This is a genomic window from Xanthomonas prunicola, assembly GCF_025266575.1.
Lineage (GTDB): Bacteria > Pseudomonadota > Gammaproteobacteria > Xanthomonadales > Xanthomonadaceae > Xanthomonas > Xanthomonas prunicola.
Window position 1 is genome coordinate 3,335,377 of sequence record NZ_CP096142.1, and the last position, 228,222, is coordinate 3,563,598.

Genomic DNA, 228,222 nt, shown 5'->3' on the forward strand with positions numbered 1-228,222 from the left:
AAATGGAGACGCTCCGAGACGCGGCCCCAGCCGAACAGCATCACGCCCAGGAAGCTGGCCTCCAGGAAGAACGCAGTAAGCACCTCGTAGCTCAGCAGCGGGCCGATCACACTGCCGGCAATGCGGCTCAGCTCGGGCCAGTTGGCGCCGAACTGGAACGCCATCACGATGCCGCTCACCACGCCCATCCCGAACGACACCGCAAAGATCCGCAACCAGAAAAAATACAGTCGCTTCCATGCTTCCTCGTGCGTGCGCAGCCAGCGCCATTCCAGAAAGCCCAGCAGATTCGCCAGACCAATGGTGAAAGCGGGAAACAGCACATGGAAGGAAATGACGAAGGCGAACTGGATACGGGACAGCAGCAGCGCTTCCACAGGTCTCTCCTAACGCCGGGCGGTGTGCGAGCGTGCCAGCACAAGGGGGCGCCAGCCGGGCGACGACGCGCGCAACTGGCAACGGTAGCGTGCGCGAGCAGGCGCGCTTGGCGGAGAATGTAAGCCACCGCATTGCGCCGCTTGCAGCGGATGGCGCCGAGCCTGCGCGCATCATGCGCAAAAAAGAGTGACCGAGCGCACCGTGCGTAACGGCGCCGGCGCGTTAGGCACAACAGGCAGTTTACGAGTGCGATGCGCTAATCAAGCAAATATAACCGCGAGTCGCATCACGCTCCGCATCAATGGCGCAGGCAGCGCGGCACCAGCCAATCGGCGAGGACGGCATTCATCGAGTCCGGGATCAGGCATAGGGCGTCGTGTGCCGCCTTGATCGCTTCTGCGTCAGTCAAGTGGGCGCGCGTTGCACGCAGCAGGCTGTGGATAACCCAGCGGGCCCAACACGGTTTTCTGACGGGTTCATGCGGTATCACGGTGGCGTCGGCTTATGGCGGCCCCGGCTGATATCCTGGCACCAATGCACACACGCAAGCGAGCTGAACCCGCGCTCGACCAGCGCGGCCCCTGCCTTCGGACTGGTTTGGTTGCCGCTGCAAACCTTGCACTCCTTGGCGTTTCGGCATTGTCGAGACGGCAACCAGTCACGACCATGACGCTTGGCACTAGCGCAATCGAGCGCTTCCATGCGTACTTCGCCCACAGTCATCACGGCGGGCTCGACTTGGGGGAGAGCGCTGCACCATTCACACACCGTGACAGCAGCATGCAATTTCCGATGTGGTGTGCCAGCGTATTTCCTGCGGCCGTCACAATTCTCAACTGACCATCTATTAGTCATTTCGGACAGAAGCGCTCATGGACCGTCTTTCCTGCGCCATCATCGACGACGACGTGGAGTTCTGCGATCAGGTGGTTGAACTCGCCACCGATAGCGGCTTCCATGCCAAGGGCATCCACACCCTTGGCGAAGCCAGCCGCTGGCTGGACAGCAACTTTCCCGACCTGTTGGTGGTGGATGTTGGCCTGCCAGACGGCAGCGGTTTCGATCTGATAGAAAGGCTCGACCCGGATCACACCCCACAGATCGTCGTGGTGTCGGGCGATTACGCTCGCGAAACCCAGGGCCGTGCAAAGCAGTTCGGGGTGAGCGAATTCTTGACCAAGCCATTCGCCCCGGAACGTCTGGAGCGTGTGCTTGGCGGGTTGCGCGAAGCGCAACAAGGCAACCTGGGCATTGTCGGCAACAGCGACAGCATCGCGATGCTACGCAAGGACATCGTGCGTGTCGCGCCGACCGATTTGAATGTGCTGGTGACCGGCGAAACCGGTACCGGCAAGGATCTGGTCGCGCGCGCCATCCACCGCGTGTCCGGTCGTAGCGGCCGCTTCGTGCCGGTCAACTGCGGCGCCATTCCGGAGGAGTTGCTGGCCAGCCAGTTGTTCGGCCACGAGCGCGGCAGCTTCACCGGCGCCGACCGTCGGCACGCCGGGTTCCTGGAGCAGGCCGCAGGCGGCACGTTGTTCCTGGACGAAATCGGCGAGATGCCCAAGCGGCTGCAGGTGTATCTGCTGCGGGCGATCGAATCGCGCAGTTTCATGCGCGTGGGCGGCAACGAAGAGATTGCACTGGACGCGCGCATCGTGGCAGCGACGCATCAGCATGTGCAGCGCGAGCAGGCGGTGCTACGCGAAGACCTGTTCTACCGTCTCAACGAATATCCGATCCAGGTGCCGCCGCTGCGCGAGCGCCGTGGCGATGCGCGCCTGTTGGGGCTGCGCGTGATCGACGAGCTCAACGTCAAGTACGGCAAACGTAAATTGCCGACCAAGTCGCTGTTGCGCTATCTGGCGTACCACGCCTGGCCGGGCAACGTGCGCGAGCTGCGCTCGTTTATCCACTATCTGTATCTGCGTTCCGACGGCGATCTGTTGAGTGCGCCGGATGTGGAGCAGACCGTGCCGCAGGCCGACGAAGACGGCTTGCTGATTCCTGCCGGCTGGACCATGCGTCAGGCCGAAGATGCCATGATCGAATCGGCATTGGCACGCACGCGCTTCAACAAGAAGGCGGCGGCGCGCGAACTGGGCATCAGCGTGCGTACGCTGCACAACCGACTGAGCGACAAGGACGCGTCGTGAACGATGCTGCATCGCAGGGGCGGCAGCGCGAGCTGCTGCATGAGCTGCGTAACCGTCTCAACGTGATGGGCTTTGCGCTGTATGCCTTGCGTGGCGACACCTCCAAACCGATGGAGACGCTACGCACGGCGCATCAATCGGCCACAGCCTTGCTCAACCAGTTGGGCGAGCAGGAGCGTGCGCAGGCGCAGGGACGTCAGGCGCCGGACGATGCGCCGCCGCGGGAGACCGTGGATCGATAACGCTGGATGCCGGTGCCGGGTCCAGCCGTTGGCGCAGCGGACGACTTGCGGTGTCGCGCCGCTGGCTGACCGAAGGTGGGCGCCGTGGCGCCCACCGGATTCAGCGCTGAATGTCGCCGGTCGTCGAACCGGCACCCGGGCCCGCGCCCAGATCCGCACCGGTGACGCGGTCCAACTCTGGGTTGGACAGCAGCCGTTGCGACATGGCTGCCACCGCCCTGGCCTGGGTTGCATCCAGCGCCACCGATGCGGTGCCGTCGCCGCCATCCACGCAGGCCTGTTCGTCGCGGTCGGCCACCATCTCCCACTGCTCGCCGGAATTCCATGGGCCGACCATGTCGCCCTCGCCTTGGGACATGTTGTAGTAGATATCGGTGAAACGCGGATCGCCCGGCAACTTGCCCGGGGGGAAGTTCGGCTCGATCGCATACAGCGCCTTTTCGAACGACTTCTGATGCGCCACTTCGCGTGTCATCAGAAAGCGCAGGGCATCGACGATGCCGGGGTCGCTGGTGACGGTGATCAAGCGCTCGTAGACCAGCTTGGCGCGGGCCTCGGCGGCGATGTTGGAGCGCATGTCGGCGGTCGGACAGCCGATCGAATCCACATACGCGGCCGTCCACGGCGTGCCGGCCGAGTTCACCAGTGCCGGCCCGCCACCGTACAGGATCTGCTGGGTGTGGCTGGTACTGTTCTGGGTCATGCTGCGCATGTCCATGGCCTCTTCCATGCCCTCGGACAGCACTGCCTTCGGCCCCTGATTGAGCATGGCGATGATCGAACCGATGATTTCCAGATGGCTGAGTTCTTCGGTGGCGATATCGAACAACAGGTCCTTGCGACCAGGATCGCTCTCGCCCAGCGCCTGGGTGAAGTAGCGCATCGCAGCGGCAAGCTCGCCTTGCGGCCCGCCGAACTGCTCCAGCATCAGCGTGGCCAGCTCCGGATTGGGCGCGGCAACGCGCACCGTGTACATCAAACGCTTGTTATGCATGAACATGAAGTGTTCCTTGGCTGGCGCCCCTGCAACTACAACGCCTTGCGGCGTGCAGACACGTGGAAGCGTTGGCTTAAAAAAGGAGGCCCGCATGGGCTGCGGGCCTGTGCTGGGCGGTAGGTGCTGCGCAGTGGGTCAGGCGGCCTTGCTGGCCTTGGCCGCTTTCTGATTGCCGCCTTGCTCTGCCAGCAGGGTCAGTTTTTCATCGGTGGCTTTTTCTTCTTCAAGTGTTGCCAGCAGCAGCGGCAGCGCATCGGCATAGCCGAGTTGCCTGGCCATCGCTGCGATGGTGCCGTAAGAGGCGATTTCGTAATGCTCCACCTTCTGCGCCCCGCCGATCAGCGCGGCATCGCGGACCGGGCCGGCTTCGATGTCTTCGATCACCTCGCGGCTTTCTTCGACCAGGCCTTCCATTGCCGCGCACTTGATGCGCTTGAGCTTGATACCCAGCACTTCGACCACCTGGTCGATGCGTTCGATCTGGCCCAGGGTTTCTTCCAGATGGGTTTCGAACGCGCTTTTCAATTTCGGTTCGGTCGCCGCACGTGCCAGGCGCGGCAACGACTTAGTCAGTTGTTTTTCGGCGCTGTAGATATCTGACAGCTCATGGATGAAGAGTTCTTCGACAGTCTTGATCGCCATGGGTGATTCCTGCGTGTTGGTCAAAGGTTGAACATGGCGGTCACCGCTGAGCGGTAAAGCGTTCTGGTTGTTCGCGTTCGATAAGACGCGAGCACGATTGCTTTCCGGCGCGCGATCTCCGCTGTGGGATGGCGCGCTTGCGCCCGGCCGTTACCGCGTAATCGCCAAGCTAATCCTGCGAGTGTTAGCGCGATCGGTAGGCAGGGTGATCCCGATGCGAGAACGACCTGTGCCATAACGCCCTGCGTACACGCATCGCTCACGCAGGTGCCAGGCAGCGCCCGCGTTGACTGGCAGTGATTGCTGCGTGGGCGGGGCGCATCGCGGTCGCCTGCGCTGGGCCGCAGGAATGCGCAGCGGCGTTACCACGGATGCGGTCTCGCCGAGAGACGGATCGGCCGCGCGTGGGCAACGCCGATGGGTTACAACAGTGATCGAACTTTCTGCGAGACGCGCGATGACGCCGCTGGACAAACCATTACGTCGCGAACTGCAGCTCGGCGATCAGGCATATACCTTGATCATCGATCCGCAAGGTTTGAAGTTGGTTGAGAAAGGCAAGCGCAAAGGCGTGACCTTGCGCTGGGACGAACTGGTCAGCGGCGATGCCGCGCTAGCCAGTGCATTGCAGGCGTCGCTTGAAGACCATTAGCGCTGCGATGCGGAACGGCATTTAGAGCGCTGACAGAACAACTGCACACACCGCCAGGCGAGCGCGGCGGGCGCCCAGTGCAGCATGTATGACGCATGCACTGCGATTCGCATGCGCCGTACATGCATACCTGCAGAGTGCTTATCAGGTGTTGTAGCTGCTCTTGGCGTCTATCGATAGTCAGACGACCAGCGCAAGCGCAGTGGTCGGCTTGGCATGACCCTCCGAAGCGACGGCGTCTGGCAGACGCCACTGCATATCCCAGCAGGCGCACACACCTTGGTGCACTCCGCACGCAGTCCATCAATGCGTGCGCACCGCTCAGCCTGTTGCGAACAGCTTCGCAAGCTCGCGCACCGCCGCTTCCGATGCTGCGCGATCAGGCGTACCGTCTGCGTTATTGAAGTCGTGCGCGCCTTGCGCTTGCACCAGCAGGCCGTCGCGCCGCGGCACCACGTTGAGATTGTGGCCGCGCCAGACCAGCCCATAGGTGACTTCCGGTTGCGGGACCAGGCGCGCTGTCTGCCCGCGCACCGGGATCACGCTCTCATCGCCCAACAAGGCGCGCGCACCGTAACCGGTGGCGTTGATCAGAATCTTCTCGTGCAGGTCGCTGAACTGGCGCGGGTGCTCGAACTCCCGCGTGTAGAGCTCGCCGCCTGCCTGCAGAAAATCCTCCATCAACAAGCGTGCGTAGGCGCTAAGGTTGAAGGTGAGCTGGCTGTAGCGGCGCACGAACGGCACCGGAAACGGATGGCTGCCGGCCGCCACCGGTTGCGAGTCCGGGCCGAGATCATCGATCAGGTCGCGTTCCAGCGACGGATAGTTCGGTTCATGCGCTTCGGTAGAGACGACAGGTTGATCGAACGGCACGTCCGAGAGCACGTAGCCATCGCGCCATTCAATCGGCTCGCCGGGCAGACCCAGTAAGGTCTGATAACGACGAAACGACGTGCGCGCCATCTCTTCCCAACGCGTCTTGAAATCGGCAGTGGCGTATTCGCTGGTGCAGACGCGCGAATCCGGCGACCACACGCCGGTGGCATAGAACGAGCGCACGTCCGGAAGCCGCTCGTGCGCATAGATGCGCACGCGCAATCCGGAGCGCTGCGCCACCAGGGCAGTGGTCAGGCCGATCGCGCCACAGCCGATCACCGCCAACTCGCGCGCGGCGGGGTCGGCCGCTCGCACCAGCCGCAGCGCCTGTTCGGCCGCGCCCCAGGAGAGCGACCACCCGCTGCCGCCATGCCCGTAGTTGTGCACCACCGTCTTGCGGCCGATGCGCTCGGCTTCGATCCGCGGCCCCTGCGCACGGAACGGGCGCGTGCAACCGTTGATGGCGATGATGCGATCGACCGAGGCGCGCATCGGTGCCAATGGCGGCATATCCGCGAACGGTGCAGGCGAACTACCCGGCAGCGTCACCGGCAGTGCGGTGGGCGGAATGGCCAGCGCCTTGTCGGTTGCTGCCCAGCTCGCGGTGGAGGCGGTCGCCAGCGCAACACCGGCGCTGCGTAGAAAATGACGACGGTGCATGCAACTCCCTGACGTGCTGTGATGGGTTGAGGTGATCGCCACGCTGCGGCGAGCCATGCCTGCGTAACCGCGCGCTGTTGCCATATCACTCCGTGCGATCCGCCGCTGCCGGCCGCCGGACGCGACATGCGCAGCGCCTGCAGGTGCCCAGCATAGCGCGCGCATCGACCACTGCCTGCGCCGCAGCGCCAAGGTTTCGCGCCGCAATCCTGGCGCTTGATCCCGCGCTGGCGGCCATTCGTCGCCACGGGCTTCCGTCGTGGCGCGCGCCGGCTATGCTCGCCGCGTCCCATCCCAACGAGCTGCCATCCGTGTCCGCCAGCGTCTTCCTGATCGTGCGTATCGTGTTCGCCTGGGCCGCCGCGTTGGTGGTGGCCGGCATCATGTGGGCGCAGTTGTTCGGCTCGGTCGGCCCGGTCTTTGCGCTGGCCTGCATGGTCTTGCTGACGCTGGCATTGATGAGTTCGATCACTCATGTGCGGCGGGTGCGCCTGATCGCCGATCGGCTGGATCACACCACCTTGTCCACCCGTCAGCGTCGTCAGATCGAAGTGCCGCTGGATGTGCAGGCCAGCTTCGCGGTCATGGAAGAGGCGGTGCGTGCGCTGCCACGCGTACAGGATATCGAGTGTGCGCCGGGTAGCCTGCTGATCCGTGCCAAGGTGCGCCGCATCGACCCGTATGAAGGACGCCAGCCGTCGCGCTGGAATCTGTTCGCGCGCTTTGCCATCACCCACAACCAGATTTTGACCACGATCACGCCGGGGCAGGGCACCAGTAGCGTCACGGTGCTGTGCGAGCCCGACGCCGGCGCGTGGGTGGACCTGTTTGCGGTGGACGAAGGCAGCAATTACGAAAACGCCGAGGCGATCAATCGTGCGGTGGTGCGCCGGGTCGGTGAGCAGCGTCGTGACGAACAGGCCGCCGCCGAGCAATCGGTGATGGAAAAGGAACTGGCCGTGGCGCGCCTGAATCTGCTGCATGCGCAGGTCGAACCGCACTTTCTCTACAACACGCTGGCCAGTGCGCAGGTGCTGGCGCGCACCGACCCGCCGCGCGCCGACATCATGATCGGCCATCTGATCCAGTACCTGCGCAGCTCGCTGCCCAGCGCCGACGGCGCCATCGCCACCCTGGGCGAAGAACTCGAACGCACCCAGGCGTACCTGGAGATCCTGCGTATTCGCATGGGCACGCGGCTGGCCTTGCAGGTCGAAGTGCCCTACGAACTGCGCGCGCTGCCGCTGCCGTCGATGATGTTGCAGACGCTGGTGGAAAACGCGATCAAACACGGGCTGGAAGCCAAGCCCGGCGGCGGTACCGTGTGGATTCTGGCGCGTCGCCATGACGACCATGCCACGCTCACCGTGGCCGACGATGGCCAGGGCTTCAACACGCACAGCCAGGGCACCGGCATCGGCCTGAAGAACCTGCGCGAGCGGCTGAAGTTGATCTATGCCGACAAGGCGAGCTTTGCCATCGTGTCCAATTTCCCCAGCGGGGTGGCTGCCACGATCAGTCTGCCGCTGCCTGCGCAGCTGGTTGCCGCGCCCTCACCGCCGCCGGTGTCCACTGCGGCCGCGCACGCTCCGCAGGTGCAGGCATGAGCGCGCTGCGTGCGGTGGTTGCCGAAGACGAAGCGTTGCTGCGGCAGTCCTTGCTCGCGCTGCTGGCCGAGGTGTGTCCGCAGCTGCAGGTGGTGGGTGAATGCGAAGACGGTGCCAGCGCGCTGGAAACCATCGCCACCCAGCAACCGGATGTGGTGTTTCTGGATATCCGCATGCCCGGCCTTACCGGCATCGAAGTGGCACGCGCGATGCGCGAGGTCAGCCCGCGCACGCAGGTGGTCTTCGTCACCGCCTACGATCAGTACGCCATCGACGCGTTCGAACACGGTGCGGTGGACTACCTGCTCAAGCCCATCAGCCGCGAGCGCCTGCAGGCCGCCTGGCAGCGCGTGCAACAACGCGCCGCTGCCGGTCAGCCGGATGGCGCGCTGTTGGAGACCTTGCTGCAGCGTCTGTCGGCACGCCCGGCCGCCACGAACGCTGCACCGCCGCTAGCCTGGCTCACCGCCAGCAGCGGCCGCGAGACACGCTTGATCGCGCTGGAAGAGGTGGCGTATTTCCAGGCCGATCAGAAATACACCACGGTGATGACCGCCGCCGGCGAAGCGGTGTTGCGCACGCCGCTGCGCGAATTGCTGGATGTGCTGGATCCGCAGGTGTTCAAGCAGATCCACCGCTCCACCATCGTCAACATGAAGGCGGTCGCTTCGGTGGTACGCGACGACACCGGCAAGGGCCGGCTGGCGCTGCGCGGCCGCAGCGAAACGCTGACTGTCAGCCAGCCGTTCATGAGCCTGTTCCGCGGCATGTAGCTGCGGTGAGCAACACGTTGCGGGCGGTCGTCAGGCAGGTGCGGACGGCACGCTCAACCCGAAGTGCAAGCGTGAGTGGTCCATCCGTTCCCGCACAGCGTCCGCATCCGTCTGACGTCTCGCAGTTGTGGTGCCGGCCATTCCGATTTCCCCCGTTCGCATCAATGAAAGGACTTCCTCCATGCGCCTGATCGCCTCCCTGGTGTACTGCCTGCTCGCCCTGGCCGGCTGCCATGAACGCAATGGCACCACCTCGATCACCCGTGCCACCAGCGATGGCCGCGATGTGATCTTCAGCAAGACGCTGACCACGGCGACTACGACCAACGTGCATTGCCTGGCCAGCAATTCCGGCCACTGCTATTACCTGATCTACGAAGAACAGTGCGCGACCCGCAGCGCCGGCAGCACCGCCAGCGCGCCGGCCTGCGCCCGCAAGACTCTGGACAGCTTTGCACTGGCGCCGGGGCAGATGCGCGAATTACGCGGCGTCTCCGGCCAGGCGCACACCTGCGTGGCCACCGCGGCACCACGTGCCGATTGCGACGGCTGAGCGCCATCGGCTGACGTGTGCGGGCGGGCCGCGCGGCACAGGATCAGCGGGACACGAAGGGCAACGACTCCAGTAAGCCTGAATACGCACTGACGACAAGCGGTCGCTTCTGCGATCATTACAGGCTTGTTGCCGGTTCACGGCGCCCTCACTGCCAGGCTTCTCATGTCCGAACACTCGCTACGCCGCGACGTTGGCCCCTTCGCCCTCATGCTCACCGGCCTGGGCTCGATCATCGGTTCCGGCTGGCTGTTCGGTGCCTGGCGCGCTGCCGGCCTGGCCGGCCCCGGCGCGATCTGGGCCTGGATTCTCGGTGCGGCGATCATCACCACCATCGCGCTGTCCTATGCGGAACTGGGAGCGATGTTCCCCGAGTCCGGCGGCATGGTGCGCTACAGCCATTACTCGCACGGCTCGCTGGTGGGCTTCATCGCCGGCTGGGCCAACTGGATCGCAATCGTGTCGGTGATCCCGGTCGAGGCCGAGGCCTCGGTGCAGTACATGGCCTCCTGGCCATGGGCCTGGGCGCAGGGCCTGTATGTGCAGGCACCCGGCGGGGCGGGGGAGTTGTCGGTACCCGGCCTGCTGATTTCGGCGATGCTGGTGCTGGTGTATTTCTTCCTCAATTTCTGGAGCGTCAAGCTGTTCGCGCGCTCCAATACCCTGATCACCGTGTTCAAGCTGGTGGTGCCGGCGGCGACCGGCGTGGCCCTGATCGCCAGCGGCTTCCATAGCGAAAACTTCAGCGTCGGCATCCACGGCGATGCGCACGTAATCGACCTGGCCGCGGTGCTTACCGCGGTGGCTACCGCCGGCATCGTCTTCAGCTTCAACGGCTTCCAGAGCCCGGTGAACCTGGCCGGCGAAGCACGCAACCCGGGCCGCAGCATTCCGTTCGCGGTGCTGGGCTCGATCGCGCTGGCCACGGTGGTCTACGTGATCCTGCAGGTGGCCTATATCGGCGCGGTACCGCCGGACCTGCTGGCCAAGGCTGGCTGGCACGGCATCGATTTCCGCTCGCCGTTCGCCGAGCTGGCCATCATCGTCAACCTGCACTGGCTGGCGATGCTGCTCTACATCGATGCGTTCGTCAGCCCCAGCGGCACCGGCATCACCTATACCGCGACCACCGCGCGCATGGTCTACGGCATGGAAAAGAACGGCACCATGCCGGCTGCGCTGGGCAAACTGCACCCGGTCTGGGGCGTGCCGCGCATGGCCATGTTCTTCAACCTGGCGGTGTCGTTCGTGTTCCTGTTCTTCTTCCGCGGCTGGGGCACGCTGGCGGCGGTGATCTCGGTGGCCACCATCATTTCCTACCTCACCGGCCCGATCAGCGCGATGGCGCTACGCCGCCACGCCCCGGAACTGCACCGCCCGCTGCGCATCGCCGCGCTGCCGGTACTGGCCGGCGTGGCCTTCGTGATGGCCACCGAGCTGCTGTACTGGGCGCGCTGGCCGCTGACCGGCGAGATCATCCTGCTGATGGTCGTGGCGCTGCCGGTGTACTGCTACTACCAGGCCAAGCAGGGCTGGCCGGACCTTGGCCGCAACCTCAAGGGCGCGGCCTGGATGATCTGCTACCTGCCGACGATCGCGCTGCTGTCCTGGGCCGGCAGCAGCGACTTCGGCGGCCACGGCTATCTCAGCTACGGCACCGATCTGGCTGTTGTCGCCGCAGTAGGCGTGGTGTTCTACATCTGGGGCGTGCGTAGCGGTTGGCGTACCCCGTCGGTGGAGAAGGCGGTTGCGCAGGCGTAGCTGATTGCGCGTTCGGGTGCGCTGCTAGCCGGCGATCACTACCGTAAACCGGCGGGCAGTAGCGGCTGGGAATAAAACAAAACGGCCGGTGCATTGGGCACCGGCCGTTTTGTATCCAGCGGAATCATCGCTGCAGGTGGATGTGGCTGGGTCAGCGCTTCACCGCATCCACCGCTGGCGCTTGTCAGGAATTAACCACCAGCCGTGGTGCGCCATCGAAGCGATCGAGGTCGCGCAACAATTCGGTGTAGCGGCGCAAGCGCCCCATTTCGCGCATGTTGACGATGTCTTCATGGCGCAACTCGCGCTTGGAGGTCACCTCCTGCTTGTAGCGCAGCACTTCCGGGTAGCGGCGCGTCATCTCCAGCGCGTCGGCAACGCACTCGACCGAGTCGGCATCCGGCGTCACCCGCGCGCGGCTGTTGAAGGCGCGCAACCACCGTTCGAAACCGGCGCTGTGGTCGAACAGGTCGGCGATGTACCACATCACGAACAGGATGGACGCCCACGAGGTGAAAATGATCACCACGCGGCTGAAGGTGAGGTGGTAGTCGTTCTGCCACAGCTGGTGGGTGATCACGCCCAGCAACACCAGCGAAATGGCCTGCCAGCCGATGATCGAGGCGATCACCCACTGTTTCTTGGCCACCTTGAGCAGATCGAGCTCTTCGTCGAGCTGGGCATCGGTCTTGTCGCGCCAGTAGACGACCTGTTCGTCGAAGGAGCGCCGATGGAGTGCGTTGTCCTGCAATAGCAGGCCTAAACCCTGGAACAAAGCGATCATGACAAGCTCCTGACGGATGGCTGGTACGAACGACTTGCTGCACTGGCCGCGGCCGGTGCCCTGGAGCGTCCGTAACGTGCTGGCGATGCAGGGCGTTGTCGGACGGTCTTAGTTCTAGCACTTTCGCTGTGCATGGCAATGCCTCAGGCGAAGCCGTGGCCACGCCATTCTGCGCATGCGCGCACAAATTGCTGAATTCAGGCGGATTTAGCGCACTGTCGCCGAGGCCTGCCTGCGCTCCATCTCCGATCTTGCTGCACTGCACACCTGATGCTGCGGCAATCGCCACGTGCGATAGGGTGGGGAAGCCGTCTTGTTTGGCATGTTGAAAGCGATGACGCAGGGCATTTGTGCAACGCCGAGCCGGCTCGTAGAAAGGGGGGCATTGATGAGTGACTGGCCGATCGCTGCACCATGCAGATGCCAAGCCACCGCCCCGCATTCCCACGGCCTCACCACGACCGTCCCCAGATGGCAGTCGCCATCGCTGACGCACGAGCAGGTGCCTGGTCGGCAATGCGCTGATCTGGCGTTGCAGATGACATGCGTATCATCGCAGCATGTCAGCCGTCCTGCGTACGCTCACCGCCCCCGTCGCCAAACAGATCCACCGTTGGGTGCTCGGCGCCTTTCCGCGTGGGCAGAGCACCATTGAATACGATCAGCCGCTGGGCGATCCGGGCATCTTCGGGCCCGATAGCATCACCTGGCGCATCCACTCTGAATTTCCAGGCATGCTGTCCGGCGGTTTGTGCGCATTGATGTTGCAGTTGTTGCATCCGCGTGCGCTGGCCGGGGTGTACGACCATTCCAACTTCCGCACCGACCTGATCGGGCGGCTGCGGCGCACAACCAACTTCGTCGCCGGCACCACCTACGCCCCACGTGCGGAGGCCGAACAGCTGATCGTCCGCGTGCGCAAGATCCACTCGCATATCCGCGGCCACACTGCTGACGGCGTGCCCTACGACGCCAACGACCCGCAGTTGCTCACCTGGGTGCATGTCACCGAAGCCTATGGGTTTTTGCAGGGATGCCGGCGCTATTGCCGTGATGTGCCCACTGCCATCGCCGACCGCTATTACGACGAAGCGCGACGCGTTGCCGAAGCGCTAGGTGCAGCCGACGTGCCTGCCAGCGAGGCGCAGGTGGATGCGTATTTTGCATCGGTCCTTGGAGAGTTACGCATGGACGCGCGCTCGCGCGAAGTGCTGGACATCCTCACCAGTATCCAGCTACCGGTGCCCGCGGCAGGCCTGTCGCGGGGCGTATTTCTCGGTGCCGGCACGGCCTTGTTGCCAAGTTGGGCTAGCGACATGCTCGGCCGCACCACCACGCAACGCGCGCAGGCGCGCGCATCGGCACGTCTGCTACGCAGCATGTCGCCGCTGTTCCGCACGGCCTTGCGCGACGGGCTGTCTGCGCGCGCGTGCAGGCGCATGGAATTACCGCCGGCGATGTTGCTGGAGTGGCCTGGCAGAGCGTAATGCCGGTGGGGCGAAGTGACAGGGTGTTGCGCAGTGGCAAGCCGCATGAGATGCGCCCGGTGGCCGCATTTTGATCGCAGACACCCATGATGTATACGAGCGTGCAGCGGCATCGTATTCTCCCCAAGTTGTCTACTGGGGTGAGTGGACTTCCCAGTATGGGTAATTGGCATTCAGCGCTAGCTCGACCATTGCGTGGAGAAACTGCGTTGCAGTCACCAGCACCGACAACACCTACCAAATCTTGACCCGCTGCTCCGGCGCCAGATACAGCCGCTGGCCCTGCGTCACATCGAAGGCGGGATACCACGCATCCAGATTGCGTACGGTTTGCGCGCGCAAGCGGCCGGGTGCGTGCACGTCGGTGAGCACGATATTGCGCAGTGCCGCGTCGCGATATTTGCTGCGCCAGGCCTGCGCAAAACCGAGGAAAAAGCGCTGATCCGGGCTGAAACCGTCGATGGTCTGCGGTTGCTTACCCTGCAGCGACAATTGGTAGGCATCGTATGCCGTGGCCAGGCCCGCGACGTCGGCGATGTTTTCACCCAGTGTCAGCTTGCCGTTGACCGACAGATCGTCAAACGGTTTGTAGGCACTGAACTGCGCGGCCAGCGCGTTGCCGGCGCTCTCGAACTTCTTCAGGTCTTGCGGCGTCCACCAGTTGTGCAGTTCGCCGTGTTCATCGAACAGCGCGCCCATGTTGTCGAAGCTATGACTGATCTCGTGCCCGATCACCGCACCGATCGCGCCATAGTTCACCGCATCGTCGGCGGCTGGGTCGAAGAACGGCGGTTGCAGGATTGCCGCCGGGAAGATCAGGCGGTTTTCCAGTGGCACATTCAGCGCGTTGACTTCCTGCGGCAGCATGTACCACTCGCGGTGATCGACTGCCTTACCCAGCTTGGCCAGATTGCGGCGGTACTCGAACAATTGGGCACGTTCCACATTGCCCAGCGCATCGTCGCGGCGCACGTCCAGCCCGCTGTAGTCTCGCCAGTTGTCCGGGTAGCCAACCGCCACCGTCAAGCCGGCGATTTTCGCTTTGGCGTGCTGCTTGGTCTCGGCACTCATCCACTCCAGTGCATCGATGCGCTTGCCGAACGCGATGACGATGTTCTTGACCATCTCTTCGGCGCGCGTCTTGGTCTGCGCGCTCACGTACTTCTGCACGTAGCGCTTGCCGACCGCTTCGCCCAATGCGGCGTTGGTCGCGTCGATGCCGCGTTTCCAGCGCTGGCGCTGCTGCGGGGTGCCTTCCAACGTCGTGCCGTAAAACGCGAAGCGCTCGTCGGCGAAGGCCTTGGACAGATACGGCGAGGCGCGATCCAGCGCGCGGAAGCTCAGATAATCTTTCCAGGTCTGCAGCGGCTCGGACTGCACCAGCGCCGACAATCCGCTCACTGCGCGCGGCTGCCACACGATGAAATCCTGCTGTGCGTTCAGACCGGCGGCGTCGAAGAACAGCGCCCAGTCCAGGCCGGGAGCATTGTGCGCGAAATCGGCCTGTTTCCAGGCATTTGCGCCGGCCTGCACATTGTTGGTCTGCTCAGGCGTGGCGTGCACGCGCGCCATGGCGACTTCCAGTTCCAGGATGCGCTCGGCCTTCGCGGGCGCATCGCTGATGCCGGCCAGCTCCAGCAGCGTGACAATGTGCGCGCGGTAGGCCTCGCGCAGCTGTGCCATGCGCCCACCGTCCAGGTAGAAACTGCGCTCGGGCATGCCCAGGCCGCCTTGCACCAGATAGGGCACGTAGCGACCTGGATGATGCAGGTCCTGCGACACCCACAGGCCGAACAGTCGGTCGGTATAGAAATTGGTGGAGTTGAGCAAATCCACATCGGCGCGCAGCTGGCCGCCCAAGGTGCGCGCTAGCGCCTGCTTGTCGTCGAGCTGGGCGATCGCATCCAGTTCCGGTTGCACCGGGCGCACGCCCTTGGCCTCGATGCTGGCTTCATCCATGTAAGCGGCGTAGTAGTCGCCGATCTGCTTGTCTTCCCCGGTGACGCGGTCGTTGGCGGCAGCGCCTTCGATGATGTCGCGGCTATGCCGCTCGGTCTCGATGGCGATGGAGACGAAGCTGTTGAAGCTGGAGCGGTCTTCCGGAATCTGCGTGGTCTTGACCCAGTTGCCGCTGGCGTACGAGAAAAAGTCGTCGCCCGGCGCCACGCTGCGGTCCATGCCGGCCACATCGAAGCCGAAATCGCCGAGCTTGGGCTGACTAGGAGGTGGCGCTGGGTGCGTGCTCGCGGCCGGGGTCGCGCCATCGCGGTGGCACGCTGCGGTGGTCAGCAGCGCGGCAGACATGGCAGCGATCAGGACGGGGCGATGCAAAAATGCCATGCGGCGCAACTCGTATAACCGGAACAGAAAGCACAGTGTAAGTGGCCTGCGGTGCCACGTGCCGGTTCGCGGGCAGGCGACGCTGCGGATCGTGGTAGTGCGGACACGCTCGGTTCAGCGCCGGCGTTGATACCAGAAGCCGAGTGCATCGCGGGTCTGCAGCATGCGTCGTCCATGCCACAGAAATCGCAGCAGCAGGCCGAGGTGTTCGCGCTTGGAAAAGCTGCGCAATTTGCGGTCGGAGGTGTGCACGGTCTGGCGCAAGATTACAAAGCGTCCGCAGCGCGCCAGCGCCCGACTCAGGGCCACATCTTCGCCGGCGTAGTAACGCGTGTCGAAGCCACCCGCGCTGACGAATGCCATCCGCGTGCAGAACAGAAAGCACCCGGGCGCAATGCCGGACACACGAAAAAACCAGCCAAAAAACGCCTGCGCCATGCGCTCGGACCACACGCGCTTGCCCTGCAAATGCACGTGCGCACCGCCGCCCACCGCGCCGGCATCCAGTGCAGCCAATGCGGCGCCAACAACTTGCGGATTGATCAGGGTGTCGGCATCCAGAAATAACAAGCGGTCGCCTTGTGCGGCCTGCGCGCCGGCGTTACGCGTCGCGGCGATGTGGCGCAGCTGCACCTCCAGTACCTGCGCGCCATGGCTGCGTGCGATGGCCGCAGTGGCGTCTTCGCAGGCATCGGCCACCACAATCACCTCATAGTCCAGCTGCATCGCTTGCGCGCAAGCATGCAGGCACTGCAGCGTGTCGCCGATCAGGGCGGCCTCGTCATGGGCGGGAATCACGAAGGACAGCATGGGCGTGGTTCGTGTGGGCTGTGCCCAGTCTGCAAGGTGCAGCGACGCGATGATGTGAGCGGGAACGGTCAATACGATCCACTCGGGATCAAGCGAGCACTGCGGCGCAGGCACATGCCACTTCATCGCGCGTGATGTCTTGGATGGCGGCATTGGTAGGTAGCAAGCTCACCAACGCCAACGCCAACGTCAACGCAGTGTCGCAACGATCGCTGCGGCCACTGCGGTGACGACCAGCGCGGCTCAGCGGTTGACCGCACCCATCATCGCTTCCGGATAGCGCGTGCCGGCCGCGGCCTGCGCCGGGAAGATCGCATCAAGACGTGCCAGCTCGTCCGGCATCAGTGCCGCATCCAGCGCCGCGATGTTTTCTTCCAGATAGGCCAGCCGCTTGGTGCCCGGAATGGGGATCAAGTCCTGGCCCTGCGCCAACACCCAGGCCAGCGCCAATTGTCCGGGCGTGATGCCCTTGTCGGCAGCGATCGCCTTGACTTGCTCCACCAGCTGCAGGTTGCGGGTGAAGTTGTCACCCTGAAAACGCGGCGAGTGGCGGCGGTAATCGTCGGCATCGAAATCGTCTGGCGACGAAAACGCACCGGTCAAAAATCCGCGGCCGAGCGGCGAGTACGGCACGAACCCGATGCCGAGTTCGCGCACCGTGGCGAACACGCCGTTATCTTCCGGCTCGCGCGACCACAGTGAATATTCGGTCTGCACCGCGGTGATGGGATGCACCGCATGCGCGCGGCGAATGGTGGCTGCGGCCGCTTCCGACAAACCGAGAAAGCGCACCTTGCCCTGTTCGACCAGGCGCGCCATCGCGCCTACGGTGTCTTCGATCGGCACGTTGGGGTCGACGCGGTGTTGGTAATACAGGTCGATATGTTCAACGCCCAGCCGACGCAGACTGGCCTCGCAGGCGGACTGCACATACGCCGGGCTGCCATCAATGCCACGCACGGACGGATCGTTGGGGTCGAGCTTGATGCCGAATTTGGTGGCCAAGAACACTTCATGGCGGCGCGAGGCAATCGCCTTGCCGACCAGCACTTCATTGGTGTGCGGGCCGTACATGTCGGCGGTGTCGAGCAGGCTGATGCCACGGTCGAGCGCGCGGTGGATCACCGCGATCGAAGCGGCCTCGTCGCTGCGGTCGCCATAGAACGCGCTCATGCCCATGCAGCCAAGGCCGAGCGCCGAGACGGTGGGGCCGGAACGGCCAAGCGTGCGGGTTTGCATGGTGGGGGACTCCGTGCAGCAAAAGGTCGGGCAACAATGGCGCGCAAGGCGTTAGCGCGATGTGGCCCACACGCTAACGCACAGCCCGCGCAGCTCGGCAGGCAACGCTGCCGAGCTGCGCGGGCTGTTGTGACGTGCGATCAGCCCTTGAGCTTGGCGGCGAATTCGGCAACGCGCTTGCCGAACAGCTTGGCCGTTTCCAGATCGCCGCTGCGCGGTGCTTCGTCCGGCGATGCGTCCGACGGCGAAATCGCCAGCGCGCCGCCCCAACCGCCCGTCCAGTTCACGTCCTGCGGCCCGTGTGCCTTGGTGTTTGCTGGCGGCAGCCCGGTGCCCACCCAGATCTGGCCATGCTGCTGCGACAGGGTCCACAGATACTGGATGGTGGTGGCCTTGTCGCCGTTTGCCGAGGCCGAGTTGGTGAAACCGGCAGCGACCTTGTCCTGCCATGCCTGCGCAAACCACGGCTTGGAGCTGGCATCGGCAAACTTCTTGAACTGCCAGGCCGGGCCGCCCATGTAGGTGGGGCTGCCGTAGATGATGGCGTCGGCGGCACCGATCGCCTCCCAGGCGTCGTCGGGCAGGTTGCCGTCCTGGTCGATGCGGTACAGCGTGGCCTCGCCGACACTGGCGGCCCCTGCATGCACGGCTTCGGCCTGCTTGGCGGTGTGGCCGTAGCCGCTGAAATACACAATGGCGATCTTGCTCATGGACACTCCTGGTGAACGAGGAAGCGGATTGTGCGCATACCGATCACGACAGCAGAATGACCACGCACGGGACGAACTGTTGCCGCGGTTGTTTCCTCGGGCGTGTGAACGGTGATGCGCCTGCCGAGGTGGTGCGTGTGGCCGGGGTGCGCCTGCCTGCGTCACGTCATGCGCCAGCGATTGTAATCTCTGCGTCTGCGTCACTCGGCCTCGGCCTCGGCCTGCATAGACTGCTTGCCGACGAGCGACTTTGATTGCATGCACGTGCAGATGCGCGAGGTGTTTTTGGCATCGCCCGCAGCGCTCAACCGGGTCCGGGCTCGGCCATGCACTCGATCAGGTAATCGATGAAGCTGCGCACCTTCGGCGCCAGGTGGCTGCGACTGGTGTAGACCGCAAAGATGCCGATTTCACCAAGGGTGTATTCGGGAAGAATGCGCACCAGGCGCCCGGCGGCGAGATGCGGTTCGGCCAGGAAATCCGGCTGCATCACGATGCCCTGTCCTGCCAGCGCGGCAGCGTTCAGCACATGCCCGTTGTTGGCGCGCAGGCCGCCGTGTAGGCGCACATCGATAGCGCCTTCGGGGCCATGAAAGCGCACCTCATCGCCGCTGGGCGAGTAGTGGTAGAGCAAGCATTCGTGGCCGGCCAGATCGGATGGGTGCTGTGGCGTGCCCACACGCGCCAGATAGGCCGGCGATGCACACGGCAGTATCCGTACCTTGCCCAACTGCCGTGCGATCAGCATCGGCGCCGGTTGGCGAGTGATACGAAGGGCGACATCGAAGCCTTCTTCGACCATGTCGACCAGGCGGTCGGACAGCGACAGGTCCAGCTCCACCTGCGGGTAGCGCGCGCGAAATCCCGGCAGCAACGCGCCCAGACGCTCAATGCCATAACTCACCGGCGCATTCACCCGCAGCACGCCGGCCGGCTCCAACGCCTGCGCGCCAATGGTGGCTTCCAGGTCGTCCAGATCGGCGAGCAGTTGCAGGCAGCGCTGGTAGTACGCACTGCCGGCACTGGTCAGGCTGACCCGGCGGGTGGTGCGGTTGAGCAGACGGGTGCCGAGCCGCTGTTCGAGCGCAGCAACCTGACGGGTGACGCTGGCGGTGGAGCGGTCCAATGCATCGGCGGCGGCGCTGAAACCACTGCGCTCGGCCACGGCAGTGAACACGCGCATCGCATCGAGGGTATCCATGACAACTCCGATTATTTCATTTAGTGAAATAAATTATCTGAAGTGCGCGTATTTATCAGATTTTTTTAAGGAATAGGCTGTGGTGGTCCTCAACGGAGTCCATCCCATGACCACTGCCTTCGCAACTCCACGCACCGCCGCCTCCGGCACGGCCGTGCTGCGCATCAGCCTGGGCGTGCTGTTTCTGGTGCATGGTTTGACCAAACTAGTGGTCTTCACGCCAGCCGGCACTGTGGGGTATTTCCAGTCGCTCGGCCTGCCCGCTGCATTGGCGTATGTCAGCATGACGCTGGAACTGGGCCTCGGCGTGTCCTTGTTGCTGGGCATCTATGCGCGCTGGGTCGCGCTGCTGGGCGTGCCGCTGCTGCTGGGCACGATTGTGACGGTGCATGGTGCCAACGGGTTCGGTTTCTCCAACCCGGGCGGCGGCTGGGAATACCCGGCGCTGTGGGCGGTGTTGCTGATCGTGCAAGCCCTGCTCGGCGAAGGCGCGTGGGCGCTGAAGCCGGCGCGTTGAGGCTGCCTGTCGTTCTTCCGAGGAGTACGCCATGACCCGTTTGCCTTCCCTGTACATCTCGCACGGATCGCCGATGACTGCGCTGCAGCCAGGGCAGGTCGGCGAGCGGCTGGCCGACTTGCGGCGAGCATTGCCACGGCCGCGCGCGATCGTCGTTGCGTCCGCGCACTGGCTGGGCCGTCGCCCGCTGGTCAGCGGCGCGGCGCGGCCGCCCACCATCCATGACTTCGGCGGCTTTCCGGCGCCGCTGTACGAGCTGGAATATCCCGCGCCCGGCGAACCGGCGCTGGCGCAGCAGATCCTGCGCCGGCTGGAACAGGCCGGCCTGCATCCGCAGCTGGACCCGCAGCGCGGTTTCGATCATGGCGTGTGGGTGCCGCTGCGCCTGCTGTATCCGGCCGCCGACATTCCGGTGGTGTCGGTGTCGATCCAGCCCGAGCTTGGCCCGGCGCACCAGTTTGCGGTCGGCCGCGCGCTGGCGCCGCTGCGCGAGGACGGGGTGCTGGTAATCGGCTCGGGCAGCATCACCCATAACCTGCACGACTTCCGCCATGGCTACAGCGCCGAGCGCGAGGCGCCGTATGTGCGGCCCTTCATCGAGTGGACCGAGCGCAAACTGGTGGAGGACGACATCGCCGCGTTGCTGGACTATCGCCGGCAGGCACCGCATGCGGCACGGGCGCATCCCACCGACGAGCACCTGTTGCCGCTGTACGTGGCGATGGGCGCCGCCGGCGCCGACCGGCTCGGCGCACGGCGCATCGATGCCGGCATCGACGCGGGATTTCTGGCGATGGATATCTACCGGTTCGACGGCGATCCCGGTAATGATCGCGCGCTTGCGGGCCCGGCCGCCGCCTGAGCCCCGGCAGGCGCAGCACGCCTGCACCGTCGCTGTCATCGACGGTGCAGGCGGCATGCCGGCCCCGCAATCCCGAGGCACTGCCCAGCCGCCTGCAAGCCATGGCATGTGGCCAGTTACTGCCGCTGCAAGCCGCTGTGGTGCGGTGGCTACACCAGGCAAGATCCATGGCGATACGGCTTGGTACCTACGGCACACCGGCCGTAGCGAGGCATGCTGCCGACAAGCGCCGGCAGCGCAGCCAAAAGGCATGCTGCCGACAAGAGCCGGCAGCGCAGCGCTCTGAAGCATTCACGATGAGGTGCCGTGCAGTCTCATAGGCTGAGACGCCTTCACGACATGCTGCTTGCGTGAAAATCCTCGACAAACTCGCAGTGCTGGCCGATGCGGCCAAATACGACGCCTCCTGTGCCTCCAGCGGCGCCAACAAGCGTCATTCGCTGGGCACCGGCGGGATCGGTAGCACCGAGGGCATGGGCATCTGCCACTCGTACACGCCCGATGGCCGCTGCGTATCGCTGTTGAAGATCCTGCTCACCAATTTCTGCGTGTTCGATTGCGCGTATTGCGTCAACCGCGTGTCCAGCAACGTGCGCCGTGCGCGCTTCACGCCGGAAGAAGTGGTCACGCTCACGCTGGACTTCTACAAGCGCAATTACATCGAAGGCCTGTTCCTGTCCAGCGGCATCATCCGCAACTCCGACTACACCATGGAGCAACTGGTGGAAGTGGCGCGGCAGTTGCGCGAGGTGCACCATTTCGCCGGCTATATCCATCTGAAGACCATTCCCGATGCGACGCCGGAATTGCTGGCCGCAGCCGGGCGTTACGCCGATCGCCTGAGCATCAACGTAGAGTTGCCCACCGAGCAGGGCCTGACGCTGCTGGCACCGGAAAAAAGCGTGGGCGGCATCCGCTCGGCAATGGGCGAGCTGCGTTGGCGTATCGAAGAAAATCAGCTCGAACGCAAGGCCGAAACGGTGCGCCGTGCCAAGCCGCCGCGCTTTGCACCGGCCGGGCAGAGCACGCAGATGATCGTCGGCGCCGACGATGCCAACGACCGCAGCATTCTGGATACCAGCCACAATCTCTACGGCAATTACCGCATGCGCCGGGTGTACTACTCGGCCTTCAGCCCGATCCCGGATGCCTCATCCAAATTGCCGCTGCAGGCACCGCCGCTACAACGCGAGCACCGGTTGTATCAGGCCGACTGGTTATTGCGCTTCTACGCGTTCAGCGTGGAAGAAATTGCGCCGGCGCAATCCAGTGGCATGCTCGATCTGGACGTGGATCCCAAGCTGGCTTGGGCATTGCGCAACCCGGAGCGATTCCCGGTGGATTTGAATGCGGCGCCACGCGAGATGCTGCTGCGGGTGCCGGGCCTGGGCACGCACAACGTGGAGCGTTTATTGCTGTCGCGACGGCATGCGCGGTTGCGCATCGGCGATCTGGCGCGGCTGCGCGTACCGATGAAAAAACTGCTCCCGTTCGTGAGTGTGCTCGATCACCATCCGCGGCAACGGCTGGACGACCCGGTCAGGTTGCGTGCGCAGTTGGCGCCAGCGCCTAGGCAGGCGAGCCTGTTCGACTGATTGTGCGCACCCATGCGCCGGTGCCTGCTCCTTCTTAGCTTGAAAGCAGCGCTGTTGCATCCTTCTCGCCTCGGAACATTGCCCCTTCATCGGGAGAAGGGGCCCGAAGGGCGGGTGAGGCTACGGCCCCCGCAGCGGTGTTGATCAACGTCAGTCCTGACACGAACGGTACAAGCTTTTGCAAATTCCCACTCCCCAATCCCATTCAACGAGCTTCCAATCCTTCCTGCCCAGCTAACGTGCAGGCTGGCAAACGGCCGTGCGCGGCCGTGCGCATCGCAAGCGTGCGGCGGAACCCACACCAGATAGGTCAACGATGTTCAGTGCTGAGGTGGAACCACCGTGGAGTTTTGACGCGTGGCGTGCGTTGGCACGAGCGGGGTGGTGCGCGCAGGTCGAGCCGGATGATGTGGCCTGGAACGGTGGTGCGCAGGGCGGGCTGTTAATGGGGCAAGGGCTGCTGGAGCTGCCGGCCCTGGTGCCGCCACCGCGCGTCTCGGCAGAGTTCATGCAGTTGGCGGCATCGGTGCTGTGTCACCGCGATGCGCAGCGTCATGCCGTGCTGTACCGGTTGTTGTGGCGCGTTGCCGCCGGCGAGAAGGCATTGCTGGAACGCGCCACCGATGTGGATGTGCACCGGCTACGGCAATGGCAGAAGGCAGTGCAGCGCGATACGCACAAGATGAAGGCCTTCGTGCGCTTCCGCCGCTTGCCTGGTGAAGAGGAGGACTTCGTTGCCTGGTTCGAGCCCGAGCACTGGATTGTGGACCGGGTGGCCCCGTTTTTCGCGCGTCGTTTCGCCGGCATGCGCTGGGCGATCTTGACCCCGTACCGCAGCGTGCGCTGGGATGGCGAGGCGTTGAGCTTCGGCGAAGGAGCGGTGCGCACGCAGGTACCGGCCGACGATGCGCAGGAAGCACTGTGGCGCACCTATTACGCCCATATCTTCAATCCGGCGCGGCTCAACCCGACCATGATGCGGCAGGAAATGCCGCAGAAATATTGGAAGAACCTGCCCGAAGCCGCATTGCTGCCGGAACTGATCCGCGAAGCCGGCGTGCGCGTGCGCGAGATGGCCGAGCGCGTGCCTGAGCCGGTACGGCGCCGCGTGCCGGCGACGCCTGCGCCACTGCCGGACGTGGCAACCCAAAGCCTGGCGCAGTTACGCAGCGCTGCACGGGAGTGCCGGCGCTGCGAACTGTGGCAACCGGCGACGCAGACGGTATTCGGCGAAGGGCCCGACGATGCATCGGTGATGGTGATCGGCGAACAGCCGGGCGATGAAGAGGATTTGAGCGGCCGCCCGTTTGTCGGGCCGGCAGGGCGCCTGTTCAACATGGCGCTGGGTGAGCTGGGTGTCGATCGCGAGAAGTTCTACGTCACCAATGCGGTCAAGCATTTCCGTTTCGAACAACGCGGTAAACGGCGGTTGCACCGCAATCCGGAGCGTGCGCACGTGCAGGCATGCAGCGGGTGGTTGCAGGCCGAACGGGCGCAATTGCGTCCAGCGCAGATCGTCTGCCTGGGTGCGACTGCGGCACAGGCGGTGCTGGGAAGCAGCTTCCGATTGATGCAGGAACGCGGGCAGTGGCAGCGCCTGGACGATGGGACGCCGGTCTTGACCACCGTGCATCCATCCTGGGTGTTGCGGCAGCCATCGACGGATGCGCGCGAAGAAGGCTATCGCGGATTTGTCGAAGATCTGCGTCAGTTGCTGGACCCGCCGCAGGCGCTGGAACGATCTCTGGACAGAGAACGGTAACGTGCGAGACGGGCAAAAAAATACGCGTGCAAGGGCACGCGCACGGTGTCGGAGAATCAGGACACCAAGCGGAGCCACCGGCACGCCGGTGACTCCCTCACCGCCGCTTCGCGGTTGGGTGACGGTTGCTGAGACTGACTCCAGCAACGCGCAGCATGGTTGAACGACGTCTTGCATGCACCTGCGTGCTAGCGGATGCACGGCAGATCCATTACATGCATGCGCCGATCAGCAGTAGCGAACGGGACATGCCGGGCAGTTGTCAGGCGTTGCGTCATAGGCGACCGACATCGGCATGGATGAGACGTCTTCTATGTCGATGTCGAACACCGTCTACGGTTGCACGACGGTTGTGCGACGGATTGCCAACCGCTCCAGCTAGCGCTTGCCGATGCGATCACGCTCCTGCATAAAAACCCCTGCGCCATTGGCGGAAAAGCCGCATTCCGCCGATGGCGCATGCACGCGTCAGCAACGACGCATCGCAGTGCGGGTGAAGGCAATTACGGCATCAACACCTTGTCCACCACGTGGATCACGCCATTGCGCTGCATGACATCGGCAATGGTGACAGTGGCGGTATTGCCCTTGACGTCGGTAATGGTGACCTTCTTGCCATTGAGCTTTGCGGTAAGCGGTTCGCCCTGCACGGTGGTCAGCGTGGCGCTACCGCCGCCGGCCTTGATCTTGGCGATCAGCGAGGCGGCATCCACCTTGCCCGGTACCACGTGATAGGTCAGCACCTTGGTCAGCGTCGCCTTGGATTCGGGCTTCAACAAGGTATCGACAGTGCCGGCCGGCAGCGCCGAGAAGGCCGCATTGGTCGGTGCGAACACCGTGAACGGGCCCGGGCCCTTCAGCGTGTCGACCAGGCCGGCGGCTTTGACGGCAGCCACCAGCGTGGTGTGGTCCTTGGAGTTGACCGCGTTGTCCACAATGTCCTTGGTCACCAGCATCGGCGCGCCGCCAACCATCGGATTGGACGCAGCGTAGGCGGGGGAGATGGCGCTGGTCAGGGCAATGGCGGTAGCAACGGCAAGCGACTGGAATGAAGTCTTCATGAGGCATCGATCCTTTGGGTGAGCGATTACCCGGATGGCAATCGTGGATCTGGATACGCGGCCAACTGCAGCGCGGATGCATCACGCAGTTTTTACATGAAGATGCTGCGCCGCCACGGCACCGCATCTCCGTTGTCGCCTCGCCCATGGTTGAGTCTGTTCGATCAGCGACCTCGGTGCAGGCCGAGCGATCGTGTTGAAAACGCGACGGTGCGACTGCACTGCACTGCAGGCGATGCGCGATCAGACCGTTATCAGGCCCAGCGTCGTCGTCGCCAGTGTCACGACCGCCCAAAGCGGCACGAATGTTCGCCATTGGCAGAAGCGACGCCGGCCAGTGCCGTTATTGTCCATACCATTGCGTGATCACCAGTTCTCAAGGCTGTAGAACATGAAGTCCAAAAAGAGTGAGTTCAATCGATTGGTACTGCCGACAGTGTTGGTGGCAGGCACGCTGGCGTCATTCGGTAGTGCACAGGCATCCGGTAGTGCACAGGCATCCGGTAGTGCACAGGCATCCGGTAGTGCACAGGCATCGGCCATCACGCCAACGCACGCGTTAGCAGCGGCCGCTGCTGTCCCTGCGCGTGACATCTATCGACCAGGGCAGAAGTGGATTGTCCCGGGGGAGTGGGAATTCACCGTTGATTCCGCGCGCGTAGCCAGGGTGAACATTCCCAACCATGGCGGCGGCTCCTGGGTGCCCACGCAAGTGATCGTGCTGAGCTACAGCTACAAGAACATCGGATTCGACGATAGCGCCAACTTCAAGGACGGCGGCCCGTCGACACTGGCGTTTTCGAAAGCGCATATCGAGGTGTTCGACGCCAACGATGCGGACAACGGCGGCGCAGGCAATTACCCGGTGCGCATCAAGCTCGTCGAAGACGCTGACGGTCAGAAGCCCGGGCAGGAGATGGTGGGCGCGCAATGGCCTTACGCCTTCAAGAAGAAGGTCAAGGCGGTTAAGGTGACAGTGAGGCACTACGATTCCAGGCTGAAACTGCATGAAGCGAGCTTCCTGGTCCCGGTCGGGGGCGTCCGGCAATCGAAGCCGCACGCGAACAAGCACGTTCACCACAGCTGATCTGCGTTCGGCAGATCTGCGCTAGCATGCCGCCGGCATGTCCGACAGCGCGAGCGATCACAGTGCCGGCTGCTCTCGACGGCAGGTGAGGTCCGCGCGATCGAGTGACTGCTGGCCTTGGCGATGGATCCATCGCCTGCCCGCCGCCCGCATGCGCATTGCGGGCCTGTTGCATCGCTACGATGGTGCTGCGGTTGCTCGTGCTGTGGGCAATCCATATTGACGAAGCACGGCCGCCTCTTCGTCTCGGCCAGTCCATCCGGCAGCCATAGTGTCTGATCGACAGACACCCGCCACAGCGCTACCCCACCACACCGCTGCGGCGGTCACCGCACAGGACCGCGCCCAGGCCCAGGTGGTGCGGTGGTTTCATCACCGGTTGCAAACCGGTATGTTCCCGTCGGTGCGTTGTTGTGCGTCGCAAGACGATGCCGCACGTGTTGCCGTCTCTTCTTCCCGGGTTTTTATGCATTCGATCGATGTCGTCCTCGCCATGTTGCTGGCGGTCGCGGCCAGCGGTTATCTCATCCGCATCCTGCCGTTCTCGCTGCCGCTGCCGCTGGTCCAGATCGCGCTAGGCGCGGTGGTCTCCGGCGTGTTCGATGCGGGGCACGAACTGGAGCCGGAGCTGTTCTTCCTGTTGTTCCTGCCGCCGCTGCTGTTCCTGGATGGCTGGCGCATTCCCAAGCAAGGCCTGTTCCGCGACAAGGCGGCGATTCTGGAGCTGGCGTTGGGGCTGGTGATCTTCACTGTCGTCGGCGCCGGCTTTTTCATTCATTGGCTGATTCCGGCGATGCCGCTGGCAGTGGCGTTCGCGCTGGCGGCGATCATTTCGCCGACCGACCCGGTGGCGGTGTCGTCGATCGCCTCCAAGGTGTCGATCCCCAAGCGCCTGATGCACATTCTGGAAGGCGAGTCGCTGCTCAATGACGCCTCCGGCCTGGTCTGTTTCCAGTTCGCGGTGGCGGCAGTGTTGACCGGCACGTTCTCGGTCGCGGCCGCTTCGCTGACCTTCCTGTGGGTGGCGCTGGCCGGTCTGGCCTTGGGCGTGGCGACGACCTTCGGGTTGAGCCGCATCCAGGCCTGGATCTGGCGGCATTTCGGCGAGGAGCCCGGTTCGGCGATCCTGGTCAACCTGCTCACTCCATTCGCTGCGTATCTGCTGGCTGAAGCCTTCCATGCCTCGGGCATCCTGGCCGCGGTGGCCGCCGGCATCACCATGAGTTACGTGGAAATGGCCGGTAATGCGCCGGGCAATATGCGCCTGCAGCGTTCGGCGGTGTGGGACACGGTGCAGTTCACCTTCAACGGCATCATCTTCGTGCTGCTGGGCGAGCAGTTGCCGGGCATCCTGGACGGCGCCGTGCGCAGCGTGCAGGAGGCAGGTCACCTCAATCCGTGGTGGCTGGCGGTGTATGTGGCGACCATCAGTGCCAGCTTGATGGCGTTGCGCTTCGTGTGGGTGTTCCTGTCGCTGCGCTGGAATATCTTCAAGGCGCAGCGACGCGGCGAGGCGCATGTCAGCCCGCCGTGGCGGATCGTGGTGGCGGTGTCGCTGGCCGGCGTGCGCGGTGCGATCACCCTGGCAGGCGTGCTCACGCTGCCCTTGATGCTGGAGGACGGCTCGCCATTCCCGGCCCGTCAATTGGCGATCTTCCTGGCTGCCTCGGTCATTCTGGTGTCGTTGCTGGTGGCCAGCATCGCGTTGCCGCGCCTGTTGCGCGGGTTGGAATTGCCGGAAGAAGAAGACGAGCAGCTCAAGGAAGACCTGGCAGTGAAATCTGCTTCGCAGGCAGCGCTGGATGCAGTGGAAAAACTGCGGCAGCGGCTGGTCGATGGCAGCAAACATGCCGAGCGCTACAACGCAGCAGCCAACCAGGTCAGTCAGCGCTATCAGCGCAAGCTCGGCGCGGTGGACATGGCCGAGACCGATCCGGAAGAGGCGGTTGCCTACGAAAAGGCGCTGCGGCAGTTCCGGCATGCGGCATTGGTGGCCGAGCGCAACGAGTTGTTCAAGCTGGCGCGGCGCCGCGAAATTTCCGACGAGCTGTCGCGGCGGCTGGTGCGCAATCTGGATCTGATCGAGTCGCGCAAGCGTGCGTGAGCGCGCCCAGGCGCGTGGGACTCGGGATTCGGGACTGGGGAATCGTCACCGCAACCGCATGCTTGGTGCGTGAGGGTGTCCGAGCGCGCTTGCGCGCGACGGCGTTTTCGTCGTGACGCCCATCATGCGCAGGCGCATTTCCGCTGACCTGCGTATTGGCTCGCCCACATCCGCGGCGGGTATCGGGAGACACCATCCCATCTTACCCACTCCCATCGTCACGGCGCACCGCCTACCCTGTGGCGCTTATCGTCTTTCGTATCAGACCCATGACTTCGATCGTTTCCATCCAGGGCTTGAGCAAGACCTACGCCGGCGGTTTCCAGGCGCTCAAACAGGTGGATCTTGAAATCCAGCGCGGCGAGATCTTCGCGTTGCTCGGCCCCAACGGCGCCGGCAAGACCACCTTGATCAGCATCGTTTGCGGCTTGATCAACCCCAGCACCGGTACGGTGTTGGCCGACGGGCACGACATCGTGCGCGACTACCGCGCCGCGCGTGCCAGCATCGGCCTGGTGCCGCAGGAACTGGCTACCGACGCGTTCGAAACGGTGTGGGCCACGGTGCGTTTCAGTCGCGGCCTGTTCGGCAAGCCGGCCAATGCGGCGTATCTGGAAACGGTGCTGCGCGAGCTCTCGCTGTGGGACAAGCGCCACAACAAGATTTCCACGCTGTCCGGCGGTATGAAGCGGCGCGTGCTGATCGCCAAGGCGCTCGCCCACGAGCCGCGTATTCTGTTTCTGGACGAGCCCACTGCCGGTGTGGACGTGGAGCTGCGACACGACATGTGGCAGATGGTGCGGCGGCTGCGCGAACAGGGCACCACCATCATTTTGACCACCCATTACATCGAGGAAGCCGAAGACATGGCCGACCGCGTCGGTGTGATCAACCGTGGCGAACTGGTGCTGGTGGAAGACAAGCACACGCTGATGCGCAAGCTCGGCAAGAAGCAGCTCACGCTGAGCCTGCAGGCGCCGTTGCAGGCGCTGCCCGCCGCGCTGGCCGATCTGCCGCTGGAGTTGGCTGCCGATGGCAATAGTGTGATCTACACCTTCGACACCCAGGCCGAGCAGACCGGCATCGGTGCGTTGCTGCGCCGGCTCAACGAGCAGGGCATCGATTTCAAGGACCTGCATTCCAGCGAGAGTTCGCTGGAAGAGATCTTCGTCAACCTGGTGCATGGCGCACGTCAACAGGAGGTGCGCGCATGAACGTGCATGCGATTGCGGCGATCTACCGGTTCGAAATGGCGCGTGCGTTCCGCACCTTGACCCAATCGATCGCCTCGCCGGTGTTGTCGACTTCGCTGTACTTCGTGGTGTTCGGTGCGGCGATCGGTTCGCGCATGGGCGATATCGACGGCATCAGCTATGGCGCTTTCATCATTCCCGGTCTGGTGATGTTGTCCTTGCTCAACGAGAGCATCTCCAACGCGTCGTTCGGCATTTACATGCCGCGCTGGGCGGGCACCATTTACGAGGTACTGTCCGCGCCGGTGGCGTGGTGGGAGATCGTGATCGGCTACGTAGGCGCGGCGGCGACCAAGTCGGTGATGCTGGGATTGCTGATCCTGCTCACCGCGCGGCTGTTCGTGCCGTACGAGATCGCGCACCCGGTCTGGATGCTGGGCTTCCTGGTGCTCACCGCGCTGACCTTCAGCCTGTTCGGTTTCATCATCGGCATCTGGGCCGACGGCTTCGAAAAATTGCAGGTGATCCCGCTGATGGTGGTGACGCCGCTGACCTTCCTGGGCGGTAGTTTTTACTCGATCAACATGTTGCCGCCGTTGTGGCAGAAGGTCACGCTGTTCAACCCGGTGGTGTATCTGATCAGCGGGTTCCGCTGGAGTTTCTATGGCAAGGCCGACGTGCATATCGCGGTGAGCACCGGCATGACGTTCTTGTTCCTGCTGGTGTGCCTGGGCGTAGTGGCGGCGATCTTCCGCAGCGGCTACCGGCTCAAGGCCTGAGTCGCGCCGATTCCGGTACCGCCGGAAGCGTGCGTTGTCGCGCGGCGTGCTGACCAGCGCCGCGATCGACGGCGCTGGATGGCATCGGCGCAGTGGCTGCGCTGGTGCGAATGTGCGGCGCGGTGGTGTCTGCGTCGTGCGGTTACTCGACGGCTGGTTGCGTGTCGTTTTTGGTGTCCAGGTAATAGGCCGCCACTTCGCCCTTGATCTTCATCGTCATCGGGTTGCCGCGACGGTCGCGCGCCTTGCCGACCTGCACCTTGATCCAGCCTTCGCTCACCGAGTATTCCTCCACGTTGTCGCGTTCGACACCGTTGAAGCGCACGCCGACGCCGCGGTTGAGGGCATCGGCATTGTGAAACGGGCTGCGCGCGTCGATGGCTAGGTGATCGGGAGGGGTATCGCTCATGGGAAAGGCGTCATGGCGGCCGGGAGAGCCGTCTTCGGCCCCACAGGATACGGGCCTGCGTCGTGAAGACCAGCCCCGGCGACGCAGTTGCGTGCGTCAACCGGTTTGCTTGCGCGCCATCAGGCCTCACACTTCCGCCTTGCAATCCCTGGACGTGAGACCGTGATGCCCGACAACAGCGCCGACTACGATGAACCCGATGACCTGAGCGCCGACAACGACGACGATCCGGACACCCATCAGGGACTGGTCTGGAACTTGTTGCTGCTGATCAATCCGGGCGACGAAGAAACCGCGTTGCGCCAGTTCGATGCCTATCGCGAGAGCGCCGGCGAGACCGACGGCGATGCGTGGTTATGGGCGCTGAAGGATGCGATCGACTGGAGCTCGGGGTTCTATGTGGATGGCAGCGACAGCGAAACGCTGATCAGTGCGATCGACGAATTGGCCGCGCGTTGGAACTTGCGGATCGACTGGGGCGGTGACATCGACGACGACGACTTCCTGGCCGCCAACGATACCGCCGCGCTGCTGACGGTGGCCTACGACCGCCTGCGCGAATACGGCTACACCCTGTGGTGCTGGGATACCGGCAGCGACGACCGTGCCGGCTGGATGGCGCTGAGCCGCAACGATGAGGACATGCAGCGGCTGGCAGCGATCCTGGGCGCGGATCTGCGCCCGGGCAGCGATCCGTTCTAAGTCACTTGGGTACGACTGCCGCCCGGGCCATGGCCAGGGCGGCGTTTGCTGCGTCCGTCAGCTCTTGGCCGTCTTCACGATCGCTGGCGAGCCCACGGTGGCCCCACCCTTGTTCAAGGCGACCACGTACATCGTGTAGAACGTGTTTGGCTTGAGTCCGCCGAGCGTGTAGCGCGTGCCGCGCGACACCGCATAGGAGGTGTACGCACCGGTGGCGTTGTCCTGGGCGACGATCGCATAGCCGGTTGCCGTGTTGGTGGCGGTCCATTGCACCGTGCTGGTCGTGGCCGTCGTGCTGGCGTGCACGCCGCGCGCTTGATTCGGTGGGGGCGTGCTGCCGTCATGAACCTCCAGCAGGGAATCGAGCAGCAGCGAGGACGGCAGCATCGAGCCCAGGCCGGTGACATTGTCGTAGCCCTGGCCGGCATTGAAGCCCGCCACGCCGCCGAACAGGTTGGCATTGCCATTGCTGCCATCGAGCACGTCGTTGGTGCCCAAGGACGCCGTGCCCTGGAGATCCTCATACAGGAACGGATTGGCGAAGCCGATCCGGCCCAGTCCGACGGCCTGGTGCGCCTGATCGGCGATGGACATGAAGCTGGCCCAGATCGGTGCCGAGACGCTGGTGCCGCCCACGGTGATCCAACCGCCGTCCAACTCCGAATAGACCGCCACCGGCGTCGTGGGGCTGGCCACGGCGGCGACGTCGGGCACGTTGCGGCGCGCGGACGAGCCCTGGTTCGCTGCAGCGATCGAGACCGGCTTGCCATCGGTGCCGGCGATCAGCTGATAGTCCGGTAGCGGCCAGTAGCTGCTGATGCCGCCCCCGGTGGCGCCGAGGCCCGCGCCAAGCAGGTTCCAGGCCTCTTCGCCCCCGTAGCCGCCGGTACGCTCGGTAAACAAGGTCGTGCCGCCGACCGAGGTCACCAGCGGCTGGCTACCGGGATCTTCGACATGCAGGCCGCTGCCGCTGCGCCCATAGGCGCCCTGATCGCCCGAACTGACATACACCCCCTGGCCTTGCGCCACCATCTGCGTCAGCACCTGGCCTTCTGCGGCCAGCGCAGCGTCGCCCATGAATTCCTCGTCGATCCCATAGGAGATGCTGACCGTCTGCGCAGTGTTGTCGTCGGCCATGGCACCTAACGAGGCCAGCAGCGCGACCGGGAACGGATCGTCGCCTTCCTCGTAGACCTGGATCTGGCGCAATTGCGGGTTCACGGCGATCGCCATGTCGATGTCCAGCGCCGCCTCACCGGCCACGCCGGAACTGTTGACTGCGCCGGCATAGCCGTTGACGTTGCGTACCTTCACCGGCACGTTCGGTAAGCCAAACTGTTTGACGTAGGCGGCGATGTCGCTGGACAGGAAGCCGCCTTGCTCGAACAGCGCCAGCGTTTCCAGCTTGCCTGGGCCTAGCTGCTCGGGAATGGCATAGGCACGGCGCAAGTCTTGCGGGCTCAGGGCGCCGTTGGGGCCGTGGCCGGTAGCCTGGGTGGCGTCCGGCCGGCCGCGGCGGGCGCCGTCGTTGGCAATCGCGGCGCGTGCCGCCGGATTGGTGGGTGCGCGGATGGCCAGGGGTGCGAAGCGGACGGCGTCGTGCAGGCCGACGATGCCGCCGACATGACCGGCCAGTGCGCTGGGTAATTGCGGCTGTCGATCAGCCGAAAAGAACGTCTTGCCATCGCTGCGTTGGTAGCGATTGAACGCCACGCCCAGATGCTGTGCGAACGTGGCCGCCGGTGCCTTCAAGGTAATCAGCGAGCCCGCGCCGCCGACACTGCTGACCTGGATGCCATGCGCCTGCGCAAAGGCCTTGATCGCGGCGACGTCGTCCTCGCGCGCACCGAAGCGGGCGGTGAATTGCGCCGGTGTCAGATAGTGGCCATAGAGCGCATCGCCTGGATGCGAAACATGCATTGCATCGTCTTAGGCGCCTGCGCCGTCCTTCAACGGTACGGTCATCACCAGGCTGATCGCGGTGCTGGGTGCCAGCGCACCGAGTTTGCGCGCGCTGCGCAACTGCGCAGGCACATGGGCGAGCGGGGCGGCCGTCTGAAGCGTGGCCGGCGCGGCCGATGGTGCGGCAATGGCCGGTGCGGCGACACCGGCAAGAACGGCGAGGCCGGCCAGATGCAACGGCACGCGATGAAATCCAGAACGCTTCTGCATAGCGAAATCCTCGGTTTCGGATGAGAACAACGTTGCCGAACGGCAGGCATGGCGCGATCTGCTCCACGCCCGCCGTGCTGGAGCGATGCCGGCTAGATCACTGCCGGGCCATCAAGGACACATTGCTGAAACCACCGTCTCCGCCGACCAGCTTGATGAAGTAGGTGCCGGCCTGTGGCGACGGCAGTCGCACGGTCTGCGCATTGCCGGCACGGACCGAACGCAGGTCGTAGCTGCTGGTGGTGGGCTCGGCGCCGAACTTCACGTACAGGGCGACATTGCCGCCGCCGCCGTAGGAGAGCACGTTCAACGGCGTCCCCGCGGTGGCGGTGAAGCTATACAGACGCTCCTCGTCGACGCCGGCAGTTTGCGCGGTGAGCGGCGTGCGGTTGCTCAGTGCGGTGGTCACCGGCTTGCAACTGCTGCCGCTGCAACTGGTGCGGACATAGTCCATCGCTGCCGTTGCATCGACGATGCCGCTGCCAATCGGGGTCGCTGCCGGCGGTGGCACCGGAAACGCGCGCGCGGTCTGCTTCAAGACCGCCTGCAGTTGCGATGGGCTCAGCGGTGTCTTGCCAGCGCTCGCCAACGCGCTTTGCACCAATGCAGCCACGGCCGCGACGTGCGGCGTGGCCATCGAGGTTCCGGCATAGCCGCGATAGTTGTACTCGCCCGACGTCGGCGTGGTCTTGCCGCTATAAGCGGTCGACAACACCAGTCCGTCCCAACCGCCGTTGCCCGTGTCCTCCTTCTCGCCACCACCTGGTCCCGCCACGTCGACGACTGATCCGAAGTTGGAGTAGTACGCAATGCCACCTGTGATGCGGGTTGCACCCACGGTGATCACGTTGCTGCAGCTGGCCGGGCTGGATTGCGCCGCATCGAGGGAATCATTGCCGGCGGCCACCACGACCGTGGTGCCGTTGGCGACGGCCGTATTGATCGCTTGCTGCGTGTTGCTGTCGCAACTGCCCGGGCCCCCCAGGCTCAGGCTGATCACTTCGGCTGGATGGGTATTGTCCGGCACGCCATCGACGTGTCCGCCCGAGGCCCACACGATCGCATCGGCGATATCCGAGTTCATGCCGCCGCATTGGCCGAGCACGCGGATCGGCAGGATCTGGGCGTCGTGTGCGGCGCCAACGCCGCCAATGCCGTTGTTGGTCAGTTCGCCGATCGTGCCGGCCGTGTGGGTGCCGTGCCAGGAGCTATCGCGCGCACTTTGCGCACAGGGGTTGTCGTCGGCTATCCAATCGCCATAGTCGAGCGCGCCGGGCACCCGATCGTCGGTGGCGCGACGGGACACGATGGCATTGGTGATGAAGTCGTAGCCCTGCAGGACGTGGTCGTTGTTTTTCAGATCCGGATGGTCGGGCAGGATGCCGGTATCGATCACGGCCACCACCACGCCGCTGCCGGTGGAGGTCTCCCAGGCCTTGGGCGCGCGGATCCCGCCCGTGCTGTCCTGCATATGCCATTGATACTGGGTGTAGAGCTTGTCGTTGGGCACTGCCGGATCGGTGGCCTGCGCCGTTGCACGCGTCTGTGCCGGCAGTGCGGCCGACCCGACCCGGTCGAGTACCGGCTGCATCATCCGATCGAATTGCGCGTATTCGACGGCCGGATCGGCACGCAGTTCGGTCAGTAGCTTGGTCTGCTCGGCAGCAGTCAGGTGGCCGGTCAGGCGCAGCACGCTGGCGCCGGTGCCGGTGGTGCGCAGGACGCGCGCGGCCATCGGCGCGCTACGGGCGGCGTTACTGCTGAGCGGCAGCACGTTGGCGCGGCGTGCGGCCGACGACAGGATGGACTCGCGCAGCGCGTTGGAGCCGATGGTCGGTTTGTACTTGACGATGAGGCGGCCGGCCGCGGGGGAGCCGGCAGGCGCCGGGCTGTCGACCAGGCCACGTTGTTCCAGCAGATCGTTGGCTGCATGCAGCTGAAAGGGGGCGGTGGCGAGCAGGGCGCTCAGCAACAGCGTCCGGAGCGGTGGAGAGGCAGTGTTCATGGGCGCAATTCCAAGAAGAAAGGGGATGGCGGTGCGTGCGGACAGGCTCACAAGTCCACACCGAAGCCCAGACCGGCGGAGGAGTCGCTGCCGCTGAAGGCGCCACCCAGGCTGAAGGAGCCGCGCTCGCCGATCTTGCGGGCATAGCCGATCGACAGCGCACGCTCGCTGCTCTGGAAGCCTGCTCCGACGGAGATGCGTCCACGTTCGCTCTGCGTGCCGGCCGCATTGCTGGCCATGTTGAGCATCGCCGCGCTCATCGCGCCGAGGCGGTCGATGCGGCGATCCATGTTCTGGAAGCGGCGCATGCTGTCGTCGTGCAGCTGGCTGAAACTGTCGCTCAGGGCCGAGACGCGGCTGTCGGTATAACTATTGGCCGAACTCAACGTACGTGCGTCGCCCGAAGAGACCTGGGCGACGTTGGCCGCGTCGGTATCGGAACGGCCGGCGGCTACGTTGATGATCTGCCGCTCGGCGCCGGCGCTGCCCACCGAGACCGTGTTGGCGCGGTCGGCAACCGACCCCTGACCCAATGCGACGGCACCTTGTGCAGTGGCACGTGCGCCCTGGCCGATCGCAGTGCCGGAAGCAGCGGTGACCTGCGCGCCCTCGCCCATCGCCACCGCATTGGTCGCCACCGCGGCGATCTGCGTGTTGGCGCCGACCGCCGTGCTGCCATCGGCGTTGACGCGCGCATTGCTGCCGATCGCGGTGTCGTTGGGGCCGTGCGCGTAGGCGCTGCCACCGATCGCCGTGCCGGTGACATCGTTGGCCACCGCCGCGGAGCCCATCGCCGTGGACGTGCTTGCCGCCGTGCCGGCGCTGGCGGCCGCCGGCGTCGGCGTCGGCGTGCCTTGCGGCCCGCCATTGCTACGTTCGGTCGTTGCAACCGCAGAGGTTGCCGCTGTCATCACTGCCGGCATGCCGGCACTGCGCAACGCGGCTGTCCGCAACAGCGGCGTGCCACCCATGCGTCCATCCAGCGCGCTGACCTTGCTGTCCAGCGCGGTCAGTGCGGCACCGACATTGGTGTAGCTGGCACCCTGGATCACGTAGCTCGGCGCAACGAATACGCCTTGTGCGCCGATGGCCGCGCCACCGCCCAGGAAACTGGCGGCATTGCTCAGCGACTGGAACAACTGTCCGCCGGTGATTGCCTCGCTACTGCCGTCGGCGATCGCGCCGGCGCCCAAATTGACGATGCGCCGCGTCGCCGGACCACCACGACCGTTGCCGCTGCCCACTGAGACCGTATTGGCCTCGTAGGTACGCGACCCCGAACCCAGCGCCACCGAATCGGCTCCGCTGGCACCGGCATTGGCACCCAAGGCCACGCCGTTGACGCCGCTCTGGCGCACGAAGCTGTTGTAGCCCAGCGACAGCGCGTTCTCGCCGGTGGCCTTGGTCTGCCGCCCCATCGCCGTGCTGTTCACGCCGCTGGCGCTGCTGTCCACGCCCAGTGCGCTGGCGCCGGTGGCGCTGGCACGACTGCCTGCCGCCACCGCCACGCTGCGCGCTCCGCTGGCCGAAGCGCCGGCACCGGCCGCCGTGCTGCGTTCGCCGATCGCGCTGGCAGTGCCCTCGCCGTTGGCCTGCAACATGCCGCTGGTGGACTGCACATCGGCCGCCAATGCATCGAGCTGGCCCTTGTTGACCGCATCGGTGGCTTCGGTGCCGGCCGCTACGCTGGTGATCTGCCGTGTCAGCCCGGATGCCACATCGCCCACCGCCACGCTGTAGCTGCGGGTTGCGTGCGAGAAGGCGCCCAGCGCCACCGCGCTGACCGGAGCGCGATTCCAGGCATCGTCCACCCAGTTGCCGACCTTGGCGCCATAGCCGATCGAGGTGGCATCGACGCCGTCTGTGCGGGTGGCTGCACCCAGCGCGGTGCTGTTGGGGTTGTACCAGGAGCTGACGGCGCCCGAGCCCAGGACCACGCTGTTGGCGGTCAAGGCCCAGCTGTTGTGACCCACGGCGATCCCGTCCTGGTCCGATGCCAAGGCATAGGCGCCCAACGAGACCGTGTTGGGGGCGAACGAACCGGCGCTATGGCCGATCGCCACGGAATCGGTGTTGCCCGGCAGATTGGGGAACACGTTGGCGTTGTAGCCGATGGCGATCGCGTAGTTGGATTGCGTTTCCGCACCTGCGCCCAGGGCGATCGAACCGACGCCGGTGGCCGCAGTGATGCCACTGCTGTTGCCGGCTGCCGCTGCGGCAGTGCTGACGCCGCCGATGGCAACGCTGTCGACCCCGCTGGCCAGGGACGTGTTGCCGATCGCCACGCTACTGGCGGCGGTGGCACGTGCGAAGTAGCCGTTGGCAGTGGACAGATAGCCCGAGGCCACCGCCAAGCCGCCAACAGCAGTCGCGCCGTCTTCGAACGCGCGGGCGCGGTAGCCCAGCGCCGTGCTTTGCACGTTGCGCGCTTCGCTGCCGCTGCCCACTGCAGTGGCCAGCGCCGCGGTGGCCTTGGCGCCGCCACCCAGCGCCACCGCGCCGAACCCGCTGGCCTCGGTGGAATCCTGGTGACTGCCGATGATCTCGCCAGCCTCGTTGTAGTCGAACACCTCGGTCGTGCCGCCGATGGCGATGGCCGATTCGCCGCTCGCTGAAGCTGCATAGCCGGTGGCGATGGCGTTCTTGGCCGTCACCGTGGCACCGGCACCCAGTGCAATGCCGCCTTCGCCGAGCGCATTGCTGGCCTCGCCGATGGCCACCGCATAAGGCTCGCCGGCGAACGCGCCGACGTCTTCGGACGGTTCGCTGCCACCGACGATCTGTAGATGCTTGCCGATATCGTCGGCCGTGTCTGCTGGCGCCGTAGAGTCGTCCTGCACCGTGTTGTCGGTGGTGCTTGCCTGGCCGTTCGGGCTTGTCGCCTCTGGCGCCGGGGTGGCGGCGTGTGCAGTCGCGAGACGACTGGCCAGAAACAGGACGGTGACGATGGCGCGCGTGAGCGACCGCCGCGGTGGTGGTGCGATGCAGGCAGTGCTATCAGCGGGGCGGGAAGGGGCGAGGCGGGCGCGGTGCTGGCCCGGTACATGGTCAGGCAGAAGGCTCATCGGTGTCCCCAGGACGTGGTGGGCGGAGCGACTGGCGCAGACCAAACTCCAAGGCATCCCCTGTCGATGCGGAGTTCTGTCGGCGTGCGCGAAGTGCGTCAAAAATTTGTCACGCTACCTGGGGGCTGTCACCAAACGACGATTGCATCCACTCACCACCGATGTGAGCATCCGAAGTTATCGAGGTCGCCGGTTGCCAGTTCTGTGAAATTCATCCACGTTTTGCGCTGTTTGCAGCCACCGACGTCTGCCAGTGCCAGCGACCAGCGGCATGCGGCGTTCCTGCAAGTGCTGCTGGCGGCGATCGTGCTCTATACCGCCGGCGACATCGGCCTGTTTCTCTACGTGGCTGGCGCGGCGCGCTTGCTGAGCCACACGGACCTGTTGTGTGCCCTGGTGGGTAGCGTGCTCACTGCGGCAGGCGCGGCGATGGGGGTGTGGCGCGTGCGGCGCGGCGACACTGCAGGAGCGGTGCGGACCTACGTGGCCGCGACGTTGATCGGCGTGTTGGTCACCTATGTGCGGGTGGACATTTACGACCTGCTGACCAACCCCATGCCCTTGCTGGCGCTGGTGCTCGCCGGCATGGTGCTGGGCAGTCGCGCACTCTGGCGGGTGTTCCTGTTGCTGGCGGCCGCTGCGTTGCTGGGCATGCTCGCACAGGTGATCTGGCCGGTGCCCTGGCGCTCGGTGCGCGGCAACATCGGCTTAGGCCTGGTGACCGTCGGCGCCTATCTGCTGATCACCCTGATCCTGGATCGCACCATCGCCGCATTGCGCGACAGCCTGCTTGAATCAGAGCAACGCCGATGCGAACTGGAGCAGCTCAATCGCCGTCTGCTGCAGGAAATGGCCGAACGCGAACGCGTGCAGGAGCAGCTGATCCACACCCAGAAAATGGAGGCGCTCGGGCGTCTGGCAGCTGGCGTCGCGCACGATTTCGATAACCTGATCAACGTGATCATCGGCTATGCGCGACGGCGCGATGCGCTGGAGGGCTACGGCGAAGCGCCACTGCTCAAGACGCTGGAAAACATCGAGACCGCCTCGCGGCGTGCGTTGACTGTCAGCCGGCGCATCCTCAACTTCGGCCGCGCCGAGCCCGGCCTGCCGACCCTGTTCGATGCCCGCGTCGCACTGCGCGATGCCGAACCCACATTGCGGCAGTTATTCGGGCACGAGATCCGGCTGGAGTGCCTCGCCGCCGGGCCGCCGCTGTGGGTCCTGATGGATCGCGATGATCTCGAATTGGTGCTGCTCAACATTGCCGCCAACGCACGCGATGCAATGGAAGGGCAGGGCGTGTTCCGCATCGAGGGCGAGTTGCGCGAGGCCACGGTGTGCTTGCGCTTCTGCGATACCGGTCCGGGCATTGCACCGCATCTGCTGGCGCGCATCCTTGAGCCGTTCTACACCACCAAGCCGGTCGGCAAAGGCACCGGGCTGGGCCTGTCGGTGGTGCAAGGCATCATCGCCGCGGCCGGTGGCCAGGTGACGGCGAGCAATGGGCCGCAAGGCGGGGCGTGTCTGTGCCTGCAATTGCCGCTGGCGGCAGCGCCGCCTCAGTCGGCCAGCAGGTAGCCCATGCCGCGCGAGGACAGCAGCGGCAGTGCCGGTGTCTGATCGCTGGCGATGCGTGCGGCCTTGCGCCGCAGACGATGGATCAGCATTTCCAGCCGGTGCAGGTCGAAGTCGCCGGCGGTGGCTTCCAATGCCGATACCAAGGTCTCGCGCTCGATCGCCTGGCCGCGCTGCGCATCCAGGCAGCGCATCAGACACCGCTCCAGGGAGGTCAGCACCATCACCGTGCCGTCCGGCGCCAACAGGCACCAGCCGTCTGATTGCAGTCGCCAGGCTTGCCTGGGCGCGGTGACGCTGATGTTGGCCGTGCGCAGACGCTGTGCCAGGTTGCGCAAGGTCAGTGCGAGGATTTCCGGATCGGCCGGTTTGCGCAGGAAGGCGTCGGCACCGCCGTGCAAGGCGCGTACGTGGTCGTTGCGACCGCGATTGCCGGTCAGCACGACGATGCCAAGCCCGGCGAACAACGAGCGCAGGTGCGTCACCACACTCAGTCCGCTTTCGTCGGGAAGGCCGAGATCGAGCACCACCAGATCGAAGGCCTGTTGCAGCATCAGCCGATACAGTTCGCCAGCGGTCCCGGCGCCGCTGACGCGAAAGCCGAACTCGCGCAACCCAGGGATGAGGATGTCCTCGCGCAACAGCGCGTCGTCTTCCAGAACGGCGACGGACAACAGAGAGACAGCATCGGTGGAAAAAGCACGGATGGACAAGACACCTCTCCCAAGCCACGTGCAATGGTGACGGGCCGACGGTGTCGTACAACACCACACGCGCGCGCGGCATGCAATGTATGTCTTTATATTGCGACGCGAGAGATTGGCGTGCCGGCAGTTCGACCGACGCGTGTGACGGGATGCCGCCTGTCAGCGTCGCAAGCGCCGCTTATGCGTGCTCGCCGCGCGCTTGCGCTCGCGCATTGGCGATCAACGCCTTGAGCAAGGCGCGGTCGGTATGGCGGGAAATGGCGATGGCGCCGAGGGCAATCGCCTCAAGGCGCAGCGGAGCGGGCACATCGTAGTGCGCCCCACTGAGTTTGTTCTGGAAGGCGCGGCGGGGAATGCCCAGCCGCGCCGCCATGGCATGTAGCTCGTCCAGCGTATCGCCCAGCAGGTGCGCCCAGCGCTGATCGCGCCACAGGTGCACCGCATCGTCGACGTAGACGGCCATCAGCCGGGTCAGGCCTTCTTGGACTTCTTCGGCTTCTTGCCGGCGCTGTCGCCCTCGGCATCGTCGCTCGCTTCAGCGTCGGCCGCACTGTCATCGGTGCCGGCAGTGTCGTCTTCGGCCGTAGCGTCGTCAGCAACGGCGTCGGTGCCGGCATCGTCAGCAGCGTCTTCTGCGTCGCCGTCTTCATCCGCATCGGCGTTTTGGAACTCGGACACCAGCTTGGTCAGGTATTCCTCGGCGGTCTGGCCTTCGTCGGCGGCCAGGTCGTCGATCATCTGCTGCAGCTGGGTCGAATATTCCAGCGAGATGGTCTTGCCTTCGGCTTCCTGCAGGTTGGCCAGGTGCTTGAGCATGGCCAGCATCGGCACCGGGTTGTCGGCGCTGCCCATGGTCTGGCCGCCGATCGACAGCATCCACTCGCTGCCACCCTGCAGACCGATCGCGGCCACGACGCGACCGTCGGCGTCCTGCAGCACGGCATGGTTGGTGACCTGGGGCGCCTGGCCCAGGCGGGCGAAGGGGCGCTTGGGCTGCTGCTTCTTGCGCTTGTCGCGCTTGGCCTTGGAATTGCGGGACACGGTGTTCTCGACGCTAGGAATGGCCGGCCATTCTAGAACGTGCGCCGCACGATGCGATGCGTCGCGGGAATTGGCGCCTGGACGAGACAGGGCCGGCAGGGGCGCACCGTCTTCACGGGCACCGACCCAAGCGTCGCCACCGGCGGGCCTGGGCCGAAACGGCAATGGGCCATGTCCCCGCTGCGTTTGCCCGGGAAATGGCAACTCGCCGCCTGCACATCCAAGCCCTCCCCCGAATTACTGCTTCTCCACCGCCGCTTCGGCAGCTTTGGCGAGCGCCGTGGCAGACGCCACCTGCGCGCTGGAAGACAGACGCGGTCCTGCCGGACGGGCAGCGGTAGGTGCGGCAGATGCCGATGCCGGAGTCGCGGCGGCGGCGACTGGCACGGCCGCTGTGGGTGTTGCCTGCTTGACCGGCGTCCCCACGGTGGCCGTGCCAGTGGCTGCAGCGCCGCTCAGATCCGGCACCTGGGTGTCGGCATCGTGCACCGATTTGCCCAGCGCCACGCCTTGCCCCGCACCGGCCAGGGCTGCGTTTTCGGCGTCCTGGGTCATCACCACGATGCTGATGCGGCGGTTGATCGGGTTCTGCGGGTCGGTCTTGTCGAACAGCACCGACGACGACAGCCCCACCACGCGCGTGACCTTCGCATCGGACATGCCGCCGCCCACCAGCGCGCGGCGGGCGGCATTGGCACGGTCGGCGCTGAGTTCCCAGTTGGTGTAGCCGGCATCGCTGCTGTAGGCAGTGATGTCGGTGTGGCCGGTGATGCTGATGTGGTTGGGCACTTGATTAATGAAGTTGGACAGCTCGTGCAGGATCGCGACCGTGTACGGCTTGAGCTGGTCGCGGCCGATGTCGAACATCGGGCGATTCTGCTTGTCCACGATCTGGATGCGCAGGCCATCCGGCGTGAGATCCAATAGCAGCTGGTCCTTGAACGGCTCCAGCGCCTGGCTCTTGTCGATGGCCTCTTTCAGGTCCTGCATCAGCGCTTCCAGGCGCTTTTTGTCCTTGCTGCGGCTGTCTTCGTTGGTGTCCGCAGCGTTGTCGCGCTTGCGGCCGATTTCGTCCTTCTGCCCCTTGGCCATGTCGGCGGTGCCGCCGAGCTTGATCATCGAGGTGCTGGCACCGCCAGGGCCGTTCATGCCAGGCGAGGGCGCGGGCGATTTACCCGACAGCGGGCTCGGGTTGCGGAAGTATTCTGAGATCGCCGCGCGCTGTTCCTTGGTGGTGGCCGCCATCAGCCACAGCACCAGGAAGAACGCCATCATCGCGGTCACGAAGTCGGCGAACGCCACCTTCCAGGCGCCGCCATGATGGCCGCCGCCTTGCACCTTCTTGACCCGTCGGATGATGACGGTGGATTTGGCCTCGGGCATGACCGCAGCCCTACTTGATCGTCTTCAGGTGCGTTTCGAAATCGCCGAAGCTCGGACGCACATTGGAGGGCAGGGTCTTGCGGGCGAATTCGAGCGCGATTTTCGGGTTGTAGCCACGCAGGCAGGCCAACAGCGCGGTCTTGACTGCTTCGTAGATGCGCCCGTCCTGCTCGGCACGCGCTTCCATCGCCGCCGACAACGGCGCCACGAAGCCATACGCCAGCAGGATGCCGAGGAAGGTGCCCACCAGTGCGGCGCCGACGTGGTGGCCAATCTCTTCGATCGGGCCGCCGATCGAGCCCATGGTGATCACGATACCGAGCACCGCCGCCACGATGCCGAAGCCAGGCAGGCCATCGGACACCTTGCTCAGCGCATGCGACGGCGCCAGGGCTTCGTGATGGTGTTTTTCCAGTTCCAGTTCGAGCAGCGGTTCCAACTCGTGCGGCTCGATGTTGCTGCCGATCATCAGGCGCAGGCAGTCGGTGATGAAATCCAGCAGGTGATGGTCGGCCACCACCTTGGGGTAGTTGCCGAAGATGGTGCTGTCCTGCGGCTTTTCGACATGGTCTTCCAGCGCCATGAAGCCGTCGCGGCGGGCCTTGTTCAACAGCTCGTAGATCAGGCTCAGGGTGTCCTTGTAGTCGTCGGACTTGTACTGCGGGCCCTTGAACACCCCCATGATGCCGCTGAACGTTTCCTTGACGATCTTGCCCGGGGTGCTGACCAGGAACGCGCCCAATGCCGCGCCACCGATGATCATCAGCTCGTACGGCTGCCACAACGCGCCCAGCTTTCCGTGCGACAGCACATAGCCGCCGAGGACACTGACGATGACGACGATGAAGCCGATGATGATGAGCATGGCGCAGCCAAAAGCAAACTGGGGTTGCTAATGGTTTCGGCTTGCGCGGCCGATTCTTGAAGCGTGCGGCGTGAAGAGGTGCCCTGTAACTGAACACTTAGCCGATTGTCGTGGCAGCCTCATGCACGCATTTGATCGCCTCGCTCCCCGCCAGCGATAGCGTCGCTTCGCCCGCATGTTCCCAGAACTGGTTGCCCCGCGCATCGGCAAAACGTGCCCCGGATGCCGCCTGGGCACTGAGCAGCATCAGCCTGCGGTCGTCGAGCGTCAGCTGTAAGGCATCGGTGGCCGAGTCGAATCGTGTGGTGATCAGGCGCTGGCCGCAACGCCAGGCCATCACGTGCGCCGGAAGTGCCGGGGCGGCAGCAGGCGCGGCATGGGCAGGCGTCTTACCGGTCCGGGGCAGCGGGCCGGTCACGCTGGCGTCCGTGCCCACGGCAGGCGGGCGGCTGTCGGTGCGCCTGGCGGTGGCTGGCTGGGTGTCTGCGGGTTTGGCCGCCTCTGCTGCCGGCGGCGGGCTGCCTGCGTTGCAGCCGGCGAGGGCGGTGGCCAGCAGGCCGGTGAGCATTCAGGGATGAGGACGTGTGCATCTGCGTACTCCTGCCTGGATGGGACCGCCGCCGTGCTGGCGATGGTTGGAATATCGAGCACTGCGCGTTACGAGCCCTGCCTCGCCTGTCGCGCAAAGCGCAGGAGGCGTTCTTCACCACCTCCCAGGCACCGCCATGGCCGTTGCCTGGCGGGCAGACGACGCCATCAGGCCGGCTGTGTCTCGGCGCCGTCGCGGTGCAGCGGGTTGGGCAATGCCTGGCCGTTTTCGGTGAAGCCCAGCGAGACCGAGTTCAAGCAGTGGCGCTCGCCGGTCGGCGGCGGGCCGTCCGGGAACACATGGCCCAGATGGCTGTCGCAGCGTGCGCAGACGATTTCGGTGCGGATCATGCCGTAGCTGGTATCGCGGATCTCGCGCACGTGCGCGGGGTCGTAAGGCGCGAAGAAGCTCGGCCAACCGGTCCCGGATTCGAATTTGGCGCTGGACCGGAACAGCGGCAGGCCGCACAACCGGCAGGTGTAGACACCGTCCAGCTTGTTGTCCAGGAACACCCCGCAGAACGGCGCCTCGGTGCCATGGTGCAGCAGCACGCGCTGTTCCTCATCGCTGAGCCCGGCGATCAAGGTATCGCGTTGGGCGGGGGAGGGAGGGGTCAGATCGAACTGGCTCATGAGGCTCTCGCATGCGCTCGCCAGCGGGGTGCCGGCGCCTGCTCCAGTGATGTGGGCATTGTCGGGGTGGTTCAACCGGTGAGGGCGATCACCATGGTGCTGCGGAGGTGGCATCGCTGTATGCATAAAACTGCTGGCGTGCGCCCTGGCAATGCGTGGTGACGTTCTTCGCATCGCAACGACTTGGCGAAAGCGTTCATCCCCCGGCCGGTCGCGCGCATTGCCCCGGCACATCCGCGCCTCCATCGACGAAGTACCCTCGAACACGCATGGTGCCTGTCATGGCGATCCATCCATCAACCCGTCGCATCCTGCTGTGCGTGCTGCTGACGATGGCCGGAGCGGCAGCGGCGCAGTCGGCCACCACCACGCGCTCAGCTACGGCCTTGCAGCCCATCACCACACCGACACCAGTGCAGCCTACGGTGACGCCGCCGCGCGCGCTGCAGCCGGCGCCTTCCGCCGCACCCGTGCCCTCGCAGCTTGGTCAGCGCCCGGTCGCGCCGACCATTCCGACGCGCGGGCCGGCACAGACTCCTGTCGCGCCTGCCGGCAGCCAGGTGGCGCCGACGAAGCCGATGGTTTACGACCGTAATGGCCGCTTGCTGCAGGGCATGCAGCCGGCCGGCGCCAATCGGGTGCTGGATACCAAAACCGGCCGCTACTACGACGCGGTACCGGCGGGCGATGGCATGCGCCTGGTGCGCTGATCGCGGCGCTGCGGTCTGTTGTCCCCAATCCCCGCTTCAGTCGGCGATCGGCAACGCCAGTGTCTCCTTGACCTCTTCCATCACGATGTAGCTCTTGGATTCGCGCACATGCGGCATGGTCAGCAAGGTGCTGCCGAGCAACTTGCGGTACGAGGCCATCTCGCTGATGCGTGCCTTGAGCAGGTAGTCGAAATCGCCGGAGACCAGATGGCACTCCAGCACGTTGGGCAGCTTCAGCGCGGCGCGGCGGAATTCTTCGAAGATGTCGCCCGATTTGTACGCCAGGCTGATCTCGACGAAGACCAGCAGGCTGGCTTTGAGATAGTGCGGGTCCAGCCGCGCGTAGTAGCCGGTGATGGCGCCATCGCGCTCCAGCCGGCGCACACGCTCGGTGCAGGGGGTGGTCGACAGGCCGACCCGCTCGCCCAGTTCGGTAAACGAAATCCGCCCCTCCTGCTGCAGGATGCGCAGAATCTTGCGGTCGATCTTGTCCAGCTCGCGGGGGCGGGTGGTCATGGGGTTTGTCTCGGCAAGGTTTGGCAGGAAGTTTCACTGCAAAAGCCCGTCGATTCCAGAAATGGCACTGCCTGGCTCGCAATATACTGCGTCTAACCATCCCCATCAGCGCGTGGTTGTGGGGGAATGCCCTTTTCAGGAGAACGACATGCGTGTGCTCATTCTCGGCAGCGGCGTCATCGGCGTGACCAGTGCGTGGTACCTGGCGCAGGCCGGTTGCGAAGTGACCGTGGTCGACCGCCAGCCGGCCGCCGCGCTGGAGACCAGCTACGCCAACGCCGGCCAGCTGTCGTTCGGCTATACCTCCCCCTGGGCCGCGCCCGGAGTGCCCGGCAAGGCGGTGAAGTGGCTGTTCGAGCAGCATGCACCGCTGTCGATCCGCCCCACCCGCGACCTGCGTCAGCTGGCGTGGCTGAGCCAGATGCTGCGCAACTGCACCGCCGAGCGCTATGCGGTGAACAAGGCGCGCATGGTGCGCATGTCCGACTACAGCCGCGATTGCCTCAATGCATTGCGTGCCGAGACCGGTATCGAATTCGAAGGCCGCCAGCTCGGCACCACGCAGCTGTTCCGCACCCAGCAGCAGCTCGATGCGGCGGCGCAGGATATCGACGTGCTGGCCCAATACGGCGTGCCGTACGAGCTGCTGAGCCCGGCGCAGATTGCGCAATTCGAGCCCGGCTTGGCTGGCGGCGGCGCGCAGATGGCCGGCGCGCTGCGTCTGCCCGAAGACCAGACCGGCGACTGCCGGCTGTTCACTCAGCGTCTGGCCGAACTGGCCGCGCAGGCGGGCGTCAGGTTCCGCTACGGGCAACAGATCGAGCGGCTGGAGCATGCTGGCGGCCAGGTCACCGGCGTGCAGATCGATGGCCGCATCGAGACCGCCGACCGCTACGTGCTGGCGCTGGGCAGTTATTCAGCCGACCTGCTGCTCTCGCTCGGCCTGCATCTGCCGGTCTACCCGCTCAAGGGCTACTCGCTCACCATCCCGATCGTCGATGCGCAGCGCGCGCCGACCTCCACGGTGCTGGACGAGAGTTACAAGATCGCGCTCACCCGTTTCGACGACCGCATCCGCGTCGGCGGCATGGCCGAGGTGGCCGGCTTCGACATGTCGTTGAATCCGCGTCGTCGCGCCACCCTGGAAATGGTGGTCAACGACCTGTTCCCAGGCGGCGGTGATCTGGCCCAGGCCGAGTTCTGGACCGGCCTGCGTCCGGCCACCCCGGATGGCACGCCGGTCGTCGGCGCTACGCCGTATTCCAACCTGTTCCTCAACACCGGCCACGGCACGCTGGGCTGGACCATGGCCTGCGGCTCCGGACGCTACCTGGCCGACCTGATGCAAGGCCGCACGCCCGAGATCGATACCGACGGGCTGGACGTGTTCCGGTACCTGTCGCCACGCGGTGCGCGTCCGCAGCGGGAGGCCGCGTAGTGCGTCCTGCGCAAGCGTCGATCGATCTGGAGGCGTTGCGCCACAACTACCGCCTGGCCAAGCGGCTGGGCGGCAGCAAGGCGCTGGCGGTGGTCAAGGCCGACGCCTATGGGCACGGCGCGGTGCGCTGTGCGCAGGCCTTGGAACCAGAGGCGGACGGCTTTGCGGTGGCCTGCATCGAAGAGGCGCTGGAACTGCGCCAGGCCGGCATCCGCGCGCCGATCCTGCTGCTGGAAGGTTTCTTCGAACACGACGAATTACGCCTGATCGCCGAACACGATCTGTGGACGGTGGCAGCCACACCGCAGCAGGTGCGCGCGCTGGCCCAATTCCAGAGCCCGCGGCCGTTGCGGGTGTGGTTGAAGATGGACAGCGGCATGCATCGGCTGGGCCTGTCGCCAGAAGATTTCCGCGCCGCATGGTTGCGCCTGCGCGGGTTGCCGCAGATCGCCTCGCTGGTGCTGATGACCCATCTGGCGCGTGCCGACGAATTGGACTGCAGCCGCACCGATGAACAGGCCGTGGCCTTTGCGCTGACCGCCGGCGGCATGCGCGCGGAAACCAGCCTGCGCAATTCGCCTGGCCTGCTCGGCTGGCCAGCGCTGCGCAACGACTGGTCGCGCCCGGGGCTAATGGTGTACGGCGCCAACCCGTTCGTGCAGGACACCGAGAACACTGCGCAATTGCGCCCGGTGATGACGCTGCGCTCGCGCATCATTTCGGTCCGCGACCTGCCGATCGGCGAGCCGGTGGGGTATGGCGCCCGCTTTGTCGCCGAACGACCGACGCGCGTGGGCGTGGTGGCGATGGGCTATGCCGACGGCTACCCGCAGTTCGCGCCGAATGGCACCCCGGTGCTGGTGGATGGCCAGGTCTGCCCGCTGATCGGTCGCGTCTCGATGGACATGCTCACCGTGGACCTCACCGATCACCCGCAGGCCGACATCGGCACGCCGGTACAACTGTGGGGCGATGCCCCGCAAGTCAGCCCGCTGGCCGCGCAATGCAATGTCAGCGCATATCAGTTGCTGTGCGGACTCAAGCGGGTGCCGCGGGTGTATGTGGGCGAATTTGCAGCAGTTTGAACGATCTGCAGCAGTTTGAACGACCCGAAAGCTTTGCCACCACCCCCGCCCCGCGCCCAAGCCCGCGTTTGCGACGCGGGCACTCCAATGCACACGCGCCAGTGGCGCGCAAACCGTGCCTTGGAGCCCCCGACGGGAGAGGGGCTTGAGCGGAAGCTCGACTGCTTGTTCTTCTCCCGCCCGGCGGGAGAAGGTGGCGCGCAGCGCCGGATGAGGGGGCGCGCGAGGCTACATGCAGCTTGAACGACCCGAAAGCGTTGCCACCACCCCCCGCCCCGCGCCCCAGCCCGCGTTTGCGACGCGGGCGCTCCAAGGCACACACGCCAGTGGCGCGCAAACCGTGCCTTCTCGCCCCGACGGGAGAGGGGCTCAAGCGGCAGCTCACACCCCAGCCGTACGACGATCGCCGCGGAACTGCTTGCGCACCCAGTCGTCGATCATCGCCTTCTCGAAGCGCAGCGGGTCGCTGTCGGTGAGCCGCGGGCCGCTCATCAGGAAGGCCGAGTCCACCAGCTTGCGTTCGCCCTGATCGATCACCCGGCCGTCGGCGTCAGTGAGCGTGTAGGTGAAGCTCATGCGCGGCGGGTAAATGTCCTTGACCACACGTACGTCCTGCAGGCGCGGCCCGTGCCAGGGCTCGTACTGGCCGGCGCGGCGGATATCGGTAATGGTGACGCTGAGGTGCTGGCCATCGGGCAGCTGGCGCGCTGCGCTCTGCTGAAAGTGGGTTGCCAGCTGGGTCACCCAGTCGCCGCGCTGCGCCTCCCATCGGTTGCCGCTGAAGCGCACTTCGGAGAACTGCGCCGGGTCGGTCCAGCGCACGTCCACCTTGCCATTGCTGCTCAGTGCGCGCGGCGCGTCGGCGTCGGTGACGTTGCGTACCCGGGCCTGCACACCGGTCGCCGCGAGCAAGCCAGCCAGCAGCAGGCCGGCGCCGGAAAGATTGGAAAGTTTCATTGAAAGCCTCCAAACGGAAGGTACATGACGTACCGGGCATTCCGGCAGTGTGGGGGTGCGTCCGAGCGCCTGCAACGCGCCGCACGCCTGGGCACGCGACCACGTTGCCGCGCGGTTAATCCGCCCACAGTGAGCCATGACGGCGGGTTCACTGCACCTGCGCCCGCGCTTCACGGCACAGCCCGGAAGATCGACGGCATGGACACGCATTCTTTTCGCACAAAATCAGCGTCTTCGGCGCCGGCACACATGCCGTCGGACGTGCGTCTGCAATTCATCGACTGGGCCAAACAGCACGGGCATAACCCCGCATCCGGTGCGGCCGCCTTCGTTGCCCTGCAGAGCGAGGTCGACCTGGATCTGGCAACCCGTGCGCTGCACCTGGAGCCGGGTGCCGATTCACGCGCTGCGCTGCGCGAGCATCTGGCTGGGCTGGCGCGGCAGGTAGATGTGGCGGTGCAGTTTCCGCCGGTCTATACCTACACCGCTGCCAATGGCCTGGAGTATCGCTATTCGCTGATGCTGGTCATTGCCGAAGATTGTGTTGAGTGGACCGGCCGGGTCTGGCAGGACCTGGACTACCAGGGGATGCTCACCGGCCGTGGACAGGGTCCACGTGCTAACTACACCCAGCTGGCGCGCATGGCGCTGGAACATGAGCTTGATCAGGAGCGCCCCCGTTATGTCCAGGCATGAACTCGAACTGCAATTGCCGATGGACGTGCAGATCGCCAGCGGCGAAGACGGCTTCAGCCAGCGCTGCCGCGACGAATGCGCCCAGATGGGGGTGTCGCGGGTCCGGCTGTTGCTGCTGGATTCGGATTACGCACGCTCCACCGCGTGGCGCGAGCAAGCGCAGCGCTGGATGGACGAACAACTGCGGCGTGAGGGGGAATGGGTGTTTCGCGGCGTGATCGCCGGGATTGTGGTGCTGGCAACCTGCATCGGATTCGCTGCTACCACCTTGTGGTGAGCGTGGAAATTGGCAATCAAAGCGTGAACTCAGGACGCCTGTCGTGCACCCGCTGACGACATCGGGCATGGTTTCATTTGTCCGTCATCCGCTCCGGCAGCATCCGTGGTTTCCGATTTGAGCACTCCTACTCCCAGCCCTTCGCTGGCTGCCGCACTGCCGGCCGCCATTGCCGAGCCGTTTCTGGACCCGGCGATGTATCACGAAATCTTCCACAACATCGATGCTGGTTTCTGCGTCATCGACATGGTGTTCGATGGTGGGCAGGCGGTGGATTATCTGATCCGCACCACCAATGGCGCCTTTGAGCGCTACACCGGTCTGTCCACCAACGCGCTGAACGTTTCCATCCGCGACCTGCTCCCTGAGCACGAGCAGGAGTGGTTCGATCGCTATGGCCACGTCGCGCGCACGGGCAACCGCATCCATTTCGAAATGCAGGCCAAGGCGCTCAAGCGCTGGTATTCGGTGGATGCGTTCCGGGTCGGGCAACCGGAGCAGGGGCGGGTGGCGGTGCTGTTCATGGACATCACTGAGCGCAAACGCGTCGAACGCGAGCTGGCTGAAAGCGAGGCACGTTTCAGTGCGCTGGCCGATGGACTGCCGATGCCGGTGTGGGTGCTGGACGCGCAGGGCGTGGTGCGCTTCGTCAACAGCGCGTATGGCGAATTCTTCGGCCTGGATATTTCCAGCGGCACGGTGTCGGCGTGGAGCGAATTGCTGCATCCGGACGACCTGCCCACGTTCCAGTTCGAGCTGGCGGCATCGCTGCAAGAACAACGCGGCCTGCGCGCGCTGGTGCGCGCACGCCGCCATGATGGGCAGTGGCGCTGGATCGAGATGACCGCTACACCGCGCTACTCGGCCGATGGCCGCTTCATCGGCCTGGCCGGCAGCAGCCCGGACGTGACCGAGCAGCGCGAGATCGAGCTTGCCCGCGAGCAATTGCTCGAATCCGAGCGCAGCGCACGCAACGAAGCCGAAAGCATGGCGCGGCTCAAGGATGAGTTCCTGGCCACGCTCTCGCACGAACTACGCACACCGCTGACCACCATCCTGGGCTGGAGCGAGTTGCTGCTGCAGCGGGTGGAAGAAGGTCAACCCAATTACAAGGGCTTGTCGGTCATTGCCAGCAGCGCACGCGCGCAGAAGCGGCTGATTTCCGACATGCTCGATCTCAGCAGCATGTTGCTGGGCAAGGTGCAGCTGGAAGTCGAATCGCTGGATCTGGCCGAGCAGGTGCGCGAAGCCTTGAACACCCAGGAACTGGCCGCCGAAGGCAAGGACCAGATACTGGAACTGCACGTGCCGTCCACGCCATGTCTGGTGCTTGGCGATGCCACACGCCTGCAGCAGGTGTTGTGGAATCTGCTTTCCAACGCGATCAAGTTCACCCCGGCGCATGGCCGTATCGACGTCAGTATCGAGCGCGATGAGGGGCATCTAGTGGTGTCGGTCTGCGACTCCGGCGACGGCATTGCAGCTGAATTCCTGCCGCATCTGTTTGGCCGCTTCCGTCAGGCCGATGGCACCACCACGCGCCAGCATGGTGGCCTGGGCCTTGGCTTGGCGATCGTGCAACAGCTGGTGGAAATGCATGGCGGCCAGGTCGGTGCGACCAGTGGCGGTCGCGGCAAGGGCGCCACCTTTACCGTGCGCCTGCCGGAACATATTCCCGATCAAGCCAAGCGGCCGCGTCGCGAATTGCGGCGTCGCCTGATGTCCGAACAGATCGTCGAAGCGCGCGCCTTGAACGGCCTGCGCCTGCTGGCAGTGGAAGACCAACCGGACATGCTCGATTATCTGCGGCGCTTGCTCGAAGAGCAGGGCGCCGAGGTGGTCACCGCTGGCAGCGCCACCGATGCATTGGCCTTGATCGATCATCGCGGCCACGCCCGCTTCGACCTGATGCTGACCGATATCGGCATGCCGGGCATGGACGGCTACGGGTTGATTCGCACCGTGCGCGACAACCTTGGATTGGACGCCACCGCGCTACCGGCCGTAGCAGTGACGGCGCTGGCGCGCGAAGACGACCGCAAACGCGCGCTGGCGTCCGGGTTTCAAGAACATCTGGCCAAGCCGTATAGCGTGGCGCAACTGGTCACCGCCGTGCGTGCTGCGCGCCAAGCGGTGGAGTAACCCGCGCGCGGCGTGATTGCCGCGCATAGGACGTGGGGGACAGCGACACCGTCGGATGCTTGCAGCAGGTCGTCCGGATCAGGCGTGCTGCAGCGTCACGGCCGCCGCTACGTTCGCAACGAAAACAGCCGGCCGCTTCGCAACGGCCGGTTTTTTATGGATCTGTCGTCTCCACCGCCGCTCCGATCTGTCTGCGACGATGAAGACCACCTGCCGACGCAGGCACAGTGCGAACGCGATGCAGAATGCAGTCGCCAGCAGTTAACGCGTTTTCTGCCTCTTTCACGTCGGCTGGCCTAGCGTGATGCGCTCTATTGGTGGAGATAGCGCAATGTCAAAATATGCCCCGCATGTGTATTCCGAACAGGTCCAGATCGCCACGCTCGAACATTGGGTGTCCCTGCTGGATGGCCAGGAACGCGTGCGGATCGAACTCGACGACGGCAGCGTGATCAGCGGCACGGTAGCTGTGCGTCCGAGTCTGCAGACCTACCTCGACGAACACGACAATGAAGGCGTCAACGGACAACTGCGCCTGGATCAGCTGGATGCCTCGCAAGAGCCGCACTGGATCTGGATGGACCGGATCGTCGCGGTGCACCCGATACCGCTTGGCGCTGATCCGCACGTCATGCCGTGAAGGCGACGTGTTGACGATGTGTTTACTTCTCACCGTCGCGTTGGCGGCATGATGCTCAGCTGCCGCAGCCGTTCAGGATTCCGCCGCAATGAATGCACCCCCGTTGAAGTTTGCTCGCTGGCCGCTGTCGTTGATGGCGGTCGTCGTTCTTGCTGCATGTGGCGATACCGCTACATTGGCCATCGAACAGGGGACGGGGCCGAATCCGCAATTGCCCGAGCCGGTGAAGCGGCTGATTCCCACGGTCAAGATAGCGCCGGTCAAACGCTGGGCAGCCAATGCCAAGCCTATCGCTGCCGATGATCTGCAGGTTGCTGCGTTTGCGCGCGACCTGGATCATCCGCGTTGGATCTATGTGCTGCCCAATGGCGATGTGTTGGTGGCCGAAACTGCCGAGCCGGCCAAGCCCGAAGATGCCGACACGGGCGGTGGACTGCGCAAGAAAGTGCAGGGCGCGATGATGCAAAAGGCCGGCGCGGCGGTGGCCAGCGCCAATCGCATCACGTTGCTGCGCGATGCCGATGGCGACGGTGTCGCGGAGGTGCGTACGCAGTTCGTCAGTGGTCTGTTTTCGCCGTTCGGCATGGCGCTGATTGGCGACCGTTTCTATGTCGCCAACGCCGATGCGCTGGTGAGTTTTCCGTACAAGCCTGGCGACACACACATCACCGCCAAGCCGACCTTCGTGGCCAATCTGCCTGGCGGCATCAACCACCACTGGACCAAGTCGCTGCTGGCCAGCCCGGACGGCAGCAAGTTGTACGTGGGCGTCGGCTCTAACAGCAACGTCGCCGAAAATGGCATGGAAGCCGAGTTGAATCGTGCAGCGATTCTGGAGATCGACCCGGCCACCGGCAACAGCCGCGTGTTCGCCAGCGGCTTGCGTAACCCGGTCGGCACCGCGTGGGAGCCGCAGAGCAGATCGCTGTGGGTGGTGGTCAACGAGCGCGACGAGATCGGCAGCGATCTGGTGCCGGATTACCTGACCTCGGTGCGCGACGGCGGCTTCTACGGCTGGCCGTATAGCTACTACGGTCAGCACGTGGACGAGCGCGTCGAACCGCAGAATGCCGAGCTGGTGGCCAAGGCGATCAAGCCCGACTACGCGCTCGGCCCGCATACCGCGTCGCTGGGCCTGGCCTTCGCCAACGGCACCTTGCTGCCTGAGCGCTTTCGCCAGGGCGCCTTCATCGGCCAGCATGGCTCCTGGAATCGCGACCCGCCCAGTGGCTACAAGGTGCTGTTTGTCCCGTTTGCCAACGGCAAGCCTAGCGGTACGCCGATCACGGTGCTGGACGGATTCCTGGATGCCGAAGGCAATGCACAGGGTCGGCCGGTCGGCGTGGCGTCCGACACTAGCGGCGCGCTGCTGGTAGCCGACGATGTGGGCAATGTGATCTGGCGGGTAACCCCGAAGGCGCGTTGATCGAACATCGGTCATCTGTTGAAATGGCTAGGTGAAACAGACCTTTTAGCGCGGCGCCTCCGGCGAGGCGCTGAAGCGACGCGCATAGTCGCGTTCCTCGGCGACGCGTTGTATTTCCTCATCGGCCAGTTCTGGCGCGCCGTAGATGGCGTAAGCCACGCTGCCGTCGGCACGTTCGCCGATCTGATGAAGGCGGTAGCGGGGCCGGCCTGTGCCTGTGTTTGAAGGGTAGTGCATGGGCGGAGGCATGTCGTCTAGGTCCATTTCGCTGTTGTCGACGACTCCACCTATGAAGAGGGCGCGCATCTTGCTTCTCCGGTATGTGCAAGATTGCAGACTAGGCGCTTAAGTGTTGCGATCGCATCAAAGCGTTACATGTTTCCACTTAATAGTCTCAGGCGGACACATTGCATACTTGCCAGACTTATTCGGTTCGACACGTGTCGTGGCGAACCGGTGATGGGCAGTCCTTGATGGCCGCAAAAGTGCATCAATGAGATTGACCAGAGGGGCAAAACGCACCGTTGCCAGATGTTCTGCATCGTTCGGCGAAACGCCGATGCTGCAGTTCAGCGAGCAGGCTCGTCTGACGACTGCAATATGTTTTGGAAGCCCCTCTCACCAAGCAAGTGAGAGGGGCTTCCAAAACATATTGCAGAAGAAAATCTAAAACGGTTGCCTCGGGTTGTCGTTGTCGCCTTTACTTGTCGGTGCACTGAATTGATAGCCCGTTAGTTGCCATGATCCGCCAGATTGGCCCGCCCATTCATAATCCCATTGTTCGAATGCCCCCCCGGGAAATTCATTGCGGATAGTGATCTTCTCACCAGGGATCCCACTGGCAGGCAAAGGGACTGGTGGACCATCAGGCCCCGACTGAATACTCACCAATCCGTTAGAGATTTTGCTGCGAGAGACACTTAAGCTACTTATAGCTAGCAGTGGCGGATACTTTGGTGAGTGCTGTTTGATCCATGAGACGATGGATTGTGATTCGTTAGATCCGGCACGATATACAATCTTCTGCGTGGTGATCATCGAGCTGGACGGCGCCGTCGCGGTACGATAATTATGACTATGCGCGGACGTCGCCAAAAATAGCGCCATAAAAAATATTCCACAATATATTATATTTTTCATATAAAAATTCCTTTTTTGGTTATAGCGCTGGGTGTTACGAGCTAAAGTGTGGGCCTTATGCTCTGGCGTTGTCAACATTACTCCGTGGTCATTAGGATGACATGTTAGTAAGCCATTCGGCGGGGCGTGTAAATGAGATCAATTTGCGTGATTTTCATCGCATTATCGTTTCGCGCTTAGCAACCGAATGGAATCTCTGGATGCCACGTAAGCCTCTCTGTGCCGGTCAGTCAGCGTGGCTGCGGGCGGCCCGATGCTATTGCTCCCTTACAATGGCAGCCTGTTCCCGACCCGATGATCCGATGGCTGGCCCGCGCGATGCCCCGCTTCAAGCCCTGTTCCTGCCCTTCGCCCAAGGTGCGCTGCCGTGGCCGGAAGGGCCGGTGTTGTTCCTGCGCGCACGCGACGGGTTTCCGCTGCGCGAGCAGGCGGTGGCCCAGACGCTGATCTGCGAGCAGAGCTTCCGCCCGTTTGCCGAAGCGCTGGAGCGCAACGGCTGGAACGTGCGCGACGAAAGCGAGATCGAGGCCGACAGCACGCGCTATGCACTGGTGCTGGTGCTGCCGCCGCGGCAGCGCGAAGAAGCGCGCGCGCTGTTTGCACGTGCAGTGGCGCTGACTGCGCCCGGTGGCCGCGTGGTGGCCTGTCAGTCCAATAACGAGGGCGCCCGCTCCGGCGAAGCCGACCTGCGCCAGCTCACCGGGCTGGCCGGTAGCCTGACCAAGCACCACTGCCGCACCTACTGGAGCGCACCGCTGCCGGCCGACACCGATGCCGCGCTGCAGGCGCGCTGGGCCGCGCTGGATGCGCCACGCAAGATCCTTGACGGCCGCTTCGTCAGCCGACCCGGCGTTTTCGCCTGGGATCGCATCGACCCGGCCTCGGCGCTGCTGGTCGAGCATCTGCCTACCACGCTGGCTGGCCATGGCGCCGATCTGGGCGCGGGCTTCGGTTATCTATCGGCCGAAGTGCTGGCGCGGTGCCCCAAGGTCACCGCACTGGATCTGTACGAAGCCGAGGCGCGCGCGCTGACGCTGGCGCGGCATAATCTGCAGGACATCGCGCATCCGGCGCAGCTGCACTACCACTGGCGCGATGTCACCGCCGGGCTGGTGGCCCAATACGATTTCATCGTCAGCAATCCGCCGTTCCACACGCCGTCGCGTGCCGACCGCCCGGATATCGGGCAGCGCTTCATTGCAGTGGCTGCACAGGCGCTGCGCCCAGGTGGGCAACTGTTGTTGGTGGCCAATCGGCATCTGCCCTACGAACAAGTGCTCAACGACAGTTTCGGACAGGTGCGCGTGGCTGCCGAGCGCGATGGTTTCAAACTGATCTCGGCGATCCGCGGCCGCGGAGCGCGCGCATGAAGCTGGTTAAACACATCGCCAATCTCGGTTATGGCAGCCGTAAGCAGGTGACCCAGCTATTCCGTCAGGGGGCGGTCACCGATGCGCAGGGCGAGGTGCTGTATGCCGACGACCAGGTGGAGCACGACGCCATCCGTATCGATGGCGAACCGCTCGACCCGCCACCGGGTTTCAGCCTATTGCTGCACAAGCCTAGCGGCTACACCTGCTCGACCAAGGACACCGGCCGGCTGATCTACGAGCTGCTGCCGCCACGCTTCCGCGCGCGTGCGCCGGTGCTGGCGCCGGTGGGTCGGCTGGATCGCGAAACCAGCGGCATGCTGTTGATGACCGACGACGGCGCGCTGCTGCACCGGATCATTTCGCCCAAATCCGCCCTCGACAAGGTGTACGACATCACCCTGGCCCAAGACCTGCGTGGCGACGAAGCCGCGTTGTTTTCCAGTGGCGCCTTGCTGTTGGAAGGCGAAACCAAGCCGTTGTTGCCGGCCGAATTGGAGGTGCTTGGCCCACGCGAAGCGCGGCTGACCTTGCACGAAGGCCGCTATCACCAGGTGCGACGCATGTTTGCTGCCGCCGGCAATCACGTGGTGGCCCTGCATCGCAGCCGCATTGGCGGGTTGTCGCTGGATGGATTGCCGTCCGGGCAATGGCGTGCGCTGGAAGCGCGTGATCTTGAGGTGTTGTTCGGTCGCGGCGCTGTCGCATGACACAGATCGCAGCGCTGCCGTTCCGCCCGCAGGCGGTGATCTTCGACATGGATGGTCTGATGCTCGACAGCGAGCGCGCCATCACCGCCTGCCTGGCCCAGGCCGCCGCCGAGCTGGGTCTGCAGATCGAGCCGGAGTTCTGGTTGCGCATGGTGGGCACCGGCGATGTGGCCTGCCGGCTGTTGCTGGGCGAACGCATCGGCGACGCCGCTGCCGGCACCATGCTGACGCACGCGCAACAGCTCTATGGCGCTGTGGTCGAACGCGGCATCCCGCACCGCCCCGGCATCATTGCGCTGCTGGAGTACCTGGCCCTGCAGGGCATGCCGCGCGCGGTGGCCACCTCCACCCAGCGTCCGTTGGCGCTGCGCAAGCTGGAAGCGGCCGATCTGCTGTGGCGCTTCGATGCAGTGTGTACGGCCAGCGATGTGGTCCATCCCAAACCTGCGCCGGATATCTATCTGCTGGCCGCACGCACGCTGGCGGTAGACCCTGCGTGCTGCCTGGTGCTGGAAGACTCGCCCACCGGCGTGCGCGCGGCATTGGCGGCCGGCATGACACCGATCCAGATTCCGGACCTGCTCGAACCCGATGCCGCCGTACGCGCGCTCGGCCATCGCATCCTGCCTTCGCTAAGCGATGCGCACCGCTTGCTGGAAGCGCGCTTGTCGGGTTGATGCGCTCGGGTGGAGCACTCGGGCGGGGCTTACAGCACGAGCCAACTTCTGGCCACGCAGGCGCTAATGCAACATCCAACGCGCGCGATCGACCAGCGCTATTTACGCGGGTGACAGCAATCAACGGTTTTCTGCGTCAAGGCGCGCGCGTTGCAGGGCATCATCTGAAAACCCGCTCACCCCCGCGCGACACGTGCGCAGGGTAGCGCTCGCGCTGACAACGACGTTGCTGCATGGCACGCATACGTGTTTGCAGCATCGTGCACGTGCATCATGCATCGACAATCCAGTCCGCACTCAGACGTACTGCATCTTGCGCGACATACCACCGTCGACGATGAAATCTTGCCCGGTAACGAAACCGGACAGCTGAGGTGCGAGTAGATAGATCGCCAGCTGCGCGATATCTTCCGGCGTGCCGACGCGTCCGGCGGGATGCTGCGCATGATCGCGACGCGACAACTTGGGCACACGCCGACGCTGCGGCGCGCGCCATGCATCGGTGCTGATCCAGCCGGGGCTGATGCTGTTGACGCGCACTTGCGGGCCTTCGCTCAGTGCCAGTGCATGCGTAAACGCCATCAAGCCGCCTTTGGCTGCAGCATAGGCTTCGCTATGCGGCTCCGATTGCCAGGCGCGGGTGGAGGCGATGTTGACGATCGCACCGCCACCGGGCGCCTGTGTCAGCGCAGGCAGCGCATGCTTGCTGCACAGGAAGGCGCCGTGCAGGCTGGAAAGGCGGCGGTTCCACTCATCCCAGTCCAGTTGCGGCAGTGCTGCGATATGCGGATCCGGCACGCCGGCATTGTTGACCAAGCCGTCGATGCGGCCGAACCGCTTGAGCGCCATGGCGATCAGGCGCGTGGCCTGCGCTTCACGCGCGGCGTCGCAGCGCACGAACGCACTGCGACGTGGCAGTGCCCATTCCTGCAGACAGGCCTTGCCGGCGTCGGCATCCAGATCGCCGATCACCACGCTGCCGCCGGCGCCCAGCACCGCCTGCGCAATGCCGCGGCCGATGCCTTGCGCGCCACCGGTGACCACCACCACGCGGTCCTGCAGCGGAGACGGGTTCCATGCGGAAATTGCGGGAGTCAGGGCCATGGCATGCTGCACATCGGTGAAGGTGGCCGCACTGTAGCGTGCAGGCTGTCGTCGTCGCAGCAAGACCGCGCGTACGCTCAGCGCACATGGGGGTGGGCCCTTCGATGGTGTTATCCACGTTGGATTGGATGGATTGCGTTTTCGTCTTCGCAATGCCAAGCAACAGGCGTCGCACACGGCCGTTGCATCGCCAAGTGCTGCTCTGCGCCCAATCAATGGCCGCCGATCACACGATTGCTCAGTGCCTGGCGTGCGCAGCGTGCCCGGTGTGGCATGGATCACTCAACGACTTCGATATTGGGCACGTGGTCCCCACGCAGCTGATGACTTCCCGCTGCGCGTTGCGCCGACTCCCTGCCGAGCGCAGGTGGGCGATGAGTTGTTGTCGTCCGCAGCAACGCGCGGCAGGCACAGCGCTCAGTGCTCGGCGCCGTTCAACACGCGCTCCCAGCCATCGCGGCCCAGGCGTTCGAGCGTTTGGATATTGCGTTCGACGATCACGTCCGGGTCCGGAAACGCGGCTACCGCCCGCTCTACGCTGTCTTCGCGCAACAGGTGCAGGGTGGGGAAGGGCGAGCGGTTGGTGAAGTTGGCCACATCGTCCAGCGCGGCACCTGCGAACTGGTAATCCGGATGGAAGCTGGCCACTTGCAAGACACCTTGCAGATCCAGTGCTTCCACCGCTGCATCGGCGTTGTCGAGGAAGTCGTTGTAGTCCAGGAAGTCAGTGAGGACGTCCGGGTGCACGATCAGCGTGGTGTCGATCTGTTCGGCCGGCGTGTCGCGCAGCAGCACCAGTTCCTCGGCCAGTTGTTCCAGCAAGGCGTCGGGCGTGCTGGCATCGCTGAGCACCAGCCGCACCTGATCCTTGACGTACACCGCCTTGGCGAACGGGCATAGATTCAATCCGATCACCGCGCGTTCGATCCATTTGCGGGTGGCGGCGATTGGATCGGGTGTGGCAGGCGTGGTGGTCATCGTGGCGGCAGCGGGGATGGTGCGCCAGTGTATGCGATCGCTATGCAGCGAGCCCCGAGCGTGGTTGCGGGTTGCAGCGGCAAGCGCTAGCGGCGCGTGCTCGCCGAGACGCACGCACGGCGGTTCGCGCCTGCGGCGACCGTCGCGCACTGCGTTGTGCTCAAGCATTGTCGGTGTGCGGCGCAGCGCCGAGCTGCGCCTGCAAAAACACGACGGATGCCTGCGCAACGGCATCTGCCAGCGGCGTCTTGTGCGGCGATCCGATCGCATGCGCGCCACTGTCGAAGGCGAGCGCTTGCTTGTGTGTGGGCGTAGTGCCCAGCGCCGCAAACATCTCCAGCATCGCCGGCACCGAGGCGGTCGCGTCTTCGCGGCCATCAGCGGCGCGGTAATAGCCCAGCAACACCGGGCAGCGCACGCGTGGCCAGGGTGGGTCGGTGGCAACCATCCGAAATAAGCTGCGCAATGCACGAAATCCATCCGGGTGGATGGTCTCCGACCAGAACGCGCGCGCGGCAGGCGTGCGTGGGCGCGGGTCCGTCAGCGGCGCCTGCGCGGCACAGACCTGGTCGAGCAATGCCGAGTCGGCGGGCTGGATACCGGGCGACCACGCGACCACTGCGGCAATCGCGTCCGGACGCTGCGCGGCCAGCCACAAACCCAGCGTGGCGCCCATCGACGAACCAACAATCGCAACCCGTTCGCCCATGCGGTGTGCCTGGGCCAGTGCCTCCAGCGCCGAGGTGTGCAGCACCGCCGCGGTGAGCCCCTGCATGGCATCGGGGGTGCTGAGTCCGTGCCCCGGCCAGCGATGCACGTAGGCATTGGCAGCTAGCGCATCGGCCATTTGCTCAGGTAGCGCCCCTGCTTCGTCCGGGCTGGCACTGAAGCCGTGCAGGTATAGCAGCGCCAGCGGCGTGCGGATATCGGCCGCATGCTGCCAGTGGCAGCGCGCGGCATTGCCGGGTTTGAGCTCAGGGGCGTGCATGGCTGGCGTGCTGGGCGAGCAATGCCAGCAGTTCGTGCGCGTTGATGGGTTTGGGCAGATAGCCGGCCACACCGGCCGCGCTGGCTTCGCGCATCGAATCGGTGCGTGTGTCGGCGGTCAGCACGATGATCGGCGGCAGCGCCGACATCGCATCGCGCGCTTCGCGCAGCGCATCCCAGCCGGACGTGCCGGGCATGTGCAGATCCAGAAACACCATGTCCGGCGCTGCCTCGTGGATGCGCTGCACCGCATCGGCGCCATCGACATGAAAGCTCACGCGATGCCCGGCGCGGGTCAACAGATTGCCGATCACCAGGCGATTGGTATCCATGTCCTCAAATACCAGGCAATGCAGGGAAGGAACATGTTGCGCGTGCTGCGCCAGTGCATCGCGCAGCGCGAGCGTGTTGCTGCCGGCTGCGGCGCCGGGCAGCTCGAAGATCCAGCGGAAGATACTGCCGCCGGCGGGGTTGTCGCTCACCGTCAGACTGCCGCCCATCGCATCGGACACCGACAGCGCGATGTACAGCCCCAGGCCCACGCCGCCTTCGACGCGACTGAAGCCAGTGCTGAGTTGGGTGAACGGGGTAAAGATATAGGCCTTTTGGTCGTCGGGCACGCCGATGCCGGTGTCGGTGACGGTCACCTCGATGCTCCAACCCTCCTGCACCTGTGTCGCATCGATCAGCAGCTCCACCGTGCCACCGGCCGGGGTGAACTTGATTGCGTTGATCACCAGATTGCTGATCACCTGTTCGATGCGACCCTCGTCGCCCATCACATGCGGCGCTTGCGGGCTATCCACACGCACGTTGAGGGTGACGCCTTTGCTGGAGGCTGCGGTCGCGCACACTGCCTTTACCGTGGTGACCACGTCCAGCAGGTTTAAGGGCTTGCTATGCAGCTGCAGGCGTCCGCCATCGATGCTGGCCACATCCAGCACTTCGTTGACGCGATGACGCAGTGCGCTCGCATTCACCGTCACTGCCTGCAGCAGTTCGCGTTGTTGCGGCGGCATCTGCTCGGTGTCGATCAACTGCGCACAGTTGATCACCGCATTCAACGGCGTGCGTAATTCGTGACTCATGGTGCTGATGAACCGGCTTTGCGCATCGCGCGAGGCCAGCGCCTGCAGCGCCACTTCCTGCATCGCAAGCACGATGCGCGCCACCAGCAACGGCAGCACGATGATGAGCGCCACGGCATAGACGAAATACGCCGGCCGCGATAGCCAATAGCCTGTCGGCGCCGTCGACAGCATCAGCACGAAGGTGGTGAGCAACACCGGAAATATCGCGCGCTGCCCATAGCGCGCCACCGCAGCGATGGTGATGAACGGCAAGAATGCGTTCAACGACATCAGCAGGATGAAGGCCAGATAGGTCTGGATGCCGATGAATAGCAAGTTCATCGCAAAGCCCATCGCATCCAGCCATTCGCTGGGCGGAATGATCCGGCGGCGCACGAGCAGCATCCACACCACCGATAGCACCCACAGACTCACCGCGGTGGGAAAGACGTGGTGTGCGTCGGTGACGAGCACCGGTTGCGGTCCGTACAGCCAGCCCAGGCACCACGCGGTCACGATGGTCTGCACGATCACGCGGCCGACGCAGGCGCGGTATTCCAGGAACGACTCGAACAGCCGCACCAGTCTGTCGTTGCGCAACTGCCTGGCGGCGAGGATCAGGCCGGGCGCTGCGCGGTTGGAAGTGCTACGCATGAGGGTCCGCGTTGTCGGAGGGCAGGGAACGACGGTAATGCTTGACCAGTAGACCAGCAGCGTTCGCCACCGCAGTGAAGCGCTGCGCAAGCGTGTCGCCCAGCGTGTCGTGGCTGGCGGCATCGCGCAATTGGTCGCAGGCTGTCAGCAGTTGCTGCGAGCCAGTCAGCGAAATGGTGTTCTTCAACGAATGGATCTGCTGCAAGGCCTGCGCCTGGGGCGTGCCAGCATCGCCGAGCGTGCAGGTGTCGATGGCATGCTCGATCTCGACCACGAAGGCATCGGCGAAGGCCGCTGCCGCCACCGGGTCAAGCCCAGCCATGGTGTGCAGCGTCGAACCGACTTCAATACGTGGTTGCGCATGGGCGAGGCTGTTGCTCACACGATCGCCCGATGCGTTCGTCGGCCTGTGGATGCGCAGGCGTTGCAACAGGCTGGCAAATGGGCCGCGCACGATCGCCTGCTATGCCAGCGCGGTGACGTGACGGTTGCAACCGCCACGCATGCGCCATGCAAGCCGCATGCGCCAACCCGGCTCATCCCGCTGCACTGCACGTATGGACGGCGCCGGCCTGATTGTTGCAATCACCCAACCGCACTCAGTCGCGGAAGTTGTCGAACTGCAGCGGCAGCTCGAAATCTGCCTTTTTCAGCAGCGCGATCGCATCCTGCAGGTCGTCGCGCTTCTTGCCGGTGATACGCAGCTTGTCGCCATTGATCTGCGCTTCGACCTTGAGCTTGGCTTCCTTCAACTTGGCGACCAGCTGCTTGGCCTGCTTCTGCTCGATGCCTTGCTTGACGGTCACTTTCTGCCGCGCGCCGGCCAGGTTGGTTTCCATATCGCCAAACTCCAGGCAGCGCACATCGATACCCCGTGCCAGCAACCGCGTGCGCAGGATGTCGGTCATCTGCTTGACCTGAAAATCGCTGGGAGCGGACTGGTTGATCACCTTGCCGTCTTCCAGTTCGAACTTGGCCTCGACTCCCTTGAAGTCGAAACGCGTATCCAGCTCGCGGTTGGCCTGATCCACCGCATTGGTCAGTTCGTGCTTGTCGACTTCGGACACGACGTCGAAGGAAGGCATGCAAAGCTCCTGCTATTGGAAAACAGCCGCCATTCTAGGGCATCGTGCCGCGCCGGCCGTCATCCGGGCCTTGGCGGGCGTGCCAGCGCCGCGGCGATAATGCACCCATGCCCACCTCACGCTCTCCGCTTCCCGCCATCGTCTGGATGGTGGCCGCCGTGGCCTGCTTCTCGCTGATGGATGCGGCAATGAAGCTGCTCTCGGCGCATTACCCGCCGTTGCAGGTCACCTTGTTGCGCGGCGCCGCCTCGTTGCCGTTCGTGCTGGTGTGGGTGTTCGCCACCGCCGGGCCGCGCGCGATCGTGCCGGTGCGCTGGGGCCTGCATCTGCTGCGCGGGGCGCTGGGCATGGCGATGATCGGCTGCTTCGTCTACGGTTTGAAGCGCATGCCGTTGTCCACCGCGTACACGCTGTATTTCGTGGCGCCGCTGTTGGTGGCCGCGCTGTCGGTGCCGCTGCTGGGCGAGCACGTCGGCCCGCGCCGCTGGACCGCGATTGGCATTGGCCTGGTCGGGGTGATCGTGGTGCTGCGTCCGGGCGTGGACGGGCTGATCTCTTTGCCGGGGCTGATGGTGTTGCTGGCAGCCACGGCCTATGCGGTCGCGGCGATCACCGTGAGCCTGCTCACCCGCACCGATACTCCGCAGGCGATGGTGGTGTGGTTTCTGCTGTTCATGGCGATCGGCGCCGGGCTGCTGGCCATCCCCGGCTGGGTGCCGCTGCAGGCCGGGCACGGCGGGTTGATCGCCGGCATGGGCCTGGCCGGCGCGCTGGGCCAGGTCGCGCTGACCCAGGCCTTCATGCGCGGCGAGGCCTCGATGATCGCCCCGCTGGAATACACCGGGCTGGTCTGGGTGATCGGCTGGGACTGGCTGCTGTGGCAGACCCTGCCCGACGGCTGGACCTGGACCGGCGCCGGCATCATCGTCGCCAGCGGGCTGTATTTGCTGCGCCGGGAGCGGATTCGCAAGGCAGATCGCCCGCTGCCGCTCGAGCGGCCGTGAGCGGGGGGCGGCAGTGGGGATTCGTTACAACCGAGCGCGCTCGCTCCGACAAATCCCGGGTTTACCCTGTACCAGCGGGGGAGACGGGACATTCGGGATGCGAAACGGTCCCAGCGCCTGCGCCGTTGCGAATCCCGAATCCACACTCCCGAATACCTACTCTTAGAACCTAATGGAATGACGGCCCCAAACATTGACTGTTAGGCTTCACGACCCCCCAATCGGCCACGCGCGGTGATCCAGTTTCAGCGCCTGCACAAGTCCTATTCCGTTGATGGTCGCCAGATCGTGGCGCTGCACCCGCTCGATCTGCGGGTCGGCCCCGGTGAGGTATTCGGCATCATCGGCCATTCCGGTGCCGGCAAATCCACGCTGATCCGGCTGATCAACCGGCTGGAAGAGCCCAGCGGTGGCCGCCTGCTGATCGGCGAGGAGGATGTCACCGCGCTGGACAGCCAGGGCCTGCGTGGTCTGCGCCGGCGCATCGGCATGATCTTCCAGCACTTCAACCTGCTGTCTTCGCGCACCGTGGCCGGCAACGTGGCCTTTCCGCTGGAACTGGCCGGCACTGCACGCGCCGAGATCGATGCGCGGGTGGCCGAGCTGCTGGCCCGGGTCGGGCTGCAGGAGCACGCCAACAAGTATCCGGCGCAGCTGTCCGGCGGCCAGAAGCAGCGCGTGGGCATTGCGCGTGCGCTGGCCACCCGGCCGCAGATCCTGCTGTGCGACGAGGCCACCAGCGCACTGGACCCGCAGACCACCGCCTCGGTGCTGCAGCTGCTGGCGCAGATCAACCGCGAGCTGGGCCTGACCATCGTGCTGATCACCCACGAAATGGACGTGATCCGCCGCGTCTGCGACCGCGTGGCGGTGCTGGACGCCGGCAAACTGGTGGAAACCGGCCCGGTCACCGAGGTGTTTCTGCATCCCAAACATGCCACCACGCGGCGCTTCGTGTCCGAAGCCGAGCACGTGGACGAAGCCGAGTTGCACCGCGATTTCGCGGCGGTCGGCGGGCGCATCGTGCGGCTGACCTTCCTGGGCAGCGGCACCTACGAGCCGGTGCTGGGCCGCATCGCCCGCGAGACCGGGGTGGACTACAACATCCTGTCCGGGCGGGTGGATCGCATCAAGGACACTCCGTATGGCCAGCTCATCGTCGCCCTGACCGGCGGCGATAAGAACGCGGCACGCGCCGGTTTCGTCGCCGCCGGCGTGCAGGTGGAGGATCTGCGCGTATGACCCCGATCGTTGCTGCCGCTGGCGGTTTCTTCCGTAATCTCGATGCCGCCAAGTGGGGCGATATCGGGCAGGCGACCCTGGACACCTTGCTGATGCTGGCCGGCGCGCTGCCGTTGACGCTGCTGATCGGCCTGCCGCTGGGCGTTGCGCTGTTCCTGTGCGGGGCCCCACAGTTGCGCCGCCGCCCGGTGCTATACGGCGTGCTCGCGGCACTGATCAACCTGCTGCGCTCGGTGCCCTTCATCATCCTGATGATCGCGATGATTCCGCTCACCCTGGCGCTGATGGGGACCTCGCTCGGTGTGCGTGGCGCGATCCTGCCGCTGGTGGTCGGTGCCGCACCGTTCTATGCGCGCTTGGTGGAAACCGCGCTGCGCGAAGTCGACCGCGGGATCATCGAGGCTAGCCAGGCGATGGGCGCCACCACCCGCCAGCTGGTGCTGCGGGTGCTGTTGCCGGAAGCGCGCCCCGGCCTGATCGCCGGCGCCACCGTGACCACCATCGCGCTGATCGGCTTTACCGCGATGGGCGGTGCCATCGGCTCCGGCGGCCTGGGCGATGTGGCCTACCGCGAGGGCTACCTGCGCTCGCATTCGGACGTGGCGCTGATCACCGTCATCGCCTTGCTGGTGTTGGTGCAGGTGCTGCAGATGCTGGGCGACCGCCTGGTGGCCCGCTACAGCCGCCGTTGAGTCAGACGCGCCGCCGCGGATGCAACCGGTGGCCGCAGTGCATGCCGCATCGGCGGCCATCGCTGCGGTGAGCTGCAGCCGGATACGCTGGCATCTCCCCGACGTTTGTCTTGCCTGCACGGCCGGTGCGGACTGCCACATCGCCGCTGCACCTGCGGTCTGCTAGGTTTAACGCCTGCGGCCCGTCCGCATTCCTCCTCCCACGGACCCTTTCATGAGCACATTTGCGTTTCGTTCCCTTCTTGCTGCGGCCACGCTTGCGTTGGCGTCCTGCGGCGGCAATGGCGGCGGCGGTGGCGACACCCTGACCGTGGCCGCCACGGCGGTGCCGCATGCCGAAATCCTGGAAGTGGTCGAACCGCTGCTGGCCAAGCAGGGCGTCAAGCTCGATGTGCGCGTGTTCAACGACTACGTGCAGCCCAACGACCAGGTCGTGCAGAAGCAGATCGACGTCAATTACTTCCAGACCGAACCCTATCTGGACGCCTACAACCGCGACCGCAAAAGTCAGCTGGTGACCGTGGTCGGCGTGCATATCGAACCGTTCGGGGCGTACTCGCGCCGCTTCAAGGCCCTGACCGATCTGCCGACCGGCGCCGACGTGGTGATCCCCAACGACCCCAGCAACAACAGCCGCGCGCTGATCCTGCTCGACAAGGCCGGGGTGATCAAACTCAAGGACCCGAGCAACGCGCTGTCCAGCCAGCGCGACATCGTCGAAAACCCCAAGCAGCTCAAATTCCGCGAGCTGGATTCGGCCATGCTGCCGCGCGTGCTGGATCAGGTCGATCTGGCGCTGATCAACACCAATTACGCACTCGACGCCGGGCTCAATCCCACCCGCGACGCACTGGCGATCGAAAGCAAGGACTCGCCATACGTCAACTTCCTGGTGGCTCGCGCCGACAACAAGGACGACCCGCGCGTGCAAAAACTCGCCAAGGCCTTGACCAGCCCGGAAGTGAAGGCCTTTATCGAGCAGAAGTACAAGGGCGCGGTGCTGCCGGCGTTTTAAGCGTAACTTCTGAACTGACTGCGCCCTCCGCCAGCTGGCCGCGGCCGGTACTCGGTGCGGCATGGATCACGCGTCCACTGCCTCCTGCGCGCCGGCGAGGTCCGTCTGACGACCGCTTGCTACGAGGGTGTAGCGTTCCTGCTCAACAGCGTCCAGATCGACAGCGCTGCGCCCACGTTGCCGATGATTTGCGTGTTGTCCTTGACCGCGCGCATCAAGCCGCCTCGATCACAGTCGGGCGAGCGCGGTCGCGGCACCGGAGTTCGGCATCGCTAGCCCCGAACACACGCCGCTGCGTGCCCGCGTAGTAGCGTCATCGGCCATCTTTCTCCGGCAGTCTTCCGATGCCTTTGCTGCTTGCCATTCCGCTGGCCGTGATCATTGCCCTGGCCGTGTTCGCGCTGGTGTTCCCGTTGTCGCTGCTGCAGCGGTTTCGCATGGGCGCTGCGCGTCGTCAGGCGCGCGGCTGGTTGCTGATGATCAACCTGGCGTCGGCCGGCATTTCCAGCGTGCTGTTTGTGATCTTCAGCCTGATCGCGGCGGCATTCTGGCCCGGCGCGATCAGCCACGCCGCATTCGGGTGGACCTGCGGGTTGGCGTTGGGGATGTTGGCTCTACGTCTGACCCGCTTCGAGCGCACCACGCAAGGCCTGTTTTACCGGCCCAATCTGTGGCTGGTGCTGGCCTTGACCGTGCTGGTGGTCGTGCGGGTGATCGCCGGGTTGGTGCAGGGCTGGCGCAGCGCCTGGCAAGGCGCTGCCTGGCCGACCGAGGGATGGCTCAGTCATGCCAGTCTGCTCGGCGCGGCCGGTGTCTTGCTCGGTTATGCGCTCGCTTATGCCACCTTGCTGTGGTGGCGCTGGCGCAGCGCACGTCTGCGCGGTAGCGTGTATTGGCGGTGATCCTGTTACTGCCAGCCCTCTCGGCGCTGGCAGTAACAATTTCAAGTATGCCTTATTAATTAAATGCTTCCGCGGCTTTAAGCATCTGTGCGTCTGCTGGCGCTATGCGAATGGCACTTAGGCAATCTGGAGAGGTTTCTGGGAACGAGAACTCCATTTTCTCCTGATTTTTAACAACGGCCAAAGTCAATGCCTCTGAACTACTCTGTCCTCTCGGAATATTTGAAATCAGATAATTCGGATATCGACTCTTGAAGTCCTGACGAGAGACGCAGGAGCCTTCCAGGCTCAGTAAGACTGACGCGATATTTTTTTTATCTGCTGATATTGATATGGAAGAGTTCTTGGCAGTCAGATGATCGCCTATTTTTAATATTCCTCCGCTAACGTTATACGTTCCTTCGTTTTTCAGATTGGGCGTCGAAATTCTGGCTCCAGGCCATGAATTAATAAATTCAGAGGGTGATTTTTTGAGATTTCTCGAAATTTCTTCGGCTAGTTCAAACGTGCGGGCAGCATCCGCTGCTGTCGCTGCTGAAATTTTAGTTGCATATACTGAAGGTGCAATCAGGGCAGCAAGCAGCGTTATTGCAAGGCGGAAATATGATGATCTGTTAAGGAAGTTTGTCATACTGCTCTCCGTAATATACGTTATAGTTCTGTCCTGTGGTTGAGGTTACGTTATTCGCGCAGAAAGATTTTCCAACGTTTGAGGCAACATTGGGTCCTCCAGCATAGTAAATCCCGAAAAGCTGATCGGGATTTGATGCTGCAAGGTTAATGTCTATGCTATTTTGAGTGGAACTCCATATTTCATTCCTTGCAACTATGTTATTTGTTACGGCAAGTCCTTCCATCTTGCATGCTTCATCTATATATGCTTGTCGAGTCGTTTTGGCAAACGAATAGTTGAATTTCACATGGCCAAACTCATGGGCTAGGGCTGAGACTGTAAAATACATGCCCGGCATATCTTGACTCTCGCAGCTATAATTTCGGATATACACAACTTTATTTGGCATGTCCGTATAGCTGGCCGAGCCGTAAGCGATCGTAAAATTAGGGCTGCTGTTTATCTGTCCAGTAAGTGTCGTTGACTGGGAAGTTATGAAGTCAATGCAGGTTCCAAGTCCTGTGGTAGGGACAGTTGTCTGAGCCTGAGTTCCAAAGGAAACGAGCGAGAGAAGAAATATCGCGGCGGCTACATGGCATCTTATGCTCATGGTATCTCCATATTTAATTCAAGAAGTCGTGCTGATTTCTACGCGATCTATCCCCCCTTCAGCGAAATCCTAAACGTTAAATTCCCTTTAAACTGAGGTTTTGATCAAAAAAACAGGCCCTTACGGGCCTGTTTGGTGGAGGTGCTTAGTCAATAGGTCTGCTTAGAAGCGCGCGCCGATGCCGAAGCCAACGGTCCACGGATCCAGTTCCAGCTCGCTGCCGGTGCCCTGGCCGCCTACGCGCAGTTCCGGACGCGAACGCATGTAGCGGGCGTCGGCGCGTGCGAACCAGGTGGAGTTGATGTTCATGTCCACACCAACGGTGCCGATGACACCCTTAGCGGTGCTCAGGCCCACGTGATCGCCGGTGGTCGACGCCGCATCGATCTTCTCGTTGCTGAAGTTCGACTCGTAGTAGCCCACGCCCACGAACGGACGGAACTGGTTGTCGGCTTCGCCGAAGTGGTACTGGCCGCTGATGGCGATCGGCTGCTGCTCGACGGTGCCAACCTTGCCCACGCCGTCGGCGGTGACGCGGTGGTTGAACTTGTCGGCAGCGCCCCACAGTTCAACGGCCCAGTTGTCGTTGATGTAGTAGCTGGCGCTCAGCGTCGGTGCCGGGCCGCCATCGACGTCCAGGCCCGGAGCCGGATTGTTCTTCGGGTTCAGCAGCGCCACGCCGCCGACCACGGCCCAATGCTTACCCGAGGCGGTGTCGCCGCTGGTGGACATCGTGCTGGAGGAAGTCGAGGAGGTGTCGCCGGTATAGGTGGTGTCCTGCGCGAACGCGGACGGTGCAATCGCAAGTGCAGATACAGCAGCCAGGCTCAGGATGGAAATGGAACGCATGAGGGTCTCCTCGTCTTGTTGTTAGGCCCGTGGAGTGGGCCGCGCCAAAACTATTCCTAAAAATCTGAATCCACGCCCACCTGTGGCTCGCTAAAATTTCGTTTGTTCAGGAAGTCCCCCGAGAAGGCCGCCGTTACGTCATGCAACCTGAAAAAGACATTCACGCAGATGCGATGGCTGTGACGAAAAAACACGTCAGCCAAGGCCTGCCAGCGCACATTCGCAGCGATTGCAGGGTATTGCTGCTTGGCTCGATGCCCGGTGTCGCATCGTTAGAAGCCGCGCGTTACTACGCACACCCGCGCAATCGTTTCTGGCCGTTGATGCATGCCTTATTGGGCATTGAGACAGCTGCAAGCTACGCATCGCGCTTGCAAGCGGTGATCGACCATCGTGTGGGTTTGTGGGATGTCATCGGCCAGTGCGAGCGGCGCGGCAGTCTGGATACGGCCATCGTGGCGGCGAGCATCGTGGTCAATCCACTGCCCGCGCTGCTGCCCACGCTGCCGCAGCTACGCATGGTGGCCTGCAATGGCACTGCGGCAGCGCAGGCGTGGCGCCGGCATGTGCAGCCGCTGCTATCGGCGGAGCTGCGCGCGCTGCCAGTCGTCGCCTTGCCGTCCACCAGCCCCGCCAATGCCGCCTGGTCGCTGCCGCGTCTGGCAACAGCCTGGCAACCGCTGCCAGATGCGGTGCGCTGACTGAGGTGAGATGAAGTGGGGTCAGTGTGGAAGGCGAGCGCCGTGCGTTGAATGTTGCGACTGTCGCAACACCTCGTTCTGATTGCGGATGCACGCCGCTGGCACAGCTACCGACGCGCGCGCTGCGTGCATCGGGGCCACGGGCCAGAAGTCATGCCTGCGTCCGGCACAGGCCTGCGGGCCACACCAGCAGGCATGCTGCAGCCAGCGCACAACGGAGTGGCGACATGACGATCAAGCCCGCAATCACCATGGCAGCCGGCCTGCTGGGCGCCATAAGCGCAGCCAGTGCAGACGACATGCGCTGCGAGGTCAGCAGCGATTACGAGCTCACGCTCAACCCACGCAGCCTGATCCTGATCCGCGAATCAGGCACGCCGCAGCGGTTGGTCATGCGCCAGGGAGCCTTGTTCGTCGACGACCGCTGGGTGGAACTGAGTGCCGACGATCGCACCCGGCTGATCCAGTTCGAGCGCCAGACCCGCGATGTTGTCCCCTTGGCGCAGGCAGTCGGGCGCGAAGCGGCCGATATCGCAGTCACCGCAGTGGGCGAGGTGGCAGCTGGCTTCAGTCGCAGCCCGGAAGCCACGCGCGCGCAGTTGAGAAAAGTGCGCGAGAAGATCGACGTACGCTTGAAGCAGGGTCTCAGCAAGAGCCAGCTGACCCTGGTCGATATCGACGACGACATCGGCGCGCTGGTGGCCGAGTTGCTGCCGCAGCTGATCGGCGATGTGGTGGCCGGCGCGGTGCAGTCCGCAATGACCGGAAATGACGTGCAGCTGCGTTCGCTCGATGGCGTGGAAGCGCGCATCGAGCGCCTGGTCGAGCCACAGGCGCGCGCATTGCGGCCGCGCGCCCAGCAGTTGTGCGAACGCCTGGAAGCACTCGATGGACTCGACAATGCGCTGGCGTATCGTTTGCCGTCAGGCGAGCCACTGCAACTGTTGCGGGTCGATCCACGCGCGGCGAAATGATCGGTGCACGCACGCATGGGGACGCTGCATCCCGCCGGGCGTGGGATTTTTTGCACGGCAATGGTTGGCGCTGCGGCCCGCAGCCGGCCACAATAGGGGTTTCCCCATTCTGTTGCCGGAGTTCCCCGTATGGCCGAAATCAAGGAAGCACTTGTCCCCGATATCGGTGACTACAGCGACGTCCCGGTAATCGAGGTGCTGGTGTCTGTCGGCGATACGGTCAGCAAGGACCAGAGCCTGGTCACGCTGGAATCGGACAAGGCCACCATGGAAGTGCCCTCGTCGGTGTCCGGCGTGGTCAAGGAGATCAAGGTCAAGGTCGGCGATTCGCTCTCGCAGGGTGCGCTGGTGGCGTTGATCGAAGTCGCCGATGCAGGCGCCGATGCCGCCAAGCCCGCAGCTGCCGCGGCGCCCGCCCCACCGGCCAAGGCGGCTCCCGCCGCTGCTCCGGCACCTGCCGCCAGGGCTGAAGCTGCTGCGCCTGCGGCATCTTCCGGTGGCGGCCTGATCGAAGCACGCGTGCCCGATATCGGCGATTACACCGACATTCCGGTGATCGAAGTGCTGGTTGCCGTCGGCGATACCGTCGCCAAGGACCAGAGCCTGGTCACGCTGGAATCGGACAAGGCCACGATGGAAGTGCCGTCCTCGGCTGCCGGCGTGGTCAAGGAGCTCAAGGTCAAGGTCGGCGATACGTTGTCGCAGGGCAATGTCGTGGCGATCATTGCAGCCAGCGATGGCGGCGCGGGTGCAGCGCAGTCGCCCGCCAAGCCCACCACCGACACTGCCGAGACGGCAGGCAAGGTCGAGCCGGTTGCGGTGTCGGCCGAGCCGGACAAGCTGGCCCAGCGCGAAATCGCGCAGGTGCAGGGCGGCCGTTCCGGCACCGGCACGCAGGTAGCACAGGCTGGTCAGCCATCGGCTGGCAACCCGAGCAGCCCGCCGGTGACCTTCGATGCCGATAGCGTGCTTCCCTCCAAGGTGCCGTACGCCAGCCCGGTGGTGCGCGTGTTCGCACGCGAACTGGGCGTGGACCTGAACCAGCTCAAGGGCAGTGAAAAGGGCGGCCGCATCACCCGCGAAGACGTGCAGCGCTTTGTGAAGGCCGCACTCAGTGGCGGCGCACCTGCCGCAGCCGGCGCTGCGCCGGCCGGCAGCGGCAATGGCCTGAACCTGCTGGCCTGGCCGAAGGTGGACTTCAGCAAGTTCGGCGAGACCGAGACCCAGCCGCTGTCGCGCATCAAGAAGATTTCCGGTGCCAACCTGGCGCGCAACTGGGCGATGATTCCACACGTCACCCAGTTCGAACAGGCCGACATCACCGACCTGGAAGCCCTGCGCGTGGCCCTCAACAAGGAAAACGAGAAGGCCGGCATCAAGCTCACCATGCTCGCCTTCCTGGTCAAGGCCAGTGCCGCGGCGCTGAAGAAATTCCCCGAGTTCAACGCCTCGCTGGATGCGGCCGGTGAAAACCTCACGCTGAAGAAGTACATCAACATTGGCTTCGCGGCCGATACACCGAACGGCCTGGTCGTGCCGGTGATCCGCGACGTCGACAAGAAGGGCGTGCTGCAGATCGCGCAGGAAAGCGGCGAGCTGGCCAAGAAGGCGCGCGATGGCAAGCTGGGCCCAGCCGACATGAGCGGCGGCTGCTTCTCGATCAGCTCGCTCGGCGGCATTGGCGGTACGGCGTTCACGCCGATCATCAATGCGCCGGAAGTGGCGATCCTGGGCGTGTCCAAGTCGGCGATGCAGCCGGTCTGGAACGGCAAGGAGTTCGCGCCGAAGCTGATGCTGCCGTTGTCGCTGAGCTACGACCACCGCGTCATCGACGGCGCGCTGGCGGCCCGCTTCACGACCTACCTCAGTCAGGTGCTGGCCGACATGCGTCGCGTCCTGCTGTGAGGGCTGCGCTGCTGACCATCGCCGTGCTCGGCGTGCTGCCGTGGACAAACGCGGCCGCACGCGAATGCGAGAGCACGCTCGGGCGCGGCTGGCCGCCGGCCGTGGGCAACTACGGGACTGCTGTCACCACGCTGTTGGATGGCGGCAGCAAACCGGCCTTGTCGTTGCTGACGCTGCCCACACATGGTGTGGAGAGTGCAGTGTCGCTGGTGCCGGGCAAGGACGGCGCTGACTGGACGCTGCGGCACAGCCGCGCCGACGAGCGCGTCTACAGCTGGGTCAGCCAGACCGACCGCGGCAGCGTGCAGTTCCGCACCGAGCAGACCCCGGAAACGGTCGAGATCCCGATTCCGGCGGCCCTGGCCAAGCGCTTGGTCAGCAACTGGACCAACACGCTGACCCAGCTCGCACCGAACGGACGCACTGCGCCGGTGAGCGAGGGCGAAGTGCTCTCGTTCCAGGTCGATGGCGTGCGCTACAGCGGTGCTCGCCCGAGCTGCGGCGCCGGCGAGTTGCTGTTGAAACAGGCCGCACTGTTGATCGAAGCCAGCGAAGGCAAGGAAAAGAAGCGCGACAAGCGCTGGACCCAAATCGAATCGTCGCTGGATGAACTCCAGCAGACGCTTGCCGGCACGGCCGGTTGAGCTACAGGAGAAGCAAATGGCGGTCATTGAAATCAAGGTTCCCGACATCGGCGATTACAGCGATGTCCCCGTCATCGAAGTGCTGGTCGCCGTCGGCGACAGCGTGGTCAAGGATCAGGGCCTGGTAACGCTGGAGTCGGACAAGGCCACGCTGGAAGTGCCGTCCTCGGCCGCCGGTGTGGTCAAGGAACTCAAGATCAAGGTCGGCGACACCCTCTCCGAAGGTGCGCTGGTGCTGTTGCTCGAAACCGAAGGCGAAGCCGCTGCGTCGGCCAAGGTCGAGACCAAGGCTGCCCCGGCCGCTGCAGCGCCTGCCGCCGCACCGGGCAGCAAGCCGCCGGTGACGCCGTCGCATCGCGCGCCGGCCGAACCGGCGCCGCCCAAGCCCGCACTGGCTAGCGGCAAGCCGGCCGACATCGAATGCAAGATGGTGGTGCTCGGCGCCGGCCCCGGTGGCTACACCGCCGCCTTCCGTGCGGCTGACCTGGGCCTGGAGACGGTGCTGATCGAGCGCTACGCCAGTCTGGGCGGGGTCTGCCTCAACGTCGGCTGCATTCCGTCCAAGGCGCTGCTGCATGCCGCCGCGGTGATCGATGAAGTGGCCCATGCGGGCGACTTCGGCGTGGACTTCGGTCAGCCCAAGATCACCCTGGACAAGCTGCGCGAGTACAAGGAAAAAGTGGTCGGCAAGCTCACCGGCGGCCTGGCCAGCATGGCCAAGCAGCGCAAGGTGCGCACCGTGACCGGTGTGGCCAGCTTCGTCTCGCCCAATGAACTGGAAATCGTCGGCGACGACGGCAAGACCCAGCTGCTGCGCTTCGAACATTGCATCATCGCGGCCGGTTCGCAGGCGGTGAAGCTGCCCAACTTCCCGTGGGACGACAAGCGCGTGATGGATTCCACCGACGCGCTGGAGCTGCACGACATTCCCAAGACCCTGCTGGTGGTCGGCGGCGGCATCATCGGCCTGGAAATGGCCACGGTATACAGCGCGCTCGGCAGCAAGGTCACCGTGGTCGAGTTCATGGACCAGCTGATGCCAGGCGCCGACAAGGACCTGGTCAAGCCGCTGGCCGACCGTCTGAAGAAGCAGGGCGTGGACGTCCATCTCAAGACCAAGGCCACCGACGTCAAGGCCGACAAGGCCGGCATCACCGTGTCCTTCGAAGCGGCCGTGGAGGGCGAAAAGCCCGGCCTGCAGGCCACCGTGTACGATCGCGTGCTGGTCGCCGTGGGCCGCACCCCCAGCGGCAAGAAGATCGGCGCGGAGAAGGCAGGCGTGGCCATCACCGACCGCGGCTTCATTCCGGTCGATCGGCAGATGCGCACCAACGTGCCGCATATCTTCGCCATCGGCGACATCGTCGGTAACCCGATGCTGGCGCACAAGGCCACCCACGAAGGCAAGCTGGCCGCTGAAGTGGCGGCCGGCGAGAAGAAGGAATGGGTGGCGCGGGTGATTCCGTCGGTCGCCTACACCAACCCGGAAATCGCCTGGGTCGGCGTCACCGAGACCGAGGCCAAGGCCAAGGGCCTGAAGGTCGGCGTGGCCAAATTCCCGTGGGCCGCCAGTGGCCGCGCGATCGGCATCGGCCGCACCGAAGGCTTCACCAAGCTGATCTTCGACGAAGAGACCCACCGCGTGATCGGTGGTGCCATCGTCGGCGTGCATGCCGGCGACTTGCTGGCCGAGATCGGCCTGGCGATCGAGATGGGCGCCGAGGCCGAAGACATCGGCCACACCATCCACGCCCATCCGACCCTGAGCGAATCGGTCGGCATGGCCGCCGAGGTCTACGACGGCACCATCACCGACTTGTACATGCCGAAGAAGAAATAAGCGCTTCCCGCTGCGCTGCTGACAACGCCCCGCCTTGCGCGGGGCGTTGCCGTTTGGGCGGGGCTGCACAGTACGGCGATGGATTGCAGCCGATCACATGGAGAGAGCTGTCATGCGCCACGGAATGTTGCAAATGTTGCTGCTGTGCAGGGTCGCCGTGGTGTCTATCGCCCGCGCGCAAGAACCGGACGATCCCTCACTGGCTGCCGCGTTGGCCGAATGCCCGGGTGCCGAAACCTTCGACCGTGCGCAGCGGCAGGCCAGGACGCGTGCCGAGGCAGCGCGCGCATCCGAGATTGCGTCGCCGACCGATCCTGCGCTGCGTCCAGGTCTGCTGGAGATGAAACGCGTCGACCGACGGGCGACCACTGGCGATTGGTCGCCGGCGGGCATGACCAAGATGGCTGCCGTGGATGCGACGCATCTGCCGCAGATGCGTCGCATCGTGGCCGAGCACAAGGGCCTGCCGGGCGCGGCGCAGGTTGGTCGCGATGATGTCGCTGGCGCGTGGCCGCTGGTGCAGCATGCCGACGCCGACCCTGCATTCCCCAGGAACAGGTGGTGGGCACGCTGGTACCGCACGTTGCACGCGGCGCGATCCCTACGCGCTTCGTGGGGGTGTTGACCGAACGCGTGGTGGTCGGCAGCGGCAAGCCGCAGCGCCAGTGCATCGAGCTGGTCCCGCAGCAGGGCCATTGGGTGCCCGAGCCGATCGAGGATCCAGGCTACGTCGATGAAAGGCGCGCTGCCGTCGGGAGATGCCGCTTGCCGATTCCATTTGCGTTGCCGCGCGGCGGTTTCCCGCACCGTAACGGTCTTTCATGGCAACGCTGACAGAACGCAAAAAGGCCCGCAAAAAGCGGGCCTTTCGTGTGCAAGAGTGGGGCGGATCAGAACGCGAACGTTACGCCTGCCACCGGGCCCTTGAACTCCTGCTTCAGGCCGATCAGGCCGTCGCTGCCGCTCTTGTCGACGTCCAGCTTGAACCAGTCGTAGCCGGCAAAGATGCCGAAGTTCTTGGTGAAGCGGTATTCGGCAATTGCATTGGCGCGGCTCAGATCGCCTTCGTAGTCGCCGAAGTCGCCCCAGCTGGTGTTGAGGTACTGGCCCTGCACGTTGAACAGCCAGTGTTCGCTCGGACGCGCGGTGAAGCGGATGCCGACGACCGGCGCAACGCCGTCTTCGCTTTCGTCCACGACGTTGCCAGTGAACGCGCTACCCAGGTCGGCATACGCATTGGCTTCGACCTTGGCGTACTCGGCACCGATCTGCAGGCCCAGACTGAATTCCGGCGAATCGACCACCGAGTAGTCGTACACGAAGGTCGCAACCTGATATTTCAGCTCGCCCTTGATGAAGCTGCCGCTCGGCACGGTCACACCGCCGGCGCTCAGATCCTGGGTCAGGGTCTCACGGCGATCCTTGTCGTACTTGAAGTAGTCGAAGATCAGACGCTGACGGGTGCTGATGCGGAACACGCCATCCACGCGCGGCTCCCATTCCTTGCCGCCCAGCTTGAAATCTTCGTTGACCGACACGTTGTTGCCCGCCAGCAGCGTGTTGCCGCGGATGGTGTTGTCGTTGTCCACATTCATCGCACCGAGGCGAATCTGGAAGCGGTCATCGGTATCTTCAGCGTGTGCGGGCGCGACGTAGGCGACGGCCAGAACGCACGGGATCGCCAGTGCGAGGAGGTGTTTCATGGGAGCTCCGAATTCTTGGAATGGTCAGGCCGTTGGGCCTGTGGCGCGCACTATCGATAAGGTGACGTCTTCCAGAGGTGAAGGACCTGTCGCACAGCTGTGAAGGCGGAGATAGCAATCGGACAAAACGGTCCGCATGTCCAATAGGCATGGGCGCCGCACACCGGCGACGGCAAGTTCGGCGCTGAAAACGACACGTGAAAAGTGTGGCGTAGTGCATACCTTCAGGTACGGTCGCCGCTGCCCATTGCGCAACCAGTGCAGCGCCATGCCGCAAGGTGGCCGCCATCGCGGCGCCGCAGGGATCCAAACGAGCGTGCGCTGCAGCGGATTGGACCGCCGATGGGAAAGTGTCATGTGCGACAAAATGCGTACAAAAGCAGGAGCCCCGGTCTCCCAGGGCTCCCAGACGCGGCCTGCGGCGTTACCTTTCGACGAGGATGTGCAGGCCTCGCAAGTTCTGACCGCCGGTTTGTGGCAAAGTTCCCATCCGCTGCGACGGCCGCCACGTGGTGCATCGCAGCAAGTGATGACCTCTGCCGGTTGTCTCGCAATTTGTCCCATTGCTATACTTTCGCGGCTCGACGAGGCGCAACTGCGCTTCCCACCCATTCACACGTAAGGTAACCGTAGTGCTGAACTCCGTTGACGCGGGTCGGCGGTTGATGCTGCGCGCTGCGGTATATCCGCTTGCCGCCGTAGCTATAACCAGTCTGGGGTTGCTGTTGGTCGGTCCCCGTTACTCTGCAGGTCTGGCATTGACCGGATGTGCGACGGTGCTGGGCGGTTGGGTTGCGGCACGTACCGCGCTAGGTGGCGGGATCCAGGCAGCGGGCATCGCCATGGTGCGGCTGATCCTGGCGATGGTGCTGAAGTGGGTGTTGGTTTTCGTGGCGCTGGCGCTCGGCTTCGGCCTGTGGCGGCTGCCTCCTCTGGCTTTGTTGGCGGGTATCGCCATCGGGCTGATTTTTCAGGTTCTGGCTCTGGCCAGGCGTTGATTCGAACTTAAAGGGCTCCGGACACATGGCGGGCGAGGCAGCAACACCTACCTCCTATATCCAGCATCACTTGCAGAACCTGATCTATCCGGTTCGTGAGGGTGGCGGCACGTTTTGGACCATCCACGTCGATACCCTGGTCATGGCGGTGTTGATGGGTCTGGTGATGGTCTTCGCGTTCTGGACGGCCACGCGCAATGCCACCGCCGGCGTGCCGGGCAAGTGGCAGGCATTTGTGGAAATCTGCCTGGAATTCGTCGATCGCCAGGCCAAGGACACCTATCACGGCAGCAGCAAGCTGGTGACGCCGATCGCGATCACCATCTTCTTCTGGATCCTGTTGATGAACCTCATCAAGATGATCCCGGCCGATTTCATCGCCATCCCGCTGGGCTGGGCCGGCATCCACGCCTGGAAGCCGGTGCCCACCGCCGACGTCAATGCCACCTTGGGCATGTCGATCAGCGTGTTCTTCCTGATGATCGTGTTCTCGCTGCGCTCCAAGGGCGTGGGCGGCATGACCAAGGAATTCCTGACGGCGCCGTTCGGCAAGTGGATGATGCCGTTCAACCTGCTTTTGAACATCGTCGAGTGGCTGAGCAAGCCGATTTCGTTGGCGATGCGACTGTTCGGCAACATGTTCGGCGGCGAGATCGTCTTCCTGCTGATCTGGGTGCTGGGCGGTGCGGGCATCGCCGGCATGGTCGCTGGCGGCGTATTCGGCCTAGGCTGGATGCTGTTCCACCTGCTGGTGATTCCGCTGCAGGCCTTCATTTTCATGATGCTGTCGATCGTGTATCTGAGCCTGGCCGAAGACAGCCACTGAGTTTGCGTCACCCTTCATCTGCTTCATTCCGCTTCATCCATCACCCTTAGAAACTTTCGTTCGGAGATCACCATGTACCTCGCCGTCCTGACCAACCTCGCTCAAGTCCAGAGCTCCACCGTCCTCGCCGTCGGCATCATGATCGGCTTGGCCGCGCTGGGTGCCGGCCTCGGTCTGGCCATCATGGCTGGCAAGTTTCTGGAATCGGCTGCGCGCCAGCCGGAACTGATCCCGGTGCTGCAGGTCCGCATGTTCATCACCGCCGGCCTGATCGACGCCGCGTTCATCATCAGCGTCGCCGTCGGCCTGCTGTTCGCCTTCGCCAACCCGCTGGCCCAGGTGTTCATCGAGCGTCTGTCGCAGGCTGCCGGCTGATCCAGCGGTAGCAGGATGTGGAGGCAACCGCGTGCGGTTGCGTCCGCGGATGAAGGTCGGAAAGCGTCGCCCATGCGGTGGCGCTTTCACCCCTAAACAGCGATTGAGCGACCCATGGATATCACCCTTACCATCTTTGCCCAGGCGCTGGCCTTCGCCGGTCTGATCTGGATCGTCGCGACCAAGATCTGGCCGCCGCTGCTGCAGGCGATCGAAGAGCGTCAGCAAAAGATCGCTGAAGGTCTGGCTGCGGCCGATCGCAGTCAGAAGGATCTGGCGCAGGCGCAGGAAAAGGTCAACGAAGCACTGAAGGATGCACGCACCAAGGCCAACGAGATCATCGATCAGGCCCATGCGCGCGCCAACCAGATCATCGAAGCGGCCAAGCACGAGGCAATTGCCGAAGCCAACCGTCAGAAGGATCTGGCGCAGACTGAAATCGATGCATCCGCCACGCGTGCACGCGAGGAGCTGCGCAAGCAGGTCTCGGTGCTGGCTGTCAGCGGTGCAGAAAAGCTGCTCAAACGCGAAATCGATGCCAACGCCCACAAGGCGCTGCTCGACGAGCTGGCGGCGGAGATTTAAGCGATGAGTCAGGCCCTCACCCTTGCCCGTCCCTACGGCCGTGCCGCGTTTGCGATCGCGCGTGAGGGCGGCAACTTCGCGCCCTGGTCCGATGCGCTGGCGTTTTCGGCGCAGGTGGCCGGCGACCCGCGCGTGGCGGCATTGCTGCTCAACCCGGCCCTGGGCCAGGAACAGGCAGTGACGCTGTTGGCGCCGCCGCAGGCGGGCGAGGACTATCTGCGTTTCCTCGGCGTGCTAGCCGATGCGCAGCGGCTGTCGCTGCTGCCGGAAGTGGCAGGCTTGTACGAACAACTGCGTGCCGATGCCGAACACGTCGTCAAGGCGACGGTGACGTCGGCCGCGGCAATGAGCCAGACCGAACTCGACACGATCGCTGCTGCGCTGAAGAAGCGCTTCGGCCGCGAAGTGGACATCACCACCGCAGTCGATGCGTCGCTGATCGGCGGCGCGGTGATCGACACCGGCGACGTGGTCATCGACGGCTCGCTGAAGGGCAAGCTTGCGCGTCTGCAAAGCTCGCTCGCCCACTGAATTCACATAAACGCATGGCCCCCGCGGCCGGCACCTAGGACTGAACGATGGCAACCACGCTCAACCCCTCCGAAATCAGCGACCTGATCAAGACCCGCATCGAGGCGGTCAAGCTGTCCGCAGAGTCGCGCAACGAAGGCTCCGTGACCAGCGTGTCCGACGGCATCGTGCGCATCTTCGGCCTGGCCGACGTGATGCAGGGCGAAATGATCGAACTGCCGAACAACACCTTCGCGCTTGCTTTGAACCTGGAGCGCGATTCGGTCGGCGCCGTGGTGCTGGGCGATTACGAAAACCTGCGCGAAGGCGACGTGGCCAAGACCACCGGCCGCATCCTGGAAGTGCCGGTCGGTCCGGAACTGCTCGGTCGCGTGGTCAATGCGTTGGGCGAGCCGATCGACGGCAAGGGCCCGCTGGGCGCCACCCAGACCGCACCGGTGGAGCGCGTTGCGCCCGGCGTGATCTGGCGCAAGTCGGTCGACCAGCCGGTGCAGACCGGTTACAAGTCGGTCGATGCGATGATCCCGATCGGCCGCGGCCAGCGCGAGCTGGTCATCGGTGACCGCCAGACCGGCAAGACCGCGCTGGCGATCGATGCGGTGATCAACCAGAAGGGCACCGGCATCAAGTGCGTGTACGTGGCGATCGGCCAGAAGGCCTCGACCGTTGCCAACATCGTGCGCAAGCTCGAAGAGAACGGCGCGCTGGCGCATACCGTGGTGGTGGCTGCGACCGCGTCCGAATCGGCCGCGATGCAGTACATCAGCCCGTATGCCGGCTGCACGATGGGCGAGTACTTCATGGACCGCGGCGAAGACGCGCTGATCGTGTACGACGATCTGTCCAAGCAGGCCGTGGCCTACCGCCAGATCTCGCTGCTGCTCAAGCGCCCGCCGGGCCGCGAAGCCTATCCGGGCGACGTGTTCTATCTGCACTCCCGCCTGCTCGAGCGCGCTGCGCGCGTGTCCGAGGAGTACGTGGAGAAGTTCACCAACGGTGCGGTGACCGGCAAGACCGGTTCGCTGACCGCGCTGCCGATCATCGAAACGCAGGCCGGCGACGTGTCCGCGTTCGTGCCGACCAATGTGATCTCGATCACCGACGGCCAGATCTTCCTGGAAACCGACCTGTTCAACGCCGGCATCCGTCCAGCCGTGAACGCCGGTATCTCGGTGTCGCGCGTCGGTGGTGCGGCCCAGACCAAGATCATCAAGAAGCTGTCCGGCGGCATCCGTATCTCGCTGGCGCAGTACCGTGAGCTGGCGGCGTTCGCGCAGTTCGCCTCGGACCTGGACGAAGCCACCCGCAAGCAGCTCGAGCGCGGTCAGCGCGTCACCGAACTGATGAAGCAGAAGCAGTACGCGCCGATGTCCATCGCCAACCAGGCGCTGTCGATCTACGCCGTCAACGAGGGTTACCTCGACGATGTGCCGGTCAACAAGCTGCTGGGGTTCGAAGAAGGCCTGCACGCGCACTTCGCCAATACCCAGGGCGAGCTGGTCTCCAAGATCAACAGCACCGGCGGCTGGGACAACGACATCGAAGCCGGCTTCAAGAAGGGCATCGAAGAGTTCAAGACCACGGGCAGCTGGTAACTCCAGCTGCGGGAATCGGGAATAGAGAATAGGGAATCGTCAAAGCGGGGTTGGCTGTGCCAATTCCCGACTCACGATTCCCCATTCCCACTAAGCAAGCGAAGCGAGCGAGTATGGCAGGCGGACGCGAAATCAAAACCAAGATCAAGAGCGTGCAGAACACCCGCAAGGTGACGCGCGCGCTCGAAATGGTCTCGGCCTCCAAGATCCGCAAGGCGCAAGAGCGCATGAAGACCTCGCGTCCGTATGCGCAGGCGATGAAGCAGGTGATCGGCCATCTGGCGCAGGCCAGCACCGATTTCCAGCATCCGTTCCTGATCGAGCGTGAGCAGGTCAAGCGGGTCGGTTACATCGTGATCTCTTCCGACCGCGGCCTGGCCGGCGGTCTGAACAACAACCTGTTCCGCAAGATGCTGGGCGAAGTACGCCCCTGGCAGGACAAGGGCGCCGAGATCGATGTGGTGACCATCGGCCAGAAGGCGTCGGCGTTCTTCCGTCGCATCAAGGTCAACATGGTCGGCAGCGTGACCCACCTGGGCGACAGCCCGCAGGTCGAGCAGCTGATCGGCGTGATCAAGGTGATGATCGATGCCTTCATCGAGGGCAAGGTCGACCGCGTGTATCTGGTCTACAACCGTTTCGTGAACACGATGACGCAGAAGGCCAGCTTCGATCAGCTGCTGCCGCTGCCGGCGGCCGAGCACAAGGTGGCGCACCACGATTGGGACTACCTGTACGAACCCGATGCCGCCACCGTGCTGGAGCACGTGATGACGCGTTACATCGAGTCGCTGGTGTACCAGGCCGTGCTGGAAAACGTGGCCTCCGAACATGCCGCGCGCATGGTGGCGATGAAGGCCGCCAGCGACAACGCCAACAAGATGATCGGCACCTTGCAACTGGTCTACAACAAGGCGCGTCAGGCGGCGATCACCCAGGAAATTTCGGAAATCGTCAGCGGCGCGGCCGCCGTATAGCCGGGAATAGGGAATGGAGAATCGGGAATGGTCGAAGCAGCAGCACTTGATCTTCCCATTCCCGACTCCCGTTTCCCTATTCCCGACACAAGAATCGAACAGACATTAGTGGAGTTATCCAAATGAGTCAGGGCAAGATCGTTCAGATCATCGGCGCGGTCGTCGACGTCGAATTCCAGCGCAATGAAGTGCCGAAGGTCTATCACGCGTTGAAGGTCGAAGGCACCGAAATCACCCTGGAAGTGCAGCAGCAGCTCGGCGATGGCGTGGTGCGCACGATTGCGCTCGGCTCCACCGACGGCCTGAAGCGCAACCTGCTGGCCACCAACACCGAGCGCGCCATTTCGGTGCCGGTCGGTGCCGGAACGCTGGGCCGCATCATGGACGTGCTGGGTCGTCCGATCGACGAAGCCGGCGACGTGCAGGCGTCGGACCATTGGGAAATCCACCGCGCTGCGCCGTCGTATGAAGACCAGTCCTCCAGCACCGAGCTGCTGGAAACCGGCATCAAGGTCATCGACCTGATGTGCCCGTTCGCCAAGGGCGGCAAGGTCGGCCTGTTCGGCGGCGCCGGCGTCGGCAAGACCGTCAACATGATGGAACTGATCAACAACATCGCCAAGGCGCATAGCGGCTTGTCCGTGTTCGCTGGCGTGGGCGAGCGTACCCGTGAGGGCAACGACTTCTACCACGAGATGAAAGACTCCAACGTGCTGGACAAGGTCGCGATGGTGTACGGCCAGATGAACGAGCCGCCGGGCAACCGTCTGCGCGTTGCGCTGACCGGCCTGACCATGGCCGAGTATTTCCGCGACGAGAAGGACGAGAACGGCAAGGGCAAGGATGTGCTGTTGTTCGTGGACAACATCTATCGCTACACGCTGGCCGGTACCGAAGTGTCCGCGCTGCTTGGCCGTATGCCGTCGGCGGTGGGTTACCAGCCGACCCTGGCCGAGGAAATGGGCGTGCTGCAGGAGCGCATCACCTCGACCAAGAGCGGTTCGATCACCTCGATCCAGGCCGTGTACGTGCCTGCGGACGACCTGACCGACCCGTCGCCGGCAACCACCTTCGCTCACTTGGATTCGACCGTCACGCTGAGCCGTAACATCGCCTCGCTGGGTATTTACCCGGCGGTGGATCCGCTGGACTCCACCAGCCGCCAGATGGACCCGCTGGTAATTGGTCACGAGCATTACGACACTGCCCAGCGCGTCCAGCAGACCTTGCAGAAGTACAAGGAACTGAAGGACATCATCGCGATCCTGGGCATGGACGAGTTGAGCGAAGAAGACAAGCAGTCGGTATCGCGCGCACGCAAGATCGAGCGCTTCTTCAGCCAGCCCTTCCACGTGGCCGAAGTATTCACCGGCTCGCCGGGCAAGTATGTGTCGCTCAAGGACACCATCCGCGGCTTCAAGGCGATCTGCGACGGCGAATACGACCACCTGCCGGAGCAGGCGTTCTACATGGTCGGCAGCATCGAAGAAGCGGTCGAGAAAGCCAACAAGATGAGCGCCAAGGCCTGATGGATCCCAGCCGCTGTGCGGCTGGAATCGGGAATCGGGAATCGTAAAGGCGGGTTGTAGGCGAGTCGGAGTGCGGGAACCAGGAAGCGTGCGCAGCCAGCCGCTCTTCCCATTCCCGAATCCCGATCCCCGATCCCCGCCTCACTTAAGTGAGGCACCATGAGCACTATCCGTTGCGACATCGTCAGCGCCGAGAAGGAAATCTTCCACGGTGAGGCGACCCTGGTCGTGGCCACCGGCGAGTTGGGCGAGCTGGGTATTGCACCCAAGCACGCGCCGCTGATCACACGCCTGAAGCCGGGCAAGGTGGTGGTGACCACCGCCAATGGCGAACATCTGGATTTCGCTATTTCCGGCGGCATCCTGGAAGTGCAGCCGCAGGTGGTGACCATCCTGGTCGACACCGCAGTGCGTGCACAGGACATCGACGAAGCAGCCGTGCGCAAGGTCAAGGAAGAGGCCGAGCGGCTGCTTGCCAACCGGGGTAGCACGGTGGACGTGGCCGAGGCGCAGCGTCGGCTGGCTGAAGCGACGGTGCAATTGCAGGCGCTGGAGCGCTTGCGTCGCAACCTCAAGCACTAAGTGTCTGCGTGCCGACCCGATGGGGAGGCGTGCACTGCAACCCGCTGCAAGGTCATCTGCAGAGAAGACTTTCGAAACGCCGACCCTCCCTCGTGTCGGCGTTTTCGTTTTTGGAGATCCGCCTGCGGGTCCGCGAATCGGTCGTGGTGCGCGGCAGGCACACTGCCTGTCTTGGCGCACCGCTGCCCGGCAGTGGTGCATGGCAACGTTATCCAGCTACGTTAAGGAACATGGTATGGCCCGCTCGATCGATGGCATTCGCGCTTACATAGTGACCGGCCTGTTGGCCGCCGGACTGCTGGGGTGCGCACTGCCGGCGCGCAGCCAGCCGCCGCTGGATCTGTTGATGGACCGCATCGTGCAGCGCAATGCCATTGGCGATGCGGTGGCGCTGAGCAAGTGGGACAGCGGCAAGCCGGTGCTGGATCAGGCGCGCGAGGCGGCGGTGTTGCAAAGCGTGCGCGACCAGGCGCCCGCGCATGGGCTGGATGCCGACGACGCGGCGCGTTTCTTTGGCGCGCAAATTGAAGCCAACAAGTCGGTACAGTACGCGCTATTGAACCGTTGGCACGAGCGCGGACGTGCACCGAACACCGCACGTCCGGATCTCACCGCGCTGCGTGCACGCCTGGATCAACTGCAGGGCGAACTGCTCGATGCGTTGGCCGATGTGGCATCAGCGCGTAGCGCGCCCGACTGCCCGGCCAGCACGGCGCGTGCGGCATCGCATTACGCCGAGCAGTGGCAGCTGGATGCGCTGCATCACGCCGCACTGGTGCGCGGACTGGGCGATTTTTGCCACTGATTGGCGCGGTGGAATGGGTCTATGCTGAACCGCTCGCTGTCATGCGGTTTAGAGCGGCCGACAAAACCGATGAGCGCTCGCCTGGTGGTGAGTGCAGTGATTTTGTCGGCCGCATCTTGGTGGATGCAGTCAGACGCCCAGGTCGAACGCTGCGTGTGTCCAAAGCGCGGTGCTCCACCGCTCGCGGGACACGCGGTGAAGCCGTCCATGGGAGCTCGATGGCGGCATGCATGCCGCCAATGGCCCTGCAATCGGCGAGGACACCGCACTAGAAGTTTGCGCATTGCTTTATTGAAAGCCATGCACACCGGCCAACGCGACTGGTCCTTGCCCGCCTGCCGGTACGGGACCTCACGCGGCATGGATGCCGCATCAGAGCTGACAAAGACGTACGTCCCATCGATCAGCACGTGAGAAGATGCAGTTACTCCGCTGCGGGATGTCTGCGCGCAAGCGGTGCCCCAATTCTGCTTCATGTGCCACACGAGCGAACAATCGCTCACGGCCTGCGCATGCTTGGATCAGCGATACACCACGTGTCGGTTCAGGAAGAACGACACGATCGCCAGGCCGCCTTCGACCAGCGGTTTTGCCAGCCAGGCCTGACGTAACCCGAGCAGATCGACCGTGGTCGAGAGCAGCCAGGTGCTGATCACGGTCAGTGCCAGCCACATCAGCGCGAAGCGGCGGAAGCGTTGCCAACCCAGCCGCGCATCGCCCTGCTGGGCAAAGGTGTAGCGGCCATTGAGCCAAAAACCGAGCATGGCGCCGCCGATGCGTCCCAACAAATTGGCCGGCACCGCAGGCATGCCTGCGGCGGTGGCGGCGATGAAGATGCCGCAATCCACAGCCAGCTGCAGGGCGCCAATCATCATGAACTGGCGGCCTTGGCGGAACAGACTCATGCGTGTCGGAGCAAAGAAAGGGCGCCCATCCTAGCGGCAGTGAGGCGCAAACGCTGTCATCGCGGACGAACACCGCATCCGGACAACGACGCGACGGGGTGCAGCGACTAGAATTTAGCCATCTATATGTCTGGAATGTCTTGATGACTCTGCCCCTGCACGTTGTGATACTGGCCGCGGGCGAGGGCAAGCGCATGCGCTCGTCCCTGCCCAAAGTACTGCAGCCGCTGGCGGGCCAGCCGATGCTGGCGCATGTGATCGCCACCGCGCGGCAGCTGCAGCCGGCGGCGATCCATATCGTGTACGGGCACGGCGGCGATCAGGTGCAGGCAGCCTTCGCCGATCAAAGCGATCTGCAGTGGGCCGAGCAGCGCGAACAGCTGGGCACCGGACATGCAGTGCAGCAGGCGATGCCTGCGATTCCCGACGCGGCGACGGTGCTGGTGTTGTACGGCGATGTGCCGCTGATCCGCAGCGACAGCCTGTTGCAGTTGCTGCATGCACCGGGTCGCATGGCGGTGCTGGTGGCCGAACTGGCCAATCCAACCGGCTATGGGCGCATCCTGCGCGATGCGGAAGGCAAGGTGGCCGCCATCGTCGAGCAGAAGGATGCCAACGACGAACAGCGCCGCATCCGCACCATCAATACCGGCATCCTCACCGCCGAATCCACCGCACTGCGCCGCTGGTTGGGTGGCTTGTCCAACGACAATGCGCAGGGCGAGTTCTATCTCACCGATGTGTTCGCCAGCGCCGCCGCCGATTTCACGCCGGCCGACATGGTGCATGTGGCCGACCCGCAGGATGTGGAAGGTGCCAACGACCCGTGGCAGCTGGCCCAGCTCGAACGCGCCTGGCAGTTGCGCGCTGCACGAGCGCTTTGTCTGCAGGGCGTGCGGATGGCCGATCCGGCGCGTGTGGAGCAGCGTGGCAGCGTGCAGGTAGGCCGCGATGTGCAGCTGGATATCGATGTGATCCTGGAAGGCAATGTGACGCTGGGCGACGACGTGGTGATCGGCCCGTTCGTGCGCCTGTGCGACGTGACGCTGGGTGCCGGCACGCAGGTGCGTGCGCACAGTGATCTGGACGGCGTGGTCACCGAAGGCGCGGTGCAGATCGGCCCGTTCGCGCGCCTGCGCCCCGGCACCGTGTTGGCCGATGGTGTGCACATCGGCAATTTCGTGGAGACCAAGAAGGTCACCATGGGCGTCGGCAGCAAGGCCAATCATCTGACCTACCTGGGCGATGCGGTGATCGGCAGCAAGGTCAACATCGGTGCCGGCACCATCACCTGCAACTACGACGGGGTGAACAAGTCGCAAACCACCATCGGCGATGGCGCGTTTGTCGGCTCCAACAGCGCGTTGGTGGCGCCGATCGAGATTGGCGCCAACTCCACCATCGGTGCCGGGTCGGTGATCACGCGCGATGCACCGGCAGGGCAGCTCAGCGTGACGCGTGCGCGGCAGACGGTGATCGAAGGCTGGGAGCGGCCGACCAAGAAGTAACATGGAGCGGTGTCGCGATGCGGATGGGTGACGCAGCGCAGCCGCGCTGCACGGCGATGGTTGGCCGTGTAGCGGTTAACGACTGAAGGTGCACGATGCAGCGACGACCACATATGGTGTTGATCCTCCTCCTTGGCGTGCCGATGTTGCAGCCAGGCGTTGCTGCGGCGGCCAGTTATCGGCTGTATCTGGCGCCCGATGGCAACGATGCGGCGGCAGGCACCGCGCCTTCGACGGCATTGCGCAGTCTCGACGCCGCGCAGCGACGCCTGGTCGAACGACGACCAGCGGGGGACGTGGAGGTGGTGATCGCCCCGGGTACCTATCTTCAACAGTCGGTGCAATGGACCTTTGCCAACGGCGCGCCGATCCGCTTCATTGCCGCTGCTGGTGCTGCCAGCCCGCCGGTCTTCGATGGACGCGGTGGCGCAACCTGGTTCGCCTTGAAAGGTGGTCGCAATGCGCCGACGCGGCTGACCTTCGAGGGATTGAAGGTCAGCAACTACTGGATGGCGCTGGATCTTGGCAGCAGCAAGGCGGCTGAGGACGGCAATAGCGACAACACGATCCGCAACATGCAGTTCGAGCGGATCGGTGGACGTTACGGCCGTAGCACCGAGGCGGCGTACTCGTTTGCGGCGATCCGGCTGCAGCAGTCGCGCGACAACCGCATCGAACACAATCGCTTTGTGTCGATCGAAAACGACACCGACACCTCCGGCTTCATCCATGCGCTGTATCTGGCGCGGCACTCGTCCGGTAACCGAATCGAAGGCAATACATTCGTCGACGTCAACGGCGATGCAGTGCGGACGCGCGATGCGTCCGACCGGACCTATGTCGGCGGCAACCACTTCCTCAGGGCCGGCAAGTACGCGGCGTTTTCGGACTGGTTCAAGGCCGGTGGAGAGTGCCCCTCGCAGGGCGGCGAGTTCGTTGGCAATACCGTGGGCATCGGGTATTACCGCGCCATCGATGCGACCAGGACCACCGGCGCAGACGATGCGTGTGGCGCGCTGAAACTACCGCGCATTGCAGAGCGCGGCACGCTGAAATCCGATTGACGGCGCCGTGGCGGCAGGGCGAGTGTGCGCGCTCCTACACTCGGTGTCCGCGCGTCGGGGTGGCCTTGCCGGGTCTGGCGAGCGATCAGTGAGCTGCGGCGGACGAGGCGTGTTGAAAGTGTCTGACTACGCAGCCGATGCCGACGGCAGCAACAAGGTTACGCACAGGCCGCCTTGCTCGCGGTTGTGCAGCGAAATACGCCCGCCATGCGCTTCGGCGATCTCGCGGGTGAGCGCAAGCCCCAGCCCGGTTCCGTTGCGTTTGGTCGAATAGAACGGCATCAGTGCGTTGTGCAGCACCGCTTCGTTCATGCCATTGCCGCGGTCGAGCACTTCGATGCGCAGCCACTGCGGTAAGCGTGTCACGCACACCGCAACCTCGCTATTGGGCGGCTGCGCTTCGCTGCAGGCCTCGTGTGCGTTCTTGAGCAGATTGAGCATGGCCTGTTCGATCTGCGCTGCATCGATGCGGCTGCTGACACTGCTGATCTCGCCCTGCAACTGGAACGGGATCTGCTGTCGCAGCCGTTCGAGAAACGGCGCCCATTCGATGGTCTGCAACTGCGGCTGCGGCAACTTGGCAAAGCGCGCGTAGCCGCGAATAAAGCCTTCCAGATGACGCGCGCGCTCTTCGATGGTTTCGAAGACCGTGCCCAGGCGATCGGTGCGCTCGCGGCGCAGCAGCTCGGCGCCGGAATGCGCCAGCGAGGCGATCGGTGCGAGCGAGTTGTTCAATTCGTGGCTGATCACGCGGATGACCTTTTTCCAGGTCTGCACTTCCTGCCGTCGCAACTCGGTGGTCAGGGTGCGGATCAGCAGTAACTCGTGGCTGCGGCCATTGAGGTGGAAGCTGCGCCGCGACAGGTGATAGATCTGCTCGTCGTCCTCGTCATCACCGTCCTCGCGCACCGCGAACAGGCAGTCGCCGCCGCGCGCCAGCGCATCGCGCAGTTCGCCTGGCATGCGTTCGAGCACGTCGTCCAGATGCTGGCCTTCGAGCTTGCGTCCGTCATGCAACAGCTTGCGCGCGGCGTTGTTGGAAAACCCGATGCGGCGTAGGCCATCGCCGCCGGCCACCACCAGCAGCATCGCCACGGGGGTGTTCTGCAGCATGGTGTCGAGCATCAACTCGCGTTGTACCAGATGGCTTCGCTGTGCACGCAACACATCGCCAAGTTCGGCATGCGCATGCACCAGTTGCGCCAGCTCATCATTACCGCGCCAGTACACGCCGAAGTTGTACTCCCCATCGCGATAGCTGCTGGTGGTGCCGGCCAGCGCACGAAATAGCGAGCGCATCGGCGCGGTGGCGCGGGTGAGGCTAAACCACATCGCTGCCAGCAGCACGACGACCGAAATCGCCGCTACTTGCCAGCCGCGGTCCAGCCAGTACGCCATGAACCACGGCAAGGCGGCCGCCAAGGCGAGCACTGGAAGCAAGCGTAGAAATAGCGAAAACGTGAAGGAGCGGTTCCACATACGCAGGCTCATTCCGAGGTGATGCCGTAGCGGTCCATGCGCCGATACAGCGCCTGGCGGCTCAACCCCAACTCGGTGGCGGCTTGTGCGATCACGCCTTGTGCGCGCGCCAGCGCCTGTTCGATACGCGCGCGATCCGGCTCGCCTGCCGCGGGCGTTGCCTGCCGTGGCGCAGCGGCACGTGGCAGATTCAGATCGCTCGCTTCGATGCGCGCACCCTGTGCGAGCAAGGCGGCGCGTTGCAGCACATTGCGCAGTTCGCGCACGTTGCCAGGCCAGGCATGCCGTTGCAATGCATCGCGCGCCTGCGTGGAGAGCGGCTTTCCGCCGGCGAGGAAGTGGTCGGCCAGCGGGCCGATGTCGCCGGGGCGCTCGGCCAATGCGGGTAGCGCAATTTCCACCGTGTTGAGTCGGTAGTACAGATCCTCGCGGAAACTGCCATCCCGGATCATCGCCGACAGATCGGCATTGGTGGCGCTGATCACGCGCACCTTGGCGTGGCGCTCGCGGTTGGAGCCCAGCCGCTCGTAGCGCCCGGTTTCCAGCACGCGCAACAACTTCATTTGCCCTGCCAGCGGCAGGTTGCCGATCTCGTCGAGAAACAGCGTGCCGCCATCGGCCGCTTCGAACTTGCCTTCGCGCGCCTTGTTGGCGCCGGTGTAGGCCCCGGCTTCTGCGCCGAATAATTCGGCTTCGATCAATTCGCCTGGTAATGCACCGCAATTGAGTGCAATGAACGGCCCGTGTTTGGATGCCGAGTTGGCCTGAATGATCTCGGCAATCTTTTCCTTGCCACTGCCGTTGGGGCCGGTAATCAGCACCGGCAAGTCTGAGCGCGCGACCTGGCAGGCGAGGGCGATTGCTCGCTCGCTCGCTGGATCGGCGAACACCGCACCGCGCAGATCGTAGCGTTGGGTCAGTTGCTCGCGGCCGCGCCGCTCGCGTTCGCGACGACGTTCCAGTTCGCGGCGTGCTTCGGACAGTTCCAGCAGGTTATTGACCGTGGTCAGCAGCTTGGTGTCGTCCCAGGGTTTGGCGATGTAATCGGCCGCGCCGGCCTTGACCAGGCCCACCGCGCTGCCCAGATGGGTCCACGCGGTGAGCAGAATCACTGGCAGGTCCGGGTGACGCCGACGGAGTTGGGTAAACAGCGCCTCGCCTTCTTCGCCGGAGGTGGTATCGGCGGTGAAGTTCATGTCCTGGATCACCAGATCGAACGCCTGCTCATCCAGCAATGCCAACCCGGCCTGCGGTGAATGCGCGTGCCGCGCCTCGATGTCGTGCAACGAAAACAGCACTTCCAACGCGGTGGCAACGGCCGTGTTGTCGTCGATGATCAGGATTTGCGGCATCGCATTGCTCGAGAGGGCGCGAAGGTAGGTCTATCAGAACAGCATTCGTTGCATGGCGGAACTGCGCGCGTGGCCGGATGTCGGACAGGCGTCAGCCATCCGGCTCGGATCCCGGCCAGTCTGGATCGCTTGGCCGGTACAGCACGCCGCAAAGCCGCAGGCTCAAGCGCTGTGCGCATCCATGCGCACATGCCACATAGGCGCCGGCCGTACCCAGCCCTTAACTCTCACGCGCTCCGCGTCGCCACCGCCGGTGGCACCAGCGCGGCGCGGCGTGCCGGCCAGTACACCGCAATCTGGCCCAGTGCCCACAGCAGCAGCGCACCGATCGGGAGGTAGATCAGCGGCAAGCGTGGTAGTTCGTAACGGGCCATCAACCAAACATTGATCGAGTACGCCAGCAACATGCCGAGCACGATCCCGATCGAGGCAAGCAGGAAATTCTCGATCTGGAAATAGCGCAGGATCTGGCCGCGTGTGGCACCCAGTGCACGGCGGATACCAATTTGTTTGGTGCGTTGTTGTACCCAGAAGCTGGCCAGGCCGACGATGCCCAGCGCGGTCACGATCAGCAGCGCGATGCACACCGCACCGAGCAGCCAGACCATCGCGCGGTCACTCTGGAAGTATTCGTCGCGGATCTCGGCATAGGTCTGCTGTTTCAGCACCAGGCGGCTGCTGTCCACCTTCATCAGCGCCGCGGTCGCCGCGGTGAGCACTTCCTGGCGCCGCGCCGGGTCGGTGACGCGCAGCACGTACAGGCCCTTGGTGTAGTTCAGGCGCAGCGGCAGCAGCATCGCGTAGTCGATCTCGGCCAGGCCGCTGGTCGCGGCCGGCCGCGCCAGCGTGTCGACGATGCCAACCACGCGCACCGGGATCTGTCCGATATAGAGGGTCTTGCCGAGGGCATTCTGCCCGGGGAACATCTTCTCCGCGGTGGCGCGATTGAGAATGATGGCGGTCCCTTTTTTCTGCGCGTCCCTGTCGGTTTTCGCGATTTCCAGATCGAGGTATTCGTCGGGCGTGAAGTCGCGCCCGCCCACCAACTGCAGCCCCAGGGTCTGCAGCGTGCCTTCCTCGGCCATGTACTGCGCCCCGTTGAGGGTGGGCCGCTCCTGGTCCGGGGTCAGCGACAGGCCGGTGTTCGAGGAGTAGTGCACGAACGGCACCTGGTTGAGCACGGTCGCGTTGCGCACGCCCGGCACGGCGCGCAACGCGGCCAGATCCTCGCGGGTGCGCGCGGCCGCATTGACCTGCCGGCCGATGCCGCCGAGCGAGACCGTCACCAGTTCCGACTCGGCGATGCCGCTGGGCCGGTGCAGGGTCTCGATGCGGTTGCCGATCAGGAACAGCGCATTGCAGACGATCGCGCAGGCCAGCGCGATCTCGAGCACGATCAGCGCGGCGGCGGTCTTGTGCCGGCGCAGGGTGGAAAGGATGGGGCGGATGTCCATGGCGATAACCTTGTGAGGGACCTTCGTTGGCGGTCTGCCCGCCGCCGTGCGGCGGGGGCGATGATCAGGACGATTTGAGCTGCAGCGCCGGCGCCACCTGGATCGCGCGCCAGGCCGGCAGCAGGCCGGCCAGCAGACTGGCGGCCAGGGCCAGGGCGAAGGTCAGTGCCAGCATCGTAGGGTCCAGATGGGCGAGCTTGGCGTAGCTGGAGGGCTGCTGGCGCACGGCCCACAGGCCGAGCACGGCCAGGCCGAGGCCGGCGATGCCGCCGGCCAGGCCGATGGTGCCGGCTTCGACCAGACACTGCGCGAAGATCGCACGGCGCGAGGCGCCCAGCGCGCGGCGCACGCCAATCTCGCCGCTGCGGCGCAGGAACTTGGCCAGCAGCAGACCGACGGTATTGAGCAGGCATACCAAAAGAAAACCCATCGCCAGCCACAGCTGCAGGCGCACGTCGCCCGGCACCACTTCGTTGTGGTCCAGCCACTGCATCACGTTGCGCAGGCGCACGTTGTTCGGACGCTGGAAGCGGCCGGCGGCGCGCTGCTGGTTGGAGTAGTTCTCTAGGTAGGCCTTGTAATCGGCGGCCTGCGCCGGGCTCTCCAATTCCGCCCAGTACTGCATCCAGGTGCAAGGCGCATTGAGCGAGGTCTGATCGCCGTTGCTGTCGCCGAAGCAGTTCATGTTGCCGTTGCGGTCTATCTTCAGGTCCATCGCGACTGAGAACGGCAGGTAGGCCTGTTCGTCCGAACCGTAAGTGTTGGTGATGTCGTAGAAGCGCGGATTGGGGGCCCAGGTGTCCAGCACGCCGACGATGCGGAACGTGTTCTGGTCGATGCGCAGTTCGCGGCCGACGCTGTTGGCGCCGTCGTACAGCTTCTCGTTGAGCTTCTTGCTGATGACCGCCACCCGCTCGTGGCGTTCGTCTTCCGTACCGGTCCAGCCGTGGCCGTACAGGAACGGCGTGTCGAACATCGGGAAGAAATCCGCTGAGGTAAGCCGTACTTCCGACTTGAACGGTTTCAGCCCGCTCCTGAGCGGCTCGATCGCCGCCGACCCGCCGGTCATGATCGCCTGCCGCTTGGCGCGTTTCTCGCGCAGCAGCGTTTCGGCGTCGTAGCGCGTGTTCTGGAAGTCCGGCTCCTCGCCGGGCTGGAAGCCGGCCTTCGGCTGCGCATCGACCTGCACGTAGAACAGCCGGTCGCTCTTCTGCGGGATCGGATCGCCGGAGAGCACGTAGAACACGGTCAGCGTGGTCATGCTGGCGCCGATGCCAAGCGCGATGGCCAGCACCATCAGCGCGGTGAGGACCTTGTTGCGGCGGAAGCTGCGCAAGGCGAGGCGGAAGTAATAGCCGAACATGAGGTGGCTCCGGGTCGGGCGCTGCAGGTAGCGACGATGGGTGGGATGGCGATGGCGCGCAGCGCCGGGCCGGTTGCGTTCGCTCAGCGCGCGACGTTGGGGTTGGCGCCGATCGCGGCGTGCCCCAGCACCGGTTCGCGCTGCAGGTCGGTGGCCTGGCCATCGACGATGTGCACGTTGCGCTGCGCGCGCGCGGCCAGTTCCGGATCGTGGGTGACCATGACGATGGTCGAACCTTGCGCGTTGATTTCTTCCAGCAGTTCCATCACCCCGCGCGCCATCTGCGAGTCCAGGTTGCCGGTCGGCTCATCGGCCAGCAGCAGGCGCGGGCTACCGGCCAGCGCACGCGCGATCGCCGCGCGCTGTTGCTGGCCGCCGGATAGCTCGGTGGGGTAGTGCTTCAGGCGCGAGCCCAGGCCAACCTTGGTCAGTGCCTCTTCGATGCGCTGTTTGCGCTCGGCCGCGGCCATGCCGCGATAGCGCAGCGGCACATCCACGTTGTCGAACAGGTTGAGATCGGGAATCAGATTGAAGCCCTGGAAGATGAAGCCGATCTTCTGATTGCGCAGGCGCGAACGCGCGTCGTCGGACAGATGGCTGACATCTTCGCCGTCCAGAAGGTATTGCCCGCTGGTGAAGGTCTCCAGCAGCCCGGCCAGGTTGAGGAAGGTGGTCTTGCCCGAGCCGGAGGGGCCGGTGACCGCGACGAATTCGCCCTCGCGCACATGCAGGTCCAGCGAGCGCAGCGCGTGCGTTTCCACCTGTTCGGTGCAGAAGACCTTGGAGACCGATTGCATCTTGAGCATTGCCGATTCCTTTGCTTAAAGAGGTGTGTGCGAAAGAGAATTAGTGAACGGTGACGCGCGGTGCATCGCCAAAGTTGTCTGCACCGGACACCACCACGCGGTCGCCGACCTGCAGCCCGGACAGCACCTGCACCTCGCCCAGGCTGCTGACGCCCATGCGCACGGGGCGGCGCACGGCGGTGTTGCCGTCCATCACGTAGGCGTAGCTGCCGCCGGATTGTTCGACGAACGGGCCGCGTTCGACCTTGAGCACGTTGCGGCGTGTGTCCATCACCACGCGTGCGCTCATGCGCTGGCTCTGGCGCAGGCCGGGCGGCTGCTTGTCGGTGAAGCGGATACGTGCGGTGACTTCGCCATTGACCACTTCCGGCGAAACCGCCGAGATGGCGCCCGGAAACGGCTCGCCACTGCCGCTGGTGAGCTGCGCGGGCATGCCGATCGCCAGATCGCGCGCGAAGCTTTCCGGCACCTTGATCTCCACTTCGAACTTGGACAGATCCACCACGCCCAGGATCGGCGCGTTAGCGGCCACTTGTGTGTGCTGCACCGCTTGTACTTGGCCGACCTGGCCATCGAACGGCGACAGCAGCGTGAGCGCGTCTACCTGGCGCTGCACCTCGGCCACTACGGCGCGTTGGCGATCCGCCAGCAGGCGCTTGTTGCGCGAATCCAGATCCGCGCCCTGGCTTTTCAGTGAGGCATCGCGCTGGGCGTGCTGCAGGTCGATGTCGGTCTTCTTCAAGGTGTCCTGCGCTTTGGCCAACTCCACTTGCGGCACGGCGCCACCGTCATAACCGCGCTGGTAGCGTTCCAGGTCGCGTGCGGCGGCCTGCTTGTCGATCTTGGCCTGGTCGGTGAGCTTGCTGGCGTTGGCACGCGCCAGGGTGGCATCCAGGGCGGCGCGGCTGGATTCGGCTTCCAGGCCGGCCAGCGTGGCCTGCTCCTGGGCCAGCTTGCTGCGTAGCTCCGGGCTGTCGATGCGCGCCAGCTCCTGACCCTGCTTGACCACGTCGCCGGCCACCACGCTCAGCGTCACCGTGCCGGCCGAGATGGCGTACAGCACCGGGCTGTTGGCGGCGATGACGCGGCCGTCGGCGGCGATGTCGCGTACCAGGTCGCCCTGGCTCACCGTGGCGATCCGCACCCGGCTGGCATCGAAGGAGCGGCTGCCGGCGCTCCAGGCACTGATCGCCCAACCGATAGCGGCCAGCACCGCTACGGTGGCGACGCCGGGCCACAGCCAACGACGCCACCGCGGCTTGCCGGCGGGTGTACGAAGAACCTGGTCCTGGGCAGACGTGTCACGAATCATGGTCGGCGTGCTCGGTGGCGTCATGCTGACGAAGCAGGCTGCGTGCCAACTTCCAAGTGGCTGATATCAAAGGTATTCGGGTCAATGCGGCGGGTGTCCGCAGTGTCCGCGGACACCGGTGGCGGACACGCTGTCCGGGCAGGGTCATGCAGCGGACAAGAGCGGACACGCTAAAATGTCCGACTTCTTTTCTGAGAGCTGTCCTATGTGCGGCATTGTCGGAGCGATCGCCGGGCGCGATGTGGTCCCGGTCCTGATCGAGGGACTCAAGCGCCTGGAATACCGCGGCTACGATTCTTCCGGCATTGCAGTGCTCGACGGCGCGCAGGTACGCCGGGTGCGTCGCACCGGGCGGGTGGCCGAGATGGCGCAGGCCGCGCAAGCCGAGCAGTTCGGCGCCACCCTGGGCATCGGCCACACGCGCTGGGCCACCCATGGTGGCGTGACCGAAGCCAACGCGCATCCGCACATCAGCGCTGGCGTGGCCCTGGTGCATAACGGCATCATCGAAAACCACGAAGAGCAGCGCGAAAAATTGCGCGCGCTCGGCTACACCTTCGAGTCGCAGACCGACACCGAGGTCATCGCGCATCTCATCCATCATCATCTGGGCAGCGCCAGCGACCTGCTGACCGCGCTGCAGCGCACCGTCAAGGAACTCACTGGTGCCTACGCGCTGGCAGTGATGAGCCAAGCCGAACCGGAACGCTTCGTCTGCGCACGCATGGGCTGTCCGTTGCTTATCGGGGTGGGCGAGGGCGAGAACTTCGTCGCCTCCGACGTGTCGGCCATCGTGCAGGCCACGCGCCAGGTGATCTTCCTTGAAGAAGGCGACACCGCCGAACTGCGCCGCGATGGCGTGCGCATCTTCGACAGCAACGATGCGCCGATCGAGCGCCCGCTGCATTTGTCGGACGTGTCGCTGGCCTCGCTGGAGCTGGGGCCGTTCCGGCATTTCATGCAGAAGGAAATCCACGAGCAGCCGCGTGCACTGGCCGACACCATCGAAGCTGCCATCGATGCCAAGGGCTTTCCTGCATCGCTGTTCGGTGCCAACGCAGAAACGGTATTGCGCGATATCGAAGGTGTGCAGATCCTGGCCTGCGGTACCAGCTACTACGCCGGCATGACCGCGCGTTACTGGATCGAAGCCATTGCCGGGCTGCCGTGCAGCGTGGAGATTGCCAGCGAGTACCGCTACCGCACCGCGTATGCAAATCCCAAGCACCTGATCGTCACCATCTCGCAGTCCGGCGAAACGCTGGACACGATGGAAGCGCTGAAATACGCCAAATCGCTCGGGCATCTGCACACGCTGTCGATCTGCAACGTGCCGGAGAGCGCAATCCCGCGCGCCAGCGAACTGGTCTGCTACACGCGTGCCGGCGCCGAGATCGGCGTGGCATCGACCAAGGCATTCACCACCCAGCTGGCGGTGTTGTTCCAGCTCACCATGGTGCTGGGCAAATTGCAGGGCCGCATCAGCGACGCCGAAGAAGCGGAGTATCTGGAGCAGCTGCGTTTTCTACCCGGCAGCGTGCAGCACGCCTTGAATCTTGAACCACAGATCATGGCCTGGGCGGAGCGTTTTTCGCCGAAGGAAAATGCCCTGTTCCTCGGCCGCGGCCTGCATTACCCGATCGCGCTGGAAGGCGCGCTCAAGCTCAAGGAAATCTCCTATATCCACGCCGAAGCGTATCCGGCCGGCGAGTTGAAGCATGGCCCGCTGGCGCTGGTGGATGCGGCGATGCCGGTGGTGGTGATCGCACCGAACGATCGACTGCTGGAGAAGGTCAAATCCAACATGCAGGAAGTGCGCGCCCGCGGCGGCGAGCTGTTCGTGTTTGCCGACCAGGACAGCCACTTCAGCGACTCCGAAGGCGTGCATGTCATCCGCACTCCACGCCATGCCGGCGCGCTGTCGCCGGTGATCCACACCATTCCGGTGCAGTTGCTGGCCTACCACACGGCCCTGGCACGCGGCACCGATGTGGACAAGCCGCGTAACCTGGCCAAGTCGGTGACGGTGGAGTAACAGCAGCCCAAAACCCTGCTGCGTCGTCGGGCGGGCGGTGGCGGAATGCTCATGCACCACGCCTTCCACTCTGGCTGTTGTCTGCCGTACGCGCCCGCCTTGGAGCCGCTCGCCATGTGGTGTGGGCGGATGTGTGCGGCCATTCAAGACGGTTGGCAGTGGAGATTCGTCCGGCCTTCCGGTCGCAGACGTTGGACCGCTTAGCGCTCCACCACAGCCTCTGCCAACGCAGTGGCCCAAGTTATGCATAAGCTCCTTGCGAGGGTCCACACCACGCAGGAGGACGTATGCACGAGTCTTTCAAACAGGGGGCGCCGGCGGAATTGTGGCAGGCGTTGGTGCGCGAGGCAGGGCAGCGGACTGCGCGTCCGCTGGACGAATCGCGCGAGCACTATCTGGTGTTCGTGCTGCTGCGCTTCCAGCGCGATGCGCATCTGCTTTCGCGGACGCAGGCGCTGGCATGGCTGCATGCGCAAGACCAGATCGGTAGCGTGCGTGCCGACGCGTTGCGCGATGTGGGCGACGGCTGTTTGCTGATTGCAGGCTTGTTCCCAGGCGTGGCGCAACGCCGTCGGCTCAGTGTGGATTACTTCATCGACCTGGGCAGAGGCGCGTACTCCGAAGTGGCCGATACCCGCTGCAGCGATGCAGGTCTGTTCGCGCAACTGGCCGAGAGCTATCGCGAACTGGTGCGCACCCTCGCCGCACTGCGCACCCCGCGCGATTGGCAACCGAGCGCGGGTGGAATTTTGCATGCCTGAGCAGTGAGCATCTGAGGGGCGGTCCCCACATGCGTCGGGACCGCCCCGACTGCGATGGCTGCCCTGTGTGGGCACACTATCCCTGCAGGTCGATCCGCCGGGTGCGTTGTGCCATTACCCGTCAATCAGAACCCTGCATGTTGGGGCCAGCGCGTGCAAGCGTTGGTGCATCGGTCGCGCTGCATGGGGGACATGCAGCGCGTCGCACTGATCCATAGGGACAGGGATTCATGAAGACGTGTATCGCGGCGGCGCTATTGGCGCTGCCTGGGCTTGCCGTTGCGCAAGACGTGCCGCTGGGCTATGCCGGTCAGGGCGGAATGACGTTGCAGGAGATCGACCCTGCCATCTACGCGTATCACTACGACCACGGATTCGTGGGCGAAGATGCGATGGGCTGGGATCCTGCGCTGCAATTCGCCTGGTCGCGCATCGCAGCCGCCAAGGTCTGCGCACAGCAATCGCCGTCCGATGCATTGATCGGCAAGCTGGTGGAGCAGTACGGCAAGGATGCCGTGGTGCACCAGGTCAACGGCATAAGCTTCCATGAAGCGCAGATGCGCGCGGCTGGCACGTTCTGTACGCCTGCGCGCGTGACCGAGGCCACTGCGGTGGTGCCAGCGTTTGCGGCTGGTGATTTTTCGACAGCAACGGCCTATGCCGCTGCTGCAGTTGCAGGTACTGTGTCAGTCGCTGCAACAGGCGAGCAGCCAAGTCTGCAGTCCGATGCAGGCGCGGTCGTTGCGCCATCGGCGGATTGGGCCTTACAGCTCCCGCTGCATTCCAGCATGCGTGTGGGCTCGAACGGTCTGCCTAACGGTGACGAAATGCTGCGTGTCGTGCGCCGCGGTCACACCGGGGTGGCGGTAGGCTTGCAAATCGCGACCAGCCTGTTTGCGCGTGGCGTTGCAGTATCGGCTTTCGGAAAAGATCAGCTGAAAGGCGAAAAAATGGAAGGCCTGGGGAATCCTGGCTATCAATTGCAGCGCGATGCAGTCAACGCGCATTTGAAGACCTACTTCACCGGACATCCGGCCGCACTGCCCGCGGACCCGTTCCCGTTGCAGGTACTGATGTCTGACTGGCTGCTCGTTTATCAGAGCCTGGCCGATACCAAATCGCCTTATGAGCTGCGCTATGCGGTGACGATTGGTGGTGAGCGCAGCGGCTTCCTGAAGCGCAAGGCGAGCCCGATCAGTCTGGACTGTGCGCCGACACCGCGCACCGCCTCGCTAGAAGAATGGGAAGCCAACGATTACGCGTTGGTCAAAGAGGCTGCACAAGCCTACAGCAACGAATGTGCAGCGAAATTCGCAGAGCGGTTGCCGCAATGGTTCCCTGACAGAGAGGCTGTTGCGGCGTCCAATTGACGGGTCAGATCTGTAGGCGCCGGATATCCGTCGCCTGATGTGATTCGAGAAAATCGAGTCATGCGGGCTTAAACCAGAAGGGGCACCGATCCATCGATCGGTGCCCCTTCTGTGTTTCCATTGCATGAAGATCAACCGACGCTGCGCGCCTGGTTGCGTTGCTGCTCATGCTGATCTTGAACCTGCGTTTGCGTTTGCGCTTCCTGGCGCACGGCATTGCTGCTTTGCTCCAGCGGACGTTCCGCAGCGGTTGCCTTGTCGGTGTAGATCCGCTGATGCGCCGGGTCGTTGAGCTGACCCTGTACGCCAAACAGTCCATTGCCATCCTTGCTTGGCGCCACCATGTCGATGCGCTGCAAGCCGCTGACCTTTGCTTCGAAGGTCATGTGGCCAGCAGCATTCACCAACTGCTGCCGGTTGGCGAAGGCATTCGGGCCCAGCTGTTCGAGCTTACTGACGGCTTGATTGAAGAGCGGGTGGTCTGGGTTGGTTTTCTCGGAGAGCAGAGGCGTTTTTTCCGCCTGCTTCAGCGCAGCAAGCGTGTCGCGGCCAACCACGCCGTCGTCCTGCAGCCCATGCGCACGCTGGAACGCCTTGACCGCGTCACTCGTGCGCTGGCCATAGGCGCCGTCGGGCTTGAGTTCGTTGCCGCCCGCGTCCTTGTAACCCAGTTGCTGCAGCGTCTGCTGCAATGTGCGTACTTCTGCGCCACGTGCATTTTCGCGCAGGACACTCGGCGCATCAGCGGCGGCATGTGCCTGGCTGTGCTTGTGCTCGGTCGCTGCGTGAGATTGCTGCTTGTTCTGGCTGCGCTCCTGCAGCAGCTCGCGCGCCTCAGATAGCGGGTCGCTGGCGTAGAGCTTGACGCCCTTGGCGTGTTTGCGCTCAAGGTAGGCATCCAGCGAGCTGAGGTCGACACCCTCACCGCCACGCGATTGGCTGATCTTGAGCTGGCCATCCTTGGGGTCGCGCACCACCATGGTGATGTGGTCGATGCCCTTGTAGCGCCCCTTGTCCCAACTCTGGGGGCCATTGTCCTCGCCAATGATCATGCCCTCTTTGAGGGTCTGGGCAGTGACGTCTTTGCCTTGGATCAGGACACCAGAGCGCTGCTCGGCCTTGCGCAGCAGCTCCGAGGCACTGTCGAAACCAGGGCTGAACTTTTCGTCCTTGGTAAAGACAGCCTTGCCGGCGCCCTTGTTGATTTCATCCATGGTCGCGTTCTGCATCTCGACCACCCAGCCAGAACAATCGACCCTGCCCTTGTCCGGATCTTTTGCGCCCAGACCGTATTTGACGTGGTCGTACTTGTTGGTGAGGTCATAGGCTGCGTGGAGCGCGATACCGTGCGCTGCAGCTTTCTCCGGCTGGGCTGGCGCGGACTGCGACGGCGCAGACTGCGTCGGTGTCTGCTGCGTGGCCGAAATGGGCTCGATGCCTTTTTCAGGAATACGGATACGGTCCATCTTCGTATCCCAGTACTGCACGAACGTCTGTGCCATGTCCTTGTCGGACATGCGCCGGAACGTCGCCGAATCGACACCGGTCAACGACTTCAGCTCTTTCTCGCCGACATTGTTGAGGATGTTGGCGCGTGTGCTTTCGAGACCAAACGTCCCCGTGGCGATCGCCGTCTGAAGAGAGCGGTAGCCACCGGCGCCCTGCTGGTGGGCCAGGTACATGTCCAGGCCGTCGGGCTCGGGCTTCCCCGAAAGATACGGCCGCCCATCACGTTCGTGCCGATTAACCAGACTCGTCCGGTTGTCCAGATACAGCCGCGCGGCTGCATCGGTGTTGACCACGGCGTCCAACTCGCGTCCAGCAATGCCGTATTGCGCGGCGGTCGGAGGAGTGAACTGAAATAGCCCCTTTGCGCCACCGGCTCCGCGGCTGGCCAACTCGTCGAAGGCGCCGCCAGTTTCTACATGGGCAAAACGCAGGAAGTCGTCACGCGGAATATTCCGCTCGGCCGCTTCGCGTTCGATGATGTCGAGCACTTGGGCTCGTGAGTAATTCGTTGGCATCGCTCAAGGTCCTTGATTGAGTGCTGCAGCCACGCGGCTGCAGCGGTACGCCGCCCGAACCAATTCCTTTGGTCCTGTATTAAGGGGTCGGCAAATACGATTTGTGGGCCGCATCGTAGCGGTATTCAAGCGTCGCGTCACCCCCGCTCGTCGGGGGATCTGCAGAAACGCTCACCCGCAGCGCAGGCAGGCCGGGCTGCTTAACGAACGCGAGCGTGCTGCTGTTCTTGACGCAGGCAATCTTCCCAGGCGCATCCTCGCCACAATTTGCACTGTTATCCTGCCCCGCTGGCACATTGCCGATATAAGTCCAATGCTTGTCGTTGACGTTATCGGTGTCCTTCGGGTTGAACACGAGCGTGTCGTAGGAAAGGATGCGGACGCCCGACTGCAGGCTCCACGTCGGCACGGCCAGGACCAGCCGGCCGTCGTCGGTGACAAAGGTCTGCGGCTTGCGTTTCGTGTCGACGGTGTTGCCTTGTTCCATGCCGCCGAATTCGCCGATGTAGGGCTCTGCGCCAAGCAGCTTCCAAGGGGTCTTGCTCCCCGGCTCGCTGGTCACGAAGGTGGCATGGGCCAACGTCACCTTGGTGCCAGGCGCGGGATAGTGGTTTTCGCTTTCTGCGCCAAAGCGCTCGGGCGTTTCCCACGCAAAGCCGGTGTAATAACGCGTACCGCCAAGTTCGAACTGAAAGCCGTACCAATAATTGATCCAGCTGCCATTGGCGACTTCGTAGGAGGTGGCGCCATCGCCGTCTACGTTGCTGATGAAATACAGCACGCTGTCGGGCCGCGGCGGCTGCAATTGCTGGGTCGATCCCTGGGTTGCGTCCTGCATGGGAGATGCATCCTTGTCTGAAGGGGGGGGGGTGGTGCTGGCCGCGGCTGCGGCAGTCTGCGGAGGTGTGGTATCCGGTGTCGCCGGCTTGCAGGCGGCGATGGTTGCTAGCGCAAGGACCAGTGAAATCTTCCTGACGAGCATTGGGGTGCATCCATTGCGGAGGGCGGCGAAAGTCTACTCCAGCCCGGCGGTGTGTCCAGTCGTTGCGCCGGCTATGGCGGTGCCCGCGCGCTTTGGCGACGTGGGGCTTTCGGGCAGCGGATGCGTGGCCGTTCGCCTCCGCATCCGCTGGTTTCCATCTCCATCCCCGGTCATGCGCCAGCTTGCCGGATGAGCCGAGCACTTACGCCAATGGCGTATTGGAAATGATCTCTACCCAGTAACCATCCGGATCCTTGATGAAGGCTAGGTGCTTCATGCGGCCGTCTTCCAGGCGTTTCTGGTAGGGCACGTTGAGGCTGTCGAAGCGCGCGCAGGCGGCATGGATGTCCGGTACTGAAACACAGATATGGCCGAAGCCGCGCGGGTCGTTGTTGCCGTCGTGGTAGACCGGGCCGTCCTGGGTTTCGGTGCCGTGGTTGTGGGTGAGTTCAAGCACGCCGGGGATGCCAGCCATCCACAGGCGACGCTGCGCGTCGTCATCGGGAATGGCGGTGCCTTCCGGCAGCAGCGCGAGAAAATACAGGCTGAATTTTGCGTCGGCAAAATCGCGTGCGTCGAGCAGGCGGAAGCCCAGCACGCGTGTGTAGAAATCCAGCGACTGCTTGGCATCCTTGACACGCAGCATGGTGTGGTTGAACACGAAGCCGTGCGTGTCGGCGGGCGCGGCGGTGGCGCCTGGCACGTGTTGTAGATCGTTCAAAGACATGGCGGTCTCCTGGTTTGAATAAGGGCGCAGCGTGCTGCGAGGGTGTTGATGTTAGCGAGGGCGGGGTGGTTGGCGTGTCATGGCCACTGGTCAAGTTTCTGCTGCATTAGCGGTAATGACGGTGCCGAATGCAGCGGCCTGCACGATGCCATTGCCTCAAAACCACACGCGGACACCGACAACGAAGTGGCTGTCGCGTGCGGGTGCATCCGCCATCGCCGCACGTACTGCGCTATCGCCGAAGCGGCGGCGATGCACCCAACCGATGTATGGCGCGAAACGGCGAGTGATTTCGTAGCGCAAGCGTAGGCCAAGTTCGGCTTCTTTCAGGCCGCTACTCATCCCGCGGCGGTTGTCGTCGGTGAGCGCGATGTCGGCTTCCACGCGCGGTTGCAGGATCAGCCGGTTGGTCAGCAGCACCTCGTATTCGCCTTCCAGTCGCAGTGCTGCGCGGCTGCCGTTGCCCACAGACAACGTGGCTTCGGTTTCGAACTTGTAGGGGGCCAGTCCCTGCACGCCGAAGGCCGCCCAGCTGCGATGGTCGCCTGCGCCGATGTCCTGACGTGCGCCGACGAGCAGATCCCACCACGGCGAGATGGCATGGCCGTAGAAGGCTTCCAGCGCGGCGGGGTCGGTGCGTCCGTCGTGCCGCTCACCTTCGCTGCGCAGCCATAGCCGATTGATGTCGCCGCCGATCCATGCGCGTGATTCCCATGCCTGGCCGCTACCGCGTTCGGTTTTGGAAGTTTCCATTCGATCGAGCAGGACATAGTGGTTGATGCCTGCCGAGTGCATCGTATGCGCTTGCAATGGGACGAATGCGGCGGCGATTTCTTCCGCAGTGGGTGTCGGGATAGGAGTGCGTGGGAGTGCGGTACTGTGTGTATCGGCAAGGCTGCCGGTGATTGTGGTGTTGGTGGGCGATGCAGGAATTTGCGCGGCATTGGTGGGCTGCGTGTGGCCCATCTTCGAGTGATCCATCGCCTGGTGGCTCATGGCTGCATCGTCCATGGATCCGTGCTTCATCGCTTCCTGGTCCGTGGTTCCAGTCTCCGTGGCAGCGTGCGACATGTGGGCGTGGTCCATGTGTGCGGCCTGAGATGAGGCAGGCGTCTTCTGCGCGCCATCAGTCATCTGCATCGCATGGTCCTGCATGTCCTGTGGTGAGTGCTCCATCGCATCGTGCTGATGCTCTTGCGCACCCGCAGATGCACTCGCCAAGAACGCGGCCACCAACCAGGCCTGGGTGCGAAAGCGGCTCATGCTTCCACCCGCACTTCGCGCATCATGCCTGCTTCCATGTGGTACAGCAGATGGCAGTGATACGCCCAGCGACCGAGCGCGTCGGCGCGCACGCGGTAGGTGCGGCGGGTGCCGGGCGGCATGTCGATGGTGTGCTTGCGCACCTGGAAGTTGCCGTCGGCATCTTCCAGATCGCTCCACATGCCATGCAGATGGATGGGGTGCTGCATCATGGTGTCGTTGACCAGCACGATGCGCAGGCGTTCGCCGTAGTGCAGCCGCAGTGGGTCGGCCGAGGCGAAGGCGATGCCATCGAACGACCAGGAAAATTTCTCCATATGCCCGGTCAGATGCAGCTCGATGTCGCGGCCGGGTTCGCGCCCATCCGGGTCGTCGAACACGCTGTGCAGGTCGGCGTAGCACAGCACACGGCGGCCGTTGTCGCGCAAGCCCACACCGGGGTCGTCCAGGCGTGGCGCTGTGGCATTGCTGCGCATGTCGATCAACGGGTTGCCATCTTCGCTGGCTGGATGATGCAGTGTCTTGCGCTTGGCCTCATCGCTGGCATGGCCATGCGACTGCATTTCCGGCATCGGCATTGCCATCGTGTGTGCCGTATGCAGGTCGCTTTGCGCTGTAGCGCTGTCATGCGTCGCGTGTTCGCCATGTCCCATTGCATCGCCATGCCCCATGTCTTGCATGGTCAGAATGGCGCGTGGATCCAGCGCAGGAATCGGCGCCTGCAATCCGTGCTGCACTGCCAGCGTGCCGCAGGCGAATCCGGTGCGGCCCATGTCCTGCGCGAATAGCGTAAACGCATCCTGGCCGAGCGGTTCGACGATCACGTCGAAGGTCTCGGCCGCGGCGATGCGTAGTTCGTCCACGCTGACAGGATGCACGTATTGCCCATCGGCAGCCACCACAGTCATGCGCACGCCGGGGATGCGGATGTCGAAGTAGGTCATCGACGAGCCGTTGATGAAACGCAGCAACACCTTTTCGCCTGGCTTGAACAATCCGGTCCAGTTGCCTGCCGGTGCCACGCCGTTGAGCAGGTAGGTGTAGGTAGTGGCGTTGACGTCGGACAGGTCGGTGGGCGTCATGCGCATGCGGCCCCACATGCCGCGGTCGGCCAGCGTGGCGCGCAGGCCGTCTTCGCGCGCATCGCGTAGAAAATCGCCGATGGTGCGCTGCGCGTAGTTGTCGTGGCTGGGCATCTGTTTGAGCCGGCGGAACAGCGCGGCCGGGTCGAGGTCGGTCCAGTCAGACAACAGCACCACATGCTCGCGATCGTGGCGATACGGCGGCGGTGTCAGCGGGTCGATCACGATCGCGCCATACAGCCCGGCCTGCTCCTGGAACATCGAGTGGCTGTGGTACCAGTAGGTGCCGGACTGGCGCAGCGCAAAGCGGTAGTGATACTCCTGGCCCGGCGCGATGCCATCGAAGCTCATGCCGGGCACGCCATCCATGTTGGCCGGCAGCAGCAGGCCGTGCCAGTGCACCGAGGTGGGCTGGTCGGTCAGCGCGTTGCGCACGCGTACGCTCACCGTGTCGCCCTCGCGCCAGCGCAGGGTGGGCGCCGGAAGGCTCTGGTTGACGGTGATCGCGGGACGGGCGCGTCCGGTGAAGTTGACCGGCATGCGGCCGATCTGCAGCGACTGGCTGCTACCGCGCAGCACCGGCGTACTTGCCGGCGTCGCTGCGCGCGCATCGCGGCCCCACAGGCCGCCCGCAGCAGCAACACCGCCCAGGGCCAGGCCTTGCACGAAGCGGCGCCGGCTCAGGCCGTTGCTGGATGAGGTACTGGAAAACGGGGAATCGAAAGACATGACATCTCCGGCGCGCTCCATCGGCAAGACGGACGCATCGCACAGCTGAGAAAACCCGCGCAATGCACGCGCGGGGCCGATGACGGCCAAGGCAAGGCCGTCAGCGCTCAGGCGATAGGAGGTCGCACCGGTTGCTCGGGCAGCGGGCTGCTGCGCCCTTCGGCCAAGGTGGCCGGTAACGCCAGGTGGCCGGGCTGGCCCGCAGGTACCGCAGGCAAGGCCAACAAGGCGAGGCTGCAGTGCTGCAGGCAATCGCAGCTGCCCAGCTTGCAGCAGTCCCGTGCGTGCGCGTGCGTGGCCTTGTCGTGCAACTGCGCTGTGGCGGGCGGCGGCGTGGCGTCATGGCACGCAATGGCTGCCGGCATTGCCGCGTGCAGGTTTGCTGCCGCATTTACCATCCCAATAGCGGGCATCGCCATGCCTACCGACGCCCAGGCGCCGGTGGCCGTATTGGCAACCAGGCACAGGCACAGCAGCAGGCGGAGCAGGCGATGCAGCACGAGCGCTCGGGGCAGCGGACAGGTGCGGTGAGCATAGCATCGGCCCCCAGCTGTCCGCCCGATGACCTGGCTGCGTGGGCGAGCGGGCGACAGCGGTAGAATTGAGGCCACTTTCGCAGCCAAGTCCTGCCATGTCGCAGCGCCAGTGGGTGGCCGCCGCCATCCAGAAGATCGAAGCCGATTTCAATCGTTCGGCCGACACCCATCTGATTCCGATGAACCTGCCGGGTTATCCGGGCATCGACCTGTACTTCAAGGACGAGTCCAGCCACCCGACCGGCAGTCTCAAGCACCGTCTGGCGCGCTCGCTATTTCTGTACGCGCTCACCAATGGCTGGCTGCGTGCCGGGCGCCCGGTGATCGAGGCGTCCAGCGGCTCCACCGCCATTTCCGAGGCCTATTTCGCGCGCTTGCTGGGTGTGCCCTTCATTGCGGTGATGCCGGCCTCGACCTCGCCGGAGAAGATCGCCGCGATCGAATTCCAGGGCGGCCGCTGCCATCTGGTCGAGCGCGCCTGCGATCTGGACAGCGCCTCGCACCAGCTTGCACACGAGACCGGCGGGCACTTCATGGACCAATTCACTTACGCCGAGCGTGCCACCGACTGGCGCGCCAACAACAACATTGCCGAATCGATCTTCAAGCAACTCGCCGAGGAGCCGCACCCGATTCCCGACTGGATTGTCTGCAGCCCCGGCACCGGCGGCACCAGCGCCACATTGGGGCGCTATGTGCGCTATCGCCGGCATCACACCCGCATCCTGTGCGTGGACCCGGAAGTGTCGGTGTTCTTCGACGGCTATTGCCGCGCGGTGGACGGGCAATGCCCCAAGGAGCTGGCGATCACCGGCGGCTCGCGCATCGAAGGCATCGGCCGGCCGCGGGTGGAATCGAGCTTCATTCCCAGCTGTGTGGATGAAATGCTCAAGGTGCCCGACGCCTTGAGCCTGGCGGCGATGCGCCACGTCAGCGCCACCCTTGGCCGTCGCGTGGGCGGCTCCACCGGCACCAACTTCATCGGCGTGCTGCACGCCGCGCAGCGGATGCGCGAAGAAGGCCGGCAGGGCTCCATCGTCACCATCCTGTGCGATGCCGGCGAGCGTTACGCACACAGCTACTACAACCCGGCCTGGTACGCGGAGCGGGCGATCGATGTCACCGACAGCGATGCGGCCGTTGCCGGCGCGGTCAACGGCGGCGCATTGCCGCAGCTGCCTTGTGCTGCGCTGCAATGATCGCCATATCACAAGCGTGTTGACGCGCCGAGCCTCGGCACCTTCCACCAGACATCTTTGTCATTCCTGATCCTGTCCACCGCCGGAGCGCCCCATGACCAACCCGCTGCTCGATCTGTCCGGACTGCCGTCCTTCGATGCGATCCGCCCCGAACACGTGGGCCCGGCGATCGACCAATTGCTCGCCGAGGCCGAGGCGGCGGTGAAGGCGGCCGAGCAGGTCAGCCCGGTGCGCTGGGACAGTTTCGTGACGCCGCTGGACGATGCCACCGAGCGGCTGTGGCGTGCATGGGGGCAGGTGGGACATCTACAGGCGGTGGTCAACACGCCCGAGCTGCGCGAGGCCTACAATGGCGCGCTGCCCAAGGTGAGCCGCTTCGGCAGCGCGCTGGGCCAGAATCTGGCGCTGTATGCGCAATACAAGGCGCTAGCGCAATCGCCGGAAGCCGCACACGTCGATGAAGCGCGTCGCAAGGTGCTGGAAAACGCGCTGCGCGATTTCCGCCTGGGCGGTGCCGAGCTCGATGACGACGCCAAGGCGCGGTTTGCGCAAATCCAGGAAGAACTGTCGGCATTGGCGGCCAAGTTTTCGCAGAACGTGCTCGACGCCACCGATGCATGGTCTTACGTGACCGAAGACCAGGCGCAGCTCTCAGGCCTGCCGGCTGAAGTGGTCGCCGCTGCACGCGCCGCGGCAGAAAAGGACGGCGTGCCGGGCTGGAAGTTCACCTTGCAGATGCCGTGTTATCTGCCGGTGCAAAGCGATGCCGACAGCCGCGAACTGCGCGCGTTGCTGTATCGCGCCAACGCCGAGCGCGCGTCCGAATTCGGCGCTGCCGCGCTGGACAACAGCGCCAATATCGATCGCATTCTCGCCCTGCGCGGGGAGCTGGCGCAACTGCTTGGATTTGCAAGTTACGCCGACTATTCGGTCGCCACCAAGATGGCGCAAAACCCCGATGAAGTGATGGGGTTCCTGCGTGATCTGGCCGTGCGTGCCAAGCCGCATGCGCAGCGTGACCGTGCCGAGCTGGAGGCCTTTGCGCGCGACGAACTCGGTCTGCACGAACTGCAGGCCTGGGACCTGGCGTACGCATCGGAAAAGCTCAAGCAGGCGCGTTACAGCTTCTCCGAGCAGGAAGTGAAGCAGTACTTCACCGAGCCGAAGGTGCTGGCCGGCGTGTTCGATGTGATCCGCAGCCTGTACGGGCTCACCGTCAAACCCGACAGCGCGCCGGTCTGGCACCCGGATGTGCGGTTTTACCGGTTGGAAGATGCGCAAGGCGCCCTGGTTGGGCAGTTCTATCTGGACCTTTACGCGCGCGAAGGCAAGCGCGGTGGTGCGTGGATGGACGACTGCCGCAATCGTCGCGAAACTGCCAACGGCGTGCAGACGCCGCTGGTGTATCTGGTGTGCAACTTCGGCCGTGGCAGCGGTGACGCGCCGGCCACCTTCCGCCATGGCGAAGTCATCACGCTGTTCCATGAAATGGGCCACGGCCTGCATCAGTTGCTGACGCGTATCGGTGAGCTGGGTGTGGCCGGCATCAATGGCGTGGAATGGGATGCGGTGGAGCTGCCCAGCCAGTTCATGGAGAATTTCTGCTGGGAATGGGAACGCGTGCAGGCGATGACCGCGCATGTGCAGACCGGCGAACCGCTGCCGCGCAACCTGTTCGATCGTTTGCTAGCGGCACGCAATTTCCAGAGCGGCATGTTCACTGTGCGCCAGCTGGAATTCGCCTTGTTCGATATGCAGCTGCACAGTAGTTTTGACCCGGCGCAGGATAGCGTGCTGCAGCTGATCGAGCGCGTACGTGACGAAGTCGCGGTCAATCGGCCGCCGGCGTGGAATCGCTTCCCGCATCAGTTCAGCCACATCTTCGCGGGCGGCTACGCAGCCGGCTATTACAGCTACAAATGGGCCGAAGTGCTTAGCGCCGACGCCTATGCTGCGTTCGAAGAGGCGCCGGAGCAGGTAGCCGACACTGGCGCACGTTTCCGCCATGAGGTGTTGTCGCGCGGCGGCAGCCGCAGCGCGTCTGACAATTTCCGTGCTTTCCGTGGGCGCGCGCCAAGTATCGATGCGTTGTTGCGCCACAGTGGCATGGCCGGCTGAGACAGCGGTATGGCGCGCCGGTCGCCGGCGCGTCTTCGATGAACGCATGCGCAACCGGCCACGCCGGCTTGGGTGGCGTATCGCAGAGTTTACGCAGCGCGGCCACGGGTTTGCGGCGCGTTTATCGCTGGTCCGGATAGCCTTTGCAGCACCCAAATGCAACGAGGTGGCACATGGCAATCAACACAGTGTCTTCTGTGGTTTCCCCTGCAGGTCGCCTCATCGACCTGGAAGCCGGCACTTCGGGGCCGGCATCGATCGCAGCACCAACCATAGCGCCCTCCGGCGAGGCCAGGCTGTCTTCGCTGACGCGGGCACCTTCCCGACCTTCACCCAGGCCACCTGCAGACGGTGACGCGCCAGCGCAGCCCGCGCATGCAGCAGCGCCGGGAAGGCTGCAGCAGCTGGGTGCCTACGGTGGCCCGGTGATGGACGCCGCGGCGTCGGGGCTGTCGATGGCCGCCTCGCGGCTGTCTGCGGCGCCGCGGACAGCCGGACTCACCGGTACTCTCAGCGGTGCGCTGTGGGCAGGCGGCGCGGCGATCAACCAACTTGGCAACGTGCCCGCCAATGCCCTGGTATCCGGGGCTAACGCAGTAGGTGCTGCTGCAGGTGTTCTGAGTGCGGTGGCACCGTCGCTGACCGGCAGCGACAACACCAGTGTGGCCTATGCGTCGGCGGCGGCCTGGGCGGTGAACGGCGGCGCCAACCTGCTGCGCGCCGCCAACGATGCCGGACGCGCATTGCCCAGCCGGGTGCTGCAGGGCGTCAGTGGTGCGGCGAATATGGCCGCCGCCGGGCTGGCGGCCGCCGCAACCGTGGCATCGCAGCAGAATGCGCCGCTCAAGGCGGTCAACCTGGGTACCGCATCGTCGGTGGCCTGGGGCGTTGGTGCTTTCGCCGCGCTCGGTTCGGCGTGGACGGCGGCCCCACGCGACGACGCCTCTGTGGAGGCCGTGCCAGCCCAGCCCCAGCGGTCCGACCCTGCGGTTTGAGTCAGTGGTCTGAAGTAGCGGTTTCAGCGGATATACAAAAGCGACGCGGAGCATGGCCAGCGTCGTCGCGACGGCCTGCCTCGGTCCGATGGCCCTAGGCAGGCCGCTTTTTTTCAGACCCGGCCGAACACCAGCGTGCCGTTGGTGCCGCCAAAGCCGAAGCTGTTGGACATCACCGTGTGCAAGATCGCTTCCTGGGTTTGCCGCAGGATCGGGAAACCTTCGGCGCGTGGATCGAGTTCTTCGATATGCGCCGATCCGGCCATGAAGCCATCGCGCAGCATCAGCAGGCTATAGATCGCCTCGTGCACGCTGGCCGCGCCCAGCGAATGCCCGGACAGCCCCTTGGTCGAGGACAGCGGCGGTACGGTGTCGCCGAACACTTCGCGCACCGCGCCCAGTTCGGTGACATCGCCCAATGGTGTGGAGGTGCCATGCGTGTTGAGGTAATCGATCGGGCGATCCAGCCCCTGCATGGCCATGTGCATGCAGCGCACGGCACCTTCGCCGCTGGGTGCGACCATGTCTGCACCGTCGGACGTCACGCCATAGCCGAGCAGTTCGGCATGGATGCGTGCGCCGCGTGCGATGGCGTGGTCGTAGTCTTCCAGCACCAGCATGCCGCCGCCGCTGCCGATGACGAAGCCGTCGCGCTGCGCATCGTAGGGGCGCGAGGCCACGGCGGGGCGATCGTTGAAGCCGGTGGACAGCGCACCCATCGCATCGAACATCACGCTCATCGTCCAGTGCAGTTCTTCGCCGCCGCCGGCGAACATCACATCCTGCGCGCCGTGCCGGATCAGATCCGCGGCCGCGCCGATGCAATGCGCCGAGGTCGCGCACGCAGCCGATAGCGAGTAGCTCAGGCCGCGGATCTTGAACGCAGTTGCCAGCGATGCGGACACCGCCGAACACATCGTGCGCGGCACCATGTACGGGCCCACCTTGCGCACGCCCCGGTTGCGCAGCAGATCAGCAGTTTCCACCTGCCACTGGCTGGAACCGCCGCCGGAGCCGGCAATCACACCGGTGCGCAGGCCGCTGACGTGCTCGGCATCCAGTCCGGCATCGGCGATCGCATCGCGCATGGCCAAATAGGCGTAAGCCGAGGCGTCGCCCATGAAGCGCTTGAGCTTACGGTCGATCAGGCTGTCCAGATCCAGCGCTACCGCACCGCCCACTTGGCTACGCAGCCCTGCCTCGGCGTGATCCGGGAGCGCGGTGATGCCGGAGCGGCTCTCGCGCAGTGCGCTGGAGACGGTATCCAGATCGTTGCCCAGGCACGAGTTGATGCCCATTCCGGTGATGACGACGCGACGCATCAGAAGTTCTCCGTTGAGGTAAACATGCCCACACGCAGATCCTTGGCGACGTAGATCTCGCGCCCATCCACCAGCATGCGTGCATCGGTCTGCGCCATCACCAGCTTGCGGTTGATCACGCGGCTGACATCGATTTCGTAGCTCACCAGCTTGGCGCTGGGCAGCACCTGGCCAGTGAACTTGACCTCGCCGCAGCCCAGCGCGCGACCACGGCCCGGCGCGCCGATCCAGGTGAGGAAAAAGCCGGTGAGCTGCCACATTGCATCCAGGCCCAGGCAGCCTGGCATCACCGGGTCGCCGATGAAGTGGCAGCCGAAGAACCACAAGTCCGGGCGAATATCCAGTTCGGCACGAATCACGCCCTTGCCATGTGCGCCGCCGGTGTCGCTGATCTCGGTGATGCGGTCGAACATCAGCATCGGATCATTGGGCAAGCGGCCGCTATCGGGTGCAAACAGTTCCCCACGCGCGCTGGCCAGCAATTGGTCGCGCGAGTACGTGCTTTGACGAGTCATGACGAACGTTTCCTGCAAGGAGCGAAAGGCGAGGCCGGGAAGGGTGCATGAGATCGCGCGGTTCAATCAAACGTTTTATCCGTACGCATGCGTGCTGTTTTCAGCCCATTGCGCAGTGCGGTGCGTCGTGCTGTAGGCGAAACCGCAGCGCTCGGGCCAGCGGCGACGGGTTGGCGGTGGGCGTGCGTGGCCGGCTGTGCCGTTGGTGTAATCAATGCGTACTCGTTGGCATTCGATGCGCGGTCGCGCTCGTTTTTGACCGGGTCGTGGTCCATATCGACTCAAGGTGTGAGACAGCGCTGGCTTATCATGGGTACAGGCCTGCGACAGAGAAACCTGCTTGATGCGCAAGATCGTGCACGTGGACATGGATGCGTTTTACGCGTCCGTGGAGCAACGTGACGACCCCAGCCTGCGCGGCAAGCCGGTGGTGGTGGCCTGGCGCGGTGCGCGCTCGGTGGTGTGCGCTGCCTCCTACGAAGCGCGCACGTTCGGCATTCGCTCGGCGATGCCAGCCGTGCGCGCCGAGCGTCTGTGCCCGGATGCGATCTTCGTGCCGCCGGACTTTGCGCGCTACAAGGCGGTATCGCGGCAAGTGCGCGAGATCTTCCACCGGCATACGGATCTGGTGGAGCCGCTGTCGCTGGACGAGGCCTATCTGGATGTCACGCAAGCCAAAACCGGCATGCAGCTGGCCACCGAGATCGCGCAGTTGATCCGCACGCAGATCCGCGAAGAAACCCAGCTCACCGCATCGGCCGGCATTGCGCCGAATAAGTTCCTGGCCAAAATCGCGTCCGATTGGCGCAAGCCCGATGGCCAGTTCGTGATCGCACCCAGTCGCATCGATGCATTTTTGCTTCCGCTCAAGGTCAATCGCATCCCCGGCGTGGGCAAGGTGATGGAGGGCAAGCTGGCAGCACTGGGCATCGTCACCGTGGCCGATCTGCGTCAGCGCCCATTGGAAGAACTGCAGGCGCATTTCGGCAGTTTCGGGCAGAGCCTGTATCGCCGCGCGCGTGGCATCGACGAGCGTCCGGTCGAGCCGGACCAGGAAGTGCAATCGGTCTCCTCGGAAGACACCTTCAGCGAAGATCTCGCGCTTGATGCACTGGATCCGCACATCCTGCGGCTAGCGGAAAAAACCTGGCTCGCCACGCGCCGCACCGAGCGCATCGGGCGCACCGTGGTGCTGAAATTGAAGACCTCCAACTTCCGTATCCTGACGCGCTCCTATACGCCCGAGCAGCCGCCTGCCTCGCAGGAGGCGCTGGCACAGATCGCGCTGTCACTGACCCGCCGCGTGGAGCTGCCTGCGCAGACGCGCTATCGCCTGGTCGGTGTAGGCCTGAGTGGTTTCAGCGATGTCGAAGAAGGCGCGGTGCAGGGGCAGTTGTTCGGCGACATGCCACAGGCGCAGTGACTGCGATCCACCGTGCATTGCGGGCAGCATGTGTCGCTGACCGCATCAACTTATTCAGCGAGCAATCCACAGCGCTCGCGGTGACACACGCTGAATCCTGCGCTGCGTACACTGCCACTCCCCCGCACACGAGGCCGTCCGAATGTTTCCGTATTCGCTGGTGATCTTCGATCTGGACGGCACGCTCGTGGACAGCGCGCCCAATATCGCCGAGGCGCTCAACGGCACCTTGCAGGAGCTGGGGCTGCAGCAGTTCGGCGAAGCCACGATCCGTCGCTGGATCGGCGAAGGCGTGCATGTGTTGCTGGCCACCGCATTGCGCGAAGCCGGCAGTACGCGCGACGCCGATGCGGCAATGCCGGTGATGATGCGCCATTACGAGGCGAGCCTGCTGCACAATCCGCAGTTATATCCCGGCGTTGCCGAAGCGCTGACGGGCTTGCGCGATGCCGGCGCCACGCTGGCGTTATGCACCAACAAACCCGCGCGTTTTATCGCGCCGCTGCTGGAACATCTGGGCATCGCCGCACACTTCAGCAGTGTGCTTGGCGGTGATTCCTTGCCGCAGCGCAAGCCCGACCCGGCGCCGCTGCTGCAGCTTGCCAAACACTTCCAGCGCAGCCCGCAGCAATGCCTGATGGTCGGCGATTCGGCCACCGATGCCGCGGCCGCAAACGCTGCGAACATGCCGCTGGCGATGGTGCGCTACGGCTATTTGCGCGGTTTCGATGTGCAAAGCTCCGGTGCGGTGGCCATCGTCGACGACATGCGTGAGCTGCTTGCGTTGCAGTAATCGATGATCACGCCATGCGTATGATCGATGTGACGTCTGCATACGTCACCGCATCAGGCGCAAGCGCAGGCGTTGGCACTGATCGGATAACGATTCAATACGCGCCTGCTCCACGCAGCGGCTCGCAGACTTCACCGCGATAAGCCACGCACAGCCAACGTGTTGATGTGATCAGGCACGATCGGGCTTCAGCCTCTAAACCGGCTACGCGATTGCGAAGCAATGCTGCATGCATTAGCGCGTGCATGCAGCCGTACAAAATCGGACTGCATCGATCAACCGATCACTGAGCGGCGACAGCTACATTAATCGTCCCGTGCTTGGTCTGTATCCGCAGCGTCATCGGCGTCAGACGCGGCGTCTGCATCGCCGTGCGTATCGTCGTTGTCGGCGCGCGCGTAGTGCACGGTTTCCACCGGTCCGCCGACGGCGCGGCCTCGCACAGGCAGAAGTGCGCTAGCGGCTTCGTATTCGGCCAGCAATGCATGACGTCGTGCTTCCGGCACATCCTGCCAATGACAATCGGCCAACGCGCCTTCCAGCGAATACAGCAGATTGAGGCTGGGCTTGAAGCCCGCGCGCCGCACCTTGACGAACGCGCCCACCGCACCCACCGCTTGCAGGTCCTGTTGCGTGCGCAGCCCGACCTGGCGCAGCCACGCCGCGCTCTTCGGGCCGATGTTGCGCATCCGCTCGGTGGTCACGCCAGCGCGCCGACGAAGACTTGCGCGAGCGCTTCCAGGCCGCGCTGATCGTCCGCGTCGAAGCGATTCAGCTCCGGACTGTCCAGATCCAGCACGCCGATCAACGCATCGCCCTTGACCAGCGGAATCACCAGTTCCGAGCGCGATGCCGAATCGCAGGCGATATGCCCGGGAAACGCGTCCACGTCGCCAATACGCTGGCTTTGCCGGGTGCTGGCAGCCGCGCCGCACACACCCTTGTCCAGTGGAATGCGCACGCACGCCGGTAGACCCTGGAAAGGCCCCACCACCAGCTCGCGGCCATCGTAGAAATAGAAGCCGGCCCAGTTGAGCGACGGCAGCGAATTGAAGATCAGTGCGGCCAGATTGGCGGCATTGGCGATCCGGTCCGGCTCGCCGTGCACCAGTGCCTGGGCCTGGGCGGTGAGCTGGGCGTATTGTTCCGGCTTGCTGCCGGTCAGCGAAGAGGTTGCGAACATCGACGAAGTTTAGCAGCGGCTGTTTGCAGCGTGGTTGCGACGGTGCGGAACACGCGCAACGCCCTGCCATCCGCGGACCGCATCGGCCTGCCGGCAACACGACGCGCAGACCTCGTCAGGCGCAGCACGGCACCTCCGCTGTAGCGCTTGGATATCCCTGGCCATGACGGCGGGTGTCGACGCGTCCTCACCCAGCAAGCCTGCTGATGGGCAGCACATCCCGCAGACAAGTGAGGAGTAACCGACCTCAACCGCATGTCCGATGCGCGCGTTATGCTGCGCGCCCCACGGCAATGGCGGCGCGGCCGCAGGACCAGGCGTATGCAGCACCCGGCTTTTTATGTCACCGGCACCGATACCGGCATCGGCAAGACCATGGGCAGTACCGCGCTGCTGCACGCGTTGCGCGCACATGGGCGCACCGCGGTGGGCATGAAGCCGGTGGCCAGCGGCTGCGAGCACACGCCGCAGGGCTGGCGCAACGAAGACGCGCTAGCCCTGCAGGCGGCCAGCAATCCGCAGCCAGCGTACGCCACGCTCAATCCCTACGCCTTGCCCGCGCCGCTGGCACCGGAACTGGCCGCAGCTGACGTCGGCGTGACGCTGTCGCTGGAGCCGATCGCGCAGGCCTTCGCGCAATTGCGCGCGCAGGCCGAGGTGGTCGTGGTGGAAGGTGTCGGCGGTTGGGCCGCGCCGCTGAGCGCGACATTGGATCAAGCCGATCTGGTGCGTGCATTGCAGCTGCCGGTTGTGCTGGTGGTCGGCGTGCGGCTGGGTTGCATCAACCATGCCCGCCTCACCGCTGCTGCCATTGCTGCCGATGGACTGCAATGCATCGGCTGGATCGCCAATGAAGTCGATCCGCAGATGGAGCGTGTCGAAGAGAACATCTCCATGCTGCGCCAGCGGCTGGCAATGCCGTGCTGGGGACGGATCCCGTGGCGACCGGGCGCCGACGCAGCTGCCCAGGCACAGGGGCTGCAGCTGCCGCGCTAGCTGTCACTGCGCGCAGCGCGCAGGCAATAAAAAAGCCCGACAGAGGGAGGGATCTGTCGGGCCGGATTGCATGGGGGGAGGGGCCCATGCAAAGACGCTGAATTTTATTGGCGGTTACTTGCGCCGGGTCTTGCTTGCTGCGCCGGCCTGATCGCTGCCGTTTTCGAACTGCTGCTTGGTGAATTGCCCAAGCGCGTTGGACATCTTCAAGCCCAGCCCGACCACTTCCTGATTGACCGACGCCAGACGTTCCAGGTTGTCGCGGGCCAGTTGCAGGCCTTTCGGCCAGAGCGTCTGGTAGGCGCCCAGGTCGCGTGCCTGCGCAAACTCACCGAAGAACGTGGTGGTTGCGTTGACGTTCTGCTCCAGCGTGTCCAATGCCAGCTGATTGGCACGTGCTGCGGCAGAGGCGAACTGACGGGTAAAGCCGTTTTCGAACTGCGCCGACATTGCGAACCCCTTGGGGAAAGCCGTGACCGTTTGTTGCGTCGCAGCATACGCCGTTCTTGCTGCGATGCAACGCGTTTTCTGAAGATTTTCAAAACGGCTGCAGAAGTGCTTTTTCATCAACAGGTTAGCCGGCTACTCAAATGACAAAAGCCGCCTGGCCGGCGGCTTCAGGTCACAGGATTGCGCTACCGATCAACCGCGATAGCGACACCCGGAGGTGCAGGTTTCATGCACCACGATTTCGCTCAACTGCGGCAGCGCCGGCTTGAGCTGCTGCCAGATCCAGATCGCCAGCCGCTCGCTGGTCGGGTTTTCCAGCCCCTCGATGTCATTGAGGTAGTGGTGGTCCAGGCGGTCGTAGATCGGCTGGAAGGCGGCCTTGATGTCGCCGAAATCCATGATCCAGCCGGTGTCGGCATCCGGTTCGCCGCTGACATGCAGCTCGACCCGGAACGAATGCCCATGCAGCCGGGCGCACTTGTGGCCGGGCGGCACATTGGGAAGCCGATGCGCGGCTTCGAGCGTAAAGACTTTGAAAATATCCATGACGGTGATCGGCAAGCGGTAACGAAAGGGAAGGGTAGGCGCCGGCCGGTCCGGACCGGGCGTGCCCGATGCAACAAGGGCCGCATGGCGGCCCTTGTGCTCAGCAGACGGTGTCTATCAGGCGCCGCGGTTGGCCGGACGGCCTGCACCGCCACGGCCGTCGCGCCGGCCTGCACCCGCGCCCGCATTGGCCTGACGCGGCCCGCTGCTGCGCTGGCCACCTGGCTTCTTCGGACCGGCATGCGCATGCGCCTGACGCGGTGCATCGCCATGCGGACGACGGGCGTGGCTCTTGCGCGGTGCGCGATCGCCACCCGGCTGCTCGGCGCGGCCCGGTGCGCTATTGCCCCAACGGATCGGGGTCTGCGGCTCGTAGCCCGGCACGTCGCGGATTTCCACGTCGCGGCCCAGCATGCGCACGATCTGGCGCAGCAGCTTGGCTTCGTCCTGCGCCACCAGCGAGATCGCCTCGCCGGTGGAACCGTTACGGCCGGTGCGGCCGATGCGGTGCACGTAGTCCTCGGCCACCATCGGCAGGTCGTAGTTGATGACCTTGGGCAACTGGTCGATGTCGATGCCGCGCGCGGCGATATCGGTGGCCACCAGCACGGTCACGCGGCCGGCCTTGAAGTCGCTCAACGCGCGCATGCGCTGGCCCTGGCTCTTGTTGCCGTGGATCGCCGCGGTCTTGATGCCGGACTTCTCCAGGAACAGCGCCAGCTTGTCGCTGCCGTGCTTGGTGCGCGCGAACACCAGGGTCTGCTCGCGGCTGTCCTGCGCCAGCAGGTGCAGCAGCAGATCGCGCTTGCGCGCGCCGTCGACCGGGTGAACACGGTGGGTGATGCTCTCGGCCACGGTGTTGCTCGGGGTGACCTGGATCTGCATCGGGTTGCGCATGAATTCCAGCGCCAGCTGCTTGATGTTCTCTTCGAAGGTGGCCGAGAACAGCAGGGTCTGACGGTCCTGGCGCGGCAGCTTGGTCAGGATGCGCTTGATCGACGGCAGAAAGCCCATGTCGAGCATGCGGTCGGCTTCGTCCAGGATCAGCACTTCGATGCCGGACAGGTCCACGCTGCGACGCTCGATATGGTCGATCAGCCGGCCCGGGCAGGCGATCAGCAGGTCCACGCCACGACGCAGCGCATCGAGCTGGTTGCCCATGCCGACGCCGCCGTAGATCACGGCACTGGGAATGCGCAGGTACTTGCTGTAGCCGCGCAGGCTGTCGTGCACCTGGGTGGCGAGCTCGCGGGTCGGGGTCAGGATCAGCGCGCGCGGCTTGCGCGGGCCGTTGACCGGCTGCGGGCTGGTGCCCAGGTGCTGCAGCAGCGGCAGGCCGAACGCGGCGGTCTTGCCGGTACCGGTCTGCGCGCCGGCCAGCAGGTCATGACCGGCCAGCACCAGCGGGATCGCCTGCTGCTGGATCGCAGTGGGGGTTTCGTAGCCCTGCTCGGCCAACGCGCGCAGCAGGAAGGGCGCCAGGCCCAGGGATTCAAAAGACATCAGGAAGCTCCAAGTAAAGCGTCGCCACCAAGCCAAGCCCGGAGCGCAAACGCATTGCAGATGCAAAAGCAAGTGAGGCTCGGAGCGTTCCCGTGAACCGCGCTGCGAGATGGTGGATCAACCCGATCAAAGAGCGATGGGTTTGTCGGCACCACGAAAGGCGTCGGGTGGGGCGGGCGAGCGGATCGATCGATCCTGGCCTCGCCGGCTGTCCCTAAGGGAAACGGACGGCCGCATGCAGACCCGGCAAGTGTACTCGCGTTTGGCGCGCTGCACAAAATCCCGTCACCGCGGTTGTGGTCACGGTCAGTTGTTTCAGGTGCAACTACTGTTGCGACAGGCCGTACAATCGACCGATCAGCCACAGCACAGGATGGTCATGAAGCTAGGTTCCTTGAAGGAAGGCGGCCGCGACGGCAGCCTGATCGTGGTCGCGCGCGACCTGCGCACCGCCGTGCGCGCCACTGGCATCGCGCCGACACTGCAGCGCGCGCTGGAAGACTGGAGCAATGTGGCGCCGCGCTTGAACGCCTTGTCCGCCTCGCTCAACGACGGCAGTGCCGACGGGGTCTTCGACCTGGATATGCAGGCCTTGGCCGCCCCGCTGCCGCGCGCATACGAGTTCGTCGATGGCAGCGCCTACCTGCCGCATGTCGAGCGCGTGCGCCGCGCGCGCAATGCCGAGGTGCCGGAGAGCTTTTACACCGACCCGCTGATGTACCAGGCCACCAGCGCCGGCTTCTACGGCCCGCGCGATGCCATCAAGGTGATCAGCGAGGAGTACGGCATCGATCTGGAAGCGGAAATCGTGGTCATCACCGATGACGTGCCGATGGGTGCCTCGTCCGAAGAGGCGGCCACGCATATCCAGCTGATCGGCCTGGTCAACGATGTCTCGCTGCGCAACCTGATTCCGGCCGAGCTGGCCAAGGGGTTTGGGTTTGTGCAGTCCAAGCCGCGCTCGGCGCTGTCGCCGGTGTTCGTCACCCCCGACGAGCTGGGCGATGCCTGGCGCGACAGCAAGGTCCATCTGCCGCTGGTGACCCATGTCAACGGTGCCTGGTTCGGTGCGCCGGAAGCGGGCAACGACATGCAGTTCGATTTCGCCCAGCTGATCGCCCATGCCGCCAAGACCCGCCCGTTGTCGGCCGGCACGATCGTCGGGTCCGGTACCATCGCCAACGAAGACACCACGCTGGGCGCGTCGTGCTTCGCCGAACAGCGTGTGGTCGAAACCTTGCGCGATGGCAAGCCGAGCACGCCGTTCATGGCGTTCGGCGATGTGGTGCGGATCGAGATGTGCGATGCCGGCGGCGCCAGCGTCTTCGGCGCGATCGAACAGCGCGTCGAACGGCAGCCCTTGCCATGACGCGTAGCGTCCTGCCGGCGGGCGCGGTCACCGGCGGGCGCGCATGAGCGCGGCGCTGGAGTTGTTTTCGTACTGGCGTTCGAGCGCAGCGTATCGCGTGCGCATCGGGCTTCAGCTGAAGTCGCTGGCCTATGTCACCCATCCGGTGCATCTGGTGCGCGACGGCGGCGAGCAGCATGCTGCGACCTATGCGCAGCTCAATCCGCAGCAGTTGGTGCCGACGCTGCGCCACGGTGCGGTGGTGATTCCGCAGTCGCTGGCGATTCTGGAGTATCTGGAGGAGGCCTTTGCAGACAGCGCGCGGCTATTGCCGGCAGCTGCGGCCGACCGCGCCCGCGTGCGCGCGCTGGCCCAGGTCATCGCCTGCGATGTGCATCCGCTCAACAATCTGCGCGTCACCCAGTTTCTTGAACGCACCTGGCAGGTGGATGCCGCGCAACGCCAGGACTGGACGCAGCATTGGATGCGGCAGGGCTTTGCGGCGCTGGAATCCCGATTGGCCAGCGATCCGCACACCGGCACGTTCTGTCATGGCGACACGCCGGGCTTGGCCGATTGCGTGCTGATCCCGCAGCTCTACAACGCGCATCGGTTCGGGGTGGATCTAACGCTGTATCCCACCCTGCGACGCATCGAGCAGGCCTGCCTGGCGTTACCGGCCTTCGATGCGGCACGGCCCGAGATGCAGGTCGATGCGGTGGCGTGAGGGTAAACACGCTGCAGCCCTCATCCGCCCTTCGGGCACCTTCTCCCGTGGTACGGGAGAAGGGCAATCAACCTTCGGGCACCTTCTGGCGTGGTATGGGAGAAAGGCAGCCACCCATCCGCCCTTTGGGCAGCTTCTCCCATGGTGCGGGAGAAGGGCAATCAACCACTCATCCGATCGGGCGGATGTCGCGATGCCTGGCCGACGTCGCAATGCAAGTTTGAAGGGCTCGTAGCCGGCGTTCCAGAAGCATTGCACGGCCGCCGATCTGCCTTCTCCCGCAAGCGGGAGGCCATCAATCCTCCTTCTCCCGCACGCGGGAGAAGGTGCCCGAAGGGCCGGATGAGGGAGCTTGTGCAAGCGGCAACAGGCTGGGAACACGCAGCGCCGACAGCCAGGGCTGATCCGTGCGGCCGCCTATCGTTTCTGGCGACCCGACCGATCAAATGAACCCGTGACTGATCTTCGGCGCCGAGGCCACTTCGTAATCCGCATACGGGTCGTGCTCGCCGGAGCCGCCTTCGGAGAGGCGGAACTTCAGCGCCAGGCCATCGCGCGAGTCGGCAGCGCGCAGCGCTTCTTCCTGCTCGATTTCCCCTGATTTGACCATCCGGAACAGACATTGGTCGAAGGTCTGCATGCCTTCTTCCAGCGATTCTTCCATCGCCGCCTTGACCTCGTGCACCTGGCCGCGCCGCAGCAGGTCGCGGATCATTGGCGTGTTGAGCAGCACTTCGGTCGCCGGCCGGCGGCGTCCGTCCACACCCTTGACCAGGCGCAGCGACACCACGGCGCGCAGGTTCAGCGCCAGGTTCATCAGCACGTTCTTGTGCGCGCTCTCGGGGAAGAAATTGAGGATGCGCTCGATGGTCTGGTCGGCGTTGTTGGAGTGCAACGTGGCCAGGCACAGGTGACCGGTCTCGGCGAAGGCGATCGCCGCCTCCATCGTCTCTGCATCCAGGATCTCGCCGATCAGGATCACGTCCGGCGCCTCGCGCATCGCGTTCTTCAGCGCGCTCTGGAAGGCATGCGTGTCCAGGCCCACCTCGCGCTGGTTCACGATCGACATCTTGTGCTTGTGCAGATATTCGATCGGGTCCTCGATGGTGAGGATGTGACCGGTGGTGGTGCTGTTGCGGTGGTCGATCATCGAGGCCAGCGAGGTCGACTTGCCCGAGCCGGTCGAACCGACCACCAGCACCAGCCCGCGCGGGGTCATGATGACGTCCTTGAGCACCTGCGGCAGGTTGAGCTCTTCGATGCTGGGGATCCGGCTGCGGATGGCGCGGATCACCATGCCCACCTCGCCGCGCTGCTTGAACACGTTCACGCGGAAGCGGCCGGCGTCGGGCAGGGCGATGGCCATGTTGAGCTCGAGCTCGCGCTCGAACTGCGGCACCTGGCCTTCGTCCATCAATGAGTAAGCGATTTTCTTGACCATCCCCGGCGGCAGCCCCGTATTGCCGAGCGGATAGAGCTTGCCTTCGATCTTGATGTACACCGGCGCGCCGGTGGTCAAGAACATGTCCGAGGCATTCTTTTCGGTCATCAGCTTCAGGAAGTAGCCGATATCCATGCGCAATGGTTCCCCAACAAACAGCAGCGTCTCGTTGCAAGTCCGCCGCAGGCTTCCGACAATGGCCGTGCTCGAGACTTCTCGCTACGGCTCCCCTAATGACGGCTAGCTTCGCATACTTGCGGCGATCCCTGTATGGCATCGCCTGTTTCATGGTTCTTTCCTCTCCGGCCGCCGCTCAGGTGGCACCGGAGCTCACCGCCGCCGAACAGGCGGTGCAACGCGCCACCCAGGCCGATGCCGACCAATACGCCCCGGATCTGGTCAACCTGGCACGCCAGGAACTGATGCAGGCCCAGCAGGCGCAACTGGACAAGCGCCAGCGCAAGCAGGTGCCGCAGATCGCCCTGCGCGCCGCCGCCGATGCCGACCTGGCCAAGGCACGCAGCGAAGAGGCGGTGGTCACCGCCCAACTGGAACAGCGCAAAAAGGAAGTGGCGCAGTTGCAGAACACCCTCAACACCGGGGAGAGCGGCCGATGAAACTGCGCCCCTTCCTGTATATCGGTGTGCTGAGCCTGGCCACGCTGCCATCGCTGGCGATGGCGGCCAAGGACGACCCGCAGGCCGACGCGCTCAATCGGCGCCTGGCGGCGCTGCAGAACGACCCGCAGACCAGCGACCTGGCCCGCTACGAGCGCTTGCAGGCCCAGCAGACCGTGGCCGCGCTGGCCGAAGCCAAGCGGCGCGACCGCGACGAACTGGTGTTTCTTGCCGACCGCCGGGTCGAGATCGCCGAGCTCACCGCCCGCACTGCGCTGGCGCGGCGCGAGCTGGACCGCCTGGACGGCACGCGCAACGATCTGCTGATCGAGGCCAGCCGCCGCGACGCCGCACGGGCGCGCCAGGAGGCCGAACGCCTGCGCGTGCAGGCGCAGATCCAGGCCGAGGCGGCCGAGCAGGCACGTCAGTCCGCCGAACAGGAAGCGCTCGCCCGCCAGGATGCCGAGTTGGCGTTGACCAGCGTGGCCGGCAAGCAGACTGCCAAGCTCAATGCCGCTCAGCAAAAAGCCCTTCAACTTGCCCATGAAGAAGCCGAGCTAGTGGCTGGCGCCAAGCTGCCGGCGTCCAAGGTGGATAACCGGGGCGAAGTGTTCTCCCTGGGCAGTGGCGCCTTCGGTGGCAAGGCGGCGTTGTCCGGCGATGCCGCAGGGCAGGCCAAGGCGTTGGCCGAATATCTGAATATCGGCAAGAAGGGCCGGGTCAGCATCGTCGGGTTTGACACCGACGCAGCCATCGCCAAGAAGCGTGCCGAAGCGCTGCGCGACGCCTTGGTGGCAGGCGGCGTGGCGGCTGCGCGGCTGCAGGTCACCGGCACCAAAGGCGCGGCCAGCAAGACGCGCGCGGCCGAGGTCGTTGTCGCGCCCTGACGGCATTCGTTGCAAGTGATTGGAAGTTAAGGCCTTTTAACCCGGGTATGACGCCTGGTTGAACCGCGGTCACTGATTGAGGCAGGGAACGGCGGATGCAGCGGTTTCGGTCTTGAACCCCCTCCGCGACCGGCGTAGGGTCGTACCTCCGGGCAGCAACTCCGCCGTCCGGGAAGATACGGAGGGCCGGGCCAGTGATGCAGAGGCACGCAACGATGCAAGAGGGTGGAGTGGTTGTTGGTGGTTCCGCCCGTGTGTCGGCCTTTGCAACGCGTTGGTCTTCCATTCCCAAGCTCCGCCCCGCGCCTTCGTTGGCCGGGGCGTTCTTGTTTCAGTGAAGGAGGTAACGCCATGTTCGAAGGGCAACCGCAGACCGAAATCGACGCATTGATGAAGTCCGATCCCCAGTTCAAGCAGCTCTACCAACGCCACAAGCTATTGAACAAGAAGTGCATGGATGCCGAACTCGGGGTGCTCCCGATCGACGACGTGACCTTGGGCCAGATGAAGCGAGAGAAGTTGCAGGCCAAAGAAAAGCTCACCCGCATGTACGACCAGCTCACGCACTGATTCCTTCCCCACCGTTAGAACAAGTTCACCGTCGCGGGCGGTGGCGGCCTCCTCGTCGGCTTGCCACCGTCCGCGTCTTTGTTTGCAGCGCTGCGTTCCTGGCCAAGGGCGGGTTTGCGTCGCGGTTGAGCCTGTTCGTTCATCGGCTGGCGCACTCGTTTCAAGGCTGAATGAGCATTCCCCGGCCGTTCGTCGGATAATGACCGGTCTAGCCCGCGTGGCGCAGCGACGATATCCCGATGGCGATTCATTCCTCCGTACTCGAACTGATTGGCAACACGCCGATCGTCAAGGCCCAGCGCCTGGACACCGGCGTCTGCGAGCTGTTCCTCAAGCTGGAGGCGAATAATCCTGGCGGATCGATCAAGGACCGCATCGGTCTGTCGATGATCGAAGCGGCCGAACAGCGCGGCGATCTCAAGCCTGGCGCCACCCTGGTGGAGGGGACTGCCGGCAACACCGGCCTGGGCCTGGCCCTGGTCGCGCAGCAGAAGGGCTACCAGTTGATCCTGGTGGTGCCGGACAAGATGAGCCGCGAGAAGATCTTCAATCTCAAGGCCATGGGTGCCAACGTGGTGTTGACCCGCTCGGACGTGGCCAAGGGCCACCCGGAGTACTACCAGGACCTGGCCGCCAAGATCGCTGCCGAGACGCCGGGAGCCTACTTCATCAACCAGTTCGGCAACCCGGACAACCCGGCTGCGCACGAATTCGGCACCGGTCCGGAGATCCTGGCGCAGATGGACGGCCAACTGGACGCCATCGTGTTCGGTTGCGGCAGCTCCGGCACCATGACCGGCCTGTCGCGCGCCTTCGCCAGTGCCTCGCCGCATACGGAGCTGGTGCTGGCCGACCCGGTCGGCTCGATCCTGACCCAGTACATCGAAGAGGGGACAGTCAGCGAAAAGTCCGGCAGCTGGCTGGTCGAAGGCATCGGCGAAGACTTTTTGCCGGACATCTCCGACTTCTCGCGCGTCAAGAAGGCCTATTCCATCAGCGATGCGGAGAGCTTCCACACTGCACGCGAGCTGCTGGCCAAAGAGGGCATCCTCGGTGGCTCGTCCACCGGCACGCTGCTGGCTGCGGCGCTGAAGTATTGCCGCGAGCAGACCACGCCCAAGCGCGTGCTGGTGTTCGTCTGCGATACCGGCAACAAGTACCTGTCGAAGATGTACAACGACTACTGGATGCTGGACAACGGCTTCCTGGAACGCCCGCAACACGGCGACCTGCGCGACCTGATCCTGCGCCCGTACAACAAGCGCGATACCGTGGTGGTGGGCCCGAAGGACCTGCTGACCACCGCCTATCAGCGCATGAAGCTGTATGACGTGTCGCAGCTGCCGGTGATCGACGATGGCGAATTGGTCGGCATCGTTGACGAGAGCGACGTGCTGCTGCATGTGTATGGCGACGAGGCGCGCTTTCGCGACCCGATTTCCACTGCCATGGTCAGCAAGCTGGATCGCCTGGACGTCGCATCGCCGATCGAAGCGCTGCTGCCCGTGTTCGACCGCGGCCAGGTCGCCATCGTCATGGACGGCAGCCAGTTTCTCGGCCTGATCACCCGTATCGACCTGCTCAACTACCTGCGCCGCCGCGTGCAGTGACCCCGCACCGCCGCGCGCTCGGATGAGACGCGCGGCACGGGCCATTCAGACCCGCTTGTTACAATCGCCCACTTTTTCGGGAACCTCCATGTCCAACCGCACCACTCATAGCCATGACGGCGAGCGCGCGCTGTCGCTCGCAACGCTGGCGATCCATGGAGGGCAGTCGCCAGATCCGAGCACCGGCGCGGTGATGCCGCCGATCTACGCGACGTCCACCTACGCGCAGTCCAGCCCCGGCGAGCACCAGGGCTTCGAGTATTCGCGCACCCACAATCCCACGCGCTTCGCCTACGAGCGCTGCGTTGCCGCGCTGGAAGGCGGCACGCGCGCATTCGCGTTCGCCTCGGGCATGGCCGCCACCTCCACGGTGATGGAGTTACTGGATGCCGGCAGCCACGTGGTGGCGATGGACGACTTGTACGGCGGCACCTTCCGCCTGTTCGAGCGTGTGCGCCGTCGCACCGCCGGTTTGGATTTCAGCTTCGTCGACCTGACCGACCCGGCTGCGTTTGAGGCCGCGATCCGCCCCGGCACCAAGATGGTGTGGATCGAAACCCCGACCAACCCGATGCTCAAGCTGGTCGACATCGCGGCAATTGCCGCCATCGCCCGCAAGCACGGCCTGCTGATCGTGGTCGACAACACCTTCGCCTCGCCGATGCTGCAGCGCCCGCTCGACCTTGGTGCGGACATCGTCGTGCATTCGGCCACCAAGTACCTCAACGGCCACTCGGACATGGTCGGCGGCATCGCGGTGGTTGGCGACAACGCCGAGCTTGCCGAACAAATGGCGTTCCTGCAGAACTCCATCGGCGGCGTACAAGGCCCGTTTGACAGCTTCCTCGCGCTACGCGGATTGAAGACCTTGCCGCTGCGCATGCGCGCGCACTGCGAGAACGCCCTGGCGCTGGCGCAGTGGCTGGAAACCCACCCTGCGATTGAAAAGGTCATTTACCCGGGCCTTGCCTCGCACCCGCAGCATGCGCTTGCGAAAAGCCAGATGTCCGGCTTCGGCGGCATCGTCTCGATCGTGCTCAAGGGCGGGTTTGAGGCAGCCAAGCGTTTCTGCGAAAAGACCGAGCTGTTCACCCTGGCCGAATCGCTCGGCGGTGTGGAAAGCCTGGTGAACCATCCCGCCGTCATGACGCACGCCTCCATTCCCGTGGCCCGCCGCGACCAGCTCGGTATCAGCGATGCGCTGGTGCGGTTGAGCGTGGGGGTTGAGGATGTGGGGGATCTGCGGGCGGATCTGGCCGCGGCACTCTCCGGAGTGGCCGCATGAATCAGATGCTTTCGTCTTCCATCGTCGCCTCGGGTTCTCCCTTGGCGATGGTGCGCAGTTTTGTCAGCAATCGCGTGCTCATCTACCAATTGGCCAAGCGTGAAGTCATTAGCCGCTATCGTGGCTCGCTGATGGGTCTGGCTTGGTCGTTTTTCAATCCGCTCCTGATGCTTGCCGTCTACACTTTCGTATTTTCGGTTGTGTTCAACGCGCGCTGGGGTGTGGATACGGCACACAAAAGCGATTTTGCCATCATTTTATTCGCTGGCATTTTAGTACATGGCATTTTTGCCGAATGCGTAAACCGTGCCCCCACTCTGATTGTCGGCAATGCAAGCTATGTCAAGCGGGTCGTTTTTCCGTTGGAGACGCTTCCTTGGGTGGCAATGGGAGCCGCGCTGTTCCATGCGTTGGTCTCGTTAGCGGTACTGCTGCTTGCACAATTGTTGATTCGCGGGACGTTGCCGGTGACGGTGATATACCTTCCGCTGGTACTGTTTCCGCTGGTGATGCTGACCATGGGATTGGCATGGATGCTGTCAGCACTCGGTGTATTCGTTCGCGATATCGGACAGATGACGGGCATTCTGACCACGATCCTGCTGTTTCTGGCGCCGGTCTTCTATCCTGTGACGTCATTGCCCGAAGGGCTACGTAGATGGATCTACCTCAATCCCCTCACCTTCATCATCGAACAGACGCGGAATGTCCTGATATGGGGTATCGCACCTGACTTCGTCGGATTGTTCAAATACATAGTCTTTGCTGCGTTCTTGGCCTGGCTTGGCTATTTGTGCTTTCAAAAGCTGCGCCGAGGATTCGCCGATGTCATCTAAGCAATCAGCCCAGAGCCAGGCAGATTTGGCGATCCGCGTGTCGGATGTCACCAAGTGCTACCAGGTCTACTCGCAACCGCAGGATCGGCTCAAACAGGCAATCCTGCCGCGTCTGTCCCGTTTTTTGGGCAAGCCTGGTCATACGCACTATCGGGAGTTTTGGGCGCTGAAAGGCGTTAACTTCGAAGTACGCCGTGGCGACACGGTGGGTATCATCGGGCGCAATGGCTCGGGTAAATCCACCTTGCTGCAGATCATTTGCGGCACGTTGCAACCGACCACTGGCGAGGTCGCCGTGCGTGGCCGTGTCGCTGCGCTGTTGGAGTTGGGCGCTGGCTTCAACCCTGAATTCACGGGGCGCGAGAACGTATACATGAGCGCTTCGATTCTCGGCTTGTCGCGGGAGCAGATCGATAGCAAGTACGACGATATCGTGGCATTCGCTGACATCGGGGATTTTTTAGAGCAACCGGTCAAAACATATTCCAGTGGCATGTATGTGCGACTGGCATTTGCCGTGATTGCTCATGTCGATGCGGACATTCTGGTGATCGATGAAGCATTGGCAGTGGGTGATGCGATCTTCGTACAGAAATGCATGCGCTTCCTGCGCAAGTTCCGCGAAAACGGCACGCTCCTGTTCGTCAGTCATGACACATCTTCGGTGCTGAATTTCTGCCAGAGTGCCGTCTGGCTGGATCGTGGTGAAATGCGGATGCATGGTACGGCGCAGGAGACCTGCAATGCGTACATCGAATACTGCTCCCAGGAAGTATACGGCGATACAGTCAAACTACAGTCGCGCCAGGCGGGGAAAGGCGAGTCGAAGGCACCGTCTCCGGTGCGCATTGAAAAGGACTTGAAGGTCGAGCTGTTCGACAACGTGGCCAACTCGGGTGGATGGCAGTCTGGCGTTGCCAGTATCGATTCGGTGACGCTCTGCAACGATCAGGGCGAGGCCTTCACTTCCTTTGCAGGTGGCGAGGACGTCGTGTTGAAGGTTCGGGCCACCGCGCACCAGCCGCTGCAGAGTCCGCTGATCGGCTTTTTCGTCAAGGACCGGCTTGGCCAGTCGTTGTTCGGCGAACACACCTATACCTATGTGCAGCCGCCCATGCAGGTAGAGGCTGACACCGGTTTGGAGGCGTCTTTCCGCTTTACCCTGCCGCTCCTGCCCAATGGCGAATACTCCATGACGGTCTCCATCGCCGATGGTGATCCGTACGCCAATACCCAGCATGCCTGGCTGCATGACGCAGTGTTGATTCGTGTTGCCTCGCCCCGATTGCGTTATGGGCTGGTGGGAATCCCGTTCGATGAGGTGACCATGAAGCGGACAGGTGCCACGTCATGAACGACGAATCCGCTCAACCGTCGATAACGGAGCGCGGCGGATTCATTCCGCCACTGGTAACGGACGATCCGCGGATTTCCGTCGGGCGCTTCACCTACGGGAATCCGCAATTCAAAGTATGGAGCGAGGGTGAGCGCATCGATATAGGCGCATTTTGTTCGATCGCTGATGGTGTGCTCATCTTCGGTGGTGGCGAACATCGCCTGGATTGGGTTACCACTTACCCCCTACGGATCGCACTGAATTCCCCGGGTGCCGGCCAAGATGGACATCCGCATACAAAGGGCCCGACGGTCATAGGTAACGACGTCTGGATCGGGCATGGCGCCATTGTGGTTTCCGGCGTCACCGTGGGCGATGGTGTATGCGTCGGTGCTGGTGCCGTCGTCAGCAAGGACGTGCCGCCTTATGCCATTGTCGCTGGCAATCCCGCGCGCGTTGTACGCATGCGCTTTGACGAGCAGGTCATCGCACGATTGTTGGAGATCCGTTGGTGGCAGTGGCCAATTGAGAAAATCCGTGCATTCGAGTCCCTTCTGTGCGCCGACGATCTCGGTGCTTTTATCGCCGCTGCATCTGCCGGCGATGATTCCACTTCTTCTCCTTTCGCCAACCAGACCGTTTCATGATCGACTTTCCATTATCTCCCAGCATGTTGATCGCTCCGCGGTCGGTCCCCTTCAGTGCATGGCTGGGGCATGTCCCGTTCGCGTCCTGGCTTGTGCAGCAACTCCGTCCACAGTCTATCGTGGAGCTGGGCACGCACACCGGTGCATCCTTCCTCGCCTTCTGCCAAGCGGTCGATGAGCAGGAGCTGACGTCCCGTGTGTTCGCAGTTGATAGCTGGGAAGGGGACGAACACGCCGGCTTCTACGGCGACGATATCTATAACCAATTGCGTGGCTATCAGCAGCGTAATTATCCCGGTATCTCCGAAATGCTGCGGATGCGCTTCAGCGAAGCGCTAGAGTACTTCGCCGATGATTCCATCGACTTGCTGCACATCGATGGCTTGCACACCTATGAAGCGGTCCGTGAAGATTTTGAAACATGGCTTCCAAAGCTGACCAGTCGCGCCGTCGTACTATTTCATGATACCTGTGTGCGTGAGCGTGGTTTTGGTGTCTGGAAGTACTGGGCTGAAATCAGTCAGCAATATCCGGCATTTGAGTTCACCCATACACATGGTTTGGGTGTCCTGTTGGTGGGCAGTGAGCGCAACTCCGCATTGCTGGAGTTGGCGGACGCCGCTGCGGCCGGCGGATTTGCTCTGATCAATCGGGTGTTCGACGTGCTTGGTCGCAATGTCAAGAACATGGAGGAGATTGAACGCGTCTATGCGGGTCTCGCAGATGCGCGTGGTCAGGTTGTAGCCCTGACCCAGCAGGAGCAAATGCGTCAGCAGCGTGTCCTGCAACTTGAGCAGCAGGTTCAGCAGTTGGAGCAGCAGTCCCAGCAACAGTCTCTGCATGCCCAGCAATTGGAACAGCAGATTGAGCAGTTCACACAGAATTCGTTAGCGTCTGCAGAGCTGCAGCGAACAATTGCAGAAGAGCGGGCGCAAGCGATGAACGAGATGAAAGCCTTGGTGCTGCCGCGTTTGGAGAGTAGTGAGCAGAAACTGGATAAAGTGCTTCTTCAGCAGCGTTGGTGGCGTCGCTGATTAGCTGCTGAGAGTGCTTTTCACCTCGGTCTCGTTGCTTGCTGACAACGATACTAGGCCAGGGGAATTCCCTGGTCATGTACGATCAATCAGTCTGTAGCGGGATGTTTTCTGCTTCCAGCCTGAAAAGTGTCCCGCTAACCGGGATCTATCCGAATTTTTGGGATAACAATGTCGACTGTAAAGCCAATTGCCTTTTACCTGCCGCAATACCATCCAGTGGCTGAAAACTCAGAGTGGTGGGGGCCCGGCTTCACTGAGTGGACCAATGTAGCCAAGGGGCGGCCGAACTTCGTTGGCCATTATCAGCCGCACGTTCCTCGTGAACTTGGTTTCTACGATCTTCGCCTTGTCGACAACATGCGAGCGCAGGCCGAGCTCGCCAAGCTGTATGGTCTCCACGGATTCTGCTTCTACTACTACTGGTTCGATGGGCGCCGTATTCTCGAGCTGCCGATCGATAACTACCTGAAGAGCGACATCGATTTTCCCTTCTGTATCTGCTGGGCGAATGAGAACTGGACGCGGACCTGGGACGGCATGGAGAAGGACGTGCTGTTGGAGCAGAAGCATGGCGAGGATGAAGATCGTCGGTTTCTCGAGGACATCCTCCCGCTGCTGAGCGACCGCCGGGCGATCCGGGTGGACGGTAAGCCAATGTTGCTCGTCTACCGTGCAGACCTATTCCCCGATTCGAAACAGACCGCCGAGCGCTGGCGCGATGTCGCACGGCAGCACGGCATCGGCGAGATCCACCTGGTCGCTGTGCAGTTCTACGGGATCGTCGACCCTCGCGACTGGGGTTTCGATGCTGCCGTCGAATTTCCACCTCACACCTTCCTCGGTTCCGAAAACCGGGTGACCCATCATGTCGATATGATCAACCCGGACTTCCGGGGCGGCATGGCCGACTACCGGAAGGTCGTCGCGCAGTCGATCAGTCGCGACAAGCCCGATTTTCGCTGGTACCGCGGAATCGTACCTTCGTGGGACAACACCGCAAGGCGTCAGCACACCTCCCATATTCTGTTGAATTCATCGCCATCGATCTATCAGTACTGGCTTGGTCGGCTGGTGGACTATACGCGTGTCAACAATGCACCCGAAGATCAACTAATCTTCATCAATGCGTGGAACGAGTGGGGGGAGGGCTGCCATCTAGAGCCCGATCTGAAGCATGGCCTGGCCTATCTTGAAGCAACGCATGCGGCCGTGACAGGAGGACGTCCCGATCTTGACGATCTCCTCAAAGACGGTACGCTGCTTCGCGCACTAGGTGGCGAACGTACGACGGAGTTGTTGGATGACCGCGACCGTCTCGTCAACGAAGTAGTTCTGCTCTCCGCAGAGCTGCGCCGTGCCAAGCCCCTGGAAACTCCGCTCATTAAACCCTCCCGGGTGCGTTCCCTGATCGGAAGGGTATTGCGGCCCTTTCCGCGATTTCGTGAGTTCGCCGTCCAGGTTTACCAGGTATGGAACCGATGACTGCCGCGCGTCGGGTTGCGGTCGTCGCCCACTTCGATGCGGAAGGCCTGCTTACAGAGTTCACTCGGCGCCTGCTCGATGAGTTGTTGCTGCACGCCGAGCGGATTGTCTTGGTATCGACACGGCTGGCATACGAACAGGCGATGGGTCTGGATCAGCGGATCACGGTGATCGTGCGTGAAAATGTCGGTTATGATTTCTACTCGTTTCGTACAGGCATCTTTGCCGTCGAGGCGTTGTACTCCTACGATGAGCTGATCATCGCCAATGACAGCGTGGTCACAATCGATCAAGGTGGCATCGGCAAGGCGTTCGCACAGATGCGCGACGTCGAATGCGATGTTTGGGGAATGACCGAGTCGTTGCAGGTCAGTCGCCATCTCCAGTCCTATTTCCTTGTGTTTCGCAAGAGTGCTTTCTTCACTCATTATTTCGATCGTTTCTGGAGAAATGTCCGCGTACTGGACGATAAGTGGGAAATCATCCTTTCCTATGAAGTCGGCCTGACCCAATGGCTGCTCAGTCACGGTGCGAAGATCGGAGTTGCGTATCGCCCTGACGCAACCGCAAAGCGGGTGGCGGCGGCCAGAATAAAGCGCAAGCGGCTGCGCGAAGGTGTCAACGCTCTGATCGCAGCGCCGAGCAAACAGGGAGTGCTCCAGGCCAATCCCGCTCATTACCACTGGGACGAGCTGTATCGCCGGTTTGGTTTTATCAAGAGCGAAGTGCTTCGCGAAGATCCGAACGGCGTGCTCGATGTGGAGTTGGCAAGCGTCATTCCCGATGCGGATGCGCGGGCGATGATAGAGCGTGAAGTCGCGCGGATGCGCCAGACACGTAAGAACATCATGCCGATCGTTACTGGAGACGATTCTCCCGCTTCGGATGAGCTGGAACGTTACGGTGTGGGAGCAATAGATGCAGAAAGTCTAAGCTCTCGTTTTGCGATCGTCCTGCATCTATTTCATATCGATCTGATCGATTCGATTTGCGCCTATATGCGTAACGTGATCGTCGATTACGATGTCTTCGTGTCTGTGAAGTCGATTTCCGACCGGCGAATTGCGGTTCGTTACTTTCAGGAGCACAAGATCCGGGCATCCGTATTCATCCATCCTAATATTGGACGCGATGTTGGGCCATTCATCAGCCTGCTCAACACAGGGCTGCTCGATCGCTACGACGCGGTATGCAAGATACATTCGAAGAAGAGTGTCTACCACGATGGCGGCGGACAGTGGCGCGATGATCTGATGAAGGCGTTGCTGGGATCGTCGTTCGACGTTCTGAGAGTGCTTCGCGCTTTTGATGATCATCCGGCATGCGGCATCGTCGGTCCAGAGTCGGCTTACCTCAGCAACGCAAGATTTTGGGGGGGCAACGAGGAGCGCCTGCGTGTTCTTGCAGCCGAGACCGGCATCGAAGAAAAGCGGATCCGTCTTGGTTTTTTCGCAGGTACGATGTTCTGGTTCCGTCCCGCCGCGCTGAGTGCACTTCGGGCGCGAAGCATCGGATTAAGCGAGTTTGACCCGGAAGCGGGGCAGCGGGATGCTACGCTGGCGCATGTGATTGAGCGCTTGTTTGTGCTTTGGGTGGAGCAGGCAGGTTTTTTCGCAGCTACCACGCGTTCGCCAAGCGCTGCTTTACGACACGAGAGTTACGAAAATCAGGGGATTTTCGTCCTGCCTTCCTAACTGGTTCGATCAACGGAGCATGGTAATGGATGATCAGCAGTGGTATGAGCGTCTTCTCCGTTCAATCAATGACTCCTCGCTCGGGTTGCCCGGTTTTCCGTCTGTCTATCAGCAGGAGGTGTTCGTTGGCAAATCCAACGAAGTCGCCTTGGCAGAAGCATTCACGTTCTACAAAATCGTGAAATCCGGCAGTTATCCTTTGCAACGCAGCTCACGTGTGCTCGATTTCGGCGTTGGTTGGGGACGCATCATCCGGTTTTTCCTTAATGACGTGGGTGCACCCAACCTGCACGGGGTTGACGTCGACGACGCCATTCTCGAGGTTGCCCGTTCCACCGGGGTGAGGGGCAATCTGAGCCAGATCGGCCCAAACGCACGATTGCCTTACAACGATAGCTACTTCGACGTCGTGTACGCCTTTTCCGTGTTCTCGCACTTGTCCGCTGCATCCGCTACGTTCTGGTTGTCCGAATTGATGCGGGTGCTCAGGCCGGGCGGTACGCTGGTGATGACAACCACCACGGATCATTTCCTCGAGCTCTGCCAAGCGTGTTCGCTCAAAGGGAGCGGACGCAACCAGTACGAGGAGGACTACGCAAGGATGTTTGCCGATCCTGCGGAAGCTCGCCGCCGTTATGCCGCAGGTGAGCATGTGTATGCAGCCGTCGCGGGGAATGCAGACGTGCTACAGGCATCTAACTATGGTTGGGCAGCGATGCCGCCGGCGTTCGTGGAACGGGAGATCGGGCCCTTGGCTGAATCGGTCACATTCGTCGACGATCCCAGCGTGTTGCCGCAGGGTTACTTCACTGTCCGCAAGCATGCAGACCTTGCACAACGGATAGCACGGAAACTGCGCTCCCTGGTATCGGAGTGATACTGATTTAGAGCGCGCCAAAACAACCGGCTTCCCTTGGGAAACTTATGCCAGATCGCTCTTCAGGGCGATCATTGTGTGTGGCCAAAAACGTGACATCAGGAAATAGATGGACATCGCGACCGCACTACGCTGACTCGAATCAGGGCAAGATGCGGTCGTTCTGTGTCTCATTTTGGGGGAACTTATTTGCCAATCAGATGCGGGTTTTCCTGCGCCGACCGTTCATGGTCGGACGCAATGTGCATCGCCGTGTCCGAATACCTGCGCTTTTACAAGGACATCGTCTTTATCTTCGGCCTTTGGGAGTGGGGCGCTAGATCAGGTGGCAGCCTGCAATCAGGTCAGGCGCGATGGACAGGCGAAGGCGCTGGGCTTGTCAGGGTAATTCAGGGCCTGAAATCGATATTCGAAGCCAGGGGACAGAACCGCCCTCGCGTATAGAGCCATGCGCTCACCTGGCCGTTGGCGGAGATCACATAGCCACGCCAGCCGGTCGTGCCGGAGGCGCCTGCCACGGCCTTGGCAACGTCGGGGCGTACCTCACCGAGCACGCCATAGCCCACAGTGGCGTCATCCTGGCCGGTGAGCACGATAAGCTTTGCCTTCCGGTCTCCTTCGGCCAATGCCCAACCGTTGAGCAACCAGGCGCCATCGATATGCTTGGCATCATCCAGTGAGCCTTTGCATGCGGTGGCGTCCAGCCGATCGCGCGAGAATTCAAGCGTTCCGATGTTTCGAACCCAATCCTTGCCGTAGACAGTCAATCCTTCCTTGTCGGCATAATTCATCAGTGATACGACGATATCCTGACCGTTGCGCGGGTACATCCAGTCGATATAACTGCCATCCCGGATCCCCATCTTGACGCCCAGCACTGCAACATCACGGTAGAACGGCTGCGGCGGCATGGTCATCATGATGCGCTGGCTCCATAAACCCGCGGGCAGTACCAGTACGCCAAGTACCGCGACGACAGTCCAGAAGCGCGTCTTGCTGGCAACGTCCGCAAACAGCAGAAACGCACTCAGCCAGGCGATCAACGCAGGTGTGGTATAGCGGCTGGTGAACGCGGTGTCGAGGCCCAGGTTGTATCGGCCACTGCCTGCCAACAGGGCGGCTGCCGCCGCGAACGCGAAGGTGGCTCCGATGTATAAGCGGTAGCTGTTGAGCTCGCCACGCCGCACCAGCAAAACACCTATGGTCGTCACTGTCATCAGCAGTAGCATGCCGACGATCAGTGGCGCATGCAGGCCAGCGCCGAGAAATGCCGCTGGGGAACCCAGAAAATTCAGCGCGTAATGGATGACGTCGATCGGATGGTGCAGGATGCCGTCCACTGGAGATGCATGATAAGGGGGGCTTCGGTAACCATGAAAATACAGCGCCCATGCAACGCCCATGGCCGCAATCGCAACGAGGCTGTGCTTCCATGTCAACCGCAGCATGACGGACATGACTACCAGAACGGGAAACGCGATCAGGCCATTGCTCATGCTGAGCATTGAGGTAAATGCCAGCACCAGACCAAGCACCTGAGGTGTCAGGGGTCCTTCCCGAGTGGATCGGCTGTATGCAAGGAATGAGGCGATGGCAAAAAGGTAGACAGCGATGAACTGACTCTGGAAACCCCATGTCAGGTTATCGTCCTGCATCCATAGAAAACGTCCGGTAAGCACTACGCCGACGACGACGGCAAGTGAATGGCGCTGCGTGGCAAAGCGAATATATGCAACGATGAAAACGGCAGCGATGGCCAGGTGCAAAATCACATTTGCCGGAATCAGCAGATAGCCCTGCCCTTTGAAAAAGTGCAGGTCCAGCCAGAACAGGGCGCGGGTCAACACGATCCGATGTTCATTGTGCTGTGCCCACCATGCGCTCGTGTCTCCATTACCGAGCTTCTGCCAGAACCCAATCATTCCGTCCCACTCGTCCATATAGATCGTGGACGAAAAGTGCTGCGCGACGCCGAAAATCGTGCTGAGCAGAATAACCAGGCCACCAAGCAGCCACCACGCAGAAAGCAGGCCCCGCCAGTGGCCCAGGCTCCGCTCGGACAGCGGTGGCAGCGGTTTCGAGTCAGTAAATCGATTGTCGGAACTGTTTTGGTTCACCGGAAGTTTCCCCTGCTCAAAGTGACGATCGATGTGACATGCCGCGCTCCGGTAACTTCAACGCCCGCCGTCGACCACAGGATACGAAGCGACCGCCCTGCATTGCGTGATGCCTGCTCAGCCACCGCGTGGAATGCCGGCCTGCGAGCTTTGTCAGGAATGCCCGCCGGTGTGCGAACGCGGTTCAGGTTTTGAACGAAAATCGCTTATGCCCGAGGTAACTGGTGATCACCGGCACGACGACGCCGATGCTGTGGGCGATGGTCTCATTGTGGAAATCCACACCGATGGCAGGCAGCAGCCATCGCGCAAGCAGGAGACTGATGACGATCGTCTGCACCACAGCCACCAGATTGATCAAGATGAACCACATGACCTGATGGTGGAGACGATTGCGAGCTTCGCTGAAAACGAACAGCTTGTTGAGCATGAATGCCGACATCATACCCAACAGGTAGGCAATGATGATCGAAGGCACATAGTCCATCCAGTGGCTAAGAGCGATGCGCGACCCGAAGTTGACCGCCGCGGCAAGACCGCCTGCAAACAGAAACAGGATGAACTGACGAGACGGAATGGTAGCCTTCACTTGCCGGCAGCACCCTGGGCTGCCAAGCGGGCCAACGTCTGGCCTACGGCGATGCTTTCATTGATCGAGCGGTCTTCCGGATAGTAGTAGGCTGTGTCCGCCATGAAGAATCCCGCAAGAGGAGACTGCATCGACGGCAGCATGTCTTGGAAGCCTGGCGGACAGATTGTCTGGGCGTACTCATACCGGTGGCAATGGGTTGCCCGGATCCATTCCGGCTTGAATACTGGATTGATCATCGGCAAGTAGCTGATCACCTCGTCGATGAGTTGCTGGTTGGTCCATTGCCACTTGGGATGGGTCTTGGGCATGTAGTAAGGCGCATACACGATGTGCTCCCCCGGACCCCTGCCGGGGTTGAGGTTGCTGTATTCGATCAGGCCAGGGATGTCGATACGCTCATCGCTGATGTTCATCCAGAAGTTTTCGCTGACCGGGTGCGACAATTTCAGGATCACGCAAGCTACCGGGATGTTGTCGATGACGGCAATCTTGTCGGCATAGTCCCTAGGCAGACCGGGGACCAGCTTGGGTACGTACTGGATAGGTGCGGTAGAAATCACATTGGTATAAGCCTTGTGCGTTTCCGGCGTGAGGATGCCTGTTACCTTGCCGTCCTTGGACGTGACCTCCTCAATCGGCTGGCTCAGTAGGATGTTGCCGCCCAGGCGACGGACCTCTGTCGCCATCCGGTCGAGCAGCACCGCTGACCCCCCCTCCAAGTAACCCATGCTTTCATTCAAAAGATTGCGCCGCGACAGCGCCACACGCTTGATGCGCGTGCCGATCCAGGATGCTGACAAGTCGTTTTGGTACTCGAAGAACTTCAGTGCGAAGGCCTTCTCCCACATTACCTTGTAGGCCTTGGGGCCGATCCAGCGGGTGATCCAGTCGCGCGCGTTCTCCTTGTCCAAGGCCGCCCAGTCCTTGATGCCCTTGGTATGCATAACGTGCAGCGCATAACGTACCTTGTCCACCAGCCCCAAATGCGGGAAGCCGAGCAACGCAAAGGGTGTGCCCCATTTGTGCAGTTTGCCTTGGTAAAAATACCCCATCTTGGTATCCGTCCAGTGCAGACGGTCCGACAGCTGCATCTCATCGAGCAGAGAAAACAGCGGGTAGTCGGTCTTGCATATGAAGTGGTAATAACGCTCGATGCGCAGGCCATCGAAATCGAAGTCGGCCGACATGCCGCCTATACGGTCGTCGCGTTCATACACGTCGACCTGGTGGCCCTGCTTGAGTAGCTCCAGCGCTGCCATGAGGCCCATGGGGCCGCTTCCGATGATGGCGAATGTGCTCATTGATGTGTTTCCGTCTATATTCTGTCTGGTCAGCGCTGCAACACGATGTGGCTATAGCGCGGGTCGGTATAGCTTTCACGAATGGCGTCTTCGAACGATGTCTGACGCACACCGAACACTGCTTCGGTGTCGATCCCCTTGAAGTCGTCTCCCGCGCTCAGTGCCTTGAGCTGGTCTGCTGTGAAAGGAGGCTTGCTTGTGAACAGTGAGTAGGTGCGCAGAAGGAATGCAAAGAAGCCGATTGGGACGTGCACGATGATGGTGCGGAGATTCTTGACCCGCTTGATGGTGCGGATGATATCGACGTAATCCACACGGGTGTCGCCGACGATGTCGTAGGTGCCTTCCGGTTCGGTTTCGATGCACTTGGCGATGCAGCGACAGAAGTCACGCTCGTACAACGGCTGGCGCATGAAGCGGCCATCGCCGGGAATCGGGAACACGGGCGTGCGCTCCATAAACCGAGACAGCCAGCCTAGATGCTTGGGATCGAACCAGCCGAACATCAGCGTCGGGCGCAGCACGCAATGATGCTGGCCACTGGTCACCACCATCTCTTCCTGGGCGCGCTTTGTGTTGGTGTAGTCATCGTTGGCAACCGAGTTCACCACCGATGAGCTGATGTGCACCATATAAGGTACTGCGGCCGCCTTGCAGGCGGCCAATACGTGTGCCGTGGCCGTCTGGTTGTTGCGAACGAACTGATCGGTGCTCTTGCCTGTGATCTGTGCGTGTAGCTGGACTACCAGCCGCGCGTCCCGGAAGGCTTCAGCCCACTCGCCTGGCTCGGCAAGATCTGCATGGATAGTCTTAACGTCTGGATGTAGGCTTTGCATGATGCCCAAGTTATGCGCATGCTTGTCGATTGCGACCAGCTGGGTATAGCCCTGTTGCTTCATCTCGACGATTAGGTTCTGCCCTACTAGGCCTGCGGCGCCTGTCAGGATGATTTTGTCATTCTTCTGTGCCATGGATGGACTCGAAAACGGATGGAATGAGATGCGCGCTGGCAATGTCTTGGGTGACGCTTCGGTATCGCTAAACGTGCCATGCTGGCGTCATGATGCGATCGAGTTGTCGACTGAGCAATCATCGCCTGCCGTAGTATTTATTGGCGGCAGCATGCATCGGCAATTTTTGCTTGTCGAGGATGCAGCTTTATAACGGACACCTGGCATGGCATTCGACTCGTCGTTGATGGGGTTTTTGCAGCGGGATCAATAGGTGTCCCGGATAGCCCTTGTGAAAGGATCATGTTGGCAGGTCTATCGATCGGCTATTACTGCGCTCCCTCGTAGAGGCAAGTGATGCGAATAGCAAGCCGCCGCAGAAAAATAGGGTTCCCAACAGATAAAGTGCTTGCAGGTCAGGTACGAAATGTCTGTCCAATATATAAATGAAAAGCGCGACCACGACGTTGGCGGCGCAGATCGGATAAAAAAGATAGGCGCTGCTGCGCCATGCAGCAGCTAAGACGACAAGTTGCAGTAGCAACGTGCATCCATAAGCGCCTGTGTGGATTGTCGTCGACCCGCCTTCAAATAGCGCCGTGACCCAGATGAAGATGGTAAGGATGATTGTCGCTGCCATTTGCAGCATGTCTTTGAATGCGGGATCGGCATATCTGCTACGTCGGGAACGCAAGTAAATAAGCGCCAAGCAGGGCAGTAGCAATAATGGCGTAGAAAACCACATCGAATGGAATGTATAGAAGAAGTCGTCATCGATGAAGCGCGACGCTATTGCTGGGTCTTGCTGTGCGATGGTCCGCATTGATTCGTAGGGGCTTGATAGTGCCCCCTTGAGGATCGCGGAAAAATTCTGCATTCGGGCAGAAATCCATGCGGCAGGTGTCAGTTGTGAGTAGGCGCTGGCGATGGCATGCATTGCGCTTTCATCACTGACAGGGATTTTGCCGGCGAAATGCCATTTGAGCAGGCGGTCTCCTGGTGGGTCAACGAGTCGTTGATACGCAATCCAGGGAAGATAGAGGACGATGGCAATTGAGCCGGCCCGCACCAACATGGCCACGCTCTGGCGGCGGTAAAAAGCCAGGTGCACGAGGGAGGCGCCTACCAGGAAAAACAATGCGCCGCCATGGGCAAGCAGTGCCATCGCTGCTGCGATGCCTGCTTGGCCCCATCGCCTGGGCATATGTTCGCCCGGGAAAAGCATTAGATAGTAGATCAGGGAAAAGGCTGCCGCAAAAAGCTTGGGCCAGACGAAAAGCGTATTTATGAGCATCGATGCGGAAAGGCAGAGCACGAGCAACGCAATTGCCTGAGCCCTGGTGTTCACTAGACGAGCGAGCAGCGAAGCCAAGGGTAGCAACACCAATGCCTGTGCCCAAGTCGATATGCCTTGGTAAACCAGTGCACGCGTTTCGGGCAATACCTTGTACAGCATGAGATACAGCCCTACCTGGAGGGGAGGGCGGTCACTACTGAGCCAATCGCCTACCATCGGTACGTCGATTTTGCCGCGTGCCAGCATGTCGCCAAAGAGCAACGGGAGCCAGGCATCTGTCGACAGGTGAGACCACCGAATGGCAGGGTCGCCATTGGGCTGCCCGTCCCAGTGGAACGGGAACAGACCGACCCAGAGCGTCAGACCTGCGAACATGAGCACAGGCAACAGTGCCTTTTGCATGCCGGCAAGCTCATTTAGCAGCGTGTGGCGTCGCCAACCGAGCAGCAGCGCAGCAGGGAAAGGCAAGATCAGAAACAATGACGCCATCACACCACCCAACTGGGGCGATGCGACTTAGCCAATGAAGATCAGCAGCCAGGCGCAGCTGCCGGCAAGCAGGCCTTGGAGCAGCCGATCGCGAGGGTGACCAACTCCAGAAAAGCACAAGCACACTGCGATCAGCCACGTGTTGCCCAACAGCACGGCCGCCAACATGGGCAGCAAACCGTTTGCAAAGGCCTTGGCAGGGCCAACATTTGAAGCGCCAATTCCCGCCCAGCCAAAATGGTCAACGGATCGATCTTCAATACGGATCCGAAATCCGGTCTGCGAAACAAGGGGCGGGATCTCTAGCATTACGCGTTGCCAGCGCTCTCGTGGCTGGGGAGGGAGCAGGGTGAATGTTGCGTTTCCTGCATTGGCAACCGCACTGATGGTCACGCCCGGGGTATTTGGGTAGCCGGTCAGCATGACTTCGACGTTTCGCGTGCCTGGCGGATAGGGCTGGGATTCAATCGTGCCGGTCCAGCCGTCACCGCCCTCGCAATATGTAATTCGGCCATCAACCGCTGGGTCAGGCGGCAGGAAAGGAGAGCTTGTTGGAGCACACCCGCCGTTGGTGTCCAAAACCGGGTCTTTATAGGCACTGCATCCGTTCACGAACAACAGAAAAGCGAGCAGCAGGCCCTTCAGGATGTAAAGGGGGAGGTTCCCGATAGTGCGGGGGGAGACAACGCTGTGATCAATAAGGCCAGTAGCATTGGTGCTTAAGACCGTAATAGCGTGCCTGCCGATCATGTCAGAGCTTGATCCTGCGAAAAACGAATTCGGGAATGGATTTGATCACGAACATGATCGCCCACCAGAAGCCGGGCAGATAGACGACGGCGCGGCGGCGATCCACGGCGTGCACGATGCCCTTGGCGATCTGGTCCGGCTTCGCCCACAGTGCGCCCTTCTTGAACGCCGCGGTCATGGGGGTGTCCACGAAGCCCGGCTTGATCGTGAGCACGTTGATGCCGTCCGGGCGCAGCCGCTGGCCCAAACCGCTCAGGTAAGCAGTGACAGCCGCCTTGGCGCTGCCATAGAGGTAGTTGCTGGCTCGGCCGCGGTCTCCCGCCACAGAAGAAATGACCGCCAGCGTGGCGCCCGACGTCAGTCGCGGCACAATCGCTGCGCACAGCGCAATCGTGGAGGTGCCGTTGGTGGCGAACTCGCGCAGCGACAGGTCGACCGAGGCATCGCATGCAGCCTGATCCGGCAGCGTGCCATGTGCGATCAACACGATATCGACACCTCCCAATGCAGCCCAGGCCGCATCCAGGATGTCGCCATGATGTGCACTATCGTTGACATCCAGCACGCCGATGCTGCTTCGCGCGCCGCGGGTCGTGAGGTCGGCCGCAATTGTTTGCAGGCGCGCGGCCTGGCGGCCGAGCAGATGGATGGCCGCACCGCGTGCGGCGTAGCGTCGAGCGGTTGCTTCGGCGATGGCCGAGGTGGCCCCGATGATAAGGACGCGTTGCATGTCTACTCCGTGACCCGGCGCCAGAAGCCGGAAGAAAAACGTGGATCGAGATAGCTGCCGAACTCGCGCCAGCGACCATAGGCGCGCTGAAACGACTGTGCTGCCATACGTGCGTCCTTGGCAGGGTACAGAGCGCCGCCCGCTTCGTCGACGATGCGGTCGAGTCGCTCAATCAGGCGGAAGACATCAGGACCGGTGTTGGGAAAGTCCAAGGCCAAGGTCGTCCCCGGCCTTGGAAAAGACAACATGCCGATGGAAGGCGTGTCGCCGAATTCTTTCAACACAGCCAAGAACGAGCCGCTGCCGCTGCGCGCGATCTCTGCAAGCAGCGCGTCCACTCCATCCCGCGCCATTGCGGGTGGCAAGACACATTGATACTGCAGAAAGCCGGAGGGGCCGTACATGCGGTTCCAGTCGCGGATGCCGTCCAGCGGGTAAAAAAACGGTAAGAGGTGGCTGACGAAGCGTTTGCGCGGCGCCGGCTGGCGCCAGTAGTAAAGCGCGTTGAAAGGCCGCAGGGAGAACGTGTTCACCAACGAAATCGGCGGAGTGACAGGCATGGATAAACCTGTGCCTGGCGGTTTCGGTCGCTCTTGCGCAAGCCCGGTGCAGTGATCTGCGCGGGTAAAGTGCCCGCGTCCGCGCGCCCTGCCGCTTGCCAGACAATCGATCCACGCCACACTGTACTCGTGGCTTTTGGCCGACACCGCCGACAACGCAAAGAACTCATCGAGCGAGCCGAAGCGTATGTTTTCTGTTTCCAGCGTGGAGCTGCCGACACGACGCAGCTGAATTTCAGCCCAGGTGATCAGGCCGGTTAGCCCAAGTCCTCCCACGGTGGCTGCGAACCAGCCATCGGCGTCATCCGGAGTGCACAGTCTGCGCTCGCCGTCGCTACGCAGCAGCTCGAATGCGCGCACATGGTGGCCAAAATTGCCGGTGCGATGGTGGTTTTTGCCATGCACGTCGTTGGCAATCGCACCGGCAACGGTGACGTAGCGCGTGCCGGGCGTCACCGGTAGAAACCAGCCTTGCGGCAACACCAGCTCGATGATCTCGGCAAGGGTGACCCCCGCCTCGCAGCGAAGGACGCCATTGCTGGGATCAAAGGCAATGAATCGATCGAGCCCGCGTGCGCACAGCAGTGCGCCATCCGGGTTCAGACAACTATCGCCATAACTGCGTCCGTTACCACGCGGCAGCGCAAGGCCGTCGAATGCGGGCAGATTCGCCGCACGATCGTTGATCGGTAGCAGCGTCTGCTGCGCGCGGGGATACCGCCCCCAGGATTGCCCCGCCGCCATCAGATGGCGCTCAGGGCGAATAACCCGCACAGCACCACAACGATCTGGCTAACGCGATCGGTGGCAGCGAACACGATCGGGTCATCATGCATCTCTCCGCGATGAGCAATGATCCAGACCCGGCTCACCCAATACAGCAACACCGGGCATACCAGCCAGAGCAGTTTGGGATTGCGGTACAGCTCCACGCTCTCGGGACTGTTGATGTACAGCGCCATCACCATCACCGCGATGTAGCCGGCCGCTGCGCCCATGGATTGCAGCAGCGAGAGATCCTCTACCGAATAGGCGCGGCCACTGGCCCTGGTCTTGCCGCTGTTCAACATGGCATGCAGTTCCGTGTAGCGCTTGAGCAACGCCAACGACAGGAACATGAACATCGAAAACGCCAACAGCCAGAACGATAGCTCGATGCCGATCGCCACGGCCCCGCCGATGATGCGGACGGTGTAGAGCGCTGCAAGCAGCACCACGTCGATCATCACGATGCGCTTCAGGCGCAGCGAATACGCCAAGGTCATGATGTAGTAGGCAAGCAATACCAGGGTGAATTCAAGGTTGCATGCCAGCGACAGCAGGAGCCCGGCGATGGTCAGCGCGGGGGCGACCAGCAGACCCTGCAGAAGAGGAAGCCGACCTGCCGCGAACGGGCGCTTGCGTTTGCGTGGATGCTGACGGTCAGGCGTCAAGTCCAGTAGATCATTGAGCACATAGACGCCAGAGGCGCATAGCCCGAACGCGACCAGCGCGATCGCGGATTGCATGACCGATTCCAGATCAAGGAAACGGTGCGCGGTCAGCAGCGGAACGAATACCAACAGATTCTTCAGCCATTGATGCAGGCGCAACGCTTTCAGCCATGCACGGGCGCGCGGCGGGGCAGGCCAATGCGCATGCACGGTCGTTCGGTGTGCAGCTGCCTTGGCCAGGGCGGCGCCGTTGTTGACGACCCAGGCACCACCTGCCTTGTCCCATACGTGCAAATCCACGCTGCCGTTGCCCGCGTAATCGAAGTTGCCCTGACCAAACACTTCGACCAGCACGTCTGCCTTGTTGCGGCCAGACAGATTGCGCTTGCCATCACTGGCAATGACCTGCTCGAAGAGGCCTAGGTGCTCTGCAATAGGCTGCACCAGGAGCGCATCGGACGCTGTGCAGAGCACGCGCGGGCGTTGGGTCGTGGTGCGCAACAGCTCTAGCACCTGGTGGTTGTAGGGCAGGGTCTCTGCAGGCAGGACGACGCGGGACGCAAGCTCCCGCTTTAGCGCGGCCTTACCACGCAACAGCCATAGCGGCAGCAAGAGCAAGTACAGCGGGTTTCGCGCCAGCAACGCCAGCACCGACTCGTAGAGAATGTCCGAATTCAAAAGCGTGCCATCCAGATCCACGCACAAGGCGCGTCCCGAAACAACCGGACGGGTGGAGCTGCTGGTACGGGCGGACATCGACGGCCTGGCGATCCATTGCGGGGCGCCGATTATACCTGCCGATCACCGCGCTCTCTTGCGAATGACGAATTCTGCGGCAAGCATGGACACTGCGCCCACGAGAATTGCGTACCAAAGCGTCACCAGACGCGCCGCGACAGCGACTGCAATGGCGTCTGCAGTAGAAATTCCGAGCCGATCGAGCATCAATACAATCGCCAATTCGGTCGTGCCAACACCACCTGGGACGAACGACAGCGCGCCGATCAGCATCGCAAGCGGGTAAATACCGAGCGCGACAATAGGATCCAGGGGCAAGCCCATGCCGACGCAAAGACTCACGAAAACTGCCGAAGTCAGTCCCCAGGCGATGAATCCGGCAAGCATGCTTTGCCCGAATGCTGGCAGATCCAGGCAGCTACGCAGTTCCAAGGCAGCTGCAAGGCAAAAGTGAGCGAGGCGTCGCAGCCAGCGGCCGGGAAGGCGCGCGGTCACACCTGCCAAGTTGTCCAACAGGGCTGGCCAAGCGGCCGCACCGTACAGTACACAGACAAATCCCAGCACTATCGCGGCCAGTGCACCCAAGGTCGGGAATACCGACGCGGCCAGCAAAGACAGCGACAGGATGACCAGCAGGTCGGATGCGCGCTCGAAGACGAAGACACCCAATGTGCGCTCGGCCGGAATGCCCATCCGCGCGAAGTAGCGGATCCGCATCAGTTCGCCTGCCTTGCCTGGCGTAGCGGTCAGTGCGAAACCTGCCAAATAGCCAGCCAGGCCAAGTCCCACTGGGACGCGGTGTCCCTTGCGACGGAGCAGCCATTGCCAGCGCCAGTACCGAACCAGGTACGTCAGCGAGACTGGCGCGATTGCAAGCAGCATCAGGTGCCAGACGTCAGTCAGCCGCGAAAACGTTCCGTTCCTGTGGTCCACCCAGACCAATACGGCGACGTAGCTGGCGCAGAGCAGGACAACAAAGGCGGCCAGATAATCCAGGCGATGCCGCAATTTTGCGGCACCGTTGATGACAGGGGGCGAAGATGAGTCCATTGCAGCGGATAGACCTCAGCCCAGCGCGGCCTCCAGCTCCGGCAGCAGCGCAAACAAATCCCCGACCAAGCCGATATCGGCGATCTCAAAGATCGGCGACTCCGGGTCCTTGTTGATCGCCACGATCGTGCCGGCGTCCTTGATGCCGGTCAGATGCTGGATCGCCCCGCTGATGCCGATCGCCACGTACAGCTCGGGGGCAATGATCTTGCCGGTCTGGCCGACCTGCAGTTCGTTCGGCACGTAGCCGGCGTCCACCGCGGCGCGCGAAGCGCCCACGGCGGCGCCGAGTTTGTCGGCCAGGCTGTAGATGTGCTGGAAGTTCTCGGCCGAGCCGACGCCGCGGCCGCCGGAGACCACGCGCTTGGCGCTCTGCAGGTCTGGACGGTCGGAGCTGCCTGCGGCCAGCCCAATGAACCGGGTGTGGGTCGGCAGCACGGCATCCACAGCGACGGACTCGATCGCTGCGCTGCCGCCGGCTGCCGCTTCCGGCCAGGAGGCGCTGCGCACGGTCGCGACCACGACCTGGTCGGCCGGCGCTTTCACCGTGATGATCGCGTTGCCGGCGTAGATCGGGCGCTTGAAGGTGTAGGCATCTTCGACCGCCATCAGGTCGGAGACCTGGTTGACGCCCAGCAGCGCGGCCACGACCGGCATCAGGTCCTTGCCGAACGTGGTCGAGGGGCCGAACACGTGCGTGTAGCCCTGGCCGGCGAGCTGGGCGATCTGCGGCCCCAGCACCTGCGCAATGGCATGCGCGTTGGCGGCATTGGCCACGGTCAGTACATGGGCGACGCCCGCCAGCTGCGCGGCTTGCGCCGCGACCGCGGCCGGGTCGGCTGCCAGCACAACCACATCAATGGAGTCGGCCGAGATTGCCAGCGCAGCGCTCAGCGTCTTGGCAGTGGCGGCGTTGAGCTGGCCATTGAGGTGTTCAGCGATAACGAGAATCTTGGCCATTACAGCAACCCCTTCTGCTTGAGTGCGGCCACCAGTTCGGCGGCGTCCTTGACCATCACGCCACGGCTGCGCTTGGATGGCGCCGCATAGTGGGTGGTGGTCAGGCTGTCATGCGCGTCGACACCCAGATCGGCGAAGACCAGGGTCTCCAGCGGCTTGCTCTTGGCCTTCATGATGTCCGGCAGCTTGATGAAACGCGGCTCGTTCAGGCGCAGATCGGTGGTGATCACCGCCGGCAGGTCCACTTCCAGCGTTTCCAGGCCGGCATCGACCTCGCGCGTCACGGTGGCCTTGCCATCGGCAACGACGAGCTTGCCTGCGAAGGTCGCCTGCGGGCGGCCCCACAGTGTGGCGAGCATTTGGCCGGTCTGGTTGGCGTCGTCGTCGATCGCCTGCTTGCCAAGGATGACCAGATCCGGCTGTTCCTTTTCGACCAACGTGAGCAGCGCACGTGCAGCAGTCAGTGGCTGAACAGCCGTATCGGTCACCACATGGATCGCGCGATTGGCGCCCATGGCCAAGCCGTTGCGCAGGTGCGCGGCGGCATCGGCCGGCGCCAGGGTGGCGACCACCACCTCGGTGGCGACACCGGCATCGCGCAGGCGCAATGCTTCTTCCAGGGCGATTTCGTCGAACGGATTGGGCGACAGCTTGACACCGTCGGTCACCACGCCGGAGCCATCCGGCTTGACCTGAATGCGGACGTTGTAGTCCACCACGCGCTTGTAGGCGACGAGGATTTTCATCGTGTACGAGATCCTTCAGCTATTGCGGGAAGGCCCGGCCGCGGCGGCAGGCTCGGGAGTGCGGCCATTCTAACCGGGCCCGGCGAACCATGCGATGGCGTATGGATGCTGCGGTACAGCACCTGGCCGTCTTGATTGACAATGCTTAGCTTCGGTAGGGCTCTACCGTATATCCTGTGCGGTTTGAAAACGCAGCGCGGCGCGCGCGACCAGGAGATCAGCAGTGGCAACTTGGCTAGTAACCGGCGGTGCCGGCTTCATTGGTGGCAACTTTGTTCTTGAGGCAGTGGCTCGTGGGATCCGCGTGGTCAATCTCGATGCGCTGACCTATGCAGGAAATCTGAACACGTTGGCATCCCTGGAGGGCAATCCGGACCACGTCTTCGTCAAGGGCGATATTGGCGACGGCGCGTTGGTCGCCAGTCTGCTGCAGAAATATCAGCCAGAGGCGGTGCTGAACTTTGCGGCCGAAAGCCATGTAGATCGGTCGATCGAGGGCCCGGGCGCGTTCATTCAAACCAACGTTGTCGGGACTTTGGCCTTGCTCGAAGCAGTGCGCGATTATTGGAAAGCGCTGCCTGCTGCACGTAGCGATGCTTTTCGTTTCCTGCATGTGTCCACCGACGAGGTGTATGGCACGTTGGGCGAGACTGGCAAGTTCACCGAAACCACGCCATACGCGCCGAACTCGCCCTATTCGGCATCCAAGGCGGCTTCGGATCATCTGGTGCGTGCGTTTCACCACACCTACGGGCTGCCGGTGCTGACAACCAATTGTTCGAACAATTACGGCCCGTATCACTTCCCCGAAAAGCTCATTCCGCTAGTGATCGCCAAAGCGCTGGCAGGCGAGCCGCTGCCGGTCTACGGCGACGGCAAGCAAGTGCGCGACTGGCTGTTCGTCAGCGACCATTGCGAGGCGATTCGTACCGTGCTGGCGAAGGGGAAGGTCGGCGAGACCTACAATGTCGGCGGCAATTCAGAACGTCAAAATATTGAAGTCGTGCAGGCGATCTGCGCACTGCTGGATCAGCATCGCCCGCGCGACGATGGCAAGCCGCGTGCGAGCCAGATCACCTATGTGACGGATCGACCAGGTCACGATCGCCGTTACGCGATCGACGCCTCGAAGTTGAAGAACGAACTGGGCTGGGAGCCTGCCTACACCTTTGAACAAGGCATCGCGCAGACGGTGCAGTGGTATCTGACCAACCAGACGTGGGTGCAGGGCGTGCTGGATGGCAGTTACCGGTTGGAACGGATCGGCGCCTCGGCGTAACGCGCCCCGCAAGAGCCCGCGCGGTCATGTGCGGGCCTCACAAGGAACTATCTCATGACACAACGTAAAGGCATTATTTTGGCCGGTGGCTCCGGCACACGCCTGTATCCGATCACCAAGGGCGTGAGTAAGCAGCTGCTGCCGGTGTACGACAAGCCGATGATCTATTACCCGCTGAGCGTGCTGATGCTTGCAGGTATTCGCGATATTTTGATCATCAATACGCCGCATGAGCAGGCGCTGTTTCAATCCTTGTTGGGTGACGGCTCTCAGTGGGGGATTAACATTCAATACGCCGTGCAGCCCAGCCCGGACGGGTTGGCGCAGGCGTATTTGATCGGTCGCGACTTTGTCGATGGCAAGCCGAGTTGCCTGGTGTTGGGCGACAATATTTTTCATGGTCACGGTTTGACCGAGACGCTACGCCGCGCCGATGCGCGCGAGCAGGGTGCAACCGTTTTCGGCTATTGGGTCAACGATCCTGAGCGCTATGGCGTGGCCGAATTCGATCAGCAAGGCAAAGTCATCGATATCGCCGAAAAGCCTGAGAGGCCGCGCTCCAACTATGCGGTTACCGGTCTGTATTTCTACGATGGAAAAGCCAGCGATTATGCGGCCGCCTTGAAACCCTCGCCGCGCGGCGAGCTTGAGATTACCGATCTCAATCGCTGCTACCTCGATGCAGGCGATTTGCATCTTGAGCCCCTGGGGCGCGGGTATGCATGGCTGGATACCGGGACGCACCAGTCGCTGCACGAAGCGGCCAATTTCATCGAGACCATCCAGATGCGTCAGGGCCTGCAGGTGTGCTGCCCCGAAGAAATCGCATTTGGTCAGGGCTGGATCGATGCTGAGCAACTGGAGCGTCTGGCCGCTCCGTTGCTGAAAAATGACTATGGTAAATATTTGCACGAATTGGCTGTGCGAGGAGTTGTACCTTGAAAATCGTCGAAACGCGTTTACCAGGTTGTGTCGTCATCGAGCCGGCAGTGTTCGGCGATGAACGCGGGTACTTCTTTGAAACGTGGAATGCCGAGCGCTTCGGGCAACATGGTCTGCCGACGCAGTTCGTGCAAAGCAATGTCTCCACGTCGGCCAAAGGTGTCTTGCGTGGTCTGCATTACCAGTGGCCGCGTCCTCAGGGCAAGCTGGTCAGCGTGCTTGAGGGTGAGGTCTACGATGTGGCGGTCGATGTCCGCCATGGCTCGCCCAACTTCGGGCAGTGGGCAGCGGTGGTGCTGAGCGCAGAAAACAAGAAGCAGTTCTGGATACCGGAAGGGTTTGCGCACGGCTTCGCGGTGCTGTCAGAGCGAGCAGTGTTCAGTTACCTTTGCACCGACGTGTATGTGAAGGAGGCCGATGCCGGCGTGCGCTGGGATGATGCGGGGATTGGCATCGATTGGCCGATCAGCGATCCGTTGCTCTCTGCAAAGGACTCCGCTGCGCCGTTCCTGAGCGATGTGCCAGCCGAACGCTTGCCGGTGTATGCACCGTGACGACGCTGGTTCTAGGTGCAACTGGGCAGGTGGGTACGGAATTGCTGCGTGCGCTGGACGTCGATGGCGCAGTACTGGCCACCACGCGTAGTGGCCAATTGCCTGACGGCAGCGCGTGCGAAACAGCAGACTTCGATGCGCCGGAGACGCTGACCGCTTTGCTGGATCGGATCACGCCATCGTGTGTGGTCAATGCCGCCGCTTACACGGCGGTGGACCGTGCCGAGCAGGATCGGGACAGCGCGACACGTGCCAACGCGACGGCGCCCGGCGTTATCGCGGCATGGTGCGCATCCAATCGCGTACCGCTCGTGCATTACTCCACCGATTATGTCTTCGACGGGCAGGGCGCAGCGCCATATCGCGAGGACGCACAGACCTCGCCGCTCGGCGTGTACGGGGAAACCAAGCTTGCCGGCGAGCAGGCCATCCGTACTTCCGGCGCGCAGCATCTGATCCTGCGTACTGCCTGGGTGTACGCCTCGCATGGCGCGAACTTCTTGCGCACGATGTTGCGGGTGGGGGCGGAGCGCGACGAGCTGCGTGTGGTGGCCGATCAGATCGGAACACCGACGCCGGCGGCATTGATCGCCGATGTCACTGCACAGCTGCTGCGTCAGCGCACGCCCGAGACATCGGGTACCTGGCATCTCACCGCGGCTGGCCAGACCAGCTGGCATGGATTTGCCGAGGCGATCTTCGAAGAGGCGGTCAGTGCCGGTCTGCTGGAGCGTGCGCCACGTGTGGTGCCGATCACCACTGCGGATTATCCGACACCAGCGAAGCGTCCGGCGTATTCCCGGTTGTCCATCGACAAATTGCAGCGTGATTTCGGTATCGCGTTGCCTGAGTGGCGCGTTGGCTTGCAGCGTGTGATTGCCGAGTTGTCTGCGGCGAAGAAATAGTTCGATGGGATGTAGATGACGACAGCATTCGTCGCTGTCGCCTGATCTGCGAAACGCAAACAGCCGGGAGTTCCCGGCTGTTTGCTTATGCGGCTCACCTTTTTACGAGCAACCCATCACGCCCGCCCGTAGGTATCTTCGAAACGTACGATATCGTCTTCGCCCAGATAGCTACCGGACTGCACTTCGATCAATTCCAGCGGCAGCTTGCCCGGGTTGCGCAGGCGATGGGTGACGCCCAGCGGGATGTAGGTACTCTGGTTTTCGGTCAGCAGCAGCACTTCTTCGCCACGCGTCACTTCGGCAGTGCCACTCACCACGATCCAATGCTCGGCGCGGTGGTGATGCATCTGCAAGCTGAGCACCGCACCGGGTTTGACGGTGATGCGCTTGACCTGGTGGCGCTGGCCCATGTCGATGGAGTCGTAAGCGCCCCATGGACGATAGACCTTGCGGTGCCAGGTGGCCTCGGAGCGGCCGGCCGTCTTGATCTGGCTTACAACGTCCTTGACCTCCTGGATGCGGTCGCGGTGACCGACCAGCACGGCATCCGGCGTCTCGACGACCACCACATCCTCCAGCCCGACCATGGCGATCAGGCGTGAACCGTACGCATAGGTGTTCTGGCAATCGATTTGGATCACATCGCCATGGTGCGCGTTGCCTTGCGCATCCTGCTTGGAGACGTCCAACAGCGAGGACCACGAACCGACATCGTTCCAACCGGCATCCAATGGCACCACAACCGCGTCGGCGGTCTTTTCCATCACTGCATAGTCGATCGAATCCGACGGGCTGGCGGCGAAGGCGTCCTTGTCCAGACGGGTGAAGTCGGCGTCGCGCTTGCCGCCTTTCCACGCCTTCTGGCACGCATCGGCGATGGCTGGATGGAACTTGCGCAGTTCTTCCAGATAACGCGACGCACGGAACAGGAACATGCCGCTGTTCCAGTAATACTCGCCGCTTGCCAGATAGCTTTGTGCGGTCGCCAGATCGGGCTTCTCGACGAAGCGCTCGACCGCGCTCACACCAGTGCCGGCACCGGCCTTGATGTAGCCATAACCGGTTTCCGGTGCAGTCGGCTTGATACCGAAGGTGACCAGCTTGCCCTGCTCGGCAGCAGTGGCTGCCAGCGTCACTGCCGTCTGGAATGCAGCCTCATTCTGGATGACGTGATCGGAAGGCAGCACCAGCAATAGCGGATCGGCACCGTCGCGGGTCGCTTCAAGTGCGGCAACCGCAATCGCCGGCGCCGTGTTGCGTCCCTTCGGTTCCAACAGGATGGCCGATGGCTTCACGCCCAACTGTTGCAACTGCTCGGCCGCCATGAAGCGGTGCTCTTCATTGGCGACCACGATGGGGGCGTGACCTGCGACCGGAGCTGCGCGCAGCCAGGTGGACTGCAGCATGCTCTTGTCGCCGACCAGCGGCAGGAACTGCTTCGGATAGGACTCGCGCGACAGCGGCCATAGGCGCGTGCCGGAGCCGCCAGACAAAATAATGGGTAGGACGTCGCTCATGGGCGGGGGAAACTCCAAAGTGCGTCTAAGGTGGGAGAGGGGTCAATCAGCCGCGCAGCAGCTTGGAAATTTCCTGCGTACGCGTTTCCAGCAGTGCGGCATCGCCGCGCGTTTCCACGTTCAGGCGCAGCAGCGGCTCTGTGTTGGAGCTGCGCAGGTTGAAACGCCATTCGCCAAAATCGGCGCTGATGCCGTCGGTGTAGTCGAGCTCCGGCGACAGCGACCCGTAATGCTCCATTACGCGTGCAACTGATGCCTTGGCATCGGCCACCTTGAAGTTGATCTCGCCGCTGCAGGGGAATTTCTGCATGCGCGCTTCGACCAGATCGGCCAGCGAACGGCCCGACTGCGACACCAGCTCTGCGATCAGCAGCCACGGAATCATGCCGGAGTCGGCGTAGGCGAACTCACGGAAATAGTGGTGCGCGCTCATTTCGCCGCCATAGACGGCATTTTCGCTACGCATTTTTTCCTTGATGAAGGCGTGGCCGCTCTTGCACAGCACCGGAATGCCGCCGGCTTCTTCAACCTGCTCGACCGTATTCCAGGTCAGGCGCGGGTCGTGCACGACCTTGCCGCCCGGTTGCTTGGCAAGGATGGCCTGTGCCAGAAGGCCGACCAGGTAATAGCCTTCGATGAAGCGACCGGTGTGATCGAAGAAGAAGCAACGATCGAAGTCGCCGTCCCACGCGATGCCGAAATCGGCGCCGTTGTCCTTGACCGCCTTGGCGGTGGCCTCGCGGTTTTCCGGCAGCAGCGGGTTGGGGATGCCGTTGGGGAAGTTGCCATCGGGTTCATGGAAGACGCGCACGAACTCGAACGGCAGATGCGGCGCGAGCAGATCGACGATCAGGCCGGCGCCGCCGTTGCCGGCATTGACCACCAGCTTGAGCGGCTTGAGCGTACTGCGGTCCACGTAGCTGAGCAGGTGCTCCAGGTACGCGGTCTTGTCGGTGCGGCTCTGTTCACTGGCCGTGGGCTCGCCCGGCGCAGCGGTATCGGCCGCGACCGTGTCGCGGATGGCGAACAGGCCGGTGTCCGAGCTGATCGGCCGCGCTTGCTCGCGGACCAGCTTCATGCCGTTGTAGTCCATCGGGTTGTGGCTGGCGGTGACCATCACGCCGCCAGCGGCCTTGAGGTAATCGGTCTGGAAATAGACCTCCTCGGTGCCGCACAGGCCGATATCGATCACGTCACGGCCGCTGGCGCGCAGGCCGGCCGAAAGTGCTTCCTGCAACGCCGGGCTCGCCAGGCGCACATCGTGACCCAGGACCACGGGCCCCTGATCCAGCTGCGCCGCCAGCGCCACACCGATGCGGCGGGCCAAGTCCTCGTTGAGTTCATCCGGCACGCGGCCGCGAATGTCATAGGCCTTGAAGGCGGGTAGCGTCATGGGCAAATCCTGAAGTGGGGGACACCCGAGTTTAGCGGCTGCGCCGTGTCTTGGGTGTGGCGGAATTGCGACCGGGGACAGGGAACAGTCAGCGGCTAGAATGGGCGCTTCACATCAGCGGGTGAGGGCGGTGATGCGCAATGAAGTGAGCGGTGCGGCAAGCGGTAAACGCTATGCCGATGCCAAGGCAGCGCTGGAGGGGGTGTTGGCCGATGGTCAGACCCTGGCGGTGGGCGGCTTCGGGTTGTGTGGCATTCCGGAGGCATTGATTGCAGCCGTGCGCGACAGTGGGATCGGCGGGTTGACCGTGATTTCGAACAATGCTGGCGTCGACGGTTTCGGGCTTGGTCAATTATTGGCCACCCGGCAGATCCGCAAGATGATTTCGTCCTACGTGGGCGAAAACAAGGAATTCGAACGCCAATACCTGGCGGGCGAACTTGAGCTGGAGTTCAATCCGCAAGGCACCCTGGCCGAGCGTTTGCGTGCGGGCGGGGCGGGAATTCCTGCGTTTTACACTGCCACCGGCTACGGCACGATCGTGGCCGAGGGCAAGCAAACGCGCGAATTCGACGGCAAGCACTACGTGCTGGAAACCGCGCTGCATGCCGATGTGGCGCTGGTCAAGGCATGGCGCGCCGATACCGCGGGCAACCTGGTGTTCCGCAAGACCGCGCGCAATTTCAATCCGGCCTGCGCCATGGCCGGGCGCGTGTGCATCGCTGAGGTCGAGGAAATCGTGGAGCTGGGCGTTATCGACCCGGATCAGGTGCATCTCCCCGGTATTTACGTGGACCGCCTGGTCCTCAACGCTACGCCGGAAAAACGCATCGAACAGCGCACCGTGCGCGGAGGGCAGCAGTAATGGCCTGGACCAGAGACCAGATGGCCGCACGTGCGGCACGCGAGCTGACCGATGGCGCTTATGTGAACCTGGGTATCGGCTTGCCGACGCTGGTAGCCAACCATATCCCCGATGGTGTGGATGTCTGGCTGCAGTCGGAGAACGGTCTGCTTGGCATCGGCCCGTTTCCTACCGAAGAGGACGTGGACGCAGACCTGATCAACGCAGGCAAACAGACCGTGACCGCGCGCGCCGGTGCCAGTTATTTCGGTAGCCACGATTCGTTCGCGATGATCCGTGGCGGCCACATCGACCTGGCGATTCTCGGTGCGATGCAGGTCACCGAGCGCGGCGACCTGGCCAACTGGATGGTGCCCGGCAAGATGGTCAAGGGCATGGGCGGCGCGATGGATCTGGTGGCCGGCGTCAAGCGCGTGGTGGTGTTGATGGAGCACGTCGCCAAAGACGGCAGCCACAAGATCCTGCGCGAATGCGACCTGCCGTTGACCGGTGTCGGTGTGGTGGATCGCATCATTACCGATCTCGCCGTGTTCGATGTCACTGCAGATGGGTTGGTGTTGGTGGAGGCAGCAGAGGGTGTGGCGTTGGAGGAGTTGCGCCAGAAGACCGGCGTTGAATTCGCGACCTAACCGAAGGGCGCGATCTAGGCAGCGACTCGCTCATGGGCAGCTAGCGACACGCACGGCGCCTCAGGGCGCCTTGCGTGCATAGCGGTAAGGCTCGGCTCTTGCAGGTTGAGGTATTCCCAACAGGTGTTCGATCGTTTCGACATGATGTCCGGAGTGGGCGACCGCAACAGCCAGGAAGCGCTCGATCGCATGAGCCAACGTGCCATCGATCTGACCCTGCTCGTTTTCAAATTCACTCGGATGCAAGTGCGCATCCAACAACGGCCGCAGCGCTTCCAGCTTGACCCAGAACATGCTGCCGGACGCGAACATGCTGTGCGCGTTTATTGCATCCGTGCCTGTGCGGACAGCGAGGTAATCGAGCGCATCGGCATTGCCGCCGATAAAGTCGGTGACCGGTAACAAATGGTGCGCGGGCGCTACAAGGCCGAGTAGCGGATCCTGGGCGAATACACGCACGATTGCATCGACGTGCTGTGGCGCGAGCAATGCAGAGAGCATTTCGCGCCGCCACGTGTCTCCGTCCTCGCGATGGGTCGATTTTTTTGTATGCAGTTTCAAGACCACCTGCACGCCTTCGTCGAGCAATCGGTTGGCAACCCGCAGGAACGGAAGAATATCGCGGCCACGATTCTCGAAGCCTTCCACCTGCGCCTGCAAGCCGCGTTGCTGCAAGCGTTGGCGAACCTGCGGCACCATCGTGATATCGGTGGTGACGACAAGCCGTGGCGATAGTCCACAGTGCGCAATTGCGTCTAGCGCTTCGTCCAGCACATCGAGGTACCAGGCGTGCAAGACCACGCAGACATCGTGTTGAGTAGATCGGGTGACGACTTCCGCGGTGTGTAACAGCGCTTGCCGTGTCGCGTCCAACCATGCGTATCCAAGGCGAGTATCGGGTTCGAGTACAGCGCCCTCGGCCCACTCGTTCCATGCGTTGATGAACACCATGCGGTGCGCAGGCGTCGTACTCTTCAGACGATTCCGCACGGTAAGCATGAGCCAGTCGCGATAACGGCGCGGGGAAGCATGCAGATAGATGCGCCCCTTTCCCGAGCGCCGCGGTTCGTTGTCCCAGCCAGGGTTTACGCCGGGGTACAAGGTGTACTCGCGCAGCGGTCGCTGTTGCATGTCGCGGGCAAGCTCACGCCAGTCGAGTACATCGCCATTGAATTCTGGATTGATCAAGCGCTGTCGGGCAGCCAACGAAGGTGGTGTGCTCATGTTCGGCGGAAATTCGACGGCAGCATCAAATCCGATGTCACGGGGATCGGGACGTTCGAAACCCTGCACATACGCAAGGTGAATCTCGCCGATTCCGTGATCGCGACACCAATCACGCCAGCGATCGGCCGTCTGTGCGGGCTCGGGCAGCAAATGGGGTCGATACACCAACAGCACCGGGCGCCCCTCGACGCGCAGGTACTTGGGATTGCGCATGTAAGTCGCGACATGCGCGATAAAGGCCAGATCGTCGTCCGCGTCGTGCGCCTGATCGATCAGGATATCGTCGCCACGGCCATCCCAGCGGCGTGCCCACTTTTCATTGGCCCAGCAGAGACAGAACGGCAGAGTGATCGTGGCATCTTCATGCCACCGGGTGATCGGCATTTCCAGCAAGGTCTTGCCGGCGAACCAATAGAAATAAAAACAAAAAGCGCCCAGACCGTACTCTTGTGCAAGGCGTGCTTGCTCGCGCATGACATGGGGATTGCGAAGGTCGTAGAAGCCCAGATCCGCCGGTAATCTGGGCTGTTGATGGCCCTCGAACTGCGGGAGCGCCCGGCTGACATTGCGCCATTCGGTGAAGCCCTTGCCCCACCACGCATCGTTTTCAGGAATCGGATGAAATTGCGGCAGGTAAAACGCGATCAGCTTCGCAGGAAGCGTTTCAGGCAAGGTGGCAGTGCTGTAGGGGACATAGCCAATCGCCGCTTCGTCGCTGCGAGCTGCCGGCCGTCGCGAACTGCCATGGCGTACGCGGCCGCGCGCGGGTTCCGGCACCCAGCCTGCATGTCTATCCAGAAACCAGCCGCGCCAGCGGTCGCGCGTTGCGTCACTCAGCGGTATCGCACGGAATCCTGCACGCAGCAGTTCAAAGACATATGTGCGCAGGCGCGACTGCATCGGGCCACCGGGCGCACTCACAGATTCTGGTAGTTCGGGCCCGAACCACCCTCCGGTGTGACCCAGGTGATGATTTCGTACGGGTCCTTGATGTCGCAGGTCTTGCAATGCACGCAGTTGGCGGCGTTGATCTGCAGGCGTTTGCCGGAGGGGCTGGCGGTGTCTGCGACCATTTCGTAGACGTTGGCCGGGCAGAAGCGCGTGCAGGGGTTGTCGTATTCCTCCACGCAGCGGGTGGTGCACACGTCGGTGTCCAGCACCTTCAGATGCACCGGTTGGTCTTCGTCGTGCTCGGTGGCGGCGAAATACACCGCTTGCAGGCGATCGCGCGGTGCGAGGTCGCGGGTGACGTAGTCGCGCTTGGGTTGCTCGTACTCGCCGAGCTTGTGCAGCGCCGACCAGTCGGGTTTGTTCTTCAGCGTCCACGGCGAGGCGCCCTTGAGCGCGGTTTCCCAGGCCGCGTTGAGCAGGCCAAACCACAGGCCTTTCTTGAACCCGGGCTTGATGTTGCGGACTTCCTTCAGCTCGGCCATTACCTCAGAGGCGCGCAATTTTGCATCGAAGCCTTGCGGCGCCAGCTGCGATTGCACCAGGTGTTCGGCAGCCAGCATGCCGCTGCGAATGGCCTGGTGTGTGCCCTTGATCTTGGGCACGTTGAGCAGGCCGGCGGTGTCGCCGATCAGCAGGGCACCGGGCATGTCCACTTTCGGCAGCGATTGCCAGCCGCCGCTGACCAGTGCGCGCGCGCCGGCCGACAGAATGGCGCCGCCTTCCAGCAGCGGCTTGATCATCGGGTGGTTCTTCCATTGCTGGAAGGCTTCCCACGGCTGATATGCCGGGTCGCTGTAGTCCAGCCCGCTCACGTAACCAAGCGCGATCTGGTTGTTGTCCAGGTGATACACAAAGCTGCCGCCGTAGGTGCGGTTGTCGGCTGGCCAGCCGATGGTGTGCACGATCTTGCCGGGCGTGACACGGCCTTCGGGCACCTGCCAGAGCTCCTTGATGCCGATCGAATAACCTTGCGGGTCGCTGTCGGCGGTGAGGTCGAAGCGCTTCAGCAAACGCTTGGTCAGGTGACCACGTGCGCCTTCGGCAAGCACGGTGACCTTGGCGCGAATGTCGATGCCGGCGGTGTAACCGGGCTTGTGCGCGCCGTCTTTTGCAATGCCCATGTCGCCGATACGCACGCCCACCACCTGGCCGCTGTCGTCGTGCAGCGTTTCGGCGGCGGCGAAGCCGGGGTAGATTTCGACGCCCAGCGCTTCTGCCTGCGGCGCCAGCCAGGCGCACATCGCACCCAGGCTGACGATGAAGTTGCCATGGTTACGCATACCCGGCGGCACCACTGGAAACTTGCGCGCGCTGTCCTTGCCGAGGAACCAGAACTCGTCGTCGGTAGCCGCGACGCAAATCGGTGGCGGGTTGTTGCGCCAGCCTGGCAGCAATGCATCCAGCGGGCCGGGTTCGATCACCGCGCCGGACAGAATATGTGCGCCGATGGTGCTGGATTTTTCGATCACGCAGACGCTAATGCTCGGATCGAGCTGCTTGAGCCGGATCGCGAACGACAGCCCGGCCGGACCGGCACCGACGGTGACGACGTCGTATTCCATGACGTCACGCTCGACCGCCTCTGACGCGTGTGCGCCCACTCCCGCTTCCGACATTGCTCCGCTCCCGTTGGCTCGATGGCTGGTGCGTATTTTCCGGGATTGCATGTGATGGCGGCAAATCGGCTCGATTCATCCGCCGCTGCCGGTGCGCCCCGACGCGCGCGTGCTAGCGTTTGCGCATGAAAATACGCGTTGGGCTGCCGCACGCTCGGATCCATTGGTGTCGCGGCTGGTTACAGGCCGCGGACGCCGATGCGCTGATGCAGGCCCTGCTGGACCAGGTGCAGTGGGAGGTGCATCGCATCCGCATGTTTGGGCGGGTGGTGGATTCGCCGCGTCTGAGCAGCTGGATCGGCGATCCGGACGCCAGCTATCGCTACTCGGGCACGCAATTTGCGCCGCAGCCGTGGCTGGAGGTGCTGCAGCCAGTACGCGCGCGTCTGCAGGATGAATCCGGCTGCCCGTTCAACAGCGTGCTGGTCAATCGCTACCGCAGCGGAGCCGATGCGATGGGCTGGCATAGCGACGATGAGCCGGAGCTGGGCGCGCAGCCGATGATCGCATCGCTGAGCCTGGGCGCGGCGCGGCGGTTCGCCTTCAGGCATCGCAACGATGCGGCGTTGAAGCAGACGCTGGAACTCGGTCACGGCGATCTATTGCTGATGGCCGGGGAGACCCAGCAGCACTACAAACATGCGTTGCCGCGCACTGCGCGCCCGGTGGGGGAGCGGATCAATTTGACTTTTCGACAGATTGCGGCAGGTGTGGGGCGTTAGCTGCGGCAGTTGGGTGGGGGCTGCGTATGCGGCCGCTGTGCCGGTGCTGCTGAGGTCGAGCGTGCGTTGCACGTCGCCAGACGCGCCGGGTGGGTCGGGGCGCGTTGGCCCTCATCCGGCGCTGCGCGCCACCTTCTCCCGCGCGCGGGAGAAGGACAGTGCATGCGCGGTGCGGCTGTGCTGTCAGCTACGTTGTCTGTTGTCTGTTTTCTGCCATCCGCAATCCGTTATCGGCTGCCAGCTGTGAGTGGAGGCGCTTGCTCCAGGCGGCACACGGCTTGGTGGCCCTACGGTGTGTGCGCCAGGGTCTGGCTATCCTGCTGGCCGGTGACCAAGGTCCAGCCGACCAGCTCGGTGGTGACCTGCGTCATCGCTTGTTCGAATGCCGCTGCCACTGCAGCCGTGTCGGTGCCGCTGGACGGGCGTGCGACCAGGAAGGTGCGCGAGGCGACCACGCGTTGATCGGCCGAATGCAGCAGTTTGGCGTTGAGCTCGATCGTGGCCGAAGGCAGCGACTGGCCGGCGTAATCGGATTCGAAGCGGCGCAGGTCGATCGCCAGCTTGTAGTCCGAGCGGATGCCGGTACCGATATGGGCCACCGCGGCGATCTTGCCGGAGTCTTCAAAGGCGCGCACCACGCTGTCTTCCAGCATGTCGGTGGCTGGCTGCGCCCAGCCGGCGCCTTGATAGACCTGCAGTTCGCCAGGGGTCGGGCGCACATTGATGCGCGGGCTGTCGATGATGCGTGCGGCGCTGGGCTTGGCCACCACCAACTGCCAGGTTACCTGTGGCCACGCCGGATTCGGCGTCACTCGCACGGTGGGCGAATAGATCGTGGCCGGCTTCTTGTCGCCGCCGGTCAGGACCGAGCAGCCACCCAGTGCCAGCAACGAGACGCACAGCAAGGGACGCAACAAGCGCATGGCAGTCATTTCGGTTCGAACTCCTTGGGTGCGTCGCGGCCGAGCAGGTAGCGCGCAGGGTTGTTGTCCAGTTTGTCGCTGACCCGGCGCAGATCGCGGATCAGACCGCGCAATTCGGTCAGTGTCGGGCCGAGCTGGCCCAGCCCGTCGTTGGCGAAGCTGTTGATGGCGGCACGGTTCTCGCCAAGGATGTTGTCGGCGTTGCCGGCGGCCGAGTCCAGCTTGACCAGGGTGGCGTCGAGCTTTTCCAGAATGCCTGGCAGCTGTTGCACCAGGTTCTGATCCAGCCGCTTGATGGTGCCGTTGGTGGTGGTCAGGGTGGTGTCCAGATTGCGCGCGGCATCGCGTGCGCTGACGATCAGCGCCTGCATGCCGTCGTCGCGATCGGCAATGCCGCCGCTGATCTTTTCCAGGTTCTGCAAGGTGGCCGAAATGCTGGCCACGTTCTTGTCCGAGAGCATCTGGTCCATGCGCTCGACGATGCGGTTGGCGGTGTCGGTGATGTTCTGCAGCGCCGACGGGGTGGTCTGGATGATCGGCGCGTCGCTTTTGTCGATGGTGGTCAGCGCCGGCGCTTCGGGCGTGCCGCCGGAGAGCTGGATGATCGACGGGCCGGTCAGGCTGGTGATGGCCAGCTTGGCGCGGGTGTCGCTCTTGATCGGCGTGGTCGAATTGACCCGCACATGCGCCACCACTTGGCGCGGGTCGTTCGGCGCCAGGGTCAGCTCGGTGATCGAGCCCACCGCGATGCCGTTGTATTGCACCGGGCTGCCGACCGACAGGCCGGTCACCGCCTCGCGGAACACCACACGGTATTGCTGCCAGGTACGGTCGGAGGAGTACTTGGCGGCCCACAGCCCGAACAGCAGCAGGGCCAGGCCGGCCACGATGGTGAAGGCGCCGATCAGGACGTAATTGGCTTTGGTTTCCATGCTCAGGCGGTCTCGGTGGAGTCGGTCTTGGCCGCGCGCGCGGCGCGGGCGCGCGGACCGTGGAAATATTCCTGGATCCAGGGGTGATCGATCTGCTCGACCTCGGCCAGCGGCGCGTTGGCGATCACCTTGCGATCGGCCAGCACCGCGATGCGGTCGCAGATGGCGTACAGCGTATCCAGGTCGTGGGTGATCAGGAACACGGTCAGGCCCAGGGCTTGCTGCAACGTGCGGATCAGGCGGTCGAAGGCGGCCGCGCCGATCGGGTCCAGCCCGGCGGTGGGTTCGTCCAGGAACAGCAGCGGCGGATCCAGCGCCAGCGCCCGCGCCAGTCCGGCACGCTTGCGCATGCCGCCGGACAGTTGCGACGGCAGCTTGTCCAGCGCATCGGCGGGCAGGCCGGCCAGCTTGATCTTCAGCAGCGCCAGCTCGAAATACCAGCGCTCCGGGAACTCGCTGTGGTGTTCCTTCAACGGCACCTGCACGTTTTCGCCCACGGTCATCGACGAAAACAGCGCGCCGTCCTGGAACAGCACGCCGGTATTGCGGGTGATGTGCTGGCGGTCGGCGAACCGGCCCGAGCGCGCATCCGCGCCCAGCACATGGATGCTGCCGGCGTCCGGCTCGCGCAGGCCCAGGATGCTGCGCATCAACACCGATTTGCCGGTGCCCGAACCGCCGACCACACCGAGAATCTCGCCGCGGCGTACGTCCAGATCGAGGTCTTCGTGCACGGTCTGGCTACCGAAACGGTTGGTGAGCCCGCGCACGGAAATCGCCAACTGATCGTCGTCGATCTCTGTGACGGGAGTGGGGAGTGGGGATTGGGGATTGATCACAGCACAGCTCTCCCAAATGTCAGGGCGCCAGCTGCGCTTGTGCCTTGCACGAATCCCGAATCCCGCATGTCGAATCCCGGCCTCATCACCACCCCATCTTCATGAACCACAGCGCCGCAATCGCGTCGAGGATGATGACCAAGGAAATCGTCTGCACCACCGAGGAGGTCGTGCGCTCGCCAACCGATTGCGCGGTGCCGCTGACCTTCAGCCCTTCCAGACAGCCGATCAGGCCGATCACCAGTGCAAACAGCGGCGCTTTCGATAGCCCGACCAGGAAGTGCCGCAACTGGATGGTGTCGTGCATGCGCGCCAGATACATCTGCGGCGGAATATCCAGATCGAACGCGCCAACGGTGACGCCACCGGCCAGACCGGCGATCATCGCGATGAAGGTCAGCAGCGGCAGGGTGAAGATCAGCGCGAGCAGGCGCGGAATCACCAGCAGATCGATCGGATCCAGGCCCAGGGTGCGGATGGCGTCCACTTCCTCGCGCGACTTCATCGCACCGATCTGCGCGGTAAACGCGCTGGCGGTGCGCCCGGCCAGGACGATGGCGGTCAGCAGCACCGCGAACTCGCGCAGGAAAGCGATGGACACCAGTTCCACCACGTAAATCTCCGCGCCGAAGTCGCGCAGGATGGTCGAGCCCAGGAACGCGATCACCGCGCCGACCAGATACGACAGCAGCACCACCAGCGGCACCGCATCCAGGCCCACCTGCTCCATGTGGTGCACGGTGGAGGTCAGGCGGAAGCGCCGCGGCTCGTGGATCAGCCGCGCGATCTTGACCAGGTTCTCGCCCAGAAAGCTGTTCAGCTCCAGAATGCCCTGGCCGACGCCGTGGGTAGTGCGGCCCAGACGGTCCAGTGCGGCGACGAAGCCGTAGTCGCGTTTGGGCTTGGGGCGTTCGTCGTTGAGTTCCTCGATGGTGCACACCAGCGCCTGGTGCTCATCGCGGAAATCGATCGCGTCTTCGTTCAGGCCCATGCGGCTGGCGAAGCGCAGCAGCTGCAGCACGCCGGCCGAATCCAGTTGTCCGATGCCGCGTGCGTCGATACGGCGCACCCCGTCGGGCACGGCCTGCAGCAATTCTGCCTGGGGCAGAGCGGTCGCCAGGACCCAACTGCCAGCGAGGCGGAGCTGTGCCTGATCCTGCGAGTCTTGTTCGATGCGTGGAGGTTGCGGTTTGATCATGGGTGGCCTGTCCGTGGCGCCAGCATACAGGGCCGGTGTGAGCGACGGATGGGGGCGCGGCAGCAGTGGTGTGCCTGCGGCCATCAATGAGAACGCCGGCCACGCGCGCTGCGGCATACACTGACGGCCTCGCCGGACACGGCGTTTCTCCGATCCGACCTGCCACGCATGTCCGCTGCCACCGTTGTCCTCCCGTCCGCCAGCGCAACCTACGCCCAGCGCGTCGCCTTCGTGTCCGAAATTGCCGGTCGCCTGCATTCTTATGGAACCACTGCGCAGCGGCTGGAGGCGGCGGTGGTCGGGCTGTCACAGAAGCTGGGTCTGGATTGCGAGCCCTGGTCCAACCCCACCGGCATCATCCTGAGCTTCAGCGACCCGACCAAGGCGATCGGCTCCAGCGACATCACCCGGGTGATTCGCCTGGCCCCGGGCGAGAACGATCTGTACAAGCTCAGCGTGGCCGACTACGTGGCCGACAGCGTGGCCAACGGGCGCATGAGCATCGCGCAGGGCCACACCGCATTGCGCCGCCTGGACCGCGAAGTGGACCGGCGCGGCAAGACCATGCAGGTGCTGGCGTTCGGGCTGGCCGCAGCGGGTGTCGCCGGGCTGTGGAAGCTGCCATGGCTGGATATCGCCACGGCGGGGGCGATTGGCATGTCGATCGGCCTGCTCACCCAGTACACCGACAAACGCGCTGCCACCAAGGAAGCCGGCGAAGCGCTGGCCGGCTTGCTGGCCGGGGTGGTGGCGGCGCTGGTGGCCTCGTTGTTGGGGCCGCTGAACCTCAATACGGTGATCATCGCCTCGCTGGTGGTGTTGCTGCCAGGGATGTCATTGACCAATGCATTCAACGAGCTGGCCAGCCAGCACTGGGTGTCCGGCACAGCGCGCCTGGCCGGTGCGGTCACCACGGTGCTCAAGCTGACCGTGGGTGCGGTCATCGCCGTGACGCTAACCCAGCTGGTTGGGCTGCATCCCCAGGTGGCCGCGTTGCGGCCGCAGGCCGGCTGGGTGGAATGGGCGTCGTTAGTGGTGGCCGCTTATGCGTTTGCGGTGTTGTTCAAAGCCAATCGACGCGATTATTTATGGATCATGGCGGCGGCCATGTTCGGGTATGTCATTGCGCGTTATGCGGGGCATGCCTGGGGCGGCCCTGCCGGGGTATTTGCCTCGGCGATGACATTGACCGCTGCGGGAAATCTTTTCGGGCGAGTGGTCCACAAACCCGGTGCACTGATCCGCTTGCCCGGCATCATCATGCTGGTTCCAGGGAGTGTCAGCTTGCGTGGATTTTTGACCCTGGTGCAACAACAGGATGTCAGCGTGGGACAAGCTGCGCTATTGGCGGTGACCAATATCGTGATGGCATTGATGGCCGGATTGCTGTTCGGCAATCTGCTGATTCCGGCCCGCAAGAATTTATGAGCGGGGAAAACAGCGCACAATAAAAACGCCGGCACTGCCGGCGTTCTTATTGGTTTGAATCACGCGGCCTTGGACTTCTTGGTGGCGCGCTTGGTGACTGCCTTACGCGGCGAAGCCTTCTTTGCTGCAGCCTTCTTCGCACCGCCAACCTTGCTGATCAGAAAGTCTTCGACTTTCTTGCCAGCGGCGGTCAACTCTGCCAGCCAGCGCGGCTGCTTGCCGCGGCCGGTCCAGGTTTCCTGGGTGTTGGCGGGGTTGCGATATTTCGGTGGCACCTTGCCCAGCTTGCGACCGGCACGCGGACCCGGCTTGCCGGCACCAGCCGGACGGCCCGGGCCAGCACTGGCGGAAGCGCCAAACAATTCTTCAATGGAATAACCCTGAGCTTTTGCAGCGCGGGCCAGTTGAGCACGGACCTTGGCGATCGGCGCGCGCTTGGCAACCACGGTCTGCTGCTTCTTTGCATTTTTGATCAGGGCGCTCAACTGCTTGGCCGACAGGCCACTAAGATCGATCGACATCAACTGCTCCGGGAAATGAGAGAGAAAGAATGCCGGTCCATGGCACCAGTGACCATCATAATGTCAGAAAACCGATGTGACAAATGCGCCGAAATGATTCGACGCTTTGTGTTCATCCATTTGAAGCCGGTACTGGTGTTTGATCAATGCCCCAGGCGGGAGAATAATCCGGCTTTATCCAGGTTTTCTGCTGCATCGGCGGTACGGGCGCGATATTCAAATGTGCCGGCCGCCAATCCCCGTTCCGAGACCACAACCCGATGCGGAATGCCTAGCAGTTCCATATCGGCGAACATCGCGCCCGGGCGCAGTCCGCGGTCGTCCAGGGCCGCATCCAGGCCGGCAGTCATCAATTCGTCCAGCAGGGCCTGGGCGGCAGCGAGCACCTGCGGGTCCTGCTTGGGATTGATCACGCAGACCACCACCTGCCACGGCGCCATCGGCGCGGGCCAGATGATGCCGGCCTCGTCATGGTTTTGTTCGATCGCCGCCGCCACGATGCGCGAAATGCCGATGCCATAGCAGCCCATCTTCATCACCGCCGCCTTGCCGCCTTCGTCGATGACGGTGGCTTGCAGCGCCTGCGCGTACTGGCTGCCAAGCTGGAACACATGCCCCACCTCGATGCCGCGGGCCAGGCGCAGTTCGCCGCCATCGGCTGCGCGCTCGCCTTCGACCACGTTGCGTACATCGGCCACGGTCTCCGGTTCGGGCAGGTCGCGGCCCCAGTTGACGCCGACCAGATGCGCGCCGGACACATTCGCACCGATCACAAAATCGGCCAGTGCCGCAACATCGCGGTCGGCCACCACGCGCACCGGGCGCGCGGTGTTCACCGGTCCCAGGAAGCCCGGCTCGCAGCCGAGGTGCTCGCGGATTTCGGTTTCATTGGCCAGGCGGTAGCCGGCCAGCCCGGGCACCTTGGCTAGCTTGATCTCGTTGACCGCGTGGTCGCCACGCACCAGCACCAGCACGAAGCCGGCCTGCGTCATCACCGCCACCGACTTGACCGTGCGCTGCAGCGCGATGCCGAGCAACTGGGCAACGTCCTCACAGGTTTTCTGGGTGGGCGTTGCCACCTGCTGCATCGCTTCGCTTGCAGGGGCGCGCGGCGCAGGCAGGGCGGCGCTGGCGGCTTCCACGTTGGCGGCGTAATCGGAGCCGGTGGAGAACGCCAGCGAGTCTTCGCCGGAGTCGGCGATGACATGGAATTCCTGTGAGGCATCGCCGCCGATGGCGCCGGAATCGGCCTGCACGGCGCGGAAATCCAGTCCCAGGCGGGTAAAGATGCGGGTGTAGGCGGCGCGCATGTTGTCGTATTCGCGCGCCATGTCGGCATCGGTGAGATGGAACGAATACGCGTCCTTCATCAGGAATTCGCGCGCGCGCATCACGCCGAAGCGCGGGCGGATTTCATCGCGGAATTTGGTCTGGATCTGATAGAAATTCAGCGGCAGCTGCTTGTAGCTGTTGATTTCCTGGCGCGCGAATTCGGCAGCCGCCTCTTCGGCGGTGGGGCTGTAGCAGAACTCCTGCTCCTTGCGGTCCTTGATCTTGAGCAACTGCCCGCCGAACTTTTCCCAACGGCCGGTGGCGTCCCACAGCTCGCGCGGCTGGATGGTGGGGAACAGCACTTCCACGGCGCCGGCGCGGTTCATTTCCTCGCGCACGATGGCTTCGACCTTGCGCAGCACGCGCAGGCCCAGCGGCGACCAGGTGTATAGCCCGGAGGCCAGCTTGCGGATCATGCCCGCGCGCAGCATCAGACGGTGGCTGACCAGCTCGGCGTCGGCCGGGGTTTCCTTGGTGGTGTGCAGGTGGAACTGGGAAAGACGCATCGGGCTTCGCTTGGGCGGAAAGCCGCTAGTTTGCCAGTCTCGCCCCCTGCCGGTCATCGCCGGATTGCTTCGCACCGGCGACGCCGCGCTGCGGCGGCGATCGCTGACTGGCGGCGAGGGCAGCTCAGGTAGCCGGGTTACCTGGGGCGGTCGGCTTGCAATAGGCCTTAACGGCGGCCTCGGAAAGGTTCCGCTGGGCGATACGGGCCTCCGCATCCAGCGGTGCGGCGGGCTTGCCGTCGGCGCCTGCGCCCATCGTGACTTCGCCCTTGCTGTTAAGCAGCTCCAAATTCCGGCGTGCGCTGGCGCAGTCGGGCGATTCGGGCGTGGCGGCGTCTGCCGTGGAAGTCGCGGCGGTGCCGCTGCGCGCATCGATGCGGCGCGCTTCATAGCGCTGGCCGGTCGGTGGCGGGGTCTCGGTGTAGTGGGTCACGCCCTTGGCGTCCTTCCACTTATATAGCTCGGTCGCGCCGGCGGCGGCACTGACCAGCATCAACAGGGCGCAAAGCCCGCACGACAGTTGCATATGGATTCCCCTGGATGATTCCCGCCGTGATTGCAGCATCCACGGCCGGCGCTGGCAAGTGATCGGGCGCGCAGGGGGCTGAACCAGCAAGCGCGCTACCGCCGGATGGACCTCAGGCCCTACACTTGGCGGATGGATGAGATGAGACCGCCCCCGCGCTCGCGCACGATTTACCTGTTGCCGAACCTGTTCACCACCGCCGGGCTGTTTTCCGGTTTTTACGCCATCATCGCCGCCGCCAATGGGCAGTTCGTCCAGGCTGCCATGGCGGTGTTCGTGGCTGCGGTGATGGACGGGCTGGATGGCCGGGTTGCGCGCCTGACCAATACGAGTAGCGAATTCGGCGTGCAGTACGATTCGTTGGCCGATCTGGTGAGCTTCGGCATGGCCCCGGCGCTGGTGATGTATCACTGGTCGCTGTCGGCGCTGAAATACGACAGCAACGTGATGGGCCGGGTGGGTTGGTCTGCTGCGTTTCTGTATGCGGCCTGCGCGGCGCTGCGGCTGGCGCGCTTCAATACCCAGGTCGGGGTGGTCGACAAACGCTGGTTCATCGGCTTGGCCAGCCCGGCGGCGGCTGGGTTGATGATGTCGTTCGTTTGGGCCTTCGCCGACGACAGCCTGGGGTTCGATGGCGAGCAGCTGCGCTATGTGGCGCTGGCGGTCACCGTGGTGTCGGCGTTGCTGATGGTCAGCCGGATCCGCTTCTGGAGCTTCAAGGGTGGTGCGCGTGGGCCGCGTGCCGACCGCGTGCCGTTCCTGGCGCTGGCAATCGCCACGGTGGTGATCGCGCTGTTGGTGATCGATCTGGCGCGCTCGTTGCTGGTGATCGGCGTGCTGTACGCCTTGTCCGGACCGCTGATGTGGCTGTGGCGACGTTGGCGGCGCGTGCCCGAGCTGCCATGAGCGCCTTCTCGTGAGCGACGCGGCGTCCGAGCCGATGTGGTCCGATCTGCAGGTGTCGTATCTGCAGGCGTTGGGGCACACCGTGTATCTGGATCGCGATGCGGTCGATGCGTTGCCTGCACCTGTCGACGTTGCCGAGCGCACAGAGACGGCCGCACCGGCGCGCGTGGAGCGTGTGCCGCAGTCTGCAACGGTGAGTGCGCCCTCCGCGCGGCGCAGCGCGCCGGCTGCACCAGCCGAAGCACCAGATGTGCCCCGCACCGCGCCAGCATCGGCGCCGCAACGACGTAGCCGTGTCGGCATGCCGGATCGTCTGCAGATGGCCTTGTTGCGCGCGTCCGGCTGCAATCCGGGCGACCCTGCGACACAGGCCTTGATGGCGTCCTGGCCGCTGGCAGAGCTGCGCGGCAATCCGAGTGCCAAGCGTGCGCTGTGGCCACAGCTGCGCGCGCTGCGGCGGCGTCGGGACCCTGCGTGAGCGCATTGAACGCGCCGCAACCCACCTCGTTGCGCGCAATGCGCGAGAGCGACATGGATGTGGTGATGGAGATCGAGCTCCGCGCCTATCCGTTTCCGTGGACGCGCAACATCTTTCGCGACTGTCTGCAGGCCGGCTATCCCGGCTGGGTGATGGAGCAGGGCGGCCGGGTCATCGGCTATGGCGTGATCAGCATCGCCGCCGACGAGGCACACGTGCTCAACGTTTGCATCGCACCGGAAGCGCAATCGCAAGGCCACGGTCGCGTGTTGCTACGCGCGCTGATCAAGGGCGCCTGCGATCGCGGCGCGCGGCGCGCGTTTCTGGAAGTGCGCCCGTCCAATCCATCCGCGATTGCGCTGTATCACTCCGAAGGCTTCAACGAAATCGGCCGGCGCCCGCGCTACTACCCCTCCCACACCGGGCGCGAAGATGCGTTGGTGATGGCGATCGAGTTGTTCTTCGAAGGATTCTCCTGAGCGCGCGCATTAGTCGTTGAGGATGCGCCTGGTTGCTGTTGCCGCGATACGAGCGCTTGGTTCGCTGGCTGCCGATGATGATTGTTGTGGATGACTGGTAGTGAATGCTGGCGCCCGTGTTGGCTGGCGTCTGTACGATCAGCTTACTTGTCTGGCGCGGCTAACTAGTGCGCGACGCCGATGTAACCGCCGCGCCCGCTGTTGCAGAGCTGCTATCAGCCTAGAGGGCTCTGGCGATAAGTCAGCGCGGTCCGCAATGGCATGCAACGCAGGTATTGGTGGAGCGCGGCCGCACAGCCGAGATGCTCTGCCCCGCGCCCTCCCCCGTGATGCGATCACCCGTGATGCGATGCCGACCCAATAGACGCCATTGCGGTGCGCTGACGAAGAGATACTGCACTGGATGAGCGTTGGGCCACTTCCGCCGACTGATCCGATGCTTGCGCCGAGTGGTCGCATTCCCCACCTGCGCCTGGGGCGTTCGGTGCGCCATGCTTGCCTGGTGAGGCGTTTTTTTGCTCTACCGACGAGCGCGGTGAGTTCCGTAGCGAACAGTGGCGGGGATCGATTGATGGCGAGGTTGCAGCATTCGCATGAGAACGCGCGGTGTCAAAACGATACTGCGCATCTGCAATCGATCCCAACGCGGTTGGGTGTCGTACTGGCAATACTCCAGTAAATCTGTTTGTCGCTTGCGCAAGACCTGGCGCGACACGTCCGTCTCCGAGGTGGCAAATGTTCCGCCGTATCCGAATGGGCGATTTTTGAGTTTCTCTGATCATGAATCGCATAGCGTTTTGCCCTAAATGCCGCGGCGCGGCAATACGTGGCAGCGATTAGCGTCTCGGAAAATGCAGGCATTTGAATGGTAGTACGTATTCTCGAATGGTATTTCACCAGGTTGCGATAAGAATCTTGCTGCGTTGCAGTGTCCTCGTCATGTCTCTGCGTGTCTTGATCGCAGCGTTTTGTCTCTTCTGATGTGTCTCGCAAGCGTTTGCGTGATTACGCGAGCACATCCGCAAACAGGCTAGATACAAGGATTTTCAATGCTCCTAGTATCGGTTTCGCGGAGTCGAATATTCCATGTCTGAATAGTACGTTCCGCTTCTGCTAGACCGGGGGTGCGCCGCCGCGCGGAGCATCGAAACCATTCGAGGGAGACACCAAGATGAAGTCGAAATTTTCGACAGCGGCCGCTGCGTCGCTGTTTGTCGGGTCGTTCCTGCTCGCCGGCGTTGCTTATGCCGATGCCGCGCTGGACGTTGCAACTACTGGTTGGGCGACGCAGAACGGCGGAACCAAGGGCGGCTCCAAAGCCGCGGCCGCCAACATCTACACCGTCAAGACTGCCGCCGAGTTGAAAGCTGCATTGAGCGCCAGCGTGGGGAGCAACGGGCGCATCATCAAGGTCAGCGGCATCATCGATATCAGCGAAGGCAAGCCTTACACCAAGACCTCTGACATGAAGACGCGTGCGCGTCTGGACGTGCCGACCAAGACCACGATGATCGGCATCACCAGCAATGCAGAAATCCGCGAAGGCTATTTTTATGTCAAGGCCAACGATGTCATCATCCGCAATATCACCATCGAAAATCCATGGGATCCGGAACCGGTCTGGGACCCGAATGATGGCAGTACCGGCAACTGGAATTCAGAGTACGACGGCCTGACCGTGGAAGGTGCCAGTAACGTGTGGGTGGACCATGTCACCTTTACCGATGGTCGCCGTACCGACGATCAGAACGGAACCGAAAATGGGCGCCCCAAACAGCACCACGATGGCGCGATGGACATCAAGAAGGGCGCCAACTTCGTCACTGTCTCGTATTCGGTCTTCAAGTCGCACGAGAAGAACAACCTGATCGGCTCCAGCGATAGTGCGTCCAGCATCGACAGCGGCAAGCTCAAAGTCACCATCCACAACACCTTGTTCGAAAACATTTCCGCGCGCGCCCCACGTGTGCGCTTCGGTCAGGTGCATATGTACAACAACTACCACGTCGGTAGCACCAGCAATAGCGTGTATCCGTTCTCCTACGCGCATGGGGTCGGCAAGGAATCGAAGATCTTCTCCGAGCGCAATGTGTTCGAGATCAGCGGTGTGAGCAGCTGCGACAAGATTGCCGCCGACTACGGCGGCAGCGTGTATCGCGATCAGGGCTCGCTGCTCAATGGCAAGGCGCTGTCGTGCTCGTGGAATAGCAATATCGGGTGGACGCCGCCTTACACCTACAACTTGCTCTCTGTGGACAAGGTCGCTGCAGACGTCAGGGCGAAAGCCGGCGCAGGCAAGCTGTAACTGCCGGCTCGTTGCAGCGTTTCAATCGCAGTGCCGCACAGAGCCGTACAACGCCCGCAGTGATGCGGGCGTTGTGCGTTTCGCGTACTAGCCAATCTGTGCTCGTGGCGGTCGTGGCGGTCGTGGCTGTGCGCCGTGCCGTTAGGCAGTTGCTTGCAGGGCCCTTGCTCTCGCGCTATCGGCGAGCATGCTGCCCGTGAGTGTTCAGGGACAACCTGGCCTCAGCATCGCAGCATCTCAGCACACCGAAGACATCACCCGCGCACAGGTGCATCGCCAGCGATGTAGTAATCGGCGGTGCTGCGCGGCAACGGGGTGCGGCCGCGCATGCGGTCGGCGATTTTCTCGGCAATCATGATGGTGGTGGCGTTGAGGTTGCCGGTGATGATGCGCGGCATGATCGAGGCGTCGATCACCCGCAGCCCCTCCATGCCGTGCACGCGGCCCTGACCGTCCACCACCGCCATGTCGTCGGTGCCCATCGCGCAGGAGCAGGAGGGGTGGTAGGCGGTCTCTGCGCGAGCGCGCACGAACGCGTCCAGCTCCGCATCGGTCTTGCAGTCCGCGCTGGGGCTGATCTCGCGGCCGCGATAAGCGTCTAGGGCCGGTTGCGCAATGATTTCGCGGGTGATGCGGATGGCATCGCGAAATTCCTGCCAGTCCTGGTCGGTGGATTGGTAGTTGAACAGGATCGACGGATGCTGGCGCGGGTCGCGCGACTTGGCGCGTACACGCCCGCGGCTGGGTGTGCGCATCGAGCCGACATGCGCTTGAAAGCCGTGCTCCTTTACCGCGTTGCTGCCGTTGTAATTGATGGCGACGGGGAGGAAGTGGTACTGGATGTTGGGCCAGTCGAATTCCTCGCGCGTGCGGATGAAACCACCGGCTTCGAACTGATTGCTGGCACCGGTGCCGGTGCCGGCGAACAGCCATTGCGCGCCAATCGCCGGTTGGTTCCACCACTGCAATGCCGGATACAAGGACACCGGCTTGGTGCACGCGTATTGGATGTAGACCTCCAGATGATCCTGCAGGTTCTGGCCGACGCCGGGCAGGTCGTGTACCAGTTGCACGTCGAGTGCGCGCAACAGATCGGGCGCACCCACGCCGGAGCGTTGCAGCAGCTGCGGCGAGGCGATCGCACCCGCGCACACCAGCACTTCTCTGCGTGCCTGCGCATCGATCCCTTCGCTACTGTTGCCCACCAGGTAATGCACGCCGATGGCGCGCTTGCCTGCAAACAGAATGCGGTCGGTGGTGGCATGGGTGACGATATGCAGCCCATCGCGCGGCTTGGCCATGTCCAGGTAACCGCGCGCGGTGCTTGCGCGGCGCCCGCGCGGTGTCACCGTACGGTCCATCGGTCCGAAGCCTTCCTGCTGATAGCCGTTGAGATCGTCGGTGCGCGGGTAGCCGGCCTGCACGCCGGCATCGACCATGGCATGGAACAACACGTTGTTGTCGTTTTTCGGTGTCGCCACGCTTACCGGGCCATCGCCGCCGTGATAGTCGTTGGCGCCGATGTCACGCGTCTCTGCCTTGCGGAAGTACGGCAGGACATCGCGGTAGCTCCAGTCCTCCAGGCCAGGCCGCTTGGCCCAATGGTCGAAGTCCAGTGCATTGCCGCGGATGTAGCACATGCCATTGATCAGCGATGAGCCGCCCAGGCCTTTGCCACGTCCGCACTCCATGCGCCGGTTATCCATATGCGGTTCCGGCTCGGTTTCGTAGGCCCAGTTGTAGCGACGCCCCTGCAGCGGGAACGCCAGCGCAGCCGGCATCTGCGTGCGGAAATCCAGCCGGTAATCCGGCCCGCCGGCTTCGAGCAACAGCACAGTGACGCCGGGGTCTTCGGTGAGCCGTGCGGCCAGCACATTCCCTGCCGAGCCAGCGCCGATGATGATGTAGTCGTATTCGCGTTGCATGGTGTACTCCTGATGCGAGGAAGGTGCGATGGCGATCGAGGCGCTTGGCAGAGGCGGAGGAGTGCGCCCAGTCACGTGAGGGCGGCGTCCATCTGTTTGCCGCTGTCGTGGTGCACCTCCGGCGCTTGCCTGTGCCGGCTAGCCGAGCCGCCGTCAGAACACCGACGCGTAACGTTCCAGTTCAACCTGGATCGATTTGGTGCGTGTGTAGGCTTGCAGGGTCGCCAGACCGTTCTCGCGGCCCACGCCCGATTGCTTGTAGCCGCCCACTGGCATCGGTGCCGGCGACTCGCCCCAGGTGTTGATCCAGCAGATGCCAGCCTCCAGCCGATGGATCAGCCGATGCGCGCGCGCCAGATCCGGCGTGACCACGCCTGCAGCTAGCCCATACGTGGTGGCATTGGCGCGCGTGACCGCTTCGTCTTCATCGTCATAGGTGAGCAGGCTCAAGACCGGTCCGAAGATTTCTTCGCGCACGATGGTCATTACATCGGTACAGTCGCTGAAGATGGTTGGCGCCACGTAGTAGCCCTGCGCCAGCGCACCATCGCCCAGCCGCTCGCCGCCGCACAGCAGGCGCGCGCCTTCGGCCTTGCCCTGTTCGATATGGTCCAGTACGCACTGCATATGCGCGGCGCTGACTAACGGGCCAAAGGTGGTGCGCTCATCAAGCGGATCGCCAATGTGGATGCGCTGCACGCGTGCCAGCAGGCGCGCTTCGAATGCGTTGCGCAATGCGCGCGGCACGAACACGCGGGTGCCGTTGGTGCACACCTGCCCGGAGCTGTAGAAGTTGGCCATCATCGCGATGTCCGCGGCCAGATCCAGGTCGGCATCGGCGCAGACGATCAACGGCGACTTGCCGCCCAACTCCATGGTCACGTCCTTCAGCGATGAACTCGATGCGCTGGCCATCACTTTGCGTCCGGTGGCGGTGCCGCCAGTGAAGCTGATCTTTTCGATCTGCGGATGCTCGGTCAGCGCGGTACCCACGCTGGCGCCATCGCCTGGCAATACGTTGAACACGCCATCCGGCAGGCCGGCTTCGGTAAATATTTCGGCTAATTTCAGCGCGGTAAGCGGGGTGACTTCGCTGGGCTTGAAGATCATCGCGTTACCGGCGGCCAGGGCGGGCGCGGCTTTCCACAATGCAATCTGGATGGGGTAATTCCACGCGCCGATCGCACCTACAACGCCCAGTGGCTCGTGGCGTGTGTAGAAGAAACTGCCTTCGCGCAGCGGTACCTGCACGCCCTGCAGCGCCTGCGCAACGCCAGCGTAATACTCCAATACATCGGCGCCGGTGACGACGTCGACGCTGCGTGTTTCGCTCAGCGGCTTGCCGGTATTGAGCGTTTCCAGCTCGGCCAACGCATCATTGCGCTCGCGCAGCAAGGCCACTGCACGCAACAAAATGCGCGAACGCTCTACTTTGGTCAGCGCTGCCCACTGCTGCTGGCCCGTCTTTGCGTTATCGACGGCCGCATCCAGGTCGTCGGCGCCGGCGTTGTGCACGTTGGCCAGCACTTCGCCGGTGGCGGGGTTGACCACTTCAAAGGTGTGGCCGCCGCGGGCGGGAACATAACGGCCGCCGATGTAGAGCAGCTGGTCGGGGAAACGTGGCATGACAAACCTCCTGTGGACGGTCGCCGCAGCGACGCACCTCAGCGGGTGAGGTGCAGAAACTGCAGGTGACGCTCGTATTGATCGATGATGTCGTTGATGATCTGTTCGCGGCTGTAGCCGACCAAGTCGTAGTCCTGGCTGCCTTCGTACAGGTACACCTCGGCGCGGTAATAGCGCTGGTTGCGGAAGCGCTGCGCGGCAAACGATGGGGTGAGATAGCCGCGCATCACGATCTGATAGCGGAAGCCCTGCTGTTCGCCGTGCTCGACGCTGATTTCCATGTCGCCGTCGTCGATACGGCTGCTGACCTTCCAGCCTTCCTCTTGCAACTGCGTGGTGACTGCTTCGATGGCCGGGCGCACCTGGTCGTGCATGAAGCGATACACCTCATCGCGTGCCGGGAAATGCATTGCCTGGCCTAAGCGCTGACGCCAGCCGCCGTGATGGCGCGATTGCCCGATCAACGGGCTGGGGCTGTAGAGCTGCGCGCGTTTGCGCTGCGATTCTTCGCTGAGTGCGCGCGACAGGCCCCAGGCCATCAGCAACAGCACTGCAGAGAATGGCAGCGAGGCCAGCACCACCGCCGATTTCAGCGCGTCCATACTGCCGGCGAGCAACAAGCCTGCAGTGACCACGGCAGTGAGTACGCCCCAGAACACGCGCAGCCAGCGCGGGCCGTCGTCGTGCGGTTGGCCGCCATGCGAGGACAGTGTGGACAACACCACCGTGCCCGAATCGGCGGAAGTCACGAAGAACACGAAGCTGATCGCCACAGTGATCGTGATCACCGCGCGGCTCCACGGATAGCTTTGCAGCAACGAATACAGCACCGTCTGCGGCGCATCGATGGCCTGCTGCGCCAGCGCGCCCTGGCCGTAATGCAGTACTTGATCCAGCGCGCTGTTGCCGAAGATCGACAGCCACGCCAGCGTGAAGCCGAGCGGGATCAGCAACACGCCCAATACGAATTCGCGAATGGTACGACCGCGCGAGATGCGTGCAATGAATAGACCGACGAACGGCGCCCAGCCGATCCACCAGGCCCAATAGAACACCGTCCAGTTGCCCAGCCAATCGGCACGGCCGCCATAGGCGTAGACGTCGAAACTTTTGTTGACCACGCTGCCCAGATAGTCGCCCAGGTTCTGCATCAGCGCGTTGAGCAGGTACTGCGTGGGACCGGCGAACAGCATGAACAACAACAGCGCAATCGCCAGCAGCATGTTGATGTCCGACATCCAGCGCACGCCTTTTTCAACGCCGGACACCGCCACCACAATGGCGGCGCCCATCATCGCCACGATCAGTGCGACCTGCACCCAGTGTGTATGCGGCACATCGAACAAGGTGCTCAGTCCGGCATTGAGATGCAGCACGCCAAAGCCCATGTCCGCACCGATGCCGAACACGGTGGCCACGATGCCCAGCGCATCCACGGTGTAGCCGATCGGCCCGTTGATGCGTTTGCCGATCAGCGGATACAACGCCGAACGCAACGCCAGTGGCAGGTTGTGGCGGAAAGCGAAATACGCCAAGGCCATTGCCGCCAGCGCGAACACGCCCCAACCATGCAGGCCCCAATGCAGAAACAGCACCTGCATCGCCTGACGCGCGGACGCCTCGCCATTGCCGGTACCGCCCTGCGGCGGCTGCAGATAATGCGTCAGTGGTTCGGAAACGCAAAAGAAGAACAGCGTGATGCTGATGCCGGCGGCGAACAGCATGCCGGCCCAGGAAAGGTAGCTGAATTCCGGTTCGTCGTGATCAGCGCCGAGCTTGATGTTGCCGTGGCTGGACAAGGCTGTGGCAAGCACGAACACCAGATACAACGTCATCGCCAGCAGGTAGTACCAGCCGACATTGCGCGACGCCCAGGTTTGCGCATCCAGCAGGACACGTCCTGATTCGAGCGGAAATAACGACACCAGCAAGGCAAACGTGCAAACGACAGTGGCAGCGAGCACGAACACCGGGCGCAGGGTGCGTACCGGCAAGGTGTGTGGCGCTGTCGCACTCATGGCGACGCATTCATACAATGCGTATCACGTGCTGTGCTCCCAACGAAAAACCGCCTGTGTTATCGCACAGGCGGTGTCGAGGGGACGTCAGCGGTCGAGTTCGCCGGTGCGAACCCGTCGTGATTTTTCTGGTTATTTAACTCAGCAATTGCCGTGGCACGCGGATATCCATCCCAACCGCAAGATGATCTGAGAACGCAGCAGGAATCGCTTCGGTATGTTCGATTACCAGGCTATCGCTGACCAGAATGTGGTCGATCGCCCGGTCCGGACGCCAGCTGGGAAAGGTGTGTACTTCGCAGCTTGGCGGTTGCAGACGGGTATGGCGATACAGCGACTGCATTTCCGGTCGATCGGCCATGCAATTGAAATCGCCCATCAGCATCGCGTTGGGATGGTCGGACAATAGTTCGGCGATGAAGGCCAGCTGCGCCATGCGTGAATTGGCGCCCAGCGACAGATGCGCCACCGCCACGGCCAGGCCATCGCGGCCTTCGCCGAATTTGGCCAGCAGGATGCCGCGCCCGCCGATGCGGCCGGGCAGGGCGTGGTCCTGCACTTCCACCGGCTCCAGCTTGCTCAGCAGACCGTTCGCACTGGAAGCCACCCCACCCATGCGGCGATTGGGTTGGTGACTCCAGTAATCGAAACCGGCGCGTTCGGCCAGATAGTGGGTCTGGTTGGTGAAGCCCGAGCGCAGGCTGCCGGGGTCTGCCTCCTGCAAGCCGACGATGTCGCGTTCGCCGACCAGCTTGGCGATGCTGTCCAGGCTGGTGCGCTTGCTGCCCAGCGGCAACGCATGTGACCAGCTTCGCGTTACATAGTCGCTGTAGCGGCGGGTGCTGGAGCCGGCCTGGATATTGGCGGTCAGCACCCGTAGGGTGCGCGATTCAGAAGCGTTCACGATGTTGCGTTCGCTCGACTCACTTGGCCAGCGTGGCGCGTTCGCGCGCGATCAGGTGATCGGCGATACGCAGCATGTCCGGGAAACTCTGGCCCTTGACCAGGTACTTGCCGTTGATGATCAGCGACGGCGTGCCGGTGATCTTGCTGCGAGTGGCGAACTGCTTGGCGCGGTTGGTCTTGGCCGAGACGCCGAAGCTGCTCATGGTGTCGATGAAGGTCTTCTGGTCCACGCCGTACTTGGCGTAGAACGCAGCGATGTCCTGCGCCGAATCCTTGCCGCGCTCGCCTTTGAGGGTCTGGTCGACGTGGATGGCCTTGTACAAGGCTTCGTGGGTCTTTTCCTGCACGCCCAGCGTTTCAGCGGCATAGAAGGCGCGGCCGTAGTCATCCCACGGGCCACCGAACATCGCCGGCACGTAGACAAAATGCACGTCCGACGGCAAACCGGCCTTCCACGGCCCGATCAGCGGCTGGAACGCGTTACAGGCTGGGCAGACATAGCCGAACACTTCGGCTACTTCGATCTTGCCGGCGGCCTGCTGATAGGGCTGGCCACCGTCGATGTCCAGATAATCGGTGCCGGCGACCGGCTCCGGGCCATTGGGCGCGCGCGGGGCAGCGCTGGGCGCGGCAGGTGGCGGCGTGGTTGCGCTTTCGCCGACTGCGGGCGGGGCGGCGGGGTCTGCGGCCGGCGTAGCGGCGGCAGGCGGAGGCGCCGTTTCGGCCGCTGGGGTGGTGGCGGCAGGTGCGGTGTCGGACGAGCCGTCCTGCGCCTTGCAGGCGACCAGGATCGGCAACAGCGCCATCAGCGTCAGGGCGAAGCGGGTCTTCATCGGATTGGATCTCCAGCGTGGGGCGAGAAAAGGGCCGGACGGCCGCGGGGCGCATGATGCCACGCGCGGCCGTCGCTGGCGGTTATGCGGTTCAGCGCTTGCCTGGCGCCGCGTGCTCGCGGGCGATCAGGTAGTCGGCCACGCGCAGCATGTCCGGGTAATTGCGCGCGCCGATCAGGTAGCGGCCGTTGACGATGATGGCCGGCGTGCCGGGGATCTTGCTGCGCAGCGCGAACTCGCGTGCGGCCTTGAGCTTGGCATCCACCGCCTCACTCTTGTAGGTCTCGATGAAGCGCTGCTGCGGGATTCCGTAATTGGCGTAGAACGCGGCCAGTTCTTCCGGCGCCACGTTCTGGGTCGGCACGGTCTGCTTTTCATGGATGGCGTCGAACATGGCACGGTGGCTGCGCTTGGCCACGCCCAGGATGTCGGCGGCGAAGTAGGCACGCGCAAACGCGTCCCAGAAGCCGCCGAAGGCGGCTGGCACCGGGGTGAAGCGCACATACGAGGGCTGCTTGGCCACCCAGGCCTCCAGCACTGGCTCGAAATGCGCGCAGTGCGGGCAGGTGTAGCCGAAGACTTCGGTCACTTCGACCTTGCCGGCCAGCGGCGCGTACGGTTGGCCGCCGTCGATCAGGGTGTAGTCCTCGCCTTCGACTGGGGCGGCTTTCTTGTCGGCGGCACAGGCCACCAGCGGCAATAGGAACAACATCAGCAGGGGCAGACGGGAAAGCAATTTCATGCGGGCTCCGTGGGGGCGAGGGGAGAGCGGGAAATGACGACGCCGGTCACGGGACCGGCGTCGTGAAGCGGTGTGGCAACGGCAGGTGTCGGCTTACGAGCGTGCAGGCGCTCCTGCAGGCGGCTGCGCCGCTGCAGCATCGTCGGCACGATCATGCAGGCCTTGCAGATAGCTGGCCAGCGCCTGGATCTCCTGCTCGGTCAGCGGGTGCGCTACCTGCGCCATGATATTGAACAGCGCCGGATTGCGCTCCTGGGTGGTGCCGGCCTGGTATTCCTTCAAGCGACGTGCCACGTAGTCGGCGTGTTGCCCGCCCAGGCGTGGATAGGCCGGGCCCGGATTGCCGCCGCCGGACGGCCCATGGCAGGCCATGCAGGCCGGCACGCCGCGCGCGATGTCGCCACCGCGGTAGAGCTTCTCGCCGACCTCGTAGAACTTCATGCCCTGGTAGGGACCCTCGGCAATCGCCGCATCGTCGGCGACACCAGCGGAAGCCTTCTGGGTAGCGAAGTAGGCGCCCAGGTCGCGCATGTCCTGCGCAGTGAGGTCCTTGACGAACGGCACCATCACCGCCGACATGCCGGTATTGCGCTCGCCGCTGGCAATCAATGCCACCTGATGCGCAACGTAGCGCTCGGTTTGCCCAGCGATACGCGGGTACATCGCCACGGCGGGATTGCCGTCCGGGCCATGGCAGGCCGCACATGCGGCGGCTTTGGTCTGGCCGGCCTTGGCATCGCCCCAGGTGGTCTTGGCCAGGTCCACCTCCAGCGGCGCAACGCGCACCGGCGGCGGATCGGGGATCGGCGTGACCGCCGATTGCGCAAACGCCACGGCCGCAATGACCGGCACGGCGAGGGCGGCGAGGACTAGCACACGAGCATGGCGCATCAGCTAAAGCTCCGTATGGACCCGGCCCGCGCGCGTTGGGTACTGGCAGTGGCAGGCGTGCTTCGATTATCGACACGCCTTTGCGCCAGGGTCAACGAACAGTGCAGCAAAACCGTCGGGCCCGAACGTGCGATCCTAGCGGGATGTCGCTCCTTATCGAACAAGCCCGCTACCACCTGTCCGCCCACAACGCCCGGCAATTGCCCGACGATGGCGGCTACGAGGTGGCCTTCGCCGGCCGCTCCAACGCCGGAAAATCCAGCGCACTCAATGCGCTGACCCGCCAGAATTCGCTTGCCCGCGTCTCCAAGACCCCTGGCCGCACCCAACAGCTGGTGTTCTTCCAGATCCAGCCCGAGCGCTATCTGGTGGATCTGCCCGGCTACGGCTACGCCAAGGTGCCGCAGGACCTGCAGGCGCACTGGCAGGCCTTCATCGACCGCTATTTCCGCACCCGCGAGGCGCTGCGCGGCCTGGTGGTAGTGATGGACATCCGCCATCCGCTAAAGGATTACGATCTGCAGATGCTCGGCTATGCGGCCGAACGCGGCCTGCCCGCGCACGGCTTGCTGACCAAGGCCGACAAGCTCGGCCGTGGCCAGCAGATGCAGACCCTGCAGAAGGTCAAGAAGGAAGTGACCTCGCGCTTCGGCGACAGCGTGACCGTGCAGACCTACTCCGGCGAATCGCGCCAGGGCGTGGACGAATTGCGCGGCATCGTCGGCGGTTGGCTTGGTCTGGATGTGGAAACCACCGCGGCCGAATGATGCCGTGCAACACGATTGTCAGGCACGTGTGGATGCCCAGCGCGTCGTCATCGCGGCAGACGTCGGTCTGCCATTTGCGTTCCCAGCGGAAGTGATCGGTGGGTCGCATCCGGAGCGATGCGCGGCCTGAGCATCGCGTAGGGCGAGCATTACAACGCTTGCCGTGATGATCGGATTGTGCCGGACAATGCCGGCGCTGCAGAACGCTCAGCTTGGTCAGGTTGATCCAGGTCACGCCATTGCTGCGATCGATGGCGGGCATGCATTGGTGGAAATCTCATGCCCCGTGGGTGTGGCCAATCCTTTCGCGTCGGGCGGGTATAGTGCGGGCCTTGCGGTGGCAGGGGAGTATCCCCACATCGTCCCACCCCTTCACGTTTGCGAGCCTGCCCTTGTCGAGTCCCAGCCACGTTGCCGAAACGCCGATCACCGAACGCGCGGAACTGGTCCAGGTCCTTGCCTCCGGCGAGAAGCCCAGTGCGGACTGGCGGATCGGGACCGAGCACGAAAAGTTCGGCTTCCAGCTCGACGACCTGCGCGCGCCGGCGTTCGAAGGTGAGCGCGGCATCCAGGCCTTGCTGACCGGGTTGACCCGTTTCGGCTGGGAACCGGTGCAGGAAAACGGCCATACCATCGCGCTGCTGCGCGATGGCGCCTCGGTGACGCTGGAGCCGGCCGGCCAGCTGGAACTGTCGGGTGCGGCGGTGGAAACCCTGCACCACACCTGCGTGGAAACCGGCACCCATCTGGACGAAGTGGCGCAGGTGGCCGGCGAGTTGCAGCTGGGGTTCCTGGGCATGGGCTTCCAGCCCAAGTGGCGGCGCGACCAGATGCCATGGATGCCCAAGGGCCGTTACCAGATCATGAAGAACTACATGCCCAAGGTCGGCTCGCTCGGCCTGGACATGATGACGCGCACCTGCACGGTACAGGTCAATCTGGATTACGCCACCGAAGCGGACATGGTGAAGAAGTTCCGTGTCTCGCTGGCGCTGCAGCCGATCGCCACCGCGTTGTTCGCCGATTCGCCGTTCACCGAAGGCAAGCCAAACGGCTACCTGAGCTATCGCTCGCACATCTGGACCGACACCGACGCCGATCGCACCGGCATGCTGGATTTCGTGTTCGAAGACGGCTTCGGCTACGAGCGCTACGTTGATTACCTGCTCGATGTGCCGATGTATTTTTCCTACCGCGATGGCGTCTATCACGACGCCAGCGGGCAGAGCTTCCGCGCCTTCATGCAGGGCAAGCTGCCGGCGCTGCCGGGCGCGTTGCCGACGCTGCGCGATTGGTCGGACCACATGACCACCGCATTCCCGGAAGTGCGCTTGAAGAAGTATCTGGAAATGCGCGGCGCCGATGCAGGCCCGTGGGATCGCCTGTGTGCATTGTCGGCATTCTGGGTGGGCTTGCTGTACGACAACACCGCGCTGGATGCGGCCTGGGATCTGGTCAAGGATTTCAGTCCGACCGAGCGGCACGCGCTGCGCGACGGTGTGCCCAAGCACGCTTTAGGCTTGCCGTTCCGCAATGGCACGGTGCGCGATCTGGCGGTGGAAGCAGTCAACATTGCCCGCGAAGGCTTGCGTCGCCGCGCACGCCTGAACCGCGACGGGCAGGACGAAACCGGCTTTCTGGATGTGATTGCCGAGATTGCCGAAAGCGGCGTCACCGCGGCCGAACGCAAGCTGGCGCTGTACCACGGCGCATGGAACGGCGATATCGACCGTGTGTTCCGCGAGTTTGCTTACTGAGCATGCGTTGGTAATGGCCGGCGCGCGTTGGCGCTGGCACACGTGGGTCCTCAGCGATTTGGCACCGATGCTGCTGCATTTGCGTTAGCTGATGCAGCCTGACATGCGGGCCATGGCGGGAACAGCCGTTCTTGGCTCAGCGCGGCTCCGGCCGCGCGGCGCGACAAACCGTCCTCCAACCCAATATCAGCGTCGCTCCGGCATGCAGGGCAGTCGTACGGTCACCCGTAATCCGCCGCGAGCGCGATTATCCAGCCGTAAGTCGCCGCCGTGCGCCAGCACGATGCTGTGCGCCACTGACAACCCCAGCCCGATGCCACCAGTGTCGCGATTGCGCGAGGACTCGCCACGCACGAACGGCAGCAACAGCTGTTCGCGTTGGGTGGGATCGATGCCGGGGCCGTCGTCGTCGATCCACAACACGCCGTCTTCGCCATCGCGCTGCAACTGCAGGCGGGCGCGCTTGCCGTATTTCAAGGCGTTTTCGAGTAGATTCATCACTGCGCGGCGCAATGCCAGCGGGTCGCCGTCCAGGGTGATTTCCGGGCCGGGCAGCAGCTCGGCGTCGGCGCCGATATCGGTGGCGTTGTCGACCACGCTCTCCACGAGCAAGCGCAGATCCAGCGGTGCGCGTTCGCCGCGATGACGATCGTTCTGGATGAAGTCCAGCGCTGCGGAAATCATCGCCTTCATTTCGTCGATATCGGCCAGCGCCTTGTCGCGCAGCGGGGGCTGCAGGCCATCCAGGCGAAACGACAGCCGCGCCAGCGGTGTGCGTAGGTCGTGTGCGATCGCCGCCACCATGTGGGTGCGTTCGTTGATCAGGCGGTTCAGGCGCGCCTGCATCGCGTTGAACGAATCGGCTGCGCGCACGATTTCCGGCGGGCCACTGCGTTGCAGCGCGGCGGCATCGGGGTGACGGCCCAGGCGGTCGGCGGCTTCGGCAAAGCGCTTGATCGGTGCCGACAGCGCCCGCGAAAACCACCACGCCAGCGGCACGTTGGCCAGCAGGCCGGCCAGGAACAGCAGCACCACATGGGTCTTGAACTCGCCCGAGAGGCGGCGACGCGGCGATTCCACCGTGCGCCAACGGCCGTCGGGCTGTTGCAGGGCGGCGGTGAAGCCGTCCAGTAGCGGGACGCCGGGGGTCAGGCGCTCGCTTTCCCAGGCGCCCGGCATCTCGTCCGCACGTAGCGGATTGCCGGGCAGTGCACCGGGCTGGCCGTCGCGCAGCCAGTCGTCCGCAAAGGGCGGCAGACGTTGCCCGTCAGGGCGGTCGTCGGCCACGCCATCGGCATCGGCGACGCGCTCCTGGGTGGACCACCGCTGGGGCGGGAGCATGCCCGGCTGCGGTGCTTGGCGATCGTTGGTGTTGCGATAAAACCGCACCTGCGCGTCGGGCACATCCAGCCAATGGGCAAGCAGCATTTCGGCGAATGGATCGCGCATCTGGCCTGTCGGCGGCATGGGAGCCTGCGCCGATTCATGCACTTTCAGGGTCTGGGTGCCGGCCGGCATGCGGGTGGATAACAGCGCCACCACTTCCGGTGGATGCACCGGCGGCTCATAGACGGGGGTGCGCATCACCAGCAGGGCGATGCCCACCGCCTGGGCGGTGAGCAGGGCCACCGCCAACAACACAAAGGTCCGCGCAAAGATCGACAGTCCGCGACGTGCCGGTTTGCTCACAAGCGCGAGACGCCCGGCAACAGCATGTAGCCCTCGTTGCGTACGGTGCGAATCAACTCGGTATGGACGCGCTCATTGATCTTGCGCCGCAGGCGGCTGATCTGGCTGTCGATGGCGCGGTCGTAGACGTCGGTGTCGCGGCCGCGGGCGTAGTCCAGCAGCTGGTCGCGGCTGAGCACGCGCTGCGGGTGCTCGACGAAGGTACGCAGCAGCGCGAATTCGCCGTCGGACAGATTGATGAAGATACCGGTGGGGTCGCGCAGGTCGCGGCGCACCACGTCCAGCCGCCAGCCGGCAAATTCGTAGACATTGCCGCGCTGGTCGGCCTGCTCGTTACTGGCCTGGCTGCGCCGCAGCAGGGCGCGCACACGGGCCAGCAATTCGCGCGGATTGCAGGGCTTGGCCAGGTAATCGTCGGCGCCGACTTCCAGGCCGATAATGCGGTCGGTGTCGTTGCCCAGCGCGCTGAGCATGATGACCGCCGGTGAACCGCGCTCGCTGGCCAGGGCGCGCGCTGCGCTCAGCCCGTCTTCTCCCGGCATCATCACGTCGAGTACGATGAGGTCCGGGCGGCGCTGCGCCATGGCGGTGCGCATCTCCGCCACGTTTTCGGCCATATCCACCTGGTAGCCGTGCGCGCTCAGAAATTCGCCGATCAGCTTGCGCAGGTCCGGGTCGTCATCAACCACGAGAACGCAGGGTTGTTGCAGGTCCATGGAGGTCATCGTCTGTGGCGCGGAGGTTGGCCCGCGCGAGGTGGTGGCTGCCAGATACATGGTGCTCGCAATTGCAAGGCTGGGAGCACGCATCATAATGATCCAATTTGTCAACCATTGGCACACGTGTAACGCACCATGACAGAACGGGACATCGCGCAGGAAGCCACGGCATCGACACTATGCCGCTCTACGGGTGCGTGCGCGCATGACAAGGCATTTCCGATGATGCGGGTGATCAGCCGCGACAACGGCGTGGGCCTGACCCGCGACATGGTGCTGATGGCCGAAACACTGCGCGCCGGCGGCGTGCCGGTGCAGGAAGTGGGATTCACCAGTCAGCGCCTGCACGACACCGGCCGCGAGGCGCGCCTGTGGGCTAGCCGTGCGCTGTTCGGGCGGGTGCCGCTACAGATCTTTTCCGAACGCGTGTACAAGCGCTGCCTGTCGCTAGGGCAGATCAACCTGCTGGTGCCCAACCCGGAATGGTTGCTGCCCAAGTGGCTGCCGCTGCTGCCGCGCTTCGATGCGGTGCTGTGCAAGACCCATCATGCCGAGCGGATCTTCCGCAGCCTCGGGTGCGCCACCCGTTTCATCGGTTTCACCAGTCCGGATCGGTACGACGCGCGCGTGTTCCGTCAGCGTGCCTTCTTTCACCTGGCCGGGCGCAGTACCGCCAAGGGCACGCGCGTACTGCTGGAGACCTGGCAGCGGCATCCAGAGTGGCCGCTGCTGACGGTGGTGCAGAACCCGCGCACCGCCGGCAAGCCGGTGGTGGCACCCAATATCGACCACCGCGTGGGATACCTGGACGATGCCGAACTGCGCCGCATGCAAAATGCGCACCTGTTCCATCTGTGCCCCTCCGAGGCCGAAGGGTTCGGTCATTACCTGATGGAAGCGCTGAGCGTTGGCGCGGTGACCCTGGCGACCGACGGCGAGCCGATGAACGAGCTGATCAAGCCCGAACACGGTGTCCTAATTCCCGTGGCCGAGGTGCGTCAGCGCCGTCTGGCATCGTATTACTACGTCGACGCGGCAGGCATCGCGCAAGCAGTGGAAACCGCCCTGGCATTGCCGCAGGCGCAGCTGGATCAGTTGTCGGCCAACGCACGCGCGTTCTACCAGGCCAACCACGCAGCATTCGCTGCGCGCTTTCGCCATGCGGTGCTGGCGTCGCTGCCGGAGCATGCCGTAGATCCTGTGGCTATCGTGGCGCCGGCCACTGTCGAAAACTGACGGCGTCAGCATTCGCGCTGCCACGGTCGGATCTGCTGCAGATTCCACCGCGTCAGCCGAAGACGGTATTCCACGCAAGTTGCATCAGCGCTGCGGATGCCGGCAAGCGCCGATACACGCCGACACGCGGCGCGCGGCGGCAAATCTGCAGCAAAGGAAGCCGCCAATCTCCCCTGAAAAATGCGCCACAGCCCGCGTCTGCCATCGGCATGCGGTGCGCAGATGCGTCATCCACCGCCACCGCCAACGCCAACGCGCTGATGCGGATAAGCCACGTCAGCGGCCAGCAACGGTGCGGACAACCGGCAAGGGTCAGGTTGCGGTGGCAACTGCTCGCAGGCATCGGTTGGGTCCATCCCTTGCGCGCATGCGGTGTGCGACGCGTCGGGCATTTCTGCGCAATGCAGGTGCTGCACTGCGGTTAACAGGTGGCCTGTCTGGGCCTGTTCCATCAGCGCGCAGTGACTACAGCGCCCCGCTACCAACGAATGATGGTGACCGCACTCGCCAGAGAGACAGCCAACAGGCGGCCAGCCATAGCTTTTTCGAAAGCAATCCATATACTGCCCCCCAGTATTCTGCCGGAGTCGCCATGCCGCATTCGCCGCACGAGAAAAAGCGAGCGCTAGCACGCGTGCGCCGGTTGCGCGGGCAATGCGCTGCGCTTGAGCGGGCGCTGCAGGCGGGTGCAGACTGCGCGCCTGTCTTGCAGCAGATCGCCGCGATCCGGGGTGCCGTGAATGGGCTGATGTCGCAGGTGCTCGAAGCGCATATCCGCGAAGATTTCGGACACGCCGCCGCATCCGATGCGCAACGCGCCGAGCGGGTGCAGGATCTGCTCGGCCTGGTCCGGTCCTATCTCAAATAAACCCCTCACCGGGCCGGTGCTTGCCGTGCCCGTCCTCGAACTTCATCGTCAGGAGCGTCATCCCATGAAATCCCGTGCAGCAGTCGCATTCGGACCCGGCAAGCCGCTGGAAATCGTCGAAATCGACGTCGCACCGCCGAAAGCCGGCGAAGTGCTGATCCGCATCACGCACACTGGCGTGTGCCATACCGATGCTTTCACGCTGTCTGGCGACGACCCGGAAGGCATCTTCCCGTCGGTGCTCGGGCACGAAGGCGGCGGCATCGTCGAACAGGTCGGCCAAGGCGTGACCAGCGTCAAGGTGGGCGACCACGTCATCCCGCTGTACACGGCCGAATGCCGCAAATGCAAATTCTGTCTGTCCGGCAAGACCAACCTCTGCCAGGCGGTGCGTGCCACCCAGGGCAAGGGGCTGATGCCCGACGGCACCACGCGCTTCTCCTATAACGGCGAGCCGATCTATCACTACATGGGCTGCAGCACCTTCAGCGAATACACCGTGGTGCCGGAAATCTCGCTGGCAGTGGTGAACCCGGAAGCGCCGCTGGAGAAGGTGTGCCTGCTCGGGTGCGGCGTCACCACCGGCATCGGTGCGGTGCACAACACCGCCAAGGTCAAGCCCGGCGAAAGCGTGGCCGTATTCGGCCTGGGCGGCATCGGTCTTGCGGTGATTCAGGGCGCGGTGCAGGCCAAGGCCGGGCGCATCCTGGCGATCGATACCAACCCGGGCAAGTTCGATCTGGCACGCAGCATGGGCGCCACCGATTGCATCAATCCGAAGGACTACGACAAGCCGATCCAGGAGGTCATCGTCGAGTTGACCGATGGCGGCGTGGACTTCAGCTTCGAGTGCATCGGCAACGTCAACGTGATGCGTTCGGCGCTGGAGTGCTGCCACAAGGGGTGGGGCGAGAGCGTCATCATCGGCGTGGCCGGCGCAGGCCAGGAAATCAGCACCCGTCCCTTCCAGCTGGTGACCGGGCGCGTGTGGCGCGGCTCGGCCTTCGGTGGTGTCAAGGGACGTACCCAATTGCCGGGCATGGTGGAGCAATCGATGAAGGGCGAGATCGACCTGGATCCGTTCATCACTCACACCATGCCGCTGGAAGAGATCAACGAAGCCTTCCACCTGATGCACGAAGGCAAGTCGATCCGTACCGTGATTCATTTCTGACCGTACGGCCAGGATCGGCGCGCGGCCGCTTCCGCGCACGTAGTACCCGAGACTCCGGGAGGGACGTAATGACTACTGTGTCGATTCATCCTTCGGTAGATGGTGGTGTTGCGCGAGGCGGCGCAGACGGTTTTCAAGGCGGCACGCTTGAATGCCACTGTGCCAGTAACAAGGTGACTGTCGAGGTCTCTGCGCAGACCGCGCATAACCACGCCTGCGGTTGCAGTAAATGCTGGAAACCCGACGGCGCGAAGTTCTCCGTGGTGGCGGTGGTCCCGCGCGACAAGGTCAAGGTCACCGCACACGAAGAAAAGCTGAAGGTCGTCGATGAAAGCGCGACGATCCAGCGCCATGCGTGCACCGGATGCGGCGTGCATCTGTATGGCCGGATCGAGAACAAGGACCACGCGTTCTACGGCCTGGATTTCGTGCACACCGAATTGTCGAAGCAACAGGGCTGGTCGGCCCCCGGTTTTGCCGCGTTCGTGTCATCCATCATCGAAACCGGCACGCCGCCGGAGCAGATGGATGGGGTACGCGCGCGCCTGACCGACTTGGGGTTGTCGCCTTACGACTGCCTGTCGCCGGCGTTGATGGATGCCCTGTCCGCACATGTGGCGCGCAAGAAGGGTCTGTTGCATTGATGGTCTAGCCCTGCGGCCGGCGATCCGGCTGCAGGGTTTTCTCTTCGTAAGGAATCGTCATGGAACGTATCGAACACCGCGCCTGTTTTGGCGGTTGGCAGGATGTGTATCGGCATCAGTCGCAGACCTTGAAGTGCAGCATGCAGGTGGGCGTATATCTGCCTCCCCAGGCGGCTGACGGCCCCTTGCCGGTGCTGTACTGGCTGAGCGGTTTGACCTGCACCGAGCAGAACTTCATCAGCAAGGCAGGGGCGCAGCGCTACGCCGCCGAGCATGGCGTGATCCTGGTCGCGCCCGACACCAGCCCGCGTGGCGACGATGTGGCGGATGCAGACGGCTACGACATCGGCAAGGGCGCGGGTTTCTACGTCGATGCCACGCAGGCGCCGTGGGCAGCGCATTACCGCATGTACGATTACGTGGTGAACGAATTACCAGCGTTGATCGAAGCGCACTTTGCCACCACCGGCGCGCGCGCGATCAGCGGCCACTCGATGGGCGGGCATGGCGCCTTGACCATTGCGTTGAAAAACCCGGGCCGTTACCGCAGCGTATCGGCGTTCTCGCCGATCGTGGCACCCAGCCAGGTGCCGTGGGGAGAGAAGGCGTTCGGACAGTATCTGGGCGACGATCGCGACAGCTGGAAGGCGTATGATGCCACCGCATTGATCGCGCACGCGCAGGAGCGTTTGCCGTTGTTGATCGATCAGGGTGATGCGGACGAATTTCTGGAAAACCAGCTGAAAACCGGACTATTCGAAGACGCTGCCAAGGCGGCGGCGTACCCGGTGACCGTGCGGATGCAGCCCGGGTACGACCATAGCTATTACTTCATCTCCAGTTTCATTAGTGAGCACATCGCGCATCATGCTGCGGCATTGCGTGGTTGATTGTGTGGTTGGGCGCGTAGCGGATCGTTGTCCCTTCTCCCCTCGGGAGAGGTGCCCCGCAGGGGCGGATGAGGGTACGAGCGAAGCCTGGTGGAGTTTGAGTGTACGTAGGCTTCGCCCCGTACCCTCACCCCAACCCCTTCCCCGAGCGGAGAGGGGTTGGGGTATGACAGTTGCAACAGGCAGTAGCGGCAAGATCGCTGTTTTTTTGCAGCGCTATTTACGGTCAGTGCAGTGCCGTCGCTAGCGTGCCAGGTGCAGCACAAGCTTTTCGCCTCATCCGTCCAACGTCCGGCCGGCGGCTGGCGCTTGTATGGCGTGAGAGGCCTATCTCTGGCGTCACTGCAATTGGCTTACAGCTGGAAACAGATTCACATAAAGCCTCCGTGCATAACGCCGCCATGCGCGATAGCACTTGCCCGCACCGCAGCTCGTGCGTACTTCATGCATGCGGCGTGTCCATGGCGCCCCCGGCTCGCGCCTGCGGCAGCGTGATGCAGTGCTTTGCACAGCGTGTGCATCAGTCAAGCAACCAGTGCGGACAGACAACGCCGGTCGCTTACCCATGCCGCCGGTAACGACTCCGCACTCCAGCATCGCGCTCATGCAAAAAGCCTCCCGCAACGCTTGACATGTCTGCACCTGTCAGATATTTCTGACGCATGAAAAGTGGTGGGGCAACGACAGGGGATCGACTGCTGGAGATTCTTTCGGCGCTCGATAATCCGCACCGACTGAGGATTATTGCGGCACTGCAAACCGGTGGCCGCAACTACATCAGCAGCCTGGCACGAGAACTGGGGATCAGCCGTCCGCTCCTGCATCTGCATTTGAACAAGCTCCAGGCCGCAGGTCTGGTGACCAGCCAGCCCGAGGTGTCGCATGACGGAAAAGCGCTCAACTACTTCCAGGTCAGCGCCTTTCGCTTGGAACTTTCACCTTCGGTCATTGCGGACGCAGCGACATCGCTGACCGACAAGACGGAAAAATAGGAGACGGCCTTGTCGGAGCATCTGTATCTTTTGACCATCTGCCTGCCGCTGGGCACGATCCTGCTGGTTTTCGGCATGCGCTATCTTGCTGCGATCAGGCAGGCCAAAGCGCAGCTGGATCACAACCAGGCCTACCGTGAGCTGGCCGAGAAAACGCAGGTTGCCTTGAACGATATGCGTATCCGCCTCGACGGTATCGAAAGAATTCTCAAGGACGTCGAATGATCGCGACCGAGACTGACGCCAGCGGTGCTGCAGTTTCTACCGCGTCGGGGCGGACTGCGAGCGGCGTGCCGCTCTGGCGGTTGTATGGCTTGCGCGCCGGCTATCTGCTGCTCGTGGTCGGCCTGGGTGTACAGGTCTGGCCGGGTATCGTGCTGCGCCACGGCAGCTGGGAACTGATGGAGGGCGTGGTGCAGTGCATGCTGGGAGCGATGGGGCTGCTGGCATTGCTTGGCCTTCGCTATCCGCTGAAAATGCTGCCGCTGCTGCTGTTTGAAATTGCATGGAAATCGATCTGGCTCGGCGTCGTCGCCGCGCCCCGGTTGCTGCACGACCGGATGGATGTCGGTACCTGGTCCACGCTATCGGCCTGCCTGCCTGCTGGTGGTGGTCTTTCCGGTCCTGATTCCGTGGGGGCACGTCGTCTCGACGTTCATTCGCATGCCCGGCGACCGCTGGCGTTGACTGCTTTCTCGCTTCGCCCCCCCCCAACCACTGGACACTCCATGGCGTACGACATTCAAGCTCGCCCGCAGTTCTATGCGCGCGTCGCTGGTGCGCTCTATCTCGCCGTCATCGTCCTGGGTGGTCTGGCAGAGGGCTATGTAGCGAACGCATTGGTAGTGCCTGGCGATGCCCAGGCCACGCTCCACGCCATCGTGCAGCATGCGCAGCTCTGGACGCTGGGGCTGGCTGCGAATCTGGTGGTGCCGCTGATCGCAGTGGCGCAGTTGTGGATCGAATACATGTTGCTGCGGCCTGCGGGGAGAGGCTTGGCGCTGTTGTTCGTGTTGTTGAATAGCGCATCGCTTGCGGTGGAGGCCGTCAGCAAGTTATTTCAGTTGATGGTGCTGCCGTTGGCTTCCGGCAGCACGTCGGCGGCCGATCCTGCGCATGGCTTCTCGCTGGCCGCGCTGGCGTTGCTGGGACATGAGATTGGCTTCAATATCGCGCTGCTGTTTTTCGGCGCTGCCTGCCTGGTCAGTGGCGCGCTGATCTGGCGATCGCGCTATCTGCCCAGGTTCGTTGGCGGATTGATGGTGTTGGCTGGGCTCAGTTATCTGGTGGCCTCGTTCGCCGAACTGCTGGCGCCTGCATTTGCCAAGCTGATCAATCCCGGCATTCTGTTGCCGGTTCTGGTCGGCGAGACGACGTTTTGTTTGTGGCTGTTGATTCGCGGAGTTGATCGGCGGCAGTGGGATGCCAGGGCTGCGCTGATGTAGACGCGATTGCCCTTCTCTCCTGGCGAGAAGGTGCTCTGCTGGGGCGGATGAGGGGGTGGGTGAAGCCTCGTGCAGTTGGAACATGCGAGTGCTTCGCACCGTACCCTCACCCCAACCCCCGCTCCGCGCCCCGGCCCGCGCTAGCGGCGCGGGCGCTCCAAGGCACGCGCGCCAGTGGCGCGCAAGCAGTGCCTTCTCGCCCCGCAGGGAGGGGGGCTCGCCACCGTGCATCTGAACGTTCGCGTCACGTAGGTGCGGCGATCTCGTTTTTTTGAAGTTGAAGTTGAAGTCGACGGCAAACGACAACGACAACGACAACGACAACGACAAATCGAACGTTGACGCCAACGACCAAGCTAACGCACCACCTGCGTCGCAAGCTTCGCCAACCGACGCATCGCGCGTTCCAGCGTTTCGTTCCATGGCTGGCCGCAGCTCAGGCGGAGATGATCTGCGTGGTCGCCACGGCTGGAGTACAGATGACCCGGCGAGGTGCCGATGCCTTGGGCCAACGCGGCTTCGAACAGGGCCTGGCCACTTCCACCATCGGGCAACTGCAGCCACAGCGATAAGCCGCCCGCCGGGTCGCCGACGCGTGTGCCCTGCGGCCAATGCCGCACGATCGCATCGCGCAGGCGCTGGCCGTTGTCGGCCAGGGTGCGGCGTAGCTTGCGCAGATGCCGTTCCAGATCGTGTTGCGCGAGATAATCGGCCAATGCCAGTTGCGGCAGGCTGGCGCTGCCAACGGTGGAAAAATACTTGGCGCGTACCAGTGCGTCGGTCCAGTCGCCGCCGAGCAGCCAGCCAACGCGCAGCCCGGGCGCCACAATCTTTGAAAACGAGCCGCAGGTGATCACGTTGTTGTGCGTGTCGAAATGCCGCAGCGGGTGTGGATGCTGACCCGACCAATCCAGTTCGCGGTAGATATCGTCTTCGATCACCACCGTGCCATGTCGGGCGCAGCTGTCGAGCAGTGCGCGCTTGGCGCTGTCGGGGGTGAGGCTGCCATTGGGATTGTTGAAGTTGGGCACCAGCACCGCTGCGCGCGCAGGCGTGCGTTGCAGCAGTGCATCCAGACGGGCGACATCGATCCCCGCGCCGGTCCGGTTGGGCACTTCCAGCACCTTGAGTCGCAAGGCGGCAACGGCTTGCAGGATGCCGTGGTAGGTGGGGGTCTCCACCAGCACCACATCGCCCGGCGTGGTCACCGTGCGCAGTGCCAGGCTGATGGCTTCTATCGCGCCGGCGGTGATCACCACTTCTTCCGCAACCACGCTGGTGGCGCAATGTGCGTAACGCTGCGTTATCTGCCGGCGTAATGCGGCGTTGCCCTGGGGCGGGGCATAGTCCAGTGCGGCAGTGCGGTGTCGACGCAACTGCCGCGCCAAGGCTGCGGCCAGCTGCGTGCCGGGCAGTAATGCAGGGGCCGGCGTGGCCGTATGCAGTGGCACCAGGTCGGTACGGGCGACGGTATCGAGCACGCGCTGCAGCGCGGGGTTGTCGATCATGCCCGGTTTGCGTTGCCGCGGTGCTCTGGCCGCGACCGGTGCGGTCGCGGCGATGGTGCGGACGAAGTAGCCCGAGCGTGGACGCGCCTGCACCCGTCCTTCGCGCTCAAGCTGCAGGCAGGCCTGCACGGCGGTGGCCACACTGACGCCATGGGTCGCAGCCAGCTGCCGGATCGACGGCAATCGCTCGCCCGCGCGCAGGGCGCCGGCCTCGATCCGCTGCCGCAACTGCGTCGCCAATGCCTCGTACAGCAACATGCGTCCGGCTCCATCTGTACTGGTCGATTTACAGGGTATCTGAATCTGTCATGGTCGCGCATGGCACTGCAGACTGAACGCGCCCGATGCATGCGTCGGGCCTCTGTCCTGCCTGTGAGGTCGATCGTGCCTATTGTCGATATCGCCGCTGTTGTTCTGGCTGGTGCGCATCGTCACTGCGTCTGCGCTGCGCGATCGCGCGTGCAGCGTCGCGACGCGGCCGCATCGGGCAATCACATGCATTGGCGGTGCGACAGGCAGGCCGCGTGCAACCGGAGCGTTGCATGAGCGCGGCGCTTCCCGCTGGCCTTGTACCGGCAGGCGCATCGCGCCGTGCGCTCTGGCAGTTGCTGGTTGCCGAAGTGTTGATCGGGTCGGTTGGCGTCTTCGTGCACGGGAGCGGGCAGGATCCGGTAACGGCGGTGTTCTATCGCTGCCTGTTCGGTGCGTCGTTTCTCACCGTATGCGGTGTGATCGGCGGGCAGTTGCGCGGGCTGTGGCGCGAGTGTGCGTTAGTGCGCGATGCGGCGATCAGCGGTGTGCTGCTGGTGTTGAACTGGGTGGCCTTGTTCGCCGGCATGGCGCGCTCGTCGATCGGCGTGGCGACGATGGTGTATCACGTGTTTCCGTTCGTGATGCTGATCCTGGCGGCGTTGCTGCAGGGCGAGCGCACGCGGCGCGCCGATCTGGGCTGGACGCTGCTGGCGTTCGTGGGCGTGGCGTGTTCGGCCGATCCGGCGCGACTGTGGCAGGCGGCCGACCGCGGCTATCTGCTCGGGATTGCGCTGACCCTGCTGGCGGCCCTGCTATGCGGCGCTTCCTTGCTGATGTCGCGACGCATCAGTCGCGAGCGGCCGTTGGCGGTGGTCACGGTGCAGTGCTGGGTCGGGACGGTGTTGCTGGCCGGATTTTCGAGCAGTGCCGCGCTGCATCCGGGCATGCATTGGGTGTGGCTGGTGGGCCTGGGCGTGATCCACAGCGGAATCGTGTACGTGCTGTTCTATTCGGCGTACCGGCATCTGCCTGTGGCCACGATCGCGGTGCTGGCCTTCGTGTACCCGCTGGTCACGCTGCTGCTGGATTATCTGCTGTATGGCCACGCGCTGGTGCCTGTGCAATGGCTGGGCCTGACGCTGATCGTGCTCGGCACGCTGGCGGTGAACCTCAAATGGCGCTGGCCACGCCGCGCATTGGCGCGGGCATGACCGCGCGCCACCACGCATGCAGCATGGCGGCGCACACCGTCAACGCACGTCGCGCATTTCCCAGTGATGGCCGGCCAGGGCCTGCATGCGCTGTTTGAACAGGTCGCCGGGGATGCTGGTGGTGGCGACCAGGTCGACGCGCAGGTCGTCTTGCTTGCCGGTGACGGTGGCCGACGGATCGGTGATGCCCAGTGCGGGGTCCACCTCGTCCGGGTCGGCCTGGAGCTGGCGCCAGCGATCGAACCAGGCCGGATCACGCAGTGCGGCCTGCAACTGTTCGGCAAACGCCTCGGCGCCGTTGGCGGTGAAGCTCACCGATGGCGCGCTGCCGCGGGCGAGCTTGGGGTCGGGCAGGCTGATCGAGTAGCTGACAGGCATGGACACACTCCGTTGAATGACGGCAGCACACTAGCCGAGGCGGGGTGAGAACACCGTCGAAGGCCGTGTACCGTCAAGCGCTTGCTTCAGGCAGAAAAACCATGCGGTTCGGCAGCGAAGGCCACGGCCAGCGCGCCCTTGCCCACGTTGACCATGCCGGTCAGGCTCATCACGCTTTCAAACAGTTCCACGCCATGGCTCTGGCAGGCGGCCTGCAACGCGGCATAGCCGGGCAGGGCATGCAGCTCGGCCAGCTCGCCGCCATAGCCTACGCATACGGTGGGTGTCATCAGGCCCTCGCGGAGCTTGCGCACGGTGAAGCCGAACAGTTTCTCGGCCGACGGCTCGAAGCCCTTGAGCTTGGCCACCGGTTCGGTGACGCCGCGATACGCGCGCAGCACCGGCTTGATATCCAGTGCGCTGCCCAGCGCCGCGCCGATCAGGCCCACGCTGCGATCGCCCTTGGTGCGTGCGCGCGCCCGCAGGTAATACAGATCGCGCGGGATCATGTAGCCATAGGTGTACTCGGCCAGCTGCTCCAGCCGCGTGCGGATCGCCGCCACGCTCTGACCCTGGTCGCGCAGGCGCACCGCTTCCACGGCGGTGATGCCCTGGCCGGCGAACAGGTTGAGCGTGTCGATCACGCGCAACGCGAACGGCGAGGTATGGCCGGCAGCCTGTCGGATCGGCTTGTAGTCGTTGAGGATCGCGAAGCTGGCCTGCATGGCGTTGTCGTAGATCTGGCTGCGCAGCTTGGAGATGGTCAGGCAGAACACGTGGTCGTAGTCGATGACCAGTTGTTGCAGGAACAGATCGCGGATCTGGTTGACCGAAAACGGGGTGGTTTCCGCCTCGTGTCCACGTTCGGCCACATGCGCCTGCAGAAAGCTCAGCGTAGCTTCTTCATCGCGATGATCGGCCAGCACGGCTTCGCCGATGCGGACGCTGATCGGCAGCACGATCACGTTGTTGCGTTGGATGAAGTCCTGCGGCAGATCGCACGCACTGTCCACCACGATTCCGATACGCATCGTCGCCCCCTCCGGCTGTTGCGTTGTTTGTCGTTCGAACGCTATCGCAAAACGGGCCTGCCGCGTAGGTCTGACGTGGAGGTTGGTTAGCAGCGTGTATCGCGTGGATGGCTCCCGGGCTGGCGCACGTGGGTGTCCGCGCCACCAAGTCACTGCACCGGGATAGCCAGTGCACGGGCAACTGACGCCGCGTCGGCATGCCAGGACGTGGTCGATGCACATGTGGCTGTGCACCATTCGTTACCCCGGTACGCCCTTGTCGTGATGCGATATGTGGCGCCGCGCGCCTGTCCAGGTCGCTAACTGATAGCCAGCGCACGTTCCAAGTGCAAGGTGGCGCCCGCTATCGTGCTTGGCGGGGTAGGGCTACCGGAATCGGTATAGCTCCCCTGGCGACGCCACTGCTAGGGTCCAATCCCGATCGCCGTACGGCGGATCTCGACGGCGCTGCACAGTGCCGGCGTGCTGCATCACACGGAGCGTCAACATGCATAACCGCCCATCCAGCTCCCTTCCTCACACCGGCGCCCGGACGCCGACGCCGGTCACGCGGCGGCGCGCAGCGCGCTGGTGGACCGCGACGCTGGCTTTCGGTCTGGTAGCACTCGCCCCCGCGGCGCTCGCCGGCCCGCATAAAAATGTTGGCAACCACGATGCGTGGGTGAACAATTCCAACGATGCAAACAACATCGTCCAGGGCACTTTCGGCATCGACAGTACGCCCGAGCTGACCGTCACCTTAGCGGGCTTTGAGGTGGTGCGCGGCAATGGGTGGGCCAAGGTCAGCGCAACCCTGGATGCGAAGTAACCGCAACCGCTGCTGTGTTGAGCCGGCCGCCATTACCGGTCGGCCCGCGTACGTTTTGTCAGGGATGGGCCTGCCGCAGCCTGCGCGCTGCCCGTTGCTGTTCGATAGCCAATCTCTGCGCAGCTCGCTGTGCACACGACAACGAAGTGGCCATATGTGTGTCGCCTGTAGCGTGGCATCGCACATCGGATGAGGCCATGGTGACCGGTCTGCATGGATGACCGCGTCTGCGCCCCGTCAGTGCGCAGACATTCGGTAGGCGACGCACAGGTGTCGTCTTGCCGGATGCGCGAGGGTCGTTCGCCCCCTGCTCGGTGTCATGCCGATTCAGGTGGGCGTGGTTGGTCCATCCATTTTCGGAGTACATCCATGCACATGCATCGCCGTTCCCACTCGCCGCTGTTTGCCCATTGTGGTCGGTTGCCGCGCGCTGCTGCGCTGGCCTTGCTGCTGGTCGCGACCAGCGCCAGTGCCTACACCGGCCAGACCAAGGTCTATGGCACGCAGTACGCATACAACAACAATTTCAACGACGCCAATAACAACATCCAGGCCACCTTCGGCAGCGGCAGCACGCCAAGCCTGACCATCTCCTACAACCTGCCTAGCGGTAACTTGTACGGCTATCCGGCCATCTGCCGCGGTTGGCACTACACGATGAACCCGGCCCCCGATAGCTACTTTCCGCATCAGGTGTCCAAGATCAACAGCCTGAGCGGGACGTTGGCGTTCACCACCAAGGGCAGCGGGCAGACCGGCGATTTCGCCTACGACCTGTTCTTTCGCACGGACGCCAGCAAGGGCAACCCGCAACTGGAAGTGATGATCTGGGGCGCCAACAATTCGTATCCGGTCGGCACCCTGACTACCGCCAACGCGATTACCTCAGGCGGCGTGACCTACGATTTGTGGGAGGGCAATAACTTGGCTGCTGGCTATTACGTATATACCTTCATTTCGCATGGTACTGCGGGCAACAGCAATGCGCTGCCGGCCAAGGGCAATGTCAACGTGGACGTCAAAGCGTTCTTGACCAAGTTGCAGGCGTTGCGCGGCGGCGATGGCCGCTACAACAGCAGTTTGTATCTGCAGGTAGTGGAGGCCGGCTTCGAAGTCACCGGTGGGATGGGCACGGTGTCGCTGACCGGGTCGATTGCGGCCAACTAAGTGCGGCGATGATCGCGTCGTCGGCTGCGATGGCGCGCAGTTGGCGCGCGTCCGGTGCCGGGTGCGCGCTAACGTGCGTGTCTGCATCGCGGGAAGACGTGCGAATCTCGTGTCATTTTCTTGATGCAGCCAAGTGCCATGCATCGCGCGTCATCGAGCGCGGTGCATGGCGCGTACTGGCTATGGCGTGGCCGTACTGTCGGTCGCTGCTACAACGCCACCAGTTGGATGCTGTCAAACACGATTGCCGGGCTGAGGTAGCCGTTGTCCGGGGAGCCGGAGGCAATGCCGATCTCGATGCGGTTGCTGCCGGCCTGCAATGCAGAGGCGGGGATGTCCACTTCGTACAGGGTGTTGTTGCCGCGCGTCGTGCCCCGCGTGATGCCGCGTGTCTTCGGTTGCGTGGGGGCAGCAGGCGCCGGTCCGCTCCAGCGTGCATTCACGCTGATCTGCGGGCGTGCACTGCCCTGGGCCAACGGCACGAAGATGCGCAGGCGATAGCCGCGTACCTCGTTGGCGGCCAGGGTGAAGTCGATCCGGCTCGGTGTGTTGATGCCGCGCCACTGTACCGCCGGAAAGCTGCTCAGACTGCTCGACCCGACGGTGTAGGTCACCGGAGACCAGCGCATGCGCGCATCGGAAGGGTGTGCATGCGGTAACAGGTCCGCGTATCTGAACCCAGCCGGCGTGCCATCGGGAATGCCGATCTGCCACTTCAGGATGCCTGGTAAGGCGACCGCTTGCAGTGTGGCTTGCGCAGTGGCGTTGGCAAACACGTCAATGTCGCGCTGTGCTACTTCCAGTTCGTTCTGGTAGAGCGTCATGCGATAGCTGCCCGGGCGCACACCTGCCACCTGATAATCGCCGTTGCCGTCGGCGGTGCCCCAATATTGCGCCTGCGCGTTGCGCAGACCGATGACTGCTGGCTGGCCGGGTAACACGCCACTGACGTGCCCACTGACTGCGCCGCGCCCGTTTGCCGGCAAATAGCCGGCCAGACCCAGCGCGCCATCGACAAACTCGGTGTTGAGCTGGCTGTTGGACGGTGCGCTGCCATCGGTGAACAGCAGCCCATACACACCATGCAGGCCACCACGAAATGCGTCGGTCTGGGTGTGATCGGAATACATGTAGTTGTAGAGTTCATGTGTCACACGGGTCTTTTGCGTGGCGATATCCTTGAAGAAGGGGCCGCCCGCACTGCGCTCACGGTTGCCCATTAGCATGAACACTGCAACGCCTGAGCCGCCGACGCCATGCACCTGGTCGTCCATCATCCGGCGTGCGGAATAGAATTTGGAACTGGTGCGTCCATCTGGCAACAGAAATACATCGTCGCCTTCGATCGCCGTGCCGACATTGGAATCGGGTTCTTGCTGCGCATTCGGCAACCTGGGCACATTCAAGCGGGCGACGAAGCGCAATTCGCCCACCGGTAGCAAGGTTGGCGCATACGTGGCCATGTAGATCGCGTTGCGGCCCTTGCGCACGATGTAGTACTGGATCAAATCGCCGGCCTTGGCGGACACGACGATCGTGTCGCCCACGATGCGTGCGTCCACGCTGGCGCTGCCCAGCCCCGAAGCGATGTGCGAGCCCTTCGGTTCGGTGGTCTGCAATTCGTTATTGCGATAGCACATCGACACGATATCGCCATTGTGTGCATTGACCGAAAACACCAGCTCGGCACCGCTGTCGACAATTACGCGATCGCCGCTGCGGGTGAACCCGAAGTCGGCCAATGCAGGTGCGTTGACGCCGGCATAGAGCAACAGCGCGTAGGCGAAGGTGTGCAGGTGATGACGGGGCATGGTGGTGACCTTGCGGACGCAGGACAGCGGTGCGATGCAGGCGCGCGATGCTAGGCGAGCGCCGGAGACAGAGAATGTGCGCACTGTTCGAAATTCCAGCAATCAAGACGGGAGTGGTTGGCCGAATGCGGGCATCGCTGACCGGTCGGTGCAGTGGGTAGTTGCGATTGGCAGGAAGAGCGCATGCACCAGCGACGCTAGCAGACCATAGAACGCATTTGTCAGGTAGACGTGGGCGGCGTCGAGCCAACGCGGTGCACGAGTGGCACATGCCGCAGATCGCCAGCGGCTGCCAGCTGGCGATGAACGTGGTCACTTCGTTGGCTGCTCTATGACAGGACGACATCATTGCAGGGCTCAGCGCAACCTGTCCCGTGCCGAGGCGATGTCGGCCATCCATTGTTCGCGCTTGCCGATCATGAAGCGATGTTCGTTTCCGTCGCTCAACCGCACCGCCAACGATGTCGGCGCGATCGGCAGCAGGCCGAATAGGCGCGTCCAGCAGGGCTGCACCGCCACGATCTGCCGAAAAGGCACGCTCAACGATGGTGTTTGCACATTGAATGCGTGTGGCTGGAACAGCAACGCGTCGGTGGTGAGAATCAGACGCCCGCCCACCGCTTCCATCCCGCGCTGAAGATTGGCGGGTGCTTGACGCAACACCTCGCGATCAATCGAACGCAAGCCGCCACCTTGGAATAGCGAACTCACGGTCGTGCAGCGGCAATGTGGGCACGTGACATGTGCCAGTGCGAGACGCCAAGGTTGCCGAGCACTTCAAGGAACGAAACCGAAACCATGCGATAGGCCTAGTGGACTACATCACTGCAGCGAACGCCGCCCGCCAGACGCGGTAGCACGCCATGACAGCACATCACCCGTGTACGCCAGACTACCGCCGATCAGGTACATCAGCAGATCGTGCAGGGTGGCGGTATTGCCGAGCGCGATGTAAGCAGCGCTGCCAGGCCGCAGCCCCAGGCGGTCGGCCAGGTGGATCGCCTGCAAGGCTTCGATCAGGCACCCGGTGGCCGCCGCTTGCACGCAGGCCCGCCGTGGCGCGAGCGCGAGCATGCCACGCAGCCCGCAGTAGACCAGGATCACCGCCAGCACATCGCCCAGGCTGCCGCGCACCCACGGCCCGCCGAGCTCGCCGGCGCCGATCGCCACTTCGATGGCCAACACGGTGCTGGCGATCAGCAGGTAGAGCGCGCGGACACGCATCGAAAGACGGCTCATCGCGCTTTTGCACGCGTGCGTTGGCGGCCTTGCGTATAGGTCGTACTGAGCGGAAGACGGACGCTGCGCTCGCGGTCGGTGAGCGTGACCTGCACCTGCCAACGGCCCGGCAGCTCGCTCGCCTCGGTGCGCACGGTCATGCTGACGTGTGCAAGGAAGACATTGCGCGGATCACCGCCGATTGGTCCTTGCAGGCACGGCGCATCAACCGCGTTCTGCTCGGCGTGTCCGGTGGGGTCGATGACCCGGATGCTGCACACCACATCGGCGCGCTGCTGCGCATCCAGGCCCGGATGAGAGATAAAGATCAGCAGAAACAGCGCATCGCCGGTGCTGACATGATCCACCTCGTTGAAGTGCGGTGTGGTGTCGCTGGGCGCATTCCACTTTGCCGCCCAGTCCGCATCCGAGGTCAGCAGCAGGCTGGCGCCGAATCCCTGGACCATCTTACGGCTGGGCGAATCCGGAATCGCCTCGCCCTGCCGGTTGATCCATCCCGATTGGGCAGTGGTCGACAGCGGCAGCAACAGCAGTAACGCGACCAGTGACGACAGCGGGGGAGGTGGCAGGCGCATGAACAATCCTTGGCGAGCGCATTCCGCTGAAACGGGAGCGGAGCCGTGAAGCGGTGTGCCGGTAGATCAATGATGAAACGCGATGCTGACGGGTGCGGCGTGCATGGGGCGCGCCGCACGCGCTTACTTCAGATAGGCGCGCGGCAGCGGGCCGGCCTGCTGCATGTAGCGGTCGCGCAGCTCGCTCTGGCGCGAGCGCATCGGCATGTCACGGCCGCCCATCCAGACCTGCTCGGCGTAATGGGCAACATCCAGCGGGTCGCCCTCCCACAGCACCAGGTCGGCCTGCTTGCCTACCGCAATGCTGCCGATGCGATCGCCAACGCCGAAGATTTCCGCTGGCACACGGGTCAGACCGGCCAGGCCGGATTCCCACGGTAGGCCATTGGCGACCGCATTGCCGGCCAGCTGGCGCAGCTTGCGTGCGTTGTGCGAGGCATCGCCGTTTTGGGTAAAGCTGACCTCCACACCGGCAGCGCGCAGACGTGCGGCGTTTTCCAGCGTTGCGCCGATCTGGTCGAAGGTCGATGGCAGATCCGCCAGCGCGTCGACCAGCACCGGGACCTTGGCCTGCGCCAGTTGTGGCGCGAGCTTCCATGCTTCGGCGCCGCCGGCAATGGCAATGCGCACCTTCTCGCGCTGCGCCCAGCGCAATAACTGGCGGATGTCGGCCGCGCGTTCCACCTGCACCACGATGCGCCCCTGGCCGGCCAGATATTTTGCCAGTACGCCGCGCCCGACCGGGGTCAGCAATGCATGTGGCGAATCGGCCGGGATGCGTCCGCGCGCTTCGGCAACAAGTTGATCGAGCAACATCCATTGCGCCGCACGCGAACTGCCGGTGAGACCGGACGCCGCTGCACCAAGACGGAGAAACAGCGCATGTGGGCCCAGCGGATCTGGGCTGCCGTCCAGCCGCACGATGCCGCCCTGGCCGGCAATGAAGGCGCCGCTGGTGGTGGCGCCGAGCGCGGTGAAGCCAATGCCTTCCACACGCGCCACCGGCACCAGTACCGAATCGGGGTTGTAGGCCAGGGTGACGTCGAATTCCGGGCGCATCGGTTGGTCGGCCAGCTTGACGCCGCTGTCCACCGTGCTCTCTTCGCCGGACACTTCTTCGATGCCGATCTCGGTGATGCCGCCGAACAAGGCCGGTGTCAGTGGGCGGCCTTTCGCCTCGACCACACGGCCATCGCTAGGCGCCGTCAAGTTGCGGCCGATGGCGCGGATCACGCCGCCCTGCACCAGCACGTCGGTGTTCTGCAGCGTGCCCTGCGCGGTGGCGGTATGCACGGTAGCGCCGCGTATCAAGACCTGCTGGCCGAAGGCCGGCAATGCAAGCGTGGCCATGAGCAAGGCAGCGATCGCGTGCAGACGCGGGCGCACACCGGTTGCGCGGCTCATCGTGCCATCTCCTGGCCAAGCATGAAGTCCGATACTGGCTGCAGTGCGCGGTTGTGCCGGTCGTAGACCTGTGCGCCGTCGATGTACACCTGGTCGGCCAACGCATACGAGCTGAAAGGGTTGCCGTTCCACATCACCACATCGCCCATCTTGCCCGGCTCCAAGGCACCGGTCTGCTGCTCGATGCCGAGCGCCTTGGCGGCGTTGCTGGTGAGCCAGCGGATGGCACGCTCGGGCGGAATCTCCATGCCGCTGCGACGCGCGTTGGCGATCACCTTGGCGGCCTCCTGGTTGAGCCGCTGGATGCCTTCTTCCGAATCCGAATGCACGATGGCGCAGCTGTTGGCCGGGCGATCGACCAGTGCGATGTTTTCCTGGATACCGTCGAAGGCTTCCATCTTGAAGCCCCACCAATCGGCCCAGAGCGCGCCGCAGACGTTTTCCTGCGCCAGGCGGTCGGCCAGCTTGTAGGCCTCCACCCCGTGATGGAAGGCCGCGATGTGGAAGCCAAATTCCTTTGAGAGATCCAGCATGGTCGCCATTTCATCGGCGCGGTAGCAGTGGATGTGCACGCGGATATCGCCGTTGATGGCGCCGGCCAAGGTGTCGAGCTTGAGATCACGCTTGCCGCCGGCATCGCCGCCGCTGTCGTTGTCGCCGCCGCTGCTCCACCAATGACGCTTCTGTGCGGTCTTCTTTTTCGGTGCGTTCTTCTGCAGATACTCGGCCGCATCGATGAACGCGGCGCGGTAGCCGGCCACGTTGCCCATGCGCGTGCCGGGGCCACCTTTCTGGCCATACACGCGTTTGGGGTTCTCGCCGCAGGCCATCTTCAGGCCCCACGGCGCGCCGGGAAATTTCATCCCCTGGTAGGTGGTGGACGCCACGTTCTTGAGCGTGACGCCGCGCCCGCCGATCAGATTGGCCGAGCCCGGCAGAATCTGCAGCGAGGTGATGCCACCGGCCAGCGCGGTGCCGAAGCCAGGGTCCTGTGGCCAGATCGAATGCTCGGCCCACACGTTGGGCGTGACCGGTGCGGTCATTTCGTTGCCGTCGCTGTGCGCGCTGACGCCCGGGCTGGGGTAGACGCCCAGATGCGAGTGCACATCGATGATGCCGGGCGTCACCCACTTGCCGGTGCCGTCGATGCGGCGCACATCCGCGGGCACCTCGAGCGCCTTGCCGACAGCGGCCACCTTGCCGTCGCGCAGCAGCACGTCGGCATCGTCCAGCCGCTCGCCGGTGCCGGTCAGCACCGTGGCATGCTGGATCAGCACCGGACCGGACGCAAGCGCACGGTAGGTGCTGGGGTAGGGGTCTTGCACGAAGCGCGGTGCCGCAGACGCAGGCCCGCACAGCACCGCCGCGCCCAGCGCGGCGAACAGGATGGAACGCATGGATTTCCCCCGGTGAAACGAACGCGTAGGCCGCAAACCTAGCCGCCAGCGCCATGCTTGCCAAGTGCTGAAGGTGCGGTTGCGGCTGCTTCATCACATGCAAGCGTGCATGCTGTGCCGTATTCCTCAGGGGGAACGTCGATGATTGCCAAAACAGAGCGCAATAAGCAGGCCGATGTAGTGCTGGCTTTCTGGGAGCTGGCCGGTTCGGCCCGCTGGTTCACGCACAACGATGCATTCGATGCCAATTTTCGTCAGCACTTCAGCGAGCAGCATTTTGCTGCTGCGCGGGGCGACTATGCGCATTGGATGGCGCGTGCCGAAGATGCGCTGGCGCTGCTGATCCTGCTCGATCAATTTCCGCGCAATGCCTTTCGCGGTAGCGCCCATGCCTACGCCACCGACGGGCTGGCATTGCAGCATGCCAAGCAGGCGCTCGCCAGCGGCTTCGATCAACAGGTGACGGCGCAATTACGCCTGTTTTTCTATCTGCCCTTCGGGCATGCCGAAGACGCCGATGAGCAGGCGCGTGCGGTGCAGCTGATCACTGCGCTGGGCGACGCCGAGAGCACCCACTCGGCGCTGGAGCATCAGCGCATCATTCAGCGCTTTGGCCGGTTTCCACACCGCAATGCGGTGTTGGGACGTGATGCCACGGCAGAAGAACAGCAGTTTCTGGACGAAGGCGGGTTTGCCGGTTGAAGACCGGCGTCGGTTAGTTGCATGCCGGCGGTTGCGGTTTGCCGTGCGGCGTCTGCAACGACGGCGCTAGCGCCGAACTAGCGCCGAACTAGCGTCGGCCTTGCAGTGGGTGGATGCGTGCCACGCGCAATGCCGCAACAGCGATCGCGCATGCACTAAAGAACCGATCAGCAGCCGCCCGGCAACGCTTCCGAACGCCAGGTGGGGCCTTCGCCGAGCAGTAAATAGAACCCGTAACTTTCGTAGCCGCTTTCCGACAGCACGAAATCGAGCGTGCCGTTGCCGTCGATATCGCCGAACTGCAACAGATGCGTGCGCAGCGGCAGGTCTTCGCAATCGTCGCAGCCGCTCGCAGCGTGCCCCTTGCGGAACTGCCAGCGGCTGCCGTCATGTTCGAAGATCGCAAGCACGACGAGCACGCCGGTGGGGTTGTCCGGATTGCCGGTCTTGATCGGATGATTGGAGGTCAGCACGGCCACGCGCCGCTGCGGTTGCTGCGTATCGGTGACGATCTGCAGCGCCGCCAGGTCCTGAGCGCGATCGGCATTGAACGCTGCCAGCGCCTGCGTCAGTGCTGCCGGCTTGACGCTCTTGTGCAGTTGCGCGGTCTCGCCCGCTTGGCGGAAAAGCTCGGCCTGTTCGCTGGCAGTCGCCGCCCGGCCGGCAAAGCGCTTGCCGGGGTTTACGTCCACCGTCGACAGCAATGGCGAATCGGCCAACGTGGGGTTGCCCTTGATGCGCAGCTTCGCAGTGCCGCCGCACATGCTGTTGTCGTCCACCGTTAGCGCCGCAAGCCGCAGGTTGCCGGCGGAAACGCCTGCATTGAAGATCTGCAGCGGCTGGCTCAGCAGCGCATTGGGCAGGGTCGATTCCTTCGCCACGCTCTTGCCGAGCCATACCGGGATGTATTCCAGCGGAGCGTCGGTCGGCTGCTTGTCGTAGGTCTGGACCAGCAGCACGGCGCGCGACGGTTCGGCTGCGTAGGCGGCCAATGGCAGCAGTGCGGCCAGGGCGAGAGAGCGCAAGCGGGTGTGCATTGCAGCGATGTCCTTGTGCAGGTTGATCCATGAAAAAACGGACGCTCCAAGGAGCGCCCGTTTCGGTCTGCGGTGTGCCAAGCAGCTTGCATCTGTGCAAGTCGTGGTCGCACGGGTCACGCGAGCGCCGCACTCTACATGTGCGAGATGACGCGTGCGCGGCAACCGCGACCCTGCAGCGACCGCCCAGTGTTGCTCAGTACTTCGCCACACCATTGTCTACTTCGTCCGACCAGGCATCGATGCCGCCGGTGACGTTGTAGACATTGGTAAAGCCCAGGCTGCGGAAATGTTCGGCCGCCTGCAGGCTGCGACCGCCGCGGTGACACAGGAATGCCAGCGGGGTGTCCTTGGGCAGCTGTTCGATCGCGGCACGCTCGTGCGCATCCAGGGTGCGGAACGGTGCGGCCACGGTGGCCAGCGCACGCTCGTCGGCCGGGCGCACGTCCACCAGGGTCAGGCCGCCGGCCTTGAGGCGATCGTCGGCATCGCGCACCGACAGCTCCTGCACCGGCTTGGGCGCATTGGGGTTGTCGATGGCCAGGCCGCGACCGCGGATGTCGTCCACCCAGTCGATGGTGATGCCGTCGGCGCGGCGTGCGCTGGCCAGGTCGAACTGCACGCGCAGGCCATTGGATTCGGCGGCAATGGCGTTCGGATTGGTTGGCGCCAACTGGAAATTGGGCTGGAAATTGGCATCGATGGCCAGCGTCAACGACGCATCCGGCGCATCGGCCAGCGCGCCCTTGAGCATCTCCACCGCAGCCGGGGTGATGGTGATCTTGGGCGGGCTGCGATCCGGCGCCTGCAGGCCGAGCATGCTGCTCAGCTCGCCGCTGTCGGCCATCTGCAGGATGATGTCGCTGCCGCCGATCAGCTCGCCGTCCACGTACAGCTGCGGAATGGTCGGCCAGTCGCCATAGGCCTTGATGCCCTCGCGGATCTCCTGGTCGGCCAGTACGTTGACGTGGGCATAGTCGATGCCCAGCCCGTCCAGCACGCCGACTGCCTTGGCCGAAAAACCGCACTGCGGCATGCCGGGCTGGCCTTTCATGAAGAGCACCACGCGGCTGGATTGCAGCAGCGTATCGATACGGGAACGCAGGGCGGGATCGAGGGACATGGCAGCACTTCGGTGAGAGCGTGGAGACCGGGCATTCTACGCCGCATGGCATCATGCGGCATGACCACGCCGGAAACGCTGTATCGCATCCCCTCCCACCCCTACCGCTGGGTGGGCTTGTTCGCTCTCTCGCAGGCTGCGGTGGCGGTGCTGTGGTGGCATCTGGGCTGGGGCTGGGGGCTGCCGGCGCTGCTGCTGTCGCATGCGCTGTTCGTGGTGCCGGTGTTCCTGCCGCGCGCGCGCCTGTATGCGCCGGTGCTGGCACGGCTACCCGGCCGCGTGCCGCATGTATGGCTGACCATCGATGATGGCCCGTCCGACGACACTCCGGCCATCCTCGACCTGTTGGACGCTTATGATGCCAAGGCCACCTTCTTCGTGGTCGGCGCGCGTGCCGAGCAGCGGCCGGAACTGGTGCGCGCGATCGTGCGCCGCGGGCACGGCATCGGCAACCACAGTCATACCCATCCGCAGGCGTGGTTCTGGGCGCTGGGGCCGCGCCGCATGGCGCAGGAAATCGGTCAGGCGCAGCGCGTGCTGGCCTGCATCACCGGCCAGGCGCCACGGCTGTACCGCTCGGTGGTGGGCATGACGAACCCCTTCGTCGCCTCGCCACTGCGTGCCCACGGGCTGACTCGCGTGGCCTGGAGCGCGCGCGGTTTCGACGGCGTGCATTGCGAGCCGGGGACCACCATCGCGCGCATCGTGCGCGACCTGCAGCCCGGCGCCATCGTGCTGCTGCACGAAGGTGCTGCGCACGGCCATAACCTCACCATCCTGCGCGGCGTGCTGGAGGCGATGCAGGCGCGCGGATTGGTGGGGCGGCGGCCGGATTAAGCGCGACCAGGACAACAGCCGTGCTCGCTGCAAGGCGGGCGCAATCAGTGTTGGGGCTGCATGTACCGCCTGTACACGGCAATTCCTTCGCCCCTGCCATCTCTAATCGACGAGTGCTCGCTACGGGTAGCCGTCGTTCGTAGCGCATTGCTCAGCGCGGCTCGGCCACGATCAGCCAATTGTTGAACGGCGTGTTGCCATACAGCGGCGCGAACGTGGCGCGCAGACCGGCCGCCTCCAGATGCGCTTGCAGACTGTCACGGGTGGGATAGCTGCGCGGCATGCGCTGCATCCAGCCGCTCAGATGCGCCAGCACGTCGGTGACGCGGCTGGTACGGCCGCGGCTGCTGGCATCGCCCAGCGCGCTGCGGATCACCAGCTTCGCACCGGGCGTGAGCATCTGCGCCACGCTGCGTAACAGACTGGCCTGCATGTCCGACTGCAGATACTGCAGCACATCCAGAATAGTGACGCTGCCCTGATGCTGCGGCCACGCCACACTCAGATCGACCACTTCGAACTTGGTGTTGCCCAGGTTGGACCGCTGCGCGATGTGCTGCGCGCGACGGATCTTGGACGCATCCACATCCACACCGTGATACGCCAGCGCCTGACCATCGGCGCGCAGCGCATGGGCAAGCAGGCCCAGCCCGCAGCCCAGATCCAGCACCGGCGCGGTGGTCTTGCGCAGCTCGGCCAGCACACCCGGGTACAGCGGGTCGGTGCGCAGCTTGGCCTGCGTGTAGTAGTAGTCGTAGCGGTTACCCAGCGGATGCGGCGGCAGAAACGCGCTTGCAATCTTCAATGCCTGCGCGCGGCTCATCGGTTGGGTGGCAGTGCTGTGCAATGTCGTTCCTTGGCAATCAGGCGTGTCGCGCGGCTAGCTTAGGGCCTGTCGGGCTGATTGCGGTAGGGCCGAGTCATGTTTTTGAGCGGCGTAGCCGTATTCGAAGGGGCGGTCTTTTCCGAAATTGCACGCGGTGAGGTGGTGCTGTGGCGCGTGTACCGACGAACGTTGTGCCGCAGATGCAGGGTCAGAGATTCGTATGCAAAGGCACAACGCAGATGTGCGCCAAACAGTGCTGGGATTTAGACAGTCGTGTCCAGGGATCCCACAGCGCCCAGCGCGTCACGCGCCGCCGGCAACGCCAATGCTGTCCAACGCGCATACATCTCGCCGGAGGGGTGCAGGCCGTCGTCCACCAGCATGTCCGCCGCATCGCCGGCATCGCGGCTGGTGGCCGTGATGTCGACAAAGCGCACGCCGTGCGCGCTGCAACGGTCGGCAGCGATCGCGTTGAAGGCATCGATCTGTGCGCCGATCAGCGCGGCATCGCCGCCTTGTGCACGCGCAAACGGAGTCAGACCCCAATCGGGAATCGACAGCACGAACACGCGTGCGGGATGGCCTTGCGCAAAGGTCATTGCACGCAGCAGCAGCGCATCGAATTGCTGGCGGTACTCATCCAACGCGCGCCCGCGGTATTGGTTGTTGACGCCGATCAGCAGGCTCACCAATTCGAACGGGCCTTGCGGTGCCGCGGCGTCGATACCCGCCTGCAACTCGTCGGTGGTCCAGCCGGTGGTGGCGATGATCTGCGGTGGCGCCACGTTCCAGCCGTAACCACGCAACCCATCCGCCAATTGCATCGGCCAGCGCTGGGCGGGCGCGACGCCTTCACCGATGGTGTACGAATCGCCGAGCGCCAGATAGCGCAGCGGCCTGCCAAGCGCCGCCATCACGCCACGCTGCGCGACTTGAGCGGAACCACCTTGGTGACCGCTTCGGCGCGGCGTGCCAATGCGCGGTCGATGCGGGCGAACACATCGCGCATGACGCTGGCTTCGGGCATCAAGGTCACGCGGAAGTGATGGCGATACGGCACGTTGAAACTGGAGCCTGGGACGACCAGCACGCCTTCTTCATTCATCAGGTCGAGTGCGAACGCGTGATCGTCGAAGTTGCGCGCCGCCGCACCCACCACCGCCGGGAACGCGTACAGCGCACCGGCCGGTGCCACCAGCGACAGATGCTCGCTGGCCGCGCAGGCCTCGATCACCGCGCGGCGGGTTTCATACAAACGACCACCGGGAGCGCACAACGCCGAAATGGTGTCCGGCCCGTTCACCGCCGCATCGATGGCGTACTGGCCCGGCACGTTGGCGCACAGGCGCAGCGCGCCGAGCAGGTCCATCGCGTTGCGCAGGTCGTTGATGCGTGCCTGATCGCCCGACAGCAGTGCCCAGCCCACCCGCCAACCGCAGGCGCGATGCACCTTGCTCAGGCCGCTGAAGGTGATGCACGGGTGCGCACCTGCCAGGGGTGCCACCGGCACGAAGGCGGCGGCGTCGTAGAGCACCTGGTCGTAGATCTCATCGACCATCAGCAGCAGATTGTGCTTGGTGGCGATCGCCACGATGCGCTCCAGCAGCTCGCGCGAATAACTGGCGCCGCTGGGGTTGTTCGGATTGATCAGCACGATGGCGCGGGTGCGCGAGGACACCAGCGTCTCGATCTCCACCGGGTCCGGCTGAAAGCCGTTTTCCGGCGCGCAGCGGTAATACACCGGGCGGCCGTCGTTGAGAATGGTCGCCGCCGACCACAGCGGGTAGTCGGGCGAGGGCACCAGCACTTCGTCGCCGGGGTTGAGCAGCGCACGCAGCGACAGGTCGATCAGCTCGCTGACGCCGTTGCCGATGAAGATGCGGTCTGGATGCGCATCCGGGTGCTGACGCCGCGAATACGCCTTGGCGACCGCTTCGCGCGCTTCCGGCAGGCCCTGCTGATGGGTGTAGGGATCGGTGCGGCCCATGTCGTCGGCGATGGCGCGCTGCAGATGCTCCGGTGCGCGGAACCCGAATGCACCCGGGTTGCCGATATTGAGCTTGATCAGCTTGCGGCCCTGCGCCTCCAACTCCCGCGCTCGTCGCGCCAGCTCGCCCCGGATTTCGTAGCGGACTTCGGACAGACGCTCACGAATCGCGAGCGGCTTTTGCGGGGCAGTGGACATGCGACGGGCCGGTGGTAGGCGTGAGACTTGGCATGGTATCGGAAATATGACAGGCGGACATGCTTGCATCGGCAACGATGTCAAGAGGGGCGCGTGAGCCGCGCGGCAGGACCGGATTGCACAAGCCGCTGCGCCCCAGCCAGCTAGAATCGCCCCATGAGCGACATTCCCCCCGATTACCCCACCCTCCAATCCATCGGCTGGCCCTGGCCCGGGCCGCCCGAAGAGGCGGCCTGGCAGGCGGTCTTCGCCGCGCATCCGCAGGCGATGCCGGCGCGGGTGGTGGAGCAGCATCGCACCGGCTATGTGGTGGCCGATACGCCGGAGGCCAGTCTCAAGGCCGAGTCGTTGCCGGAATGGCAGCGGCCGCGGTTCCCGAGTCATGAACGGGCCGCGGTGGGCGATTGGGTGCTGATGGAGGGCAAGCGCATCGTGGCGCTGCTGCCGCGGCGCACCTCGATCAAGCGCGGGGCGGCCGGCGAGCATTACCACCAGCAGGTGATCGCGGCCAATATCGATACGGTGTTCATCGTGTGCGGGCTGGATGCGGACTTCAATCCGCGTCGCATCGAGCGCTATCTGCTGCTGGTGGGCGGTGGCGGTGCCGAGCCAGTGGTGGTGCTGACCAAGGCCGATCAGACCGAATACGCCGAGGATGCGTTGGCAGTGTTGGAAGAACTGGAAGCGCAGAACATCCCGCTGCTAGCCGTCAATGCCAAGGATCCGGACAGCGTGGCGGCGTTGCGGCCGTGGCTGGGCGATGGCCGTACCGCGGTGCTGGTGGGCTCGTCCGGTGCCGGCAAGTCGACGCTGACCAACACCTTGCTCGGCACGCAGAAGATGAAGACCAATGCGGTACGCGAGAACGATTCGCGCGGCCGGCATACCACCACCCACCGAGCGCTGATTCCGTTGCCCTCCGGCGCCTGCCTGATCGATACGCCCGGCATGCGCGAGCTCAAGCCCACCGGTGAGGAAGATCTGGCCGAAGGCGGTTTTTCTGACGTGGAGGCCCTGGCGGCACAGTGCCGCTTCAACGATTGCGCACATATCGCCGAGCCCGGCTGTGCGGTGCGGGCAGCAATCGAGGCCGGCGAGCTGGATCCGGAGCGGGTGGCCAATTACATGAAGCTGCGCGTGGAAGTGACCGCTGCGGCCGAAAAGCTCGCCATCCGCGTCGCCCAGAACGCCCGTGGCAAGGGCTCGGGCAAGCGGCCGGCCAGCGTCGATCGTCCCGGCCGGCGCTGATGCCAGCGCGCAAGGGGCCGCCGGACATCGTCCACCACGCGGCGCTGGATGCGCGCCTGGTCAAGGCAGTGCGCGGTGTGCGCCTGCTCGCCCTGGCGAGCTGGCCGCGCTCGCTACAAGAGCCGTTTCTGCAGAGTGTGGCGCGCGGGCAGCCGGAATTGCCGCAGGTCGATTACCCAACGCTGGAGTTCGGCGACACCCGGCGCGAACTGGCCGCCATCGCCAAGGACGCCGATCCGCATCATCCGCTGGGCGCGTACCTGATCGATTCGGCGCATAGCTGGAGTCTTGCGGCCGGTTTGCTGGAATCGTTGGGCACCCGCGCGGTCAGCGATTACTCGGCGCAGTTGTTCGGCGTGCCCGACGATCCGATGCCGGGCAATGGGCCGAGCACGCGCGAAGCAGCACGGCATTTCATCCAGATCGCGCAGGAACTGGATCGCGAGCTGATGGCGCCGGAAGAGCAGGTGCCTGTGTCGGCGACGGCATTGCGCATGCAGTTGCAGAACGACCTGGATGCGTTCTTCGAAGGACGCGTGATCACCGTCGTGCTCGACCCGGATCTGCTCGCCAAGGCGGCTGCCGGCGCGCACCGTATCCGCTTGCGCACCGGTGCGACGTTCAGCGATTACGACCGCGCGCAACTGTTCCATCACGAAGCGCTGGTGCATTCGCTGACTGCGCTCAACGGGCGCGCGCAGGTACATCTGCCTAGCCTGGGCATTTCCTCGCCGCGCACGACCGCCACGCAGGAGGGCTTGGCCACATTCGCCGAGCAGATCACCGGCAGCATCGATATCGAACGCATGAAGCGCATCAGCCTGCGCATCGAAGCGATTGCGATGGCGCGCTCGGGTGCGGATTTCATCGAGGTCTTCCGCTATTTCACCGCAGGCGGGCAGAGCGCTGCAGAAAGTTTTTCATCGGCGCAGCGCGTATTCCGCGGCGTGCCGACCAGTGGGGGCGGCGCCTTCACCAAGGACACCGTGTATCTGCGTGGCCTGGTGGCGGTGCACACCTTCTTCCGCCACTCATTGCAGCGCGACCAACTGCAGCTCTGCCGCTACCTGTTCGCAGGCAAGATGGCGCTTGGCGATGTGGCGCGCTTTGCACCGTTGTTCGACAGCGGCGTCCTGGTCGCCCCACGCTGGCTACCGCCGTGGGTGAGCCGCGTCAGCGGGCTGGCCGGCATGCTGGCGTTCTCGTTGTTCGCCAACCGCATCCGCATGGACCAACTGCAGCCGCCGGCAATGAATGTGTGAGGCAAGCCGCGGCGCGCAGCTTCACCGCATCGCGACGAAACTACTTCATTTATGAATAAATTAGGTGCTCGCCACGTGCTCTACACGAGGCTGCAACGGGCTGAATTGCACACTGGCCGCCTTGCCCAATCGGGCCACGACACGAGGCAACGCGATGAAAATTCTAATGGTGCTGACTTCCCACGACCAGCTCGGCGATACGGGTAAGAAGACCGGCTTCTGGCTGGAAGAATTCGCTGCGCCGTATTATGTGTTCAAGGATGCGGGTGCGGACATCACCCTGGTCTCGCCCAAGGGTGGCCAGCCGCCGCTGGACCCTAAGAGTGACGAACCCGACGCGCAGACCGACGCCACCAAGCGCTTCAAGCAGGACCCGGACGCGCAGAAGGCGCTGGGAAGCACGCACCGCCTGGCCGACATCAACGCTGGCGATTTCGATGTGCTGTTCTACCCGGGCGGTCACGGCCCGCTGTGGGATCTGGCCGAAGATGCGGATTCCATCGCGCTGATCGAAGCATTCGCCAAGGCCAACAAGCCGCACGGCCTGGTTTGCCATGCACCGGGCGCGCTGCGTCGGGTCAAGGGCAGCGACGGCAAGCCGCTGGTCAGTGGCCGCCGCGTCACCGGCTTCACCAATGGCGAAGAAGAGGGCGTGGGCCTGACCAAGATCGTGCCGTTCCTGGTCGAAGACGTGCTGACCGAACTCGGCGGCAAGTACGAAAAGGGCGCGGACTGGGGCGTGCACGTGGTCACCGACGGCACCCTGGTCACGGGCCAGAACCCGGCTTCGTCGGAGAAGGCCGCAGAAACCTTGCTCGAATTGGCGAAGCACTGATCTTGCAGGGTTACTGATCCTGCAAACGCTCCTTCCATGAGGGAGCCAAGCCCGGCACGCACGCCACTGGCGCGCGCGCTGGGATGCAGAGCGGTGATTGGGGTGAGGGTGCGATTTAGAGCAGCTAACAAAACTACTGCGCAGCCGCCAGGCGGGCGCGGCCGGTGCTCGGAATCGGCATGTACCACTCGTACGCTCCGGTTCCTGCGCGCCGTCCGCGCCCACCTGACGGCTGCTCGCTACGTTTTGTTAGCCGCTCTTACCAGACACCGCCGCAAATGACCGCCACCCAGCACCAGGTGCACGCATTAGGCACCGCGCTGCAACCAACGCACGCCGTAAGCCGGAAGCACAAGCGATACGCCATCACGCGATGCCGCGTTATCCGTATCATCGTCGATCGCCAACAGCGTCCATCCATCACCGATCGCCGCAAGCTCCACTTCAAGCGACTGATCGCTGAAGTTATGCACTGCAACAAAGCGGTCGCCACGCGTCAACGCGAACAGGCGGGGATCATCCAGCGCGACGCTGCCCAGTGCCTGGTCTGCAGCCAACGCGGCTAACGCGGCACGCTGCTGGATCAACCCACGCAAACGGCGGTACACCGTGCCGCTCAGGCTCTGTGCATCGTGCCGTTGCGCGGCAAGCTGCCAATCCATCGCCGGCCGATGCAACCAACGGCCTTCATGCTGGCGATGGGGATCGTCGCGGTAGCCGGGGTCATTGACCATCGCCAATTCGTCGCCCATGTAGATCAGCGGCACACCTGGCATGGCAAGCGCGATGGCATACAGCAGCACCAGCCGATTCACCGCAACCGCCAACGCCGCAGCATCGCCTGCCTCCTGCGCGGCCTGGATGCCTGCCAGTGCCGCTGCCATGCCGTTGGTGCCATGCACGCCGTCGCCGCTGCTCTGGAAACTCTCGCCGCGCGCGTAGCTGCCCGGCACGTCATTGGCATAGAAACGTGCCACATGGCGCAGCGAAAACGGCGGTTGCGCCGCACTGCCCGAGGCTTCGTGCTGCAGCACATTCCAGCCGATATCGTCGTGGCAACGCACGTAACTCAGCCATGCACAATCACGCGGCAACGGCGGGCTGTGCGCAATGACGTTGTGCAGGATATCGCCGCGTTGCAATGCCAGTGCCGACCATCCGGCCGCCATCAACGTGCTGTGGTACGCCAGATGGCATTCATGGCCTTGGTCCGCGCCGTTGCCGAAATACGGCGGCAGTTGCGTCATTGGCACGATCGCCTCGGCCTTCATGACCACCGCCGGCGCGATGATATCGGTGACCGCGCGCAACGCCACCAGCAAGGTGTGCGCCTCGGGCTGGTTCATGCAATCGGTGCCGGTGCGCTTCCACAGATAGGCAGTGGAATCCAGGCGGAATGCTTCCACGCCCAGATTGGCCAGCCGCAACATCGCCAGCGCCATGTCGCCGAAGACGGCAGGATTGCTCCAGTTCAAATCCCATTGATACGGATAGAACGTGGTCCACATCCACTGCCCGGTATCGTCCACCCGGGTGAAGTTGCCGGGCGCAGTGTGCGGAAACACCTGCCCCAAGCTACGTTCGTACTGGTCGGGCAGGGTGCGGTCGGCAAAGTGATGGTAGTAATCGAGATAGCGTGCATCGCCGGCACGCGCCGCCTGTGCCCAGGCATGGTCGTCGGCGGTGTGGTTGAGTACGAAGTCGGCGCACAGGCTGATGTCAGCCTCGCGCAGGCGGCTGGTGAGTGCGACCAGATCGTCGTTGGTGCCCAGCGTGGGCTCCACTTGGCCGTAATCGCTCACCGCAAAGCCGCCATCATTGTCGCCGGCCCGCGCACGCAGGAAGGGCAGCAGATGCAGGTAACGCACCCCTAGTTCTTGCAGATACGGCACGCGCTCGGCCACGCCTTGCAGCGTGCCGGCAAAGCGGTCTGCGTAAGCACTGTAGCCGAGCATGTGCTGCGCACCGAACCAGCCGGCGTGTCGTGTGCTGTCGAGCGTTTGCAACGCTTGCGGGCGTTGCCGGGCAAGATCGCCCAGCGCGCCCAGCCACTGCGTCAACCACGTCGCATAGTCGGTACGCTGGCCATACAGCGTCTGCAAGGCAACCAGTAAACGTGGCGCGTGCTGGTCGTAGCGCGCCATCAGAATGGCGGCGCGTTGCGGATCCAGCGGCGCGGCGAAGGCCGCGCGCAGTGCAGTGGAATCGATCGGGGAGGTGCTCATTGGAAGCCGCCGGGCAGGACCCGGCGCGGGGTCCTTAGAAGTCGTAACGCAGGCTGATGCTGGTGGTGCGGCCGGCAATCGAACGCGCGCGGATGATGCCATTGGCCGGAATGGTCGCTTCTTCGGCTTCGGTCAGGCCAAAGGTGTTGAATAGGTTGTTGACGTTGAGTGCGACAGTGAGTGCATCGGTCACCCGATAGTCGCCGAACAGGTTGACCTGCGTATAGCCGGGCATCTTCAACTGATTGGAATCCTGCGTGTAGGCATCGGTGGTGCCGATCAGGTTCACGCCAAACTGGTAGTGATCGCCGCGATAGCTGGGCGTGAGCTGCCACACCACATCGGCCTGCCGACGCGGCACATTGCCGGTGTTTTCCGGGGTGATCTGGTCCCGCGCGATTTCTGCATCGGTCCAGGTCAGGCCACCGTTGACGGTGAAACCTTGGTAGCGGTAGCTGGCTTCCAGCTCCACACCATGCGCTTGGTAGCTGCGGTTGAAGAAACGCTGGCTGGTGATTTCGAAGTTTTGTTCCTGGGTGCGTGCAGAGAACGCGGTGGCGAACAGGCTCAGCCCGTCGCGGCGCCACTTCAGGCCGGCTTCGGCCTGGCGCACCACGTTGACGCCTTCATCGGAAGACACCGACCCATCGTCGCGGACCACGCCGAACAACAATCGGTCTGCGTTGGCGCGTGCGCCGCGGCTGATGCGTGCAAAGGCACCCAGGTCGTCGTTGATCAAGTAATTGCCGCCCAGCGAGTACGACAAGTAGTTCCAGTCGTAGTTCACCGGGCGCGAGTTGGCGGTGTCGACGGTGGCCACGCGTTGCTCCACCGGCTGGATCACACCATCGCCGTTGACGTCCAGGTTCTGCGCGATGGCAGTGCCGTTGTAGCTGCCGCGCGCATCGCCCATGTCGTAACGCAGGCTGCCGTCGACGCTGAACTTGCCGCTGTCGAACGTCAACGCAACATAGGGAGCGTTGACGTCGTAACGCACGTCGTAGCTGCGGGTGACGCAGCAGTCGCCCCAGAACGGCGTGCCGTAGGCGTACAGGCCGCCACGCGACAGCGACACGCCGTTGGCGTCGACGACATTGAGCAGGCGGGAGTTGCGGCCCAGGCTCTGCACGTACGAATCCCAGGTCCAGTCCATGCCGATGGTCTGGCGCGAGGTGTAATAGCCCATGCGCAGATTCAACGTGCGGCCATCGCCACCGAATTCGCGCGAGACGCTCAGGTCGTTGACCACGTTGCCCAGGTCGTTGATCGCCACGTTGAACAAGTGCGTGCGCACGGCCAATCCGGAGTAGGCCTGGCCAACCTGCGGGCCGGTCGCCTGGATCAGTTGCGCACCGCTGCCACCAATGGCGGCCGCCAACGTCGCAGCATCGCTGACTTCAACAGGGAAGGGGCTGACGAAGCGGCCACTGTTGTCGGCGATGCGGAATTTATCGCTCAGGTTCCAGCCATTGCCCAGGTCGAACCAGGCTTCGGCGCCCAGCGTGCGCGAGATAGGATGCATGCCATCGCTGAGGTTGGTGCTGCGTGGCCCGTTGTTGCCGTCCAGGCCGATGTCGCTGCGGAAATTCGGGCTGTACAAGGTGTCGCGGCCTGGATCGAAACCGGGCAGGCGGCCCAGGTCGGGGGAGCCGTCGCTGCCGCGCACCGAGGTTGGCACTGGCAGGTAGCCGGCGGCGCGGTCGTTGAGGTACTTGCCGTAAAGGCGGACATACCCATTGTCGAACAGTCGGGTCAAGTTAGCCTTGAGCTGGCCGCCCTTATCGGTGCCGTAGCCGGCGTCGCGAATGCCGTCGCCCTGGCGAAAGAAGCCGCCGATATTGAACTGCCACTGCTCGGCGAACGGTGCGCCGTAATCGAAATCGATGCGGGTGCTGTCGTAGTCCAGACCGCGGCTCACGCCGACGCTGCCGCCTGCAGTGTCACCGGTCTTGCTGATGAAGTTGATGATGCCGCCGGGCGCATTGCTGGTGAAGGTGGACGCCGAACCGCCGCGGATGGCTTCGA

General features: G+C 63.7%; 210 protein-coding genes, 1 other RNA gene and 2 pseudogenes (2 of these 213 cut by a window edge). 106 read left to right on the forward strand and 107 right to left on the reverse strand.

Going from position 1 to position 228,222, the window contains the following annotated elements; all coding sequences use genetic code 11:
- Together M0D43_RS14255 and M0D43_RS22195 are read right to left on the reverse strand one after the other, a co-directional pair.
- Positions 1-377 carry the start of a cytochrome ubiquinol oxidase subunit I gene (locus M0D43_RS14255; protein ID WP_260807286.1) on the reverse strand. It extends 1,033 nt beyond the left edge of the window, so 377 of the gene's 1,410 nt are visible here — the first part of the coding sequence; its start codon is at positions 375-377; its stop codon lies beyond the left edge, outside the window.
- A gap of 299 nt (positions 378-676) precedes the next feature.
- The gene (locus tag M0D43_RS22195) at positions 677-868 is read right to left on the reverse strand and encodes a hypothetical protein (RefSeq protein ID WP_425510599.1); all 192 of its coding nucleotides are present in this window, start codon (positions 866-868) and stop codon (positions 677-679) included.
- A gap of 382 nt (positions 869-1,250) precedes the next feature.
- Between M0D43_RS22195 and M0D43_RS14260 the strand changes: the two genes are divergently transcribed.
- Together M0D43_RS14260 and M0D43_RS14265 are read left to right on the forward strand one after the other, a co-directional pair.
- Positions 1,251-2,534: a sigma-54-dependent transcriptional regulator gene (locus M0D43_RS14260; protein WP_252161918.1), complete on the forward strand. Its 1,284-nt coding sequence runs from the start codon at positions 1,251-1,253 to the stop codon at positions 2,532-2,534.
- A complete protein-coding gene (locus M0D43_RS14265; protein WP_260807288.1) occupies positions 2,531-2,776 on the forward strand; it encodes a hypothetical protein in 246 nt (81 codons plus the stop codon). Before M0D43_RS14260 ends, M0D43_RS14265 begins: the two co-directional genes overlap by 4 nt.
- Before the next feature lie 100 nt (positions 2,777-2,876).
- Here M0D43_RS14265 and M0D43_RS14270 read toward each other — a convergent pair whose 3' ends face one another.
- Positions 2,877-3,776 carry a manganese catalase family protein gene (locus M0D43_RS14270; RefSeq protein WP_252161920.1) on the reverse strand — a complete coding sequence of 300 codons (900 nt, stop codon included), beginning with the start codon at positions 3,774-3,776 and terminating at the stop codon, positions 2,877-2,879.
- 132 nt (positions 3,777-3,908) lie between these two features.
- Positions 3,909-4,415 carry a YciE/YciF ferroxidase family protein gene (locus M0D43_RS14275; protein ID WP_252161921.1) on the reverse strand — a complete coding sequence of 169 codons (507 nt, stop codon included), beginning with the start codon at positions 4,413-4,415 and terminating at the stop codon, positions 3,909-3,911.
- Positions 4,416-4,872: 457 nt separating this feature from the next.
- On the opposite strand from M0D43_RS14275, the gene M0D43_RS14280 reads away from it, so the two are divergent.
- Complete coding sequence (locus M0D43_RS14280; protein WP_260807289.1) at positions 4,873-5,067, forward strand: hypothetical protein; 195 nt, start codon at positions 4,873-4,875, stop codon at positions 5,065-5,067.
- Between the two features lie 321 nt (positions 5,068-5,388).
- Here the strand turns inward: M0D43_RS14280 and M0D43_RS14285 are convergent, their stop codons facing one another.
- A complete protein-coding gene (locus M0D43_RS14285; protein WP_260807290.1) occupies positions 5,389-6,603 on the reverse strand; it encodes an FAD-dependent oxidoreductase in 1,215 nt (404 codons plus the stop codon).
- A gap of 311 nt (positions 6,604-6,914) precedes the next feature.
- On the opposite strand from M0D43_RS14285, the gene M0D43_RS14290 reads away from it, so the two are divergent.
- The 4 genes from M0D43_RS14290 to M0D43_RS14305 all read left to right on the forward strand — a co-directional run bounded on the left by M0D43_RS14290 (position 6,915) and on the right by M0D43_RS14305 (position 11,297).
- A complete protein-coding gene (locus tag M0D43_RS14290) occupies positions 6,915-8,210 on the forward strand; it encodes a sensor histidine kinase (RefSeq protein ID WP_260807291.1) in 1,296 nt (431 codons plus the stop codon).
- Complete coding sequence (locus M0D43_RS14295; protein WP_252161924.1) at positions 8,207-8,983, forward strand: LytR/AlgR family response regulator transcription factor; 777 nt, start codon at positions 8,207-8,209, stop codon at positions 8,981-8,983. Before M0D43_RS14290 ends, M0D43_RS14295 begins: the two co-directional genes overlap by 4 nt.
- A 181-nt stretch (positions 8,984-9,164) precedes the next feature.
- Positions 9,165-9,536, forward strand: coding sequence for a hypothetical protein (locus tag M0D43_RS14300; RefSeq protein ID WP_252161925.1), 372 nt, complete (start codon positions 9,165-9,167; stop codon positions 9,534-9,536).
- A 165-nt stretch (positions 9,537-9,701) separates the two neighbouring features.
- On the forward strand, positions 9,702-11,297 hold the full coding sequence (locus M0D43_RS14305) for an APC family permease (RefSeq protein ID WP_252161926.1): 1,596 nt from the start codon (positions 9,702-9,704) through the stop codon (positions 11,295-11,297).
- 184 nt (positions 11,298-11,481) lie between these two features.
- On the opposite strand, the gene M0D43_RS14310 is transcribed toward M0D43_RS14305, so the two are convergent.
- The gene (locus M0D43_RS14310) at positions 11,482-12,168 is read right to left on the reverse strand and encodes a hypothetical protein (protein WP_313905462.1); all 687 of its coding nucleotides are present in this window, start codon (positions 12,166-12,168) and stop codon (positions 11,482-11,484) included.
- A gap of 473 nt (positions 12,169-12,641) precedes the next feature.
- Between M0D43_RS14310 and M0D43_RS14315 the strand changes: the two genes are divergently transcribed.
- Positions 12,642-13,568, forward strand: coding sequence for an oxygenase MpaB family protein (locus M0D43_RS14315; RefSeq protein ID WP_252161928.1), 927 nt, complete (start codon positions 12,642-12,644; stop codon positions 13,566-13,568).
- Between the two features lie 234 nt (positions 13,569-13,802).
- On the opposite strand, the gene M0D43_RS14320 is transcribed toward M0D43_RS14315, so the two are convergent.
- The 5 genes from M0D43_RS14320 to M0D43_RS14340 all read right to left on the reverse strand — a co-directional run bounded on the left by M0D43_RS14320 (position 13,803) and on the right by M0D43_RS14340 (position 19,868).
- Positions 13,803-15,872 carry a M13 family metallopeptidase gene (locus M0D43_RS14320; RefSeq protein WP_252161929.1) on the reverse strand — a complete coding sequence of 690 codons (2,070 nt, stop codon included), beginning with the start codon at positions 15,870-15,872 and terminating at the stop codon, positions 13,803-13,805.
- A gap of 150 nt (positions 15,873-16,022) precedes the next feature.
- Entirely contained in the window at positions 16,023-16,718 is a 696-nt protein-coding gene (locus tag M0D43_RS14325; protein WP_252161930.1) for a glycosyltransferase, read from the reverse strand.
- A gap of 243 nt (positions 16,719-16,961) precedes the next feature.
- The gene (locus M0D43_RS14330; RefSeq protein WP_252161931.1) at positions 16,962-17,957 is read right to left on the reverse strand and encodes an aldo/keto reductase; all 996 of its coding nucleotides are present in this window, start codon (positions 17,955-17,957) and stop codon (positions 16,962-16,964) included.
- 140 nt (positions 17,958-18,097) lie between these two features.
- Positions 18,098-18,667: a flavodoxin family protein gene (locus M0D43_RS14335; protein WP_101362236.1), complete on the reverse strand. Its 570-nt coding sequence runs from the start codon at positions 18,665-18,667 to the stop codon at positions 18,098-18,100.
- Between the two features lie 304 nt (positions 18,668-18,971).
- Positions 18,972-19,868 (reverse strand): LysR family transcriptional regulator, encoded by an 897-nt coding sequence (locus M0D43_RS14340; protein ID WP_252161932.1) that lies wholly within the window; start codon positions 19,866-19,868, stop codon positions 18,972-18,974.
- Between the two features lie 106 nt (positions 19,869-19,974).
- On the opposite strand from M0D43_RS14340, the gene M0D43_RS14345 reads away from it, so the two are divergent.
- The 4 genes from M0D43_RS14345 (at position 19,975) to M0D43_RS14360 (ending at position 24,604) form a co-directional block, all read left to right on the forward strand.
- The gene (locus tag M0D43_RS14345) at positions 19,975-20,385 is read left to right on the forward strand and encodes a DoxX family protein (protein WP_252161933.1); all 411 of its coding nucleotides are present in this window, start codon (positions 19,975-19,977) and stop codon (positions 20,383-20,385) included.
- A 31-nt stretch (positions 20,386-20,416) separates the two neighbouring features.
- The gene (locus M0D43_RS14350) at positions 20,417-21,247 is read left to right on the forward strand and encodes a dioxygenase family protein (protein WP_252161934.1); all 831 of its coding nucleotides are present in this window, start codon (positions 20,417-20,419) and stop codon (positions 21,245-21,247) included.
- Between the two features lie 350 nt (positions 21,248-21,597).
- Positions 21,598-22,842, forward strand: coding sequence for a putative DNA modification/repair radical SAM protein (locus M0D43_RS14355; RefSeq protein ID WP_252161935.1), 1,245 nt, complete (start codon positions 21,598-21,600; stop codon positions 22,840-22,842).
- Between the two features lie 316 nt (positions 22,843-23,158).
- Positions 23,159-24,604 carry a UdgX family uracil-DNA binding protein gene (locus M0D43_RS14360; protein ID WP_252161936.1) on the forward strand — a complete coding sequence of 482 codons (1,446 nt, stop codon included), beginning with the start codon at positions 23,159-23,161 and terminating at the stop codon, positions 24,602-24,604.
- Positions 24,605-25,107: 503 nt separating this feature from the next.
- On the opposite strand, the gene M0D43_RS14365 is transcribed toward M0D43_RS14360, so the two are convergent.
- Entirely contained in the window at positions 25,108-25,665 is a 558-nt protein-coding gene (locus tag M0D43_RS14365) for a fasciclin domain-containing protein (RefSeq protein WP_252161937.1), read from the reverse strand.
- A 667-nt stretch (positions 25,666-26,332) separates the two neighbouring features.
- Between M0D43_RS14365 and M0D43_RS14370 the strand changes: the two genes are divergently transcribed.
- From M0D43_RS14370 to M0D43_RS14385, 4 genes are all read left to right on the forward strand, one after another.
- On the forward strand, positions 26,333-26,752 hold the full coding sequence (locus M0D43_RS14370) for a hypothetical protein (protein WP_260807293.1): 420 nt from the start codon (positions 26,333-26,335) through the stop codon (positions 26,750-26,752).
- 466 nt (positions 26,753-27,218) lie between these two features.
- The gene (locus tag M0D43_RS14375; protein WP_101362230.1) at positions 27,219-28,856 is read left to right on the forward strand and encodes a Na+/H+ antiporter; all 1,638 of its coding nucleotides are present in this window, start codon (positions 27,219-27,221) and stop codon (positions 28,854-28,856) included.
- A 269-nt stretch (positions 28,857-29,125) separates the two neighbouring features.
- Positions 29,126-30,070 carry an ABC transporter ATP-binding protein gene (locus M0D43_RS14380; RefSeq protein ID WP_252161939.1) on the forward strand — a complete coding sequence of 315 codons (945 nt, stop codon included), beginning with the start codon at positions 29,126-29,128 and terminating at the stop codon, positions 30,068-30,070.
- Complete coding sequence (locus M0D43_RS14385; protein ID WP_252161940.1) at positions 30,067-30,828, forward strand: ABC transporter permease; 762 nt, start codon at positions 30,067-30,069, stop codon at positions 30,826-30,828. The genes M0D43_RS14380 and M0D43_RS14385 overlap by 4 nt, the downstream gene beginning before the upstream one ends.
- 142 nt (positions 30,829-30,970) lie before the next feature.
- Here M0D43_RS14385 and M0D43_RS14390 read toward each other — a convergent pair whose 3' ends face one another.
- Entirely contained in the window at positions 30,971-31,237 is a 267-nt protein-coding gene (locus M0D43_RS14390) for a DUF3297 family protein (RefSeq protein ID WP_101362227.1), read from the reverse strand.
- 165 nt (positions 31,238-31,402) lie between these two features.
- On the opposite strand from M0D43_RS14390, the gene M0D43_RS14395 reads away from it, so the two are divergent.
- A complete protein-coding gene (locus tag M0D43_RS14395) occupies positions 31,403-31,939 on the forward strand; it encodes a DUF6630 family protein (RefSeq protein ID WP_029217742.1) in 537 nt (178 codons plus the stop codon).
- A 57-nt stretch (positions 31,940-31,996) separates the two neighbouring features.
- Here M0D43_RS14395 and M0D43_RS14400 read toward each other — a convergent pair whose 3' ends face one another.
- The 4 genes from M0D43_RS14400 to M0D43_RS14415 form a co-directional block, all read right to left on the reverse strand.
- Positions 31,997-33,859 (reverse strand): protease pro-enzyme activation domain-containing protein, encoded by a 1,863-nt coding sequence (locus M0D43_RS14400; protein WP_260807294.1) that lies wholly within the window; start codon positions 33,857-33,859, stop codon positions 31,997-31,999.
- Between the two features lie 9 nt (positions 33,860-33,868).
- On the reverse strand, positions 33,869-34,111 hold the full coding sequence (locus tag M0D43_RS14405; RefSeq protein WP_260807295.1) for a hypothetical protein: 243 nt from the start codon (positions 34,109-34,111) through the stop codon (positions 33,869-33,871).
- Between the two features lie 97 nt (positions 34,112-34,208).
- Entirely contained in the window at positions 34,209-36,116 is a 1,908-nt protein-coding gene (locus M0D43_RS14410; protein WP_260807296.1) for a S8 family peptidase, read from the reverse strand.
- A gap of 47 nt (positions 36,117-36,163) precedes the next feature.
- Entirely contained in the window at positions 36,164-39,181 is a 3,018-nt protein-coding gene (locus tag M0D43_RS14415) for an adhesin (RefSeq protein ID WP_260807297.1), read from the reverse strand.
- Positions 39,182-39,385: 204 nt separating this feature from the next.
- Here M0D43_RS14415 and M0D43_RS14420 point away from each other — a divergent pair, with 204 nt between their 5' ends.
- The gene (locus M0D43_RS14420; protein WP_252161947.1) at positions 39,386-40,762 is read left to right on the forward strand and encodes a sensor histidine kinase; all 1,377 of its coding nucleotides are present in this window, start codon (positions 39,386-39,388) and stop codon (positions 40,760-40,762) included.
- Here the strand turns inward: M0D43_RS14420 and M0D43_RS14425 are convergent.
- The 7 genes from M0D43_RS14425 to msrB form a co-directional block, all read right to left on the reverse strand.
- The gene (locus tag M0D43_RS14425) at positions 40,744-41,433 is read right to left on the reverse strand and encodes a response regulator transcription factor (protein WP_313905080.1); all 690 of its coding nucleotides are present in this window, start codon (positions 41,431-41,433) and stop codon (positions 40,744-40,746) included. The two genes, M0D43_RS14420 and M0D43_RS14425, sit on opposite strands and share 19 nt — an antisense overlap.
- Positions 41,434-41,644: 211 nt before the next feature.
- A complete protein-coding gene (locus tag M0D43_RS14430; RefSeq protein ID WP_010372155.1) occupies positions 41,645-41,929 on the reverse strand; it encodes a DUF4031 domain-containing protein in 285 nt (94 codons plus the stop codon).
- Positions 41,930-41,937: 8 nt separating this feature from the next.
- Positions 41,938-42,507, reverse strand: coding sequence for a hypothetical protein (locus M0D43_RS14435; RefSeq protein WP_252161949.1), 570 nt, complete (start codon positions 42,505-42,507; stop codon positions 41,938-41,940).
- 237 nt (positions 42,508-42,744) lie between these two features.
- A complete protein-coding gene (gene motB, locus M0D43_RS14440) occupies positions 42,745-43,890 on the reverse strand; it encodes a flagellar motor protein MotB (RefSeq protein WP_252161950.1) in 1,146 nt (381 codons plus the stop codon).
- Between the two features lie 10 nt (positions 43,891-43,900).
- Complete coding sequence (gene motA / locus M0D43_RS14445) at positions 43,901-44,755, reverse strand: flagellar motor stator protein MotA (RefSeq protein WP_252161951.1); 855 nt, start codon at positions 44,753-44,755, stop codon at positions 43,901-43,903.
- Positions 44,756-44,852: 97 nt separating this feature from the next.
- Positions 44,853-45,323, reverse strand: coding sequence for an MliC family protein (locus M0D43_RS14450; RefSeq protein ID WP_252161952.1), 471 nt, complete (start codon positions 45,321-45,323; stop codon positions 44,853-44,855).
- Between the two features lie 188 nt (positions 45,324-45,511).
- Positions 45,512-45,976, reverse strand: a complete 465-nt coding sequence (gene msrB, locus M0D43_RS14455) for a peptide-methionine (R)-S-oxide reductase MsrB (RefSeq protein ID WP_252161953.1) — start codon at positions 45,974-45,976, stop codon at positions 45,512-45,514.
- A gap of 281 nt (positions 45,977-46,257) precedes the next feature.
- Between msrB and M0D43_RS14460 the strand changes: the two genes are divergently transcribed.
- On the forward strand, positions 46,258-46,686 hold the full coding sequence (locus tag M0D43_RS14460) for a hypothetical protein (protein ID WP_252161954.1): 429 nt from the start codon (positions 46,258-46,260) through the stop codon (positions 46,684-46,686).
- Between the two features lie 36 nt (positions 46,687-46,722).
- Here the strand turns inward: M0D43_RS14460 and M0D43_RS14465 are convergent, their stop codons facing one another.
- Entirely contained in the window at positions 46,723-47,202 is a 480-nt protein-coding gene (locus tag M0D43_RS14465; RefSeq protein WP_252161955.1) for an Lrp/AsnC ligand binding domain-containing protein, read from the reverse strand.
- 148 nt (positions 47,203-47,350) lie between these two features.
- On the opposite strand from M0D43_RS14465, the gene M0D43_RS14470 reads away from it, so the two are divergent.
- Both M0D43_RS14470 and alr read left to right on the forward strand, forming a co-directional pair.
- Positions 47,351-48,640, forward strand: a complete 1,290-nt coding sequence (locus tag M0D43_RS14470) for a D-amino acid dehydrogenase (RefSeq protein WP_252161956.1) — start codon at positions 47,351-47,353, stop codon at positions 48,638-48,640.
- Positions 48,640-49,725, forward strand: coding sequence for an alanine racemase (alr, locus tag M0D43_RS14475; protein WP_252161957.1), 1,086 nt, complete (start codon positions 48,640-48,642; stop codon positions 49,723-49,725). The genes M0D43_RS14470 and alr overlap by 1 nt, the downstream gene beginning before the upstream one ends.
- A 381-nt stretch (positions 49,726-50,106) precedes the next feature.
- On the opposite strand, the gene M0D43_RS14480 is transcribed toward alr, so the two are convergent.
- A complete protein-coding gene (locus tag M0D43_RS14480; RefSeq protein ID WP_252161958.1) occupies positions 50,107-50,682 on the reverse strand; it encodes a DUF3016 domain-containing protein in 576 nt (191 codons plus the stop codon).
- Positions 50,683-50,931: 249 nt separating this feature from the next.
- On the opposite strand from M0D43_RS14480, the gene M0D43_RS14485 reads away from it, so the two are divergent.
- From M0D43_RS14485 to M0D43_RS14505, 5 genes are all read left to right on the forward strand, one after another.
- Positions 50,932-51,378: a hypothetical protein gene (locus M0D43_RS14485; protein WP_252161959.1), complete on the forward strand. Its 447-nt coding sequence runs from the start codon at positions 50,932-50,934 to the stop codon at positions 51,376-51,378.
- Positions 51,365-51,655, forward strand: a complete 291-nt coding sequence (locus M0D43_RS14490; protein ID WP_252161960.1) for a hypothetical protein — start codon at positions 51,365-51,367, stop codon at positions 51,653-51,655. The genes M0D43_RS14485 and M0D43_RS14490 overlap by 14 nt, the downstream gene beginning before the upstream one ends.
- 105 nt (positions 51,656-51,760) lie before the next feature.
- Entirely contained in the window at positions 51,761-53,797 is a 2,037-nt protein-coding gene (locus M0D43_RS14495; protein WP_252161961.1) for a PAS domain-containing hybrid sensor histidine kinase/response regulator, read from the forward strand.
- A 331-nt stretch (positions 53,798-54,128) separates the two neighbouring features.
- Positions 54,129-54,437 (forward strand): DUF3247 family protein, encoded by a 309-nt coding sequence (locus M0D43_RS14500; RefSeq protein ID WP_252161962.1) that lies wholly within the window; start codon positions 54,129-54,131, stop codon positions 54,435-54,437.
- 88 nt (positions 54,438-54,525) lie between these two features.
- Positions 54,526-55,863 (forward strand): PQQ-dependent sugar dehydrogenase, encoded by a 1,338-nt coding sequence (locus tag M0D43_RS14505; protein WP_252161963.1) that lies wholly within the window; start codon positions 54,526-54,528, stop codon positions 55,861-55,863.
- A 45-nt stretch (positions 55,864-55,908) separates the two neighbouring features.
- Here the strand turns inward: M0D43_RS14505 and M0D43_RS14510 are convergent, their stop codons facing one another.
- Entirely contained in the window at positions 55,909-56,169 is a 261-nt protein-coding gene (locus M0D43_RS14510) for a hypothetical protein (protein ID WP_313905027.1), read from the reverse strand.
- 1,136 nt (positions 56,170-57,305) lie between these two features.
- Here M0D43_RS14510 and M0D43_RS14515 point away from each other — a divergent pair.
- From M0D43_RS14515 to M0D43_RS14525, 3 genes are read left to right on the forward strand one after another with little or no spacing between them, the layout of a single operon-like run.
- Complete coding sequence (locus M0D43_RS14515) at positions 57,306-58,373, forward strand: class I SAM-dependent methyltransferase (RefSeq protein WP_260807304.1); 1,068 nt, start codon at positions 57,306-57,308, stop codon at positions 58,371-58,373.
- Complete coding sequence (locus M0D43_RS14520; RefSeq protein ID WP_260807306.1) at positions 58,370-59,083, forward strand: pseudouridine synthase; 714 nt, start codon at positions 58,370-58,372, stop codon at positions 59,081-59,083. The genes M0D43_RS14515 and M0D43_RS14520 overlap by 4 nt, the downstream gene beginning before the upstream one ends.
- Positions 59,080-59,760, forward strand: coding sequence for an HAD family hydrolase (locus M0D43_RS14525; protein ID WP_252161965.1), 681 nt, complete (start codon positions 59,080-59,082; stop codon positions 59,758-59,760). Before M0D43_RS14520 ends, M0D43_RS14525 begins: the two co-directional genes overlap by 4 nt.
- A 297-nt stretch (positions 59,761-60,057) precedes the next feature.
- Here the strand turns inward: M0D43_RS14525 and M0D43_RS14530 are convergent, their stop codons facing one another.
- The 6 genes from M0D43_RS14530 to M0D43_RS14555 form a co-directional block, all read right to left on the reverse strand.
- Entirely contained in the window at positions 60,058-60,864 is an 807-nt protein-coding gene (locus M0D43_RS14530; RefSeq protein WP_260807307.1) for an SDR family oxidoreductase, read from the reverse strand.
- A gap of 417 nt (positions 60,865-61,281) precedes the next feature.
- Complete coding sequence (locus M0D43_RS14535; RefSeq protein WP_252161967.1) at positions 61,282-61,842, reverse strand: DUF1415 domain-containing protein; 561 nt, start codon at positions 61,840-61,842, stop codon at positions 61,282-61,284.
- A 160-nt stretch (positions 61,843-62,002) separates the two neighbouring features.
- Positions 62,003-62,830 carry an alpha/beta hydrolase gene (locus M0D43_RS14540; RefSeq protein WP_252161968.1) on the reverse strand — a complete coding sequence of 276 codons (828 nt, stop codon included), beginning with the start codon at positions 62,828-62,830 and terminating at the stop codon, positions 62,003-62,005.
- Positions 62,817-64,553, reverse strand: coding sequence for an ATP-binding response regulator (locus M0D43_RS14545; protein WP_252161969.1), 1,737 nt, complete (start codon positions 64,551-64,553; stop codon positions 62,817-62,819). Before M0D43_RS14545 ends, M0D43_RS14540 begins: the two co-directional genes overlap by 14 nt.
- Positions 64,546-65,007 carry a hypothetical protein gene (locus M0D43_RS14550; protein WP_252161970.1) on the reverse strand — a complete coding sequence of 154 codons (462 nt, stop codon included), beginning with the start codon at positions 65,005-65,007 and terminating at the stop codon, positions 64,546-64,548. Before M0D43_RS14550 ends, M0D43_RS14545 begins: the two co-directional genes overlap by 8 nt.
- Positions 65,008-65,152: 145 nt before the next feature.
- Positions 65,153-65,638 (reverse strand): YajQ family cyclic di-GMP-binding protein, encoded by a 486-nt coding sequence (locus M0D43_RS14555; RefSeq protein ID WP_101362200.1) that lies wholly within the window; start codon positions 65,636-65,638, stop codon positions 65,153-65,155.
- A gap of 107 nt (positions 65,639-65,745) precedes the next feature.
- Here M0D43_RS14555 and M0D43_RS14560 point away from each other — a divergent pair, with 107 nt between their 5' ends.
- The 5 genes from M0D43_RS14560 (at position 65,746) to M0D43_RS14580 (ending at position 70,493) form a co-directional block, all read left to right on the forward strand.
- On the forward strand, positions 65,746-66,642 hold the full coding sequence (locus M0D43_RS14560) for a DMT family transporter (RefSeq protein WP_252161971.1): 897 nt from the start codon (positions 65,746-65,748) through the stop codon (positions 66,640-66,642).
- Between the two features lie 234 nt (positions 66,643-66,876).
- Complete coding sequence (locus M0D43_RS14565; protein ID WP_252161972.1) at positions 66,877-67,884, forward strand: methionine ABC transporter ATP-binding protein; 1,008 nt, start codon at positions 66,877-66,879, stop codon at positions 67,882-67,884.
- Entirely contained in the window at positions 67,881-68,576 is a 696-nt protein-coding gene (locus M0D43_RS14570; protein WP_252161973.1) for a methionine ABC transporter permease, read from the forward strand. Before M0D43_RS14565 ends, M0D43_RS14570 begins: the two co-directional genes overlap by 4 nt.
- Positions 68,577-68,790: 214 nt before the next feature.
- The gene (locus M0D43_RS14575; protein WP_101362196.1) at positions 68,791-69,591 is read left to right on the forward strand and encodes a MetQ/NlpA family ABC transporter substrate-binding protein; all 801 of its coding nucleotides are present in this window, start codon (positions 68,791-68,793) and stop codon (positions 69,589-69,591) included.
- 344 nt (positions 69,592-69,935) lie between these two features.
- The gene (locus M0D43_RS14580; RefSeq protein ID WP_252161974.1) at positions 69,936-70,493 is read left to right on the forward strand and encodes a CcdC protein domain-containing protein; all 558 of its coding nucleotides are present in this window, start codon (positions 69,936-69,938) and stop codon (positions 70,491-70,493) included.
- Between the two features lie 55 nt (positions 70,494-70,548).
- Here the strand turns inward: M0D43_RS14580 and M0D43_RS14585 are convergent, their stop codons facing one another.
- The 3 genes from M0D43_RS14585 to M0D43_RS14595 all read right to left on the reverse strand — a co-directional run bounded on the left by M0D43_RS14585 (position 70,549) and on the right by M0D43_RS14595 (position 72,565).
- Entirely contained in the window at positions 70,549-71,124 is a 576-nt protein-coding gene (locus M0D43_RS14585) for a hypothetical protein (protein ID WP_252161975.1), read from the reverse strand.
- Complete coding sequence (locus M0D43_RS14590; protein WP_252161976.1) at positions 71,108-71,716, reverse strand: hypothetical protein; 609 nt, start codon at positions 71,714-71,716, stop codon at positions 71,108-71,110. Before M0D43_RS14590 ends, M0D43_RS14585 begins: the two co-directional genes overlap by 17 nt.
- Positions 71,717-71,878: 162 nt before the next feature.
- Entirely contained in the window at positions 71,879-72,565 is a 687-nt protein-coding gene (locus tag M0D43_RS14595) for an OmpW/AlkL family protein (RefSeq protein WP_252161977.1), read from the reverse strand.
- A 140-nt stretch (positions 72,566-72,705) separates the two neighbouring features.
- On the opposite strand from M0D43_RS14595, the gene M0D43_RS14600 reads away from it, so the two are divergent.
- The 5 genes from M0D43_RS14600 (at position 72,706) to lpdA (ending at position 78,629) form a co-directional block, all read left to right on the forward strand.
- Positions 72,706-73,266 carry a DNA-deoxyinosine glycosylase gene (locus M0D43_RS14600; RefSeq protein WP_252161978.1) on the forward strand — a complete coding sequence of 187 codons (561 nt, stop codon included), beginning with the start codon at positions 72,706-72,708 and terminating at the stop codon, positions 73,264-73,266.
- Between the two features lie 227 nt (positions 73,267-73,493).
- Entirely contained in the window at positions 73,494-74,240 is a 747-nt protein-coding gene (locus tag M0D43_RS14605) for a DUF2884 family protein (RefSeq protein WP_260807311.1), read from the forward strand.
- Positions 74,241-74,369: 129 nt separating this feature from the next.
- Positions 74,370-76,145, forward strand: coding sequence for a dihydrolipoyllysine-residue acetyltransferase (locus M0D43_RS14610; RefSeq protein WP_252161980.1), 1,776 nt, complete (start codon positions 74,370-74,372; stop codon positions 76,143-76,145).
- Positions 76,142-76,789, forward strand: a complete 648-nt coding sequence (locus M0D43_RS14615) for a hypothetical protein (protein ID WP_252161981.1) — start codon at positions 76,142-76,144, stop codon at positions 76,787-76,789. Before M0D43_RS14610 ends, M0D43_RS14615 begins: the two co-directional genes overlap by 4 nt.
- A 16-nt stretch (positions 76,790-76,805) precedes the next feature.
- Entirely contained in the window at positions 76,806-78,629 is a 1,824-nt protein-coding gene (lpdA, locus tag M0D43_RS14620; RefSeq protein WP_252161982.1) for a dihydrolipoyl dehydrogenase, read from the forward strand.
- A 196-nt stretch (positions 78,630-78,825) separates the two neighbouring features.
- Here the strand turns inward: lpdA and M0D43_RS14625 are convergent, their stop codons facing one another.
- On the reverse strand, positions 78,826-79,155 hold the full coding sequence (locus tag M0D43_RS14625) for a hypothetical protein (RefSeq protein ID WP_252161983.1): 330 nt from the start codon (positions 79,153-79,155) through the stop codon (positions 78,826-78,828).
- A gap of 35 nt (positions 79,156-79,190) precedes the next feature.
- On the opposite strand from M0D43_RS14625, the gene M0D43_RS14630 reads away from it, so the two are divergent.
- The gene (locus tag M0D43_RS14630) at positions 79,191-79,463 is read left to right on the forward strand and encodes a DUF6624 domain-containing protein (RefSeq protein WP_260807312.1); all 273 of its coding nucleotides are present in this window, start codon (positions 79,191-79,193) and stop codon (positions 79,461-79,463) included.
- A 56-nt stretch (positions 79,464-79,519) separates the two neighbouring features.
- On the opposite strand, the gene M0D43_RS14635 is transcribed toward M0D43_RS14630, so the two are convergent.
- Positions 79,520-80,332, reverse strand: coding sequence for a hypothetical protein (locus tag M0D43_RS14635; protein ID WP_252161985.1), 813 nt, complete (start codon positions 80,330-80,332; stop codon positions 79,520-79,522).
- A 632-nt stretch (positions 80,333-80,964) separates the two neighbouring features.
- Between M0D43_RS14635 and M0D43_RS14640 the strand changes: the two genes are divergently transcribed.
- From M0D43_RS14640 to M0D43_RS14685, 10 genes are all read left to right on the forward strand, one after another.
- The gene (locus tag M0D43_RS14640; RefSeq protein ID WP_101362187.1) at positions 80,965-81,330 is read left to right on the forward strand and encodes a hypothetical protein; all 366 of its coding nucleotides are present in this window, start codon (positions 80,965-80,967) and stop codon (positions 81,328-81,330) included.
- A gap of 25 nt (positions 81,331-81,355) precedes the next feature.
- Positions 81,356-82,156 (forward strand): F0F1 ATP synthase subunit A, encoded by an 801-nt coding sequence (atpB, locus tag M0D43_RS14645; protein ID WP_016901015.1) that lies wholly within the window; start codon positions 81,356-81,358, stop codon positions 82,154-82,156.
- A 72-nt stretch (positions 82,157-82,228) separates the two neighbouring features.
- Positions 82,229-82,531 carry a F0F1 ATP synthase subunit C gene (gene atpE, locus M0D43_RS14650; protein ID WP_002814105.1) on the forward strand — a complete coding sequence of 101 codons (303 nt, stop codon included), beginning with the start codon at positions 82,229-82,231 and terminating at the stop codon, positions 82,529-82,531.
- Positions 82,532-82,645: 114 nt separating this feature from the next.
- The gene (locus tag M0D43_RS14655) at positions 82,646-83,116 is read left to right on the forward strand and encodes a F0F1 ATP synthase subunit B (RefSeq protein WP_016901014.1); all 471 of its coding nucleotides are present in this window, start codon (positions 82,646-82,648) and stop codon (positions 83,114-83,116) included.
- A 3-nt stretch (positions 83,117-83,119) separates the two neighbouring features.
- Entirely contained in the window at positions 83,120-83,647 is a 528-nt protein-coding gene (locus M0D43_RS14660) for a F0F1 ATP synthase subunit delta (RefSeq protein WP_252161986.1), read from the forward strand.
- Between the two features lie 47 nt (positions 83,648-83,694).
- Positions 83,695-85,242 (forward strand): F0F1 ATP synthase subunit alpha, encoded by a 1,548-nt coding sequence (gene atpA / locus M0D43_RS14665; RefSeq protein ID WP_252161987.1) that lies wholly within the window; start codon positions 83,695-83,697, stop codon positions 85,240-85,242.
- 113 nt (positions 85,243-85,355) lie between these two features.
- Entirely contained in the window at positions 85,356-86,219 is an 864-nt protein-coding gene (atpG, locus tag M0D43_RS14670) for a F0F1 ATP synthase subunit gamma (protein ID WP_252161988.1), read from the forward strand.
- 122 nt (positions 86,220-86,341) lie between these two features.
- The gene (gene atpD / locus M0D43_RS14675; protein ID WP_046963369.1) at positions 86,342-87,748 is read left to right on the forward strand and encodes a F0F1 ATP synthase subunit beta; all 1,407 of its coding nucleotides are present in this window, start codon (positions 86,342-86,344) and stop codon (positions 87,746-87,748) included.
- A gap of 159 nt (positions 87,749-87,907) precedes the next feature.
- On the forward strand, positions 87,908-88,330 hold the full coding sequence (locus M0D43_RS14680) for a F0F1 ATP synthase subunit epsilon (RefSeq protein ID WP_252161989.1): 423 nt from the start codon (positions 87,908-87,910) through the stop codon (positions 88,328-88,330).
- A gap of 235 nt (positions 88,331-88,565) precedes the next feature.
- Positions 88,566-89,135 (forward strand): chorismate mutase, encoded by a 570-nt coding sequence (locus M0D43_RS14685; protein WP_101362181.1) that lies wholly within the window; start codon positions 88,566-88,568, stop codon positions 89,133-89,135.
- Between the two features lie 521 nt (positions 89,136-89,656).
- On the opposite strand, the gene M0D43_RS14690 is transcribed toward M0D43_RS14685, so the two are convergent.
- Positions 89,657-90,040, reverse strand: coding sequence for a GtrA family protein (locus M0D43_RS14690; protein ID WP_101362180.1), 384 nt, complete (start codon positions 90,038-90,040; stop codon positions 89,657-89,659).
- A gap of 143 nt (positions 90,041-90,183) precedes the next feature.
- Between M0D43_RS14690 and glmU the strand changes: the two genes are divergently transcribed.
- Positions 90,184-91,548 carry a bifunctional UDP-N-acetylglucosamine diphosphorylase/glucosamine-1-phosphate N-acetyltransferase GlmU gene (gene glmU / locus M0D43_RS14695; RefSeq protein ID WP_252161990.1) on the forward strand — a complete coding sequence of 455 codons (1,365 nt, stop codon included), beginning with the start codon at positions 90,184-90,186 and terminating at the stop codon, positions 91,546-91,548.
- A gap of 113 nt (positions 91,549-91,661) precedes the next feature.
- Positions 91,662-92,612, forward strand: a complete 951-nt coding sequence (locus tag M0D43_RS14700; protein WP_243391059.1) for a right-handed parallel beta-helix repeat-containing protein — start codon at positions 91,662-91,664, stop codon at positions 92,610-92,612.
- Between the two features lie 126 nt (positions 92,613-92,738).
- Here M0D43_RS14700 and M0D43_RS14705 read toward each other — a convergent pair whose 3' ends face one another.
- The 6 genes from M0D43_RS14705 to M0D43_RS14730 all read right to left on the reverse strand — a co-directional run bounded on the left by M0D43_RS14705 (position 92,739) and on the right by M0D43_RS14730 (position 100,378).
- Complete coding sequence (locus M0D43_RS14705) at positions 92,739-94,091, reverse strand: sensor histidine kinase (protein WP_252165072.1); 1,353 nt, start codon at positions 94,089-94,091, stop codon at positions 92,739-92,741.
- Positions 94,092-94,099: 8 nt separating this feature from the next.
- Entirely contained in the window at positions 94,100-95,443 is a 1,344-nt protein-coding gene (locus M0D43_RS14710) for a sigma-54-dependent transcriptional regulator (protein ID WP_252161991.1), read from the reverse strand.
- A 227-nt stretch (positions 95,444-95,670) separates the two neighbouring features.
- Positions 95,671-96,897, reverse strand: a complete 1,227-nt coding sequence (locus M0D43_RS14715; protein WP_252161992.1) for an ABC transporter permease — start codon at positions 96,895-96,897, stop codon at positions 95,671-95,673.
- A gap of 64 nt (positions 96,898-96,961) precedes the next feature.
- Entirely contained in the window at positions 96,962-98,260 is a 1,299-nt protein-coding gene (locus tag M0D43_RS14720; protein ID WP_252161993.1) for an ABC transporter permease, read from the reverse strand.
- A gap of 83 nt (positions 98,261-98,343) precedes the next feature.
- Positions 98,344-99,066 carry an ABC transporter ATP-binding protein gene (locus M0D43_RS14725; RefSeq protein WP_252161994.1) on the reverse strand — a complete coding sequence of 241 codons (723 nt, stop codon included), beginning with the start codon at positions 99,064-99,066 and terminating at the stop codon, positions 98,344-98,346.
- A gap of 40 nt (positions 99,067-99,106) precedes the next feature.
- Positions 99,107-100,378, reverse strand: a complete 1,272-nt coding sequence (locus M0D43_RS14730) for an efflux RND transporter periplasmic adaptor subunit (RefSeq protein WP_252161995.1) — start codon at positions 100,376-100,378, stop codon at positions 99,107-99,109.
- Between the two features lie 205 nt (positions 100,379-100,583).
- Between M0D43_RS14730 and glmS the strand changes: the two genes are divergently transcribed.
- From glmS to M0D43_RS14745, 3 genes are all read left to right on the forward strand, one after another.
- Positions 100,584-102,413: a glutamine--fructose-6-phosphate transaminase (isomerizing) gene (glmS, locus tag M0D43_RS14735; protein ID WP_252161996.1), complete on the forward strand. Its 1,830-nt coding sequence runs from the start codon at positions 100,584-100,586 to the stop codon at positions 102,411-102,413.
- Positions 102,414-102,700: 287 nt separating this feature from the next.
- Positions 102,701-103,174 carry a hypothetical protein gene (locus M0D43_RS14740; RefSeq protein ID WP_252161997.1) on the forward strand — a complete coding sequence of 158 codons (474 nt, stop codon included), beginning with the start codon at positions 102,701-102,703 and terminating at the stop codon, positions 103,172-103,174.
- A 230-nt stretch (positions 103,175-103,404) separates the two neighbouring features.
- A complete protein-coding gene (locus M0D43_RS14745; RefSeq protein WP_252161998.1) occupies positions 103,405-104,544 on the forward strand; it encodes a hypothetical protein in 1,140 nt (379 codons plus the stop codon).
- A 131-nt stretch (positions 104,545-104,675) separates the two neighbouring features.
- Here the strand turns inward: M0D43_RS14745 and M0D43_RS14750 are convergent, their stop codons facing one another.
- The 6 genes from M0D43_RS14750 to M0D43_RS14775 all read right to left on the reverse strand — a co-directional run bounded on the left by M0D43_RS14750 (position 104,676) and on the right by M0D43_RS14775 (position 111,851).
- Positions 104,676-106,541 carry a peptidoglycan-binding protein gene (locus M0D43_RS14750; RefSeq protein ID WP_252161999.1) on the reverse strand — a complete coding sequence of 622 codons (1,866 nt, stop codon included), beginning with the start codon at positions 106,539-106,541 and terminating at the stop codon, positions 104,676-104,678.
- Between the two features lie 106 nt (positions 106,542-106,647).
- Entirely contained in the window at positions 106,648-107,406 is a 759-nt protein-coding gene (locus M0D43_RS14755) for a hypothetical protein (protein ID WP_260807316.1), read from the reverse strand.
- A 346-nt stretch (positions 107,407-107,752) separates the two neighbouring features.
- Positions 107,753-108,277, reverse strand: a complete 525-nt coding sequence (gloA, locus tag M0D43_RS14760; RefSeq protein ID WP_252162000.1) for a lactoylglutathione lyase — start codon at positions 108,275-108,277, stop codon at positions 107,753-107,755.
- Positions 108,278-108,433: 156 nt separating this feature from the next.
- Positions 108,434-109,540 (reverse strand): copper resistance protein B, encoded by a 1,107-nt coding sequence (locus tag M0D43_RS14765; protein ID WP_252162001.1) that lies wholly within the window; start codon positions 109,538-109,540, stop codon positions 108,434-108,436.
- Positions 109,537-111,372, reverse strand: a complete 1,836-nt coding sequence (locus tag M0D43_RS14770; RefSeq protein WP_252162002.1) for a copper resistance system multicopper oxidase — start codon at positions 111,370-111,372, stop codon at positions 109,537-109,539. The genes M0D43_RS14765 and M0D43_RS14770 overlap by 4 nt, the downstream gene beginning before the upstream one ends.
- A gap of 86 nt (positions 111,373-111,458) precedes the next feature.
- Complete coding sequence (locus M0D43_RS14775) at positions 111,459-111,851, reverse strand: CopL family metal-binding regulatory protein (protein WP_252162003.1); 393 nt, start codon at positions 111,849-111,851, stop codon at positions 111,459-111,461.
- A 131-nt stretch (positions 111,852-111,982) separates the two neighbouring features.
- On the opposite strand from M0D43_RS14775, the gene M0D43_RS14780 reads away from it, so the two are divergent.
- From M0D43_RS14780 to M0D43_RS14790, 3 genes are all read left to right on the forward strand, one after another.
- Positions 111,983-113,086 carry a PLP-dependent cysteine synthase family protein gene (locus M0D43_RS14780; protein ID WP_252162004.1) on the forward strand — a complete coding sequence of 368 codons (1,104 nt, stop codon included), beginning with the start codon at positions 111,983-111,985 and terminating at the stop codon, positions 113,084-113,086.
- Between the two features lie 94 nt (positions 113,087-113,180).
- A complete protein-coding gene (locus tag M0D43_RS14785; protein ID WP_252162005.1) occupies positions 113,181-115,205 on the forward strand; it encodes a M3 family metallopeptidase in 2,025 nt (674 codons plus the stop codon).
- A gap of 173 nt (positions 115,206-115,378) precedes the next feature.
- Entirely contained in the window at positions 115,379-116,200 is an 822-nt protein-coding gene (locus M0D43_RS14790; protein ID WP_252162006.1) for a hypothetical protein, read from the forward strand.
- A 113-nt stretch (positions 116,201-116,313) separates the two neighbouring features.
- Here M0D43_RS14790 and fabB read toward each other — a convergent pair whose 3' ends face one another.
- The 3 genes from fabB to M0D43_RS14805 all read right to left on the reverse strand — a co-directional run bounded on the left by fabB (position 116,314) and on the right by M0D43_RS14805 (position 118,312).
- Positions 116,314-117,522, reverse strand: coding sequence for a beta-ketoacyl-ACP synthase I (gene fabB, locus M0D43_RS14795; RefSeq protein WP_252162007.1), 1,209 nt, complete (start codon positions 117,520-117,522; stop codon positions 116,314-116,316).
- Positions 117,522-118,037, reverse strand: a complete 516-nt coding sequence (gene fabA / locus M0D43_RS14800; RefSeq protein WP_101362488.1) for a 3-hydroxyacyl-[acyl-carrier-protein] dehydratase FabA — start codon at positions 118,035-118,037, stop codon at positions 117,522-117,524. The genes fabB and fabA overlap by 1 nt, the downstream gene beginning before the upstream one ends.
- A gap of 62 nt (positions 118,038-118,099) precedes the next feature.
- Positions 118,100-118,312 carry a hypothetical protein gene (locus tag M0D43_RS14805; protein ID WP_252162008.1) on the reverse strand — a complete coding sequence of 71 codons (213 nt, stop codon included), beginning with the start codon at positions 118,310-118,312 and terminating at the stop codon, positions 118,100-118,102.
- Between the two features lie 68 nt (positions 118,313-118,380).
- Here M0D43_RS14805 and dinB point away from each other — a divergent pair, with 68 nt between their 5' ends.
- Together dinB and M0D43_RS14815 are read left to right on the forward strand one after the other, a co-directional pair.
- Positions 118,381-119,460, forward strand: coding sequence for a DNA polymerase IV (gene dinB / locus M0D43_RS14810; RefSeq protein ID WP_260807318.1), 1,080 nt, complete (start codon positions 118,381-118,383; stop codon positions 119,458-119,460).
- 142 nt (positions 119,461-119,602) lie between these two features.
- The gene (locus M0D43_RS14815) at positions 119,603-120,253 is read left to right on the forward strand and encodes a phosphoglycolate phosphatase (protein ID WP_101362156.1); all 651 of its coding nucleotides are present in this window, start codon (positions 119,603-119,605) and stop codon (positions 120,251-120,253) included.
- A gap of 305 nt (positions 120,254-120,558) precedes the next feature.
- Here the strand turns inward: M0D43_RS14815 and M0D43_RS14820 are convergent, their stop codons facing one another.
- Positions 120,559-120,957, reverse strand: coding sequence for a TfoX/Sxy family protein (locus M0D43_RS14820; RefSeq protein ID WP_252162009.1), 399 nt, complete (start codon positions 120,955-120,957; stop codon positions 120,559-120,561).
- Positions 120,954-121,436, reverse strand: coding sequence for a free L-methionine (R)-S-oxide reductase MsrC (locus M0D43_RS14825; protein WP_252162010.1), 483 nt, complete (start codon positions 121,434-121,436; stop codon positions 120,954-120,956). The genes M0D43_RS14820 and M0D43_RS14825 overlap by 4 nt, the downstream gene beginning before the upstream one ends.
- A 321-nt stretch (positions 121,437-121,757) precedes the next feature.
- On the opposite strand from M0D43_RS14825, the gene bioD reads away from it, so the two are divergent.
- The gene (gene bioD, locus M0D43_RS14830) at positions 121,758-122,432 is read left to right on the forward strand and encodes a dethiobiotin synthase (RefSeq protein ID WP_252162011.1); all 675 of its coding nucleotides are present in this window, start codon (positions 121,758-121,760) and stop codon (positions 122,430-122,432) included.
- A 114-nt stretch (positions 122,433-122,546) separates the two neighbouring features.
- Here bioD and M0D43_RS14835 read toward each other — a convergent pair whose 3' ends face one another.
- The 3 genes from M0D43_RS14835 to M0D43_RS14845 all read right to left on the reverse strand — a co-directional run bounded on the left by M0D43_RS14835 (position 122,547) and on the right by M0D43_RS14845 (position 124,931).
- Entirely contained in the window at positions 122,547-122,882 is a 336-nt protein-coding gene (locus tag M0D43_RS14835) for a phasin family protein (RefSeq protein WP_252162012.1), read from the reverse strand.
- A 192-nt stretch (positions 122,883-123,074) separates the two neighbouring features.
- Complete coding sequence (gene queD / locus M0D43_RS14840; protein WP_101362487.1) at positions 123,075-123,428, reverse strand: 6-carboxytetrahydropterin synthase QueD; 354 nt, start codon at positions 123,426-123,428, stop codon at positions 123,075-123,077.
- A 117-nt stretch (positions 123,429-123,545) separates the two neighbouring features.
- Positions 123,546-124,931, reverse strand: coding sequence for a DEAD/DEAH box helicase (locus tag M0D43_RS14845; protein WP_101362151.1), 1,386 nt, complete (start codon positions 124,929-124,931; stop codon positions 123,546-123,548).
- Between the two features lie 310 nt (positions 124,932-125,241).
- Here M0D43_RS14845 and M0D43_RS14850 point away from each other — a divergent pair, with 310 nt between their 5' ends.
- Together M0D43_RS14850 and maiA are read left to right on the forward strand one after the other, a co-directional pair.
- A complete protein-coding gene (locus tag M0D43_RS14850) occupies positions 125,242-126,300 on the forward strand; it encodes a fumarylacetoacetate hydrolase family protein (RefSeq protein ID WP_260808277.1) in 1,059 nt (352 codons plus the stop codon).
- 43 nt (positions 126,301-126,343) lie between these two features.
- On the forward strand, positions 126,344-127,006 hold the full coding sequence (maiA, locus tag M0D43_RS14855; RefSeq protein WP_260807319.1) for a maleylacetoacetate isomerase: 663 nt from the start codon (positions 126,344-126,346) through the stop codon (positions 127,004-127,006).
- Between the two features lie 442 nt (positions 127,007-127,448).
- On the opposite strand, the gene M0D43_RS14860 is transcribed toward maiA, so the two are convergent.
- Positions 127,449-128,582 carry a PilT/PilU family type 4a pilus ATPase gene (locus M0D43_RS14860; RefSeq protein WP_252162014.1) on the reverse strand — a complete coding sequence of 378 codons (1,134 nt, stop codon included), beginning with the start codon at positions 128,580-128,582 and terminating at the stop codon, positions 127,449-127,451.
- 98 nt (positions 128,583-128,680) lie between these two features.
- On the opposite strand from M0D43_RS14860, the gene M0D43_RS14865 reads away from it, so the two are divergent.
- From M0D43_RS14865 to M0D43_RS14920, 12 genes are all read left to right on the forward strand, one after another.
- A complete protein-coding gene (locus M0D43_RS14865) occupies positions 128,681-129,064 on the forward strand; it encodes a DUF4398 domain-containing protein (protein ID WP_010371890.1) in 384 nt (127 codons plus the stop codon).
- Entirely contained in the window at positions 129,061-129,951 is an 891-nt protein-coding gene (locus M0D43_RS14870; RefSeq protein WP_252162015.1) for a coiled-coil domain-containing protein, read from the forward strand. The genes M0D43_RS14865 and M0D43_RS14870 overlap by 4 nt, the downstream gene beginning before the upstream one ends.
- Positions 129,952-130,302: 351 nt before the next feature.
- Positions 130,303-130,521, forward strand: a complete 219-nt coding sequence (locus M0D43_RS14875) for an HP1242/YdcH family protein (RefSeq protein WP_003484103.1) — start codon at positions 130,303-130,305, stop codon at positions 130,519-130,521.
- A gap of 239 nt (positions 130,522-130,760) precedes the next feature.
- Positions 130,761-132,131 carry a pyridoxal-phosphate dependent enzyme gene (locus M0D43_RS14880; protein ID WP_260807321.1) on the forward strand — a complete coding sequence of 457 codons (1,371 nt, stop codon included), beginning with the start codon at positions 130,761-130,763 and terminating at the stop codon, positions 132,129-132,131.
- A gap of 88 nt (positions 132,132-132,219) precedes the next feature.
- Positions 132,220-133,416 carry a cystathionine gamma-synthase gene (locus tag M0D43_RS14885; RefSeq protein WP_260807322.1) on the forward strand — a complete coding sequence of 399 codons (1,197 nt, stop codon included), beginning with the start codon at positions 132,220-132,222 and terminating at the stop codon, positions 133,414-133,416.
- Positions 133,413-134,252 (forward strand): ABC transporter permease, encoded by an 840-nt coding sequence (locus M0D43_RS14890; RefSeq protein ID WP_252162018.1) that lies wholly within the window; start codon positions 133,413-133,415, stop codon positions 134,250-134,252. Before M0D43_RS14885 ends, M0D43_RS14890 begins: the two co-directional genes overlap by 4 nt.
- Entirely contained in the window at positions 134,242-135,606 is a 1,365-nt protein-coding gene (locus tag M0D43_RS14895; protein WP_252162019.1) for an ABC transporter ATP-binding protein, read from the forward strand. The genes M0D43_RS14890 and M0D43_RS14895 overlap by 11 nt, the downstream gene beginning before the upstream one ends.
- Positions 135,603-136,235: a CatB-related O-acetyltransferase gene (locus M0D43_RS14900; RefSeq protein WP_252162020.1), complete on the forward strand. Its 633-nt coding sequence runs from the start codon at positions 135,603-135,605 to the stop codon at positions 136,233-136,235. Before M0D43_RS14895 ends, M0D43_RS14900 begins: the two co-directional genes overlap by 4 nt.
- On the forward strand, positions 136,232-137,269 hold the full coding sequence (locus tag M0D43_RS14905; RefSeq protein WP_260807323.1) for a class I SAM-dependent methyltransferase: 1,038 nt from the start codon (positions 136,232-136,234) through the stop codon (positions 137,267-137,269). Before M0D43_RS14900 ends, M0D43_RS14905 begins: the two co-directional genes overlap by 4 nt.
- A 171-nt stretch (positions 137,270-137,440) precedes the next feature.
- The gene (locus M0D43_RS14910) at positions 137,441-138,754 is read left to right on the forward strand and encodes a glycosyltransferase WbsX family protein (RefSeq protein WP_260807324.1); all 1,314 of its coding nucleotides are present in this window, start codon (positions 137,441-137,443) and stop codon (positions 138,752-138,754) included.
- Positions 138,751-140,448: a rhamnan synthesis F family protein gene (locus M0D43_RS14915; protein ID WP_260807326.1), complete on the forward strand. Its 1,698-nt coding sequence runs from the start codon at positions 138,751-138,753 to the stop codon at positions 140,446-140,448. The genes M0D43_RS14910 and M0D43_RS14915 overlap by 4 nt, the downstream gene beginning before the upstream one ends.
- A 25-nt stretch (positions 140,449-140,473) precedes the next feature.
- Positions 140,474-141,325, forward strand: a complete 852-nt coding sequence (locus tag M0D43_RS14920) for a class I SAM-dependent methyltransferase (RefSeq protein WP_260807327.1) — start codon at positions 140,474-140,476, stop codon at positions 141,323-141,325.
- Positions 141,326-141,714: 389 nt separating this feature from the next.
- On the opposite strand, the gene M0D43_RS14925 is transcribed toward M0D43_RS14920, so the two are convergent.
- From M0D43_RS14925 to M0D43_RS14980, 11 genes and pseudogenes are all read right to left on the reverse strand, one after another.
- On the reverse strand, positions 141,715-143,442 hold the full coding sequence (locus tag M0D43_RS14925; RefSeq protein ID WP_260807328.1) for a hypothetical protein: 1,728 nt from the start codon (positions 143,440-143,442) through the stop codon (positions 141,715-141,717).
- Positions 143,443-143,626: 184 nt separating this feature from the next.
- Positions 143,627-144,031 carry a GtrA family protein gene (locus M0D43_RS14930; protein ID WP_115511608.1) on the reverse strand — a complete coding sequence of 135 codons (405 nt, stop codon included), beginning with the start codon at positions 144,029-144,031 and terminating at the stop codon, positions 143,627-143,629.
- Positions 144,028-145,335 (reverse strand): NAD(P)/FAD-dependent oxidoreductase, encoded by a 1,308-nt coding sequence (locus M0D43_RS14935; RefSeq protein ID WP_260807329.1) that lies wholly within the window; start codon positions 145,333-145,335, stop codon positions 144,028-144,030. Before M0D43_RS14935 ends, M0D43_RS14930 begins: the two co-directional genes overlap by 4 nt.
- Positions 145,336-145,364: 29 nt before the next feature.
- Positions 145,365-146,306 (reverse strand): NAD-dependent epimerase/dehydratase family protein, encoded by a 942-nt coding sequence (locus M0D43_RS14940; RefSeq protein ID WP_024710803.1) that lies wholly within the window; start codon positions 146,304-146,306, stop codon positions 145,365-145,367.
- 280 nt (positions 146,307-146,586) lie between these two features.
- Positions 146,587-148,716 (reverse strand): annotated as a pseudogene (locus tag M0D43_RS14945) (hypothetical protein).
- Between the two features lie 106 nt (positions 148,717-148,822).
- Positions 148,823-149,551, reverse strand: coding sequence for an SDR family oxidoreductase (locus M0D43_RS14955; protein WP_260807332.1), 729 nt, complete (start codon positions 149,549-149,551; stop codon positions 148,823-148,825).
- A gap of 2 nt (positions 149,552-149,553) precedes the next feature.
- Entirely contained in the window at positions 149,554-150,855 is a 1,302-nt protein-coding gene (locus tag M0D43_RS14960) for an FAD-binding oxidoreductase (RefSeq protein ID WP_260807333.1), read from the reverse strand.
- Positions 150,855-152,243, reverse strand: coding sequence for a UbiA family prenyltransferase (locus tag M0D43_RS14965; protein WP_260808278.1), 1,389 nt, complete (start codon positions 152,241-152,243; stop codon positions 150,855-150,857). The genes M0D43_RS14960 and M0D43_RS14965 overlap by 1 nt, the downstream gene beginning before the upstream one ends.
- Before the next feature lie 102 nt (positions 152,244-152,345).
- Positions 152,346-153,332, reverse strand: a complete 987-nt coding sequence (locus tag M0D43_RS14970) for a lysylphosphatidylglycerol synthase transmembrane domain-containing protein (protein ID WP_252162033.1) — start codon at positions 153,330-153,332, stop codon at positions 152,346-152,348.
- Between the two features lie 15 nt (positions 153,333-153,347).
- Positions 153,348-154,292, reverse strand: a complete 945-nt coding sequence (locus tag M0D43_RS14975; protein ID WP_260807334.1) for an electron transfer flavoprotein subunit alpha/FixB family protein — start codon at positions 154,290-154,292, stop codon at positions 153,348-153,350.
- Positions 154,292-155,038 (reverse strand): electron transfer flavoprotein subunit beta/FixA family protein, encoded by a 747-nt coding sequence (locus M0D43_RS14980; protein WP_252162035.1) that lies wholly within the window; start codon positions 155,036-155,038, stop codon positions 154,292-154,294. Before M0D43_RS14980 ends, M0D43_RS14975 begins: the two co-directional genes overlap by 1 nt.
- Before the next feature lie 223 nt (positions 155,039-155,261).
- Here M0D43_RS14980 and rfbB point away from each other — a divergent pair, with 223 nt between their 5' ends.
- The 4 genes from rfbB to rfbD are packed head-to-tail and all read left to right on the forward strand — an operon-like array spanning position 155,262 to position 158,718.
- Positions 155,262-156,317, forward strand: coding sequence for a dTDP-glucose 4,6-dehydratase (rfbB, locus tag M0D43_RS14985; RefSeq protein ID WP_252162036.1), 1,056 nt, complete (start codon positions 155,262-155,264; stop codon positions 156,315-156,317).
- 54 nt (positions 156,318-156,371) lie between these two features.
- Complete coding sequence (gene rfbA / locus M0D43_RS14990; RefSeq protein ID WP_252162037.1) at positions 156,372-157,259, forward strand: glucose-1-phosphate thymidylyltransferase RfbA; 888 nt, start codon at positions 156,372-156,374, stop codon at positions 157,257-157,259.
- A complete protein-coding gene (gene rfbC / locus M0D43_RS14995; protein ID WP_252162038.1) occupies positions 157,256-157,813 on the forward strand; it encodes a dTDP-4-dehydrorhamnose 3,5-epimerase in 558 nt (185 codons plus the stop codon). Before rfbA ends, rfbC begins: the two co-directional genes overlap by 4 nt.
- Positions 157,810-158,718, forward strand: coding sequence for a dTDP-4-dehydrorhamnose reductase (gene rfbD, locus M0D43_RS15000; protein ID WP_252162039.1), 909 nt, complete (start codon positions 157,810-157,812; stop codon positions 158,716-158,718). The genes rfbC and rfbD overlap by 4 nt, the downstream gene beginning before the upstream one ends.
- A 116-nt stretch (positions 158,719-158,834) precedes the next feature.
- Here rfbD and M0D43_RS15005 read toward each other — a convergent pair whose 3' ends face one another.
- Positions 158,835-160,238: a mannose-1-phosphate guanylyltransferase/mannose-6-phosphate isomerase gene (locus M0D43_RS15005; RefSeq protein WP_260807335.1), complete on the reverse strand. Its 1,404-nt coding sequence runs from the start codon at positions 160,236-160,238 to the stop codon at positions 158,835-158,837.
- 46 nt (positions 160,239-160,284) lie between these two features.
- Complete coding sequence (locus M0D43_RS15010) at positions 160,285-161,631, reverse strand: phosphohexomutase domain-containing protein (protein ID WP_252162041.1); 1,347 nt, start codon at positions 161,629-161,631, stop codon at positions 160,285-160,287.
- Positions 161,632-161,764: 133 nt separating this feature from the next.
- Between M0D43_RS15010 and M0D43_RS15015 the strand changes: the two genes are divergently transcribed.
- Positions 161,765-162,496 carry a CoA transferase subunit A gene (locus M0D43_RS15015; protein ID WP_260807336.1) on the forward strand — a complete coding sequence of 244 codons (732 nt, stop codon included), beginning with the start codon at positions 161,765-161,767 and terminating at the stop codon, positions 162,494-162,496.
- Positions 162,496-163,125, forward strand: a complete 630-nt coding sequence (locus M0D43_RS15020; RefSeq protein ID WP_252162043.1) for a CoA transferase subunit B — start codon at positions 162,496-162,498, stop codon at positions 163,123-163,125. The genes M0D43_RS15015 and M0D43_RS15020 overlap by 1 nt, the downstream gene beginning before the upstream one ends.
- Positions 163,126-163,185: 60 nt before the next feature.
- On the opposite strand, the gene M0D43_RS15025 is transcribed toward M0D43_RS15020, so the two are convergent.
- On the reverse strand, positions 163,186-165,273 hold the full coding sequence (locus tag M0D43_RS15025; RefSeq protein ID WP_260808279.1) for a glycoside hydrolase family 99-like domain-containing protein: 2,088 nt from the start codon (positions 165,271-165,273) through the stop codon (positions 163,186-163,188).
- Positions 165,270-166,919, reverse strand: a complete 1,650-nt coding sequence (locus M0D43_RS15030; protein WP_252162044.1) for an electron transfer flavoprotein-ubiquinone oxidoreductase — start codon at positions 166,917-166,919, stop codon at positions 165,270-165,272. Before M0D43_RS15030 ends, M0D43_RS15025 begins: the two co-directional genes overlap by 4 nt.
- A gap of 125 nt (positions 166,920-167,044) precedes the next feature.
- Here M0D43_RS15030 and M0D43_RS15035 point away from each other — a divergent pair, with 125 nt between their 5' ends.
- Positions 167,045-167,641 carry an alpha-ketoglutarate-dependent dioxygenase AlkB family protein gene (locus M0D43_RS15035; RefSeq protein ID WP_252162045.1) on the forward strand — a complete coding sequence of 199 codons (597 nt, stop codon included), beginning with the start codon at positions 167,045-167,047 and terminating at the stop codon, positions 167,639-167,641.
- A 287-nt stretch (positions 167,642-167,928) separates the two neighbouring features.
- On the opposite strand, the gene M0D43_RS15040 is transcribed toward M0D43_RS15035, so the two are convergent.
- From M0D43_RS15040 to M0D43_RS15055, 4 genes are all read right to left on the reverse strand, one after another.
- On the reverse strand, positions 167,929-168,573 hold the full coding sequence (locus M0D43_RS15040; RefSeq protein ID WP_252162046.1) for an ABC-type transport auxiliary lipoprotein family protein: 645 nt from the start codon (positions 168,571-168,573) through the stop codon (positions 167,929-167,931).
- Positions 168,570-169,496, reverse strand: a complete 927-nt coding sequence (locus M0D43_RS15045) for an MlaD family protein (protein ID WP_019300849.1) — start codon at positions 169,494-169,496, stop codon at positions 168,570-168,572. The genes M0D43_RS15040 and M0D43_RS15045 overlap by 4 nt, the downstream gene beginning before the upstream one ends.
- Positions 169,497-169,498: 2 nt before the next feature.
- Positions 169,499-170,335: an ABC transporter ATP-binding protein gene (locus M0D43_RS15050; protein WP_260807339.1), complete on the reverse strand. Its 837-nt coding sequence runs from the start codon at positions 170,333-170,335 to the stop codon at positions 169,499-169,501.
- A gap of 85 nt (positions 170,336-170,420) precedes the next feature.
- Positions 170,421-171,650 (reverse strand): ABC transporter permease, encoded by a 1,230-nt coding sequence (locus M0D43_RS15055; RefSeq protein ID WP_252165076.1) that lies wholly within the window; start codon positions 171,648-171,650, stop codon positions 170,421-170,423.
- A gap of 51 nt (positions 171,651-171,701) precedes the next feature.
- Between M0D43_RS15055 and M0D43_RS15060 the strand changes: the two genes are divergently transcribed.
- Positions 171,702-172,961 (forward strand): threonine/serine exporter family protein, encoded by a 1,260-nt coding sequence (locus tag M0D43_RS15060; protein WP_252162048.1) that lies wholly within the window; start codon positions 171,702-171,704, stop codon positions 172,959-172,961.
- Between the two features lie 59 nt (positions 172,962-173,020).
- Here the strand turns inward: M0D43_RS15060 and M0D43_RS15065 are convergent, their stop codons facing one another.
- The 3 genes from M0D43_RS15065 to M0D43_RS15075 form a co-directional block, all read right to left on the reverse strand.
- Positions 173,021-173,482, reverse strand: coding sequence for an H-NS histone family protein (locus tag M0D43_RS15065; RefSeq protein WP_252162049.1), 462 nt, complete (start codon positions 173,480-173,482; stop codon positions 173,021-173,023).
- Positions 173,483-173,625: 143 nt separating this feature from the next.
- A complete protein-coding gene (locus tag M0D43_RS15070; RefSeq protein WP_252162050.1) occupies positions 173,626-175,320 on the reverse strand; it encodes a proline--tRNA ligase in 1,695 nt (564 codons plus the stop codon).
- A gap of 124 nt (positions 175,321-175,444) precedes the next feature.
- Positions 175,445-175,846, reverse strand: coding sequence for a DUF4124 domain-containing protein (locus tag M0D43_RS15075; RefSeq protein ID WP_252162051.1), 402 nt, complete (start codon positions 175,844-175,846; stop codon positions 175,445-175,447).
- A gap of 132 nt (positions 175,847-175,978) precedes the next feature.
- On the opposite strand from M0D43_RS15075, the gene pssA reads away from it, so the two are divergent.
- The 4 genes from pssA to M0D43_RS15095 all read left to right on the forward strand — a co-directional run bounded on the left by pssA (position 175,979) and on the right by M0D43_RS15095 (position 180,014).
- On the forward strand, positions 175,979-176,752 hold the full coding sequence (gene pssA, locus M0D43_RS15080; protein ID WP_101362118.1) for a CDP-diacylglycerol--serine O-phosphatidyltransferase: 774 nt from the start codon (positions 175,979-175,981) through the stop codon (positions 176,750-176,752).
- A gap of 34 nt (positions 176,753-176,786) precedes the next feature.
- Complete coding sequence (locus M0D43_RS15085) at positions 176,787-177,230, forward strand: alanine acetyltransferase (protein WP_252165077.1); 444 nt, start codon at positions 176,787-176,789, stop codon at positions 177,228-177,230.
- A complete protein-coding gene (gene rimI / locus M0D43_RS15090; RefSeq protein ID WP_252162052.1) occupies positions 177,227-177,709 on the forward strand; it encodes a ribosomal protein S18-alanine N-acetyltransferase in 483 nt (160 codons plus the stop codon). Before M0D43_RS15085 ends, rimI begins: the two co-directional genes overlap by 4 nt.
- A gap of 1,171 nt (positions 177,710-178,880) precedes the next feature.
- Positions 178,881-180,014 carry a pectate lyase family protein gene (locus tag M0D43_RS15095; RefSeq protein WP_101362116.1) on the forward strand — a complete coding sequence of 378 codons (1,134 nt, stop codon included), beginning with the start codon at positions 178,881-178,883 and terminating at the stop codon, positions 180,012-180,014.
- Between the two features lie 254 nt (positions 180,015-180,268).
- Here M0D43_RS15095 and betA read toward each other — a convergent pair whose 3' ends face one another.
- The 7 genes from betA to M0D43_RS15130 form a co-directional block, all read right to left on the reverse strand.
- Positions 180,269-181,939, reverse strand: coding sequence for a choline dehydrogenase (betA, locus tag M0D43_RS15100; protein ID WP_252162053.1), 1,671 nt, complete (start codon positions 181,937-181,939; stop codon positions 180,269-180,271).
- A gap of 153 nt (positions 181,940-182,092) precedes the next feature.
- Positions 182,093-183,565, reverse strand: a complete 1,473-nt coding sequence (gene betB / locus M0D43_RS15105) for a betaine-aldehyde dehydrogenase (protein WP_252162054.1) — start codon at positions 183,563-183,565, stop codon at positions 182,093-182,095.
- A 38-nt stretch (positions 183,566-183,603) separates the two neighbouring features.
- The gene (betT, locus tag M0D43_RS15110; protein ID WP_252162055.1) at positions 183,604-185,583 is read right to left on the reverse strand and encodes a choline BCCT transporter BetT; all 1,980 of its coding nucleotides are present in this window, start codon (positions 185,581-185,583) and stop codon (positions 183,604-183,606) included.
- Positions 185,584-185,719: 136 nt separating this feature from the next.
- The gene (locus tag M0D43_RS15115; protein WP_252165078.1) at positions 185,720-186,457 is read right to left on the reverse strand and encodes an endonuclease/exonuclease/phosphatase family protein; all 738 of its coding nucleotides are present in this window, start codon (positions 186,455-186,457) and stop codon (positions 185,720-185,722) included.
- A 49-nt stretch (positions 186,458-186,506) separates the two neighbouring features.
- Positions 186,507-187,322 carry a thiol:disulfide interchange protein DsbA/DsbL gene (locus tag M0D43_RS15120; RefSeq protein WP_252162056.1) on the reverse strand — a complete coding sequence of 272 codons (816 nt, stop codon included), beginning with the start codon at positions 187,320-187,322 and terminating at the stop codon, positions 186,507-186,509.
- A gap of 91 nt (positions 187,323-187,413) precedes the next feature.
- Positions 187,414-188,064 (reverse strand): thiol:disulfide interchange protein DsbA/DsbL, encoded by a 651-nt coding sequence (locus M0D43_RS15125; RefSeq protein ID WP_252162057.1) that lies wholly within the window; start codon positions 188,062-188,064, stop codon positions 187,414-187,416.
- A gap of 93 nt (positions 188,065-188,157) precedes the next feature.
- Positions 188,158-188,955 (reverse strand): c-type cytochrome, encoded by a 798-nt coding sequence (locus M0D43_RS15130; RefSeq protein WP_162300941.1) that lies wholly within the window; start codon positions 188,953-188,955, stop codon positions 188,158-188,160.
- Between the two features lie 143 nt (positions 188,956-189,098).
- On the opposite strand from M0D43_RS15130, the gene yihA reads away from it, so the two are divergent.
- Together yihA and M0D43_RS15140 are read left to right on the forward strand one after the other, a co-directional pair.
- Positions 189,099-189,722, forward strand: a complete 624-nt coding sequence (gene yihA / locus M0D43_RS15135) for a ribosome biogenesis GTP-binding protein YihA/YsxC (protein ID WP_252162059.1) — start codon at positions 189,099-189,101, stop codon at positions 189,720-189,722.
- Positions 189,723-190,114: 392 nt separating this feature from the next.
- Positions 190,115-191,479 (forward strand): glutamate--cysteine ligase, encoded by a 1,365-nt coding sequence (locus M0D43_RS15140; RefSeq protein ID WP_252162060.1) that lies wholly within the window; start codon positions 190,115-190,117, stop codon positions 191,477-191,479.
- A gap of 186 nt (positions 191,480-191,665) precedes the next feature.
- Here the strand turns inward: M0D43_RS15140 and M0D43_RS15145 are convergent, their stop codons facing one another.
- Together M0D43_RS15145 and M0D43_RS15150 are read right to left on the reverse strand one after the other, a co-directional pair.
- Positions 191,666-193,168 carry an ATP-binding protein gene (locus M0D43_RS15145; protein ID WP_252162061.1) on the reverse strand — a complete coding sequence of 501 codons (1,503 nt, stop codon included), beginning with the start codon at positions 193,166-193,168 and terminating at the stop codon, positions 191,666-191,668.
- The gene (locus tag M0D43_RS15150; RefSeq protein WP_010365575.1) at positions 193,165-193,884 is read right to left on the reverse strand and encodes a response regulator; all 720 of its coding nucleotides are present in this window, start codon (positions 193,882-193,884) and stop codon (positions 193,165-193,167) included. The genes M0D43_RS15145 and M0D43_RS15150 overlap by 4 nt, the downstream gene beginning before the upstream one ends.
- A 138-nt stretch (positions 193,885-194,022) precedes the next feature.
- Between M0D43_RS15150 and M0D43_RS15155 the strand changes: the two genes are divergently transcribed.
- The 8 genes from M0D43_RS15155 to M0D43_RS15190 all read left to right on the forward strand — a co-directional run bounded on the left by M0D43_RS15155 (position 194,023) and on the right by M0D43_RS15190 (position 201,136).
- On the forward strand, positions 194,023-195,123 hold the full coding sequence (locus M0D43_RS15155; protein ID WP_252162062.1) for a glycosyltransferase: 1,101 nt from the start codon (positions 194,023-194,025) through the stop codon (positions 195,121-195,123).
- Positions 195,124-195,715: 592 nt separating this feature from the next.
- Positions 195,716-195,991, forward strand: a complete 276-nt coding sequence (locus M0D43_RS15160; RefSeq protein WP_252162063.1) for a metal/formaldehyde-sensitive transcriptional repressor — start codon at positions 195,716-195,718, stop codon at positions 195,989-195,991.
- A 64-nt stretch (positions 195,992-196,055) separates the two neighbouring features.
- Positions 196,056-197,165 carry an S-(hydroxymethyl)glutathione dehydrogenase/class III alcohol dehydrogenase gene (locus tag M0D43_RS15165; RefSeq protein WP_252162064.1) on the forward strand — a complete coding sequence of 370 codons (1,110 nt, stop codon included), beginning with the start codon at positions 196,056-196,058 and terminating at the stop codon, positions 197,163-197,165.
- A 68-nt stretch (positions 197,166-197,233) separates the two neighbouring features.
- Positions 197,234-197,809: an S-(hydroxymethyl)glutathione synthase gene (gfa, locus tag M0D43_RS15170; protein WP_252162065.1), complete on the forward strand. Its 576-nt coding sequence runs from the start codon at positions 197,234-197,236 to the stop codon at positions 197,807-197,809.
- Positions 197,810-197,868: 59 nt separating this feature from the next.
- The gene (gene fghA / locus M0D43_RS15175; protein WP_252162066.1) at positions 197,869-198,699 is read left to right on the forward strand and encodes an S-formylglutathione hydrolase; all 831 of its coding nucleotides are present in this window, start codon (positions 197,869-197,871) and stop codon (positions 198,697-198,699) included.
- Between the two features lie 662 nt (positions 198,700-199,361).
- Positions 199,362-199,691, forward strand: coding sequence for an ArsR/SmtB family transcription factor (locus tag M0D43_RS15180; RefSeq protein WP_252162067.1), 330 nt, complete (start codon positions 199,362-199,364; stop codon positions 199,689-199,691).
- A 9-nt stretch (positions 199,692-199,700) separates the two neighbouring features.
- On the forward strand, positions 199,701-199,916 hold the full coding sequence (locus tag M0D43_RS15185) for a hypothetical protein (protein ID WP_046963268.1): 216 nt from the start codon (positions 199,701-199,703) through the stop codon (positions 199,914-199,916).
- 89 nt (positions 199,917-200,005) lie between these two features.
- Positions 200,006-201,136 (forward strand): DUF4386 domain-containing protein, encoded by a 1,131-nt coding sequence (locus M0D43_RS15190; protein WP_252162068.1) that lies wholly within the window; start codon positions 200,006-200,008, stop codon positions 201,134-201,136.
- Between the two features lie 356 nt (positions 201,137-201,492).
- On the opposite strand, the gene M0D43_RS15195 is transcribed toward M0D43_RS15190, so the two are convergent.
- On the reverse strand, positions 201,493-202,902 hold the full coding sequence (locus M0D43_RS15195; protein WP_260807340.1) for an aminotransferase-like domain-containing protein: 1,410 nt from the start codon (positions 202,900-202,902) through the stop codon (positions 201,493-201,495).
- Positions 202,903-203,186: 284 nt separating this feature from the next.
- On the opposite strand from M0D43_RS15195, the gene M0D43_RS15200 reads away from it, so the two are divergent.
- Entirely contained in the window at positions 203,187-204,107 is a 921-nt protein-coding gene (locus tag M0D43_RS15200; protein WP_260807342.1) for a DMT family transporter, read from the forward strand.
- Between the two features lie 39 nt (positions 204,108-204,146).
- Here the strand turns inward: M0D43_RS15200 and M0D43_RS15205 are convergent, their stop codons facing one another.
- Together M0D43_RS15205 and M0D43_RS15210 are read right to left on the reverse strand one after the other, a co-directional pair.
- Positions 204,147-204,485, reverse strand: a complete 339-nt coding sequence (locus M0D43_RS15205; RefSeq protein WP_252162071.1) for a hypothetical protein — start codon at positions 204,483-204,485, stop codon at positions 204,147-204,149.
- An 86-nt stretch (positions 204,486-204,571) separates the two neighbouring features.
- Positions 204,572-205,516 (reverse strand): DegV family protein, encoded by a 945-nt coding sequence (locus M0D43_RS15210; protein WP_252162072.1) that lies wholly within the window; start codon positions 205,514-205,516, stop codon positions 204,572-204,574.
- Positions 205,517-206,003: 487 nt separating this feature from the next.
- Here M0D43_RS15210 and M0D43_RS15215 point away from each other — a divergent pair.
- Both M0D43_RS15215 and M0D43_RS15220 read left to right on the forward strand, forming a co-directional pair.
- A pseudogene (locus M0D43_RS15215) lies at positions 206,004-206,255 on the forward strand (cellulase S); the annotation flags it as partial.
- A gap of 444 nt (positions 206,256-206,699) precedes the next feature.
- A complete protein-coding gene (locus M0D43_RS15220; RefSeq protein ID WP_425510677.1) occupies positions 206,700-207,491 on the forward strand; it encodes a GH12 family glycosyl hydrolase domain-containing protein in 792 nt (263 codons plus the stop codon).
- Positions 207,492-207,700: 209 nt separating this feature from the next.
- Here the strand turns inward: M0D43_RS15220 and M0D43_RS15225 are convergent, their stop codons facing one another.
- From M0D43_RS15225 to M0D43_RS15250, 6 genes are all read right to left on the reverse strand, one after another.
- A complete protein-coding gene (locus M0D43_RS15225) occupies positions 207,701-209,302 on the reverse strand; it encodes a rhamnogalacturonan lyase B N-terminal domain-containing protein (protein WP_252162073.1) in 1,602 nt (533 codons plus the stop codon).
- 357 nt (positions 209,303-209,659) lie between these two features.
- Entirely contained in the window at positions 209,660-209,986 is a 327-nt protein-coding gene (locus M0D43_RS15230; RefSeq protein WP_252162074.1) for a hypothetical protein, read from the reverse strand.
- 138 nt (positions 209,987-210,124) lie between these two features.
- Complete coding sequence (locus M0D43_RS15235; RefSeq protein WP_252162075.1) at positions 210,125-210,541, reverse strand: ribosomal maturation YjgA family protein; 417 nt, start codon at positions 210,539-210,541, stop codon at positions 210,125-210,127.
- Positions 210,538-211,116 (reverse strand): hypothetical protein, encoded by a 579-nt coding sequence (locus tag M0D43_RS15240; protein ID WP_252162076.1) that lies wholly within the window; start codon positions 211,114-211,116, stop codon positions 210,538-210,540. Before M0D43_RS15240 ends, M0D43_RS15235 begins: the two co-directional genes overlap by 4 nt.
- A 123-nt stretch (positions 211,117-211,239) precedes the next feature.
- Positions 211,240-212,520 (reverse strand): amidohydrolase family protein, encoded by a 1,281-nt coding sequence (locus M0D43_RS15245; RefSeq protein ID WP_252162077.1) that lies wholly within the window; start codon positions 212,518-212,520, stop codon positions 211,240-211,242.
- Positions 212,517-213,917, reverse strand: coding sequence for an amidohydrolase (locus M0D43_RS15250; RefSeq protein ID WP_252162078.1), 1,401 nt, complete (start codon positions 213,915-213,917; stop codon positions 212,517-212,519). Before M0D43_RS15250 ends, M0D43_RS15245 begins: the two co-directional genes overlap by 4 nt.
- A 141-nt stretch (positions 213,918-214,058) precedes the next feature.
- Here M0D43_RS15250 and M0D43_RS15255 point away from each other — a divergent pair, with 141 nt between their 5' ends.
- Positions 214,059-214,619: a DUF924 family protein gene (locus tag M0D43_RS15255; RefSeq protein WP_252162079.1), complete on the forward strand. Its 561-nt coding sequence runs from the start codon at positions 214,059-214,061 to the stop codon at positions 214,617-214,619.
- 167 nt (positions 214,620-214,786) lie between these two features.
- Here the strand turns inward: M0D43_RS15255 and M0D43_RS15260 are convergent, their stop codons facing one another.
- Together M0D43_RS15260 and grxD are read right to left on the reverse strand one after the other, a co-directional pair.
- Complete coding sequence (locus M0D43_RS15260; protein ID WP_252162080.1) at positions 214,787-215,656, reverse strand: hypothetical protein; 870 nt, start codon at positions 215,654-215,656, stop codon at positions 214,787-214,789.
- A gap of 196 nt (positions 215,657-215,852) precedes the next feature.
- A complete protein-coding gene (gene grxD, locus M0D43_RS15265; protein ID WP_252162081.1) occupies positions 215,853-216,779 on the reverse strand; it encodes a Grx4 family monothiol glutaredoxin in 927 nt (308 codons plus the stop codon).
- 45 nt (positions 216,780-216,824) lie between these two features.
- Here grxD and M0D43_RS15270 point away from each other — a divergent pair, with 45 nt between their 5' ends.
- A complete protein-coding gene (locus tag M0D43_RS15270; RefSeq protein ID WP_252162082.1) occupies positions 216,825-217,616 on the forward strand; it encodes a polysaccharide deacetylase family protein in 792 nt (263 codons plus the stop codon).
- A gap of 151 nt (positions 217,617-217,767) precedes the next feature.
- Here M0D43_RS15270 and M0D43_RS15275 read toward each other — a convergent pair whose 3' ends face one another.
- The 3 genes from M0D43_RS15275 to M0D43_RS15285 form a co-directional block, all read right to left on the reverse strand.
- Positions 217,768-218,439, reverse strand: a complete 672-nt coding sequence (locus tag M0D43_RS15275; protein WP_252165081.1) for a methyltransferase — start codon at positions 218,437-218,439, stop codon at positions 217,768-217,770.
- Positions 218,440-218,705: 266 nt separating this feature from the next.
- Positions 218,706-219,356: an SGNH/GDSL hydrolase family protein gene (locus tag M0D43_RS15280; protein WP_252165082.1), complete on the reverse strand. Its 651-nt coding sequence runs from the start codon at positions 219,354-219,356 to the stop codon at positions 218,706-218,708.
- Positions 219,356-220,627 (reverse strand): pyridoxal phosphate-dependent aminotransferase, encoded by a 1,272-nt coding sequence (locus M0D43_RS15285; RefSeq protein ID WP_252162083.1) that lies wholly within the window; start codon positions 220,625-220,627, stop codon positions 219,356-219,358. Before M0D43_RS15285 ends, M0D43_RS15280 begins: the two co-directional genes overlap by 1 nt.
- Positions 220,628-220,783: 156 nt before the next feature.
- On the opposite strand from M0D43_RS15285, the gene rsgA reads away from it, so the two are divergent.
- The 4 genes from rsgA (at position 220,784) to M0D43_RS15305 (ending at position 224,227) form a co-directional block, all read left to right on the forward strand.
- Positions 220,784-221,875, forward strand: coding sequence for a ribosome small subunit-dependent GTPase A (gene rsgA, locus M0D43_RS15290; protein ID WP_252162084.1), 1,092 nt, complete (start codon positions 220,784-220,786; stop codon positions 221,873-221,875).
- Complete coding sequence (locus M0D43_RS15295; protein ID WP_101362081.1) at positions 221,875-223,137, forward strand: flavohemoglobin expression-modulating QEGLA motif protein; 1,263 nt, start codon at positions 221,875-221,877, stop codon at positions 223,135-223,137. Before rsgA ends, M0D43_RS15295 begins: the two co-directional genes overlap by 1 nt.
- Positions 223,138-223,291: 154 nt before the next feature.
- The gene (locus M0D43_RS15300; RefSeq protein ID WP_252162085.1) at positions 223,292-223,972 is read left to right on the forward strand and encodes a type 1 glutamine amidotransferase domain-containing protein; all 681 of its coding nucleotides are present in this window, start codon (positions 223,292-223,294) and stop codon (positions 223,970-223,972) included.
- A 179-nt stretch (positions 223,973-224,151) separates the two neighbouring features.
- Positions 224,152-224,227: non-coding RNA, sX9 sRNA (locus M0D43_RS15305), on the forward strand.
- Positions 224,228-224,280: 53 nt separating this feature from the next.
- On the opposite strand, the gene M0D43_RS15310 is transcribed toward M0D43_RS15305, so the two are convergent.
- Both M0D43_RS15310 and M0D43_RS15315 read right to left on the reverse strand, forming a co-directional pair.
- The gene (locus M0D43_RS15310; RefSeq protein WP_252162086.1) at positions 224,281-226,197 is read right to left on the reverse strand and encodes an alpha-amylase family glycosyl hydrolase; all 1,917 of its coding nucleotides are present in this window, start codon (positions 226,195-226,197) and stop codon (positions 224,281-224,283) included.
- 34 nt (positions 226,198-226,231) lie between these two features.
- Positions 226,232-228,222, reverse strand: the 3' portion of a protein-coding gene (locus tag M0D43_RS15315; protein ID WP_260807343.1) for a TonB-dependent receptor domain-containing protein. The gene runs 454 nt beyond the window's last position; the window shows 1,991 of its 2,445 coding nt (coding positions 455-2,445); the start codon falls outside the window, past its right edge; it ends in the stop codon at positions 226,232-226,234.

Excerpts from the sequence above, each read along its gene's own strand:
- M0D43_RS14260 (WP_252161918.1), top strand. The coding sequence starts at position 1,251 with ATGGACCGTCTTTCCTGCGCCATCATCGACGACGACGTGGAGTTCTGC.
- M0D43_RS14270 (WP_252161920.1), bottom strand. The coding sequence starts at position 3,776 with ATGTTCATGCATAACAAGCGTTTGATGTACACGGTGCGCGTTGCCGCG.
- M0D43_RS14275 (WP_252161921.1), bottom strand. The coding sequence starts at position 4,415 with ATGGCGATCAAGACTGTCGAAGAACTCTTCATCCATGAGCTGTCAGAT.
- M0D43_RS14280 (WP_260807289.1), top strand. The coding sequence starts at position 4,873 with ATGACGCCGCTGGACAAACCATTACGTCGCGAACTGCAGCTCGGCGAT.
- M0D43_RS14285 (WP_260807290.1), bottom strand. The coding sequence starts at position 6,603 with ATGCACCGTCGTCATTTTCTACGCAGCGCCGGTGTTGCGCTGGCGACC.
- M0D43_RS14295 (WP_252161924.1), top strand. The coding sequence starts at position 8,207 with ATGAGCGCGCTGCGTGCGGTGGTTGCCGAAGACGAAGCGTTGCTGCGG.
- M0D43_RS14300 (WP_252161925.1), top strand. The coding sequence starts at position 9,165 with ATGCGCCTGATCGCCTCCCTGGTGTACTGCCTGCTCGCCCTGGCCGGC.
- M0D43_RS14305 (WP_252161926.1), top strand. The coding sequence starts at position 9,702 with ATGTCCGAACACTCGCTACGCCGCGACGTTGGCCCCTTCGCCCTCATG.
- M0D43_RS14315 (WP_252161928.1), top strand. The coding sequence starts at position 12,642 with ATGTCAGCCGTCCTGCGTACGCTCACCGCCCCCGTCGCCAAACAGATC.
- M0D43_RS14320 (WP_252161929.1), bottom strand. The coding sequence starts at position 15,872 with ATGTCTGCCGCGCTGCTGACCACCGCAGCGTGCCACCGCGATGGCGCG.
- M0D43_RS14325 (WP_252161930.1), bottom strand. The coding sequence starts at position 16,718 with ATGCTGTCCTTCGTGATTCCCGCCCATGACGAGGCCGCCCTGATCGGC.
- M0D43_RS14330 (WP_252161931.1), bottom strand. The coding sequence starts at position 17,957 with ATGCAAACCCGCACGCTTGGCCGTTCCGGCCCCACCGTCTCGGCGCTC.
- M0D43_RS14335 (WP_101362236.1), bottom strand. The coding sequence starts at position 18,667 with ATGAGCAAGATCGCCATTGTGTATTTCAGCGGCTACGGCCACACCGCC.
- M0D43_RS14340 (WP_252161932.1), bottom strand. The coding sequence starts at position 19,868 with ATGGATACCCTCGATGCGATGCGCGTGTTCACTGCCGTGGCCGAGCGC.
- M0D43_RS14345 (WP_252161933.1), top strand. The coding sequence starts at position 19,975 with ATGACCACTGCCTTCGCAACTCCACGCACCGCCGCCTCCGGCACGGCC.
- M0D43_RS14350 (WP_252161934.1), top strand. The coding sequence starts at position 20,417 with ATGACCCGTTTGCCTTCCCTGTACATCTCGCACGGATCGCCGATGACT.
- M0D43_RS14360 (WP_252161936.1), top strand. The coding sequence starts at position 23,159 with ATGTTCAGTGCTGAGGTGGAACCACCGTGGAGTTTTGACGCGTGGCGT.
- M0D43_RS14365 (WP_252161937.1), bottom strand. The coding sequence starts at position 25,665 with ATGAAGACTTCATTCCAGTCGCTTGCCGTTGCTACCGCCATTGCCCTG.
- M0D43_RS14375 (WP_101362230.1), top strand. The coding sequence starts at position 27,219 with ATGCATTCGATCGATGTCGTCCTCGCCATGTTGCTGGCGGTCGCGGCC.
- M0D43_RS14380 (WP_252161939.1), top strand. The coding sequence starts at position 29,126 with ATGACTTCGATCGTTTCCATCCAGGGCTTGAGCAAGACCTACGCCGGC.
- M0D43_RS14385 (WP_252161940.1), top strand. The coding sequence starts at position 30,067 with ATGAACGTGCATGCGATTGCGGCGATCTACCGGTTCGAAATGGCGCGT.
- M0D43_RS14390 (WP_101362227.1), bottom strand. The coding sequence starts at position 31,237 with ATGAGCGATACCCCTCCCGATCACCTAGCCATCGACGCGCGCAGCCCG.
- M0D43_RS14395 (WP_029217742.1), top strand. The coding sequence starts at position 31,403 with ATGCCCGACAACAGCGCCGACTACGATGAACCCGATGACCTGAGCGCC.
- M0D43_RS14400 (WP_260807294.1), bottom strand. The coding sequence starts at position 33,859 with ATGCATGTTTCGCATCCAGGCGATGCGCTCTATGGCCACTATCTGACA.
- M0D43_RS14405 (WP_260807295.1), bottom strand. The coding sequence starts at position 34,111 with ATGCAGAAGCGTTCTGGATTTCATCGCGTGCCGTTGCATCTGGCCGGC.
- M0D43_RS14410 (WP_260807296.1), bottom strand. The coding sequence starts at position 36,116 with ATGAACACTGCCTCTCCACCGCTCCGGACGCTGTTGCTGAGCGCCCTG.
- M0D43_RS14415 (WP_260807297.1), bottom strand. The coding sequence starts at position 39,181 with ATGAGCCTTCTGCCTGACCATGTACCGGGCCAGCACCGCGCCCGCCTC.
- M0D43_RS14430 (WP_010372155.1), bottom strand. The coding sequence starts at position 41,929 with ATGGCCGTCTACGTCGACGATGCGGTGCACCTGTGGCGCGATCAGCGC.
- motB (WP_252161950.1), bottom strand. The coding sequence starts at position 43,890 with ATGCCCGAGGCCAAATCCACCGTCATCATCCGACGGGTCAAGAAGGTG.
- motA (WP_252161951.1), bottom strand. The coding sequence starts at position 44,755 with ATGCTCATCATCATCGGCTTCATCGTCGTCATCGTCAGTGTCCTCGGC.
- M0D43_RS14450 (WP_252161952.1), bottom strand. The coding sequence starts at position 45,323 with ATGCTCACCGGCCTGCTGGCCACCGCCCTCGCCGGCTGCAACGCAGGC.
- msrB (WP_252161953.1), bottom strand. The coding sequence starts at position 45,976 with ATGAGCCAGTTCGATCTGACCCCTCCCTCCCCCGCCCAACGCGATACC.
- M0D43_RS14460 (WP_252161954.1), top strand. The coding sequence starts at position 46,258 with ATGGCGATCCATCCATCAACCCGTCGCATCCTGCTGTGCGTGCTGCTG.
- M0D43_RS14465 (WP_252161955.1), bottom strand. The coding sequence starts at position 47,202 with ATGACCACCCGCCCCCGCGAGCTGGACAAGATCGACCGCAAGATTCTG.
- M0D43_RS14470 (WP_252161956.1), top strand. The coding sequence starts at position 47,351 with ATGCGTGTGCTCATTCTCGGCAGCGGCGTCATCGGCGTGACCAGTGCG.
- M0D43_RS14480 (WP_252161958.1), bottom strand. The coding sequence starts at position 50,682 with ATGAAACTTTCCAATCTTTCCGGCGCCGGCCTGCTGCTGGCTGGCTTG.
- M0D43_RS14485 (WP_252161959.1), top strand. The coding sequence starts at position 50,932 with ATGCCGTCGGACGTGCGTCTGCAATTCATCGACTGGGCCAAACAGCAC.
- M0D43_RS14490 (WP_252161960.1), top strand. The coding sequence starts at position 51,365 with ATGTCCAGGCATGAACTCGAACTGCAATTGCCGATGGACGTGCAGATC.
- M0D43_RS14500 (WP_252161962.1), top strand. The coding sequence starts at position 54,129 with ATGTCAAAATATGCCCCGCATGTGTATTCCGAACAGGTCCAGATCGCC.
- M0D43_RS14505 (WP_252161963.1), top strand. The coding sequence starts at position 54,526 with ATGAATGCACCCCCGTTGAAGTTTGCTCGCTGGCCGCTGTCGTTGATG.
- M0D43_RS14510 (WP_313905027.1), bottom strand. The coding sequence starts at position 56,169 with ATGCGCGCCCTCTTCATAGGTGGAGTCGTCGACAACAGCGAAATGGAC.
- M0D43_RS14515 (WP_260807304.1), top strand. The coding sequence starts at position 57,306 with ATGGCTGGCCCGCGCGATGCCCCGCTTCAAGCCCTGTTCCTGCCCTTC.
- M0D43_RS14520 (WP_260807306.1), top strand. The coding sequence starts at position 58,370 with ATGAAGCTGGTTAAACACATCGCCAATCTCGGTTATGGCAGCCGTAAG.
- M0D43_RS14525 (WP_252161965.1), top strand. The coding sequence starts at position 59,080 with ATGACACAGATCGCAGCGCTGCCGTTCCGCCCGCAGGCGGTGATCTTC.
- M0D43_RS14530 (WP_260807307.1), bottom strand. The coding sequence starts at position 60,864 with ATGGCCCTGACTCCCGCAATTTCCGCATGGAACCCGTCTCCGCTGCAG.
- M0D43_RS14535 (WP_252161967.1), bottom strand. The coding sequence starts at position 61,842 with ATGACCACCACGCCTGCCACACCCGATCCAATCGCCGCCACCCGCAAA.
- M0D43_RS14540 (WP_252161968.1), bottom strand. The coding sequence starts at position 62,830 with ATGCACGCCCCTGAGCTCAAACCCGGCAATGCCGCGCGCTGCCACTGG.
- M0D43_RS14545 (WP_252161969.1), bottom strand. The coding sequence starts at position 64,553 with ATGCGTAGCACTTCCAACCGCGCAGCGCCCGGCCTGATCCTCGCCGCC.
- M0D43_RS14555 (WP_101362200.1), bottom strand. The coding sequence starts at position 65,638 with ATGCCTTCCTTCGACGTCGTGTCCGAAGTCGACAAGCACGAACTGACC.
- M0D43_RS14560 (WP_252161971.1), top strand. The coding sequence starts at position 65,746 with ATGCCCACCTCACGCTCTCCGCTTCCCGCCATCGTCTGGATGGTGGCC.
- M0D43_RS14570 (WP_252161973.1), top strand. The coding sequence starts at position 67,881 with ATGACCCCGATCGTTGCTGCCGCTGGCGGTTTCTTCCGTAATCTCGAT.
- M0D43_RS14575 (WP_101362196.1), top strand. The coding sequence starts at position 68,791 with ATGAGCACATTTGCGTTTCGTTCCCTTCTTGCTGCGGCCACGCTTGCG.
- M0D43_RS14580 (WP_252161974.1), top strand. The coding sequence starts at position 69,936 with ATGCCTTTGCTGCTTGCCATTCCGCTGGCCGTGATCATTGCCCTGGCC.
- M0D43_RS14585 (WP_252161975.1), bottom strand. The coding sequence starts at position 71,124 with ATGACAAACTTCCTTAACAGATCATCATATTTCCGCCTTGCAATAACG.
- M0D43_RS14590 (WP_252161976.1), bottom strand. The coding sequence starts at position 71,716 with ATGAGCATAAGATGCCATGTAGCCGCCGCGATATTTCTTCTCTCGCTC.
- M0D43_RS14595 (WP_252161977.1), bottom strand. The coding sequence starts at position 72,565 with ATGCGTTCCATTTCCATCCTGAGCCTGGCTGCTGTATCTGCACTTGCG.
- M0D43_RS14600 (WP_252161978.1), top strand. The coding sequence starts at position 72,706 with ATGCAACCTGAAAAAGACATTCACGCAGATGCGATGGCTGTGACGAAA.
- M0D43_RS14605 (WP_260807311.1), top strand. The coding sequence starts at position 73,494 with ATGACGATCAAGCCCGCAATCACCATGGCAGCCGGCCTGCTGGGCGCC.
- M0D43_RS14610 (WP_252161980.1), top strand. The coding sequence starts at position 74,370 with ATGGCCGAAATCAAGGAAGCACTTGTCCCCGATATCGGTGACTACAGC.
- lpdA (WP_252161982.1), top strand. The coding sequence starts at position 76,806 with ATGGCGGTCATTGAAATCAAGGTTCCCGACATCGGCGATTACAGCGAT.
- M0D43_RS14625 (WP_252161983.1), bottom strand. The coding sequence starts at position 79,155 with ATGCTGCACCAGCGGCCACGCGCCAGCGACATCATCGCGACCAACCTG.
- M0D43_RS14635 (WP_252161985.1), bottom strand. The coding sequence starts at position 80,332 with ATGAAACACCTCCTCGCACTGGCGATCCCGTGCGTTCTGGCCGTCGCC.
- atpB (WP_016901015.1), top strand. The coding sequence starts at position 81,356 with ATGGCGGGCGAGGCAGCAACACCTACCTCCTATATCCAGCATCACTTG.
- atpE (WP_002814105.1), top strand. The coding sequence starts at position 82,229 with ATGTACCTCGCCGTCCTGACCAACCTCGCTCAAGTCCAGAGCTCCACC.
- M0D43_RS14655 (WP_016901014.1), top strand. The coding sequence starts at position 82,646 with ATGGATATCACCCTTACCATCTTTGCCCAGGCGCTGGCCTTCGCCGGT.
- M0D43_RS14660 (WP_252161986.1), top strand. The coding sequence starts at position 83,120 with ATGAGTCAGGCCCTCACCCTTGCCCGTCCCTACGGCCGTGCCGCGTTT.
- atpA (WP_252161987.1), top strand. The coding sequence starts at position 83,695 with ATGGCAACCACGCTCAACCCCTCCGAAATCAGCGACCTGATCAAGACC.
- atpG (WP_252161988.1), top strand. The coding sequence starts at position 85,356 with ATGGCAGGCGGACGCGAAATCAAAACCAAGATCAAGAGCGTGCAGAAC.
- atpD (WP_046963369.1), top strand. The coding sequence starts at position 86,342 with ATGAGTCAGGGCAAGATCGTTCAGATCATCGGCGCGGTCGTCGACGTC.
- M0D43_RS14680 (WP_252161989.1), top strand. The coding sequence starts at position 87,908 with ATGAGCACTATCCGTTGCGACATCGTCAGCGCCGAGAAGGAAATCTTC.
- M0D43_RS14685 (WP_101362181.1), top strand. The coding sequence starts at position 88,566 with ATGGCCCGCTCGATCGATGGCATTCGCGCTTACATAGTGACCGGCCTG.
- M0D43_RS14690 (WP_101362180.1), bottom strand. The coding sequence starts at position 90,040 with ATGAGTCTGTTCCGCCAAGGCCGCCAGTTCATGATGATTGGCGCCCTG.
- glmU (WP_252161990.1), top strand. The coding sequence starts at position 90,184 with ATGACTCTGCCCCTGCACGTTGTGATACTGGCCGCGGGCGAGGGCAAG.
- M0D43_RS14700 (WP_243391059.1), top strand. The coding sequence starts at position 91,662 with ATGGTGTTGATCCTCCTCCTTGGCGTGCCGATGTTGCAGCCAGGCGTT.
- M0D43_RS14705 (WP_252165072.1), bottom strand. The coding sequence starts at position 94,091 with ATGTGGAACCGCTCCTTCACGTTTTCGCTATTTCTACGCTTGCTTCCA.
- M0D43_RS14710 (WP_252161991.1), bottom strand. The coding sequence starts at position 95,443 with ATGCCGCAAATCCTGATCATCGACGACAACACGGCCGTTGCCACCGCG.
- M0D43_RS14715 (WP_252161992.1), bottom strand. The coding sequence starts at position 96,897 with ATGGACATCCGCCCCATCCTTTCCACCCTGCGCCGGCACAAGACCGCC.
- M0D43_RS14720 (WP_252161993.1), bottom strand. The coding sequence starts at position 98,260 with ATGTTCGGCTATTACTTCCGCCTCGCCTTGCGCAGCTTCCGCCGCAAC.
- M0D43_RS14725 (WP_252161994.1), bottom strand. The coding sequence starts at position 99,066 with ATGCTCAAGATGCAATCGGTCTCCAAGGTCTTCTGCACCGAACAGGTG.
- M0D43_RS14730 (WP_252161995.1), bottom strand. The coding sequence starts at position 100,378 with ATGATTCGTGACACGTCTGCCCAGGACCAGGTTCTTCGTACACCCGCC.
- glmS (WP_252161996.1), top strand. The coding sequence starts at position 100,584 with ATGTGCGGCATTGTCGGAGCGATCGCCGGGCGCGATGTGGTCCCGGTC.
- M0D43_RS14740 (WP_252161997.1), top strand. The coding sequence starts at position 102,701 with ATGCACGAGTCTTTCAAACAGGGGGCGCCGGCGGAATTGTGGCAGGCG.
- M0D43_RS14745 (WP_252161998.1), top strand. The coding sequence starts at position 103,405 with ATGAAGACGTGTATCGCGGCGGCGCTATTGGCGCTGCCTGGGCTTGCC.
- M0D43_RS14755 (WP_260807316.1), bottom strand. The coding sequence starts at position 107,406 with ATGCAGGACGCAACCCAGGGATCGACCCAGCAATTGCAGCCGCCGCGG.
- gloA (WP_252162000.1), bottom strand. The coding sequence starts at position 108,277 with ATGTCTTTGAACGATCTACAACACGTGCCAGGCGCCACCGCCGCGCCC.
- M0D43_RS14765 (WP_252162001.1), bottom strand. The coding sequence starts at position 109,540 with ATGAGCCGCTTTCGCACCCAGGCCTGGTTGGTGGCCGCGTTCTTGGCG.
- M0D43_RS14770 (WP_252162002.1), bottom strand. The coding sequence starts at position 111,372 with ATGGAGCGCGCCGGAGATGTCATGTCTTTCGATTCCCCGTTTTCCAGT.
- M0D43_RS14780 (WP_252162004.1), top strand. The coding sequence starts at position 111,983 with ATGTCGCAGCGCCAGTGGGTGGCCGCCGCCATCCAGAAGATCGAAGCC.
- M0D43_RS14785 (WP_252162005.1), top strand. The coding sequence starts at position 113,181 with ATGACCAACCCGCTGCTCGATCTGTCCGGACTGCCGTCCTTCGATGCG.
- M0D43_RS14790 (WP_252162006.1), top strand. The coding sequence starts at position 115,379 with ATGGCAATCAACACAGTGTCTTCTGTGGTTTCCCCTGCAGGTCGCCTC.
- fabB (WP_252162007.1), bottom strand. The coding sequence starts at position 117,522 with ATGCGTCGCGTCGTCATCACCGGAATGGGCATCAACTCGTGCCTGGGC.
- fabA (WP_101362488.1), bottom strand. The coding sequence starts at position 118,037 with ATGACTCGTCAAAGCACGTACTCGCGCGACCAATTGCTGGCCAGCGCG.
- M0D43_RS14805 (WP_252162008.1), bottom strand. The coding sequence starts at position 118,312 with ATGGACCACGACCCGGTCAAAAACGAGCGCGACCGCGCATCGAATGCC.
- dinB (WP_260807318.1), top strand. The coding sequence starts at position 118,381 with ATGCGCAAGATCGTGCACGTGGACATGGATGCGTTTTACGCGTCCGTG.
- M0D43_RS14815 (WP_101362156.1), top strand. The coding sequence starts at position 119,603 with ATGTTTCCGTATTCGCTGGTGATCTTCGATCTGGACGGCACGCTCGTG.
- M0D43_RS14825 (WP_252162010.1), bottom strand. The coding sequence starts at position 121,436 with ATGTTCGCAACCTCTTCGCTGACCGGCAGCAAGCCGGAACAATACGCC.
- bioD (WP_252162011.1), top strand. The coding sequence starts at position 121,758 with ATGCAGCACCCGGCTTTTTATGTCACCGGCACCGATACCGGCATCGGC.
- M0D43_RS14835 (WP_252162012.1), bottom strand. The coding sequence starts at position 122,882 with ATGTCGGCGCAGTTCGAAAACGGCTTTACCCGTCAGTTCGCCTCTGCC.
- queD (WP_101362487.1), bottom strand. The coding sequence starts at position 123,428 with ATGGATATTTTCAAAGTCTTTACGCTCGAAGCCGCGCATCGGCTTCCC.
- M0D43_RS14845 (WP_101362151.1), bottom strand. The coding sequence starts at position 124,931 with ATGTCTTTTGAATCCCTGGGCCTGGCGCCCTTCCTGCTGCGCGCGTTG.
- maiA (WP_260807319.1), top strand. The coding sequence starts at position 126,344 with ATGAGCGCGGCGCTGGAGTTGTTTTCGTACTGGCGTTCGAGCGCAGCG.
- M0D43_RS14860 (WP_252162014.1), bottom strand. The coding sequence starts at position 128,582 with ATGGATATCGGCTACTTCCTGAAGCTGATGACCGAAAAGAATGCCTCG.
- M0D43_RS14865 (WP_010371890.1), top strand. The coding sequence starts at position 128,681 with ATGACGGCTAGCTTCGCATACTTGCGGCGATCCCTGTATGGCATCGCC.
- M0D43_RS14870 (WP_252162015.1), top strand. The coding sequence starts at position 129,061 with ATGAAACTGCGCCCCTTCCTGTATATCGGTGTGCTGAGCCTGGCCACG.
- M0D43_RS14875 (WP_003484103.1), top strand. The coding sequence starts at position 130,303 with ATGTTCGAAGGGCAACCGCAGACCGAAATCGACGCATTGATGAAGTCC.
- M0D43_RS14880 (WP_260807321.1), top strand. The coding sequence starts at position 130,761 with ATGGCGATTCATTCCTCCGTACTCGAACTGATTGGCAACACGCCGATC.
- M0D43_RS14885 (WP_260807322.1), top strand. The coding sequence starts at position 132,220 with ATGTCCAACCGCACCACTCATAGCCATGACGGCGAGCGCGCGCTGTCG.
- M0D43_RS14890 (WP_252162018.1), top strand. The coding sequence starts at position 133,413 with ATGAATCAGATGCTTTCGTCTTCCATCGTCGCCTCGGGTTCTCCCTTG.
- M0D43_RS14895 (WP_252162019.1), top strand. The coding sequence starts at position 134,242 with ATGTCATCTAAGCAATCAGCCCAGAGCCAGGCAGATTTGGCGATCCGC.
- M0D43_RS14900 (WP_252162020.1), top strand. The coding sequence starts at position 135,603 with ATGAACGACGAATCCGCTCAACCGTCGATAACGGAGCGCGGCGGATTC.
- M0D43_RS14905 (WP_260807323.1), top strand. The coding sequence starts at position 136,232 with ATGATCGACTTTCCATTATCTCCCAGCATGTTGATCGCTCCGCGGTCG.
- M0D43_RS14910 (WP_260807324.1), top strand. The coding sequence starts at position 137,441 with ATGTCGACTGTAAAGCCAATTGCCTTTTACCTGCCGCAATACCATCCA.
- M0D43_RS14915 (WP_260807326.1), top strand. The coding sequence starts at position 138,751 with ATGACTGCCGCGCGTCGGGTTGCGGTCGTCGCCCACTTCGATGCGGAA.
- M0D43_RS14920 (WP_260807327.1), top strand. The coding sequence starts at position 140,474 with ATGGATGATCAGCAGTGGTATGAGCGTCTTCTCCGTTCAATCAATGAC.
- M0D43_RS14935 (WP_260807329.1), bottom strand. The coding sequence starts at position 145,335 with ATGAGCACATTCGCCATCATCGGAAGCGGCCCCATGGGCCTCATGGCA.
- M0D43_RS14940 (WP_024710803.1), bottom strand. The coding sequence starts at position 146,306 with ATGGCACAGAAGAATGACAAAATCATCCTGACAGGCGCCGCAGGCCTA.
- M0D43_RS14955 (WP_260807332.1), bottom strand. The coding sequence starts at position 149,551 with ATGCAACGCGTCCTTATCATCGGGGCCACCTCGGCCATCGCCGAAGCA.
- M0D43_RS14960 (WP_260807333.1), bottom strand. The coding sequence starts at position 150,855 with ATGGCGGCGGGGCAATCCTGGGGGCGGTATCCCCGCGCGCAGCAGACG.
- M0D43_RS14970 (WP_252162033.1), bottom strand. The coding sequence starts at position 153,332 with ATGGACTCATCTTCGCCCCCTGTCATCAACGGTGCCGCAAAATTGCGG.
- M0D43_RS14975 (WP_260807334.1), bottom strand. The coding sequence starts at position 154,292 with ATGGCCAAGATTCTCGTTATCGCTGAACACCTCAATGGCCAGCTCAAC.
- M0D43_RS14980 (WP_252162035.1), bottom strand. The coding sequence starts at position 155,038 with ATGAAAATCCTCGTCGCCTACAAGCGCGTGGTGGACTACAACGTCCGC.
- rfbA (WP_252162037.1), top strand. The coding sequence starts at position 156,372 with ATGACACAACGTAAAGGCATTATTTTGGCCGGTGGCTCCGGCACACGC.
- M0D43_RS15005 (WP_260807335.1), bottom strand. The coding sequence starts at position 160,238 with ATGAGCGACGTCCTACCCATTATTTTGTCTGGCGGCTCCGGCACGCGC.
- M0D43_RS15010 (WP_252162041.1), bottom strand. The coding sequence starts at position 161,631 with ATGACGCTACCCGCCTTCAAGGCCTATGACATTCGCGGCCGCGTGCCG.
- M0D43_RS15015 (WP_260807336.1), top strand. The coding sequence starts at position 161,765 with ATGCGCAATGAAGTGAGCGGTGCGGCAAGCGGTAAACGCTATGCCGAT.
- M0D43_RS15020 (WP_252162043.1), top strand. The coding sequence starts at position 162,496 with ATGGCCTGGACCAGAGACCAGATGGCCGCACGTGCGGCACGCGAGCTG.
- M0D43_RS15030 (WP_252162044.1), bottom strand. The coding sequence starts at position 166,919 with ATGTCGGAAGCGGGAGTGGGCGCACACGCGTCAGAGGCGGTCGAGCGT.
- M0D43_RS15035 (WP_252162045.1), top strand. The coding sequence starts at position 167,045 with ATGAAAATACGCGTTGGGCTGCCGCACGCTCGGATCCATTGGTGTCGC.
- M0D43_RS15040 (WP_252162046.1), bottom strand. The coding sequence starts at position 168,573 with ATGACTGCCATGCGCTTGTTGCGTCCCTTGCTGTGCGTCTCGTTGCTG.
- M0D43_RS15045 (WP_019300849.1), bottom strand. The coding sequence starts at position 169,496 with ATGGAAACCAAAGCCAATTACGTCCTGATCGGCGCCTTCACCATCGTG.
- M0D43_RS15055 (WP_252165076.1), bottom strand. The coding sequence starts at position 171,650 with ATGCCGCAGCGCGCGTGGCCGGCGTTCTCATTGATGGCCGCAGGCACA.
- M0D43_RS15060 (WP_252162048.1), top strand. The coding sequence starts at position 171,702 with ATGTCCGCTGCCACCGTTGTCCTCCCGTCCGCCAGCGCAACCTACGCC.
- M0D43_RS15065 (WP_252162049.1), bottom strand. The coding sequence starts at position 173,482 with ATGTCGATCGATCTTAGTGGCCTGTCGGCCAAGCAGTTGAGCGCCCTG.
- M0D43_RS15070 (WP_252162050.1), bottom strand. The coding sequence starts at position 175,320 with ATGCGTCTTTCCCAGTTCCACCTGCACACCACCAAGGAAACCCCGGCC.
- M0D43_RS15075 (WP_252162051.1), bottom strand. The coding sequence starts at position 175,846 with ATGCAACTGTCGTGCGGGCTTTGCGCCCTGTTGATGCTGGTCAGTGCC.
- pssA (WP_101362118.1), top strand. The coding sequence starts at position 175,979 with ATGGATGAGATGAGACCGCCCCCGCGCTCGCGCACGATTTACCTGTTG.
- M0D43_RS15085 (WP_252165077.1), top strand. The coding sequence starts at position 176,787 with ATGTGGTCCGATCTGCAGGTGTCGTATCTGCAGGCGTTGGGGCACACC.
- M0D43_RS15095 (WP_101362116.1), top strand. The coding sequence starts at position 178,881 with ATGAAGTCGAAATTTTCGACAGCGGCCGCTGCGTCGCTGTTTGTCGGG.
- betA (WP_252162053.1), bottom strand. The coding sequence starts at position 181,939 with ATGCAACGCGAATACGACTACATCATCATCGGCGCTGGCTCGGCAGGG.
- betB (WP_252162054.1), bottom strand. The coding sequence starts at position 183,565 with ATGCCACGTTTCCCCGACCAGCTGCTCTACATCGGCGGCCGTTATGTT.
- betT (WP_252162055.1), bottom strand. The coding sequence starts at position 185,583 with ATGAGTGCGACAGCGCCACACACCTTGCCGGTACGCACCCTGCGCCCG.
- M0D43_RS15120 (WP_252162056.1), bottom strand. The coding sequence starts at position 187,322 with ATGAAGACCCGCTTCGCCCTGACGCTGATGGCGCTGTTGCCGATCCTG.
- M0D43_RS15125 (WP_252162057.1), bottom strand. The coding sequence starts at position 188,064 with ATGAAATTGCTTTCCCGTCTGCCCCTGCTGATGTTGTTCCTATTGCCG.
- M0D43_RS15130 (WP_162300941.1), bottom strand. The coding sequence starts at position 188,955 with ATGCGCCATGCTCGTGTGCTAGTCCTCGCCGCCCTCGCCGTGCCGGTC.
- yihA (WP_252162059.1), top strand. The coding sequence starts at position 189,099 with ATGTCGCTCCTTATCGAACAAGCCCGCTACCACCTGTCCGCCCACAAC.
- M0D43_RS15150 (WP_010365575.1), bottom strand. The coding sequence starts at position 193,884 with ATGGACCTGCAACAACCCTGCGTTCTCGTGGTTGATGACGACCCGGAC.
- M0D43_RS15155 (WP_252162062.1), top strand. The coding sequence starts at position 194,023 with ATGACAGAACGGGACATCGCGCAGGAAGCCACGGCATCGACACTATGC.
- M0D43_RS15160 (WP_252162063.1), top strand. The coding sequence starts at position 195,716 with ATGCCGCATTCGCCGCACGAGAAAAAGCGAGCGCTAGCACGCGTGCGC.
- M0D43_RS15165 (WP_252162064.1), top strand. The coding sequence starts at position 196,056 with ATGAAATCCCGTGCAGCAGTCGCATTCGGACCCGGCAAGCCGCTGGAA.
- gfa (WP_252162065.1), top strand. The coding sequence starts at position 197,234 with ATGACTACTGTGTCGATTCATCCTTCGGTAGATGGTGGTGTTGCGCGA.
- fghA (WP_252162066.1), top strand. The coding sequence starts at position 197,869 with ATGGAACGTATCGAACACCGCGCCTGTTTTGGCGGTTGGCAGGATGTG.
- M0D43_RS15180 (WP_252162067.1), top strand. The coding sequence starts at position 199,362 with ATGAAAAGTGGTGGGGCAACGACAGGGGATCGACTGCTGGAGATTCTT.
- M0D43_RS15195 (WP_260807340.1), bottom strand. The coding sequence starts at position 202,902 with ATGTTGCTGTACGAGGCATTGGCGACGCAGTTGCGGCAGCGGATCGAG.
- M0D43_RS15200 (WP_260807342.1), top strand. The coding sequence starts at position 203,187 with ATGAGCGCGGCGCTTCCCGCTGGCCTTGTACCGGCAGGCGCATCGCGC.
- M0D43_RS15205 (WP_252162071.1), bottom strand. The coding sequence starts at position 204,485 with ATGCCTGTCAGCTACTCGATCAGCCTGCCCGACCCCAAGCTCGCCCGC.
- M0D43_RS15210 (WP_252162072.1), bottom strand. The coding sequence starts at position 205,516 with ATGCGTATCGGAATCGTGGTGGACAGTGCGTGCGATCTGCCGCAGGAC.
- M0D43_RS15220 (WP_425510677.1), top strand. The coding sequence starts at position 206,700 with ATGCATCGCCGTTCCCACTCGCCGCTGTTTGCCCATTGTGGTCGGTTG.
- M0D43_RS15225 (WP_252162073.1), bottom strand. The coding sequence starts at position 209,302 with ATGCCCCGTCATCACCTGCACACCTTCGCCTACGCGCTGTTGCTCTAT.
- M0D43_RS15235 (WP_252162075.1), bottom strand. The coding sequence starts at position 210,541 with ATGAGCCGTCTTTCGATGCGTGTCCGCGCGCTCTACCTGCTGATCGCC.
- M0D43_RS15240 (WP_252162076.1), bottom strand. The coding sequence starts at position 211,116 with ATGCGCCTGCCACCTCCCCCGCTGTCGTCACTGGTCGCGTTACTGCTG.
- M0D43_RS15245 (WP_252162077.1), bottom strand. The coding sequence starts at position 212,520 with ATGAGCCGCGCAACCGGTGTGCGCCCGCGTCTGCACGCGATCGCTGCC.
- M0D43_RS15250 (WP_252162078.1), bottom strand. The coding sequence starts at position 213,917 with ATGCGTTCCATCCTGTTCGCCGCGCTGGGCGCGGCGGTGCTGTGCGGG.
- M0D43_RS15255 (WP_252162079.1), top strand. The coding sequence starts at position 214,059 with ATGATTGCCAAAACAGAGCGCAATAAGCAGGCCGATGTAGTGCTGGCT.
- M0D43_RS15260 (WP_252162080.1), bottom strand. The coding sequence starts at position 215,656 with ATGCACACCCGCTTGCGCTCTCTCGCCCTGGCCGCACTGCTGCCATTG.
- grxD (WP_252162081.1), bottom strand. The coding sequence starts at position 216,779 with ATGTCCCTCGATCCCGCCCTGCGTTCCCGTATCGATACGCTGCTGCAA.
- M0D43_RS15270 (WP_252162082.1), top strand. The coding sequence starts at position 216,825 with ATGGCATCATGCGGCATGACCACGCCGGAAACGCTGTATCGCATCCCC.
- M0D43_RS15275 (WP_252165081.1), bottom strand. The coding sequence starts at position 218,439 with ATGAGCCGCGCGCAGGCATTGAAGATTGCAAGCGCGTTTCTGCCGCCG.
- M0D43_RS15280 (WP_252165082.1), bottom strand. The coding sequence starts at position 219,356 with ATGGCGGCGCTTGGCAGGCCGCTGCGCTATCTGGCGCTCGGCGATTCG.
- M0D43_RS15285 (WP_252162083.1), bottom strand. The coding sequence starts at position 220,627 with ATGTCCACTGCCCCGCAAAAGCCGCTCGCGATTCGTGAGCGTCTGTCC.
- rsgA (WP_252162084.1), top strand. The coding sequence starts at position 220,784 with ATGAGCGACATTCCCCCCGATTACCCCACCCTCCAATCCATCGGCTGG.
- M0D43_RS15295 (WP_101362081.1), top strand. The coding sequence starts at position 221,875 with ATGCCAGCGCGCAAGGGGCCGCCGGACATCGTCCACCACGCGGCGCTG.
- M0D43_RS15300 (WP_252162085.1), top strand. The coding sequence starts at position 223,292 with ATGAAAATTCTAATGGTGCTGACTTCCCACGACCAGCTCGGCGATACG.
- M0D43_RS15310 (WP_252162086.1), bottom strand. The coding sequence starts at position 226,197 with ATGAGCACCTCCCCGATCGATTCCACTGCACTGCGCGCGGCCTTCGCC.